Origin of the sequence: Streptomyces sp. NPDC026589, assembly GCF_040638385.1 — a bacterium.
In the GTDB taxonomy this organism is placed as follows: domain Bacteria; phylum Actinomycetota; class Actinomycetes; order Streptomycetales; family Streptomycetaceae; genus Streptomyces.
Window position 1 is genome coordinate 57,672 of record NZ_JBEZYG010000005.1, and the last position, 230,686, is coordinate 288,357.

177 protein-coding genes and 7 pseudogenes (2 of these 184 only partly in view) are annotated in these 230,686 nt (G+C 71.1%); 92 read left to right on the forward strand and 92 right to left on the reverse strand.

What is annotated here, in order from left to right; all coding sequences use genetic code 11:
• From AB0F29_RS10340 to AB0F29_RS10355, 4 genes are all read left to right on the forward strand, one after another.
• Positions 1-413, forward strand: partial view of a pyridoxal phosphate-dependent aminotransferase gene (locus tag AB0F29_RS10340; protein WP_361869682.1) — the 3' end only. It extends 784 nt beyond the left edge of the window; 413 of the gene's 1,197 nt are visible here — the last part of the coding sequence; its start codon lies beyond the left edge, outside the window; its stop codon occupies positions 411-413.
• The gene (locus AB0F29_RS10345) at positions 406-627 is read left to right on the forward strand and encodes a heavy metal-associated domain-containing protein (protein WP_361869685.1); all 222 of its coding nucleotides are present in this window, start codon (positions 406-408) and stop codon (positions 625-627) included. Before AB0F29_RS10340 ends, AB0F29_RS10345 begins: the two co-directional genes overlap by 8 nt.
• A gap of 123 nt (positions 628-750) precedes the next feature.
• The gene (locus AB0F29_RS10350) at positions 751-3,090 is read left to right on the forward strand and encodes a heavy metal translocating P-type ATPase (protein ID WP_361869687.1); all 2,340 of its coding nucleotides are present in this window, start codon (positions 751-753) and stop codon (positions 3,088-3,090) included.
• Complete coding sequence (locus AB0F29_RS10355) at positions 3,087-4,022, forward strand: GNAT family N-acetyltransferase (RefSeq protein WP_361869689.1); 936 nt, start codon at positions 3,087-3,089, stop codon at positions 4,020-4,022. Before AB0F29_RS10350 ends, AB0F29_RS10355 begins: the two co-directional genes overlap by 4 nt.
• Positions 4,023-4,118: 96 nt before the next feature.
• Here the strand turns inward: AB0F29_RS10355 and AB0F29_RS10360 are convergent, their stop codons facing one another.
• Positions 4,119-4,496, reverse strand: coding sequence for a metalloregulator ArsR/SmtB family transcription factor (locus AB0F29_RS10360; RefSeq protein ID WP_361869691.1), 378 nt, complete (start codon positions 4,494-4,496; stop codon positions 4,119-4,121).
• A gap of 146 nt (positions 4,497-4,642) precedes the next feature.
• On the opposite strand from AB0F29_RS10360, the gene AB0F29_RS10365 reads away from it, so the two are divergent.
• The gene (locus tag AB0F29_RS10365) at positions 4,643-5,068 is read left to right on the forward strand and encodes a transposase (RefSeq protein ID WP_361869694.1); all 426 of its coding nucleotides are present in this window, start codon (positions 4,643-4,645) and stop codon (positions 5,066-5,068) included.
• A 187-nt stretch (positions 5,069-5,255) separates the two neighbouring features.
• Here the strand turns inward: AB0F29_RS10365 and AB0F29_RS10370 are convergent, their stop codons facing one another.
• The 4 genes and pseudogenes from AB0F29_RS10370 to AB0F29_RS10385 form a co-directional block, all read right to left on the reverse strand.
• Positions 5,256-5,819 (reverse strand): hypothetical protein, encoded by a 564-nt coding sequence (locus tag AB0F29_RS10370; RefSeq protein ID WP_361869697.1) that lies wholly within the window; start codon positions 5,817-5,819, stop codon positions 5,256-5,258.
• Between the two features lie 223 nt (positions 5,820-6,042).
• Positions 6,043-6,699 (reverse strand): snapalysin, encoded by a 657-nt coding sequence (gene snpA, locus AB0F29_RS10375; protein ID WP_361869700.1) that lies wholly within the window; start codon positions 6,697-6,699, stop codon positions 6,043-6,045.
• A gap of 358 nt (positions 6,700-7,057) precedes the next feature.
• Entirely contained in the window at positions 7,058-7,492 is a 435-nt protein-coding gene (locus AB0F29_RS10380; RefSeq protein WP_361869703.1) for a cupin domain-containing protein, read from the reverse strand.
• 191 nt (positions 7,493-7,683) lie between these two features.
• Positions 7,684-7,860: pseudogene (locus AB0F29_RS10385) on the reverse strand (AraC family transcriptional regulator); the annotation flags it as partial.
• Between the two features lie 137 nt (positions 7,861-7,997).
• Between AB0F29_RS10385 and AB0F29_RS10390 the strand changes: the two are divergent.
• The 4 genes from AB0F29_RS10390 (at position 7,998) to AB0F29_RS10405 (ending at position 11,426) form a co-directional block, all read left to right on the forward strand.
• A complete protein-coding gene (locus AB0F29_RS10390; RefSeq protein WP_361869705.1) occupies positions 7,998-8,744 on the forward strand; it encodes a phosphotransferase in 747 nt (248 codons plus the stop codon).
• 169 nt (positions 8,745-8,913) lie between these two features.
• Positions 8,914-9,909 carry a Ku protein gene (locus AB0F29_RS10395; protein WP_361869707.1) on the forward strand — a complete coding sequence of 332 codons (996 nt, stop codon included), beginning with the start codon at positions 8,914-8,916 and terminating at the stop codon, positions 9,907-9,909.
• A gap of 20 nt (positions 9,910-9,929) precedes the next feature.
• Complete coding sequence (gene ligD, locus AB0F29_RS10400; RefSeq protein WP_361869710.1) at positions 9,930-10,892, forward strand: non-homologous end-joining DNA ligase; 963 nt, start codon at positions 9,930-9,932, stop codon at positions 10,890-10,892.
• Positions 10,893-11,039: 147 nt separating this feature from the next.
• The gene (locus AB0F29_RS10405) at positions 11,040-11,426 is read left to right on the forward strand and encodes a VOC family protein (RefSeq protein WP_361869712.1); all 387 of its coding nucleotides are present in this window, start codon (positions 11,040-11,042) and stop codon (positions 11,424-11,426) included.
• Positions 11,427-11,547: 121 nt separating this feature from the next.
• On the opposite strand, the gene AB0F29_RS10410 is transcribed toward AB0F29_RS10405, so the two are convergent.
• A complete protein-coding gene (locus AB0F29_RS10410; protein WP_361869714.1) occupies positions 11,548-11,835 on the reverse strand; it encodes a GlsB/YeaQ/YmgE family stress response membrane protein in 288 nt (95 codons plus the stop codon).
• Positions 11,836-12,089: 254 nt separating this feature from the next.
• Between AB0F29_RS10410 and AB0F29_RS10415 the strand changes: the two genes are divergently transcribed.
• The 11 genes from AB0F29_RS10415 to AB0F29_RS10465 all read left to right on the forward strand — a co-directional run bounded on the left by AB0F29_RS10415 (position 12,090) and on the right by AB0F29_RS10465 (position 18,357).
• Positions 12,090-12,404: a gas vesicle protein gene (locus tag AB0F29_RS10415; RefSeq protein WP_361869716.1), complete on the forward strand. Its 315-nt coding sequence runs from the start codon at positions 12,090-12,092 to the stop codon at positions 12,402-12,404.
• Between the two features lie 79 nt (positions 12,405-12,483).
• The gene (locus AB0F29_RS10420; RefSeq protein WP_018956599.1) at positions 12,484-12,918 is read left to right on the forward strand and encodes a gas vesicle structural protein GvpA; all 435 of its coding nucleotides are present in this window, start codon (positions 12,484-12,486) and stop codon (positions 12,916-12,918) included.
• Positions 12,919-12,920: 2 nt separating this feature from the next.
• Complete coding sequence (locus AB0F29_RS10425; protein WP_361869718.1) at positions 12,921-13,631, forward strand: GvpL/GvpF family gas vesicle protein; 711 nt, start codon at positions 12,921-12,923, stop codon at positions 13,629-13,631.
• Positions 13,632-13,695: 64 nt separating this feature from the next.
• Positions 13,696-13,953, forward strand: a complete 258-nt coding sequence (locus AB0F29_RS10430; protein ID WP_361869720.1) for a gas vesicle protein GvpG — start codon at positions 13,696-13,698, stop codon at positions 13,951-13,953.
• 51 nt (positions 13,954-14,004) lie between these two features.
• Positions 14,005-14,598 (forward strand): hypothetical protein, encoded by a 594-nt coding sequence (locus tag AB0F29_RS10435; RefSeq protein WP_361869722.1) that lies wholly within the window; start codon positions 14,005-14,007, stop codon positions 14,596-14,598.
• Positions 14,591-15,820, forward strand: coding sequence for an SRPBCC family protein (locus AB0F29_RS10440; RefSeq protein WP_361869724.1), 1,230 nt, complete (start codon positions 14,591-14,593; stop codon positions 15,818-15,820). Before AB0F29_RS10435 ends, AB0F29_RS10440 begins: the two co-directional genes overlap by 8 nt.
• A 53-nt stretch (positions 15,821-15,873) precedes the next feature.
• On the forward strand, positions 15,874-16,305 hold the full coding sequence (locus tag AB0F29_RS10445) for a gas vesicle protein (RefSeq protein WP_361869726.1): 432 nt from the start codon (positions 15,874-15,876) through the stop codon (positions 16,303-16,305).
• Complete coding sequence (locus AB0F29_RS10450) at positions 16,302-17,150, forward strand: GvpL/GvpF family gas vesicle protein (protein ID WP_361869728.1); 849 nt, start codon at positions 16,302-16,304, stop codon at positions 17,148-17,150. Before AB0F29_RS10445 ends, AB0F29_RS10450 begins: the two co-directional genes overlap by 4 nt.
• Positions 17,147-17,359, forward strand: a complete 213-nt coding sequence (locus tag AB0F29_RS10455) for a gas vesicle protein (RefSeq protein WP_018956592.1) — start codon at positions 17,147-17,149, stop codon at positions 17,357-17,359. Before AB0F29_RS10450 ends, AB0F29_RS10455 begins: the two co-directional genes overlap by 4 nt.
• 64 nt (positions 17,360-17,423) lie before the next feature.
• Complete coding sequence (locus tag AB0F29_RS10460) at positions 17,424-17,834, forward strand: gas vesicle protein K (RefSeq protein ID WP_361870385.1); 411 nt, start codon at positions 17,424-17,426, stop codon at positions 17,832-17,834.
• Positions 17,835-17,883: 49 nt separating this feature from the next.
• Positions 17,884-18,357 carry a hypothetical protein gene (locus AB0F29_RS10465; RefSeq protein WP_361869730.1) on the forward strand — a complete coding sequence of 158 codons (474 nt, stop codon included), beginning with the start codon at positions 17,884-17,886 and terminating at the stop codon, positions 18,355-18,357.
• Between the two features lie 176 nt (positions 18,358-18,533).
• Here AB0F29_RS10465 and AB0F29_RS10470 read toward each other — a convergent pair whose 3' ends face one another.
• The 7 genes from AB0F29_RS10470 to AB0F29_RS10500 all read right to left on the reverse strand — a co-directional run bounded on the left by AB0F29_RS10470 (position 18,534) and on the right by AB0F29_RS10500 (position 28,305).
• Positions 18,534-19,304 (reverse strand): class I SAM-dependent methyltransferase, encoded by a 771-nt coding sequence (locus AB0F29_RS10470; RefSeq protein ID WP_361869731.1) that lies wholly within the window; start codon positions 19,302-19,304, stop codon positions 18,534-18,536.
• Between the two features lie 115 nt (positions 19,305-19,419).
• Positions 19,420-20,178: an SDR family oxidoreductase gene (locus AB0F29_RS10475; protein WP_361869734.1), complete on the reverse strand. Its 759-nt coding sequence runs from the start codon at positions 20,176-20,178 to the stop codon at positions 19,420-19,422.
• On the reverse strand, positions 20,175-21,059 hold the full coding sequence (locus AB0F29_RS10480) for a TauD/TfdA family dioxygenase (protein ID WP_361869737.1): 885 nt from the start codon (positions 21,057-21,059) through the stop codon (positions 20,175-20,177). The genes AB0F29_RS10475 and AB0F29_RS10480 overlap by 4 nt, the downstream gene beginning before the upstream one ends.
• A gap of 86 nt (positions 21,060-21,145) precedes the next feature.
• Positions 21,146-22,414 (reverse strand): aminotransferase class III-fold pyridoxal phosphate-dependent enzyme, encoded by a 1,269-nt coding sequence (locus AB0F29_RS10485; protein ID WP_361869740.1) that lies wholly within the window; start codon positions 22,412-22,414, stop codon positions 21,146-21,148.
• Between the two features lie 64 nt (positions 22,415-22,478).
• Positions 22,479-26,879 carry an AMP-binding protein gene (locus AB0F29_RS10490; RefSeq protein WP_361869742.1) on the reverse strand — a complete coding sequence of 1,467 codons (4,401 nt, stop codon included), beginning with the start codon at positions 26,877-26,879 and terminating at the stop codon, positions 22,479-22,481.
• Positions 26,876-27,436, reverse strand: a complete 561-nt coding sequence (locus tag AB0F29_RS10495; protein ID WP_361869744.1) for a DUF6309 family protein — start codon at positions 27,434-27,436, stop codon at positions 26,876-26,878. Before AB0F29_RS10495 ends, AB0F29_RS10490 begins: the two co-directional genes overlap by 4 nt.
• A gap of 20 nt (positions 27,437-27,456) precedes the next feature.
• Complete coding sequence (locus tag AB0F29_RS10500) at positions 27,457-28,305, reverse strand: phytanoyl-CoA dioxygenase family protein (protein WP_361869746.1); 849 nt, start codon at positions 28,303-28,305, stop codon at positions 27,457-27,459.
• A gap of 742 nt (positions 28,306-29,047) precedes the next feature.
• On the opposite strand from AB0F29_RS10500, the gene dnaE reads away from it, so the two are divergent.
• The 4 genes from dnaE to AB0F29_RS10520 all read left to right on the forward strand — a co-directional run bounded on the left by dnaE (position 29,048) and on the right by AB0F29_RS10520 (position 35,944).
• Complete coding sequence (gene dnaE / locus AB0F29_RS10505) at positions 29,048-32,515, forward strand: DNA polymerase III subunit alpha (RefSeq protein WP_361869748.1); 3,468 nt, start codon at positions 29,048-29,050, stop codon at positions 32,513-32,515.
• Positions 32,512-33,519 carry a hypothetical protein gene (locus tag AB0F29_RS10510; protein WP_361869750.1) on the forward strand — a complete coding sequence of 336 codons (1,008 nt, stop codon included), beginning with the start codon at positions 32,512-32,514 and terminating at the stop codon, positions 33,517-33,519. Before dnaE ends, AB0F29_RS10510 begins: the two co-directional genes overlap by 4 nt.
• Before the next feature lie 205 nt (positions 33,520-33,724).
• Complete coding sequence (locus tag AB0F29_RS10515; protein WP_361869753.1) at positions 33,725-34,933, forward strand: hypothetical protein; 1,209 nt, start codon at positions 33,725-33,727, stop codon at positions 34,931-34,933.
• 132 nt (positions 34,934-35,065) lie between these two features.
• Entirely contained in the window at positions 35,066-35,944 is an 879-nt protein-coding gene (locus AB0F29_RS10520; RefSeq protein ID WP_361869756.1) for a phosphotransferase, read from the forward strand.
• 37 nt (positions 35,945-35,981) lie between these two features.
• Here the strand turns inward: AB0F29_RS10520 and AB0F29_RS10525 are convergent, their stop codons facing one another.
• Positions 35,982-36,503, reverse strand: coding sequence for a MarR family transcriptional regulator (locus tag AB0F29_RS10525; RefSeq protein WP_361869758.1), 522 nt, complete (start codon positions 36,501-36,503; stop codon positions 35,982-35,984).
• A 123-nt stretch (positions 36,504-36,626) separates the two neighbouring features.
• On the opposite strand from AB0F29_RS10525, the gene AB0F29_RS10530 reads away from it, so the two are divergent.
• Positions 36,627-37,622: an ABC transporter ATP-binding protein gene (locus tag AB0F29_RS10530; protein WP_361869761.1), complete on the forward strand. Its 996-nt coding sequence runs from the start codon at positions 36,627-36,629 to the stop codon at positions 37,620-37,622.
• Positions 37,619-39,280, forward strand: coding sequence for an ABC transporter permease (locus tag AB0F29_RS10535; RefSeq protein ID WP_361869764.1), 1,662 nt, complete (start codon positions 37,619-37,621; stop codon positions 39,278-39,280). The genes AB0F29_RS10530 and AB0F29_RS10535 overlap by 4 nt, the downstream gene beginning before the upstream one ends.
• Positions 39,281-39,308: 28 nt before the next feature.
• On the opposite strand, the gene AB0F29_RS10540 is transcribed toward AB0F29_RS10535, so the two are convergent.
• Positions 39,309-40,742 carry a hypothetical protein gene (locus AB0F29_RS10540; RefSeq protein ID WP_361869766.1) on the reverse strand — a complete coding sequence of 478 codons (1,434 nt, stop codon included), beginning with the start codon at positions 40,740-40,742 and terminating at the stop codon, positions 39,309-39,311.
• Positions 40,743-40,936: 194 nt separating this feature from the next.
• Here AB0F29_RS10540 and AB0F29_RS10545 point away from each other — a divergent pair, with 194 nt between their 5' ends.
• Positions 40,937-42,208: a molybdopterin-dependent oxidoreductase gene (locus tag AB0F29_RS10545; RefSeq protein WP_361869769.1), complete on the forward strand. Its 1,272-nt coding sequence runs from the start codon at positions 40,937-40,939 to the stop codon at positions 42,206-42,208.
• A 388-nt stretch (positions 42,209-42,596) separates the two neighbouring features.
• On the opposite strand, the gene AB0F29_RS10550 is transcribed toward AB0F29_RS10545, so the two are convergent.
• Genes AB0F29_RS10550 through AB0F29_RS10560 form a run of 3 tightly spaced genes read right to left on the reverse strand, consistent with a single transcriptional unit; the run spans position 42,597 to position 44,880 of the window.
• Positions 42,597-43,472 (reverse strand): class I SAM-dependent methyltransferase, encoded by an 876-nt coding sequence (locus tag AB0F29_RS10550; protein ID WP_361869772.1) that lies wholly within the window; start codon positions 43,470-43,472, stop codon positions 42,597-42,599.
• Entirely contained in the window at positions 43,469-44,116 is a 648-nt protein-coding gene (locus AB0F29_RS10555) for a DUF2064 domain-containing protein (RefSeq protein ID WP_361869775.1), read from the reverse strand. The genes AB0F29_RS10550 and AB0F29_RS10555 overlap by 4 nt, the downstream gene beginning before the upstream one ends.
• Complete coding sequence (locus tag AB0F29_RS10560) at positions 44,113-44,880, reverse strand: glycosyltransferase family 2 protein (RefSeq protein ID WP_361869777.1); 768 nt, start codon at positions 44,878-44,880, stop codon at positions 44,113-44,115. Before AB0F29_RS10560 ends, AB0F29_RS10555 begins: the two co-directional genes overlap by 4 nt.
• Before the next feature lie 118 nt (positions 44,881-44,998).
• Between AB0F29_RS10560 and AB0F29_RS10565 the strand changes: the two genes are divergently transcribed.
• Both AB0F29_RS10565 and AB0F29_RS10570 read left to right on the forward strand, forming a co-directional pair.
• Positions 44,999-45,796 carry a response regulator transcription factor gene (locus AB0F29_RS10565; RefSeq protein WP_361869780.1) on the forward strand — a complete coding sequence of 266 codons (798 nt, stop codon included), beginning with the start codon at positions 44,999-45,001 and terminating at the stop codon, positions 45,794-45,796.
• Positions 45,797-45,871: 75 nt separating this feature from the next.
• Positions 45,872-46,003: pseudogene (locus AB0F29_RS10570) on the forward strand (ATP-binding protein); the annotation flags it as partial.
• On the opposite strand, the gene AB0F29_RS10575 reads toward AB0F29_RS10570, so the two are convergent.
• Positions 45,984-47,081, reverse strand: coding sequence for an NAD-dependent epimerase/dehydratase family protein (locus tag AB0F29_RS10575; RefSeq protein ID WP_361869782.1), 1,098 nt, complete (start codon positions 47,079-47,081; stop codon positions 45,984-45,986). The pseudogene AB0F29_RS10570 and the gene AB0F29_RS10575 sit on opposite strands and share 20 nt — an antisense overlap.
• A gap of 87 nt (positions 47,082-47,168) precedes the next feature.
• Positions 47,169-47,681 (reverse strand): nitroreductase family deazaflavin-dependent oxidoreductase, encoded by a 513-nt coding sequence (locus AB0F29_RS10580; protein ID WP_361869785.1) that lies wholly within the window; start codon positions 47,679-47,681, stop codon positions 47,169-47,171.
• Between the two features lie 156 nt (positions 47,682-47,837).
• On the opposite strand from AB0F29_RS10580, the gene AB0F29_RS10585 reads away from it, so the two are divergent.
• Entirely contained in the window at positions 47,838-48,368 is a 531-nt protein-coding gene (locus AB0F29_RS10585) for a MarR family winged helix-turn-helix transcriptional regulator (protein ID WP_361869787.1), read from the forward strand.
• A 127-nt stretch (positions 48,369-48,495) separates the two neighbouring features.
• The gene (locus tag AB0F29_RS10590) at positions 48,496-49,095 is read left to right on the forward strand and encodes a hypothetical protein (RefSeq protein WP_361869789.1); all 600 of its coding nucleotides are present in this window, start codon (positions 48,496-48,498) and stop codon (positions 49,093-49,095) included.
• A gap of 30 nt (positions 49,096-49,125) precedes the next feature.
• Here the strand turns inward: AB0F29_RS10590 and AB0F29_RS10595 are convergent, their stop codons facing one another.
• Positions 49,126-50,073 carry a methionyl-tRNA formyltransferase gene (locus AB0F29_RS10595; protein ID WP_361869792.1) on the reverse strand — a complete coding sequence of 316 codons (948 nt, stop codon included), beginning with the start codon at positions 50,071-50,073 and terminating at the stop codon, positions 49,126-49,128.
• Positions 50,074-50,321: 248 nt separating this feature from the next.
• Between AB0F29_RS10595 and AB0F29_RS10600 the strand changes: the two genes are divergently transcribed.
• From AB0F29_RS10600 to AB0F29_RS10635, 8 genes are all read left to right on the forward strand, one after another.
• Positions 50,322-51,686: a lysine N(6)-hydroxylase/L-ornithine N(5)-oxygenase family protein gene (locus AB0F29_RS10600; protein ID WP_361869794.1), complete on the forward strand. Its 1,365-nt coding sequence runs from the start codon at positions 50,322-50,324 to the stop codon at positions 51,684-51,686.
• Between the two features lie 100 nt (positions 51,687-51,786).
• On the forward strand, positions 51,787-52,845 hold the full coding sequence (locus AB0F29_RS10605; protein WP_361869797.1) for an iron ABC transporter permease: 1,059 nt from the start codon (positions 51,787-51,789) through the stop codon (positions 52,843-52,845).
• A 38-nt stretch (positions 52,846-52,883) separates the two neighbouring features.
• Entirely contained in the window at positions 52,884-53,945 is a 1,062-nt protein-coding gene (locus AB0F29_RS10610) for an iron ABC transporter permease (RefSeq protein ID WP_361869799.1), read from the forward strand.
• Positions 53,946-53,982: 37 nt separating this feature from the next.
• Complete coding sequence (locus AB0F29_RS10615; protein ID WP_361869801.1) at positions 53,983-54,825, forward strand: ABC transporter ATP-binding protein; 843 nt, start codon at positions 53,983-53,985, stop codon at positions 54,823-54,825.
• Between the two features lie 162 nt (positions 54,826-54,987).
• Entirely contained in the window at positions 54,988-56,040 is a 1,053-nt protein-coding gene (locus AB0F29_RS10620) for an iron-siderophore ABC transporter substrate-binding protein (RefSeq protein ID WP_361869804.1), read from the forward strand.
• A 64-nt stretch (positions 56,041-56,104) separates the two neighbouring features.
• A complete protein-coding gene (locus tag AB0F29_RS10625) occupies positions 56,105-57,892 on the forward strand; it encodes an ABC transporter ATP-binding protein (protein ID WP_361869807.1) in 1,788 nt (595 codons plus the stop codon).
• A 59-nt stretch (positions 57,893-57,951) separates the two neighbouring features.
• Positions 57,952-68,850: an amino acid adenylation domain-containing protein gene (locus tag AB0F29_RS10630; RefSeq protein ID WP_361869809.1), complete on the forward strand. Its 10,899-nt coding sequence runs from the start codon at positions 57,952-57,954 to the stop codon at positions 68,848-68,850.
• Positions 68,851-68,854: 4 nt separating this feature from the next.
• A complete protein-coding gene (locus tag AB0F29_RS10635; RefSeq protein ID WP_361869811.1) occupies positions 68,855-70,555 on the forward strand; it encodes an ABC transporter ATP-binding protein in 1,701 nt (566 codons plus the stop codon).
• A 48-nt stretch (positions 70,556-70,603) separates the two neighbouring features.
• Here AB0F29_RS10635 and AB0F29_RS10640 read toward each other — a convergent pair whose 3' ends face one another.
• From AB0F29_RS10640 to AB0F29_RS10650, 3 genes are all read right to left on the reverse strand, one after another.
• Positions 70,604-71,695 carry an alpha/beta hydrolase-fold protein gene (locus AB0F29_RS10640; RefSeq protein ID WP_361869813.1) on the reverse strand — a complete coding sequence of 364 codons (1,092 nt, stop codon included), beginning with the start codon at positions 71,693-71,695 and terminating at the stop codon, positions 70,604-70,606.
• Between the two features lie 113 nt (positions 71,696-71,808).
• A complete protein-coding gene (locus AB0F29_RS10645) occupies positions 71,809-72,336 on the reverse strand; it encodes a DinB family protein (RefSeq protein WP_361869816.1) in 528 nt (175 codons plus the stop codon).
• A 90-nt stretch (positions 72,337-72,426) separates the two neighbouring features.
• Entirely contained in the window at positions 72,427-72,849 is a 423-nt protein-coding gene (locus tag AB0F29_RS10650) for a MarR family transcriptional regulator (protein WP_018956551.1), read from the reverse strand.
• Positions 72,850-73,073: 224 nt separating this feature from the next.
• Here AB0F29_RS10650 and eno point away from each other — a divergent pair, with 224 nt between their 5' ends.
• On the forward strand, positions 73,074-74,378 hold the full coding sequence (gene eno, locus AB0F29_RS10655) for a phosphopyruvate hydratase (RefSeq protein ID WP_361869818.1): 1,305 nt from the start codon (positions 73,074-73,076) through the stop codon (positions 74,376-74,378).
• Between the two features lie 76 nt (positions 74,379-74,454).
• Here the strand turns inward: eno and AB0F29_RS10660 are convergent, their stop codons facing one another.
• On the reverse strand, positions 74,455-75,411 hold the full coding sequence (locus AB0F29_RS10660) for a DUF3048 domain-containing protein (RefSeq protein ID WP_361869821.1): 957 nt from the start codon (positions 75,409-75,411) through the stop codon (positions 74,455-74,457).
• 310 nt (positions 75,412-75,721) lie between these two features.
• Here AB0F29_RS10660 and AB0F29_RS10665 point away from each other — a divergent pair, with 310 nt between their 5' ends.
• Both AB0F29_RS10665 and AB0F29_RS10670 read left to right on the forward strand, forming a co-directional pair.
• Entirely contained in the window at positions 75,722-76,180 is a 459-nt protein-coding gene (locus AB0F29_RS10665) for a hypothetical protein (protein WP_361869823.1), read from the forward strand.
• Positions 76,177-78,369: an NB-ARC domain-containing protein gene (locus AB0F29_RS10670; protein ID WP_361869826.1), complete on the forward strand. Its 2,193-nt coding sequence runs from the start codon at positions 76,177-76,179 to the stop codon at positions 78,367-78,369. The genes AB0F29_RS10665 and AB0F29_RS10670 overlap by 4 nt, the downstream gene beginning before the upstream one ends.
• 34 nt (positions 78,370-78,403) lie before the next feature.
• Here AB0F29_RS10670 and AB0F29_RS10675 read toward each other — a convergent pair whose 3' ends face one another.
• A complete protein-coding gene (locus AB0F29_RS10675) occupies positions 78,404-80,140 on the reverse strand; it encodes a hypothetical protein (protein WP_361870388.1) in 1,737 nt (578 codons plus the stop codon).
• 239 nt (positions 80,141-80,379) lie between these two features.
• Positions 80,380-80,928: a CchlQ gene (locus AB0F29_RS10680; protein WP_361869828.1), complete on the reverse strand. Its 549-nt coding sequence runs from the start codon at positions 80,926-80,928 to the stop codon at positions 80,380-80,382.
• A 256-nt stretch (positions 80,929-81,184) separates the two neighbouring features.
• Here AB0F29_RS10680 and AB0F29_RS10685 point away from each other — a divergent pair, with 256 nt between their 5' ends.
• Both AB0F29_RS10685 and pgm read left to right on the forward strand, forming a co-directional pair.
• On the forward strand, positions 81,185-82,252 hold the full coding sequence (locus AB0F29_RS10685; protein WP_361869831.1) for a chitinase: 1,068 nt from the start codon (positions 81,185-81,187) through the stop codon (positions 82,250-82,252).
• A gap of 217 nt (positions 82,253-82,469) precedes the next feature.
• A complete protein-coding gene (gene pgm / locus AB0F29_RS10690; protein ID WP_361869832.1) occupies positions 82,470-84,113 on the forward strand; it encodes a phosphoglucomutase (alpha-D-glucose-1,6-bisphosphate-dependent) in 1,644 nt (547 codons plus the stop codon).
• Between the two features lie 43 nt (positions 84,114-84,156).
• Here the strand turns inward: pgm and rho are convergent, their stop codons facing one another.
• The 6 genes from rho to AB0F29_RS10720 form a co-directional block, all read right to left on the reverse strand.
• Positions 84,157-85,296 (reverse strand): transcription termination factor Rho, encoded by a 1,140-nt coding sequence (rho, locus tag AB0F29_RS10695; RefSeq protein ID WP_361869835.1) that lies wholly within the window; start codon positions 85,294-85,296, stop codon positions 84,157-84,159.
• A 395-nt stretch (positions 85,297-85,691) separates the two neighbouring features.
• Positions 85,692-85,922, reverse strand: a complete 231-nt coding sequence (locus AB0F29_RS10700) for a phosphopantetheine-binding protein (RefSeq protein ID WP_361869837.1) — start codon at positions 85,920-85,922, stop codon at positions 85,692-85,694.
• A 5-nt stretch (positions 85,923-85,927) separates the two neighbouring features.
• Positions 85,928-86,560, reverse strand: a complete 633-nt coding sequence (locus AB0F29_RS10705) for an isochorismatase family protein (RefSeq protein ID WP_361869840.1) — start codon at positions 86,558-86,560, stop codon at positions 85,928-85,930.
• Positions 86,561-86,589: 29 nt separating this feature from the next.
• On the reverse strand, positions 86,590-88,227 hold the full coding sequence (locus AB0F29_RS10710; protein ID WP_361869843.1) for a (2,3-dihydroxybenzoyl)adenylate synthase: 1,638 nt from the start codon (positions 88,225-88,227) through the stop codon (positions 86,590-86,592).
• Positions 88,224-89,429 (reverse strand): isochorismate synthase DhbC, encoded by a 1,206-nt coding sequence (gene dhbC / locus AB0F29_RS10715; RefSeq protein WP_361869846.1) that lies wholly within the window; start codon positions 89,427-89,429, stop codon positions 88,224-88,226. Before dhbC ends, AB0F29_RS10710 begins: the two co-directional genes overlap by 4 nt.
• Before the next feature lie 85 nt (positions 89,430-89,514).
• Positions 89,515-90,345: a 2,3-dihydro-2,3-dihydroxybenzoate dehydrogenase gene (locus AB0F29_RS10720; RefSeq protein ID WP_361869849.1), complete on the reverse strand. Its 831-nt coding sequence runs from the start codon at positions 90,343-90,345 to the stop codon at positions 89,515-89,517.
• Positions 90,346-90,444: 99 nt separating this feature from the next.
• Here AB0F29_RS10720 and fhuB point away from each other — a divergent pair, with 99 nt between their 5' ends.
• Both fhuB and fes read left to right on the forward strand, forming a co-directional pair.
• The gene (gene fhuB, locus AB0F29_RS10725; RefSeq protein WP_361869852.1) at positions 90,445-92,808 is read left to right on the forward strand and encodes a Fe(3+)-hydroxamate ABC transporter permease FhuB; all 2,364 of its coding nucleotides are present in this window, start codon (positions 90,445-90,447) and stop codon (positions 92,806-92,808) included.
• A gap of 14 nt (positions 92,809-92,822) precedes the next feature.
• A complete protein-coding gene (fes, locus tag AB0F29_RS10730) occupies positions 92,823-94,106 on the forward strand; it encodes an enterochelin esterase (RefSeq protein ID WP_361869854.1) in 1,284 nt (427 codons plus the stop codon).
• 91 nt (positions 94,107-94,197) lie between these two features.
• Here the strand turns inward: fes and AB0F29_RS10735 are convergent, their stop codons facing one another.
• The 3 genes from AB0F29_RS10735 to AB0F29_RS10745 are packed head-to-tail and all read right to left on the reverse strand — an operon-like array spanning position 94,198 to position 103,294.
• The gene (locus AB0F29_RS10735; RefSeq protein WP_361869857.1) at positions 94,198-95,664 is read right to left on the reverse strand and encodes a DHA2 family efflux MFS transporter permease subunit; all 1,467 of its coding nucleotides are present in this window, start codon (positions 95,662-95,664) and stop codon (positions 94,198-94,200) included.
• Positions 95,661-95,864, reverse strand: coding sequence for an MbtH family protein (locus AB0F29_RS10740; RefSeq protein WP_361869859.1), 204 nt, complete (start codon positions 95,862-95,864; stop codon positions 95,661-95,663). The genes AB0F29_RS10735 and AB0F29_RS10740 overlap by 4 nt, the downstream gene beginning before the upstream one ends.
• Before the next feature lie 5 nt (positions 95,865-95,869).
• Complete coding sequence (locus AB0F29_RS10745; RefSeq protein ID WP_361869862.1) at positions 95,870-103,294, reverse strand: amino acid adenylation domain-containing protein; 7,425 nt, start codon at positions 103,292-103,294, stop codon at positions 95,870-95,872.
• A gap of 136 nt (positions 103,295-103,430) precedes the next feature.
• Here AB0F29_RS10745 and AB0F29_RS10750 point away from each other — a divergent pair, with 136 nt between their 5' ends.
• Complete coding sequence (locus tag AB0F29_RS10750) at positions 103,431-104,642, forward strand: amidohydrolase (protein WP_361869864.1); 1,212 nt, start codon at positions 103,431-103,433, stop codon at positions 104,640-104,642.
• A gap of 85 nt (positions 104,643-104,727) precedes the next feature.
• On the opposite strand, the gene AB0F29_RS10755 is transcribed toward AB0F29_RS10750, so the two are convergent.
• On the reverse strand, positions 104,728-105,735 hold the full coding sequence (locus AB0F29_RS10755; protein ID WP_361869867.1) for an ABC transporter substrate-binding protein: 1,008 nt from the start codon (positions 105,733-105,735) through the stop codon (positions 104,728-104,730).
• Between the two features lie 148 nt (positions 105,736-105,883).
• Between AB0F29_RS10755 and AB0F29_RS10760 the strand changes: the two genes are divergently transcribed.
• Positions 105,884-106,675, forward strand: coding sequence for an ABC transporter ATP-binding protein (locus tag AB0F29_RS10760; protein WP_018956529.1), 792 nt, complete (start codon positions 105,884-105,886; stop codon positions 106,673-106,675).
• A 57-nt stretch (positions 106,676-106,732) separates the two neighbouring features.
• Here the strand turns inward: AB0F29_RS10760 and AB0F29_RS10765 are convergent, their stop codons facing one another.
• Together AB0F29_RS10765 and AB0F29_RS10770 are read right to left on the reverse strand one after the other, a co-directional pair.
• Positions 106,733-108,052, reverse strand: coding sequence for an MFS transporter (locus AB0F29_RS10765; protein WP_361869869.1), 1,320 nt, complete (start codon positions 108,050-108,052; stop codon positions 106,733-106,735).
• On the reverse strand, positions 108,049-108,537 hold the full coding sequence (locus AB0F29_RS10770; protein WP_361869872.1) for a MarR family transcriptional regulator: 489 nt from the start codon (positions 108,535-108,537) through the stop codon (positions 108,049-108,051). The genes AB0F29_RS10765 and AB0F29_RS10770 overlap by 4 nt, the downstream gene beginning before the upstream one ends.
• A gap of 91 nt (positions 108,538-108,628) precedes the next feature.
• Here AB0F29_RS10770 and AB0F29_RS10775 point away from each other — a divergent pair, with 91 nt between their 5' ends.
• Positions 108,629-109,288, forward strand: a complete 660-nt coding sequence (locus tag AB0F29_RS10775; RefSeq protein WP_361869875.1) for an MSMEG_1061 family FMN-dependent PPOX-type flavoprotein — start codon at positions 108,629-108,631, stop codon at positions 109,286-109,288.
• A 132-nt stretch (positions 109,289-109,420) separates the two neighbouring features.
• Here the strand turns inward: AB0F29_RS10775 and meaB are convergent, their stop codons facing one another.
• The 3 genes from meaB to AB0F29_RS10790 are packed head-to-tail and all read right to left on the reverse strand — an operon-like array spanning position 109,421 to position 114,558.
• Entirely contained in the window at positions 109,421-110,458 is a 1,038-nt protein-coding gene (gene meaB / locus AB0F29_RS10780) for a methylmalonyl Co-A mutase-associated GTPase MeaB (protein ID WP_361869877.1), read from the reverse strand.
• A gap of 12 nt (positions 110,459-110,470) precedes the next feature.
• Positions 110,471-112,696, reverse strand: a complete 2,226-nt coding sequence (scpA, locus tag AB0F29_RS10785) for a methylmalonyl-CoA mutase (RefSeq protein ID WP_361869880.1) — start codon at positions 112,694-112,696, stop codon at positions 110,471-110,473.
• Positions 112,696-114,558, reverse strand: coding sequence for a methylmalonyl-CoA mutase family protein (locus AB0F29_RS10790; protein ID WP_361869882.1), 1,863 nt, complete (start codon positions 114,556-114,558; stop codon positions 112,696-112,698). Before AB0F29_RS10790 ends, scpA begins: the two co-directional genes overlap by 1 nt.
• Positions 114,559-114,825: 267 nt before the next feature.
• Here AB0F29_RS10790 and AB0F29_RS10795 point away from each other — a divergent pair, with 267 nt between their 5' ends.
• Both AB0F29_RS10795 and AB0F29_RS10800 read left to right on the forward strand, forming a co-directional pair.
• Entirely contained in the window at positions 114,826-115,344 is a 519-nt protein-coding gene (locus tag AB0F29_RS10795) for a DUF6325 family protein (protein WP_361869885.1), read from the forward strand.
• 121 nt (positions 115,345-115,465) lie between these two features.
• Positions 115,466-116,263 (forward strand): tyrosine-protein phosphatase, encoded by a 798-nt coding sequence (locus AB0F29_RS10800; RefSeq protein ID WP_361869887.1) that lies wholly within the window; start codon positions 115,466-115,468, stop codon positions 116,261-116,263.
• Between the two features lie 99 nt (positions 116,264-116,362).
• Here the strand turns inward: AB0F29_RS10800 and AB0F29_RS10805 are convergent, their stop codons facing one another.
• The gene (locus AB0F29_RS10805; protein ID WP_361869889.1) at positions 116,363-116,872 is read right to left on the reverse strand and encodes a hypothetical protein; all 510 of its coding nucleotides are present in this window, start codon (positions 116,870-116,872) and stop codon (positions 116,363-116,365) included.
• On the reverse strand, positions 116,869-117,447 hold the full coding sequence (locus tag AB0F29_RS10810) for a hypothetical protein (RefSeq protein WP_361869892.1): 579 nt from the start codon (positions 117,445-117,447) through the stop codon (positions 116,869-116,871). The genes AB0F29_RS10805 and AB0F29_RS10810 overlap by 4 nt, the downstream gene beginning before the upstream one ends.
• Positions 117,448-117,660: 213 nt before the next feature.
• On the opposite strand from AB0F29_RS10810, the gene AB0F29_RS10815 reads away from it, so the two are divergent.
• Positions 117,661-118,065 (forward strand): DUF1992 domain-containing protein, encoded by a 405-nt coding sequence (locus AB0F29_RS10815; protein ID WP_361869893.1) that lies wholly within the window; start codon positions 117,661-117,663, stop codon positions 118,063-118,065.
• 31 nt (positions 118,066-118,096) lie between these two features.
• Positions 118,097-118,594 (forward strand): GNAT family N-acetyltransferase, encoded by a 498-nt coding sequence (locus tag AB0F29_RS10820; protein ID WP_361869896.1) that lies wholly within the window; start codon positions 118,097-118,099, stop codon positions 118,592-118,594.
• Between the two features lie 79 nt (positions 118,595-118,673).
• Here the strand turns inward: AB0F29_RS10820 and AB0F29_RS10825 are convergent, their stop codons facing one another.
• A complete protein-coding gene (locus AB0F29_RS10825) occupies positions 118,674-119,054 on the reverse strand; it encodes a VOC family protein (protein ID WP_361869899.1) in 381 nt (126 codons plus the stop codon).
• A 207-nt stretch (positions 119,055-119,261) separates the two neighbouring features.
• Here AB0F29_RS10825 and AB0F29_RS10830 point away from each other — a divergent pair, with 207 nt between their 5' ends.
• Positions 119,262-119,816: a DUF6328 family protein gene (locus tag AB0F29_RS10830; protein WP_361869901.1), complete on the forward strand. Its 555-nt coding sequence runs from the start codon at positions 119,262-119,264 to the stop codon at positions 119,814-119,816.
• Between the two features lie 6 nt (positions 119,817-119,822).
• Here the strand turns inward: AB0F29_RS10830 and AB0F29_RS10835 are convergent, their stop codons facing one another.
• The 3 genes and pseudogenes from AB0F29_RS10835 to AB0F29_RS10845 all read right to left on the reverse strand — a co-directional run bounded on the left by AB0F29_RS10835 (position 119,823) and on the right by AB0F29_RS10845 (position 122,040).
• A complete protein-coding gene (locus AB0F29_RS10835; protein WP_361869902.1) occupies positions 119,823-120,632 on the reverse strand; it encodes a VOC family protein in 810 nt (269 codons plus the stop codon).
• A 98-nt stretch (positions 120,633-120,730) separates the two neighbouring features.
• Positions 120,731-121,646: pseudogene (locus AB0F29_RS10840) on the reverse strand (cation diffusion facilitator family transporter).
• Between the two features lie 52 nt (positions 121,647-121,698).
• Complete coding sequence (locus tag AB0F29_RS10845; RefSeq protein WP_361869904.1) at positions 121,699-122,040, reverse strand: DUF6479 family protein; 342 nt, start codon at positions 122,038-122,040, stop codon at positions 121,699-121,701.
• A 229-nt stretch (positions 122,041-122,269) separates the two neighbouring features.
• On the opposite strand from AB0F29_RS10845, the gene AB0F29_RS10850 reads away from it, so the two are divergent.
• The 8 genes from AB0F29_RS10850 (at position 122,270) to AB0F29_RS10885 (ending at position 132,173) form a co-directional block, all read left to right on the forward strand.
• Positions 122,270-122,659, forward strand: coding sequence for a hypothetical protein (locus AB0F29_RS10850; protein ID WP_361869905.1), 390 nt, complete (start codon positions 122,270-122,272; stop codon positions 122,657-122,659).
• A 61-nt stretch (positions 122,660-122,720) separates the two neighbouring features.
• Positions 122,721-123,290 carry a 2Fe-2S iron-sulfur cluster-binding protein gene (locus AB0F29_RS10855; RefSeq protein ID WP_361869907.1) on the forward strand — a complete coding sequence of 190 codons (570 nt, stop codon included), beginning with the start codon at positions 122,721-122,723 and terminating at the stop codon, positions 123,288-123,290.
• A complete protein-coding gene (locus AB0F29_RS10860; protein ID WP_361869909.1) occupies positions 123,287-124,288 on the forward strand; it encodes a xanthine dehydrogenase family protein subunit M in 1,002 nt (333 codons plus the stop codon). The genes AB0F29_RS10855 and AB0F29_RS10860 overlap by 4 nt, the downstream gene beginning before the upstream one ends.
• A 67-nt stretch (positions 124,289-124,355) precedes the next feature.
• A complete protein-coding gene (locus tag AB0F29_RS10865) occupies positions 124,356-126,455 on the forward strand; it encodes a xanthine dehydrogenase family protein molybdopterin-binding subunit (protein WP_361869911.1) in 2,100 nt (699 codons plus the stop codon).
• A 193-nt stretch (positions 126,456-126,648) separates the two neighbouring features.
• The gene (locus AB0F29_RS10870) at positions 126,649-127,107 is read left to right on the forward strand and encodes an ATP-binding protein (RefSeq protein ID WP_361869913.1); all 459 of its coding nucleotides are present in this window, start codon (positions 126,649-126,651) and stop codon (positions 127,105-127,107) included.
• A gap of 162 nt (positions 127,108-127,269) precedes the next feature.
• Complete coding sequence (locus AB0F29_RS10875) at positions 127,270-128,682, forward strand: NADP-dependent succinic semialdehyde dehydrogenase (protein ID WP_361869915.1); 1,413 nt, start codon at positions 127,270-127,272, stop codon at positions 128,680-128,682.
• Between the two features lie 43 nt (positions 128,683-128,725).
• Entirely contained in the window at positions 128,726-131,113 is a 2,388-nt protein-coding gene (locus tag AB0F29_RS10880) for a phosphoketolase family protein (protein WP_361869917.1), read from the forward strand.
• A gap of 100 nt (positions 131,114-131,213) precedes the next feature.
• On the forward strand, positions 131,214-132,173 hold the full coding sequence (locus tag AB0F29_RS10885; RefSeq protein ID WP_361870390.1) for a D-2-hydroxyacid dehydrogenase family protein: 960 nt from the start codon (positions 131,214-131,216) through the stop codon (positions 132,171-132,173).
• A 46-nt stretch (positions 132,174-132,219) separates the two neighbouring features.
• Here the strand turns inward: AB0F29_RS10885 and AB0F29_RS10890 are convergent, their stop codons facing one another.
• Positions 132,220-133,335: a chemotaxis protein gene (locus AB0F29_RS10890; RefSeq protein ID WP_361869919.1), complete on the reverse strand. Its 1,116-nt coding sequence runs from the start codon at positions 133,333-133,335 to the stop codon at positions 132,220-132,222.
• 119 nt (positions 133,336-133,454) lie between these two features.
• Here AB0F29_RS10890 and AB0F29_RS10895 point away from each other — a divergent pair, with 119 nt between their 5' ends.
• The 3 genes from AB0F29_RS10895 to glsA are packed head-to-tail and all read left to right on the forward strand — an operon-like array spanning position 133,455 to position 135,919.
• Positions 133,455-133,949: a DUF1269 domain-containing protein gene (locus AB0F29_RS10895; protein ID WP_361869922.1), complete on the forward strand. Its 495-nt coding sequence runs from the start codon at positions 133,455-133,457 to the stop codon at positions 133,947-133,949.
• A 58-nt stretch (positions 133,950-134,007) separates the two neighbouring features.
• Positions 134,008-134,556 (forward strand): hypothetical protein, encoded by a 549-nt coding sequence (locus tag AB0F29_RS10900; RefSeq protein WP_361869925.1) that lies wholly within the window; start codon positions 134,008-134,010, stop codon positions 134,554-134,556.
• Between the two features lie 13 nt (positions 134,557-134,569).
• Complete coding sequence (gene glsA / locus AB0F29_RS10905; protein WP_361869927.1) at positions 134,570-135,919, forward strand: glutaminase A; 1,350 nt, start codon at positions 134,570-134,572, stop codon at positions 135,917-135,919.
• Between the two features lie 23 nt (positions 135,920-135,942).
• Here glsA and AB0F29_RS10910 read toward each other — a convergent pair whose 3' ends face one another.
• Positions 135,943-136,761 carry an endonuclease gene (locus AB0F29_RS10910; protein WP_361869930.1) on the reverse strand — a complete coding sequence of 273 codons (819 nt, stop codon included), beginning with the start codon at positions 136,759-136,761 and terminating at the stop codon, positions 135,943-135,945.
• A gap of 266 nt (positions 136,762-137,027) precedes the next feature.
• A complete protein-coding gene (locus AB0F29_RS10915) occupies positions 137,028-137,582 on the reverse strand; it encodes a GH25 family lysozyme (RefSeq protein ID WP_361869933.1) in 555 nt (184 codons plus the stop codon).
• A 158-nt stretch (positions 137,583-137,740) separates the two neighbouring features.
• On the opposite strand from AB0F29_RS10915, the gene AB0F29_RS10920 reads away from it, so the two are divergent.
• The 5 genes from AB0F29_RS10920 (at position 137,741) to AB0F29_RS10940 (ending at position 142,213) form a co-directional block, all read left to right on the forward strand.
• Positions 137,741-137,953, forward strand: a complete 213-nt coding sequence (locus tag AB0F29_RS10920; RefSeq protein ID WP_018956497.1) for a hypothetical protein — start codon at positions 137,741-137,743, stop codon at positions 137,951-137,953.
• Positions 137,954-138,081: 128 nt separating this feature from the next.
• Positions 138,082-139,236, forward strand: coding sequence for a methyltransferase (locus tag AB0F29_RS10925; RefSeq protein WP_361869936.1), 1,155 nt, complete (start codon positions 138,082-138,084; stop codon positions 139,234-139,236).
• 116 nt (positions 139,237-139,352) lie between these two features.
• Positions 139,353-140,531, forward strand: a complete 1,179-nt coding sequence (locus AB0F29_RS10930; RefSeq protein ID WP_361869938.1) for an acyl-CoA dehydrogenase family protein — start codon at positions 139,353-139,355, stop codon at positions 140,529-140,531.
• A 179-nt stretch (positions 140,532-140,710) separates the two neighbouring features.
• Entirely contained in the window at positions 140,711-141,013 is a 303-nt protein-coding gene (locus tag AB0F29_RS10935; RefSeq protein ID WP_361869940.1) for a hypothetical protein, read from the forward strand.
• A 93-nt stretch (positions 141,014-141,106) separates the two neighbouring features.
• Complete coding sequence (locus tag AB0F29_RS10940) at positions 141,107-142,213, forward strand: hypothetical protein (RefSeq protein ID WP_361869942.1); 1,107 nt, start codon at positions 141,107-141,109, stop codon at positions 142,211-142,213.
• On the opposite strand, the gene AB0F29_RS10945 is transcribed toward AB0F29_RS10940, so the two are convergent.
• Both AB0F29_RS10945 and AB0F29_RS10950 read right to left on the reverse strand, forming a co-directional pair.
• Positions 142,197-142,940: a GNAT family N-acetyltransferase gene (locus AB0F29_RS10945; protein WP_361869945.1), complete on the reverse strand. Its 744-nt coding sequence runs from the start codon at positions 142,938-142,940 to the stop codon at positions 142,197-142,199. The two genes, AB0F29_RS10940 and AB0F29_RS10945, sit on opposite strands and share 17 nt — an antisense overlap.
• Before the next feature lie 12 nt (positions 142,941-142,952).
• Complete coding sequence (locus tag AB0F29_RS10950; protein ID WP_361869948.1) at positions 142,953-143,828, reverse strand: class I SAM-dependent methyltransferase; 876 nt, start codon at positions 143,826-143,828, stop codon at positions 142,953-142,955.
• A 169-nt stretch (positions 143,829-143,997) separates the two neighbouring features.
• Between AB0F29_RS10950 and AB0F29_RS10955 the strand changes: the two genes are divergently transcribed.
• On the forward strand, positions 143,998-145,476 hold the full coding sequence (locus tag AB0F29_RS10955) for a N,N-dimethylformamidase beta subunit family domain-containing protein (protein WP_361869950.1): 1,479 nt from the start codon (positions 143,998-144,000) through the stop codon (positions 145,474-145,476).
• On the opposite strand, the gene AB0F29_RS10960 is transcribed toward AB0F29_RS10955, so the two are convergent.
• Positions 145,415-146,179, reverse strand: a complete 765-nt coding sequence (locus tag AB0F29_RS10960) for an HAD family hydrolase (RefSeq protein WP_361869953.1) — start codon at positions 146,177-146,179, stop codon at positions 145,415-145,417. The genes AB0F29_RS10955 and AB0F29_RS10960 overlap by 62 nt on opposite strands.
• 9 nt (positions 146,180-146,188) lie before the next feature.
• Complete coding sequence (locus tag AB0F29_RS10965; RefSeq protein ID WP_361869956.1) at positions 146,189-147,352, reverse strand: serine/threonine protein kinase; 1,164 nt, start codon at positions 147,350-147,352, stop codon at positions 146,189-146,191.
• A 315-nt stretch (positions 147,353-147,667) separates the two neighbouring features.
• Between AB0F29_RS10965 and AB0F29_RS10970 the strand changes: the two genes are divergently transcribed.
• The 4 genes from AB0F29_RS10970 (at position 147,668) to AB0F29_RS10985 (ending at position 151,879) form a co-directional block, all read left to right on the forward strand.
• Positions 147,668-148,966: an extracellular solute-binding protein gene (locus AB0F29_RS10970; protein WP_361869958.1), complete on the forward strand. Its 1,299-nt coding sequence runs from the start codon at positions 147,668-147,670 to the stop codon at positions 148,964-148,966.
• Positions 148,956-149,870 carry a sugar ABC transporter permease gene (locus tag AB0F29_RS10975; protein WP_361869961.1) on the forward strand — a complete coding sequence of 305 codons (915 nt, stop codon included), beginning with the start codon at positions 148,956-148,958 and terminating at the stop codon, positions 149,868-149,870. The genes AB0F29_RS10970 and AB0F29_RS10975 overlap by 11 nt, the downstream gene beginning before the upstream one ends.
• 65 nt (positions 149,871-149,935) lie before the next feature.
• Entirely contained in the window at positions 149,936-150,715 is a 780-nt protein-coding gene (locus tag AB0F29_RS10980; RefSeq protein WP_361869963.1) for a carbohydrate ABC transporter permease, read from the forward strand.
• A 66-nt stretch (positions 150,716-150,781) separates the two neighbouring features.
• The gene (locus tag AB0F29_RS10985; protein WP_361869966.1) at positions 150,782-151,879 is read left to right on the forward strand and encodes a radical SAM protein; all 1,098 of its coding nucleotides are present in this window, start codon (positions 150,782-150,784) and stop codon (positions 151,877-151,879) included.
• 53 nt (positions 151,880-151,932) lie between these two features.
• Here the strand turns inward: AB0F29_RS10985 and AB0F29_RS10990 are convergent, their stop codons facing one another.
• From AB0F29_RS10990 to AB0F29_RS11000, 3 genes are read right to left on the reverse strand one after another with little or no spacing between them, the layout of a single operon-like run.
• Entirely contained in the window at positions 151,933-152,928 is a 996-nt protein-coding gene (locus AB0F29_RS10990) for a galactokinase (RefSeq protein ID WP_361869969.1), read from the reverse strand.
• A 5-nt stretch (positions 152,929-152,933) separates the two neighbouring features.
• Positions 152,934-153,428: an NUDIX domain-containing protein gene (locus tag AB0F29_RS10995; RefSeq protein ID WP_361869972.1), complete on the reverse strand. Its 495-nt coding sequence runs from the start codon at positions 153,426-153,428 to the stop codon at positions 152,934-152,936.
• A gap of 53 nt (positions 153,429-153,481) precedes the next feature.
• On the reverse strand, positions 153,482-154,567 hold the full coding sequence (locus AB0F29_RS11000; protein WP_361869975.1) for an NAD-dependent epimerase/dehydratase family protein: 1,086 nt from the start codon (positions 154,565-154,567) through the stop codon (positions 153,482-153,484).
• 220 nt (positions 154,568-154,787) lie between these two features.
• Here AB0F29_RS11000 and AB0F29_RS11005 point away from each other — a divergent pair, with 220 nt between their 5' ends.
• Entirely contained in the window at positions 154,788-156,440 is a 1,653-nt protein-coding gene (locus tag AB0F29_RS11005; RefSeq protein ID WP_361869978.1) for a hypothetical protein, read from the forward strand.
• Positions 156,441-156,506: 66 nt separating this feature from the next.
• On the opposite strand, the gene AB0F29_RS11010 is transcribed toward AB0F29_RS11005, so the two are convergent.
• The 3 genes from AB0F29_RS11010 to AB0F29_RS11020 form a co-directional block, all read right to left on the reverse strand.
• Positions 156,507-157,277 (reverse strand): alpha-ketoglutarate-dependent dioxygenase AlkB, encoded by a 771-nt coding sequence (locus AB0F29_RS11010; RefSeq protein WP_361869980.1) that lies wholly within the window; start codon positions 157,275-157,277, stop codon positions 156,507-156,509.
• Positions 157,261-158,490, reverse strand: coding sequence for a hypothetical protein (locus AB0F29_RS11015; protein WP_361869982.1), 1,230 nt, complete (start codon positions 158,488-158,490; stop codon positions 157,261-157,263). Before AB0F29_RS11015 ends, AB0F29_RS11010 begins: the two co-directional genes overlap by 17 nt.
• 77 nt (positions 158,491-158,567) lie before the next feature.
• Entirely contained in the window at positions 158,568-158,972 is a 405-nt protein-coding gene (locus AB0F29_RS11020) for a MerR family transcriptional regulator (RefSeq protein WP_361869985.1), read from the reverse strand.
• A 462-nt stretch (positions 158,973-159,434) separates the two neighbouring features.
• Between AB0F29_RS11020 and AB0F29_RS11025 the strand changes: the two genes are divergently transcribed.
• The gene (locus AB0F29_RS11025; RefSeq protein WP_361870393.1) at positions 159,435-160,925 is read left to right on the forward strand and encodes a SulP family inorganic anion transporter; all 1,491 of its coding nucleotides are present in this window, start codon (positions 159,435-159,437) and stop codon (positions 160,923-160,925) included.
• Between the two features lie 176 nt (positions 160,926-161,101).
• Positions 161,102-161,857 (forward strand): alpha/beta hydrolase, encoded by a 756-nt coding sequence (locus AB0F29_RS11030; RefSeq protein ID WP_361869988.1) that lies wholly within the window; start codon positions 161,102-161,104, stop codon positions 161,855-161,857.
• 77 nt (positions 161,858-161,934) lie between these two features.
• On the opposite strand, the gene AB0F29_RS11035 is transcribed toward AB0F29_RS11030, so the two are convergent.
• From AB0F29_RS11035 to AB0F29_RS11050, 4 genes are all read right to left on the reverse strand, one after another.
• Positions 161,935-163,368, reverse strand: coding sequence for an MFS transporter (locus AB0F29_RS11035; protein ID WP_361869990.1), 1,434 nt, complete (start codon positions 163,366-163,368; stop codon positions 161,935-161,937).
• A gap of 167 nt (positions 163,369-163,535) precedes the next feature.
• Complete coding sequence (locus tag AB0F29_RS11040) at positions 163,536-164,810, reverse strand: MFS transporter (RefSeq protein ID WP_361869993.1); 1,275 nt, start codon at positions 164,808-164,810, stop codon at positions 163,536-163,538.
• A gap of 81 nt (positions 164,811-164,891) precedes the next feature.
• On the reverse strand, positions 164,892-165,422 hold the full coding sequence (locus AB0F29_RS11045; protein WP_361869995.1) for a carboxymuconolactone decarboxylase family protein: 531 nt from the start codon (positions 165,420-165,422) through the stop codon (positions 164,892-164,894).
• A 115-nt stretch (positions 165,423-165,537) separates the two neighbouring features.
• Entirely contained in the window at positions 165,538-166,368 is an 831-nt protein-coding gene (locus AB0F29_RS11050; protein WP_361869997.1) for a hypothetical protein, read from the reverse strand.
• A 277-nt stretch (positions 166,369-166,645) separates the two neighbouring features.
• On the opposite strand from AB0F29_RS11050, the gene AB0F29_RS11055 reads away from it, so the two are divergent.
• A complete protein-coding gene (locus AB0F29_RS11055) occupies positions 166,646-167,548 on the forward strand; it encodes an oxygenase MpaB family protein (protein ID WP_361869999.1) in 903 nt (300 codons plus the stop codon).
• A gap of 32 nt (positions 167,549-167,580) precedes the next feature.
• A complete protein-coding gene (locus AB0F29_RS11060; protein WP_361870001.1) occupies positions 167,581-169,794 on the forward strand; it encodes a serine/threonine-protein kinase in 2,214 nt (737 codons plus the stop codon).
• A 54-nt stretch (positions 169,795-169,848) separates the two neighbouring features.
• Here AB0F29_RS11060 and AB0F29_RS11065 read toward each other — a convergent pair whose 3' ends face one another.
• The 4 genes from AB0F29_RS11065 to AB0F29_RS11080 form a co-directional block, all read right to left on the reverse strand.
• Positions 169,849-170,031: a hypothetical protein gene (locus AB0F29_RS11065; RefSeq protein ID WP_361870003.1), complete on the reverse strand. Its 183-nt coding sequence runs from the start codon at positions 170,029-170,031 to the stop codon at positions 169,849-169,851.
• A 69-nt stretch (positions 170,032-170,100) separates the two neighbouring features.
• Positions 170,101-171,252: an SGNH/GDSL hydrolase family protein gene (locus tag AB0F29_RS11070; RefSeq protein ID WP_361870005.1), complete on the reverse strand. Its 1,152-nt coding sequence runs from the start codon at positions 171,250-171,252 to the stop codon at positions 170,101-170,103.
• A complete protein-coding gene (locus AB0F29_RS11075; protein WP_361870007.1) occupies positions 171,249-172,319 on the reverse strand; it encodes a right-handed parallel beta-helix repeat-containing protein in 1,071 nt (356 codons plus the stop codon). Before AB0F29_RS11075 ends, AB0F29_RS11070 begins: the two co-directional genes overlap by 4 nt.
• A complete protein-coding gene (locus AB0F29_RS11080; protein WP_361870010.1) occupies positions 172,316-172,597 on the reverse strand; it encodes a hypothetical protein in 282 nt (93 codons plus the stop codon). The genes AB0F29_RS11075 and AB0F29_RS11080 overlap by 4 nt, the downstream gene beginning before the upstream one ends.
• A 125-nt stretch (positions 172,598-172,722) precedes the next feature.
• Between AB0F29_RS11080 and AB0F29_RS11085 the strand changes: the two genes are divergently transcribed.
• Both AB0F29_RS11085 and AB0F29_RS11090 read left to right on the forward strand, forming a co-directional pair.
• Positions 172,723-172,857 (forward strand): hypothetical protein, encoded by a 135-nt coding sequence (locus AB0F29_RS11085; RefSeq protein WP_361870013.1) that lies wholly within the window; start codon positions 172,723-172,725, stop codon positions 172,855-172,857.
• Between the two features lie 118 nt (positions 172,858-172,975).
• Positions 172,976-173,206, forward strand: a complete 231-nt coding sequence (locus tag AB0F29_RS11090; RefSeq protein WP_361870015.1) for a hypothetical protein — start codon at positions 172,976-172,978, stop codon at positions 173,204-173,206.
• A gap of 2 nt (positions 173,207-173,208) precedes the next feature.
• Here AB0F29_RS11090 and AB0F29_RS11095 read toward each other — a convergent pair whose 3' ends face one another.
• Entirely contained in the window at positions 173,209-175,110 is a 1,902-nt protein-coding gene (locus AB0F29_RS11095; protein WP_361870018.1) for a serine hydrolase, read from the reverse strand.
• Between the two features lie 475 nt (positions 175,111-175,585).
• Here AB0F29_RS11095 and AB0F29_RS11100 point away from each other — a divergent pair, with 475 nt between their 5' ends.
• On the forward strand, positions 175,586-175,750 hold the full coding sequence (locus AB0F29_RS11100) for a hypothetical protein (RefSeq protein WP_361870021.1): 165 nt from the start codon (positions 175,586-175,588) through the stop codon (positions 175,748-175,750).
• A 23-nt stretch (positions 175,751-175,773) separates the two neighbouring features.
• Positions 175,774-176,217, forward strand: a pseudogene (locus AB0F29_RS11105) (transposase family protein); the annotation flags it as partial.
• 25 nt (positions 176,218-176,242) lie between these two features.
• Here the strand turns inward: AB0F29_RS11105 and AB0F29_RS11110 are convergent.
• The 4 genes and pseudogenes from AB0F29_RS11110 to AB0F29_RS11125 all read right to left on the reverse strand — a co-directional run.
• Positions 176,243-176,326: pseudogene (locus tag AB0F29_RS11110) on the reverse strand (IS5/IS1182 family transposase); the annotation flags it as partial.
• 129 nt (positions 176,327-176,455) lie between these two features.
• Positions 176,456-176,800: pseudogene (locus AB0F29_RS11115) on the reverse strand (transposase); the annotation flags it as partial.
• 98 nt (positions 176,801-176,898) lie between these two features.
• Positions 176,899-177,621, reverse strand: a complete 723-nt coding sequence (locus AB0F29_RS11120) for an ABC transporter permease (RefSeq protein ID WP_361870023.1) — start codon at positions 177,619-177,621, stop codon at positions 176,899-176,901.
• A gap of 68 nt (positions 177,622-177,689) precedes the next feature.
• A complete protein-coding gene (locus AB0F29_RS11125) occupies positions 177,690-178,487 on the reverse strand; it encodes an ABC transporter ATP-binding protein (RefSeq protein WP_361870026.1) in 798 nt (265 codons plus the stop codon).
• Positions 178,488-178,549: 62 nt separating this feature from the next.
• Here AB0F29_RS11125 and AB0F29_RS11130 point away from each other — a divergent pair, with 62 nt between their 5' ends.
• Both AB0F29_RS11130 and AB0F29_RS11135 read left to right on the forward strand, forming a co-directional pair.
• Complete coding sequence (locus tag AB0F29_RS11130; RefSeq protein ID WP_361870029.1) at positions 178,550-179,740, forward strand: sensor histidine kinase; 1,191 nt, start codon at positions 178,550-178,552, stop codon at positions 179,738-179,740.
• Positions 179,737-180,393 (forward strand): response regulator transcription factor, encoded by a 657-nt coding sequence (locus AB0F29_RS11135; RefSeq protein ID WP_361870031.1) that lies wholly within the window; start codon positions 179,737-179,739, stop codon positions 180,391-180,393. The genes AB0F29_RS11130 and AB0F29_RS11135 overlap by 4 nt, the downstream gene beginning before the upstream one ends.
• 39 nt (positions 180,394-180,432) lie before the next feature.
• On the opposite strand, the gene AB0F29_RS11140 is transcribed toward AB0F29_RS11135, so the two are convergent.
• Positions 180,433-180,816, reverse strand: a complete 384-nt coding sequence (locus AB0F29_RS11140; protein WP_265598838.1) for a hypothetical protein — start codon at positions 180,814-180,816, stop codon at positions 180,433-180,435.
• Between the two features lie 74 nt (positions 180,817-180,890).
• Here AB0F29_RS11140 and AB0F29_RS11145 point away from each other — a divergent pair, with 74 nt between their 5' ends.
• Positions 180,891-181,658, forward strand: a complete 768-nt coding sequence (locus AB0F29_RS11145) for a transposase (RefSeq protein WP_361870034.1) — start codon at positions 180,891-180,893, stop codon at positions 181,656-181,658.
• 607 nt (positions 181,659-182,265) lie between these two features.
• Here the strand turns inward: AB0F29_RS11145 and AB0F29_RS11150 are convergent.
• From AB0F29_RS11150 to AB0F29_RS11225, 16 genes are all read right to left on the reverse strand, one after another.
• Positions 182,266-183,006 (reverse strand): methyltransferase, encoded by a 741-nt coding sequence (locus tag AB0F29_RS11150; RefSeq protein WP_361870036.1) that lies wholly within the window; start codon positions 183,004-183,006, stop codon positions 182,266-182,268.
• 50 nt (positions 183,007-183,056) lie between these two features.
• Positions 183,057-183,854 carry an ABC transporter permease gene (locus AB0F29_RS11155; protein ID WP_361870038.1) on the reverse strand — a complete coding sequence of 266 codons (798 nt, stop codon included), beginning with the start codon at positions 183,852-183,854 and terminating at the stop codon, positions 183,057-183,059.
• Positions 183,847-184,836 (reverse strand): ABC transporter ATP-binding protein, encoded by a 990-nt coding sequence (locus tag AB0F29_RS11160; RefSeq protein WP_361870041.1) that lies wholly within the window; start codon positions 184,834-184,836, stop codon positions 183,847-183,849. Before AB0F29_RS11160 ends, AB0F29_RS11155 begins: the two co-directional genes overlap by 8 nt.
• 63 nt (positions 184,837-184,899) lie before the next feature.
• A complete protein-coding gene (locus AB0F29_RS11165) occupies positions 184,900-185,574 on the reverse strand; it encodes a 4'-phosphopantetheinyl transferase superfamily protein (RefSeq protein WP_361870043.1) in 675 nt (224 codons plus the stop codon).
• 3 nt (positions 185,575-185,577) lie between these two features.
• Entirely contained in the window at positions 185,578-186,330 is a 753-nt protein-coding gene (locus AB0F29_RS11170) for an alpha/beta fold hydrolase (protein ID WP_361870044.1), read from the reverse strand.
• Position 186,331: 1 nt separating this feature from the next.
• Complete coding sequence (locus AB0F29_RS11175; RefSeq protein WP_361870046.1) at positions 186,332-189,538, reverse strand: amino acid adenylation domain-containing protein; 3,207 nt, start codon at positions 189,536-189,538, stop codon at positions 186,332-186,334.
• A gap of 43 nt (positions 189,539-189,581) precedes the next feature.
• Positions 189,582-196,406 carry an amino acid adenylation domain-containing protein gene (locus tag AB0F29_RS11180; protein WP_361870048.1) on the reverse strand — a complete coding sequence of 2,275 codons (6,825 nt, stop codon included), beginning with the start codon at positions 196,404-196,406 and terminating at the stop codon, positions 189,582-189,584.
• Entirely contained in the window at positions 196,403-201,082 is a 4,680-nt protein-coding gene (locus tag AB0F29_RS11185; RefSeq protein WP_361870051.1) for an SDR family NAD(P)-dependent oxidoreductase, read from the reverse strand. The genes AB0F29_RS11180 and AB0F29_RS11185 overlap by 4 nt, the downstream gene beginning before the upstream one ends.
• A gap of 14 nt (positions 201,083-201,096) precedes the next feature.
• Positions 201,097-205,674 carry a beta-ketoacyl synthase N-terminal-like domain-containing protein gene (locus AB0F29_RS11190; protein WP_361870053.1) on the reverse strand — a complete coding sequence of 1,526 codons (4,578 nt, stop codon included), beginning with the start codon at positions 205,672-205,674 and terminating at the stop codon, positions 201,097-201,099.
• Positions 205,671-206,915: an ACP S-malonyltransferase gene (locus tag AB0F29_RS11195; RefSeq protein WP_361870055.1), complete on the reverse strand. Its 1,245-nt coding sequence runs from the start codon at positions 206,913-206,915 to the stop codon at positions 205,671-205,673. The genes AB0F29_RS11190 and AB0F29_RS11195 overlap by 4 nt, the downstream gene beginning before the upstream one ends.
• The gene (locus AB0F29_RS11200; RefSeq protein WP_361870057.1) at positions 206,912-217,033 is read right to left on the reverse strand and encodes an amino acid adenylation domain-containing protein; all 10,122 of its coding nucleotides are present in this window, start codon (positions 217,031-217,033) and stop codon (positions 206,912-206,914) included. Before AB0F29_RS11200 ends, AB0F29_RS11195 begins: the two co-directional genes overlap by 4 nt.
• Positions 217,030-218,181: an acyl-CoA dehydrogenase family protein gene (locus AB0F29_RS11205; protein WP_361870059.1), complete on the reverse strand. Its 1,152-nt coding sequence runs from the start codon at positions 218,179-218,181 to the stop codon at positions 217,030-217,032. Before AB0F29_RS11205 ends, AB0F29_RS11200 begins: the two co-directional genes overlap by 4 nt.
• The gene (locus AB0F29_RS11210) at positions 218,174-218,446 is read right to left on the reverse strand and encodes a phosphopantetheine-binding protein (protein WP_361870061.1); all 273 of its coding nucleotides are present in this window, start codon (positions 218,444-218,446) and stop codon (positions 218,174-218,176) included. Before AB0F29_RS11210 ends, AB0F29_RS11205 begins: the two co-directional genes overlap by 8 nt.
• Before the next feature lie 13 nt (positions 218,447-218,459).
• On the reverse strand, positions 218,460-219,524 hold the full coding sequence (locus AB0F29_RS11215; RefSeq protein WP_361870064.1) for an HAD-IIIC family phosphatase: 1,065 nt from the start codon (positions 219,522-219,524) through the stop codon (positions 218,460-218,462).
• 68 nt (positions 219,525-219,592) lie between these two features.
• The gene (locus tag AB0F29_RS11220; protein WP_361870066.1) at positions 219,593-220,438 is read right to left on the reverse strand and encodes a 3-hydroxyacyl-CoA dehydrogenase family protein; all 846 of its coding nucleotides are present in this window, start codon (positions 220,436-220,438) and stop codon (positions 219,593-219,595) included.
• A gap of 1,583 nt (positions 220,439-222,021) precedes the next feature.
• Positions 222,022-222,174, reverse strand: a complete 153-nt coding sequence (locus AB0F29_RS11225; RefSeq protein ID WP_361870068.1) for a hypothetical protein — start codon at positions 222,172-222,174, stop codon at positions 222,022-222,024.
• Positions 222,175-223,329: 1,155 nt separating this feature from the next.
• On the opposite strand from AB0F29_RS11225, the pseudogene AB0F29_RS11230 reads away from it, so the two are divergent.
• The 4 genes and pseudogenes from AB0F29_RS11230 to AB0F29_RS11245 all read left to right on the forward strand — a co-directional run.
• Positions 223,330-223,519: pseudogene (locus AB0F29_RS11230) on the forward strand (hypothetical protein); the annotation flags it as partial.
• 138 nt (positions 223,520-223,657) lie between these two features.
• Complete coding sequence (locus tag AB0F29_RS11235) at positions 223,658-224,767, forward strand: nitronate monooxygenase family protein (RefSeq protein WP_361870071.1); 1,110 nt, start codon at positions 223,658-223,660, stop codon at positions 224,765-224,767.
• Complete coding sequence (locus tag AB0F29_RS11240; RefSeq protein ID WP_361870072.1) at positions 224,764-226,314, forward strand: acyl-CoA synthetase; 1,551 nt, start codon at positions 224,764-224,766, stop codon at positions 226,312-226,314. Before AB0F29_RS11235 ends, AB0F29_RS11240 begins: the two co-directional genes overlap by 4 nt.
• A 122-nt stretch (positions 226,315-226,436) precedes the next feature.
• Positions 226,437-226,574: a hypothetical protein gene (locus tag AB0F29_RS11245; protein ID WP_361870075.1), complete on the forward strand. Its 138-nt coding sequence runs from the start codon at positions 226,437-226,439 to the stop codon at positions 226,572-226,574.
• A 138-nt stretch (positions 226,575-226,712) separates the two neighbouring features.
• Here the strand turns inward: AB0F29_RS11245 and AB0F29_RS11250 are convergent, their stop codons facing one another.
• Entirely contained in the window at positions 226,713-229,127 is a 2,415-nt protein-coding gene (locus tag AB0F29_RS11250; RefSeq protein WP_361870077.1) for an acylase, read from the reverse strand.
• Between the two features lie 158 nt (positions 229,128-229,285).
• Between AB0F29_RS11250 and AB0F29_RS11255 the strand changes: the two genes are divergently transcribed.
• On the forward strand, positions 229,286-230,686 hold the 5' portion of the coding sequence (locus AB0F29_RS11255) for an acyl-CoA synthetase (protein WP_361870079.1). The gene runs 114 nt beyond the window's last position; only the first 1,401 of its 1,515 coding nucleotides appear in the window; it begins with the start codon at positions 229,286-229,288; its stop codon lies off the right edge, out of view.

The window sequence follows — 230,686 nt, forward strand, 5'->3', positions numbered from 1 at the left end:
GTCACACCAGCTCCGCACCCTCCTCGATCTCGCAGTACGCCGCGCTCGCCGCGCTGACCGACGGCACCGAGACAGAACTCACCAGACGAGCAGCAGAGTTGAGCACCCGGCGCACGATCATGCGCGACGGGATCCTCAACCTGCCGCCCATCCGGCTGACGGCGCGGCCCCAGGGAGGATTCTTCGTCTTCGCCGACATCAGCGCCCTCCGCGCACGGCCGGGCGACGACGCCGGCAGCGTCGCCCGAGGCCTTCTGGAACACGCGGGCGTCGCGGTCATGCCCGGCAACGACTTCGCGGCCCCGGACCACGTCCGGTTGTCGTACGGGGTCGCCACCGAGGACATCGTCCGCGCCCTCGACCGCATCGGTACCTATCTGAAGTCCACCGGAACTGGAGTACCCCATGGATAAGGCCACCATCTTCGAAGTCCGCGGGATGACGTGTGGAGGATGCGCCAAGCGCATCCGTACGGCCATCGAGACCGACCTCGGTGAGGACACCACGGTGACGGTCGACCACAAGAGTGGCCGAGTGACCGTGACCTCCCCGAACGACGTCACCCCCGAGGCCGTCCGGTCGGCCGTGGAGCGCACCGGATACGAGTTCGCGGGAACGGCGGCGTGAGCCCCTCCATCCGGCTCTCCCTCTACGCCGCCGTCCTCGTCGGAGGTTTCGGCCTGGCCTGGCTGCTCGGCAGAGCCCTGCCACCGCTCTAACCCGACAGCCCTACCGAAGGAGACCGCAGTCATGGCCGGCACTGCCACGACGGCACCAGCCGTAGTCACGCTCGATATCGGCGGCATGACCTGCGGGGCCTGCTCGGCCCGCATCGAACGCAAGCTCAACCGACTCGAGGGCGTGACGGCTGAGGTCAACTTCGCCCTGGAGCGCGCTCATGTCAGTTTCGACGACCGTCACACCGTCGACGAACTGATCGACACGGTCAGCAAGATGGGGTATAGCGCTGTGCTGCCCCCGCCGCCCGAGGCCGCGACCCCGCCGACGGGACCCGGCGAATCGGCGGACGAGGCCGCTGACCGTGAACTGTCCGCCATGCGGCTGCGCATCCTCGTATGCCTCGCCCTCACGCTGCCGGTCATGGCCATGGCCATGGTCATGCCTCTGCAGTTCGACCACTGGCAGTGGCTGTCCCTCACGCTCGCGGCTCCCGTCGCCGTCTGGGGTGCCTGGCCCTTCCACACCGCGGCCTGGAAGAACCTCCGTCAGGCCGCCGGAACCATGGATTCCCTGGTCTCCATCGGAGTGCTCGCTTCCTTCGGCTGGTCGCTGTACGCCCTCTTCTTCGGCTATGCCGGGGTCACCGGCATGCAGATGCCGTTCCTCATGGTCCCGACGCCGGGGCAGGGCTCGCACCACATCTACCTCGAAGTCTCCACCTCCTTGACCCTCTTCGTCCTGGTGGGCCGGTACGCGGAGCACCGGGCCAAACGGAGGGCGGGAAGCGCGGTGCGGGCGCTGCTCGAACTCGGCGCCAAGGAGGTCACCGTCCTGAGGGCCGGTCAGGAGGTCGGCATCCCCGTAGGCGAGCTGCGCGTCGGGGACCTCTTCCTGGTCCGCCCTGGCGAGAAGATCGCCACCGACGGCAGCGTCGTCGAAGGGGCCTCGGCCGTGGACGTATCCATGCTGACCGGTGAGAGCGTGCCCCAGGAAGTGGCCGAGGGCGACGCCGTCACCGGAGCCACCGTCAACACCAGCGGTCGCCTCGTGGTCCGCGCGGAACGCGTGGGGGCCGACACCCAGCTCGCCCACATCAGCCGACTGGTCTCCGAGGCCCAGGCGGGCAAAGCCCCCGTTCAGCGGCTTGCCGACCGGATCGCGGCCGTGTTCGTCCCCGTCGTCATCGGCATCGCCGTGACGGTCGCCGGATTCTGGATCGGGAACGGCGGAGGCGCGGCCGCCGCGCTCACCGCCTCGGTCGCCGTGCTGGTGGTGGCCTGCCCCTGTTCCCTCGGGCTTGCCACCCCCACTGCTCTGCTCGTGGGTACCGGACGTGGCGCACAACTGGGCATCGTCATCCGGGGACCTCACATTCTTGAATCGACCCGGCGTATCGACACCGTCGTCCTGGACAAGACCGGCACCGTGACGACGGGCCGGATGCGGCTCGTCGCGACGGCATACGCGGAGGAAACGGACCGCGATGAACTGCTCACGCTCGCGGCCGCCCTGGAGCAGGCTTCCGAACACCCCATCGCGACGGCGGTGACCGCCGCGGCCGCCGAGGTGGCACCCGTGCTGCCCAAGGTCGACGCATTCCGCGCCAGTGCCGGCTTCGGCGTGGTGGGCCGCGTGGGGGAGCGCGACGTGGTGGTCGGCCGGCCGAGCTGGGTCGGCGAGCGCATGGAGATGCCGGACGGCCTGCGGAAGAGCTTGGACGATCTGGAGAACAGCGGCCGGACAGCGGTGGCGGTCGGTTGGGACGACGAGGTGCGCGGACTCCTCTTCGTCGCCGACGAGGCCAAGCCCACCAGCCGTCGGGCGATCGACGAAATGCGACGGCTCGGGCTGACGCCCGTACTCCTCACCGGTGACACCACCGGGGCGGCCCGGCGCATCGCCGACGACATGGGCATCACCGACGTCCACGCCGAGGTGCTTCCCCAGGACAAGGCGGCCGTCGTCCGCCGCCTCCAGGAGGAAGGCCGCACCGTAGCCATGGTGGGCGACGGCATCAACGACGCCGCCGCCCTCGCACAGGCGGACCTGGGCATCGCCATCGGAGGGGGAACCGACGCGGCCATCGAGGCGAGCGATATCACCCTGGTCCGCGGCGACCTGCGGGACGCCGCCGACGCCGTACGCCTGTCCCGGCGTACCCTCGGGACGATCAAGGGCAATCTGTTCTGGGCCTTCATCTACAACCTGGCGGGCATTCCCCTCGCCGCGTCAGGCGTCCTCAACCCGATGATCGCCGCGGCGGCCATGGTGCTGTCCAGCATCTTCGTGGTGACGAACAGCCTGCGGCTGCGCCGCTTCACGTCATCGTCGCAGACGGACGCCCGCCGCTCCAGGACGAGAGCGGCTACGGCGCCGGCCTCTCCCCGGGACCTCGCGGGTGTCTCGTGATCGTTCACTCCCTGGGGCTGCCGGTGGCCCTCGTCGACGTCGATCAGGCCATGAGCGGCGAGTGGCGTGACCACGAGCACCTGGTGGATGTGGTCAGGGTGCAGGACCCGCCCCACCACGCATGGCCATGGCTGAGGGAGGCGGGATTCCACCCGAAACCTCAGGTGATCATGTGGCGCGCCGAGGTACAGGAGTCGGAAGACACCTACCTCGCCGCCCTTTCCGGGAAGGACCGCTACGACATCCGCTCCGCCTACAGGCGGGCGGGCGAGGCGGGCCTCCTGATCCGTACCGAGACACTGACCCCCGAACTGCTCGATCAGTTCATCGAGCTGTACGAGCGACAGGTCGCCGGCATGAGACACGGGTGGGCAGTCGCCGTCCATCAGCGTGCCGACATCCTCGACGAGGCCCATACCTACTGTGCGGTCACGGTCCGCAGCGACAGCACCTTGGTGGGAGCCTGCCTGGGTCAGGACCTGCCGGAGCGTCAGGAGATGCGTGCGCGCTTCTCGGCCGTGACACCGGGACAGCGGAGCGACAGTCTCTCCCGGGTCCTCTACTGGGAGACGATGCGAGAAGCACGGCTGAGGGGGAGGCGCTGGGCGACGCTCGGCCGGGACGTCAACCTGTACGGGCACCTGGGCAACGCGGGGTTGTTCAGCTTCAAGTCGAGGCTCGGCTTCACGGCAGTGCCCGGCCAGTTGGTGGAGCCCGGTACCGGTTCTCACCAGGCCGACCGAGTGGTTGGCTTCACCGCCCTGTCCGATCCCGCGCTCCTGCTCTCCTACGCCGCTGTGGACGGGGAGGAAGCGGCTGTATCGGCGCCGCTGCTGGGCAATCTGTTCAGCGCCCGGGAGGTGGACCCCCGTCCCTTCCGAGGAGCTGGGCTGGCAGGGTTGACTCTGCATGAAGTCCGTCCGCCCGCGTGAGTCGGGCATGTCGTACGACGTTGCGCGGCGCCCCTGCCCGATGAGCGGCGGCTGGGGCTCGCGGTCGGCCGAAGTCGGAGTCCACCGGCGGCCGGGTCACGCCTTTGCTGATGCTGCGGAAAGTATGCGTCCCATCGCTGCGAACGTTGCCGGATCGGCCCGGTAGTAGATCCAGGTGCCCCGGCGCTCCGAGATCAACAGCCCTGCCTCCCTCAGCCTCCTGAGGTGGTGAGAGACCGTCGGTTGGGAGACTCCGACGTTGGACACATCGCAAACACAGGCCTCGCCGTCCTTGTGCGACGCGATGGCTGACAGGAGGCGCAGGCGGATCGGATCGCCGAGCGCCTTGAAGAGCTCAGCGGCTGCTTCGGCCTCTTCGCTGTTCAGGGGACGCTCGGAGAGCGGTGGACAGCACGACTCCACCGTGCGGTCGTCGACGAACGGGGTCGTGGACAATGCTCTCGTCCTGTTCATAGCCCTATATTGACATATCTCTAATCAGAGTGGCAGTGGCAGGTGCTGACCGGCTTGGGCACTGTTTCCTGGATGGGCCTTGACCCCTGATGTCGGCCACACGAGACACTGGATCCTGAGGATCTGAGAACGGACATCTCGTGGTCATGAAGAACTACCCGCCGGAGTTCAGGGCGGACCTGGTCGCGCTGTACGAGTCGCGGCCCGACGCGGCGATCAGGTCGGTCGCCGCCGATCTGGGGATCAATCCGGAGACCTTGCGGAACTGGGTCCGGGCGGCCGGAACGAGTCGGCCCTGGGGGCGCCGGACGCGGGAACCGGCCCAGCCGCCGGTCCCGCTGGAGGCGGAGAACGCGGCTCTGCGGAAGAAGGTCCGCGAGCTCGACGAGGAACGCGAGACCCCGCAAGGGCGAAAGAGCTGGCCGACCGAGCGCGAGGCCCGACTCGACGCCTTCCGATGGCTCCACCGCTACAACACCCGCCGCCGGCACTCCCGCCTCGGACAACGATCGCCAATCGCCTTCGAGAATGTCTTTCACGTGACACCAACTACGCTGGCACCAGCCGCATAACCCGTGTCCAGGATTCGGGGTCAAGGCCCGTCGTCCCGGCGCCACGCACGTGTTCTCGCGTACCGGGCACAAGCCCGAGTGCGTCCCGTACGAGGACGTGCGCCTGGCACACCGAGAGCACGCGCCTGACCTTCGCGGGGCCGCCCTCCGGGCGACGACGGCGGTCCGACGACAGGACCTGGGGTCATCAGGCGTCGTTCTGCGGCACCCGGAGGGACACCGGTTCGTCCTGGCCGTCCCACACCACCTTGATCACGGCTGGGACGGGATCTGCGTAGTCGCCAGCCATCATGAACGTGTGCGGCTCGTTCTCGCCCAGCGACAGTCCGGCCGGCCAGGGCCTCATCGCCGGGTACTCTCCCACCGCGCGGATGTTCTCAGCGCGGGCAGCGCCTTGGTTGAACAGCAGAAACATGCTGCCACCGCTGTACTCGACGCGTAGGTCCACCCGCGGGCGGGACGCCTCTTCCTCCGCCGCACGCCGGTCCGCCGCCTCGCGTCGCTGATCGGCCAGCGTCTCCTCGGCCACCGTGGCCGACCGTTCCGAAGCGAGGCGCGACAACCGCGCCTCCTCCACCGAAGCTTCAGCGGCGGTGACCGACTTCTCGGCCGCGTTCGCGGAACGTCGACCGTCCCGCTGCGCCCTGAGGCTGATGACCAGCGCGACCACGGCGACCAGCCAGGCCAACCATGCGGGCCAGTCCCCCCAACCCAGCGTTGCGGTCCACGACCGCGCGTATCCCCAGTTCATGGATGGACCGTACTGCCGCAGGCCTACGCGGCGCTGCCGGGCCCCGGGAGGACCATTGCGCACCCGCACCACCACCATCACCACCGCGCTCACGGCAGCGCTGCTCACCCTCACCGGGTGCAGCACCGAACCTGAACCGGCGGGATCTGCCGCGGGCTCAGTGCGGAGGGCCGCTCGCCGTCCGGAACGGCCCTCCACTCATGGTGCAGCGATCAGTTCCCGGTCAGGAGGCGGCACCGGCCGGCGCGGCCGCGAGGCCGTTCTGCCAGAGCTGGTTCACCCGGGCCCGCTCGTTGGCGTCCGGCTGGGCGTTGGTGCAGGACGGGCCGGGGCCGCCGCCGGACATCAACTGGCTGCACGGCCCGGAGTAGTTGTCCGGCAGGCCGAGCACATGTCCGGTCTCGTGCGTGGTGACGCGGGTCGAGTCGTACTGCTGGTTCTGCCGGTAGTCCAGGAAGATGAAGCCACGGCCGTGTCCGTCGGTCGAGGCGTACGATCCGCGCGGATCGTTTCCTTCGCGGTACGTGAAGTCGGCCCTGGAGCCTTCCTGAAGCCGGACGTTGGAGACCGAGCTGTTCCAGATCCGGGTGCTGTTGGCTATCTGGGTGCGGAAGCTCGGGGCGTAGGCCGCGCTGTACGTGACCGTGACGGCCTGGGTTCCCGGGTTGGCGGCCCGCTTCTCGGCGACCGACTTCATGACCGCGTCGAAGAAGGCCCGGTTCGCGGCGGCGTTCTCGCCCGAACCGTTGTACGCGGCGATGCCGGCTGGGGTGGAGGTGGCAGGAGCAGGAGCGGCGGAGGCCGCGGGAGCTGAACCCAGCGCGGCAACCAGGCCGAGGCCGACAAGGGCGGAGGCGATGGCGGTCGGGACGTGTCTCATGGGGGATTTCTCCTACTGTCCGATGAAGCCGCGCCCTGGAGTTTGTCCGCTGAACGGACGGGGCGCGGGACGGTACGGGGAGAGTGTGGGGGAGCGGACACCTGCCGGGAATGATGCCAACTCGCGATGACACCGCCCTATCCCCCGTCCTCCGGCCAGGGGCGCGCCACCATGACATCGGCTCAAGGCCGCCACGTGGCCGAGGAGGCCCCGGGCCCGCTCTCCGCCGCCCCGACGCCGTGCCAGTGACCGGGCCGACGATCACGACGGGCGCGGGGAGCGGCACCACTCGTTATCTCGGACCGTTCCGTTGCCGCGGAGGGAAACGGCTGCGCCGATGGGCGTTTGACGACAGGGCCTAGATCGGGCGGATGTCGGACCGGGGACGGTGGTCGGTGCCGAGGCCGGCGGTGATGGTCAGGATGGACGCGGGCCCCGCCATGTCGACCGCGTGCCACGCCCCGGCCGGGTTGACGGTGGCCTCGCCCGGCCGGAGCGCAACGCGGTCGGGCACTCCGTCCACGTCGCGGGTGACCGTCACCGACCCGCTGAGGCAGACGACCAGTTCGTCGCCGGCGGGGTGGCGCTCCCAGTGGTCGCCGGGGCCGTCGCCGTCGAAGATCGCCACGGTCCGGCCCTCGGCGCCGTCCGCCGCGACCGCGGCGCTGTAGGCCTGGAGCACCTCCGGGCCCCAGGCGAAGCCCTCGACGGGTTGGGCACTTGAGCCCAGCCCGAGGTGCACGGGGGTGGTCCGCAGGTCGATGGCGTTGCGTTCGTGGTTGATGAGTCTCATGCCGGCGATCGCCACAGGACGGCCATCGGGTGGTCTTGAAGGAAAGGGAACGGGAGCCGGCGCGACGGGCAGCCGGCCGACGACTACCCGGTCCCGAGGAGGACTTCGCCGCGACGCCAGGCTGTCGGCGACCGGCCCGTGAAATCCCCCCAGTCCCGGACGAGATGGGCCAGGTCGGCGTGGCCGGAGAGGGCCGCCACCTCCAGAGGGTCGGACAGGCTGATCACCGCGGTGAGCGCGCGGCCCGGCGGACCGCAGTGCACCCCCGCCGGGAACCCACGAAGGTCGAAACCGACATATGAGCTGACGTATCGCCGCAAGGCGGGCGCCGGACGCGAATCGACCCTCGTAGCCCTGTCGTCCTCCACCCTCGTCAGTGTAGGAACCGGCGGTCTGCCGGTGGGCTCTCGTGTTCGACTGTCGCGGGTTCTCCGGAGACTGATCACGCCCGTTGGAACTCGTATCCGGGCGACATCGGCGACCATCCCCGGGATACTGGTCGCCCATGGAAGAGGTCGAAGTCGTCGTCGCCCACGCCGAGCGCGCGACTCTGCGCGTCGGCGACGTGTTCCTGAAGGTGGACGCCGATCAGGCGCGTATCGACGTCGAGGTCGAGGCGATGTCCCTCGCGCCGGTTCCGACCCCGGAGGTCCTGTGGCGCAAGCCGCCCGTGCTCGCGATCGCCGCACTCCCGGGAACAACGATCGGGCGTCTCGGCGGGCCGTCGACCGGGGCGTCGTCGGCGTGGGCCGCGGCGGGCGCCGCCATCCGGAAGCTGCACGACGCGCCGCCGCCGCCCTGGCCCGGTCGGGCCGGGAGGAGCGCCGTCGCGCTGGCGGCGGAACTCGACGACGAGTGCGCGTCGCTCGTGACGAGCGGCCTCCTGCCCACTGACCTGGTCACCCACAACCGCCGGGTCGCCGAGGCCGCGCTCCGGCCGTGGACCCCGGCGTTCACGCACGGTGACCTGCAGATCGCGCACGTCTTCCTCGACAGCGACGAGGTCACGGGCATCATCGACTGGTCCGAGGCGGGTCGGGGTGATGCCCTGTACGACCTCGCCACCTTCACGCTCGGACACGAGAAGCACCTCGACGACGTCCTCGCCGGCTACGGCACCGACATCGACCTCGACGTGATCCACGCGTGGTGGTCGTTGCGAAGCCTGCTGGCAGTTCGCTGGCTGATCGAGCACGGCTTCGACCCGTTCGCGCCGGGCTGTGAGGTCGACGTGCTGAGATCCCGGATGTGAGGCGATCGGCTTCCTCGCCGCGGAGAGGAACGACAAGGCCGCCGCCTACGCCGCTACGGCTCCCGACGCGGCACCACGAATGGCGCCGGGATACGAATGGTGCCGAGAATGTGGTGGGGACCGTGAGAGCCCGCACGGAGACTCAGCCGTGGCGGGGATGGAGGTAGGCATGCCGAGGCCTTTGTGGACCGGTGCGATCAGCTTCGGCCTGGTCACCATCCCGGTGAAGGTCGTCTCCGCGACCCAGGACCACTCGATCCACTTCCGCCAGGTCCACCTGGAGGATCTCGGGCGGGTGCGCACCCGGAAGGTCTGCGAGCTGGACGGCGAAGCACTGTCGCAGGACGAGATCGGCAAGGGCTACGAGCTCTCCAAGGAGCAGACGGTGCCGATCACCGATGAGGAACTGGACCGGATTCCGCTGCCCACCGCGAAAGCCATCGAGATCGTCGCTTTCGTGGACGCCGACAGCGTCGACCCGATCCGGATCAGCGACTCCTACTACCTCGCGATCGACGGCAAGGTCGCCGAGAAGCCCTACACCCTGCTGCGCCGGGCGCTGGAGCGCTCGGACAAGGTGGCCGTCGCGAAATTCGCCTGGCACAACCGCGAGCGGCTGGGGCTGCTGCGGGTCAGGGAAGGCGCGATCGTGCTGCACTCGATGCGCTGGCCGGACGAGATCCGCAGCCCCGAGTCCCTGGCCCCGCGAGAGGTGGAGCTGGACGACGACGAGATCGAGCGGGCCGTCCAGCTGACCGACTCCATGGCTCTGGACAGCATCGCCGGGTTCCGGGACACCTACCGGGACGCCCTGGAGGAGCTGCTCACGGCGAAGTCGGAGGGCAAGGAGCTTCCGGAGCCCGCCGAGGGCGAGGAGCAGGAGGAGGGCAAGGTCGTGGATCTGATGGCCGCGCTGAACGCGTCGGTCGAGGCGGCGAAGGAAAGCCGCGGGGAGGACGGGGGCGGGGAGGCCACGGTGCACGAGATGCGGCCCCGGAAGAAGACCGCATCGACGAAGACGGCCTCGTCCGGGAAGCCGGCCGCCGGCCGGAAGACGGCGGCGTCCAGGAAGGCCACCGGCCAGAAGGCGGGCGCCAAGAAGACGACCGCGGCGAAGAAGACGACCGGCGCCAAACGCACGGCGAGGAAGCGGAGCGCCTCCTGACCGAGGACCGAGAGGATTCCGTGACGCGTCTGCCCCGCATCGCACCGATGCTCGCGACCCCCGGGCGGCTGCCCCCGCCCTCGGAGGACACCTCGTACGCGTACGAGGTGAAGCAGGACGGGCAGCGGTGCATGGTCTACCTGCCCGGCGACGGTTCGGTACGGCTGCGCTCCCGGTCCGGCGCCGACATCACCCCCGCCTATCCCGAGCTCGCGGGCCTGGGGACGGTGCTGGGCCCCCGCCCCGCCGTGCTGGACGGGGAGATCGTCGCCCTGGACGACGAGGGGCGCGGCGACTTCCAGCGGCTGCAGCCCCGGATGGGGCTGGCCGGCTCCGGGGCCAGGGCGGCCCGCATGGCCGCGAAGACGCCCGTGCACCTGATGCTCTTCGACGTCGTGTTCCTCGGCACGAGCCGGCTCACCCGCACCCCGTACTCCGAGCGCCGCGCCGTCCTGGACTCCCTGGGCCTGGGCGGGCCCGCGTGGTCGACCCCGGCGGCGGTCGTCGGGCACGGGCAGCGGGCGCTGGAGATGACGCGGACCGCCGGCTTCGAAGGGATCGTCGCCAAGCGGCGCACCTCCCTCTACGAGCCGGGTGTCCGCTCCCGGGCGTGGATCAAGATCCGGCACGTGCGGACCGAGGACATCGTCGTCGGCGGCTGGCTGCCCGGCCACGGCCGCCTGACCTCTCTGCCCGGCGCCCTCCTCATGGGCCGACCGGACCCCGGCGGGGGACTCCGCTACGTCGGCGGCGTCGGCACCGGCTGGAGCGACGCCGAACGCACCACCCTCGGGGCCCTCCTCCACGCCGCGGCGACCGACACCTGCCCGTTCACCGAGCGGCCGACGGTGACCGGGGCCCGGTGGGTGGAGCCCCGGCTGGTCGGAGAGGTCCGCTACACGACCCGCACCAGGGCCGGGCGGCTGCGCCAGCCCTCCTGGCACCGCCTGCGCCCCGACCTCACACCCGATGACCTCCGCTGAGCCGCGCGGGGCCGCCGGTCCTCCGTCGAGCATCCGCCGTACGGCCTCGGGCCTCGACTCCGGGGAGATCAGCGGCCACTGCCATCCGTGGCCCGACAACCAGGGCCGTTCACCGTTCGCCCGGGAGCACCTTGTTACGCTCGCCCTATGCTGAGACTCGGAATGCCTGTCGTCGGTGTCACCGACATCCCCCGGGCGGTTGCCTTCTGGAGCGCGGCGTTGAACCTGGTCGCCAGTCAGACGTGGGCGAGCGAAACGTGGCGAACGCTCGACCACGCCGACGGCTCCGGCCGGGCGCTCGGCCTGTTGCGCAGCGACTCCCCGCCCGAGCCACGCCCCCGTATCCATCTGGACCTGTTCACGGATTCGGCCGAGGAGCAGCAAAGTGAGGTCCGGCGACTGCTCGGTCTCGGTGCGCGGAGCGTCGACTGGGACCTCTACCCGGCCGATCCCGACTTCGTTGTCCTGGCCGACCCGGACGGCAACATCTTCTGCGTCGTGGACCTGAGCCACGCACCCAGCGGCGCGAGCTGAACGGCGCGACGAGCTGACCCCGGATCCGCGGGGCGACCTGACCGCATCCGCCGCCGCATCCGCCGGAGGACGGCCTGACCGGCCGGCCCTGGGGGCCCCGTACCCGTACTGACGGCCGACGTCACGCGCGCTTTCGCGGCCGCCGTTCGGTTCCGGCGAGGGCGCGGTCGAGTGCGGCCACGCCCAGGCCGGCCAGCACGATCTGGATGAGCCACTCCGACCAGTCGACGCCCCGCGTGTCGCCCACACCCAACACGGACGCCAGCAGCGAGCCGAGGAGCGCGGCGGCCATGCCGACGACGAGCGTCCACAGGACGCCGATGTGCTGACGGCCGGGCAGGACGAGACGCCCCAGCAGGCCGACCGCCGCACCGATGATCAGAGCGCTGACGAGTCCGGAGATGTGCATGGCCGGCTCCTTCGTGGTCGACGTGTCCGCTTCGCGTACCCCGAGGGGCGCTGAGGACTCTCGGGGTACGAGACTCGCCGACACGTCACGACAGCGCCGAAGTCGCCGCCGCACAGGGGCATCCGGCGTCATCGGAGGCGGCTCGCCACCATCGGCCCCATCGTTCGTGCATACGTCCGGAGCGCAGGGGCAGGCGAATGTCAGCCATGGACGACGGAGGCCGATCGCAAGCGGTCATCCCCGGCGACAGGTGAATGATGAGCACCGAGAAGAAGACCGATGAGAAGTCCGATGAAGAGCGTGACGGAAAGCGCGTCGACGTTCCTACCGCCATGAGGCAGGCCTCTGCGCAGCTCACGGAATTGCTCCAGTGCGAGCCGGGTTCTGTTTCCGCGGTGAAGGCAACCGAGGACGGTTGGTCGGCGGACGTGGAAGTGGTCGAGCTGGAAAGAGTGCCGGACACCATGAGTGTGATGGCCTCCTACCGGGTTGAACTCGACCCGCGGGGAACGCTGCTGTCCTACGAGCGACTGCGCCGCTACGCCAGGGGCCAGATCGACCGTCGCTGAAAATTACGTCGTCAGACGTAATGAGACCTCAGACGTAACAAAGATCAGACGTAACAAAGATCACCGAAAGGAGTTCCCCATGGCACTCGTTCAGCAGAGCAATGCGACGTCCGGTGGGAGCGGATCGGGAAATCTCTACGACGTTCTTGAACTCATACTCGACCGCGGGCTGGTTATCGACGCATTCGTACGCGTCTCCCTGGTCGGGATCGAAATTCTCAAAATCGACGTCCGGGTGGTGGTCGCGAGTGTCGATACCTACCTGCGGTTCGCCGAAGCCTGCAACCGACTCGATCTGGAGTCCGGACGCAAGGCGCCGAGCCAGCTCACGGACCTGGTCGGCGACATGACGGAGAACGGCGCCAAGGGCAAGTCCAAGGGTGCGCTCAGCGGTGCCGTGGAGGCGGTGACCGAGTCGTTGCAGGGCAAGCGCGAGGAGCCCGAGGAAGAGCCGCGCAAGCGCCCGGCCCGTAAGTCGACGTCCAGCCGCCAGACCCAGCGAAGCGGGGAGTGACGGTGCCCACCTACATCTACGCCATCACCGGCGCCGACCACCCGCTGCCCCTCAACGGCCTGCGAGGCGTGGGCGACCCGCCCTCCGCGCTGCGCACCCTGCACACCGACCTGCTGGCCGCCGTGGTCAGCGACGCACCTCCCGGACTCCGCGCCAAGCGGCGCGATGTGATGGCTCATCAGGGCGTCCTGGAGACGCTGATGGCCGGTGGCGCGACCCTGCCGATGAGGTTCGGTCTGGTGGGTCCCGGCGACGAGGAGGTCACCGCGGCCCTCGACCGGGAGGCCGACGCGTACGGGGACCGGCTGGCGGAGCTGGACGGCCGGGTGGAGTACAACCTCAAGGCCGGCCGCGACGAGGAAGACCTCCTGCGGGAGATCATGACCGAGTCCGACGACATCCGGGAACTCAACGAACGGACGCGTGCCCAGGGCGGCCACGACGACCGGGTCGCCCTGGGTGAGCTGGTGGCCCGGGAGGTGACCGCCCGCCACCAGCGGGAGGCGGAGGACGTCGCCGCCCGGCTGGCGGACGTCGCCGCCCGCAGCTCGCACGCGGAGCCGGCCCCGCAGCAGTTCCTCAACCTGTCCTTCCTCGTGCCCCGGGCGGAGACCGACGCCTTCGTGGCAGCGGTCCGACGCGAGGCGGAGCAGCGCGGCGACGCGTACGCGTTCACGTTGACGGGCCCGCTGCCGCCGTACAGCTTCGTCTGACCGCCGGGGGGCGGCGGCCCGGGCCCGTCCGGCCTTCCCCAGGAGCGGAGGTGATCTGTCAGCCATGGGCCTCATCAGCACCATCCTGACCCTGCCGCTGGCTCCCGTACGGGGGACGGCCTGGGTCCTCGACCAGGTCGTCCAGGCCGCCGAGGAGGAGTACTACGACCCCGAGCCGGTACGTGCCCGGCTTGCCCAGTTGGAACAGGACCTGATCAACGGCCTTGTCGACGAAGACGAGTTCGACCGGCGCGAGGACGAACTCCTCGACCAACTCGACGAGATCGAGGAGTACCGCAACAGCGCACGGCACACGCCGTGACCATCAACCACGACACACGTGATCCGGGGGGAGAGCAGAGGTGCATCGCACATGACGAAGAACGCCAAGATAGGCGCGGCTCTGGTGGGGGGATACCTGCTGGGGCGCACCAAGAAGGCCAAACTCGCCCTGGGGTTCGGGATGTTCCTCCTCGGCAAGAAGATCGACCTCGACCCGCGGCAGCTCGGCAGGATGCTGGCCGACTCCCCGGTCCTCGGCTCCCTCAACGACCAGGTGCGCAAGGAACTGGTCGACGCCACCCGGACGGCGGCCACCAAGGCCGTCACGCAGCGGGCCGGCAGTCTGGCCGACTCCCTGCAGCAGCGCACCCAAGCACTGGGGGCCGCTCCAGGGGCCGACGGGGAGGAGCCCGACGAGGAGGACGACGAGACCAGGGCAGCAGCCGACGACGAAGCCGAGGCGGACCGGGACGAGGACACGGGCGGGGACCAGAAGCGCAAGCGCACTCCCCGGAAGACCGCCGCCGCGTCCGACTCCAAGCCCGCGTCCAGGAACCGGTCCTCGTCCGGCGGTAGCCGGTCCGGGAGCGGGGGCAAGTCCGCCCCCGCCCGTAAGCGCGGCGGAACCGCCCGGAAGACCGCGGCCTCCGGCGCCCGCAAGGCCCGGGGAGGCGACGATGCCTGACTCCACCCTCGGCGGTATCAAGGACGACGTGGTCAAGAGCCCGGCCACCGACCGCCTCAAGGACGAACTGCAGAACTATCTCCGGGCCCGTGCCGAACACGCGGTGACCCAGCTGGGACACCGTCTCGGCGACTCGGTGTCCAAGCTCGCTGAGCCGGGCGGCGGGGGCGGTGCGCTCAAGAGTCTGGCCAAGGGCGGCCAAGCCCTCGGGGAAGGCAAGTCACCCGGTCAGGCGGCCCTGAGCGCGGGCGCCTCCCATCTCAAGGACACCGTCAAGGACAAGGTCAAGGGATTGTTCGGCAAGGGGCGCAAGTCGGGTGGGGGCAAGTCCAAGAGCGTCACCATCGTCGAGGACATCGACGTCGGCGTGCCGGTCCGTGAAGCGTACGACCAGTGGACGCAGTTCCAGGAGTTCAGCTCGTTCGCCAAGGGTGTCGTGAGCGTGGAGAAGGCGGACGACACCACCAGCAACTGGAAGGTGAAGGTCGCCAAGTCGACCCGCAGCTGGAAGGCGAACGTCACCGAGCAGGTGCCCGACGAACGCATCACCTGGACCACCGAAGGAGCCAAGGGCACCGTCAAGGGCGTGGTCACCTTCCACGCGATCACCGACGATCTCACTCGTGTCCTGCTGGTCCTCGAATACTTCCCCAAGGGGCTGTTCGAGAAGACCGGCAACATCTGGCGCGCCCAGGGCCGCCGCGCCCGGCTCGACCTCAAGCTCTACCGCAAGTTCATCATGATGCGCGGCGAGGCGACCGACAGCTGGCGGGGCGAGATCCGTGACGGAGAGGTCGTCCTCAGTCATGACGAGGCGCTGGACGAGGAGGAGTCCCGGAACGACGAGGGCTCCGCATCCGACGAGGGCGCCCCCGACGAGCCGTCCGAAGACGAGCCGTCCGAGGACGAGCAGCTCCCTGACGAGGACGACGACCTCGCGTACGAGGACGAAGAACCGCAGGACGAAGAACCGCAGGACGAAGAGCCGCGGGACGAGGAGTTCGGCGACGAGGAAGACCACGAGGAGAGCGACGAGGAGGAGGAAGACGAGGACGTAGAGCCGGCGGACGAGCTGGACGAACCGGCGGAGGAGCCCGCAGACGACGAGGACGCCGGGGACCAGGGCGACGAAGCCGCGGCCGAGGAGACGGAAGAGGAGACGGAAGAGGAGCCGCGGCCGGCCCGGCGCTCCCGACGCCGTCAGGCCACCGCCGACCGGTGACCGGGCCCGCGCACAGAGCCGCACCGACACCGTACGGAAAGGCGTGAGACACCGTGTCCGATTCACTCGCCGGCCGGATGCCGGCCCCGCCCCGAGGGGCCGGCCCGGCATACGGGCAACAGGGCTCGTCGGCCAACCTCGCCGACATCCTGGAAAGGGTGCTGGACAAGGGCATCGTCATCGCCGGTGACATCCAGATCAACCTGCTCGACATCGAGCTGCTCACCATCAAGCTCCGCCTGCTCGTCGCCTCCGTCGACAAGGCCAAGGAGATGGGCATCGACTGGTGGGAGCACGATCCCTCGCTCTCCTCACGGGCCCGCCCCACGCGTGGGACCGAGGCCGGTCCCGGGCACGACGCGCTGGCCGACGAGAACGAGCGGCTGCGTGCCGAACTGGCCCACCTGCGGTCGACGGCCGGGATCCCGGGCGCCGGGGCGGCCGGAGACCGGGCCGCCCCGGCGGAACAGGAGGAGGAACGATGAACAGCGGACCGAACGCAACCGTCCATGTTCCGGGCGAAGGCACCGGAGAGATGAGTTACGTCTACGCCGTCGGCCGTGCGGGCCCCGCCCTGGACGGGCTCGCCGCCCGGCTGCCGGGCGTGGACGGCCGGCCGCTGCGCCCCGTCGGCGGAGGCGGGCTGTGCGCACTCGTCTCCCCCGTGCCGGCGGACACGTTCAGCGAGCGGGGACTCACCGCGCAGATGGAGGACCTGGACCGGCTCGAAGCCGTGGCCCGGGCCCACCACGCCGTGGTGGACGCCGCGTTCGCGGAGACCTCCGTCCTGCCGATGCGGCTGGCCACGGTCTATCTGGACGACACCCGGGTGGCCGACATGCTGGTCAGGCAACGCAGCGAGTTCCAGGAGCTGTTGGGCCGCTTGGAGGGCCACGTCGAGCTGGGCGTGAAGGTCTACGCCGATCCCCGTACGGCCACCGCGACGGCACCGGCCGCGGCTGCGCCGTCGGGTGACGGAGCGGGCCGCGCCTATCTCCGGCAGCGTCAGGCGCAGCAGCGCGACAGCCAGGACGTCTACCGGGCGGCCTCCGACCTGGCCGCCCGGGCCGCGCGGCTGGCCGACGGAGTGGCGGCCTCACGGGCGGTGCACCGCCCGCAGCAGGGGCAGCTCGCCGCCCGGGCCGGGGTGAACGTCGCCAACGAGGCCTACCTCGTGCCCCGGGAACACATGGCGCGGCTCCACCGGGATCTCTCCGCACTGGCCGAAGGCACCCCCGGGGTCGCCATCGAGGTGACCGGGCCGTGGGCGCCCTACTCGTTCGCCACGGCCCTGGTGGCGGAGGGCGCGGACGGTGGTGGCCCACGGTGAGCACGGACATCATCGGCGGCGTTCTCGGCGAGACCGGACCCCGGGGCGGCCCGCCCGTCGCGCTGATCGATCTCCTGGACCGGCTGCTGAACGGCGGGGCCGTGCTCACCGGGGACCTCGTCCTGTCCATCGCCGACGTGGACCTCGTGCACATCAATCTGCGAGCGGTGATCCGGTCGATCACCGGTGAGGAGCCGGGGCCGTGGTGAGCCCGCCCCCGGTCGCGTACGGGGAAGCATGCCGACGGGCGAGGAGGCGGAGGAGGTGGACACGATGACCGAGGACGACCGCGCGCGAGGTGGGGGTGGTGTGCCCTCCGCAGCGGCCGAAGAGGTGGCACGCGCGGCGGCCCGGGCGTTCGGGCTCAGCCCCGCGCAGCCGGACGACAGCGGTCCCTCGACGGCGGCCCAGCGCCTGCACACCGACCCGGACACCGTGGAGCGGGATCTCATCAAGCTGGTGCTCACCATCGTCGAACTGCTCCGTCAGCTCATGGAGCGCACCGCGATCCACCGCGTCGACCAGGGCGACCTGAGCGAGCCCCAGGAGGAGCGGATCGGCATGACGTTGATGATCCTGCACGAACGCATGACGGAGCTGTGCGACCGCTACGACCTGACGATGGACGACCTCAATCTCGACCTCGGACCGCTCGGCACACTGCTGCCGCACGACGGCGCGTGAGCGGGCAGAGCCCAGGTTTCATCGCAGTACCCAAGGCAAGGAGGAACCCATGACTGACGACAAGGACGCGAAGAACTCGACTCCGGACAAGGGCAGGACCACGACCGCCCGCAAGACGGCATCGGCCCGCAAGTCGGTCGATGCCACGGCCGAGAGGGCCGGCAAGCGGGCCGACGCGACCGCCGACGAGGCGCTGTCCGCGGCCGGGGGCGCCAAGGACGCCGCCGGGGGCGCCAAGGACGCGGTCTCGGACAGCGCCCGGGCGGCCGGTGAGACCACCCGCCGCGTCGGCCGTGCCGCTGCCGCCGGTCTCCAGAGCGGGCAGCACGCCGTGACCGCCAACGTGGCGAAGGCGGCTGGCGCGGCGACCACGGCCTGGACCGTCGTCAAGCACCGCAAGGCGGTCGCCGCCGGAGCCGCGGCGGGGGTGGCCGGTGTCGCCGGGGCGGCGTTCGCCATCGGCCGTTCGACGGCCAGGCCTCCGACGGGCCCGCTGACCCGACTGGCGCGCGGGCGGATCTGACCGAGTAGCGGGAGAACGCCCGGCCCGGTGCGGGGCCAGGACGTGGGGCGGGGCCGGAGAATCCTCTCCGGCCCCGCCCCACGTCCTGACCACGGTGAACCCTGTCCCGTACTGCCACACCCGTGACCCCGCCCGGCCGGCCCGGTGGCTGTTCACCGGCTCAGCGGATCACCGGATCAGCGGACGGCCACCAGGACGCTGTCGTCGCCGCACTGCCAGACGGTGGCGGCACCGCTGAAACCGGCTTCGCGGAGGAGCGCCGTCTGGGCGGCGGTCGTCAGGCCGTTGGGCTGCCTGAAGGTGCGGTGCGCGATCGGCGAGCGAGCCCGGGCCTCGGCGAGCGGGGCGAGTTCCGGGGCGGAGAGGAACGTCTTCCACCAGCCCGCCCAGGCCTCGCTGCCCTGACGGCCCGTCCGGTGGGCGCGGCGGGCCCGGACGTGACGGGCGATGTCGATCAGCTCCGGGTCGGCGGAGGGCCTGCGGTTGTCGGCGTCGACGAAGACGCCGCCGGGACGCAGCCGGGCGGCCAGGGTGCGGTAGAGCACGGTGAGTTCGTCGGGGGCGAGCCAGTGGAGCGCGGTGGACGAGACGGCCGCGTCCCAGGGCGCCGGTGCGATGTCGTCGGCCCAGCCGGGTGCGGTGAGGTCGCGCGCCAGGAGGCGGATGTCCGTGCCCGTGACGGCCTCCTCCGCGAGGCCCAGGAGAAGCGGGTCCGCGTCGACGCCGACGGTGTCGGCGTGCGGGAAGGCGCGGGCCAGCCGGGTGGTCAGCGAGCCGGTGCCGCAGCCCAGGTCCACCAGGAGCGGCCGGGCGGCCGCCCCGCTCCGGTCGAGGGACCGGCCGACGATGTCGATGACGACCTGGAAGCGTTCCTCCCGGTCCGGGCTGTAGCGCTCCTGCTGCTGGTCCCAGCGTTGCAGCCAGGTGCGTGCGGTCTCACCGAGCATGTTCGCCTCTTTCGGTCGAGGGGCGGGGAGTATCGGGGAGCACGTCGTACGACGGGATGAACGGGGGCGGGGTGGAACCCGGCGTGGCCGAGGCCGTCCGCCTGTCGCAGGGTGCTCAGCCACGGCCGACGAAGGGCATCGTGGTGGGGAGGACGGTGAGGGACTGCACATTGGTGGAGAGGGGCAGGGAGGCCATCAGCAGGAGGGCGTCGGTGAAGTGGGACACCGGCAGCGTCGCCTCCACCGCCTTGCTGCCGTCGGCCTGACGTGCGGGGGGCTGCGGGGCACCGTCCGGGGGCTCCACGTTCCCCACGTCGAGCTGACCGCAGGCGATGTTGTGGGCGCGGCCGTCCAGGGAGAGCGAGCGGGTCAGACCGAGGACCGCGTGCTTCGCCGCGGTGTAGGCGGCGGAGTGCGGGCGGGGTGCGTACGCGGACGGCGCACCGTTGTTGATGATCCGTCCGCCGGAGGGGTTCTGCTCGCACATGACGCGGAACGCCTCCCGTGAACAGAGGAACGTGCCGGTGACGATCGTGCCCAGCACCCGGTTCCAGTCGTCGAGGGCCACCTCGGCCACGGGGACGCGGGGCGCCGGGGCTCCGGCGTTGTTGAAGAGCAGATCGACCCTCCCGTACCGGTTGCGGGCGGCACGGAACAGCGCCGCGACCTCGTCGGGGCGGGTGATGTCGGTGGAGACGGCGAGAGCGTGCTCGTCCCCGGCCGGGGAAAGGGCAGCGGTCCCGTCCAGGGCGTCGGGACGCCGGCCCGCCAGCACCACGTTCCAGCCCCGGCCGAGCAGCGCCAGGGCGGCGGCACGGCCCAGCCCGCTTCCCGCTCCGGTGACGACTGCCGTACCACTCACGGCGCCACTCACGCCGCCACCTCGTCCAGCCACAGGCGTAGGACCCGCCGGTGGTGCGGTTCGGGGCCGTCGGTGAACGGGGAACGGCCGTGCATGACACGGCTGTTGCGGATGATCAACAGGTCTCCGGAGGTCAGGGTGACCGGGTAGGCGGTCTCCGGGCGGTTGAGGACCTCGTCCAGGACGTCCAGTGCCTCGGCACGTGCGGCGTCGAGCGGGGGGCGCCCGTCGCGTCCGGCGGAGGCCCGCACCGTACGGGACTGGTAGTAGCAGGTGACGGCGCCGTCCGGTCCGGTGGTGAGGATCGGGGTGAGGACGAGCTGGCTGCCCGCGCGGCCGGAGCGGTCGAAGTGCCACTCCTGGCCGAGGAGTTCCAGCACGTCCGGGCGTTCGGCGGCGAGGACGTCGTGGATGTACGGCGCTCCGGCCACACGTGTCGCGCCGCCCCGGGCGGCCGGCCGCAGACAGAGCAGGACGAGGAGGTCGCAGGTGTCGCAGTGGAAGGCGATCTCGTCCGGGTCCCCCTCCCGGTGCCGCAGCACCTGCGTCACATCCCCCGCACCGTTCTGCGGCACGATCTCGCCGAAGTCCCGGACGAGCCGGGAGACCCGCTCGGTGACGTCCGCCTCCTGGCGGACGTCCGCGACGGCGCCGGCGGGGAAGAGTTGCCGCACGAGGGTGAACCCGAAGGCGTCGAGCCCCGTGCGGATGCGGGCGCGCAGGTCTTCCCAGACCGGGTCGGGCTCCCTCCCCGGGCCGCCGGCGGCCGACCACAGCCGGGCGCGGTCCCGCTCGGTCGGTGCCAGGCGCCACACCTCGTGCCCGGCCTTGAGCCTGCTGGTGTCCCAAGCCCCGGAGGGGGTGGGCGCGTTGATACGTGAAGCGTTCTCCATCGGGGTCCCTTTCGCTGTCCTGTACGTCGTGCCGGTCCGGCCCCGCACCGGGTGGGGGCCCGGACCGATACCGCGGCGCGTGCTGTTCAGCCCTGTACCCGGACGGCGGCCGCCACGGCCTTCGACCAGAGGGTGAGCGCCTCGTCGATCTGCTCGCCGGTGACCGTCAGGGCGGGGATCATCCGGACGGTGTTCCCCCAGACCCCGCAGGTCAGCAGCAACAGGCCGAGTTCGGCGGCGGCCTGCTGGGCCCTGCGCGCGGTCTCCGGATCGGGTGACCCGTCGGGCCGGCGGAACTCGCTGCCCAGCATCAGCCCACGCCCGCGGACGTCGGCGACGGCCGGGGTCCGCGCCGCGACGGTGTGCAGGCCGCGGGCGAGCCGCATGCCCTGCTCGGCCGCGTTGGCGACCAGCTTCTCGTCGCGGATGACGTCGAGGGTCGCGAGGGCGGCCGCGCAGGCGACGGCGTTCCCCCCGTACGTACCGCCGTGGGAGCCGGGACGGGCGAGGCTCATGAGATCGGCGCGCGCGGCGATCGCCGAGAGGGGAAAACCGCTCGCCAGGCCCTTGGCCGTCACCAGGATGTCGGGGGTCGCGGCCCCGGTCTCGTACGCGTGCGCCCAGAACCGCCCGGTGCGGCCGAACCCGCACTGCACCTCGTCGAGGACGAGGACGATGCCGTACCGGTCGGCGCGTTCGCGCAGTCCGGCGAGGAAGCCGTCGGGGGCGGGAACGTAACCGCCTTCGCCCAGTACGGGCTCCACGACGAACGCGGCGGTTTCCTCCGGGGCGCTGGTGGTGGCCAGGACCCGGTCGAGGCCCCGCAGGGCGTACTCCACCGCGGCGGATTCGTCCAGGCCGAGCTCGAAGGCGTGCGGGAAGGGCGCGACCGCGACGCCCGGCATCAACGGGCCGGTGCACGCCCGGAAGCGGGAGCCGGCCGTGGTCAGGGAAGCGGCGCCCATGGTCCGGCCGTGGAAGCCCCCGTCGAAGACGATGGCACCCGGGCGCCCGGTGGCCTGCCGGGCGAGGCGCAGCGCCGCCTCCACCGCCTCGCTCCCGGAGTTGGCGTAGAAGAGGGTGTCCAGGCCCTCGGGCAGGACCTCGCCCAGGCGTTCGGTCAGGGTGAGCAGCGGTTCGTGCAGGACGGTCGTGTACTGGCCGTGGATCAGCCGGCCCGCCTGTTCGCGAACCGCCTCGACGACCCGCGGATGGCAGTGGCCGGTGCTGGTCACGCCGACGCCCGCGGTGAAGTCGAGGTGGCGTCGCCCCTCCGCGTCGTAGAGGTACAGCCCTTCCCCTCGGACGGCGGTGACGGGAGTGGCCTGCTTCAGTACGGGTGACAGCCGGGGCATGGTTCACCTCACGGTTCGGGGGCCTGCGGCGGGAGCCTGCGGCCCGTGACGGGGGTACGTGCGCTCAGTGGCCGGCGAGGTCGGGCCGGGGCAGGAAGCCGGACTCGGTGGCCCAGGCCAGCGCGGAGGCCCACCACCGGGGCGTCGGGGCGGTGAACCGGACCCCCAGCCGGTCGAGTACGGCAAGGGTGTGCGAGGAGTCGGTCCGGACGTTGCGGTCCTCCAGCAGACTCCAGGCTGCGGCCAGCCGGACCTCTTCGGGGTGGTCGCCTTCCGCCCGGTCCAGCGCGGCTGCGAAGTCCTTCGCGTCGCGCAGCACGATCCGGTGGCCGGACCGCCTTATCCAGCCCACCAGTTCGTCGTGGCCGACCTGGTGCGGGGTCTCGACATGGTGGGCCCCGGGGGCCGCGTCCGCGTACAGGGCCAGAGCCGCGATCCCGGCGGCCACCGTGTCCACGTGACTGAAGGCGAACGTCGCCCCCTCCAGGCGCGGGGCGGCTCCGGCCAGCAGATAGCCGCGCAGGGTCTGGTAGACGCGGTTGGTGGCGATCCCCCCGTGGAACGCGCCGGTGCGGCTGTGGGCGGCGACGTGGCCGCTCCGGTGGATGTGGCAGCGGCGGCCGGAGGCGGCCCAGGCGCGGACCGCCTCCTCGGCGAGGAACTTGGACCGCTCGTACGGGGTGCGGAAGTGCTGGCCGATGCGCAGATCGGCCTCGCTGAACCGGCGGTCGGGGGCCGCCGGGTCGATCCCGCCGGCCACGGCGAGCGTCGAGATGTGGTGGAACCGGACCCCGCCCATGGCCTCGGCGTCGATCCAGGCCAGCAGCCGCCGCACCCCGTCGTGGTTGACGCGTTCCAGTTCCTCGGGCGGGGCGACCAGGCGGACGTCGGCGGCGGCGTGGACCACGACCTGCGCGTCCCGGGCGAGGGCACGCCCGGCCGCGGAGAGGCCCAGCCCTTCGCGGCCGATGTCCCCGGCCACCACCCGCAGACCGGGCGAGGCACGGCGCAGCCGGCCGGCGGCGTCCTGGTCGCGCTCTCCGCGTACCAGACAGGTGACCTGCGCGCCGCGCTCCAGCAGGGCGTCGAGGAGGTGCCCGCCCACATAGCCCGTCGCCCCGGTGAGCAGTACGCGGGCCGGTTCGCGCACCACGCGGACCGCGGGGGACGAGGGCGTGGAGGGGGGTGTCCCCGGGTGGAGGGGCTGACCGGAGGTGGAGCGGGCGAGCCGGACCGGGCGGGGCGCCGTGGCGGCGGCCGTGGCCGCGACCACCTGGGCGAACCCGGCCATGACCCCGTCGGCCTCGGTGTCGGGGACATCCGGCCGGGCGTGTACGAGGTCGGTCACCAGCCTGCCCTCGACGATGCGGGCCGTCAGCCGCAGCCGGTACACCGGATCGCCGCTGGGACACCGTGCGGTGCCCACCTGCTCCGCGGCGGGGTACCAGCCCAGAGTCGGCTCGGCCGGAAGCCGGAACGTACCCAGGAAGTTGAAGGCGGCCTCGGGACGCGGTCCGCCGATGTCCATCGGCAGCAGGCGCGCACGGCGCAGCCGGCGCTCCGCCCCGGAGACACGCGCCGCGATCCCTGCGCCGGGCCCAGCGGTTCTGGCGTCGGGCTCCGCGCCGGCCGCCGTGGCCGGGGGGCCGGCGCTCACCCGGGTGATCGCGGTGAACCAGCCGACGGTGTCGAGGTGTTCGCCGCCGGTGTCCCGGCCGTGCGTCTCCACCTCGACGAGCGTCCGTGCGGCGCGGAGCCGGCCGGGGCCCCCGGCTCCGCCCCGGTCCGCCTCGCGGGTCACCGCGTCCGCGAACGCGGTGAACAGCAGCGCCTCCAGCCGCCGGGAACCTCCGTACCGTTCGACGAGCCGGGCGGTGGCCTCCTCGTCGAGGCCCCAGCTCACCGTCCCCGGCGGGGGAGGGGAGTCGGACCGGCCCCCCGGCGGCCGGGTGTCCGGGCCGCCGATCGGGAAGGGGTTTACCGGCAACGCCTGCTCGGGCCTGCTCGCGGCCCACCGGTAGAAGTCGGCCGCGGGCGGCAGACCGGGCGGCCGGCCCGACAGCGCGGCGCGGTAGGCATGCGCCAGGTCGTCGAGGATGACGCGCCACGACAGCCCGTCGACGACGAGGTGATGGGCGATCAGCGCCAGCCGGTCGTCGGTGCCCGGACCGCCCGAGAAGAGGTGGAAGCGGATGAGACGGCCGGCCTCGGGGTCGAGGCTCCGCTGCAGTTCGGTCCCCAGGGCCGCGATCTCCTCCGCGACGTTCCCGGGGCGCCGGACGTGGGAGAAGCTGACGGGATCCAGCTCGTCCAACGGCCGGGGAGCCCCCGGCCCGTGCGGGCCGACGGGGCGGCGCAGCGCCGGGTGACGCCCCACCACGGCCGCCGCCGCGGTGACGAGGGCGGCCGGGTCGACGTTCCTCGCGCAGCGGAGCAGCACCGACTGGTTCCAGTGGCGGGGGTTGTCGACGCCCTGGCCGAAGAACCACCGCTGGGCGGGGGCGAGCGCGCCGGGCCCGCCGGGCAGGTCCGTGCCGGGCTCTTCGGCAGCGGCCCGCGGCGCCGTCGCGCGTACGGCGGCCGCCAGACGCCGGGAGGTGGGGTGGCGGTAGAAGTCCGCGTAGGCGGCGTGGTGCCCCTGGCGGCGGAGCTGGGAGACCGTGCGCATGGCGAGTATGGAGTCGCCGCCCAGCTTCAGGACGTCGGCGTCCGGATCCACCGCGGGCAGGCCCAGGGCCTCGGCCCAGAGCTCCGCTATCTCCTGTGCCAGGGGCGGCACTTCGGGCCCGGGAGACGGCGGGTCCCCGGCCCGTCCGGCCAGCACGGCGTCGAGGGCGGCCGCCAGCCGTGGGGTGTCCAGCTTCCCGTTGGGGCCGAGGGGGAACTCCCTGAGCACGATGAGCGGCCGGGGCACGGAGTACGCGGGCAGGCGGCCGCCGAGGTGCGCACGCACGGCGTCGAGCAGGCGGTGCTCCTCCACCGGGCCGTCGGCGGGCAGGACGGCGGCCAGCAGCCGGTTGCCGGTGGCGGTGGCCCGTACGACGACGGCGCAGCGCTCGACGCCGGGGACCTGCCGGACGAGGTGTTCGACCTCGGCGGGGTCGACCAGATAGCCCCGGATCTTGGTCTGCCGGTCCAGCCGGCCGAGGAAGACGAGCTGCCCGTCGGGACGCCGTCGGCAGAGGTCGCCGGTGCGGTACGTACGGACCCCTCCGTGCGGGACGAAGCGCCGTGCCGTCTGCTCGGGGCGGCCGAAATACCCGGCGCTGACGCCGCGTCCCCCGATGTGGAGGTGGCCGGACTCGCCGTCGGCGACGGGGGACCCGGCGCTGTCGAGCAGGTCGAGGGTCGCCTCGCCCAGCGGCGTGCCGATCGGGACCGTCTCCTCGTCCTCCGGCAGTTCCCCGGCCGATGTGGCGAGGAAACAGGCCGCCCCGACCGTCGTCTCGGTCGGGCCGTAGTGGTTGAGCAGCCGGTGGACCCCCTCGTCGTGCAGCAACGAGGCGCCCAGGGACCGGGGGAGGGCCTCACCGCCGAGGATCAGCGTCCCCGGGCGGTAGGGAGCCGTCCCGCGCGCCGGATCCGGGCGGTCCCTCCACAGCTCCGCCATGTGGGAGGGGGTCGTCTTCACGACCGAACACCCCGCTTCGCGCAGCGCCGCCCAGCAGGCGGGGGCATCCCTGGCGTGCTCGTCGCCGACCACATGGGTGCGCCCGGCGGTGGCGAGAGCCAGCAGCCAGCTGGTGTGCCCCAGGTCGGCGGCGAGCGTGGTGAGGTGGGCGACGCACGGCGCGTCCGCCTCGGTGAGCTCCAGCCTGTCGCGCAGCGCCAGCGCGTAGTGCACCGCGTTGCCGTGGGTGACGACGACGGCCTTGGGCTCGCCGCCCGAGCCCGAGGTGAAGGAGAGATAGGCGGGATCGTCGCTTCCGACGCGAGGAGCGGGACGGTCCGGTGGAGGCGGTTCGAACGGTGCGGCGAGGAGGACGTCGGGGTCGGCGCGTTCGACGTACCGGACCCCGGCGGCCGACACGGCCCGGACCTCCTCGTCCGACAGCGCGGTGGTGGTGAGCACGCCGGCGGCGCGTACGGCCGCCAGCCTGCGCAGCCGGTCCTCCGCGCTCCAGGCCGTGTCGAGCGTCACCACGGCCGCACCCGCGCGGAGCACTCCGTGCAGCAGCACGAACAGCAGGCTGTCCCGGCGGCCCAGGACCGCCACCCGGTCGCCCGGTCCGATGCCCGCCCGCCGGAGTCCGGCGGCGACCCGGTCGGCCCCGGCCCCCAGCTCCGCGTACGTGATCACCCGGGTGTGGTCCGTGAAGGCCGGCCGGTGCGGGTGGAGCCGCTCGGCCCGGTGCAGGAGCCCGCACAGGGTGGAGGTGTCCGTGGCCGGTACCGTCGTGCGGCCCGGTGGCGCGTCGGCGGGTACCGGCGTCAAGGACCGGGGGCTGGCGGCGGACGTCGTCATACCGGTTTCCCTTCGCGGGGGGTCCCCAGGCAGGCGGGAAGGCTCTCGGCCGCCAGGTAGGCCGTCACGGCGGTCCCACCGCCCAGCCGCCCCGCGACCTCCCACCCGACCATGCGGTGCAGCCCGTCGAGGTGGATGAGTCCCTCCCGGGCCCGTACGTCGGAGTAGTCCGGGTGGTCCACCGGGCGGGCGCTGAGGTAGACCGCCGTGAACGGGGCACGGGAGAACCGGTCGAGCTTCGCCGCGCAGACCGGATTGGCCTCGGTGTATCCGGCCGGATCGGCACGGATCAGATCCGCGGCGCGACCGACCGTCAAACCCTCTCTCGGCACCAGTTCACGCGCACCGCCTTCACCGGTGTGCCAGGGGAGGACCACGCAGAGAATATCGGCCCGGCCGAGTTCGATCCGATACCAGGAACCGAACAGGGAATGCGCCCGGCGCAGATTCTCCTCACCGTCCTCATTGGTGTTCGCCCGGTGTGGACGGTCTGCCGGATGGTCCCGCCCATAAACACGCAGAACTTCGGAGAATGCGACGGCTTCCACAGCGCTCATGGAAGATCTTCCCACAGTCGTCATCGTCCCCCCGCTCCCGGAAACTCCGTGAAGTGCCGCTCATCGAAAAGTTCCGGCCATTGGCCGCGGTCGAGGTCCAGTTCCCTGGCCCGGGCGAGCATGTACCGCCAATACGGCTTCACCGGCCGCCACCGCGCACCGGTGCGGCAGTAGGAGGCGTCGACGAAGTACCGGTTGCGTCCGGCCACGGGGGACAGCGCGGGGCGGCGGGCGTGGAAGACCGCCGAGTTGATCAGAACCGTCGAACCGGGCGGCAGCCGGTCGATCACCACCTCCCCGGGCAGCGCGGTCGTGCCGAGTGCGGCGCGGAAGTCCTTGGGCACGTCCTCGCGGTGCGATCCGGGCAGCACGGCGAGGCTGCCCACCGCCTCGTCCAGCCCGCCCAGGTAGTGCAGCGCGTGCACCATCGGTAACGACCTGTCCCCGAGGTCGTTGGGTTCATGGTCGTGATGCCATGGTTTGCCGGAGTCCCCGGCCCCCTGCCGCTGGCTGTGCAGGTGGTGGTGGGCGAACGCACCGCCCATGACGTCGGCCAGAACGGCCATCAGGGGCGGATGCGCCAGCAGTTCGCCGTGGGCGGGGAGCTCCAGCTCCAGCACCGGGGGGCGGGCTCCCGCCTCCGGACCGGTACTGCAGGCGATGGAGCGGTCGCGCAGCCCCTCGTCCATCCACCGGTCCACCTCGGGCACCAGACGTGCCAGGAGCGGAGGGGGCAGGAGCGCGGGGAGGACCAGATAGCCGCGTTCCTCGAAGTTCTTCCGCTCTTCGGTGGGGTCGACGCGGGACCTGGCCCGGGAGTCCGTATTTCCGCCGAATTCCTTTTCGGCGGGGCTGAAGGAAGATCGCAAGATGTACAGTCCTCCGCTCCAGAGGTTGAGTACATTTCTCTTCGCGTGCCTGGCATGTCTGGCGTGCTCGGTGCGCTTCGCGTTCTTTGCCGAGGATGTGATCGACATTCGCCGAGACCGCTCGATCGGCGTCGGAGTTCGGGCCGGACGGCCCAGAGCGTGGAACGGGATGCGACGCTATCCCGAGGTGACCCGGACCACAAGCAATGATTTTCGGTCACCGAATTCGATCATCGTGGGTGCTGGTCATCTGCTGCCCACCTGATTGCGCGGTTCAAGCGGATATCAAGGAATTCCGGCCGCCGGCTCCCGGCTCCCGCTCCCTGCTCCCGCCCCCGGCTCCCGGTCCGGGCTCGCCTCGGTGGCTGCTTCGCCGCCCCGGGCGCCTCCCCCGCCCGGCCCCTGCCCGGCGTGCCCCCGTCGAGAGTGCCTGGCTTGAATTATTCGAACGTTCGAGCGAATATCGAAGGGTGTGGGCAGGGTCGACAGGTAGGCAGGTAGACGGAGGCCGCGTGCGGCCCGCGTGCTCGACGTGCTGCTGAAGTCGGCGCCGGTGTCCCGCCGCGTCGGTTCCGTGCGTTCGATCGAGGCGCACTCTCACGGGAGGGTGGCTTCTCGCCACGTCAAGATCGGTTGGCTGAAACTGCCCTATCGAACTATTGTGCGAATGGATCGGATGCAACGTTCTGACAGCGGGACGCCAGACGAGCAGGGGGTGCCAGAGCAGATTCGGAGGTGCGCGATGGCTGTTTTCACGCATCTCCACGTCGCTTCCGGGTTCTCCGCCCGCTACGGTGCCTCGCATCCGCAGGACCTGGTGCGCCGGGCGGCGGAGCTCGGCATGGGTGCGCTCGCGCTGACTGACCGGGACAGTGTCACCGGCGCCGTGCGGCACGCGAAGGCGTGCCTGAGCGCCGGGGTGCGCCCGATCTTCGGGGTGGATCTCGCCGTCCCGGCGTTCGACACGGCAAAGACTCCTCGCCGCTCGCGCACACCGGTCCGCGGTGGTGGGCACGTGGCGGAGCCGCGCCTGAGGATCACGCTGCTGGCAGGTTCCGTGAGCGGGTGGGCGCGTATCTGCCGTCTCGTCTCCGCGGCCTACGCGCATCCGGTCGACGGCTTTCCGGTCGCCTCGTGGGAGGCGCTGCGGGAGGGCTTGGGCGAGGATGTGGTGGCGATTCTCGGGCCGGCCTCCGAGCCTGTACGTGCGCTGGCCGCCGGGCGGCCGGACGTCGCGGAGAGGCTGCTCCTCCCGTGGCGGGAGGTCGCGGGCCGAGGACTTCTCCGGCTGGAGGCGGTCGCCTACGGCCTGTCCGGGCTGGGCGCGGGATCGGTGCGGCTGGCCGCGCACACCCTTGCTCTGGGCGACCGGCTCGGCATCCCGACGGTGCTCACCAACGCGGTGCGGTACGAGCGGCGCGAGCAGCACCGCCTGGCCGACGTGCTGGACGCCGCCCGGCTGCTGCGTCCGATCCCGCAGCGTGGACCGCTCGACCCGGGCGAGCGGTATCTGAAGTCCGGGGCCGAGATGGCCGAGGTGGCGGAGCGGGTGGCCGCGGCCACGAGCGCCCCGGCCGGCCGAGGGCGGCGTCTGATCGAGGAGACGGCGGCTACCGCCGAGCAGTGCGCGGTGGACCCGGTGCGCGACCTCGGCCTGGGACGGGCACACTTCCCCGAGCCGCACGTGGTGGGAGCCGGCACCCGGCCGGGGGACGGGATGCGTTTGCTGCGGCAGCGCAGCGAGGCCGGGATGACCGCCCGCGGCCTCGACCGGGACGTACGGGCGATGGACCGGCTCGGCTACGAGCTCGGGGTGATCGAGCGCCGCGGATACGAGGCGTACTTCCTCGCGGTGGCCCAGGTCGTCGCGGACGTGCGGTCCATGGGGATCCGGGTCGCGGCCCGCGGCTCCGGTGCCGGGTCCATGGTCAACCACAGCCTTTTCATCGCCACGGCCAACCCGCTCTCGCACCGGCTCCTGTTCGAACGCTTTCTCAGCGAGCGCCGCACCGCCCTGCCCGACATCGACCTCGATGTCGAGTCCGACCGGCGCCTGGAGGTCTACGACCGGATCTTCGAACGGTTCGGCTCCGAGCGTGTGGCGGTCACCGGGATGCCGGAGACCTACCGCGCCCGTCACGCCCTGCGCGATACGGGGCTCGCGCTCGGCATCCGCCCGCAGACCGTCGACAGGATCGCCAAGAGCTTTCCGCACATCCGCGCGTGCGACATCGGCTCCGCCCTGTCCGAGCTGCCCGAACTGCGGCAGCTCGCGGCCGAGGCCGACCAGTACGGTCCGCTGTGGGAGCTGGCCGAGGGCCTGGACGCCCTGCCGCGCGGCTTCGCCATGCACCCGTGCGGCGTGATCCTCTCCGACGCGAGCCTGCTCGGCCGCCTCCCGGTGCAGCCCGCTCCGGGAGGCGCGTATCCGACGGTGCAGGCCGACAAGCACGATGTCGAGGACCTCGGCCTGCTGAAGCTCGATGTCCTCGGCGTGCGCATGCAGTCGGCGATGGCGCACTCGGTCGCCGAGATCCGGCGCACCACAGGACGGCACATCGACCTCGACAGTCCCGACCACGTCGACCTCGCCGATGAGTCCACCTTCGAACTGATCCGCAGTACCAAGGTGCTGGGCTGCTTCCAGCTCGAGAGCCCAGGACAGCAGGATCTCATCGCGAGACTCCAGCCACGGCACATGCAGGACGTGATCGCCGACATCAGCCTCTTCAGGCCCGGCCCGGTCGCCGGGGGCATGCCCGCGAAGTTCATCGCCGCCCGGCACGGGGTCGAGGAGCCGCGTTATCCCCACCCCGATCTTGTGCCGATCATGGACGACACGTACGGGGTGGTGATCTGGCACGAGCAGATCATGATGATCCTGGCCACGATGACCGGCTGCGACCGTGCTGCCGCGGACGTCGCGCGCCGCGCCCTCGCCGACGCCGGGCGGCTGCCGAAGGTGGAGGCGTGGTTTCGCCGCTGCGCCGGCGAGCTCGGCTACACCCCGGACGTGATCGGCGAAGTCTGGGGCATCGTCAAGGAGTTCGGGGCGTACGGATTCTGCCGCGCGCACGCCGTGGCCTTCGCGGTCCCGGCCGTCCAGTCGGCGTGGCTCAAAGCGCACTACCCCGCCGCGTTCTTCGCCGGGCTGCTCCAGCACGACCCCGGCATGTGGGCGCCCCGCGTCCTGGTCCAGGACGCGAAGCAGTTCGGAGTGGCGATCCTGCCGGTCGACGTCAACACCTCCCGCAGCGCACACAGCGTCGAGCCGACCGCGAACGGCTGGGGCGTACGGCTCGCGTTGTCCACGGTGCGCGGGATCACCGAGGCGGAGAGCGCCCGCATCGAAGCCGGGCAGCCGTACGCCGGGCTGCAGGATCTGTGGCTGCGCGCCCGCCCGTCCCTGCCTCTCGCCCAGCGCCTCATCAAGATCGGAGCTCTCGCTCCGCTGCAAGGCGGGCTGACCCGGCGGGATCTGCTGTTGCAGGCCACCGAGCTGCACCGCTCCGCACGCAACCGGACCGCGATCGACGGCCAACTGCCGCTCGGCGACGAGACGCACACGGGCGATCCTGCCGGGCTGCCCGAGATGACCGGCCGCGACGTGATGAGCGCCGAGATCGACGTGCTCTCCATCGACGTCAGCCGCCATCTGCTCGAACACCACCACCGCCTGCTCGCCGAGCTCGGCGCGACCGACGCCCACCACCTGCAGGCGATGCACCGCGGACAGCAGGTGCTGGTCGCCGGCGTGCGGGCATCGACCCAGACGCCGCCGATCCCGTCCGGCAAGAGGGTCATCTTCGTGACCCTGGAGGACGGCTCCGGCCTCGTGGACCTCGCGTTCTTCGAGGACTCCCACGACACCTGCGCGCACACGGTGTTCCACTCCGGACTGCTCCTGGTCCGCGGAGTCGTCGAGGAACGCGGCCCCCGGCGCACCGTGGTCGGGCAGGCGGCCTGGGACCTCGAGGAAGTCGCCACCACCCGCCGCGACCTGGGCCCCGAAGCCGCTCTCGGCCTGCTCGGCCGCACCACACCCGCCCCCACACCCGCCCGCGGTGACAGCACGCCGGGTGCGGGCCGGACACTCGAAGACGGAACGGCCGGGGCGAAGCTCAACGCCTGGAGCGATCTGCGGCCCGCCGGTTCCCGCTCCGCCGACCTGCGGCGCCTGGGACATCGCTCTCCCGGATCGGCGGGGTGAGCGCCATGACCACCCGAGCCCGAAGCATCCTGCGCGTTCAGCTCCACGACCTCGGCCCGGCCGGCCAGGAGACGTACGAGCGTGCCCTCGCGCTGCTGCGTGATCTCACCCCGCTGGTACAGGCCCTCCCGCCGGACGCCGCCGACCTCGATGTCACCGGTGCCCTGCGGTTCTTCGACCGGGACACGGGCGGCCTGGCGACCATGGCCGCACTCCGCCTGGCCGCACACCTCGGGCTACGCGCGACGATCGGCGCCGGCCCGAACCGGATGCTGGCCGCGATGGCGGCCGACACGACCGCTCCCGGCCAGGTCACCGTCGTCGCCCCGGCCTCCGGGGCAGTCGCCGCGTTTCTCCGTCCCAAGCCTGTCGGCGCCCTCCACGGGGTCGGCCCGGCCACCGCCCGTACGCTCGGGGAGTACGGCCTCCACCGCATCGGCGACCTTCTCGACGTTCCACTGCTGACGCTGCAGCGCATCCTCGGCAAGGCCACCGCCGTGACACTGTCGCAACGGGCCCGCGGCCTGGACCCGCGCCCGGTCACCTCCGATGCGGCGCCCAAGTCCACCGGTTTCTCCCACGAGTTCAGCCACGACGAGCTCGACCCCGCCGCACACCGCCGGGCCCTGCTCGACCTCTGTGAACGTCTCGGGCTGCGGCTGCGCACCACCGGCCAGGTCGCCGCGCGGCTCGCGCTGAACATCTCGTACGCCGGCGGCGCCACGACGCAGCGCTCGCGCACGCTGGAGGAGTACACCGCTCACACGCCGGCACTCGGCGCCGCCGCGTACGACCTGTACTCCCGCTTCGGGCTGCAGCGCGCCCGTGTCCGCACGATCACCGTTCGCGCGGACGTCACCGATGCCCAGTACGCCGTCCAGCAGTTGCTCCTGGACCCGGCGGACGGCAAACGGCGCCGCATCGAGCAAGCTGCCGACCGGGCGCGGGCCCGCTTCGGCGATCAGGCGATCCGCCCGGGCACCCTCGCCCAGCCGCGGCGGTGACCGCGGCCCTTCTGCGGCAGGGCGTCCAGGAACGGGCGTCGCGGGCCGGGACCGCAGCGGTGCTGGAGCATCTCCCGGACGCACGGAGCACGTCTTTTCGCTCATGATCATCAGATGTGGTGAACTCCCCGGCTCCCAGGAGTGATACGCCCATACCGCCCACCATGATGAGGTCGTCCCGCCCACCTCCCCCAGGAGTACGACGATGTCAGAGACGTCCGAACCCAATGTCGGCGCCTTCACCCTCGGCGGCCCGCTCACCGCTGAACCGGCCGGGCCCGTCGAGGTACCGGAGCACGAGGAATGGCCCCTGCCGAACGGCTTCGCCTGGGTCTTCCCCGGCGAGGGCAACAACGGCAACCTCGTCCGGCCCGTGATCATGGCCGACGGCTTCAACCTCGGCCGGAGCAAGCTCGACGTGCTCTATCACGGGCTGGAGAGCGGCAGCTTCCCGTTCATCAGCGAGCTGCGCCGTCGCGGCAGGGACGTGATCCTCCTCGGCTTCGAGGAGCGCAGCGCGTCGATCCTGGACAACGCGGAGGCGGCGGTGGCCGCCATCCTGCGGGCGACGGCCGAGCAGGTGGGCGACACCCGTCTCGTCGTCGGCGGATTCAGCATGGGAGGCATCGTCACCCGCTACGCACTCGCCAAGCTCGAAACGCAGCGGATGGACCACAGGACCGCGCTGTACTTCTCCTACGACAGCCCGCACCGCGGCGCTTCCATCCCCGTCGGCGTGCAGGCGTTCTCGCACTTCATCCCGTTCCCGAACGACTTCGCGCGGCAGATGAACAGCCCGGCCGCGCGTCAGATGCTGTGGCAGCACTACGACAAGGACACCGAGAAGATCACGGTCGCCCCGGAGCGCACGGAGTTCCTGGCCGCCCTGGACCGGGTCGGCCACTGGCCGCAGATCCCGATGAAGATCGCCGTGGCCAACGGCCGCGCCGACGGCATCGGTCTGCCGGACGTGAAGCCCGGCGAGGTCGCCCTGCGCATCGACCGGATCTACCCCGGCACCACCTTCTACACCCAGGCCCAGGGCGACGACGTGACGGCCGCGTACCTGAACCGCAGGTTCCCCAAGGCCGAGAGGACCATCGCGACCAACGGCTTCCCGGAACTGGACGGCGCGCCGGGAGGAACCCTGCACACGTACAAGATCCTCTCCGGGGCGATGGAGAAGCTCGGCGGCAAGATCGACCTGCGCCACGAGGAGGTCTGCTTCGTCCCCACGGTCAGCGCGGTCGCGATCCGCGACATCGAGAAGCAGGACGACCTGTACGCGAACGTCGGTGACCTGGACCCGCAGGAGAGCGAACTCGACGATTTCCTCTGCTCGTCCACGACCACCGCGCACACGGGCATCACCGAGGAGCTGTGCACCTGGATCCTGGACCGGCTCCCCAGCTGACCTCGTCCCGCGTCCGGCGGGGCTGCCGTCCGATCGCACCCGGCGGGCGGCAGCCTTCGGCCGCGCCCACAGGCCGGCCCGGGGGACGGTCGCCGTAGCCCGGGCCCGTACCGTGCGGCCATCATGGGATCCATGACTTCTCCGCCGCGACGCTGGGCGCGGGCCGAGCGCCTCGACGCCGCCAGGACGCTCGACGCCCTTCGGGAGCGGACCGGTGTCCGTCTGACTTTCGACGGCCCCTGCCCGGGCGGTCAGGTCGGCACCGCCTATGTGCGCTGGCCGGACCGTCGTCGTTCCGTGCTCAAGTGGCGACCGCACAGCCGCGTGGCGGACCTGGAGGCAGGGCCGCTCACCGTCAGCCGGGTGCTGCGACACGCAGGCTGTCCGGCACCGGCCACCGAACTGGTGGCCCAGGTCGGCCACGCGGTCGTCATGGTCCAGGAGCTCCTGCCCGGTACGAAGATCGACCACCTCGACCACGGCGTCCTGGTCCAGGCCCTCGAACTCAACCGGTTGCAGGCGGGCCGGCTCGCCGGCCACCCCGGCGTCCCCGCCACGGAGCTGTTCCTGTGTCAGGACGGGCCGGGCTACTGCCTGCACGAGCCCCTGCGCCGGCACGGACGCCGCAGCGCCGCGCTGGAACACCGGGTCGCCGCGATCGGCGCGGACCACCCCGACCGGCTGGCGGGCGACGACGCGGTGCACATGGACTTTCACCCCGGGAACCTCCTGGCGGCCGGCGGCTCGATCACCGGCGTCGTCGACTGGGACGGAGCCGCTCGCGGAGATCACCGCTTCGACCTGGTCACCCTGCGTTTCGGTATCCACGGCGGGGGAGCCGACTCAGGGGTGGTACGACACCTCGACGCCGTCCTCGACGCGGTCCCCGAGGACGTTCTGCGGCCGGCATGGGCCCACATGAGCCTCCGCATGGTCGACTGGGCCATCAGGCATTTCGCCCCGTCCGACGTGGAGCACTGGCTCGACCTCGCCGAACAGCGCGTGAGCTGACGGGTGCTGAGGAAGCGCCCGGCAGGGCGGTGCTTCCTCAGCCGCCGAGGTGCTCGGCCCGATGCGCGGCCCGATGCGCGGCCCAACGTTCCATCATCGACCCGAGTTCTTTCTCCAGGAACCGGAAGAACTCCAGGGTGTCGTTGATCCGGCTTCCCTGCGGGGTGTCGAGGCCGAACCGGTCCACGCCCTCCTGCATCGTGGCCTGCCAGTTCTTCAGAATGGTGTCCCGATTCAGCAGCGCTTCGTACCACTGGTCGCCCTGCACGCGATAGCGCTCACGCCGGGACCCGGGCTCCCGCTCGCGGCTGACCATGTTGACCTGGGCGAGATAGCGGACGGCTCCCGAGACGGCCGCCGGGCTGATCTTCAGCCGCTCGCTCAGCTCGGCGGAGGTGAGTGCTCCTCGCTCCGACGAGAGCAGGGAGGCGAAGACCCTGGCCGGCATGCGTGCCATGCCCGCCTGGACCAACTGGGCGGCGAAGCGCTCCACGAACAGGGAGACGGCCGCCTCATCGACGCCGCCGTCCACGCGGCTCTCTCTCCGCCGCTCATCCATGCTCCGACCCCGGTCCTTGTGGTTCCTGACGCCCGTGTGCGCCCGCGTGCTCGGCCACTCTATCCAGCGATTCATACGGTTTCTTAACTTCACACTCTTCTGAAAGAAGCGTACTTTCGGAATATGAAGAAGGCGATCACCGTCGCCGGACTGCACAAGTCGTTCGGTCGGACGCACGCCCTCACGGGCCTCGACCTCGCCGTCGAAGCGGGTGAGGTCCACGGCTTCCTCGGACCCAACGGGGCCGGCAAGTCCACGACGATCCGCATCCTGCTGGGGCTGCTGCGCGCCGACTCCGGCGGGGCCCAACTCCTCGGCAAGGACCCGTGGAAGGACGCGGTCGAGCTGCACCGGCGGCTCGCCTACGTCCCCGGGGACGTGGAGCTGTGGCCGGGCCTCACCGGAGGAGAGGCCATCGACCTGCTGGCGAAGTTGCGCGGCGGCCTCGACCGGCGCAGGCGCGACGAACTCATCGAACGGTTCGACCTCGATCCGGTCAAGAAGGGCCGCGCCTACTCCAAGGGCAACCGGCAGAAGGTCGCCATCGTCGCCGCGCTCGCCTCCGACGCCGAACTGCTCCTCCTCGACGAGCCCACGGCGGGCCTCGACCCCCTGATGGAGGTCGTCTTCCAGGACGTCATCCTTCAGGCCAAGGCGGCGGGGAAGACCGTGCTGCTCTCCAGCCACATCCTGGCCCAGGTGGAGAAGCTCTGCGACCGCGTCAGCATCGTCCGCCGGGGCCGCACCGTGCAGTCGGGCACGCTCGGCGAGATGCGCCACCTCACGCGTACGACCGTCGAGGCCGAGACCGAGCGCCCGGCCACCGGACTCGACGCCCTGCCCGGTGTGCACGGACTGGAAGTGCTGGACCGGAGAGTGAACTTCGCCGTGGACGGAGCGCACCTCGACGCCGCGCTCCGCAGGCTCGGAGAGTTCGGCATCCGGAGCCTGACCAGCCACCCGCCGACGCTCGAAGAGCTGATGCTGCGCCACTACGGCGACGAACTCGCGTCCAACGGCCATACGGGCAACGGCTACCCCGCGTCCTCCGACGCGCCGACGCACTCCGACGGGACCCCCTCCACCTCCACCGGCGGGAAGGGCGGCGTTCCCCGATGACCAGCACCGTCGCGCCGCTCGACGCCTCCGGAAGGCCCGCGCCCACCAAGACCGCCTCCGTTGCCTTCACCGGTACCGGGACCCTGGTCCGGTTCGGACTGCGCCGTGACCGCGTCCGCATGTCCGTATGGCTGCTCGCCCTCACCCTGGGCACGCTGACCACGGCGGCCCAGTACAAGACGCTGTACTCCACTCCCGAAGAACGCGCCGCGGCCGTCGGCTCCATGGACAGCCCGGCCGCGCTCGCCATGACCGGCCCTCGTCACTATCTCTCCGACTACACCGCCGGAGCGATGCTCGGTCACCAGATGCTCGGCTTCATGGCCGTTCTGGTGGGGCTGATGAGCATCCTGATCGTCACCCGCCACACCCGCGACGAGGAGGAGACCGGCCGCGCCGAACTGGTCCGCTCCACTGTCGTCGGGCACCACGCTCACCTCGCCTCCGCACTGGTGCTCGCCGTCGTGGCCAACCTCGCGCTCGCCCTGCTGCTGGCTCTGGGCCTCACCGCGTCGGGCGTCGACGGAATCGGCGCCGGCGGGGCGCTGCTGTACGGCCTCACCCATGCCGCGATCGGGCTCGTCTTCGCCGGGATCGCCGCGGTCACCGCACAGATCACGGCGCACACCCGGGGCGCCTCGGGCATGGCGCTCGCGGCGATCGGCGCCGCCTACGTGCTGCGGGCCTCCGGCGACGTGGGCAACGACGCCCTGTCCTGGCTGAGCCCGATCGGCTGGATCCAGCGCACCTACGTCTTCGTCGACGACCGGTGGTGGCCGTTGGCGCTCTGCCTCGCCCTCGCCGCGCTGACCGCGGCGTACGGATTCGTCCTGAGTACCCGACGCGATGTCGGCGCGGGCCTGCGCGCCGCGCGGCTCGGCCGGCGTACGGCGTCCGACGCCCTCACCCGGCCCTTCGGCTTCGCCCTGCGGCTGCACCGGGCGACCCTGCTGGGCTTCGGCGCCGGGCTGTGCCTGATGGGCGTCATGTACGGCTCGATCCTCGGCGAGGCGGCCGACATGGTGAAGGACATCGCACAGGTCCAGGAGGCGCTGGCGAAGATCGGCGGCGCCACCGTGGCCGAGTCGTTCGCGTCCATGGTGATGGTGGTCGTCGCGGTGGTCGCCGCCGTGTACGTGGTGATGGCCGCGTTGCGACCGCGCGCCGAGGAGAGCGCCGGCCGCGCCGAACCGCTCCTGGCCACCGGCCTCTCCCGGAACCGCTGGCTCGGAAGCCATGTCGCCGTCGCCCTGGCCGGCGGCACGGCGCTGCTGGTCCTCGCCGGGCTGTGCTTCGGCCTCTCGGGCGCGGCGTCGGCGGGGGACGGCGGCCTGGTCCTCGCCCTGGTCGGAGCGGCCGCCGCTTACGCCCCCGCCCTCTGGGTGACCGTCGGCGTGGCCGTCCTGCTCTTCGGCTGGTTCCCGCGTGCGGGAGCGGTGGCGTGGATCGTGCCCGTGTACGCGTTCCTCGTCGGGTACCTGGGGCCGATCCTCCAACTCCCGGACTGGATGGAGAACCTGTCTCCCTTCGGCCATGTGCCGCGACTCCCGGCCGCCGGAATGGACTGGACCCCGCTGCTCGCCCTGACCGCCGTCGCCGCCGGACTGATCCTGCTGGGGCTGACGGGCTTCCGTCGCCGGGACCTGGAGACCAAGTGACGCTCACGAATGCCGTGCTGTCGTCTCATCACCATCCGGTCCACAGCAGGTGGTTGATCAGCAGAGCCGGAATCGCCGACGCGGCCAGCCACCACCGCACACTCCGGCGGGGGAGCAGCGCCGTCGCCGGCAGCAGCCACAGCAGGAACGGCTGCCAGATGCGCTCGGTCTCCGCCTTGCTCATGCCGGAGAGGTCGGCGGCGAGCAGCGCCGCCAGCGCCGCCAGGACGAGCAGCGCGAGCCTCGCTTCCGGGGAGGCCGCCGCGGAGCCGCCCCGCAGTGCCCGTACGGCGTCGGGCGCGGCCGCCGCGCTCCGGCGCAGCCCGACGACGGCGGCGAGCCCGGCCGCCAGGGTCGCGCAGGCCAGGTTGGCCCAGACCCAGTAGCCGTACGGGCGGACGCCGCCCGCGCCCTGGTAGTAGCGCTCGACCAACAGGTGGTAGGCGGTCCACCAGTTGAACCCGGCGAGCGTGAAGGCCGCCGGGACCACGAGGGCGCCGAGCAGGAACAACGGCACCGGGCGGGCGGTCCGGGTGAGCACCAGCACCGCCAGCAGGACGGCCGCCATCAGCCCCAGCCCGTAACTGAGGTAGCAGGTCCACCCGAACAGCAGACCCCCGCCGACCGCCGCGACGGCCGGGAAGCGGGCCCGGCGGGTGGCGGCCAGCGCGAGCAGCGCCACCGACCAGGCGGCCACGGCCGTGAAGTAGCCGTCGGCGGAGACGCCCGCCCAGACGGCGGCCGGGGCGAGGACGAGGAAGGGCGCGGCGCGCCGGGCCAGGCGCTCCTCGGCCAGCACCCGCACGGTGATCAGGGCGGCCAGCACCCCCGAGGTGCCCACCACGACGCAGAAGACGGCCGCCCAGGCGCCGCCACCGAGACCGATGCGGTCCAGCCACACGAAGGTCAGCGTCGCGCCCGGCGGGTGCCCGGCGATATGTGCGGGCCAGTTGCCCGGTTCGCCGATCACGATGTGGTTCGTGAAGTCCCGCAGGGTGGCGGGAATGTCCTCGAAGCGGTCGATGACCCGCAGGTACTCGTGCTTCGTGGTGAGCCGTTTCGCGACGCCCCGGTACCAGCCGTCGATCAGTGCCAGCGAGAAGACCCAGGCCATCGACCCGGCCCAGGCCGCGGCCAGCAGCCCCCGCCACGGCAGCCGGGCGGCGAGCGTCGGGCCGTGGACGACCACGAGGACCGCCATGATCAGAGCGGCCGGCGTGCCCGGCCCCAGGTGCGGGTCCCAGGAGGCCAGCAGCGGCGGCCACTGGGCGCGCAGACTCCCGTCCCGGTTCTGGATGACATGGCCGACGACCGCGGCGGCCGTGACCAGCAGCACGCCCGCCGCGGCGGCGACCAGGTCGGCCCGGGCCGCGCGCCGGGCGCGGTCGTGGTCCGGTGGTGCGGGCGGGCCGTGCCCCGTGCCGCCGGCGGTGTCCGTGTGGGTGGCGTTCTCGGTCTTCACGCTGGCACGCTATGCACACCGGGGCGGGATCGGGCGGTACGGCAGGGCCGCGTCACCGAACCGTCAGATTCACTCTTCGGGCGGCGATGCCTGTTGCGGCGATGCCCGTTTCCCCGTCCTTCCGGCGCGACGTCAGAATTCCGTCAGGAGTCGCGTCCGCCCGTCGACGCCGATCCCCGCCTAGCGTCGGCGTCATGCCCGAACGCCGTCGCATCCGTTCCCTCCCCGACTCCCTCCGCGCCCCGCGCACCCCTGCCGACCCGGCATTCTGGCGCAGCCCCGTGCGCGGAGTGCGCTTCACCGCCGTGCTCGGCGTCATCCTGCTCGCCGGACTCACCCTGCTGTTCGTCACGGGTCTGCTCTCCTACGCGGCCTACAACCCCGACCTGAACCGGGTCAACGACAAGACCCCGGGCAAGGGGTGGCTCGGCTTCTACCTGTTCTCCTGGCCGACCGGCCCGCACTGGCTCTACCGGCTGACCCAGGGCCTGCACGTCACCGTCGGCATCGTGCTCGTCCCCGTCCTGCTCGCCAAACTCTGGTCCGTGGTCCCGCGGCTCTTCGCGCTGCCGCCCGCCCGCTCCGTGGGCCACGCCCTGGAGCGGATCTCGCTGCTGCTGCTCGTGGGCGGGGCGCTGTTCGAGTTCCTCACCGGACTGCTCAACATCCAGCTGGACTACCTCTTCCCCGGGTCGTTCTACACCCTGCACTTCTACGGGGCCTGGGTCTTCCTCGCCGGGTTCGTCACCCATGTGGTGCTCAAGACGCCCCAGGCCGTACGGGTGTTGCGAGGCGGCATCCCGCGCGGCGAACCCGACATCCTCGCCGCCCCCGACCCGCTGCCCGCCACCCTGTCCCGGCGTGGCGCGCTGGCCCTCGTGGGGGCCGGTTCGCTCCTTCTGCTGGTCACCTCGGCCGGTCGCAGCTTCGACGGGCCGCTGCGCCGCATCGCGCTCCTCACCCCGCGCGGCGGCACCGACCCGGGGCCCGGCCCGAACGCCTTCCAGATCAACAAGACCGCCGCCGCCGTACGGATCAGGCCCGCCGACACCGGTGAGCGCTGGCGGCTGACGGTACGGGGGCCGGCCGGGGAGTTCCGCTTCTCCCGGGCCGAACTGCTGGCCATGGAACAGCACGGCGCCGCGCTCCCGATCGCCTGCGTGGAGGGCTGGTCGACCTCGGACCAGCGGTGGCGCGGAGTGCGGCTCTCCGACCTGGCGGCGCTCGCCGGATACCCGGACCGGCCGCCGGGCGTGTTCGTCGAGTCGCTCCAGCGCGGCGGCTCGTTCCGCAAGGCCGCGCTCCGCGACAACCAGGTCCGCGACGGCCGCTCGCTGCTGGCGCTGGAGGTGAACGGCGCACCGCTGTCGCCCGACCACGGCTACCCGGCCCGGATCATCGTCCCCGCCGCGCCCGGGGTGCTGAACACCAAGTGGGTCGAGACCCTGACGTTCGGAGAGCTGTGATGTCCACCCGAGCCGTACCGCCCGCCTCCGCCCGCCGCCCGCGCTTCTCGCCGCGCCGCCTCTACGGCGAGGGCCCGTTCCACCTGCTGCTGCTCGCCGTCACGTTCTGCCTGGCCGGCTACGCGGGCGTACGGCTGCTGGACGGGGACACCGTCGGCGTGCTGCTCTGGTTCGCGGGGTCGGCCGTCCTGCACGACCTGGTGCTGCTGCCGGTGTACGCGGGGGCCGACCGGGCGCTGCGCGCCGCGCTCGGCCCCCGGCCGGCCCTGGTGAACTTCGTCCGGGTGCCGGCGTTCCTCTCCGGGCTGCTCCTGCTGATCTGGTTCCCGCTGATCGCCCGGCGCACCGAACAGCGGTACGAGGCCGCCGCCGGCACCTCCCCGGACGTCTACTTCGGCAACTGGCTGCTGATCACCGGCGCGCTGTTCGCGCTCTCCGCGCTCTGGCTGCTGGTCCGGGCGGTCCGCTCCCGTACGGGCCGGCGCAGCGAGACGAAGGTCCGCCCCTCCGCGCCCCACTGACCGGCCGTGAGCCAGCCGCCCGCGCGGGCGTGCCGCAGCAGGGCCGGCGTGCCGATCCGCGCCCACGGGAACGGCTCGGCGTCGCGCGCGGAGGCGTGGGCGGTCCTTCCGTCCGGTCCGTCCCGGCCGTCGTCGAGACGGACCCGGACCCGTTCGTCCACGTCGACGGGGGCGGTCTCGGCGATCAGGAGCCCGCCGACGCCGAGCAGATCGGCCGCCCGGCCCAGCAGGGCGGCCGGATCGCCCCCGATGCCGATGTTGCCGTCGAGGAGCAGAAGGGTGCCCCAACGGCCCTCCCCGGGCAACGGGTCGAACACGCTGCGGAGCAGAGCGGCGCCGCCGAGCCCGCGCGTACGGGCCACCGCCGCCTCGCTGACGTCGATGCCCAGCGCCCGGTGCCCGAGCGAGGCCAGCTCCGCCACCAGCCGCCCCGGCCCGCAGCCGATGTCCAGCACCGGCCCCTCGCACCGGTGCAGCGCGGACAGGTCGGCGGAGCCCGCGTCGGAGCACCAGCGCTCCACGTCCAGCGGCAGCAGCCAGCCGTCGTTGCGGCGCAGGAACAACGGACCGCGGCCGGTGCGCAAGGCGTTGGCGTACGGGTCGGCGCCCCACGGAGCGGTGCGGATCGGCGCGGCCCCGGGGGCGTCCGTGGAGCCGACGGCCGTTCCGTGGGCGTCCGGGGCCTCGACGCGGTCGGCCGGGGCCGGTGCGGCGAGCCCGGACGAGGGCACGGTCGTACTCATCGCACCCCCGCCCCGGTGAGCCGGCCGAGCGCCGCGGCGAACCGGCCGCCCGGCGCCGCCGACGCGACCCGGTGGGCGTCGGCCGCGGTGTCCACGTCGACCAGTACCGGCAGATCGCACACGGCGAGCCCCGCCTCCACCAGTCTGCGCCGCTGCACCGCACCCGTTTCCGGGACGGACATCGGCACCCCGCGCAACAGGGCCGGATCGGGATCGGCCAGGCCCAGGGCCCAGAAGCCGCCGTCCTCGGCCGGACCGAACCAGGCCCCGGCGCCGTCCCAGGCGGCCGGGGCGAGAGCGGGGGCGAGCAGGTCGGACGTGATCTGCGGGGTGTCCATGCCGACCAGGAGGGCCGGCCCCGTACACCCGCCGAAGGCCGCGGCGAGACGCTCGTCGAGACCGCCCGCGCTCTGCGGCACCACCTCGAAGCCCCGGGGCACCCAGGGGCCCGGCCGCCCGTCGAGGACCAGCACGCGCCGCCGGGCGGGCAGGGCGAGCACGGCGTCCAGGGTGTCCGCGAGGGCCGCGGCGGCGAGCTCGGCGGCCTCGGCGGGGGAGAAGGGCGGGCAGAGCCGGGTCTTGACCCGCCCCGCCACCGGCTCCTTGGCGATGACCAGGAGCTCCGTGGGCCCGTACGCGCTCATCGAACGGCCTCCGCCCCCGCGCGCCCGGCCCGGTCCGGTGCCCGGTCCGCCGGTGGCTCCCGCAGCACGCCCCGCATGTCGCGCACCGCCTGCCAGGTCCCGCGCCAGGTGCCGGTCACCTTCGACTTCCCGGTGCGCGGCCGGTAGGGGACGTCGCTCTCGGCGACCCGCAGCCCGGCGTCCGAGGCCCGGACCACCATCTGGAGCGGATAGCCGCTGCGCCGGTCGGTGAGGTCCAGGGCGAGCAGATCGCTCCGGCGGGCCGCCCGCAGCGGGCCGAGATCGTGCAGGCGCAGACCTGTGCGGCGGCGCAGCATCCGGGCCAGTGCCAGATTGCCGGCGCGCGCGTGCGGCGGCCAGGCGCCCCGGCCCTCGGGGCGACGGCGGCCGAGCAGCAGATCGCACTCGCCGTCCGCGATCCGCCGCACGAAGCCGGTCAGCAGCGCGGGGTCCAGCGAGCCGTCGCAGTCGCAGAAGCAGACGAACTCGGCCTCGGCGGCGAGCAGCCCGGCGTGGCAGGCAGCGCCGAACCCGCGCCGTTCCTCCGTGACGACGTGCGCGCCGAGGGAGCGGGCGAGCTCGGCCGAACCGTCGGTCGAGCCGTTGTCGACCACGATCGCGCGCCAGCCGTCGGGGACGCGATCGAGCACCCAGGGCAGCGCGGCCGCCTCGTCGAGGCAGGGCAGCACGACGTCGGCCCTGGGGAGGCCGGTGTGCGGGGCGGGCGGAAGGGGAAGAGCGGCAGAAGAATCGGTCACCCGCATCACCCTACGGAGACAACTCCGGCATTCAGGGCATCAGGTTCTTACGAAACATGGACATCGGCCGGATGGGGGTGTTCGGCCCCGGGTGTCCCGGGGCCGAGGTGCCACAGTGGAGGCCATGGAGAACACCCCGCCCGTCCGGCATCCGGCGTCTGTCCCGCAGGGGGCGCGCGGCCGGGTCCTCGTCGTGGACGACGACCCCACCGTCGCCGAGGTCGTCGTCGGCTATCTGCACCGCACCGGCTACACCGTCGAGCAGGCCGGCGACGGCCCCGCCGCGCTGGCACGGTTCGCGGCGCACCGGCCCGACCTCGTCGTCCTGGACCTGATGCTCCCCGCCATGGACGGGTTCGAGGTCTGCCGCCGGATGCGCGAGCACGGCCCGGTCCCCGTCATCATGCTTACCGCCCGCGGTGACGAGGAGGACCGCGTCCTCGGACTGGAGACCGGAGCCGACGACTACGTCACCAAGCCGTTCAGCCCGCGCGAACTCGTCCTGCGGGTCGACTCCGTGCTGCGCCGCGCCCGGGCCGCCGTACCGGCGGACGGGGTCGGTCCGCTGTCCGCGGGCGGGCTGAGCCTCGACCCGGCCGCCCGGCAGGCCTACCGCGACGGCCGCGGACTGGCCCTGACGCTGCGGGAGTTCGACCTGCTCGCCTTCCTCCTCCGGCACCCCGGGAAGGCGTTCGGACGGGAGGAGCTGATGCGGGAGGTCTGGGGGTGGGACTTCGGCGACCTGTCGACGGTCACCGTCCACATCCGCAGGCTGCGCGGCAAGGTCGAGGCGGATCCCGCCCGCCCCCGGCTGATCCGCACCGTGTGGGGCGTGGGCTACCGCCTGGACGCCGAAGCGGACCGTACGGAGGAGGACGCGGCCACCGCCCCCGCGCCGCCGACCGGGGGCCGTTCGCGGTGAAGGACGTCCTGCGGCATCGCGCTCTTCGCCTTCCTCGGCGCGGCGGCCGCCGTACTCCTCGGCGCGGGCGTCCTGCGCACCCCGCCCGCCGGGGCGGGCCTCGGTTTCGCCATCGTGCGCGGCATCGTCGAGGCGCACCCCGGGCGCGCCGAGGTGCGCAACGTACAGGGCGGCTGCTGCTTCTCCGTCACGCTCCCGACAGCGTGACGGCGCTCTCCTGCCCACTGCCCGCCGAACCACGCAGCGGGGCCGCCGCGAAGTCCCGCATCCCCTCGGCGAAGGAGACCCGGGGCCGCCAGCCCAGCTCCTCGCGCAGCGCCCGCGAGTCCGCCGTGACATGGCGGACGTCCCCGAGGCGGTACTCCCCGGTCACCACCGGGTCCGGCCCGCCGTGCGCGCCGGCCAGTGCGGCGGCCATCTCCCCGATGGTGTGCGGGTCGCCGCTGCCGGTGTTGTACGCGGCGAAGGACGCGGGCCGCCGCTCCCGTACGGCCTCCAGGGCCACCGTGTTCGCCGCCGCCACGTCATGGACGTGGACGAAGTCGCGCCGCTGGCCCCCGTCCTCGTAGACCCGGGGGGCCTCGCCGCGTGCCAGGGCCGAGCGGAAGAACGAGGCGACGCCGGCGTACGGGGTGTCGCGCGGCATGCCCGGCCCGTACACGTTGTGGTAGCGCAGCGACACCGCCCGGCCGCCCGTCGCCCGTGCCCACGCGGCGGCGAGGTGCTCCTGGGCCAGCTTGGTCGACGCGTACACGTTGCGCGGGTCCGCGGGCGCGTCCTCGGCCACCAGACCGGGCGTCAGCTCCGCCCCGCAGTCCGGGCAGCGCGGCTCGAAGTTCCCCGCCCGCAGATCGGGCTCCGCGCGCGGTCCGGGGCGGACCGTGCCGTGCCGGGGGCAGGCGTAGCGGCCCTCGCCGTAGACCACCATCGACCCGGCCAGCACCAGGTCCCGGACCCCGGCAGCGGCCATCTCCGCCAGCAGCACCGCCGTACCGAGGTCGTTGCACCCCACGTACAGCGGGGCGTCCGCGAAGTCCTTGCCGAGGCCGACCATGGCAGCCTGGTGGCACACGGCGTCCACCCCGGCCAGCGCGTCCCCCACCGCCCCCCGGTCCCGGACGTCCCCGACGACCACGCGGTCGCCCGGCGGCTCCGGAGGCGTGCCGCCGGCATGGGCCGAGGGCAGCAGGGCGTCCAGCACCACGCTCTCGTGCCCGGCCGCGGCGAGTGCGGCGACGACATGTGACCCGATGAACCCGGCTCCGCCGGTGACCAGTACGCGCATGACGGCCACGCTAGGGCCCGGTGAGGGCTCGGGCCGGGCGCGGCGCGCACCCGTCACGGATCCGTAAGGACCTGTCCGACGTCCCGGTCAGCGCACCCGCTGGCCGGGGGCCGCGTCGAGACGCACGAAGGGGATGGCGCGGCCCGCCCGCCGGTAGGCGTCCTTACTGCCGTCGGCGACGTCGAGCCCCATGAAGGCGCACAGCCGGCGGGCGGTGCGGGGGTGGGCGGGGGCGTAGCGGGCCATGATCTCGCCGCCCTCGTCCGCGCTGGGGAAATGGGCGGTGACGGCGTAGTGGCGGTTGCCGACCTGGATCGTGGTCTTCGGCGAGGCGCGCAGGTTGCGGTACCAGGCGGCCTCGGGGCCGAAACCGGAGGCCAGAAACCAGGTCCCCTCCCCGCGGTCGTGCGCGACGACCTCCAGGGCCACCCGTCGGTCCAGGCCGCTGTTCCGGCCGGTGTGGTGCAGGAGCAGCAGGCGCCGGCCGAAGACCGGGCCGAGGCCCACGCGGTAGAAGGCGATGGGCAGGCGGGCGAGGCGTCGCCGCCAGCCGCGCGGCAGGGGTGGACGGCGGGGGCCGGTGTTATGTCGTGGCGGCATCACAACGCCTCCTCTGGACGCGAAACGGGAGTCGGCGGCACAGCGGGCCCCGGCTCGACTCTTAGCCTGTGCAATCTTTGCACAGTCTAAATCCAGGAGACGTGGAAGACCGAGGGGGCGGGGCACGCCCTGCCGGGAGCAGGGTAGAAAGGTGCCATGGCCAGGAACCCGGCTCCTGCGGAGCGCATGGACGATGTGGACGCCGTGACCGGGGCGGTGCTGACGGCATCCAGGTTGCTGGTCGCGGTGTCGGCGCGCTCGCTGGCGGACGTCGAGGAGCGGGTGACGCTGCCGCAGTTCCGGATGCTGGTGGTGCTGTCCTCGCGGGGGGACACCAAGCTCGTGGCCCTGGCGGAGTTGCTGGGTGTGGCGCCGTCGACGGCGATGCGCATGGTCGACCGGCTGATCGCGGCGGGCCTCGCGGACCGGCAGGCCAACCCGGACAACCGCCGGGAGACGCTGCTCCGGCTCACGGAGGAGGGCCGTCGCACGGTCGGGAACGTCACCGCGCGTCGACGTCAGGAGATCGCGTCGATCGTCGAGCGCCTGGCTCCGCGCCAGCGGACGGCGCTCATCGAAGCGCTCACCGACTTCAACCGGGCGGGCGGCGAGCCGCCGGCGCCGCTGCCGGACGGAGGCGCCGGACCGCACCCCCTGGGCTGGGGCGACGCGACGCCGGCGGGCTGACCAGCCGGCCGGGACGTCCGCCGGCGCCAGGCTCCGCGGGCGGGCGGTCCTCCTGGACGCGCTCGCCAGGGACATCACGCATATGGTTGCATCTTGAACAATCATGTCGTGAGAGAGGAGCGTTCCCTTGAGCGAGCGGCCGGTGGGCGACATGGCGGGTGAGCGGCCCGATGCCTGGGCCGAGGCCGTGGTGGCCGGGCTGGGCGCCGCGAGGGCCGCGGAGCGCGCTCTGGCGGAGGCCCTGCGGCCGGCCATGTCCCTGAAGGAGGAGAAGGCGCAACGGCGGGCCGAGGCGGTCCGGGCGGCGGCCATGGGGCTCGGAGCCGAAGGCTGTGCTTCCGCCGCGGGAATCTCCGAGCGTCTGCTCGCGTCCTGGCGGGCCGAGGACCCGGTCTTCGACGCCGCCCTGTCGGCGGCCAGGTCCCTGGCGCATGTGCATGACGTGGTACCGGACGTCGCCACCAACCCGGCTGTGCTCAGGGTGGCACTGGACGCCATTCTGGACGGCGTGCCGTTCGTCGCGGTGGGTGCTCTGGTGGGGGCGAAGCGGGATGCCTTCTATCGCCTGAGGCGAGGCAACCTCCGGCTCGGCGCGCTCTTCGGCGCCGCGCAGAGCGCGCGCCGCCGGACCATGTCGCCGGGCCGGAAGAAGAGGGCGGAGCTCAAGGGATATCGGCTGGTCCGCATCGATGCCTCGACGGCCCCGGGCGCCGACCCGGCCCGCTGAGCGGGCGCCGGGCGGCGGCCGCCCGCCGGATCAGGGACGGCCGGTGAGGTAGCCGCCCATCGAGGTGAAGTACTCGGCCGCGGGCAGCTCGCGGCCGTCCTCGGTCCGTACGCGCGTGATCGCGAGGCCGTGGTTGCGGCCGGTGCGGGCGTCGGCCCCGGCGACGATCACCACGCCTTCGCCCTCCCGGTAGAACACCCGGCCGGGCGTGCCGCCGTAGCGGTTCTGGGACACGACGGCGGAGAGGACTTCCAGCCGCCGGCCCCGGTGGAAGGTGAAGGCGCTGGGGTAAGGGGCGGACTGGGCGCGGATCAGACGTTCGAGATCCTCGGCGGGCCAGCTCCAGTCGATACGGATGTCCTCGGCGGCCCGCTTGTGGAAGAAGGTCGCCTTCGACCGGTCCTGCGGGGTGAACTCGGTCTGTCCGGAGGCGATGAGGGCGAGTGCGCCGATGGTGACCGGGGCGATGAGGTCGACGGTGCGGTGGAAGAGGTCGGTGGCGGTGTCCGTCGGGCCGACCGTTATCGCCTCCTGGCGGACGATGTCGCCGGCGTCGAGTTCGTCGTCCATCAGGTGCGCGGTGACGCCGACTTCGCTCTCGCCGTTGATCAGCGCCCAGATCAGCGGCGAGAATCCGGCGTACTTCGGCAGCAGCGAGTCGTGGACGTTCAGCGTGCCGTGGCGGGGGAGCCCGAAGATGCGCGGCGGTATCCAGGTCCGCCAGTTGTTGGCCACGATGATGTCCGCGTCCGCCTCCTTGAGGCGCTCGAACAGCTCCTCGTCGTCGGGGCGTTCGCGGATAAGGACGGGGACCCCGTGCTCCTCGGCGAGATCGGCGACGGAGTCGCTCCAGATCTTCTCGTACGCGTGCTCGCTCCTGGGGTGCGTCACGACCAGCACCACCGTGTGCTCGGATTCGAGGAGGGCCTGCAGGGTGCGGTGCCCCCAGGTCTGGTAACCGAACATGACGACCCGCATGGGTTCCTCCTCGGGGCAGGGATGGGCCGGGCAAGTAAAGCAAGCCTCACCTGAGTCGGCAACAGGCCGTGATGTGAACCGTGGATGACGGATCGTCAGCAAACTGTCGCCCCGGTCGCGCTATCGACAAGGCCTGCCGGTCAGCTTAGGCTCACCTAAGTCGAAGTGGGCGGTTCCGTCGGCCTGCCCGCCTTTCGCCACCAACCCCCACGCCTGACAGGCGATTTTCCCAGACGAATGGGAGTGACATGTCACAGGTTCTTCCTGGCGACACACCACTGGTCCACGACCTCATCGGCATCGGCTTCGGCCCGTCGAATGTGGCCATGGCGATCGCGCTCAGCGAGCACAACAGCAAGGTCGGCAGGCAGGATTCGGTCACCGCCCACTTCTTCGAGCAGCAGTCGAGCTTCGGCTGGCACCGCGGCATGCTCATCGACGACGCCACCATGCAGGTGTCCTTCCTCAAGGACCTGGTGACGCTCCGGAACCCGGCCAGCGAATTCAGCTTCCTCTGCTACCTGCAGAGCAAGGGCCGGCTGATCGACTTCATCAACCACAAGAACCTCTTCCCCCTGCGGGTGGAGTTCCACGACTACTTCGAGTGGGCCGCGGCCAAGGTCGACGACCTGGTCTCCTACGGCCACAAGGTCGTCGCCGTCACACCGTTCGTGCACGACGGGACCGTGGAGTACCTCGACGTGACCGTCCGGTCCAAAGAGGGACTGACTGTCCACCGGGCCCGCAACCTCGTCATCGGCACCGGCCTGCGCCCCCTCATGCCGGAAGGCGTGGAACGCGGCGAACGCGTCTGGCACAACTCCGACCTGCTGCGGAAGGTCGACGGCCTGGAGAACGCCTCGCCCTCGCCCGCGAGGTTCGTCGTCGTCGGCGCCGGCCAGAGCGCCGCCGAGAACGTCGCCTACCTGCACCGCCGTTTCCCGGACGCCGAGGTCTGCGCGGTCTTCTCCCGCTACGGCTACAGCCCCGCCGACGACAGCAGCTTCGCCAACCGGATCTTCGACCCCGACGCGGTCGACGACTACTTCGCCGCCCCCGAGGAGGTCAAGAGCCGGCTGATGGCCTACCACGGCAACACCAACTACTCCGTGGTGGACATCGACCTGATCGACGACCTCTACCGCCAGATGTACCGCGAGAAGGTGCTGGGCACCGAACGGCTGCGCTTCCTCAACGTCTCCCGGGTCACCGGAGTCGAGGAGAGCGCCGACGGGGTCAGGGCGACCGTCAAATCCCTGGTGACCGACGAGGAGTCGGAACTGGACGCCGACGTCGTGGTGTTCGCCACCGGATACAGCCCCGCCGACCCGCTCGGCGTCCTCGGCGAGGTCGCGGAGCGCTGCGCACGTGACGACGCCGGCCGCGTACGGGTCGAGCGCGACTACCGGATCGTGACCGACCCCGGCCTGCGATGCGGCATCTACCTCCAGGGCGGTACGGAGCACACGCACGGCATCACCACCTCGCTGCTCTCCAACACCGCGATACGGGTCGGCGAGATCCTGGACTCCCTGCTCGACCGCCGGGTCAAGTCCACTTCCGACGAGTCCCGGCCCGTGGTGGAGGGGACCGGCGGCGCCACCCCGCGTTAGCGCCGTCGACGCACCGGCAGTTCCGGCCTCCGGCCCGCCCGGTGACCTGCCGGGTGGGCCCCGCGGGGCCACTCCGATCAAAGGGATATCGTTCCTCGACATGTTCACGACTGAGGTGGAGCGCCCCGTGCCCGGGGGGACGACCGACACCCGCCGACGGCGGGTCGTCGGGCTGGGCGTCCTCGCGGTGGCCCTGGTGATCGCGGCAGCGGTGTCCTTGGCCGTCGGGGCGCGCGCGTTGAGCCCCACCGAGGTCTGGCACGGGCTGTTCGCGGACCCCGGGCCCGACCAGAAGCTCACCGAGATCCGGCTCATCGTGCAGACCGTGCGCGTGCCCCGCACGGTCCTCGCGATCGTGGCGGGCCTGGCCCTGGGCGTGGGCGGCGCGCTGATCCAGGGGTACACGCGCAACCCGATCGCCGATACGGGACTGCTGGGCGTGAACGCCGGAGCCTCCTTCGCCGTGGTGTCGGTCATCGCCCTGTTCGGGTTCACCGACCCGTTCCAGTACGTCTGGTTCGCCTTCGTGGGCGCGGGGATCGCCGGCGTCGTCGTCTTCGGCCTGGCCAGCATCGGCAGGGGCGCGGGCAACCCCCTGACCCTCGCTCTGGCCGGACAGGGCGTCACGGTGTTCCTCGCGGCGATGACCACGGCGGTGGCCCTGTCCGACCAGAAGTCGCTGAACGCGCTGCGCTTCTGGAATGCGGGTTCCGTCGCCGGCGTCGGCTTCGACGTCATCCGGCCGGTGACGGGGTTCATCGCCGTCGGGCTGGTCCTGGCGCTGATCACGCTGCCCGCCCTCAACCTGCTCACCCTGGGCGACGACGTGGCGCGCGGTCTGGGAGTGAACATCGCGGTGAGCCGGACCATCGGCATCGTCGCCGTCACGCTGCTGGCGGGGGCCGCCACGGCGGCCTGTGGCCCCATCGCCTTCCTCGGGCTCATGGTGGCCCATGTGGCCCGCTATCTGACCGGCCCCGACTACCGCTGGCTGGTGCCGTACGCGGGGCTGCTCGGTGCCGGCGTGCTGCTGGTCTGCGACATCGTGGGCCGCCTGGTCGTGCGGCCGGGAGAGCTGGAGTCGGGCGTCGTCGTCGCCCTCCTCGGAGCCCCGTTCTTCGCGCTCCTGGTGTGGCGAGGAAAGTTCAGAAGCGCATGAGGCGGGTCCACGAGCACATGAGGGAAGTCCAGGAGCCCATGAGCGGAACCGAAGTGCGAGCGTCCATGCCGTCGGGCGTGCGGCTCGGCCAGGTGTCGTTCGTCTGGCGTCCCTGGCTCGTACTGGTCACGCTGGTGCTCGCGGTGGCGGCCTTCCTGGTCTTCTGCCTCTCCATCGCCGTCGGTGACTTTCCCATCGGCCTCTCCCGGGTCGTCGCCACCCTCTTCGGCCGGGGCGAACAGGTCGACGCGTTCGTGGTCATGGACCTCCGGATGCCCCGGGCGCTGGCCGGTCTCATCGTGGGCATCGCCCTGGGCCTCTCCGGGGCCATCACCCAGTCCGTGGCGCGCAATCCGCTCGCCAGCCCGGACATCCTGGGGATCACCACCGGAGCCGGCGCCGTCGCGGTGTTCCTGGTGACGACGACGGGCGGCACCGCCGCGGCGATCGCCGGCTCGGTCGGGCTGTCCTCGGCGGCCCTCCTGGGCGGCCTCGGCACGGGGCTGCTGGTGTACTTCCTCGCCTGGCGACGTGGGATCGACGGCTTCCGGCTCATCCTCATCGGCATCTCCGTCACCGCGGCGATGCAGGCCGTCACGGTGTGGCTGCTGGCCTCCGCCGACATCCGGGATGTGGCGCGCGCCCAGGTGTGGCTGATCGGCTCGCTGGACAACCGGAGCTGGGACGAGGTCCGGGTGGCGTTCTGGTGCACTCTCGTCCTGGTCGTCGTCGTGGCCGCGGTGGCCTTCCCGTTCAAGCCCATGCACCTCGGCGACGACGTCGCCGCCGGGCTGGGCGTACGGTTCACGCGGGTTCGGGCCGTCCTGCTGCTCTGTGCCGTCCTGCTGGCCGCGGTGGGGGTGAGCGCGGCGGGTCCGGTGCCGTTCGTCGCCCTGGTGGCACCACAGGTGGCGATGCGTCTGGCGCGCCGGCCCACGCCGCCGTTGATCGCCTCGGGGCTGGTGGGCGCGCTGCTGCTGATCGGCTCGGACCTACTCGCCCGCGCGGCGCTGCCGATCGGTCTGCCGGTCGGGGTGGTCACCGCGGTGATCGGGGGACCGTTCCTCGTCTACCTGTTGGTACGGGCGAACCTCCGGTAGATGGTAGAAGTAAGGCTGACCTCAACAAGGGGGGCTTGTGGCCGCTCAGTTCACCGCCAGGACCGAAGCGGGCGTCGAGGACGTCCCCCGGCTGGCAGCCAGGGGCATCACCGTCGGATACGGCGACCGTACGGTCATCGACAAGCTCGACGTAACCGTTCCTCCGGGGGTGATCACCACGATCATCGGCCCCAACGGGTGCGGGAAGTCCACCCTGCTGCGGACCCTGAGCCGGCTGCTCAAACCGGCCGGCGGCTCCGTCGTGCTGGACGGTGAGGACATCGGCGGGCTCCGTACCAGGGACGTGGCGAAGAAGCTCGGACTGCTGCCGCAGGCGCCGGTGGCGCCGGAAGGGCTGACCGTCGCCGACCTCGTCGCCCGCGGACGCCACCCGCACCAGAGCTGGCTGCGGCAGTGGTCGTCGGACGACGCGGACGTCGTGCGGCGGGCACTGGCCATGACCGGGGTGGCGGACCTGGCCGACCGGCCCGTCGACTCGCTCTCCGGCGGCCAGCGCCAGCGCGTGTGGATATCGATGACCCTGGCTCAGGGCACCGACCTGCTGTTGCTGGACGAGCCGACCACCTACCTGGACCTGGCCCACGCGATCGACGTACTCGACCTGGTCGACGATCTGCACGAGTCGGGCCGCACCGTGGTCATGGTCCTGCACGACCTGAATCTGGCCACGCGCTACAGCGACAACCTCGTCGTCATGCGGGCGGGAGCCGTCCTGGCGCAGGGACACCCCCGGGACGTGATCACCGCCGAGCTGCTCCACGAGGCGTTCGGGCTGCGGGCCGAGGTGATCGACGATCCGGTGGGCGATCGGCCGCTCATCGTGCCGATCGGCCGCACACACGTCCGGCGCGGGCCCTGAACCGGCCCGCACCGCAGGGCCGCTGACCACCTGGCGGATCCAACTCGGCGTGACCGGTGGAAAGTTATCCGGTTAGGCTAGGCTGACCTCACTTGCTCGGGGTACAGTCTGGCTGCCCTCGTACCGGGGCGCAGTGGACAGTGCGAAAGCAAGGGATTTTGGATGCCTCTCCATCGAACGACGCTTGTGAAGCCGTGGCAGCGGCTGGCCGCGGCCGTGTCCGCCGCGACCCTCGGCGTCGGTCTCCTCGCGGGATGCGGTACCGATTCGGCGGACGAGAAGAAGAACGACGACGCCCCTGCCGCCGCCGGGGGCGCGTTCCCCGTCACGGTGGAGCACGCGTTCGGGTCCACCGAGGTCAGCAAGGCTCCCCAGCGGGTCGTCACCGTCGGCTACACCGACGACCAGGCCGTCCTGGCGTTCGGCGTCAAGCCGGTCGGCATGGTCGACCAGTACCCGAACCCGGCCGGGCAGACGCCCGACATCAACACGCAGTGGCCCTGGGTGAAGGACCAGTGGGGCGACACCCGCCCCGAGGTCGTCATGAAGAACGGTGACGCGGGCCCCAACTTCGAGAAGATCGCCTCCCTGCGGCCGGACCTGATCATCGCGGTCTACTCCGAGGTCGACAAGGCGGCCTACGAGAAGCTCTCCAAGATCGCCCCGACCGTGGGCCGCACCAAGGGCGAGAAGGAGCTCTTCAGCGCCCCGTGGCAGGACAACGCGGTGCACATCGCCAAGGCGCTCGGCAAGGAGAAGGAGGGCGCCGAACTGGTCAAGGGCATCCAGACCAAGCTGGACGCGGCCAAGAAGGCGCACCCCGAGTTCGGTGGACAGAAGGCCGTCGCTTTGTCCTGGTACAAGGACTCGATCTCCGCGTTCACCTCCACGGACGTGCGGGGCCGGCTCATCACGGGCACCGGATTCGGCTACCAGACCGAGATCGACAAGATCGCGGACGGCGGATTCTCCACCGAACTCTCGCCCGAGCGCATCGACCTCATCGACGTCGACCGGATCTTCGTCATCAACGACAAGGCCGACACGGAAGCGCTGAAGAAGTTCGAGCTGTTCAACAACCTCCCGGCCGTCAAGAACGGCAAGGTCTCCTACCTGCTGGACAGCGAGGGACCGGCGATCGGCGCGGCGATGTCCCAGGGCACCCTGCTCTCCCTGCCGTACGCGATCGACGAGCTCGTCGCCTCGGTCAAGTAACGATGACGATCCGACGCCCCCTCCCTCGGCTTCCTCGGCTCCCTCGGCGAGAACCGGTTTTCGTGTGACTACCACCAAAACCGCCCTCGCCGGGTCGACCCTGCGCACGGCCACCGGACGCGAGGCCACCCGCTGGGTGGCCGAACACTGCGGGCGGGCACGGTGGCTGACCGCATCCACCGTGCTCACCACGGTCGCCGGGGCCGCGCTCCAGGTGCTCCCGGTGCTGCTCCTCGGCCGGGTCGTCGACGGAGTGGTCGGGGGCGAGTCACGCTCGATACTGCTCACCGTCGGGGTGCTGATGGTGGGTGCGGCGCTTCTCGGCGCGGCGGCCTCCGCGGCCTCCACGTACCTGATCGGGAGACTCGGCGCCGAACTGCTCGCACGGCTCCGCGAGGAAGCCGTGCGAGCGGTTCTGGGGATGCCGAGCGCGCGCGTGGAACAGGTGGGGCGGGGCGACGTGCTGTCCCGCGTCGGTGACGACGTGGCCGTGCTCTCCAAAGGCATCCGTACGGCCATCCCCACCGTCTTCTCGGCCGGAGTCCTGGTGGCCATCGCGACGATCGGCATGTTCGGTCTCGACTGGCGGCTCGGCCTGGCGGGGGCCGGCGCCCTGCCCGCCTACGCCCTGGCGCTCCGCTGGTACCTGCCCCGCTCGGCGCCGCTCTACCGCGAGCAGCGGGTGGCCCAGGCCGATCGGGCCCAGGCCCTGATCAGCGGGCTGAACGGCATCGACACGGTCCGCGCCTACCGGATGGAGGACTCCGTACGGGAGAAGGTCACCAGCGAGTCGTGGCGGGTGCGGAACCTCGGCGTCGAGGTGTTCCGCTTCTTCGGACGGTTCGTCGGCCGGGAGAACCGGGCCGAGTTCATCGGCCTCGTCCTGATCCTGGTCGTCGGGTACGCCCTGCTGGAGGCGGACGCCGCCACCCTGGGCGAGGTGTCGGCCGCCCCCCTGATGTTTCACCGCCTGTTCACCCCGCTCGGCGCCATCATGTTCACCTTCGACGAGGCGCAGAAGTCCGGTGCGAGCCTCACCCGGCTGGTGGGCGTGTTCTCGGAGCCCTCCGAGGAACGGCTGGTGGGCGACGGCTCGGTGGCCGCGGCCGACCACGCGCCCCACCCCGTCACCGTACGGGACCTGACGTTCACCTATCCCGGGGCCGAGGACCCGGTCCTGCGGGGCGTGTCCCTGTCCATCCCGGCCGGGGGCTCCCTCGCCCTGGTCGGGGCGACGGGCGCCGGCAAGTCGACCCTGGCCGCGCTGGTCGCCGGCATCGGGAGACCACAGGCCGGGTCGGTGCGCATCGCGACGCACGACCTCGCGGGGACGGACGAGGCCGGCGCGCGCGCCCTGGTGAGCATCCTGACCCAGGAGACCCATGTGTTCTCCGGCCCGCTCGCCGACGACCTGCGGCTCGCCGCACCCGACGCGAGCGACGACGAGCTGAGGGAGGCGCTGCGCACGGTCGGCGCCGGGGGATGGCTCGACCTGCTCCCCGACGGTCTGGACACCCCGGTCGGCGAGGGCGGCGAACGCCTGGACGTCACCAAGGTCGCCCAGATCGCCCTGGCCCGGCTGGTGCTCAGCCGGTCACCCGTGGTCGTACTCGACGAGTCGACCGCGGAGGCGGGCAGTGAGGGCGCGGCCGAGCTGGAACGCGCCGTGCTGGCCGCCTGTTCCGGCCGGACCACGCTGTTCGTGGCACACCGGCTGACCCAGGCGATGGCCGCGGACCGGATCGCCGTGCTGGACGCGGGGCGCGTGGTGGAGGAGGGAACACACAGCGAACTGGTCGAGCTGGGCGGCCAGTACGCCCGGTTGTGGCGTGCTTGGCGCGAGGGCAGTTGAGCGCATTCCGGCCGAGAGCCGGGTCAATTCGCATACGTCGGAAGGGTGCTGAGACTTCGATGTCCGAACCGAACGGTTCTCGCCTGGAGCTTTCCCCCACTCGGCTGGCCGCCGTACGCCGACGGCTCGGCGACTACAGCGACCGGACCATCGTCGAAGCGTGCTCCGTCGCCCTCGCGTACTGGGCGACCGGCACCGCCCCGGACGGCATGGAGCTGACACCCGCCACGCCCTTTCCCGAGGTCCTCGGACGGCTTCACGATGGAACCGGCGTAACCGGCGGTCGACCGTCCGATGCCGAGTGTCGCGCCGTCGCCGTGCCGGCCGGGATCGACCCGGCCGAAGCCCAGCGGGCCCTCGACGACCTGGCCGACTTCCCCGACCGGCCCCTCGGCACCGTGGGCCCGTCCGGTCCCCGTGCCCGGGCCGAGGAACTGGCCCGGTGGAACGACACCCGGGCGGACCGGGTCCGCCCGACCCTCATGGAGCTGTTCCGCGAGCAGGCGCGCCTGAGGCCGGACGCCGTCGCGATCGTCGACGAGCACCGATCGCTCACGTACCGCGAAGCGGCGCGGTTGTCCGCCCAGTTGGCGCACCACCTGATCGAACGGGGCCTGGGCGCGGAACAGGTCGTCGGAATCTCGCTCGGCCGCTCCGCGGAGATGGTCGTCGGCCTCCTCGCCGTGCTCCGGGCCGGAGGCGCGTTCGTCCCCCTCGACCCCCAGTGGCCCGCCACCCGCAGGAACGTCGTCGTCGAGGACGCCACGGTCGTGCTGCAGCTCAACTCCACGGGCAAGGCCGACGCGGGGGAACCGGACGCCGTCTCCGTCGACCTCGGCGACTGGAAGTACGGGGCCCACCCCGGGGACGCGCCCGACGTGAGCGTCCCCGGCGCCTCCCTGGCCTATGTGATCTTCACGTCCGGCTCCACCGGACGGCCCAAGGGCGCCATGATCCGACACGAGGCGATCAGCGAACGCCTGTTGTGGCAGTCCGCCGAGATCCTTCACTTCGGCCATGACGACGCGTCGCTCTTCAAGGCCCCGCTCTCCTTCGACATCTCCGTCAACGAGATCTTCCTGCCGCTGGTCACCGGCGGCCGTCTCGTGATCCTGCGGCCCGGCGGCGAACGCGACCCGCACCACCTGCTCGCCGTCATCGCCGAGCAGCGCGTCACCTTCACCTACCTGGTCTCGTCCATGCTGGACGTCCTCCTGGAGATCGCGGGCGACTCCGGCCGCCTCGACTGCCTGCGGCACGTCTGGTGCGGCGGAGAGGTCCTCACCCCGGAGCTGTACGAGCGGTTCCGCGACCGCCTCGACATTCCCCTCTACCACGGCTACGGCCCCGCCGAGACGACCATCGGCGTCTCCCACGTCATCTACCGGGGAGCCGCGGAACGGCTGTCGACCTCCATCGGCAGGGCCAACCCCAACACCCAGCTCTATGTGCTCGACGACGAGCTGCGGCCCGTGCCGGTCGGCGTCGGCGGCGAGCTGTACGTCGGAGGACTCCTCCTGGGGCGCGGATATGCGGGCGCGCCGGGCCTCACCGCCTCCCGTTTCGTGGCCAACCCCTTCGCCTCGGACGGTTCCCGGCTGTACCGGACGGGCGACCTGGCGCGGTACGCCCCCGACGGTTCGCTGGACTTCCTGGGCCGCGCCGACAACCAGGTCAAGATCCGCGGCATGCGGCTGGAGATCGAGGACGTCGAGGCCTCCCTCGCCGAACACCCCGGCGTACGGCACACCTGTGTCGTCGCGAGGAAGAACACGGTGGGCGGCACCTACCTGATCGGATACGTCATCCCGTCCGGCGGCCACGAAGACCTGAGCGCGGACGATGTCAAGGAGTGGGCCTCGGCCAGCATGGTCGAGTACATGGTGCCCGCCCACCTCGTCGTACTGACGGAGTTCCCGCTCACCGCGAACGGCAAGCTCGACCGGAAGGCGCTGCCGGAGCCCGTCGTGGGCGCCGGAGCCCCCGTGGCGCCCGCCACCGAGAACGAGCGCCTGGTCTGCGAGGCGGTCGCGCGGGTGCTGCGGCTGGACAGCGTCGGCGCGGACGACGACTTCTTCCAGCTCGGCGGAGACAGCATCCTGGCGATCTCCCTCCTCAGCGCCCTGCGCGAGGCCGGCCTCCACGTGAGCGCCCGGCAGATCTTCACCCACACCGTCGTCGGGGCGCTGGCGGCGGTGGCGAGCGCCGAGTCCGTCGCCGCCGTGGACCACGGTGACGTCGCGACCGGCACCGTCGTAGGTTCGCCCATCGTGCAGTGGCTGGGCGAGACCACGGACGCGATCGACGGCTTCGTGCAGTCGGTCGTCCTCAACACCCCGGCGGAGCTGACCGCCGACGCCCTCGACGCCCTGCTCTCCGCCGTTCTCACCCACCACGACATGCTCCGTGCCGCGCTTGTACGCGGCGAGCGCTGGGGCTTCGACATCCCGCCGGCCGGGAAGACCGCACCCTGCTGGGAGGAGAGCGACGCCCCGCCGGCGGAGTGCGTCGCCCTCGCCACCGACGCGCTCGACCCGGACAACGGCGTCATGCTCCGCGCCGTCTGGCGCCGCGAGGCACGCCAACTCGTGCTGGTCGCCCACCACGTGGTGATCGACGGAGTCTCCTGGCGCATCCTCATGGACGACCTGGCCACGGCCTGGCGTCAGCACTCCACCGGCGCCCCCGTCGACCTGCCCCCGGTCGGCACATCCTTCCGGCGCTGGACCCAGCTGCTGGGCCGCGCGTCGTTCGACACCGACCGCGGGCACTACGCCACGCGGCTGCCCGCCGCCGACGCACCCCTCGGCAGGCGGGCGCTCACCGCGACCGACACCGTGGAACGGGAGCGGACCCGGACCGTCTCCGTCGGGCCCAGGACCACGGCCGCACTGCTCGGCGAGATCCCCGCCAAGTTCCACGCCGGCGTCAACGACGTCCTGCTGACCGCCCTCGCCGTCGCCCTCGCCCGCCGGCGCCGTGAGCGGGGGCAGGACCAGACGTTCGCCCACATCGAGCTGGAAGGGCACGGCCGCGAGGGGCGCGCCGTCGCGGCCGCAGCCGGGTTCGACCCCGAACTGTCGCGTACCGTCGGCTGGTTCACCACCCTGTTCCCGGTCGTCGTGGATCCCGGAACGGCGCCCGATCTCACCGCGCCCGCCTACCTCGCCTCCGCCCTCAAGGCGGTCAAGGAGGACCTCGCCCGCGTACCGAGCAACGGAATCTCCTACGGCGCCCTGCGCCACCTGGCCGACGACGGGCCGGCCGGCCCCGCGCCGCAGGTCCTCTTCAACTACCTGGGCCGCTTCGACGCCGGTACCTCGGATGACTGGCAACTCAGCAGTACGACAGGCCAGTTGGGCGAGAAGCGCGACCCGTCGATGCGGCTGCCGCGCGCCCTGGAGTTCAACGCGATCGCCGAACCCGACGAGAGCGGCGCGTACGAACTGGTCACCAGCATCTCCTGGCCCGACGGCGTCTTCACCGAGGAGGACATCACCGTCCTCGGCGACCACTTCCGCTCCGCCCTCACGTCACTCGCCGCGCTCGACGACGGCGGCCACACGCCCAGCGACTTCCCACTGGTGCCGCTGACCCAGGCCGACGTCGACGCACTGGACGGCCCGGCACTCCACGACATCCTGCCGCTGACCCCGTTGCAGGAGGGCTTCTACTTCCACACCGTCTACGACGACGACACCACGGGCGCCTACGTCGAGCAGCAGGTGCTGACCCTGGACGGCGACGTGGACGCCGACCGCCTCGCCGCGGCCGCCACCCGGCTGCTCGCCCTCTATCCCAACCTGGCAGCCCGCTTCACGGCCCTCGCCGACGGCAGGGTCGTCTCCGTCGTCGAGCGTGGCAGGACCGCACCCTTCGTCACCCTGGACCGCCCCGCCCTCACCGACGAGGAGATCCGCGACCTCGCCGAGCAGGACCGCAGGTCCGGGTTCGACCTCGCCCACGGGCCGCTGATGCGGTACACGCTCATCCGCGCCGGCGCCCGGCGCCCCGTCCTGGTGCAGACCGTGCACCACATCATCGCCGACGGCTGGTCGGTGCCGCCGATGCTCCGCACCCTGCTGGCCGAGTACCACGCGCCGGGATCGGTGTACCCGACCGGCGGCTACCGCGACTACGTGGACTGGCTCTCCGGACGTGACCAGGGCGAGAGCGACCGGGTGTGGCGCGAGGAGCTCGCCGGACTGCCGGGACCCTCCCTGGTCGCCGAGGGGCACACCCCCTCCCCGCGGTTCGCCGACGTCTCGGCCGAACCCGACGACGACATCGACGCGGCCGCACGCTCGGCCGGAGTGTCCCTGAGCGTGGCCGTGCACAGCGCCTGGGCGGCGACCCTCGGGTCCATCCTGCACAGCAGGGACGTCGTCTTCGGCTCCACCGTCTCCGGACGCGAAGCCGAGCTCCCCGGCATCCGGGACATGGTCGGCCTCTTCATCAACACCATTCCGGTGCGGGCCCGTTGGGCAGCGAACGACACGGCGTACGACCTGCTCGACGCCGTGAAACGGCACCAGGGCGCGGTCCGGGCACACCAGCACGTCTCGCTCGCGCGGATCGGCCGGCTGAACGGCACAGGCTCGCTCTTCGACACCCTGGTCGTCTTCGACATCGCGACCGACGTGGCCGACCTGCGCCGACCGGACGACACCCTCACCATCGCCGCCATCGTCAACGAGGGCGCACCGCACTACCCGTTGACGCTCGTCGTGGAACGCGCACAGGACGGCCGCTCGCGCTTCAACCTGATCTACGACGGCGACCTCCTGCGCCCCGAAGGCGCCGGAGCGATCCTCGACACGTTCACCCGGAACCTCACCGGACTGCTCGGCGGCCCGGACGACCCGGTCGACCTGCTGGCCGCCACGCCCGGCAGCGCCCCGGCACGCGAGGCGTCGACGACCCTGGTCGAGATGTTCGACGCCGCCGCGCACGGAGACCCGGCGGCCACCGCCGTCACCCAGTGCGCGCTGGACGGCACGACCCGCTCCCTCACCTACGGCGAACTCGCGCACGCCAAGAACGAGTTGGCCGCCGCACTGCGCGCTGCCGGGGTCGGTCCGGGGCACCGGGTCGCCGTCGCCGTCCCGCGATCGCTGGAGCAGGTCGTCGCCCTGGTCGCCGTCGTCACCGCCGGAGGCGCCTACGTACCGCTGGACCTGGCCTATCCGGACGAGCGGCTGGAGTACATCCTCGCCGACGCCGCCCCGCAGGTCGTCCTCGTGGACCGGGAGCAGCAGGGCCGCTTCACCGGGTTGCTGGACCGGGTGGGCGTGCGGGCCCGGGTGCTCGTCCAGGGCGACGAACACCCCCTGGACACCGACCTCCCGGCCGTCGCTCCCCGGGACCCCGCCTATGTCATCTACACCTCCGGCTCGACCGGGCGGCCCAAGGGCGTCGTCGTCCCGCACTCCGCGGTGACGACGCTCCTCGCCAACACGGTCGCGGACGTGGGTTTCGGACCGGACGACGTAGGGGTCCAGTTCCACTCCTTCTCCTTCGACTTCGCCGTCTGGGAGCTGTGGGGCACCCTCGTGCACGGCGGCGAACTGCTGGTCCCGGAGTACGCGCTGACCCGCTCGCCGGTCGACTTCCACCGGCTGGTCCGGCAACGCGGCGTGACCGTGCTCAACCAGACCCCCTCCGCCTTCCACCGGTTCATCGAGGCGGACCTGCACGCGCAGGAGCCGGTCACCGCGGTGCGCCGCGTCATCTTCGGCGGCGAGGCGCTCGACCTCGGACGGCTGCGCGGATGGGTGGAGCGGCACGGTACGGGCTCCCCCGAGCTGGTCAACATGTACGGCATCACCGAGACCACCGTCCACGTCACCCACCGGGTCCTGACGGACGAGGACTTCGCCCGGGGCACCGACGCCGCCCCCATCGGCGTGCCGCTCCCCGGACTGGCCACCCATCTCCTCGACGACCGGCTGCGGCCGGTGCCGCCGGGCCGGGTCGGCGCCGTCTACGTCGCTGGCGACCAGGTGTCCCTCGGCTATCTGGGGCGCCCCGGGCTCACCGCCGCGCGGTTCGTGGCGAACCCGTTCGCCTCCGACGGCTCCCGCATGTACCACACGGGCGACCTGGCCCGCCGGACGCTCGACGGCGAGCTGGAATTCGCCGGACGCGCCGACGACCAGGTGCAGGTGAAGGGATTCAGGATCGAGCCGGGCGAAGTGGAGAGCGCGATCCGGGAATGCGACGGCGTCGTCGACGTGGCCGTCACCGTGGCGGACGACGGCGACCACCTGGTCGCCCACGTCGTCGGCGAGCCGCCCGCGGACCTCACCGGCCTGCTCGCCGCCAAACTGCCCGCGCACCTGGTGCCGGGCCGGGTGCTGCCGGTGGACGCCCTGCCGCTGACCGTCAACGGCAAGCTGGACCGCAAGGCGCTGACCGAACGGGCCGCCCAGCACACCGACCCGCCACGGGGGATCCCGCGGCCCACCGGCGACTCCGCGCTCACCACCCTGACCGGCATCTTCGCCGAGACGCTCCCCGGAGCCACCGTGGACGCCGACACCGACTTCTTCGGCGCCGGGGGCGACAGCATCGTCGCCATCACCGTCATCAACCGGGCCCGGGCGCTCGGCCTGTCGATCGCACCCCGGGACGTCTTCCTCTTCAGGACGCCCCGCGCCCTCGTCGGCCACCTGGCCGAGCGCACCCCGCGGGCCCTGCCGGCGCCCACGTCCCGCCGCACGGACGGACCGCTTCCGCTCACGCCGATCATCCTGCGCCGGCGGGAGCTGGCCGGGGCGCTCCGCGGCTTCGCCCAGGCCCGGTCGGTGACCGTCCCCGAAGGCACCCGCCTCGATGACATCCGCCGCGCGGCGAACGCCCTCGTCGCCGCACACCCGGCCCTGCGCCTGCGCCTGCGCGTCGAGCACGGCGTGTGGGCCCTGCGCACCGAACCCGCCCGCGAGACGGCCGTCGGCACCCCGGACGCTCCCGACGCCACGACCGCGGCGAACGAGGCCGCCGACCGGCTCGACCCGGAGACCGGGGACGTCGTCGCGTTCTCCTGGCTCGCGGCGAGCCGCACCCTGGTCGTCACCGTCCACCACATCGCCGTGGACACGGTGTCCTGGCTGATCCTCCTCGACGACCTGGCCACCGCCCTCACCGGGGCGTCCCTGCCGGAGCCGACCACCTCCTACGCCGCCTACGCCGAAGCGCTCGCCGTGCGGACCGCCGAGCAGACCGACGACCCCGGCCACTGGATCACCGCCCTCCGGGCCCCGGCCCTGCTGCGCACCGTCCAGGGCCACCGCGACAGGACGGCCGTCCTCCCGCCCGGAGCGAGCGACCGGGTGACCCGCGGCGCACCCGGCGCGCTCGGGCTCGGACTCACCGAGCTGCTGGGCGGAGCCCTGCGCACCGCGCTGACCCGGATCCAGACCGCGCCCACCGACCTCGCCGTCGAGCTGGAGCGACACGGCCGGGTCCCGGCCGCCGAGCACCACGACTACTCCCGTACGGTCGGCTGGTTCACCTCCATCGCCCCCCTACGCCTCAGCGCCCACACCGACCCCGTCGCCTCGGCGCGCGAGATCGCCGAACGCCAGCCGGACGAGGACGGGCACATCGCCTACGGCCGCCTCAGGTACCTCAATCCGCAGACGGCCCCCCTGCTCACCGCGCAACCGCAGGTCCTGTTCAACTACCTCGGCCGGGGCGGCGAGTCGGACGCCCTGCCGATCACCACGGGCGACCGGAACAGCCCGTACGCCGTCGAGGTCAACGCCTGGGCCGATGAGACCACCGGCTGCCTCCACGCGGCCTTCACCCTCGCCGAGGGCATACCCGACGCGATCACCGAGCACTGGCTCGCCGCCCTGGAACAGATCGGGAACGCCACCGAGGGGGCCGAGCGCACCGCACCGGTCACCCCGCTCCAGCGGGGCCTGTTCTTCCAGGCCCAACTGGCGGGCCCGGCGGGGCACTACGTCGCGCAGAGCTACTTCGCCTTCGACCGGCGCCTGGACACCGACGCGCTGGCCGAGGCGATGGCGTACGTGATCGCGCGCCACCCCGTCGTCGGTGCGGGTTTCACCACCGACGACGACGGAAGCCCCGTCCAGGTCCTCAAGGCCGGACGGCGCGTCGCCGTCCGCACCCTCGCGCTGACGACGGAGGACGAGGTCGAGGCCCTGCGCACGCGGGACCGCGAGCAGGGCTTCGACCCGGGCGAGCCGCCGCTCGTCCGGCTGACCGTCGTCAGGATGCCCGACGGCCGCGACGGCCTGCTGCTCAGCTACCACCTGTTGCTCTGGGACGGCTGGTCCCGCGAGATCCTGCTGCGCGACCTGTTCGACGCGTACGAGGCCGTCGTGGCGGGCCGGCCGTGGGACACGACGCCGGCCGTGCCGGGCTTCGAGGAGTACGCCCGGACGCTCGCCGCGAAGGACCCGGCCGCCTCCGAGCGCTTCTGGGCCGAGCACCTGGCGGGGCTGCCGGGACCGACGCTGCTCGCCGGACCGGCCCCGGACCTCATCGAGGAGCTGCCGCGACCGCTCGTGCACACCCTGTCCGCCGAGCTGTCGGAGCTGCTGCGCGAAACGGCGCGGACCCGGGGGGTCACACTGAACTCGCTGCTGACCGGTGCCTTCGCCCTCTTCCTCGGAGCCCGTACGGGCCGCGGCGACGCGGTCTTCGGCGTGACCGTCTCGGGCCGCGAGGGCGAGGGACACGGCGACATCGTCGGCGTCCTGCTCAACACCGTCCCTCTGTGGACCCGGGCCCGGCCCGACGAGACGGTCGACGCGTACCTTTCGTCCGTGCAGGCGGCACGCGTGGCGGCGATGGACCACGAGCACCTGGGGCTCGGCGAGATCCAGCGGGCCGGCGGGCAAGACACCCTGTTCGACAACCTGTTCGTGCTCCAGAACTTCCTGGACCCGGACGCCTTCGCGGAGATGAACACCCGCCACGGCATCACCTCCGTCCGGGCGGACGACTCCACGCACTACCCGTACACCTGGGTCGTCACACCCGGCGACCGGCTCACGGTCAAGCTGGAGCACCGCCACGGAGACCCCGACAGCGCCCGCCGTCTCCTGGCGGACTACCTGCGCGTCCTGGAGGACGTCGCGCGGGCCACCGGACCGATAGGCGCGCTGCGCGGCCTGGGCCCGGACCCCGAACCCGCCGGGCGCACCGAGGTCGGCACGGACACCGTCGTCGACCGCTTCGACCAGGCGGCCGAGCGCGATCCGGGGCGCATCGCGCTCGTCGCCGACGGCGCCACGATGACCTTCGCCGAACTGCGCGAGCGCAGCCGGGCCGTGGCCGGCGTCCTCGCCCGGCGGGGTATCGGGCCCGAGACGACCGTGGGCCTGGCGATCCCGCGTTCCCTCGACTGGATCGCGGCGCTGTTCGCGGTGCTGCGCGTCGGGGCCGCGTACGTGCCGCTGGAGCTGGACCACCCGGACGAGCGGATCGCGGCCATCGTCGAGGACGCCCGGCCCGAGGTGATCCTCACCGTGAGCGCGGTGTCGCCCCGGCTGAACGGCGAACTGATCGAACTGGACCGCCCGTTGCCGGACGCCGAGCCGTACACGACGTTCGCGTCGGACGACCCGTACCGCCTGCGCCACCCCGCGTACACGATCTACACCTCCGGCTCGACCGGGAAGCCCAAGGGCGTCGTGACCGAATACGCGGGCCTCACCAACATGCTGATCAACCATCAGCGCCGGATCTTCGAGCCCGTCCTCGCCGAACACGATCACCGGGTCTTCCGGATCGCGCACACCGTGTCCTTCGCGTTCGACATGTCGTGGGAGGAGCTGCTGTGGCTCGCCGACGGCCACGAAGTCCACATCTGCGACGAGGAGTTGCGTCGCGACGCCCCCCGGCTGGTCGCGTACTGCGTCGAGCACGGCATCGACGTCGTCAACGTGACGCCCACCTACGCCCAGCAGTTGGTCGCCGAGGGGCTGCTGGAGGACCCCGAGAGGCGGCCCGCACTGGTGCTGCTGGGCGGCGAGGCCGTCTCCCCGACGCTGTGGCAACAGCTCGCGGAGACCGAGGGCACGGTCGGCTACAACCTGTACGGGCCCACCGAATACACCATCAACACCCTCGGCGTCGGCACCTTCGAATGCCAGGACCCGGTGGTCGGCGTGGCCATCGACAACACCGACGTGTACGTCCTCGACCCATGGCTGCGTCCGCTGCCCGCCGGAGTGCCCGGCGAGCTGTACGTGGCGGGCATCGGCATCGCCCGCGGCTACCTGGGGCAGAGCGCCCAGACCGCACACCGCTTCGTCGCCTGCCCCTTCGGCCGCCCCGGGCAGCGCATGTACCGCACCGGAGACCTGGTGATCCGCCGGCCCGACGGGAACATCTCCTACCTGGGCCGCACCGACCAGCAGGTCAAGATCCGCGGCCACCGGGTCGAACTCGGCGAGGTCGAGGCCGTGTTCGCGGCCCACCCGGCGGTCCGCTTCGTGGCGGCCCTCGCCCAGCCCGACCCGCAGGTGGACGGCGCGCACCGACTGGCCGCCTATCTGGTCCTCGCCGACTCCGCGGACCTGGCGCGGGTCGCCGACGAGGTGGGCGCCGGACTGCCGGACTTCCTGCGCCCCACGCACTTCGCCCAGGTCGACAGCATCCCGCTGACAGTGAACGGGAAGGCCGACACCAAGGCGCTGCCGGAGGCCAGGCCGCTGGGCGCGCTGACCACGGAGGGGGAGCGCGGCCCGGAGACCGGGACGGAGAGCACCGTCTGCGAGTTCTTCGCCGAGGCGCTCGACCTCGACGACGACGAGGTCAGCGCGGTCGGTGACTTCGTCTCCCTCGGCGGGCACTCCATGCTGGCGGTGCGGCTGATCGGGCTCCTCCGCCGCGAGTACGGTCCTGTCATCACCCTTCGCGACCTGTTCACCCTGCGAACCCCGGAAGCGATCGCCCGCCACCTCGATGAGAACTCCTGAACCGATGAAAACTCCTGACACCGAGCACCCCCGCCCCGGGGCCGCCATCCTGCGTACGGCGCTGCGCCGCAACATCGGCGCCATGGTCGCGGGCACCGTCCTCATGGGCCTGTACCAGGCCGCCGAGACCGCGTTCCCCATCGCGCTCGGACTGATCGTCGAGCACACGATGCAGGACCGCAGCCTCGGCTCGCTCGGCGTCTCGATCGGCTCGCTGGCCGTGATCATCACGACGGTGTCCCTGTCGTGGCGGTTCGGCATGCGCGTGCTGCAGAAGGCCAACACCACCGAGGCACACCGCTGGCGGGTACGGGTGGCCTCCTGCGGACTCCAGCCGGTGGCCAGGGACGTGGACCTCAAGTCCGGCGAGATCCTGACCATCGCGACCGAGGACGCCGACCAGACCGCCGACATCATCGAGGTGGTGCCCCTGCTGATCAGCTCCCTGGTTGCCGTCGCGGTCGCCGCGGTCGCCCTGAGCCTGGCGGACCTCCGGCTGGGGCTGCTGGTGATCGTGGGGACCGTCACGATCCTGACGGTCCTCGCCGTGATGTCCAGGCGGATCGGAGCCAGTACGCAGGAACAGCAGGCCCGGGTGGCCCGGGCAGGCGCCAAGGTCGCCGACCTCATCATCGGGCTGCGCCCGCTCCACGGCTTCGGCGGCAACCACGCCGCCTTCGGCTCCTACCGCAAGGTCAGCACGGACGCGAAACGCCAGGCGATCACCGTCGCCCGGGTGAACGGCGTCTACGCCGGCACCGCGCTCGCCCTCAACGCGGTCCTCGCCGCGGCCGTCTCGCTGACGGCGGGCTGGCTGGCCTTCGAGGGCCGGATCACCATCGGAGAACTCGTCATGGCCGTGGGCCTCGCGCAGTTCATCATGGAACCGCTGAAGATGTTCTCCGAGATGCCCAAGTACGTGATGATCGCCCGTGCCTCGGCCGAGCGCATGGCTCTGGTGCTGACCGCGCCACCCGTGACGACACCGGGCCCCGAGCGCCCGGAGCCCGGCGGAGACCTGGAGGTCGAGGGCCTGCACCACGGGACCCTCCGGGGGGTCGATTTCACCGTCTCGGCAGGAGAGTTCGTGGCGATCGCGGCGTACCAGCCGCGCGCGGCGGCCGACCTCGCCGCCGTCCTCTCGGTGAACGTCGCCCCCCACGCGTACGGGGGAGTGGTGCGGGTCGGCGGCCGGGAGATCGCGGACCTGTCGATCGAGGCGGTCCGCGAACACCTGCTGGTGAATCCCTACGACGGAGAGATCTTCGCCGGCACGCTCCGGACGAACATCGACCCGTCGGGCACCGGTCGGACGATCGAGGCGGCCGTCGAAGCCTCCATGCTCACCGATGTGGTCGCCCTCCACCGCGAGGGGCTCGACTACGCGATCCGCGACCGGGGCGCGAACCTCTCCGGAGGTCAGCGGCAACGGCTCTCCCTGGCCCGCGCGTTGGCCGCCGACACCGACGTGCTGGTCCTGCACGATCCGACGACGGCCGTCGACGCGGTGACGGAACAGCTCATCGCGCGCAACGTCGCGAAGCTGCGCAGGGGCCGGACCACGCTCGTGCTCACCAGCAGTCCGGCGCTCCTGGACGCCGCGGACCGGGTGCTCGTCCTCGACGAGGGCGTCATCACCGCGGAGGACACCCACCGCGATCTCCTCGCCGGCGACGAGGCCTACTGCCGGGCCGTGGCCAGGTGAACCACAGGGCGGTTTCCGGGGTGCGCCCGCGCACGCTCCGGGAACCTCTCAGCCGAGGGCCCAGGCGACGTCCCTGAGCAGGGCGTGCCGCCAGCCCGCCCGGTCGTGCCCGGACGCCGAACGCGACACCCGGACCGTGGCGCCGGCCCGCTCGGTCAGCTTCTCGGTCAGCTCGCAGTGCGGCAGCATCGGGTGCTCGTGCTCGCCCACGTCGAACGCGCACCGCAGCCCCGACAGGTCGGCACCCCGGCGCAGTCGCTCGGCGACGGCTCCGCCGAGGGCCCCGCCCAGCGGATCCGGCGACGCCTCCGTGCCGGGGGCCCACCAGAAGGATCCCGACTGACAGGCGACCCGCGAGACCAGCTCCGGGAACTCCAGAGCCGCGTACAGCGCGCTCAGACCGCCCAGGCTCTGCCCGGCGACCACCAGCCGGTCCAGGCGGGCCGGCACGCCGGACTCGGCGACCAGCGGCAGCAGTTCGTCCCGGACCGCCTCCCACAGCTCGGGGCGGCAGGCGAACTCGGCCTCGCGGTCCTTGGCCGGCAGGAACACGAGGGTCACGGGAGGCATGTCACCGGCGGCGACGGCCGCGTCGAAGGCGGTCACGGCCGGGTGCAGATACAGCCAGTCGTCCCCGTCGAGCAGCAGCACCACCGGACCGCCTCCGCCCGCCGGGTGGACGCGTACGGTCCGCCGTCCGCCGAGCCGGTCGCTGCTCCAGCGGATCCGGGTGCGGGGGAGGGGGAGCACGTCGTCCGAGCCGAGAGCGGGCCAGTGCGGCTGGTCAGGGGCGTCCGGCGTCGCGACGACGGAACGGTCCGCCCCGGCGCCGACCGGGTTGAACGGATCGGCATGGGCCATCTCCCCCGCGAGGACGCGGTAGGTCACCCGCAGCCGCGCGGGCATCCGCACGTCGGCGTACCAGCAGTCCGTACCGCCCCAGCGGCGCAACGGGACGGGCGACGACCAGCTCTCGAAGTCGAGCACGGCCTCGGAACCGCGCCACAGGAAGAGGGTCCGCCACCCGTCGTCGGCGGGGATCGACACGGGCGTACGAGCCGCCGCCCAGAACGCGCCGCTGCCCGGGCGGCCCGGGAGACCGAAGGCGGCGAACGGGTGCTCGTCGATCACCGGACGCATGAGCGTCTCCTTGTGAGAGCGGAAGAGGCGAGGCTGGGCTCCCCCTGGATGAGGTGAGCCTAACCCAGCGGCCCCTAAGGGGTGTTGGCGATCCGGCCCCCGAAGGCCGGCGGTCAGCCCGAGGAGGCCGCGCGCACCATCCGGAGCTGCCCGATCTCCGCGACGTTCTTCATCAGCTCGGCGTTCACCCACGCGGCCATGTGCGCCATGGTGTGGTCCGGCCCCTGCCCCCAGGGAGACGGGGCGGCGGCGTCGAGAGCCGCGTCGTCAAGGCCGTCCAGCACCCCCAGCCATGCCTCCCGCAGCTCCCGCAGCCAGCCGATCGCCCTCTCGGCGTCGCCCGGCCACGCGACGTCCTCGCGGTCCCGGGGCTCGCGGCCCAGGGAGCGCTCGATCGTCGTGCTCCACCACCAGCCGATGTGCCAGCTGAGCCAGCCGATCGTCGGCACCGGGACGGGGTCGGGCTCCGTCTCGGCCCAGTCCGGCATCCACCGGCCGTCGGCTCGCAGGTGCACCGTCCAGCACAACGGCGTCGGCTGCCAGAGGAAGTCCTCGGTGTCGAGCCGCTCCAAGTGGTACTCGAACAGCGACCAGGTCAGATCGAACTGGCGGCGCAGAAGGTCACATCGCGAAGCGTTCACCGGGCGACCCTGACACACCCGTACGCCCCCGGCAACGCGCTTCTCCCGTCGTCCGGGCCGGCCGGCGGGCCCGGACGACGAGACCGGCTGCTAGTACGCGGCGAGCCGTTCCATCAGGGCGGCGCCGCGCGCGAGCGTCTCCTGCTCGTCCTCGTCGAGTTCGAGGTCGATGGCCCGGGCGAGCCAGTCGGCACGGCGGTCGCGCTCCGCCTCCAGCGCCGCCCGCCCCACCTCGGAGAGGTCGACGAGGGACTTGCGGCCGTCCGTCGGGTGCGCCCGGCGGACGACGAGGCCCTGGTCCATGAGGAGTCCGACCGCGCGGGCCATCGACTGGGGGCGCACTCGCTGGTCCGCCGCGAGGTCGCTGGTGGTCATGGCCCCGTCCCGGTCCAGGACGCCCAGAACGGCGACCTGACCGTGCGGGATCCGGTCCTCCTGCTTCACGCGCCGCGCGAGTTTGCCCATGGCGACGCGCAGATCGGCGGCGACGGTGGCGGGTTCCGGGGTGGGCATAGGGCACTTTAACCCGTGATCGGCAGGGGGCCGCGCGGGTGGCCCGCGGAGCGCGCTGGACAGCGCGACTGGACAGCACAACTGAACAGCGAGGCTAAGCAGCCATTCTGAACAGCACATCTGAACAGCACATCTGAACAGCTTTGCTGTAGAGTTGCGTTGTCGCGGCTCGCGCCGGCGTTGTCGCAAGAGTGCCGCGACGTGTGACTTCGGAAGGACCTCGCATGGCCCCCAAGGCAGTTGAGCCCACCGTCATCCAGTCCGTCACCGCTCGCCGGATCATCGACAGCCGTGGCAACCCCACCGTCGAGGCCGACGTCCGCCTCGCCGACGGCTCCCTCGGCCGCGCCGCGGTCCCGTCCGGCGCGTCCACCGGCGCGCGGGAGGCCGTGGAACTGCGCGACGGCGACCCCGGGCAGTGGCACGGCAAGGGGGTCGACCGTGCGGTCGCCCACGTCAACGACGAGATCGCCGCCGCGGTCGTGGGCCGCGACGCGGACGACCAGGCCGGCCTGGATGCCGCGCTCGTCGCGCTCGACGGCACGCCCGGCAAGTCCCGGCTCGGTGCGAACGCGATTCTCGGGGTCTCCCTCGCCGCCGCGAAAGCCGCAGCGGCGGCCCACCGCCAGCCGCTCTACCGCTATCTCGGTGGCGCCGACGCCCGCCTTCTCCCGCTGCCGATGATGAACATCATCAATGGCGGCGCACACGCCGACAATCCGCTGGACTTCCAGGAGTTCATGATCGCGCCGGTGGGCGCGAAGACCTTCGCGGAAGCCGTCCGCATGGGCTCCGAGATCTTCCACACCCTGCGACGCGACCTGCTCGCCGCCGGACACGCCACCGGCGTCGGCGACGAAGGCGGCTTCGCACCCGCGCTGCGCACGGCCGAGGAGGCGCTCGACTTCGTCATGAGCGCCGTCGAACGCACCGGGTACCGTCCCGGCGAGGACGTCGGCCTCATCATGGACCCGGCCTCGTCGGAGTTCTTCCGCGACGGCGCGTACGAGTACGCGGGCGAGGGGGTGCGCCGCACGCCCTCCGAACAGGTCGACTACCTGGTCAAGCTGATCGACTCCTACCCGATCGTCTCCATCGAGGACCCGATGGCCGAGGACGACATGGACGGCTGGCGCGAGCTGACCGCCCGCGTCGGTCAACGCTGCCAGCTCACCGGCGACGACGTGTTCTGCACCGACGAGGCGCAGGTGCGCGAGGGGATCCGTACCGGCGTCGGCAACTCGGTCCTGGTGAAGGTCAACCAGATCGGGACCCTGACCGAAGCCCTCGCCACGGTCGCCACCGCGCGTCGTGCGGGCTGGAGCGCCGTGATGTCCCACCGCTCCGGCGAGACGGAGGACACCACGATCGCGGACCTGGCGGTCGCGACCGGCTGCGGTCAGATCAAGACCGGCTCACTGTCCCGCTCCGACCGCACGGCCAAGTACAACCAGCTGATCCGGATCGAGGAGGAGTTGGGCGAGTCGGCGCGGTACGCGGGCGGGGCGCTGCTGTCCCGCTCCCGATAGCCGGGCGGGGATTCCGGGCCGTGGGGGCGACCCCGCCGCCCGGGGTGCCCCTGCGGGCGCTTCGCAGAGCCGTCGCTCAGGCGCCCCCGCGCGGCGCGTACAGGATCCACAGCGGACCTTCGGCGAGATCGACGCGCTGTCCGTCGGGGGTGGTGTACACCGTGTCCGCGCCGGCCGCGCTCCGTGCCCACCGGGCCTCGTACGCCCGGCCGTCCCGCAGGACGACCGCGCTTCCCGAACCCACGGTCTCGGTGAACGGGCTGGTGCTCCCGGACCGGTCACGGAAGTCCGACGGCCGTACGGTCACGTCCTGGACGAGGACCGTCCCGGCCCCGAGCCGTCCGCCCTCGGCGGTGCGGGCGGGGGAGCCGTCCAGGGAGACGAGCCACCGCTCGTGTTGCGCGGACCAGGTGAAGGTCACGGACGCGGACGGATAGCGAACCGTGCGGCTGTCCTCCGGCTCCCCGCCGGGAGGCGGCGCGCCGACCGCGAGCCCCAGCTCCTCGACGGCGCTCACACCGGAGGCCTCGAACGGGATCCGCTCCGGCCGCAGATAGAGATTGTGCGGCGCGGGCCGGTCCGGACCCCGGAAGTACGCCCCCGGCGCCTTCGAGGGCGGCACGGGGTCCAGCGGCGCACGGTCGATGACCGGCAGCAGCCTGCTCTGGGCCCCCGAGAAGGCCAGCGTCGGCCGGTCGAACTGTCGCAGCAGCTCCAGATCGGTCTCCCGCGCGCTGCGTACCGGCCCGATGACCGGCGGCAGAGCGGAGGAGTACACGGCGAGGATCCGGCTCAGGCCGGCCTCCACCTGCTCGACGTAGACGATGTCGGCCCGCTCCAGACCGGTGTGGGGACGTGCGGGCGCCACGTTGTCGATCTTCACGGCGAGTACGTCGGCCCGGCCCGTGCCGGAAGGAGAGCTGCTGCGGGGCGAGGACGACGAACCGTCGCCGCCCGTGCACGCGGCCGCGACGAGCAGCACGAGCGCGGTGAACAGCACTGCGGCCGAGGTCCTGACTCCGGCTGCGGACATGGCGACCGCCCTTCCGGGGCGTCGGCCGGCGGCGTCGGCGCAACGCCGTCGTGTCGCGGCCCCTCATCCATCATCACGCATCCGGCGGCGGCATGGTTGCGCGACCGCCGGTCCCGAGCGGAAACGGCCCGAACGGCCCCGAACGGCGGCGCAGCGCACAGGCGCCCGCGTACGGTCGGCCGACTTGGCCGGAACTGCTCTGCGCCGCGCCCCTGATTCCGCTTCCGTGGGGGCGGATCGCTCTCTACGGTTGCACCAGTGACGGGTTGTGCACCCGTACCGGCACGACAGGTGAGGCGGAGGGGGTTCGGTGGAAGCCGAGTTGACGGCACTGGCGGCATCGGGGGCGACGGCCTTCGTGGGCCTGATGGTGACGGAGGCCTGGACGCAGGCGCGCGGGCGGGTGGCCCGGTTCCTGGCGCGGGGCGACGACGTCGACGCGATCGACGCGGAGTTGGAGGAGTCCCGTGAGGAGCTGACGGCCGCACGCGCCGCCGCCGACGACGAAGCGGTCGCCGATGTCGAGGAGGAGTGGCGCATCAGGCTTCGCCGCGCCCTGCGCGCCAACCCGGAGGCGGCGGACGAGCTGCGGACCCTGCTCGAGGAACTGTCCCCCCTCGGGCCGGCCGGCCCCGCGGTGTCCGTTACGAACAGCATCAGCGGAGGAACCCAGAACGGCCCGGTGTTCCAGGGGCAGACGTTCTCCGCCCTGACGTTCAACAGCGGTCGCAGCGCCGATGCCCCGGAGCAGCGGCCGGGCACGGCATGACGACCGGGGACGCGGGCGGCCCCGATCGGACGGTCGCGTGCAACGAGCTGTCCGGCATGGTCAACGGCCCGGTCGTGCAGGCCGGCACGATCCACGGCGGCATCACTTTCCACGTCGAGCCGGCCGCCCCGGCCGGGGAGCGGACCGCCCCCGACGAGATCCCGCCACTGACCGTGCGATTCCGGAACCGGGACCGGATGCTCGACCTGCTCGACGGCTGGTTCGGTCCCGACCCCGAAGGCGCGAGCGTCGGATTCGCCGCGCTGTACGGACTGCCGGGCGTCGGGAAGACCACCTTGGTCTCCCGCTGGGCGGAACGGGGACGGGAGCGGTTTCCCGACGGGCAGATCTACGTGGACTTCGCCACCCTGCGGGGAGGGACGGCCGGCGCCGACGTCTCCGAGGCCGCGTGGGGCTGCCTGAAGTCCTTGGGTGTCGACGCGGCGTACATCCCCACCACGCTCGCCGACCGGACCCGTCTCCTGCGGACCCGGACGGCGGGTAAACGCCTGCTGGTCTTCCTGGACAACATCTCCGACCCCGCCCACGCGGCCGCGCTCCTGCCGAAGGGCAGGGGCAGTGTGCTGCTGGTGGTGAGCGGTTCGCGGCTGGGGGAACTCGCCATGGACGGCGCGCGGATGATGCCGGTGGAGCCGCTCGACCGCGAGAGCAGCCTGCAGGTTCTCGCCGATCGGTGCGGAGCCGAGACCGTCGCGGCGGACCCGGACGCGGCGGACGACGTGGTGCGGCACTGTGGCGGGCTGCCGGTGGCGTTGCACGTGGCCGCCGCCCGGCTGACGACGGAGACACGCCTCACCCTCGCGGGGCTGGCGGTGGAGTTGGCCGACGAACTGCGGCGACTGGCAGGAATGTCCTTGGGAAGGGAGCGGTCCGTGGCCGCCGCGTTCGACCTCGCCTACCGTGAACTCGCCCCGGAGCCGGCCCGGCTCTACCGCCTGATGGGCTGGTACCCGGGAGCCACCTTCGACGCGGGAGTCGCCGCGGTGGCGGCGGGCCTGGACCCGCGACGCACCGCGGACGCGCTGGACGCGCTGACCCGGGCCAGTCTGCTGGAGGAGACCCCGGACGGGCGCTTCCGTTTCCACGACCTCGTACGACTGCACGCCGGTGAACGCGCGGCGGAGGAAGAGACGCCGGAGGAGCGACCCGCTCTCGTACGGCGCGTGACGCTGCACTATCTGGCCCTCACCGCGCTCGCCGACCGGGCCGTCCGGCTGGACCGGCTGCGGATCGCCGAGCTCACGCGCCTGCTCGCCGACGTTCCCGACCCCTTCGCGGCCGAGGGCGGCCCGGAGCCGTTGGAGTGGCTGGAGGCCGAGCACCACAACATCCTCGGCGTGCTGCGGGCCGGCGCGCGCGAGGAGACGCTGCACACGGAGGTCTGGCAGCTCGCCGAGGCCTTCACTGCCCTGTTCCTCCACCACCGGCACCTCGGCGACTGGCGGGAATCGCTCGAACTCGGCGCGACCGCCGCAGCGGAGGCCATGGTCCCGGCCGCCGAGGCACGACTGCGCAGCCTGTTGTCGCGCCCGCTGATGGACCTGGGTGAGTACGGGGCCGCCCGGCGTGAGCTCGACACCGCCCAGGCCTGCGCCGAGGTATCGGATCATCTGGTCGTCCGCGCCTCCGTACAGGAGTTCTCCGGACGCTACTGGGACCGCATCGACCCCGCCAGGGCCATGGCGGCCTACAGGAGCGCGCTCGAGCTCAACACGGCGGCGAAGGAGGGCCGCGGCGCTGCCATAGCCTCCTACTTCCTCGGCTGTGCCCAGGACGCCGCGGGAGACTCCCGTGAGGCTCTGGACACCCTGCGCGGGGCCCACGAACAGCTCACCGCACGCGAGGACCTGAGGATGGCGGCGAGGGTCCGGATGGCCATCGGCCTGGCCCACGACCACCTCGACGAGACGCAGGAGGCGATCGCCGCACTCAGCGAAGCCGCCGAGGTCCTTCGTGCGCAGGAGGCGACCCACTACGAGGCGCAGGCTCTCGTGGCTCTGGCGGACATTCAGGAACGCTCGCAGGACGACCCCCGCGAGGTGCGAGCCCGTCGTGCGCGAGCCCTGGAGATCTACGAGGCCGGTGGCAGCCCTCAGGCGGAAGAGCTTCGGGAGCGCCTGGAGGAAGGGCGGGAACAAGGACCGGGGGAAGAGCCGACGGCCGGTTGACGTACGGCGGGCGGGTACTCACGCACAGTTTCGCTCAGTCCGCGCCGAAGCCCGGTGACGGTGCGTGCAGTCGCAGGGACACGTCCTCGTCGCGCGCACCGATGCGCAGGGTCACGAGCACGCCGTCCAGGGGAGCGGCTGCGCGCAGCAGTGAGTAGACGACCGCGGCGGTCGGGCCCGGGTCCGCCGGTGTCCCGGTCGTGGACGCCTCCACGATCCTGCCGTCGCGCATCCCCACCAGACAGCCCCCACCACTCAGAGCGGTCGCCGCGAGACGGCATCCCGGCAGACGCGCCAAGGCATCCTCGATCCACCGGAACGCAGCCGTGGAGGAAGGAGCCGGATCTCCGCGCAGTAGTACGGAAGCGCTCTCCACCAGTCTCCGGTCCCGCTCGCGCTCGTCGCAGGCGAGATGACGGAAGCGTCCGACGGTCTCGTCCTCGCCCTCGCCCTCGTTTCTGTGCACGCCTCCGTACGGTGCTACCGCCGCAGGCCGTCGGCGTACGGTGACGGTGTCCGGTTCCGCACTCGGGTTGACGGTGCTGATGACCGTCCAGGCGGTCACTGCCGCTCCGGTCGCCTCGGGCTCGCCCAGATACAGCGCGGGCGGGGGAGCGGGCATGGGTTCCGTGAGGTCCAGCAGGTGATAGAGCGCGGTGCGCAGCCGGGCCAGGGCTTGCCCCGGCCGGTCGAACGCTCCCGCGGCGATCGCGGCGAAGCGGTCCGGGGCCTGTCCCGCCAGGGCGGACGTGATCTGTTCACGTACGTCACCGAGGGCGTTCAGACGGGGCGCGGCCCGCCCGAGGTCGGCTGCGGCGGTGCCGTCGACGGCCTCGCTGCCGAAGGCCCCGAGCAGTACAGGCTTGCCGAGCGCCGCCCCGTACAGCGTCACCGAGCCGTGATCGCCCACCACGACGTCCGCCGCGACCAGCGCGGGCCGCCAGGCGTGAATGTGCGGGATGAGCATCAGCCCGGCTTCCAGGGCCGGGGCCAGGACGGTGCGGATCTGCCAGGAACCGTGGCCGGACCAGACGTTGGGGTGAACGATCGCCGCGACCCGGAACTCGTCGTACGGGAGTGCGGCCAGGACCCGGGCCGCCAGGTCCGGGTCCTGGCCGATCAGTGAGGTGCGACCCCAGGTGGAGCTGAGCACCACGAGCCGGTGACCGGCGGGAACTCCGAGCGCCTGCCGGTACGCGTCCGCCCGCCCGGCGCTGACGAGCAGCTCGTCGTAACAGGGGTCACCCACGAGCAGCGTGCGACCGGCCGCCTTCGGATGGGAAGAGAGCAACTGCCCCTCCTGGCTCGGATGCGAGATCGCCAGCCAGGCGCGTCCGGACTCCAGGAGGCTGTCCGGCACCACTCCGGACAGCCGGTCACGCGGGCCGCGGGAGTCCGGTACCTGCTTCTGGAAGCCGATGCCGTGCGGTAGCACGAGGACCGGGCAGTGTCCCTCGGGCACATCGATGTTCTCGCTGGCCGTGAGGATCAGATCGGGCTCGGCCTGCCGCACCTGAGCCCAGGGGATGATCCTGCAGCCCGCGTCGTGCAGCAGCTCCAGTACTCCGTCGCTGAACGCGGAGGTGGGATCATGGGCGAAGACCACGGTCACCCGTGCGTCCCCGCGCAGCAGGGCGGGCAGGCATTCGAGGACCCGCACGGTCGAGGTCACCGTACGGGCCGCTACGACCAGAGTCTTCTCACCGTGAAAGGTGCTCCACCGTCCGGCGTCGGCGCCGACAGGGACGCGGAGGGGCTGGCTAGCGCGCATGGCCACCCCGAAAGGCTACGGGTACACGGCCCTGACGCGGCTCGCGGCTCGCGGCTCGCGGCTCGCGGCTCGCGGCTCGCGGCTCGCGGCTCGCGGCCATCGTCGATGTATCGCATCTCAAACGGTGCTGCAACCCTCTCAGGGTTCGAACCGGGGCACATGGCGGTCATATTGTACGGGAATCATCAGTGGCCAGGTTGTGGGTCAGGGAGATCGGACGGCCACCCCGCCCGCCGCCCTCACGCTCCCGCGGTGAGCTCCCCCCGGCACACCGGGCACCGTTCCCTGCCGTCCCAGGCGTCCCACCCGAAGGACGCGGGCGAGAACGTCCGGTCCTTCAGTTCGGCGCGCACCGCCACCCGGTAGGCCCACACCATGTCGAGGTAGGGGTGGTAGGCGTCGTGGAAGGCCGACGAGGTGTGAGTGGCGCCGGTGCCCACGACGTGCTGGACGGCGCGCAGCTGCTGGAACATCGCCTGTCCTGCGCCGGCCACGTCGGCGGAGGCGTCGATGAAGAAGCGCTCGCGCACCTCGTGGACGGCCGCTTCGTCGAGTGCCGCACGGGCGGCCAGGTCCGGGTCGACCGTTGGATCCTGCGCCTGGGCTATGCCGCGCAGCCGGGTGTGGCATCTCCCGACGGCGGCGATGAACTCGATGTACACCGCGCGCCGTCGCTCCTCGGCCCCGCGGTCCTTCTCATGGCGCTGGCGCAGGCGGTCGGCCAGCACGGTGCCCGATATGGCGATGAAACCGCCGCTCGCCGTCGCGAGAAGCGTGCCCCAGTCCATCGTTGTTCCCCCCGGAAACGATCACGGTCTCTTCGCCCCCGAATCTATCCCCGCCGGCGCCCCGCCGCCCGGTTTCCAGGAAGCGGGGCTTGCGGGCGGCCCCTGGCGGCAGGGCTCCTGATGGATGGCCTGGTCCAGACCTCTTGACCGAAGGTCTGGACCATTCTACGGTTTGGCAGGGTCACGACATAGGGCGGGGCGGGGCGAACCTTTCGCCGCGTCGGCGGCGGACCCGGGCTGGAAGGACGTACGGATCATGGGTCGTACCTCACGACTGCTGGGCCTCGGCCTGGCCGCGGCGCTCGTCGTACCGATGCTGGTCGGAGCCGCGCCGCCGAGGGCCGCGGAGACGAGCAGCGCGGCCGCCGAGACCTGCGCGGTCAAGTCGAAGCCCACGGGCAAGGTGCTCCAGGGGTACTGGGAGAACTGGGACGGGGCGGCCAACGGCGTGCACCCGCCGCTCGGCTGGATCCCGATCACCGACTCCCGCATCACCCAGCACGGCTACAACGTCATCAACGCGGCCTTCCCCGTCATCCGCTCCGACGGCACCGTCCTCTGGGAGGACGGCATGGACAACACCGTCAAGGTCGCCACCCCGGCGGAGATGTGCCAGGCCAAGGCCTCCGGGCTCACCACCCTCATGTCGATCGGCGGAGCCGCGGCAGGGATCGACCTCAGCTCCAGCAAGGTGGCCGACCGGTTCGTCCAGACGATCGTCCCGATCCTGAAGAAGTACAACTTCGACGGCATCGACATCGACATCGAGACCGGCCTCGTCGGCAGCGGCAACATCAACCAGCTGTCCGCGTCGCAGTCCAACCTCATCCGCATCATCGACGGCGTCCTCGCCGCGATGCCGCCGAACTTCGGCCTCACCATGGCCCCCGAGACGGCGTACGTCACCGGCGGCAGCGTCGTCTACGGCTCGATCTGGGGCTCGTACCTGCCCATCATCAAGAAGTACGCCGACAACGGCCGCCTGTGGTGGCTGAACATGCAGTACTACAACGGCAGCATGTACGGCTGCTCCGGCGACTCCTACTCCGCCGGCACCGTCGCGGGCTTCACCGCCCAGACCGACTGCCTGAACAAGGGGCTGGTCATCCAGGGCACCACCATCAAGGTGCCCTACGACAAGCAGGTCCCCGGCCTCCCCGCCCAGCCCGGCGCCGGCGGCGGCCACATGTCCACCGGGCTCGTCTCGCAGGCCTGGAACCACTACAACGGTTCCCTCAAGGGGCTGATGACCTGGTCCCTGAACTGGGACGGTTCCAGGGGCTGGACCTTCGGTGACAACGTGAGGTCACTCCAGGGCCGTTGAGCCCCCACCCGTATGGTCGCCGCGCCCCCGGTCCGCTCCGGACCGGGGGCGCGACGCCGCTCCGGCCGGGGAGCGACACGAGGAAGGCGTGAACCGGTCGCGCACCGGGACGGCCGGGAGAGCAGAATCGGGTACGGACCGGGGTGATCGTTTCCCCGGTGCGCCGGGCCCGTCTCCCCACGGGCCGGCCGACGACGAAGACGTACGAGGAGCCCCGATGGTGCACGAACGGGCCGGTCACCCGGCGCAGTCCGCAGACCTGGTCGACGTGGCACGGCTGGTGACGGCCTATTACGCCCTCCACCCCGATCCCGCCGAGCCCGCCCAGCGGGTGGCCTTCGGGACCTCCGGCCACCGCGGCTCCGCGTTCGCCGCCGCGTTCAACGAGGACCACATCGCCGCCACCACCCAGGCGATCTGCGACTACCGCGCCCGCCAGGGCACCGACGGCCCCCTGTTCCTCGGCGCGGACACCCACGCGCTGTCCGAGCCCGCCCGGGTCACCGCCCTGGAGGTGCTCGCCGCCAACGGGGCCACCGTCCTCATCGACAGCGAGGACGGCTACACCCCGACCCCCGCCGTCTCGCACGCCATCCTCACGTACAACCGGGGCCGCACCGAGCACCTGGCCGACGGCATCGTGGTCACCCCCTCGCACAACCCGCCCGCCGACGGCGGCTTCAAGTACAACCCGCCGAACGGGGGGCCGGCCGCCTCCGACGCCACGTCGTGGATCCAGGACCGGGCCAACGCCCTGATCGAGGCCGGACTCGGAGTGGTCCGCCGGATGCCGTACGCCCAGGCCCTGGCCGCCGACACCACCCACCGGTACGACTTCCTGACCGCGTACGTCGACGACCTGCCCTCCGCCCTCGACCTCGACGCCGTACGGGACGCGGGCATCCGCATCGGCGCGGACCCGCTCGGCGGCGCGTCCGTCGCCTACTGGGGGCGGATCGCGGAACGCCACCGGATCGACCTCACCGTCGTCAACCCGCTCGCCGACCCCACCTGGCGGTTCATGACGCTCGACTGGGACGGCAGGATCCGCATGGACTGCTCGTCCCCGCACGCCATGGCCTCGCTGATCGCCCAGCGCGACGCGTACGCCATCGCCACCGGGAACGACGCCGACGCCGACCGGCACGGCATCGTCACCCCCGACGGCGGCCTGATGAACCCGAACCACTACCTGGCCGTCGCCATCGACTACCTCTACACCCACCGCGACGGCTGGGCGGCCGGGACCGGCATCGGCAAGACGCTGGTCTCCTCGTCCATGATCGACCGGGTCGCCCACGACCTCGGCCGCACCCTGGTGGAGGTCCCGGTCGGCTTCAAGTGGTTCGTCGACGGCCTCTACGACGGCAGCCTCGGCTTCGGCGGCGAGGAGTCCGCCGGGGCTTCCTTCCTGCGCCGCGACGGGCGGGTCTGGACCACGGACAAGGACGGCATCCTGCTGGCCCTCCTCGCCTCCGAGATCACCGCCGTCACCGGTTCCACCCCCTCCCAGCACTACGCGCGGCTCACCGGCCGCTTCGGCGACCCGGCGTACGCCCGCGTCGACGCACCCGCCACCCGCGAGGAGAAGGCCGTCCTGGCCCGGCTCTCCCCGCAGCAGGTCAAGGCCGACACCCTGGCCGGAGAACCCGTCACCGCAGTGCTCACCGAGGCGCCCGGCAACGGCGCGGCGATCGGCGGCCTCAAGGTCTGCACCGACAGTGCCTGGTTCGCCGCCCGCCCCTCGGGCACCGAGGACGTCTACAAGGTGTACGCGGAGAGCTTCCAGGGCCCCGGCCACCTCGCCCAGGTCCAGGAGGAGGCCCGGGCGCTGGTCTCCGAGGCGCTGGGCGACGCCTGAGCCCTTCGTTCGGATCCGTACGCCGACCGGTGCCCGGGCGCGCTCAGGCGCCCGGCACCGTCGGCTGCACCTGCCGCAGGAAGGCCGCGTTGTCCGGGGTGCGCCGGACCCTGTCGAGCAGCACCTGAAGGGCGCCCTGGCCGTCCCGCGTGCTCAGGGCGCGGCGCAGGGCCCTGACGGCAGCCAACTCGCCCTGACCAAAGAGGAGTTCCTCGCGGCGGGTGCCGGAGCGGGTGACGTCGACGGCCGGGAAGATCCGCGCCTGGGCGGCGGAGCGGTCCAGGTGCAGCTCCATGTTGCCGGTGCCCTTCAGCTCCTCGAAGAAGAAGTCGTCGGCCCGCGAACCCGTCTCCACGAGGGCTGTCGCCAGGATGGTCAGCGAACCGCCCTCCTCGGCACAGCGGGCCGCGCCGAACAGTTTCTTGGGGCCGGTCAGGGCCGCCGCGTCGACGCCACCGCTGAGGGTCCGGCCGCCCGCGCGGGCCGCGTTGTTGTGGGCCCGGCACAGCCGGGTGAGGGAGTCCAGCAGGATCACCACGTCCCGCCCCTGCTCGACGAGGCGGCGGCCACGCTCGACGGCGAGTTCGGCCAGGGCGATGTGCTCCCGCGCGGGCCGGTCGAAGGTCGACGCGTACACCTCGCCGCGTACGGAGCGGCGCATGTCCGTGACCTCCTCGGGCCGTTCGTCGAGCAGCACCACCATCAGGTGCGCCTCGGGGTGGTTGGTGGCGACGGCGGCGGCCACCTGCTGCAACAGCACTGTCTTGCCCGTCCGGGGCGGTGCGACGATGAGGCCGCGCTGGCCCTTGCCGACGGGGGAGACGAGATCGACGATGCGCGGTGCGGGCCCGCCGTGCGGCGTTTCCAGGCGCAGCCGCTCGCGGGGGTGGACCGGCGTCAGGTCGCGGAAGCGGGCACGGCCCCGCAGCTCCTCCGGGGCGAGCCCGTTCACCTGGTCCACCGAGGACAGGACACGGGGCCGGTCGCAGCCGCCCTCGACGACGTCGCCCTTGCGCAGCCCGAGGCGGCGGATCAGGGCGGACGACACCTGGATGTCGCCGGGGGAGGGGTGGCCGCCGTGGACACGGAGCGTGCCGTGTCCGTCGTCGGCGGTGTCGAGGAGGCCGGCGACCCGGACGGGCCGCTGCTGCCCGGTCACGGGGCGTTCGAGTGTGGTGGTCATGGGAGGGGTCCTTTCGCGGACAGGCGAATGAGGGGACCGGCGTACGGAGGGGCGGCGGAAATCACGCCACGCACCGGGGGCACGGAAGCCCTGGGCCGGAGAGACAGCGAAAACGCTGGGAAGAAGCTGGATCGCCGGTCGGAAAGGACGGGCGCGACAGCGATGGAGAGGAATCAGCACCGGTGCCCGATGAGAAGGGGCATACACACGTGCTCATCGCACTCTACCACCCTGCGCCGGGAGCGCGACGGAACATCCGTCGGCACATCCGTCGGTACATCGTTCGGATCGTCCCTCGACGCGTGTCGTGCGAGCGCCCGACACGCGTCGAGGGTGGTGGGAACTCCGATGCTCGGGTTCCCACCACCCTCGGTGGCAGCGGCAGGGCCGCAGCGTCAGCCGGTCACACCCAGCAGCGGGACCCAGGACTCCAGCGCGGGCTGCTCGGCGAGGTCGGTGTAGGCCACCTCGATGCCGTGGTCGCGGCGCCAGGCGGCGGCCAGTGACATCAGGCGGACGGAGTCGAGGCCGTAGTCGACGAGGTTCTCGTCGAGGGGGATCTCCTCCGGGTCCTCGCCCAGGACGTCGGCGACATCGGCACGGAGCTGTCCGAGTGTGAGCGCCACCGCGGTCACTTCCCTTCGAAGACGGTCCGGGCGGTCGTGACGACGGCGCACCTGCCCGCGGCCCAGCGCAGCGCCATCGCATGGTCCTCGGCCGAGAAGTCCGCCACCGCGTCGGCCACCACGAACGCCTGGATGTCCTGCATCCAGGCGTCGCACGCGGTCATGAGCACACCGATGTGGGCGTAGACGCCGGTGATGACGATCTGGTCGCGACCCTGCTCGCGCAGGCGCTCCAGCAGATCGGTGCGGACGAACCCGCTGTACTTCCACTTGGTGAGCACGGTGTCGCCCGCGTCGGGTGCGACCTCGTCCGCGATGGCCGCCAGGTGCTCGTCGGCCGGGAGCCCGGGGCCCCAGAAGTCCTGCTGGAGACCGCGCTCCTTCGGGCTCTGGCCGCCGGGCTGGGCGGTGTAGAGGACCGGCACGCCGAGCCGCGTGGCGTCCTTCTTCAACTCGGCGACATGGAACAGGAGTTCGGGCACGGGAGCGGCCCGACGGTCGTACGCCGACAGGAAATGGTTCTGCAGGTCGTGGACGAGGAGCACCGCACGCGCGGGGTCGACGGTCCAGTCGACCCGGTTGGCGGGCAGCTCGCCGGCGGTCGGCATGGGATAGGGGGCGATGGCGGGCAGAGCCATGGTGGAGAGGGTTCCGTTCGGGGAGTCGTTCAGCGGGACGGGGAGGGAGAAGTGGTGCGGGCCGCGGCGTTGCGCAGATCCTTCTTGGAGACCTTGCCCACACCGGTCTGCGGGAAGGCGTCGACGAACTCGACCCGGTCCGGCACCTTGTAGGAAGCCAGGCCACGTTCGCGTACGAACCGCTTGACGGCCACCGCCTTGAGCGGACCCGCGCCCGAGCGCAGGATCACGTAGGCGCAGACGCGTTCGCCCAGATACGGGTCGGGCTCGGCCACCACGTTGGCGTCGTGCACGGCCGGGTGGGCGAGGATGTGGTTCTCGACCTCCTCGGCGGCGATCTTCTCGCCGCCCCGGTTGATCTGGTCCTTGGCCCGCCCCTCGACGACGATGTGCCCGGTGCCGGTGACCCGCACGATGTCGCCGGTGCGGTAGAAGCCGTCCTCGGTGAAGGAACGGGCGTTGTGCTCGGGGGCGTTCCAGTAGCCGCGGATGGTGTACGGCCCCCGGGTCAGCAGATGACCGGTCCCGCCCGGGGCCACCTCCTGATCGTCGTCGTCGACGACGAGGATCTCGTCGTCGGGCGAGATGGGCCGCCCCTGCGTGGTGACGACGGTCTCGACGGGGTCGTCCAGCCGGGTGTAGTTGACCAGCCCCTCGGCCATGCCGAAGACCTGCTGGAGCGTGCAGCCGAGAGCGGGGCGGACCCGGCGGGCCGCCTCCTCGCTGAACTTGGCACCCCCGACGAGCAGGACGTCCAGGCTGCCGAGGTCGTGCGCGGTGCCCGGCGCGGCCTCCGTCCACAGCAGGGCCAGCGGTGGCACGAGCCCGGTGATGGTGACGCCCTCACGCTCGATCAGCGGGAACGCCACCTCGGGCGAGGGCCCCGGGCACAGCACCACACGGCCGCCGGCGTACAGCGTGCCGAGCGAACCGGGCGATGACAGGGGGAAGTTGTGGGCCGCCGGCAGGACGCACAGGTACACGCTCCTCTCGTCGACGGCGCAGATCTCGTTGGATCCCCGCAGCGAGTAGATGTAGTCGTCGTGGGTGCGCGGGATCAGCTTCGGTACGCCGGTGCTGCCGCCGGAGAGCTGAAGGAAGGCCAGGTCGTCCGGGCGCGGGGCGCCGTAGCCGACCGGCTCCTCGGCGACCTCGGACAGCGCCTCGAACTCGCCGGGATCCCCCTGGGCGACGAAGACATGGCGCAGGGTGCCCACCTGGGCGCGGGTCTTCGACGCCAGCTCGCGGTAGTCGTAGCCGCCGTGCTCGGCCGCGATGACGTACGCCACCGCCTCGGTGAACTCGCAGAAGTAGGTGATCTCGGACTCGCGGTGCGCGGGCAGCGCGAAGACGGGCAGCGCGCCGATCCGGAACAGCGCGAAGATCACCTCGAAGAACTCGGCGATGTTGGGGAGTTGCACCACCACCTTGTCGCCCTTGGCGATGTCGCGGGCGAGGAACCCCGCCGCCAGCCGGTCGGCGCGCCGGTCGAGATCGGCGTACGTCCACCGGCTTCCCGCCGCCGGATCGACGATGGCGACCCGGTCCGGGTGGTCCTCGGCGCGCTGCCGCAGCAGCTCCCCGAAGGTCTCCCCGCGCCACCAGCCGGCCGCCCGGTACTTCTCCGCGAACTCGGCGGGCCAGGTGGGCGCCACGTCCGTACTCACAGCTCGGCTCCCACGGCGCTCAGGAAGGTGCGGAACTTGGCCGCGGTCTCGGCGGCCTCCGCCTCGGGCTCGGAGGCGGCGACGATTCCCGCTCCCGCGTACAGCCGCAGCGTGCGCTCCTCGGCGTCGGCGCAGCGGATCGTGACGACCCATTCGCCGTCGCCCTCGGCGTTGCCCCAGCCGACCACGCCGGTGAAGAAGCCGCGGTCGAACGGTTCGGTCTCCGCGATGACCTGACGGGCCGTCGGCGTCGGTGTGCCGCAGACGGCGGGCGTCGGGTGCAGCGCGCACGCCAGCTCCAGTGCCGAGGCGTCGGGGGAGGCGAGGGTGCCGGTGACCGTGGTGGACAGGTGCCACATGGTGGCGGTGCGGATGAGCGTAGGGCGGGCCGGGACGGTGAGGTCCGTGCAGTGCGGGGCGAGCGCCTGGTGGACGGCGTCGACGACGACGGCGTGCTCGTGGAGGTCCTTGGCGGATTCCAGCAGGGTGGCCGCCCGGCGCACGTCCTCGGCGAGGTCGGCGCTGCGGGGGGTCGACCCGGCGAGCGGATTGGCGACGACCTGCTTCCCGCGGCGGGAGACGAGCAGTTCGGGGCTGGCGCCGATGAGGGTGCGCCCGGGGCCGGTCGGCAGCGCGAAGGTGTAGCCGGAGGGGTCGCGGCGGGCGAGGCGCTGGAGCATCGCGGGTAGGTCGAGCGGGGCCTCGGAGGTGAGTTCGAGGGTGCGGGCCAGCACGACCTTGCTGAACTCGCCTCGCCACATGCGCTCCACGGCCGCTGCGACGCCCTTGCCGTAGATCTCCGGTTCGGGCACCGGGCGTATCCGCCAGTCGCCCGCGGCGGGCGCGCTCGCGGGCAGGGCGATGAGCGGGTCGGAGGTGAGCGGCGGCGCGCAGCGCACCGACTCCGGGACGCTCAGGGCGGCCGGGGCGGCGTGGTCGAAGGGGATGGCGCCCATGACCACCGGCGACTCCTGACCGGCGGCGACCGCCGCGGCGAGCGTGGTGCCCACCCGCGCGGTCAACGGTCTCTCGTCGTGGGGGACTTGGCGTCCCGGGCCCCGTGCGAGCAGGGTGCGTCCGGGGGTGGCGAGAAAGTGGGCGCCCGGTGTGTAGGCGTCCAGCAGCGAAGTGGCCGCTCCTACGGCCGGATGGGCCGGATCGGCCGGGGCGGTGTGCGTGGCGACCTGGGATGCCGTCGACACGGGGACTCCATTCTCGATGGTCCCGTCAGCGGGTGCGGGGGCTGAATGGGAGGTGAGGGAAGGGGGAGGGGTGGTATCGGGCCGGTCAGCGCAGGGTCGCGCCGCCGTCGACGTACAGCTCCTGCATGGTGATGTGGCGGGCACGGTCCGAGGCGAGGAAGGCCACCGTCTCCGCGATGTCCCCGGGGTCGGCGATCCGGCCGAGCGGGATGCCCGTGCGGTAGGACGAGGGGTCCCCGTCGATGACGCGCTGTTCGGCGCCCGGACCGGTCCACAGCGCGCGTTGCATCGGCGTATCGGTGGAGCCGGGTGCGACGACGTTGCAACGGACGCCGCTGCGGGCGAGTTCGAGCCCCAGGCACTTGGTGAACATGGCGGCGGCCGCCTTGGAAGCGGCGTACGCGGCCATGCCGGTGCGGGGGATGCCGGCGGCGTTGGAGCCGACGGTGACGACCGCGCCGGATCCGCGGGCCGCCATGAGCGGGGCGACGGCCTGGGAGACGTGGAAGACGCCGGTGGCGTTCACCGCGAACGTCTCAGCCCAGTCCTGCGCGGGGAGTACCGCCGCCGGGCCGGTACGCAGGATGCCCGCCACGTTCACCAGGACGTCGACCGGGCCGAGTTGGCGCTCGACGCGGGCCACGGTGCTCTCCACCGAACCGCGGTCGGTGACGTCCATCACGTACGGGGTCAGGCTGCCTCCCGAGCGTTCGCCGTCGGGCAGTTTCTCCTGCGTCAGGGCCCACTCGGCGGCCAGCGCCTCGACGCCCGGCCGGGCGCGATCGGTGGCGGCCACCCGGGCGCCGAGGGTGGCGAGCAGGTCGGCGACTGCCGCGCCGATGCCTTGTGCGGCACCGGTGACCAGAGCAGTGCGGCCGATGAACTCGCCGCTTCTGCCCGGTATGTGCTCAGGCATGAGCAACCTCCTCCGGATCTTAGGTAAGGGTAACCTAAATTGAATCGACCACCCAGAAGGTGTCGGGCCGTCGATACATACTTAGGCTAGCCTCACCTTATGCATACGCCGCACACGGGGACCACGGCCTCGGCTCCCGAACATGACTCCTCGACCGTTCAGTTGGATGGAGGCGAAACCGACCGGACGGTGGAGACCGTGCCCGCCGGACGCGAGGAGGCATCCCAGGGAGCCGAGAACGGAACAGCCTCGGCCACCGGGCAGCCCACCACCGCCGTGACCGGGGATCCCCGCTCCACAGCCGACCCGCGAGGACGGACCGTGGCGGCGGCCGTCGGCGGACTGGTCCTCGCCGTCCTGCTGCTGACGGCACTCTCCCTCTCGATCGGCGCGGGCGAGGTCGGCCCCGACGGCGTCCTGGACTACCTGCTGGGCCGGGACGGCGCACGCGACAACGCCCGGCTCTCCCTCGTCGTCGGCGATCTGCGCCTCCCGCGTACCTTCACCGCGCTGCTCGTCGGAGCCGCCCTGGGCGTCGCCGGGTGCCTCCTCCAGGCGGTCACCCGCAACCCGCTGGCCGAGACCGGACTGCTCGGCGTCAACGCGGGCGCCTCACTCGGCGTCGTCGCCGGCATCGCACTGCTCGGCTTCGATTCCGGTTACGCCTACCTCGTCTGCGCGTTCGTCGGCGCGGTGGTCGCCAGCGGCCTCGTCCTCCTCATCTCCGGAAGGCGCGGCGGCGGCTCCCCCATGCGCCTGGTCCTCGCCGGGGCGGCGCTCGGCGCGACCTTCGGCGGGCTCACCAGCGTCATCGTCGTCAACTCCGCGGAGACCTACGACAGATTCCGCTTCTGGGTCCTCGGCTCCCTTGCCGGGGTCGAGGGCTTCGGCGAACTCGGCCGCCTCGCCCCGGTGCTCGCCCTCGGCTTTCTCGTCGCCCTCCTGGTCGCCCGCCCGCTCTCCGCCCTCGCCCTCGGCGACGACCTGGCCCGCAGCCTCGGCCACCGGCCACCCGTGATCCGTACGGTCGTCGCCGTCGGCGTCACCCTCCTGACCGCCGCCGCCGTGGCGCTCGCGGGCCCCATCTCCTTCCTCGGCCTGCTCGCCGGATTCCTCGCCCGCGCCCTGGCCGGTACCCGGCTCGCGGCCCGGCTGCTGATCGCCGGCCTCATCGGCGCCTGCGTCCTCACCGTCTCCGACATCGCCGCCCGCGTGGTCTCCCGGCCCTTCGAGGCGCCCGTCTCCGTCATCGTCGCCCTCATCGGCGCCCCCGTCCTCATCGCCATCGTCCGCTCCAGGCAACTGGCCTCGATGGGCATGACGGAACCGGCCACCGAGGAGCGCGCCCCCGACCGCCCCGGCCGTTTCCGGATCCCCCTGCCCCGCCCCGCCCTCCGCACACCGAAGACCAGGACGCTCCGGGTCCGCCCGGCCGACACCCTCGTCCTGCGGCGCGGCCCGCTGTCCCTGCTCGTCACCCGGCGTGCCGCGCTCGCCGCCCTCGCCCTCGCCGGGGCCCTCCTGCTCGCCGTCGTCCTCTCCGCGTACGCGGGCCAGAGCGACATGGGCGTCGGCCGCACCTTCCGCGCGGTGCTCGGCCAGGGCGACCGCTTCGACGTCCTGCTCGTGCAGAAGTTCCGGCTCGGCCGGATCGTCGCCGGACTCACCGCGGGCGCCGCCCTCGGCCTCGCGGGCTGCCTCACCCAGACCCTGGCCCGCAACCGCCTGGCCACCCCCGAACTGCTCGGCGTCAACGACGGGGCCACCGCCGCCGTCCTGCTCTCCGTCACCCTCAGCGCCAGCGGCTCCTTCGGCGCCTGGTGGGCCGGACCGCTCGGCGCGCTCGCCGCCGTCATCGTCGTCACCACCGTCTCCGGCGGCCTCGGCCAACGCGGCTACCGCGTCCTCGTCGTCGGCCTCGCCATGTCCGCGCTGGCCTCCGCGATCACCCAGGTCGTCCTGTCCCGCAGGTCCCTCTCCTCCGCGAGTTCGCTGTACGTATGGACCTCCGGCAGCCTCAACGGACGCAGCTACTCCGTCGCCGTCCCCGTCCTCATCGGCCTCGCGCTCCTGGTCCCGGCCGCCCTCGTCGTCGCCCGCCACCTGGGCGTCCTGCGCTTCGACGACGCGACCGCCTCCTCGCTCGGCTCCGCCCCCGGCCGGGTCCGGGCCCTCTCTCTGCTTCTGGCCGTCGCCCTCGCGGGCCTCGCGGTCGGCATCTGCGGCCCCGTCGGCTTCGTGGCGCTGGCCTCCCCGGTCATCGCCTCCCGGCTCGCCGGCCCCCTGCGCGTACCGCTCGTCGGCTCGATGCTCACCGGAGCCGTCCTCGTGGTCGCCGCCGACACCCTCGGCCGCATCGCCTTCGACGGCGTCGAACTCCCCGTCGGCATCGTCACCACCGTCCTCGGCGGCCCGTTCCTGCTGTGGGTGCTGCTCGGCCGCTCCGCCGCCACCCGCGTCTGAAAGACGGCCCGCACATGACCAGCCCACAGCACCGCGACCAGCCCATGCCTCCCGCACCTACGGGACCGACCGGAACCGAGGCGCACACCGTGCGAAGCCCCCTCCTGCGCAGACTCCTCGACGACGTGACCACGGGCAGCCCCGACGCCGAGGAGGCGTTCTGGAACCACGTGAGCACCACCGGCACCCCGCTCGTCGAGCCCGACCCCGAGGGCGACCCCGGCCACCGGCTCGTCACCTTCGTCCGCCGTGAGGACCCCGAGCGCCCCGCCACCCATGTCCTGGCCCTCGTCCACACGGTCACCGACAGGGACCGGCACGCGGGCGACCTCGCCCCGCACCTGATGGAACGCGTCGAAGGCACCGGCGTCTGGGCGATCAGCCACCGGCTGCGGGCCGACCACCGTGCCTCCTACCAGTTCCACGCCACCGACGGAACCCGCGAGGACGCCCTGCGCGCGGACCGGACCGCCTGGCTCCAGGTCCTCGACCACGCCGAACCCGACCCGCTCAACGACCGGGCCCCGCTGCCCTCCCGGGACGGCCGCAACCCCGCCTCCGTACTCGAACTCCCCGAAGCCCCGGCCCAGTCGCGCACCCGGCGGCGTGACGACGTGGACCGGGGGCGGACGCTCGACGCCGAGGTGGACGGCCGGCGGATCACGGTCCACCTGCCGCCCGGCCACCGCCCGGACGGCGGCCCCTACGCCCTCGCCGTCCTCCTCGACGGCGAGATGTGGGGCCCGGTCCTCGGCGTCGGCGACATCCTCGACAACCTGCGCGCCGACGGGGACCTGCCCCCCACCGTGGCGGTCCTGGTCGACACCATGGGCCGGCGCATGGAGGACCTGGCCTGCAGCGCGCCGTTCGTCGACTGGCTGGCCGACACCCTCCTGCCCTGGGCCGGACGGGAGTACGGGGCCGGGGCCGACGCCGCACGGACCGTCGTCGCCGGACAGAGCGCGGGCGGCCTCACCGCCGCTTTCGCCGCCTTCCAGCGCCCCGACCGCTTCGGCCTCGCCCTCTCCCAGTCCGGCTCCTTCTGGTGGCCCGACGACGAACGCGGCAGCGAATGGCTCACCGGGGAGTACGCCCGGGCGGAGCGCAGGCCGGTGACGCTCCACATGGAGGTCGGCCTCCAGGAGTGGATGCTCCTCGCGGAGAACCGCAGACTCCGCAATGTGCTGCGCGCCCGCGGATACGACGTCCGCTACCGGGAGTTCAACGGCGGTCACGACTACGCCTGCTGGCGCGGCGGCCTCGCGGACGGCCTGGCGGAGCTGCTCGGCGGAAGCTGACCGGTTCCACCGCGCCACTGCCCCGACAGGAAAGGAGGGCGGGGCGGCATCCCCCTTCGGATGCCGCCCCGCCCCTTCTCTCTTCGCGCTCTCAGCTTTTGACGGCCGGAGCCCCGGCCGCCGCCAGGCCCTCGCCTGGGTCGGGGCGCCCGTCCTCCTCGTCGTCGAACGGCGGCGGCTGCGGGGCCTCGCGCGGCAGGCGTAGCGCCATCAGCGCCCCCGCCGCGACGAGCGCCGCCGTCACCCAGACCGCGGTGCGGTAGGGGCCCGGATCAGCGGCCTCCGTCACATGACCGCCGCCGATCACCGCCGCACAGGCGGCGATGCCCACCGCGCCGCCCAGCGTGCGGACGATCTGGAACAGGCCCATCGCCTGACCCAGGTCGGACGGCGCGATCGACTCGAACCCGGAGATCTGCACGGTCAGCACGGCCGTGCCGAGCACCAGGCCGATCAGGAACATCAGCCCGCGCACGCTCCACGCGTTCTCCGCCACTCCGGGCACGGCGAGCGTCGCGAAGACCGCGGCGGCCAGCAGCAGCGCCGGCACGGTCAGCAGCCGGGGGCCGAGCCGCGGCAGCAGCCGGTCCACCACCTGCGAGGCGAGCATCAGCCCGACCGCCTCCGGGAACACGCTCAGCCCGGCATCCAGCGCCGACGCCCCAAGGCTCGCCTGATAGAGCAGCGGGAAGACGAACAGCACGCCCATCAGCCCGGCGGCCGTCACCCCGGCCAGCGCGGAGGCCGACCCGTACACCCGGTCGGCGAGCAGCCGCAGTCTCAGCAACGGGGTGCCCGCACGCACCTGGTGCAGGACGGCGGCCACCAGCAGGACGGACCCCAGGGCCGCGCTCACGGCGACGGCCGGCCGGGTCCAGCCCTGCGAGGGGCCGAAGCCGAGCGCGTACGTCAGCAGCCCCAGCGCCGGAGTGGCCAGCCAGAAGCCGACCGTGTCGAACCTCCCCTCCGGTCCCTCGACATGCTCCCGCAGGCCGAAGACGCCCAGCAGTACGGCGGCCGCCCCGATCGGCACGTTCACGAAGAACAGCCAGTGCCAGGAGAGGTGTTCGGTGAGCAGGCCGCCCAGCGGCGGACCGAGCGCCGGCATCAGCGCCGTCGGCACGATCAGCACCTTGGCCAGCTTCATCCGCTCGTGCGGCGGGAACGCCCGGAACAGCAGCGTCATCCCGACCGGCGTCAACAACCCGCCCGCCAGGCCCTGTACGGCCCGCGCCACCACCAGCGTCGTCAGATCGGGGGCCAGACCGCAGACGGCCGAGGCGATCGTGAACGCGGTCAGCGCGCCGAGGAACACCAGCTTCGTCCCGAACCGGTCGCCCAGCCACCCCGCCACCGGCAGCCCCACCGCGAGCGCGACCAGGAAGGCCGTCTCCACGGTGTTCGCCGCCGACAGCGGACGCCCGAAGTCGCCCGCGATCGTGTAGAGCGCCGGGTTCACGATCGTCGAGTCCAGGCCGTTCATGCACATCGCGGCCGTATAGACGAGGACGACCGCGACCCGGGGGCGTATCCGGGGCCGGATCAGCAGCCCGCTCACCGGGCGGAGACGGGGACGGGACCGGCCCAGTGCGCCGTGATCCAGTCCAGCGCGTCCTGGCGTGCGCACGGGCCGTGAGCCGTCGACCAGCCCTCGGGCACCGCGGCGAACAGCGGCCACAGCGAGTGCTGCCCCTCCGTGTTGGTCAGGACGAGGAACTCCCCGTCCGCGTCGAAGGGGTTGGCGGATGCGTCGCTCATCGGTGTCACTTCTCCAGCTCGGTCAGTCGGTCGGCGACCACGCGCGCGATGTGCGTGATCGGCTCGGGCAGGGTCATGTCCTTGTGGGAGCAGGCGACGTTCGTGTTGTCGATGCGCCCGCTCACGTACGGGGCCCAGGTGTCCGGCGTCAGGGTGTCGTCGATGGTGTCCACGGTGGCCCGGAAGAACAGCACATCGCCCCGGAACACCCGGTGGTCGTAGGCCCGTACGAGGTCGTTGGTGTTGAGGTACACCTCGCCGAGCGCCTCGATCCTCGCGGCGGACAGCGCCGCCAGCGGGGAGCCCTCGCGACGCAGCACTTCCACGACGTTCGCCGTGTTCAGCTCCTTGTCGCCGAGGCTGTCGGGGCCGTAACCGCCCATGGTGAGCAGCGATTCGAGGGCCTCGGCCCGGTCGGGCACCGGCAGGCCGCGGAAGCCCTCGGCCGGGTACGCGTCCAGGATCGCCAGCAACTCAACCTCCTGGCCCGCCTCTTGGAGAACCGCCGCGATCGCGTGCGCGATGATGCCGCCGGTCGACCAGCCGAGCAGCCGGTACGGCCCCTCCGGCTGGACCTCGCGGATCCGGGAGACGTAGTGCGCCGCCAGCTCCTCCAGCGTGGTCGGTAGCGGCTTGTCCGCCGTCGCCCCGCCGACCCCCTGCGCCTGGAGCCCGTAGATCGGCACATCGGCCGGCAGGTGGCGGATCAGCCCCGCGTAGCACCAGCTCAGACCGCCCGCCGGGTGCACACAGTGGACCGGGGCGCGGTCGCCGGGACGGGCGGGCCGCAGCGGCAGCAGCACATCGAGCGGGTCCTCCTCGCGCGAGACGTCCAGCGCCGCGTCCAGCGCGGCGGGCGTCGGTGCCTGGAACACCGTGCCGATCGACACCTCGATGCCGAACGCCGACCTGATCCGGCCGGCGAGGCGCACCGCGAGCAGCGAATGGCCGCCCAGGTCGAAGAAGTTGTCCTCCACCCCGGCGGACGGCAGCCCCAGCACCTCCGCGAAGACCGCGCAGAGCTGCTCCTCGCGGACCGTGCGCGGCGCGCGCCCGCCGGCGCTCACCGGAGCACCCGGTACGGGCAGCGCCTTGCGGTCCAGCTTGCCGTTGCCGGTCAGCGGCAGCCGCTCCAGCACCACCACCGCCGAGGGCGCCATGTGCACCGGCAGCGTGGCGGCGGCATGCTCGCGCAGGGCCGCCGGTGCCGGGTCGGAGCCGGGCGCGGGGACGACGTAGCCGACCAGCCGCTTGTCGCCGGGCATGTCCTCGCGGACCACGACCGCCGCATCCGCGACCTCCGGATGCGAGGCCAACACCGCCTCGATCTCGCCGAGTTCGATGCGGAACCCGCGGATCTTCACCTGCTGGTCGCCGCGGCCGAAATACTCCAGGGTCCCGTCCACGCGCCGCCGGGCCAGGTCGCCCGAGCGGTACATCCGCCTGCCGCTCTCCCCGAAGAGATGCGCGAACGGGTCGGCGACGAAGCGCCCGGCCGTGAGGTCCGGGCGGCCCAGATATCCGAGCGCCACCCCCTCACCGGCGACGTACATCTCGCCGGTCACACCCGGCGGCGCCGGCTGGAGCCGGTCGTCCAGCACATAGACGCGCAGGTCGGGAATGTTCACGCCGATGGTGCTGGAGACCGCGGAGGCGGCGGTCGCCCGGTCCAGCGCCAGATGTGAGACATGGACGGTCGTCTCGGTGATGCCGTACATGTTGACGAGCGTCGGCGCGGTCTCCGGGTGGCGTGTGTACCAGTCCGCGAGCCGCCCCAGCTCCAGCGCCTCGCCGCCGAACACCACGTACCGCAGAGCCAGGTCGCGTCCCGGAGCCTCCCGGTCGGCGGCGGCCAGCTGGTAGAAGGCGGACGGCGTCTGGTTGAGGACGGTCACCCGCTCGTCCGCCAGCAGCCGCAGGAACGCGTGCGGGTCACGACTGGTCGCGTACGGGACGACGACGACCCGGCCGCCGTACAGCAGTGCGCCCCACAGCTCCCACACCGAGAAGTCGAACGCGTAGGAGTGGAACAGCGTCCACACGTCGTCCGGCCCGAACGAGAACCAGTGCTCGGTCGCCGTGAGCAGCCGCGTCACGTTGTGCTGGGTGACCACGACCCCCTTCGGGCGGCCGGTGGACCCCGAGGTGTAGATGACGTACGCCGGGTCCCCGGGGCTCAGCGGCCGGGTGCGGTCCGCCTGGCCGAGGGGCCCGTCCGGGAGACCGGCGGCCTCGTCGACCGTGATCAGCGGCAGGTCGTGCGCGGGCAGCAGCCCGGCCGTCGCGGCGTCGGTGATCAGCGCCGCCGGACGGGCGTCGTCCAGCATGTACGCGAGCCGGTCCGCCGGGTAGTCCGGGTCCATCGGCAGATACGCGGCCCCCGCCAGCGACACCGCGAGCAGCCCGGCCACCAGGTCCGTGGAGCGCGGCAGCGCGAGCGCCACGATCGAACCGGGACCGATTCCCCGGCCGGCCAGCAGCCGTGCCAGCGACCGTGCCCGGGAGGACAGTTCGGCATACGTCAACGACGCGCCCTCGCAGCTGACCGCCGTCCGGTCCGGGTGGCGGCGTGCCGCCACCTCGTATACCTCGGCGAGCGTGAGCGGCACCGGCCGGTCGTGGTTGACGCCGTTGGCCTCGACCACGGCACGGTGGACCTCGGCCTCGTCCAGGACCGGCAGCAGGCCGACCGGGGTCCCGGGCCGCTGGGCCGCAGCGGTGAGGAGCCGGGACAGCCGGTCCGCGAGGGCCTGGGCGGTCGATCGGTCGAAGAGGTCGGTGCGGAACTCCAGGAAGCCCCCGATGCCGCCGCCGGGCAGTTCGCCCGCGTTCAGGGTCAGGTCGAACTTGGCGGTGCCGGACGGGACGGCGGTCAGCAGGGCGGTGGTGTCCGGGCCGAGGGAGACGGGTCCGTCCGCGAGCGACTGCCAGGCCAGCATGGTCTGGAACAGCGGATGCCGGGCCAGTGAACGCGGCGGGTTCAGCGCTTCGACGAGGTGGTCGAAGGGCAGCGCGTCGTGCTCGTACGCGGCGAGCGTGGCCGTCCGTACCCGTTCCAGCAGATCGCCGAAGGAGGGGTCGCCGGAGGTGTCGGTGCGCAGGACCACGGTGTTGGTGAAGAAGCCGACCAGCCCGGCGGTGGCATCGTCGTCGCGGCCCGCGACGGGGGTGCCGACGGGAATGTCGGTGCCGCAGCCGTGCCGGGTCAGCAGGGCCGCGAGTCCGGCCTGGACGGTCATGAACACGGTCGCCCCGTGCGCCCGTGCGAGATGGCGCAGCGCCTCGTGCGCGGTGGCGTCCAGGGCGAAGGGCACGGTGTCGCCCGCCGAGGTGGCCACGGGCGGCCGGGGCCGGTCGGTGGGCAGCTCCAGCTGGTCCGGCAGCCCGGCGAGCGCGTCGCGCCAGTGCGCGAGCTGGGCCTCGGCGAGCGGGGTCGGCTGGGCGGGGGTGCCCAGGAGCCGCTGGAGCCGGGCCGCGTGGTCCACGTACTGGCCGCTCAGCGGGGTGAAGTCCGGTGCGCGGCCCCCGGCGCGGGCGGTGTAGGCGGCGGCCAGGTCCTGCGCGAGGGGAGTGGTGGAGGCTCCGTCGCCCGCGATGTGGTGCAGCAGGAGAAGCAGGGTGTGGTGGTCGGGCGACTCGCTGAACAGGACCGTGCGCAGAGGGGGTTCCGTGGCGAGGTCGAAGCAGTGGCGCACGGCCTCGGTGAGATCGCTGCCCTCCTCCGCCAGGTGCAGCACCGGTCGGGCGGCCGGGTCGTCGGGGGCGAGGATCCGCTGGTGGGGAATGTCGTCCGAGGCGCCCGCGCCCTCGCCCTCAGCGGTGCCGTCGGGGGCGTTGGCGGGGGCGTTGTCAGTGGGCGGGTATACCGTCCGTAGTGTCTCGTGACGCTCCGCCAGGTCGTACAGGGCGAGCTGGAGCGCGTCGCGGTCGAGCGGACCGTTGACGCTCAGGACGAGCGGGATGTTGTAGGTGGGGCTGGGGCCTTCGAGGCGGTGGAGGAACCACAGCCGCTGCTGGGCCGGGGACAGGGGGAGGGGACCGGTGCGTGGTACGGGGGAGAGCGGGACGGACGCGATGGCCGCGCCGCCACGGGTGCGGACCAGGGCCGCCAGGGCGGCGGGTGTGGTGTGGCGGAAGACGTCGGCGATGCCCATCGGCACGCCGAGGTGCTCCCGGACGCGGGCGGCCAGCCGGGCGGCGAGCAGCGAATGCCCGCCGAGATCGAGGAAGCCCGCGTCGGCGGCAGGGGGCTCGGCGATACCGAGCACGTCGGCGAAGAGCCCGCGCACGATCTCGGTGTGCGGCCCGCCGACGGTGCGGTCCGGGCCGCCTCCGGCGATGGAGAGCGGTTCGGGGTCGGGCAGGGCGCGGTGGTCGAGCTTGTCGTTGGCGGTACGGGGCAGCGCGTCCAGGAGCGTCACGGTCGCGGGGACCATGTGCTCGGGCAGGGCTCCGGCCAGGTGGTCGCGGAGCTCGGCGGGGGTGGGCGGCGCGGAGTCGGCGGTCGGGGCGGCGCCCTCGGGCCGTGCCGGGAGGGCGTTCCCCTCCTTCACCGGGACCGCGTAGGCCAGCAGCCGCTTGCCGTGGCCGGTGTCGCGGGCGATGACCGCGGCCGCCGCGACCCGCGGGTGCGCGGCCAGCCTGGCCTGGATCTCACCGAGTTCGATCCGGAAGCCGCGGATCTTCACCTGGTCGTCGCTGCGCCCCAGGAACTCCAGCGTGTGGTCCTCGCGGCGGCGCACGAGGTCCCCGGTGCGGTACATCCGGCCCCCGGAAGCGCCGTTCGGCGCGCCGAACGGGTCGGCGACGAACCGCTCGGCCGTCAGGTCGGGGCGGCCCAGATAGCCGAGGGCCAGGCAGGCCCCCGCGACGTACAGCTCACCCGTCGCACCGGCGGGCACCGGACGCAGGGAGGAGTCCAGGACGTAGACGCGTGAGCCGCGCACGGGGCGGCCGTCGGGCCGGGCGACCGAGGTCCCGCCCACCCAGTAGTAGGCGTCGACCGTCGTCTCGGTCGGCCCGTAGAGGTTGACCGGGTGCACGGCTGTGGCCTCGGTCAGCCGCTCCCACAGCGGCGCGGATACGGCCTCCCCGCCGACCACCAGATGGGCCGGGTGGTGGCGTCCCTCGTCCAGCAGGCCCTCGGCGATGAGCGCTTCCGCGTAGGAGGGGGTGACGTCGAGATAGTCGACCAGGTGCGTGCCGACGTACGCGGTGAGCGCCGCCGGATCCCGGTAGGCGGCGTCGTCCAGCAGGTGCAGCTCGTGCCCGTGGACCATCCACAGCAGCGGGTCCCAGGACGCGTCGAAGGCGAACGAGGCACTGTGCGCGACCCGGAGGCGTTGCCGGCCGGTCCGGGTGACGGCCGGGGCGATGTGGTCCGTGCCGTGCCCGGCGCAGAGGTTGGCGAGCGAGGCGTGACCGACGAGGACGCCCTTGGGGCGGCCCGTGGAACCGGAGGTGTGGATGAGGTAGGCGGGGTCCGCGAGCGACGGCCCGGTGGGCAGCGGTCCGTCGGGGCAGGAGGCGAGGGCGTCGGCCGTGGCGGAAGCGTCGAGTGCGACGGTCGGCAGCCCGTGGCCGGGCAGTGAGGCGAGCGTCGCGGCCGTGCCGATCACGCACAGCGGCCGCGCGTCCTTGAGGACGGCCAGCGTCCGGGCGGCGGGGTGGCCGAGGTCCAACGGCTGGCAGACCAGGCCCGCCTTGAGCACGGCCAGCAGCGAGACGACCATATCGGCGGTCCGGGGCAGCGCCAGCGCCACCGTGCCGCGGCTCGCTTCGCCCGCGGCGCGAGCGCCGATGCCGGCCAGCAGGCGGGCCAGCCGGTCGGAGGCGGCGTCCAGCTCGGCGAAGGTGAGCCGGGCCCCGGGCTCGGCGGCGGCCGCGTCGGCGTCCGTGCCCGCACGCGTGTCCGTATCGGAGGTCGCCCCCCGGAAGGTGCCCGCCACGGTGGAGCGCACGGCGACGGCGTCCGGTGTCCGGGCCGCCTGCGCGGTGAACGACCGGGGGAGGGTGAGCGGGGCGGCGGGCTCGGAGCGGCCGTACGTCACGGCCTCGCGCACCTGGTCGCCGCTGAGCAGGTCCAGGGTGCCGATCGGGCGTTCGGGATCGGTCAGCAGCAGCTCGGTCAGGCCGTCCAGATAGCGCAGCCAGGTGTCCTCGTGGGCGGCGAGGTCCTCCGGCCCGTACGTGGCGGGGTTGGCGTCGAGGGTGAGCCGCAGGCCCCCGTCCGGGCCGGGGGCGGCGCCGACCGCGAGGCCTTCCACCGGTCCGGCCGCGAGGTTGCGCACCGTGCCCGTGGCCCCGGCGAAGTCCAGGGCGCCGTCGAACGGCCTGACGTTGACCATCGGACCGGTCAGCGGGGTGTCGGCCGACTCCAGGGCCAGGTCGTGGCGCAGGTCGGCCTGCGGATAGCGCTGATGACGGCGGACCTCGCGGATCTCCAGCACCACACGGCGCAGCAGTTCGGCTCCGGTGTCGCCCGGGCGCACGCCGATCCGCAGCGGCAGCACGTTCACGGTCATGGCCGGGGTCCGCAGCGCCGCGGGCCCCCGCCGGTTGGTCAACGGCAGGCCCAGCACGATGTCCTCGGCGCCGGTGAGCCGGTGCAGATGACCGGCGGTCGCGGCCACCACCAGCTCGGCCCACGTCGCCTTCGCCACGCGCGCCGCCCCGGACAGCCGCCGAAGGGTCTCGGCGGGGAGGTCGGTGGTCCGATGGAGCGGACCGCCACCCGGTGTGTCCGAGGGGGCGGGGGAGCGGGGGAGCGCGGTGACGGAGGAGCCCGCCGTGCGCGCGACCCAGAACGCCCGGTCCGCCGCGTACTCCTCTCCGGCCAGGTAGGCGGCCTCCTGCCCGGTCAGCTCGCTCAGCGGCGCGAACCGGCCCTCGGGCAGCGGCTGTCCGGACACCAGAGCCCGGTAGAGCTCGGCGACGCGCTGCCCGATGAGGGACAGCGCGTAGGCGTCGACGGCTATGTGGTGCACGCGCTGGTACCACCGGTGGCGCCCCTCGCCGATCCGGATGAGGGCCTGCGTCGTCAGCGCGCCGTCGGCGGCGAGATCCACCGGCCGGGCCAGGTCCTCCCGCATCCATGCCTCGGCCCGGTCCTCCGTCAACTCCAGTCGCCGCACCACGGGCCGGGCGGCGGGTGCGATCCGCTGCACCGGTACGCCGTCGGCCTCGGACACCCGCAGGGCGAGGGTCTCCGCCTCACCGACCGTCCGTCTCAGCGCCTCCACGAACAGGTCCCCGTCCAGCGGCCCGTCGATCTCCACACAGTCCGCCGTGTTCAGCTCGGTGCCGAGAGGGGCCAGCTGGTGCGCGTAGTAGATGCCCGACTGGGCGGTCAGGAGGGGGAGTCCGGGGGAGGGCGCGCCGCCGGAGTGCGCTGCCGAAGAGCTGGTCGGGCGGTTCGGACGCTCATGCATGTGTGTGACGACTCCCCTGAAGGACAACGGACACCGGGCCAACAGCCTCGGCGCACACTTAGGTAAGGCTAAGTTAACCTATCTCCGACTGTGCAGGCGACCGCCCCCGGGGCGGTCCGGAACGCAAGGAGAGCCCATGACCGTCCCCGCAGCCCCACGCCCCGAGACGCGCCCAGGGACACGGGCCGGCGAGTCGGCCGACGAGCGGATCCGCGCCCTCAGGACCGCCGTGCGGGAGACGGTCGGCGGCAGCGCCCCGGCCCTGATCGACCTGAGCCGGCGTCTGCACGCCGAACCCGAGACCGCGTTCGAGGAGCACAGGGCCGCCGCCCTCTGCCATGAACTCCTCGCCTCGCACGGCTTCGAGGTCACCGCACCCGCCCACGGTCTGGACACGGCGTTCCGCGCCACGATCGGCTCCGGTCCCGTCACCGTGGCCATCGCCTGCGAGTACGACGCCCTGCCGGGACTGGGACATGCCTGCGGGCACAACCTCATCGCCGCGGCCGGAGTCGGCGCGGCCCTCGGCCTCGCTCCGTACGCGGACGAACTCGGCCTGACCGTCCGGGTCATCGGCACTCCCGCCGAGGAGCGGGGCGCGGGCAAGGCGCTGCTCCTGGCGGCCGGTGCGTTCGACGGGGCCGACGCCGCGATGATGGTGCACCCCTGCCCCTTCGAGATGGCCGACTTCCGCTCCTTCGCGCTCGGCACCCTCGACGTCGTCTACACCGGCCGCGCCGCGCACCCCAGCCTCAATCCTCACGAGGGCCGCAACGCCGCCGACGCGCTGACCGTCGCCCAGGTCGCCCTGGGCCTCCTGCGCCAGCAACTGCCCCCGCAGTGGCGGGTGCACGGCATCACCACCGCCGCCGGGACCGCGCCCAACGCGATACCCGACCGGGCCACCGCCACGTACGAGATACGGGCCCTGGCCGCCGAGGACCTGCGCGAACTGCGGCAGCGGGTCGAGGACTGCTTCCGTGCCGGGGCGCTCGCCACCGGCTGCGAAGTGACCCTGGAGCGACCCGAGCCCGACTATCTCGACTTCCGGGGCGACCCGGAGCTGATCCGGCTCTGGACCGCCAACGCCCGCGAGCTGGGCCGCGCCGAACCGGTCGAGCGCCCGCCGTTCGCCTGCACCGACATGGGCAACGTCTCGCACGTGGTGCCGTCCATCCATCCGGTGCTCGACATCAGCGGGGGAGCCTGCGGTCCGCACGAGGCGGCGTTCGCCGAGGCGGCGGTCTCCCCGGCGGCCGAACAGGCCCTGCTCGACGGAGCGGTGGCCATGGCGTGGACCGCCGCCGACTTCGCGGCCTCCAGGGCCGCGGGCCGGCCGTCCGCCTGACGAGGCGGGCCGGGGCCCGGGCAGGCATGCGGCCCGGACCGGCAGTTCCCGGTCCGGGCCGCACGGCGAGGGCGTCACCCGGAGGTCACTTGACCGAGAGCGCCTTGACGTAGTCGTTCAGGACGGCGTCCGCCGCGAGCGGGCCACCCCGGGTGGACCACACCGAGCCGTCGACGGTCACCGCGTGGCCGTCTCTGACGGCGCCCAGCTCCTTGTAGGCGGGCTTGGACTGGACGTCCTTGAGCGCCTTTTCGCCGTCCGAGGTCAGCGTCGACAGGAACAGCCAGTCACCGTCGATCTCGTTGATCTTCTCCAGGCTCAGCGAGGGCGTGTGCGCGTTGCCGTCCTTGTTCTGGGACGCGGGCCGCTTCAGCCCCATCTCCAGGGCGACGCCACTGGCGAACTGCTTGTTCTCCATCCAGCTCGGTCCGTCCGGGTTCCAGCGGACGATGGAGACCTCGGCGCCCTTGTTCGCGCCCAGCTTCTCCCCGGCGGCCTTGGCGGCGGCCTCGTGGCCGGAGATGAACTTGTTGGCGTCGTCCAGCTTGTTGACGGCGTTGCCGACACCCCGGAAGAACAGCTTCCAGTCGTCGGCCGGCGCCATCGTCACCAGCGTGGCCGGGGTGATCTCCCGCAGCTGCTTGAGCACCTGTTCGTCCTGCATGTCACCGGCGAGGATCAGGTCGGGCTTCGCGGCGACGACCTTGTCCATGACCGGCTGGAGCAGGTTGCCCACGACGTCGATGCCCTCGACCCGGTCGGCGAGGTAGGCCGGCGGCTTGTCGAGGCCCTGCCCGTTGGTGATGCCGACCGGCTTGATGTCCAACGCCAGTACCGCGTCCAGGTCTTCCTGGGTCAGGGTGACGACGCGCTTCGGCTCCGCCGGTATCTCGACCGCCTTCCCGGTGGCGTCCTTGACCGTACGGGTCGCGGAGGAGGCGGAGTCCGCCTTGCCGCCCTTGCCCCCGGAGGACTTGCCCGAGTCGGAGTCCGTTCCACAGGCCGTCAGGAGCAGGGCGGCGGCGCCGAGCGTGGCGACGGCGCGCGCCGCTCTTCGGGCGGCGGTGCGGGTGGGGCGGTGGTGCAGGATCATCAAGGGCTCCGGGTTCAACGGGACATGAAGCGGCGACGGCCGCACGGTCACACGGGTGCGGCCGTCGGCTCGTGAGCGAGCTAAGGTTAGCCTTACTTTAGCGGCATCGGGCAAGGTGATGCCCTGTCCTTCGGAAAGGCCGGTCCTCGTGGACATCCGTGTCGAACAGCTCATCGCTGGATACGCCGGTCGTACGGCCGTGGACCAGGTCGACCTGACGGTGCCCTCCGGGCAGGTCGTGGCGATCGTCGGCCCCAACGGCTGTGGCAAATCGACCCTCCTGCGCTCCATGGCCCGGCTCCACCAGCCCCGTTCCGGCCGGGTGTTCGTCGGCGACGCCGACGTCTGGCAGCTGCGTCAGCGCGACGCCGCCCACCGCATCGCCCTGCTGCCCCAGGCCCCGCAGGCACCGGAGGCGGTCACCGTCGCCGGACTCGTGCGGTACGGACGCCACCCGCACCAGGGGCTGTTCCGCCAGTGGTCGCGGGAGGACGAGAACGCGGTCGTCCATGCCCTGGAGGCCACCGGTACGGCCGCCCTGGCCGGCCGCCGGCTCGACCAGCTCTCCGGCGGCCAGCGCCAGCGCTGCTGGCTCGCCATGTCCCTCGCCCAGGAGACCCCCGTCGTCCTGCTCGACGAGCCCACCAGCGCCCTCGACATCGGCCACGCCGTGGAGGTCCTGGACCTGGTCCGCGAAGTCGCCGCGGAGGGCCGCACCATCGTCATGGTGCTCCACGACCTCGCCGCCGCCGCGCGGTACGCCGACCTCCTGGTCGCCATGCGCGACGGGCGGATCGTCGCCTCGGGGCCGCCCCGCGAGACCGTGGACGCCGCACTGGTCCAGGAGCTCTACGGAATCGAGGCGGAGATCCTCACCGCGACCTCCGACGGGGCGCCCGTCGTCGTGCCGACCGTCCGCGTGCCGGCGGTCGGCGTCTGAGCCGGCCCAGGCCCTTCGTCGGACTCCCGTCGTCGCCCGGAGGGCGGCCCCGCGGGGTCAGGCGGGAGTTTGACGACAGGCCTGGTCGGTTGTCGCTTCCGCCGGGGCGAGAGCCTGGGGAGCGGACGGCTTCTCGGGGGCGGTCGGTGTCCGGTAGGCGCGAAGGGGTTTGTTGGTCGCGTACACAACGGCGATCGCGAGGACCGCGGACAGCCCTCCGGAGATCAGCGAGAAGGAGGCCGAGGTGGCCGACGCCACCAGGCCGCCGCGGAAGTTGCCGAGTTCAGGGCCCGCGACGCCGATGACGTGCTCCACCGAGGAGACCCGCCCCCGGCAGGCGTCCGGGGTCTCCAACTGGATCAGCGCACTGCGGGTGACGACGGAAACAGTGTCGGCGGCGCCCGCCACCGCCAGACAGGCGAGCGCCAGCCACAGGGGCCCCGCCAGGCCGAAACAAGCCAGCGCCAGCCCCCAGACCCCTGCCGCGTACAGCTGCACGAGACCGGCGCGGCGCAGGCGCGTCACCGTGCCGGAGAGCAGGCCGGCCGTGATCCCCCCGACCGCGACGGCGGAGAGGAACAGGCCGAGGGCCCGCGGGTCTCCGCCGAAGCGGATCTCGTTGACCAGGGGGAAGAGCGCGATGGGCATGGCCAGCAGCGTCGCGGACAGGTCGGTGGCCATCGAGCCCCACAGTGTCGGGCGGCGCAGCACGATCAGCGGGCCGCCGCGCTCGGTCCGGGGTTTGGTGCCTGCCGCGTCGGTGGCCTCGGGGTGCATGGCGGGGAGGCGGACCACCGCGAGCAGCGCGACCGTCATGGCCACGGCCTGAGCCGCGTACGCGGCGGAGAAGCCCCAGCCGGCGATGATCAGCCCCGCCAGCGCGGGGCCGGCCAGCATCGCCGTCTGGAAGGAGACGTTGGTCAACGCGAGCCCGGCCGCCACCTGGTCGCCCGGCAGGAGCCGGACCGGGAAGGTGCGCCGGGCGGGTGCTCCGAGAGCGCCGCAACTCGTTCCCAGGGCAACCAGGGCGAGCAGCAGCAGCACGCTGCGGTTGTCCGCCAGGGCCTGGGCGCAGAGCCCCGCGGCGGCCAGGACCTGTCCCGCGGTGGCGGCCCGTACGACCGTACGGCGGTCATGGGCGTCGGCCAGGGATCCGCCGATCAGGCCGAACAGCACCATCGGCAGACCGGTGGCGAGCCCGATGGCACCCGTGCCCACCGGGCTGCCCGTCAACTCCCAGACCTGGGCCAGCACCGCCACGTTGGCTGTCTGGCCGCCGAGTTGGGAGGCGGAGGTGCCGATCCACAGGTCGCGGAACGGCTGATTGCCCCGGAGCGGGCGGGTGTCGAGAAACGGGCCGCCGGCACGCCGTTTCATCGGGGTGGCTCGGTCAGGTGGTGGAGGATCCGCTGCCGCATCGACCTGCGCTCCAGGGCCCGTCGCACCTCCTCGACGACGGCGGTCATCGCGTACGGGACCTCGCCGTCCAGCTCGGCGACCGTGCTGTGGGTGGCACGCCACTCCGCCTCCAGGAACGGCACCAGCGACCGGCCGTGGTCGGTGAGGTCGATGCGCCGGGTGCGGGCGTCGGGCCCGGGCTCGGAGGTGACGAGCCCCGCGTCGCGCATGGCGGCGACGGTCTGGCTGATGGCGGAGTGCGAGCGCCCCAGGGACGTCGCGAGCTCGCGGATGGTCAACGGTCCGGTGTGCGCGAGCCGGATCAACGGATAGACGAATCGGGGCCGTACGCCCTCGATGCCCCGCTCGATGTATACCTGCTCGATCTCGGCGTCCATGGCTGCCAGAAGTTCGTGGAGAGAGTGCCAGGGGTCGGGGCGCGTGGTGGGATCGGGATTTGTCACAGCGCTAATATAACAGCGCTGCGACAATGTTCGCGCCCCTCCTGTCCACCGGCCGGGAGCGATCGCGGGCCGGGTCGTTAGGGTCGGGGGCATGACGACATCACTGGCCGGCAGTGCCTTCGACTCGCTCCGCTCCGACGCGGTTTCGGACCAGGAGGCGTTGCGTCGGGCGTACGGGCTCCCCAGCGACGCGGCCCTACGCAAGCAGATGACCGAACTCACCGATCAGGCACGGCGGTTGATCGGCTGCTCGTCATTGGTTCTGATCTCCAGCGCGGATGGGGAGGGAAACTGCGACGTCTCCCCGCGCGGCGGTCCCACCGGGTTCGTCAGCGTCCTGGACTCCCGGACGGTGGCGATTCCGGACGCGACCGGCAACAAACGCCTGGACACCCTGCAGAACGTCATCGCCACCGGACGGGCCGGGCTGCTGTTCCTCGTCCCGGGGCGGACGACGACACTCAGGGTGAACGGCCGGGCCTGCGTCTCCACCCGCCCGGAGCTCCTGTCCCAACTCACCGCCGTGGGAAAGCCGCCGGTCAGCGCGCTGGTGGTGGGCGTCGACGAGGTCTACCCGCACTGCCCCAAGTCGCTGATGCGCAGCGGGGCCTGGAAGCCGGAGCAGTGGCTGCCCGCGGACGCCCAGCCGACCTCGGCCGAGGTGACGCTGGCCCAACTGCGGATGCCGCAGCTGACGATCGCCGACATCGAGCAGACCGAGGCGGAGTCGCTGAAGTACCGGTACGAGTAGGAGGCCCGGCCGATGGCATCGGTGCCGGGGCCCTCGCCCGCCGGCATCCGAAGAGCCGAGGGCCCCGGCGTGCTTCCTTGGTTTCAAGGGGCCCTCGGCGCGCACCGGCCCCGGCGGGCGACGGCGACGCCTTCAGCCGGACTCTCCCGCGCCGCCCTCGTGGCGCGCTCCGGCCTCGCGGGACTCGCCCCCGCGGAACACCGCGAGGATCTCCTCGGCGGCCAGCGTCGCCGTCAACGTGCCCTCCCGGACCCGCTGTTCCAGCTCCGGCGCGAGCTTCCGCACCGCCGGGTGGCTGTGCAGACCGTCCAGCAACGCGTCGCGGACCATCGTCCACGTCCAGTCCACCTGCTGGTCGCGACGCTTGGCCGCCAGTCGGCCGGTCGACTCCAGGAGCGTCCGGTGCTGCTCCAGCCGCTCCCACAAGGCGTCGAGACCGCTCGACTCACGGGCGCTGCACGTGAGCACCGGAGGTGTCCAGGCCGCGTCCGCCGGATGCATCAGCCTCAGCGCGCCCGCCAGTTCGCGCGCGGCCGAGCGGGCGTCACGTTCGTGCGGCCCGTCGGCCTTGTTGACCGCGATGGCGTCCGCCAGCTCCAGGACGCCCTTCTTGATGCCCTGCAACTGGTCGCCGGTACGGGCCAGCGTCAGCAGCAGGAAGGTGTCGACCATGTTGGCCACCGCCGTCTCCGACTGTCCGACGCCCACCGTCTCCACCAGCACCACGTCGTAACCCGCCGCCTCCATCACCACGATGGACTCCCGGGTCGCCTTGGCCACCCCGCCCAGCGTGCCCGCCGTGGGGGAGGGGCGGACGAAGGCGGCCGGGTCCACCGCGAGGCGTTCCATCCGGGTCTTGTCGCCCAGGATGGAGCCGCCCGTCCGGCTGGAGGACGGGTCGACCGCCAGGACCGCCACCCGGTGCCCGAGCCCCGTGAGCATCGTGCCGAGCGCGTCGATGAACGTGGACTTGCCCACGCCCGGCACCCCGCTGATCCCGATCCGCCGGGCCGCCCCCGCGTGCGGCAGCAGTCGGCTCAGCAACTGCTGGGCCAGCACCCGGTGTTCGGCGCGCGTCGACTCGACGAGCGTGATCGCGCGCGCCACGAACGCCCGCTTCCCGTCGAGGACTCCCCGCGCATAAGCGTCGATGTCGATCTTCGCAGCCATCCGGTCAGCGGCTCACAGCTCGTGGCCGAGCGCGGTGCCGAGCCGCGTCACCAGGTCGTGGGCCGCGTCCGGGATCACCGTCCCCGGCGGGAAGACGGAGGCGGCGCCCGCCTCGTGCAGAGCCTCGATGTCCTGCGGCGGAATCACCCCGCCCACCACGATCATGATGTCCTCACGCCCCTCGGCGGCCAGCTCCTCGCGCAGCGCGGGCACGAGCGTGAGGTGCCCGGCCGCCAGCGAGGAGACGCCCACGATGTGCACGTCGGCCTCGACGGCCTGCCGCGCCACCTCGCCGGGCGTCTGGAACAGCGGGCCGACGTCCACGTCGAAGCCCAGGTCGGCGAAGGCCGTGGCGATCACCTTCTGGCCCCGGTCGTGCCCGTCCTGCCCCATCTTGGCGACGAGGATGCGCGGACGGCGGCCCTCGGCCTCCTCGAAGGCCTCGACCAGTGCGCGGGTGCGGTCCACCGAAGGGGACTCTCCTGCCTCTTTGCGGTACACACCGGAGATCGTACGGATCTGCCCGGCGTGCCGCCCGTACACCTTCTCCAACGCGTCCGAGATCTCCCCGACCGTGGCCATCGCCCGCGCCGCGTCGACCGCCAGCGCCAGCAGATTGCCCTCCAGGTCCGGGCCCGGGTCACGCTCGGCGGCGGCCGTCAGCGCACGCAGCGCTTCCTGGCACGCCACCTCGTCGCGCTCCGCGCGCAGCCGGCGCAGCTTCTCGATCTGCTGGGTGCGCACCGAGGAGTTGTCGACCTTGAGGACGTCGATCTTCTCGTCGGTCTCCACCCGGTACTTGTTCACCCCGATCACCGGCTGCCGCCCGGAGTCGATCCGCGCCTGCGTGCGCGCGGCGGCCTCCTCCACCCGGAGCTTGGGGATGCCCGCGTCGATGGCCTTCGCCATGCCGCCGGCCGCCTCGACCTCCTCGATGTGCTGCCAGGCCCGGTCCGCCAGGTCCCGCGTCAGCTTCTCCACGTACGCGCTGCCGCCCCACGGGTCGATGACCCGGCAGGTGCCGGACTCCTGCTGGAGCAGGAGCTGCGTGTTACGGGCGATGCGGGCGGAGAAGTCGGTGGGCAGCGCCAACGCCTCGTCCAGCGCGTTGGTGTGCAGCGACTGGGTGTGCCCCTGCGTCGCGGCCATCGCCTCCACGCAGGTGCGCGTCACATTGTTGAACACGTCCTGCGCGGTCAGCGACCAGCCGGACGTCTGCGAATGGGTGCGCAGGGAAAGGGACTTGGGGTTCTTCGGGTCGAACTGCCGCACCAGGCGAGCCCACAGGAGCCGGGCCGCCCGCAGCTTCGCGACCTCCATGAAGAAGTTCATGCCGATCGCCCAGAAGAACGAGAGCCGCGGCGCGAACGCGTCGACATCCAGCCCGGCCTCACGTCCGGCCCGCAGATACTCCACCCCGTCGGCCAGCGTGTACGCCAGCTCCAGATCGGCTGTCGCCCCGGCCTCCTGGATGTGATAGCCGGAGATCGAGATGGAGTTGTAGCGCGGCATCTTCCGTGACGTGAACGCGAAGATGTCGGAGATGATCCGCATCGAGGGCGACGGCGGATAGATGTAGGTGTTGCGGACCATGAACTCCTTCAGAATGTCGTTCTGAATGGTCCCGGCCAGCTTCTCGGGCGGCACGCCCTGTTCCTCGGCGGCCACGATGTACAGCGCCAGCACGGGGAGCACCGCGCCGTTCATCGTCATCGACACCGACATCCGGTCCAGCGGAATGCCGTCGAACAACTGGCGCATGTCGTAGATCGAGTCGATCGCCACCCCGGCCATGCCGACGTCGCCGGTGACCCGAGGGTGGTCGCTGTCGTAGCCCCGGTGGGTGGGCAGGTCGAAGGCGACCGACAGACCCTTCTGGCCGGCCGCGAGGTTGCGCCGGTAGAAGGCGTTGGACTCCTCGGCCGTGGAGAACCCGGCGTACTGACGGATCGTCCAGGGCTGGTTGACGTACATCGTCGGGTAGGGCCCGCGCAGATACGGGGCGATCCCCGGATACGAGTGCAGCGCGTCCAGGCCCTCCAGGTCCTCACCGGTGTAGAGCGGCTTGACCGTGATGCCCTCGGGCGTCTCCCACAGCGGAGCCTCGGAACCGTCGGCGGCCTTCGTCACGGCCGCCCGCCACTCCTCGGCGGAGCCGGAGGGCGGCGCGGCCGCCGTGAGCGGCACGTCGGAGAAGTCGGGAACGGAGGATTTCCGATCCGTGGGCGATGTCGGCATCACGCCACTCCCATGCGGTCGAGTACGGAGGTGAGAACGGCGACCGCGTCGCAGCCGGCGAAGACATAGGCATCGACATCGGCATACTCGCCGGGGCGTCCCGCGAGGAACACCCGTACAGCTCCCGCTGACTTCAGCGCACCGGCCACCTGCTCCGCCTGCTCGGCGTACAGCGCGTCCGACGAACACAGAACGGCGACCGTCGCCCCGGAGGCGGTCAGCGCGCCCGCTGCGGCGTCCGCGTCCACCGACACCGGATCGTGGACCGCCTCGATCCCGCCCGCCCCGAAGAGGTTGACGGCGAAGGAGACCCGCGCGGTGTGCGCGGCGGCCGGACCGAGCGCGGCGACGAACACCTTCGGGCGGCTCCCGGTCGCCGCGAGGTGCGCGTCGGAGCGGGCGCGCAGCGCCTCGAACGCCTCGTCGCGCCGGACCCGGGGCAACCCGCCCGGAGTACCCGCGTACGCGTCGGGCGCGGGCTCGCGCTCCACCGGGCGCTCGCCCGGCTGCGGGAACTCGCTCACCCCGGTGATCGGCTCCTTGCGACGGGCCAGCTTCGCACTGCGCGCCGCCCAGGTGGCGGCGAGCCGCTCCGCGACCATCCCGGAGCGCAGGGCGGCGGGCAGACCGCCCGCCCGCTCGGTCTCCTGGAAGAACGCCCAGGCGGCCGAGGCGAGTTCGTCGGTCAGCCGCTCCACGTACCAGGAGCCGCCCGCCGGGTCGATGACCCGTGCCAGGTGCGACTCCTCCATGAGGATCGTCGAGGTGTTACGGGCGATCCGCCGCGCGAACGCGTCGGGCAGGCCCAGTGCGTGATCGAACGGCAGCACGGTCACGGAGTCCGCGCCGCCCACCCCCGCGCCCAGCGTGGCCAGCGTGGTGCGCAGCATGTTCACCCACGGATCGCGGCGCGTCATCATCACCGGCGAGCTGACGGCGTGCTGCCGCTGGGATCCGGCGCCAGGGGCTTCGGAGGCCTCGGCGACCCGCGCCCACAGCCGGCGTGCCGCGCGCAGCTTGGCGATGGTCAGGAACTGGTCGGCGGTGGCCGCGTAGCGGAACTCCAGCTGCCCGCAGGCCGCTTCCACGCTCATCCCGGCACCGGTCAGGGCCCGCAGGTACGCGACGCCGGCGGCCAGGGAGAGCCCCAGCTCCTCGCCGGCCGAACCGCCGGCCTCGTGGTAGGGGAGCGCGTCCACGGCGATGGCCCGGATTCGCGGGTACTCCGCGTCGCACACCCGCGCCCAGCGCACGGCGGCGGTGAGGTCCGCCTCGACGCCCGTCCGGGCCTCGTGGCCGAGCGGGTCGGCCCCCAGTGTGCCGCGCGCCTCGCTCTTCGCGACGCCGCGTTCCTCGTACAGCCGCAGCAGCTCCGTCGCCGCGGCGTCCAGGTCTGCCGGGGCGTCGAGGGCGATGGGCGCGAGGTCGAGGTAGACGCCTTCCAGTGCCCGGGCGAGCCCGTCGACGGGGACGCCCACCGGGCCGCCCACGGTGAGCCAGAGGGAGGTGACGCCGTTCTCCAGATCGCCGAGCAGGGCCTCGTTGAGCCGGACGGGGTCGGTCAGGCTATGACGTTGGCGCACGCCCCAGCCGCCTGCCGCGTTCCCCTCGGCCCTGCCGCCCCGGGTGAAGGGGGCGAAGCCGGGAAAGCCGGTGTCCGGCGACTCGTCTCGCGCGGTGTAGAGGGGGCGGGTGGTGAGCCCGTCCTCCAGTGTGGTGGACAGCGCTTCCTCGGCGGCCGAGCCCGAGACTTCCTTGCCAGACTTGCGCAGTACGCCCTCTACGAGGGTCTGCCACTGGTCATGGGAAGGGTCGGGGAACGCGGCGGCCGGAGAGAGCCCGTCAGCAGGCTGGACCGTCATGCTCAGATGCTAGGCCAGTGCGCCGAACGAGGAGCAGGGGCACAGGCTGTGACCTTGCCCTCGCGGAGATGTACTTGATCCTTTACATACGGTCGCGTAACCGGGCGGGCGAGCGGGCGGCGGCAACACGACGGTCCGTGACATCGGGATGAATCGGGACGGAGATGCATATTATGTGCGAAGTTTCCTCATTTTTTATGCCATCCCTGGAATGCCGTATCCACCCCGGCGCCCCTGTGGCCGCCGGGACACGGAGAGGACGCGACCGTGGCCGTCGGACCTGTGGAGTACCTCGTCATCGCCTTCCCCGGCAGTCGTTTCACCGGGTCGGTCGCCCCCGCGCTCGCCGACGCCGTGTCGTCCGGAGCCGTACGGGCGGGCGACCTGGCCTTCGTGCGCAGGGTCGAGGGCGGCGCGCCGGCCCCGGTGGAGCTGCGGGAGCTGGACCCCGAGGGAGTGGTTCCCGCCGATACGGCGGAGGGCGGGGCGGCGGCGGTCCTGGGCCCGGAGGACGTCGAAAGGCTCGACCGGGGGGTGCCCGTGGGCGATGTGGTGGCGATCGTCGTCCGGGAGGACCTGTGGACCACGTCGCTCGCCCGCGCGGCCCGCGCGGCCGGGGGCACGTTCGTCGCGCACGAGCGCCTCGGGGGCGGTGACTCCGGTGACCAGGAGGTCGCGGGGGACGACATCATCACCCGGCTGGAGCGGCTCGCCGAACTGTGGAGGCGGGACGTCCTCACCGACGCCGAGTTCGTGGAGCAGAAGACGAAGCTCCTGTCGGACTGATGTCCGGCCGACGCCCCGGGGCGCCGCCCGGAGTTCGCCGGTGGTGCTTTCCTTGCTGCATGCGACGTTGATCCTGATATGTGGAATTCCTGGAATTCATCGGGGAAAGAGGCAGTTCATCGTGCAGACCGCCCGGACCGTTCCGGCCGCCACCGTTGTCAATCTGCGCGACCTGGGCGGTATCGCCCTGGGCCGTGACCGCCGGGTGCGGCAGGGCGTCCTGTTCCGCTCGGGTCAGCTGAGCGAGCTCGACCCGGCGAGCGACCGGGCGGTGTCCGCGCTCGGCATCCGCACCGTCGTGGACCTGCGTACCGCCGACGAACGCCAGTGGGCCCCGGACCGGCTGCCGGACCGGGCCAGGCTCTTCGTCGCCGATGTGCTGGGCGACCACCCGGGTGTGGCGCCCGCCCGGCTGCGGTCCCTGCTCGCCGACCCGGTGGAGGCGGAACGGACGCTGGGGGGCGGCAGGGCAGAGGAACTGTTCGCCGAGACCTACCGGAAGATGGTCCTCTCGCCGGGTGCCGCGGCCGCCTACCGGGCCTTTCTGGAGACGGCCGCCGACCCCGGTGCGCGACCGGTGCTCTTCCACTGCACGGCGGGCAAGGACCGTACCGGCTGGGCGGCAGCCGTCCTGCTGATGCTCCTGGGGGCGGCCCGCGCGACGGTGCGGTCGGACTTCCTCGCGGTCAACCCCGCCGTACGTGCTGCCTACGCCCCGTACGTGGCGAAGTTCCTGGACGGTGGCGGTGACCCCGCCGTCGCCGCGGCGATCATCGAGGTCCGCCCCCGCTACCTGGATGTGGCGCTCGACGCCATGGACGAACGTTGGGGCGGCCTCGACGGTTACGTGCGCAACGGGCTGCGCGTACCCGACGCCGCACTGGAGCGGCTGCGCGACGGCCTGGTGATCCGGGGCTGAACCGGCCGCGGCGTGCCGCCTGTGGACGGGCGGGGGGACGCGGAAAGGTGGCCGGTCCGGCCGGACCGGCCACCTTTCCGCGTGCTGGAGCGGCCCCGGCTAAAGGCGTACGAGGCGTTCCGTCAGGTCGCGGTAGTGCTGAAGCGCGATCCGCAGATCCTCCGTCTCCGCCCCGGTCACAGGGCCGCTCCCGTCCTTCCCCGCGCGCAGGCGCCGCCCGCGCTCCTCCAGAGCGGCCCCGAGGCTCGCGACGACCTCGTCGAAGGCGGCGTCGGCCTCCCGCACCGCCCGGTGCGGGTCCTCCACGAAGCCGGTCACCGCCTGCTGGATCCGGGCGGCGAACGCTTCCCGCTCCTCGGGGGCGAACAACGGCCTGCCGGGGTGGAGGCCGCCCTCGGCACGCCCCAGGGCGGCTTCCGGTCCTGCTTGGGGGACCGAGTGACCCGGGGTTTCGGCGACCGTGGGCCCGGGGGCGGTACGGGGGTCCGCCCCGATACGGCCGGCCGGCTCCTCGCCTGTGACCGTCTTCGGAGCCGTCACGGGCCTGCCCATGTCGATGGGGCCCGCGCCCTCGGGCAGACCCGTCTCTCCGTTCGGTGTCCGCGTCATGACGCACCGCGTCCCTTCACCAGATGCCTGCTGCCGTGCTCACGCCCCGACAGACCGTCCGCGAGCAGGCCGTCGAAGAGCCCGCGGGCCTTGATCAGGGCCTCACGCATCTCCTCGGTGCTCACGTCCCCGCGACGAGCGGCGTGCACCCGGCGGTAGCCGTCGACGTGCGCGGCGTGGTGGACGGAGAGCGCGTCCGTACGGTCCTCGAAGTCCTCGCCGGCCGGGAAGCCGCGCTCACGCGACAGATCGGCCAGCAGCGCGTCGGCTTCGGTGAGCGACCGCTCCGGCGATTCCACGAACAGCTCCTGGGCGCTCGCCCAGCGGGCGGCGTACCGTGCGCGCGCCTCCTTGGTCAGCGGGCGCTCGTCAAGGTGCCCGTGCCGCCTCACCCGGTCGCCGAGTTCCCGCTCGGCCGCCGCGGTGTCCCCGCCGTGCCGCGCGACCACACGGTCGTACTCCGGCCCGAAGCGGCCACGCAGCCCCCTGCCGCCGACCGGTCGTCCACGGAGAAGGAAGAACGCGGCGATGGCCGCCACGGCGACCACGGCGATGATGATGATCGTTGTCGTCATGGCTACCGCCCCCGACGTTCATCGGCCGGTACGTAGCTCTGCTGTCGCACAGTGGTCAACCCCTTTCGGTCCGAGCCCGGCGGCGACCGCCGGGCGAGGTGCAGGGGTTCGTGTACCCCCGGATCCCCGTTCGAGGCAGCGGCCCTTCGCCGGGAGGGCTCCGCGCACCGCTCTGTGTAGGGTGAAAGCGTCGGATCGGCGGAGGGGCACGCGATGACGGAGCGCAAACCACCGGGAGTCAGTTTCGAGTCCTGGGTCGACCGGCAGATTCACGAGGCGGAGCAACGCGGCGACTTCTCCGCGCTCCCGGGCTTCGGGAAGCCGATCGCCGGCCTGGAACGCCCGTACGACGAGGCCTGGTGGATCAAGCAGAAGATGCAGCGGGAGGGCGTGTCGATGCTGCCGCCCGCGCTGGCCCTGCGCAAAGAGGCGGAGGACGTACCCCGCGCGGTGGCCGCGGCCCGCACCGAGGCCGAGGTGCGGCGCATCCTGACCGAGGTGAACGAGAAGATCGAGCGGGCGATCCGCATGCCTCCCGAGGGCCCGCCGCTGCGGCTGGTCCCCTTCGACGTGGACGGGACCGTCCGCCGCTGGCGCGAGGAACGCGACCCGGACTGAAGCCGCCGCCACGGTGCCGCATACTCGCCGTATGGAATCGGGCAGGGCAGGGCGGCGGGGCGGGCGCGCACCGCGGCGGGCCGATGTGACGGTCCGCCGGGCCTCGGCGGGCGACGCCGGCCGGCTGACCCGGCTCGTCCGCACCTCGGGCGCCTACGAGGGCCCGTACGCCCCGATGGTCGAGGGCTACCGGGTCGGGCCGGACTACATCGAGGCGCACCGGGTCTTCGTCGCCGCGGACGGCGGTACGGGCCGGATCCTCGGCTTCTACGCGCTTCTCCTCGACCCGCCGGAACTTGACCTGATGTTCGTCGCCGACTCCGCCCAGGGGCTCGGCGTCGGGCGACAGCTCGCCGCCCATCTGCGCGAGGAGGCCCGGAGCGCCGGACTCACGGGCCTCCGGATCGTCTCCCACCCGCCCGCCGAGGGCTTCTACCGGAGCATCGGCGCCGAGCCCGTCGGCACGGTGCGGGCCGACCCGCCGGCGGTCATGTGGGACCGCCCCGAACTCCTGCTCCGCATCGGCTGAGGCGCACCCCGCCGGGAACGGCCGAAGCCCGGCCGCAGTGCGCGGGCCGGGCTCCGGGACGGGGTGCTTCAGAAGCCGATCAGCCGCCGTACGGGCGGGTGATCAACTCCATGCCATGACCGCTCGGATCGGGGAAGTACACGCCCCGTCCGCCGTCGTTGTGGTTGATCTCGCCGGGGATCTTCTGATGGGGATCGGCGAAGAAATCGATCCCCAGAGCCTGGATCTTCGCGAACGCGCTGTCGAACTCCGCCTCCGAAATGAGGAAGGCGTAGTGCTGCGGGGTGATCGAAGCGGCGGGAACCGTCGCGAAATCCAGCGTGACGCTGTTCGCGAGAACGACCGGAACGAACGGACCCCACTCCTCTCCGGCCGTCAGGCCCAGCAGATCCGCCAGGAATTCGGCGGACTCGCGCTTGTCCCGGCAATGGACGATGGTGTGGTTCAACTCGACTGACACGGTGGAATGCCTCCAACGGGCATCTCACGGGCTACCTCCACGCCTCACCCGGCCGGTGACCGACGCGCGATGCCCTGCCGTGATCATAGGCGGGCAGCGCACACCGGTCCACGGGGTTGCGTCCGTGCCCGCGGGGAACCTGTGAGATCCGGCCATCGGCACGCCGCCGCCCCCCGACGGGGCCCTCAGGGAGAAAAGGGAGGCCACGTGACATCCAGCAGAGGCCGTCAGGAGACCCAGGAGGAGCGGGCGGACCGGCAGTGGTCCGAACTGCTCCAGGAGCTGCGTGTCGCCCAGACCGGGGTACAGATCCTCTTCGGTTTCCTGCTCGCGGTGGTCTTCCAGTCGCGGTTCGCCGACCTGGGCGACACCGATCGGAACATCTACGTCGTCACGGTGATGCTCGGCTCGGCCACCGCGGCGGCGCTCATCGGCCCCGTGTCGTACCACCGGCTCCTCACCGGCCGCCGGATGAAGCCCGAGACGGTCATCTGGGCCTCCCGGATGACCGTGCTCGGCCTGGTGCTGCTGTTCTGCACGATGTGCTCGGTGCTCCTGCTGATCCTGCGCGTCGCCCTGCACAACCAGCTGGCCCTGTGGCTCGTGGGCGCGATGGCCCTCTGGTTCGTCGCCTGCTGGTTCGTCTTCCCGGTATGGGCCCTGGCCCGGGGGCGCTCCGGCCGACGGGATCCGGAGGACGAGGACGAGGAGAAGGGCGGGGACGGGGACGAGCCGTCCGGCCGGGGGAGCGGCGCCACCTGAGGCGGGTCAGGCCGGGCTGCGCACATCGGTCACCGCGAACAGCGCGCCGTCCGGATCCCGCAGGGTGACCTCGGTGCCCCCGAAGCCGGTGCGCTCCTCGACGAGGGCGCCGCCGTGCCGCCCGGCCGCGGAGACCGTCGCCGCGAGGTCCGCCACCGGGAACTGGACCTGCCAGTGCGGGCGCACCACCGGGTCGACGTCCGCCTCCACGGCCCCCGAGCTGATCCGGGCCAGCGGATGCCCCTCGCACCGCACGATGACCTCGTCGCCCTCGTAGGCGACATCGCAGCACCCGGGCCGCCCGCTCGCCCAGTCGAGCACCTCGCCGTAGAAGATCGCCGCGTCGAAGGCGTCACGGGTCCGCAGCCGCAGCCATGCGTGCGCGTGGTCGGCCGGGGCCGGCGGCGAGGCGGAGTCCTCGGTGCGCTCCCAGAGGCCGAAGGACGCTCCGTCCCGGTCCGACGCCAGCACCCCGCGCCCCTTGCCGAGCGTCAGCGGTCCCACCGCCACGGTCCCGCTGCGCTCGCGGACCCGCGCGGCGGCCACGTCCGCGTCCTCCACCGCGAAGTACGGCGTCCAGGCCACCGCGACCTGATACGCCGAGGAGACGGCGAAGACGCCGGCCACCGGCACCTCGCCGCGGTAGGCCACGGAGTAGTCCGCCCCGAGTCGCCCGGTCCGGAACGACCACCCCAGGACCTGCGCGTAGAACCGCTCGGCGGTCTCCAGGTTCCGGGTCATGAGAGTGACCCAGCACGGTGCGGCCGGCCCCGTGAGCGGTGCTGCCGAGGCCGTACGGGGATCGCTTCCGGTCATGGTCCACTGCCTTCGTCGGGGAGCGGCGTCCTGCCCCGCCGCTGCGGTCCAGCAACCAGCCTCGACCGGCCCGCCCGGTCCCGCAACGCGGGCCCGGGTCACCGTCCGGCGCGCGGCGGGGCATTCGTGATGTCGAGGAAGACCTGGTCGGCCTGCGGCCACCGGCCGGCCATCGTCTCCCTGATGCGCATCGAGACCTCCTCCACCCGCTCGCTGTCGATGCCGGGGGCGAGGTCGATACGGGCGGCGACCAGGACCGAGTCCATGCCCAGCCGCATCGTGAGGAGCTCCGCCACGTTGTCGATCTCGCCCTGGCGCATCAGGAAGCCCACCAGCTCGTCCCGCAACCCCGGGTCGACGGCCTCGCCGATCAACTGGTCGCGGGCGTCCCGCCCGAGCCGGCAGGCCACGTGGACCAGCAGCAGCCCGATGCCCAGCGAGGCCGCCGCCTCCCAGACCACACTCCCGGTGGTCAGGTGCAGCACCATGCCCGCCATCGCCAGGGCCACGCCGAGAACCGCCGTGCTGTCCTCGGCGATGACGGTGCGCAGAGCCGGGTCCCGTACGCCGCGCTTCTCGCCGCGCGCCTGGTGCAGGGCCCGCCCCAGGGACGTGGCCTCGGCGACGAGGGCGACGCCGAGGACGACGAGACCCGCCGTGTATCCCTCGGGGGACTCGTGGCCGTCCCGGCGGAGCGCGGAAAGCCCCTGGTAGAACGAGAAACAACCGCCCATCACGAAGATGCCGACCGCGGCAAGCAGCGCCCAGAAGAAGCGCTCCTTGCCGTATCCGAACGGATGACGGGCATCGGCGGGGCGGCGGCTGCGCCGGAGCGCGGCGAGGAGGAAGACCTCGTTGAGGCTGTCGGCGACCGAGTGGGCGGCCTCCGACAACAGGGCCGGGGAGCCGGCCGCCAGACCCGCCCGCGGTCTTGGCCGCGGCGATCACCAGGTTGGCCGCGAGTGCCACCAGGACCGTGACGCGCGTACGCCGGTCGGCCGCCGAGCCGGCCATCACCACCTCCTGTGCGCAGGGGGCCGGCCCGATGCCCCCGCGGGACGGGCCGTCAGCCGCGCGGCTGCTCCTCGTCGGGCGGCAGCGGACCGTTGCCGTGATCCTTCAGCTCGTACGGGGACAGGGCGTGGCCGTCCGCGGGGAACCGGTCGGAGGAGTGCGGGTCGTGCTGCTCGATGTGGGTGCGCTGATCCGGCTTCTCCGGCTGCTCATGGGGCTGGGGCGGCGGCGGCTCGGCGTCGTGCTTGCGCTTGGTGAGGATGAAGCCGCCGATCAGCAGGGCGACCACGGCCAGCCCCACGATGGGCAGGACGACCCCGAGGGCCCCGGTGCTCGCCGCGAGCGGGACCTCGGCCGACGCCTCGACCGCATTGACTGCATTCAGAACATCCATGTAGTGCGCATACCCCGGGAGAAGGGCATCAGTCAGCTATTCACAGCAATTCATGTTTTATGGGTATCTCAGGGGAAACGCGTTTCAAGACTGTGGGCCAGGACCGCCCTCCTGCCCGCTCTCCGGGAGCTCAAGCCCTCTCCCGGACGCTTCCCGTGTCGCCGTCGGCCGGATGCGGGGTCAGCCTGGAGTGGTCCCGACGGCCGGCACCTCAGCGGAAGGAATCACGGTGAACAGCACCCCCGAGCAGAGCGGCGAGGATCACCCGGCGGACCGGGAGGTGGTGGTCTCGCTCAGCCGCTGCGACACACAGGACGCGCGAACCGTGTTCGACGTACTCGCCACCGCCTTCGCGTCCGACCACCCGATGGGCGAGACCCCCACGTCGGCCTCGGGCCCCCGCCCGACCGTCTGGGTCACCACCGTGGACGTGTCCGAACCGAGGGCGGCCGCCACCCCCGCCCGCCTCACCGAACCGGTCACGGTGGAAGCCCAGGGCGGCTACTGGGCCGTCGACCGGCTGCGTACCCACCTCACCGGCGCCTTCGCCGTGAGCGTCGTCGGCACGGCCGCCGGCGACCAGGAGCAGGAGGTCAGGCTGCGGCTGGAGAGCCGCTGACGGCCGGTACGAGAACACGACCGGGGCGACCCAGCCCCGCGGTGAAGCGAAAGGCGCGCGCATGGATTCCCTCGCTCTGGGGGCCGACCTCGAACCGGAACCGGTCGTCGACGAACACTCCACCGTGACTCTCCACGTCAACGGTGACCCGACGACGCTGACCATCGACCACCGCACCACGGTCCTGGAGACGCTCCGGGAGAGCTTCGGGCTCACCGGGGCCAAGAAGGGCTGCGACCACGGCCAGTGCGGGGCCTGCACGGTCCTCGTCGACGGACGGCGGGTCAACAGCTGCCTGCTGCTCGCCGTCGCCCAGGACGGCGCCACGATCACCACCGTGGAAGGACTCGCCGACGGCGAGAGCCTGCACCCGGTGCAGCGGGCGTTCGTCGAGCGGGACGCCCTCCAGTGCGGTTTCTGCACCCCGGGCCAGATCTGCTCGGCCGTGGGCATGCTCCGCGAGGCCGCGGACGGCCACCCCTCGCACGTCACCGAACCGGACACCGCCACCGGACCGGCCGGACCCGTCGCACTCGACGCCGACGAGATCCGGGAGCGGATGAGCGGCAACCTGTGCCGGTGCGGGGCCTACCCCCGGATCGTCGAAGCCATCGAGGACGTGATCGAGTGAAACCGTTCGGCTATGCGCGCCCCGCCTCCACCGACGAGGCCGTCCGGCTCTGCGCGGAAGGCGCCGGCGCCCGCTTCCTCGGCGGCGGCACCAATCTGGTGGACCTGATGAAGCTCGGTGTGGAGACGCCCCGGGTCCTCATCGACGTCGCCGGGCTGCCGCTGGACCGGGTGACCCGGACGGCCGACGGCGGCCTGAGCATCGGCGCCACCGTGCGCAACAGCGACCTCGCCGCCCACCCCGACGTGACGGGGAGCTACCCCGTGCTGTCCCAGGCGCTGCTGGCCGGGGCCTCCGGCCAGCTCCGCAACTCCGCCACCACCGGCGGCAACCTGCTCCAGCGCACCCGCTGCCGCTACTTCCAGGACGTCGCCAAGCCCTGCAACAAACGGCTCCCCGGCTCCGGCTGCCCCGCACGCGAGGGCACCCACCGCGACCTCGCCATCCTCGGACACTCGCCGGAGTGCGTGGCCACCAACCCGTCCGACATGGCCGTGGCCCTCGCCGCGCTCGACGCGACGGTGGTGCTCCTGGGGCCCGAGGGCGAACGGACCGTCCCCCTCACCGAGTTCCACCGCCTGCCGGGGGACAACCCCGACCAGGACACCGTGATCAGGCCCGGCGAGCTGATCACCGAGGTCGTGCTCCCGCCGCCGGCGCCCGGGGCGGCCTCCCGGTACCGCAAGGCCCGCGACCGCGCCAGCTTCGCCTTCGCACTCGTCTCCGTCGCCGCCACGCTCCGGGTGGACGCCGGCCGGGTGGAACACGCCACGCTCGCGTTCGGCGGCGTCGCCCACCGGCCGTGGCGGGCCCACCGGGCCGAGGCCGAGCTGCGCGGTGCTCCGGCCACGCCCGCCGCCTTCCAGCACGCCCTGATCGCCGAACTGGCCGAGGCGCGGCCGCTGCGCGACAACGCGTTCAAGGTGGACCTGGCCCGCCGGCTCGCCCTCGACGTGCTCGGCGAACTCACCGCCCGGCAGCCCGCGCGGAACGGCTGAACCGCCCGGGCCCCTGTCCACGCGCCCACCGCCCGCCCGCACCACCGACCCCCGAGGACCCACCGCCATGACCACGCAAGCCCCGCAGTTCCCCGGTGCGCCCGTCGTCCGCAGAGAGGCCCGGGACAAGGTCACCGGTACCGCCCGCTACGCGCTGGACCGCACGCCCGCCGACTGCCTGTACGCCTGGCCCGTCCCGGCCACCGTCGCGGCCGGGCGCGTCACCGCCGTACGGGCCGTCGACGCCCTCGCCGTACCCGGCGTCCACTCCGTTCTCACCCACGACAACGCGCCCGAGCTCCAGGAGCCCGACGACCCGATTCTCGCCGTGCTCCAGAACGACCGGGTCCCGCACCACGGCTGGCCGATCGCCCTCGTGATCGCGGAGTCCCTGGAGGCCGCCCGGACAGGCGCCGGGGAACTCCTCGTCGAGTACGAACGCGATCCGCACGACGTCGTCCTCACCGAGGACCACCCCGGTCTCTACACGCCCGACGAGGCCAACGGCGGTGAACCCGCCGTCCGGCTGCGCGGTGACGTGGAACGGGCCCTGGCCGCCTCGCCCGTCCAGGTCGACGCCACCTACCGGATGGTCGCGCTGCACAACCACCCCATGGAGCCGCACGCCGCCACCGCCGTGTGGGCCGACGGACACCTCACCGTCCACGACTCCAGCCAGGGCTCCACCAAGGTCCGCGAGAGCCTGGCCCAGGCGTTCGGCCTGGACCCGGACCGGATCACCGTAATCTCCGAGCACGTCGGCGGCGGCTTCGGCTCGAAGGGCACCACCCGCCCGCAGGGGGTCCTGGCCGCGATGGCCGCCCTGCACACCGGCCGTCCGGTCAAACTCGCCTTCCCCCGGGCCCAGCTCGCGGAGGTCGTCGGCCACCGGGCCCCCACGATCCAGCGGGTCCGGCTCGGCGCGGAGCTGGACGGGGTGCTCACCGCCGTCAGCCACGAGGTCGTCACCCAGACCTCCACCGTCAAGGAGTTCGTCGAACAGGCCGCCGTGCCCGCCCGCGTCATGTACGCCTCGCCGCACAGCCGGACCGCGCACCTGGTGACCGCCCTCGACGTGCCCAGCCCCTCCTGGATGCGCGCCCCGGGGGAGGCCTCGGGGATGTACGCCCTGGAGTCCGCCATGGACGAGCTGGCCTCCGCCCTCGGCCTGGACCCCGTGGAGCTGCGGCTGCGCAACGAGCCGGAGACGGAACCGGACAGCGGCCGCCCCTTCAGCAGCCGCGGTCTCGCCGCCTGCCTGCGCGACGGCGCGGCCCGGTTCGGCTGGCACGACCGCGACCCCCGGCCCGCCGCCCGTCAGGAAGGCCGCTGGCTCATCGGTACGGGCGTGGCCTCGGCGACGTACCCCGTCCTCGTCTCCCGGTCCACCGCGACCGCCCACGCGGCGCGGAACGGCGCCCTGCGCGTCGAGGTCAACGCCACCGACATCGGCACCGGGGCCCGCACCGTCCTGGCCCAGATCGCCGCCGACGTGCTCGGCGTCGCCCCGGAGGCCGTACGCGTCGACATCGGCTCCACCGGCCTGCCCGCAGCCCCACTGGCCGGCGGCTCCTCCGGCACCGCCTCCTGGGGCTGGGCCGTGCACAAGGCGGCGACCGGCCTCGCCGCCCGCCTGACGGAGCACCCGGGCCCGCTGCCCGCCGACGGGATCACCATCACCGCCGACACCGAACAGGAGACCGGCGAGGAGTCCCCGTACGCCCGGCACGCCTTCGGCGCGCACTTCGCCGAGACGGCCGTCGACGCCGTGACCGGCGAGGTCCGCGTACGCCGCCTCCTCGGCGTGTTCGCCGCCGGGCGGATCCTCAACACGCGCACCGCACGCTCCCAGTTCACCGGCGCCATGGTGATGGGCGTCGGCATGGCCCTCACCGAGGGCTGCGGCATCGACCCGGACTTCGGCGACTTCACCGCCAAGGACCTCGCCGCCTACCACGTGCCCGTCTGCGCCGACACGGCCGACATCCAGGCGCACTGGATCGAGGAGGACGACCGCCACCTCAACCCGATGGGCTCCAAGGGCATCGGCGAGATCGGGATCGTCGGCACCGCCGCCGCCATCGGGAACGCGGTCCGCCACGCCACCGGCGCCCGGCTGCGCGAACTGCCCCTCACCCCGGACACCCTGCTGCCCTACCTGCTCTGACCGCCTTGCCACCGGGCACCGCCCCCCACCAGCGCGGACGGCTCAGCTGTTGCGCGGACGGCCTACACGACGCACCCTGATGAGTGACCCAGAAGTGATCTGTGCTCACGCTTCGTGTTCGGGGGGCGTTCGTACGACGGGGTGAAGTACGACGGGGTGAAGTACGTGGGCCTCGTGGTGAGGAGCCTCGACGATGACCGTTCCACTCGACCGGCACTACTCGGTCGAACTGCAGGTGTCGGCAGAGCGCGTTTCCCAGATGCGGCGGATCGTCGCCGCACACCTCCGTCACTGGAGTCTCGACCTGCAGGTCCGGCCGGTGTGCCGGGCCATGGACGAGCTCCTGACCAACGTCCACCGGCATGTCGGCGACGGCGACACCTGCGTCCTCGAACTCCGCTGGACCGGGCGGCACGTGACCGTGTCCGTCGCGGACAACAGTGCCCGGATGCCCCGGCTGCTGCCGGTCGGCGGCGGGCTGAGCCGGGTCATGGCCCTGAGCGACAGCTGGGGCACCTGCCGGACCACGGACGGCAAAGTGGTCTGGTTCACCCGCTACGCCGAGGCCCCGCAGCCCGCGGGTCTGCTCCCGCACTCCCCGCTGCCCGGCGTCCGTACCGCCCGCCACGTTCCCCTGGCGGCGCTCGTGTAACCGCCCGGAGGAGCGGCCCCCTCACCCGGCCGACGCGGAACGCGCTGCCCCGGCACGCATGATCCGCGTCGGCCGGGTACGTGCGGGGGAGGGGAGGGCCGCGTTGCGCGGACCGGTGCGGCGCGGCACGGTCGGAGTACGGATGCAAAGGAGGCCACTGCCATGCCCATCGCGACGGTCAACCCCGCGAACGGCGAACTGATCAGGTCATTCGACGCCCTCGGCGAGGAGGAGACCGAACGCAGGATCGCCGCCGCCGCCGAGACCTTCCGCCAGTACCGCACCACCCCCTTCGAGCAGCGGGCCGGCTGGCTGAACCGGGCCGCCGACCTCCTCGACGAGGACCGCGACACCATCGCCCGCACGATGACCGTCGAGATGGGCAAGCCCGTCACGGCGGCCCGCGCGGAGGCGGCCAAGTGCGCGAAGGCGATGCGCTGGTACGCCGACCGTGCCGAGGGGCTGCTCGCCGACGAGCACCCGGACCCCGACGACGTGAAGGACTCCGGCGCCACCGGCGCGCTGGTCCGCTACCGCCCCCTCGGCGTGGTCCTCGCCGTGATGCCGTGGAACTTCCCGCTCTGGCAGGTGGTGCGCTTCGCCGCCCCCGCACTGATGGCGGGCAACGTCGGACTTCTCAAGCACGCGTCGAACGTGCCCCAGACCGCCCTCTACCTGGAAGACCTCTTCCACCGGGCGGGCTTCCCCGCCGGCTGCTTCCGGACGCTCCTGATCGGCTCGGGCGCCGTCGAGGCGGTCCTGCGCGACCCGCGCGTCGCGGCCGCCACCCTCACCGGCAGCGAACCGGCCGGCCGCGCCGTCGCCGCCACCGCCGGTGACGAGGTGAAGAAGACCGTGCTGGAACTCGGCGGCAGCGACCCCTACCTGGTCCTGCCCTCGGCGGACGTGGAGAAGGCCGCCGCCACCGCCGTCACCGCCCGCGTCCAGAACAACGGCCAGTCCTGCATCGCCGCCAAGCGCTTCATCGTGCACGCCGACGTCTACGACGCGTTCGCCGAGCGGTTCACCGCGGGCATGCGCGCCCTGACCGTCGGCGACCCGCTGGAGGAGGGCACCGACATCGGACCGCTCTCCACCGAACAGGGCCGCACCGACCTGGAGGAACTCGTCGACGACGCCGTCGAGCGGGGAGCCGAGGCGCTGTGCGGCGGACGGCGTCCCGACAAGCTCGGCGGCGGCCTGGAGAACGGCTGGTTCTACGAGCCCACCGTGCTCGCCTCCATCACCACCGCCATGCGCGTCCACCGCGAGGAGACCTTCGGCCCCGTCGCCACCCTCTACCGGGTCGCCGACCTCGACGAGGCGATCCACCTGGCCAACGACACCCCCTTCGGCCTCAGCTCCAACGTCTGGACCCGCGACCCCGGCGAGCAGGAGCGCTGCGCCCGCGACCTGGAGGCCGGCGGGGTCTTCTTCAACGGGATGACCGCCTCGCACCCGGCTCTGCCCTTCGGCGGCGTCAAGCGCTCCGGCTACGGCCGTGAGCTGGCCGGACACGGCATCCGCGAGTTCTGCAACGCCACCACACTCTGGTACGGACCCGAGGCGTCCTGACACCCCCGCCCGTGTGCCGTCACCCGACGAGGAGACCTGCTCCGTGAGCGACCCCCGTACGCCCTCCGCGCCCTGCGCCCTCTCCGACGACGAACTCGCCGCGCTCGACGCGCACTGGCGCGCGGCCAACTACCTCGCCGTCGGCCAGATCTACCTGATGGCCAACCCGCTGCTGACCCGGCCGCTCGTCCCCGAGGACATCAAGCCGCGGCTGCTCGGCCACTGGGGCACCTCACCGGGGCTCAACCTCGTCCACACCCACCTCAACCGGGTGATCCGGTCCCGGGACCTGAGCGCCCTGTGCGTGTGGGGGCCCGGCCACGGGGGACCGGCCGTCCTCGCCAACTGCTGGCTGGAAGGCAGTTACTCCGAGACCTACCCGGACGTCGGCCGGGACGCCGAGGGTATGGGGCGGCTCTTCAAGCAGTTCTCGTTCCCCGGCGGCGTGCCCAGCCACGTCGCCCCCGAGACGCCCGGCTCCATCCACGAGGGCGGCGAACTCGGCTACGCCCTCGCCCACGCCTACGGAGCCGCCTTCGACCACCCGGACCTGACGGTGGCCTGCGTGGTCGGCGACGGCGAGGCCGAGACGGGCCCGCTCGCAGCCTCCTGGCATGCCAACAAATTCCTCGACCCGGTCCACGACGGAGCCGTCCTGCCCGTCCTCCACCTCAACGGCTACAAGATCGCCAACCCGACGGTCCTCGCCCGCGTCCCCGAGGAGGAGCTCGGGCAACTGCTGCGCGGCTACGGGCACGACCCCCTGTTCGTCAGCGGCGACGACCCGGCCGCCGTCCACCGGGCCCTGGCCGCCGCCATGGACACCGCTCTGGACCGCATCGGCGCGTACCAGCGGGCCGCCCGCGAGGACGGCGCCACCGAGCGCCCCCGCTGGCCCATGATCGTGCTGCGCACCCCCAAGGGCTGGACCGGACCCGAAGAGGTCGACGGACTGCCCGTCGAGAACACCTGGCGCTCCCACCAGGTCCCGCTCTCCGGCGTCCGCGACAACCCGGAACACCTGCGGCAGCTGGAAGCCTGGCTGCGCTCCTACCGGCCGGCCGAACTCTTCGACGCCGACGGCCGCCCCACCGGACAGGTCCTCGCCTGTGTGCCCGAGGGAGCGGCCCGGCTCGGCTCCACCCCGTACGCCAACGGCGGGCTGCTCCTGCGCGACCTCCCGCTGCCCGACCCGGCGGACCACGCCGTACGGGTCGACCAGCCCGGCACTGCCCTCCACGAGCCGACCAAGGTGCTGGGCGGCCTCCTGGAGAGCCTGATGGCCGCCACCGAGGACCGCAGGGACTTCCGCGTCGTCGGCCCCGACGAGACCGCCTCCAACCGGCTGGACGCCCTCTACCGGGCCACCGGCAAGGCCTGGCAGGCCGGCGTCCTGCCCACCGACGAACACCTCGCCCACGACGGCCGCGTGATGGAGGTCCTCTCCGAACACCTCTGCCAGGGCTGGCTGGAGGGCTACCTCCTCACCGGACGGCACGGGCTCTTCTCCAGTTACGAGGCCTTCGCCCATATCGTCGACTCGATGGTCAACCAGCACATCAAATGGCTGCGCACCTCGCGCCGGCTGCCCTGGCGGCGGCCGATCGCCTCCCTCAACTACCTGCTCACCTCGCACGTCTGGCGCCAGGACCACAACGGCTTCTCGCACCAGGACCCCGGCTTCGTCGACCACATCCTCAACAAGAGCCCCGAGGTCGTGCGCGTCTACCTCCCGCCGGACGCCAACACCCTGCTCTCCGTCGCCGACCACGCGCTGCGCAGCCGGGACTACGTGAACGTGATCGTCGCCGGGAAGCAGCCGACCTTCGACTGGCTCACCCCGGAGGAGGCCCGCGCCCACTGCGCGCGCGGGGCCGGAGCCTGGGCGTGGGCCGGGACCGAGGACGGGAGCCGAGAACCGGACGTGGTCCTCGCCTGCGCCGGGGACGTACCCACCCAGGAGACGCTGGCCGCCGCCGGCCTGATCCGCCGCCATCTGCCGGAGCTGGCCGTGCGCGTGGTCAACGTCGTCGACATCGCCCGCATGATGCCCGACGCGGAGCACCCGCACGGTATGCCGGACTCCGAGTACGACGCCCTGTTCACCCGCGACAGGCCGGTGATCTTCGCCTACCACGGCTACCCGTGGCTGATCCACCGGCTGGCCTACCGCCGCAACGGCCACGCCCACCTCCATGTGCGCGGCTACAAGGAGGAAGGCACCACGACCACACCGTTCGACATGGTCGTCCGCAACGACCTCGACCGCTACCGGCTGGTCATGGACGTGATCGACCGGGTACCCGGGCTCGGCGTCCGGGCCGTCGCCGTACGCCAGGAGATGGCGGACGTCCGCACCCGCCACCACGCCTGGATCCGCGAGCACGGCACGGACCTGCCGGAGGTCGTCGACTGGACGTGGGGCGGCTGACGGCGTCGGTCACCGGATCTGTTCCCACCGACCCGCGTTCTCGCCGACGGGGCGATGAGCGATCATGGGCGGCGACCCGAGACCCACCGGAGAGGCCGCCATGAAGCTGCGCTGTGCCGTGATCGAGGACTTCCAGTCCGTCGCCACCACCGTCGTCGACTGGTCGCCCGTGACCGCGGACGTCGAGGTCGTGACCTTCACCGAGCACCTCGCCACCGAGGACGAAGCGGCCGCGGCCCTCGCCGGCTTCGACCTCGTGGTCACCCTGCGCGAGCGGGTGCCCTTCCCGGCGGAGCTGTTCGCACGGCTGCCCCGGCTGCGGCTGCTCGTCGCCTCCGGCATGCGCAACTCCGTCATCGACCTCGACGCGGCGAAGCGGCACGGCGTCACCGTCTGCGGCACCGCCAGCTCCTCCACCCCGCCCGTCGAGCTGACCTGGGCGCTGCTCCTCGGCCTGGCGCGCGGGATCGTCACCGAGGCCGAGTCGCTGCGCTCGGGCGGCCCCTGGCAGTCCACCCTCGGGGCCGATCTGCACGGGCGGAGGCTCGGGCTGCTGGGACTCGGGAAGATCGGCGGCCGGGTGGCGCGGGTGGGCCGGGCCTTCGGCATGGAGGTCCTCGCGTGGAGCCAGAACCTCACGAAGGAACGTACCGACGAGGTGGGGGCGACGCTCGCCGCGTCCAAGGAGGAACTGCTGGCCTCCAGCGACTTCGTCTCCGTCCACCTGGCGCTCGGCGACCGGACCCGGAGCCTGATCGGCGCGGCCGAACTCGCCCTGATGCGCCCGACCGCGTATCTGATCAACACTTCCAGGGCGGCCGTCGTCGACACGGACGCCCTGCTCGCCGCCCTGCACGCCGGTGTCATCGCCGGGGCCGCGACCGATGTGTTCGACACCGAGCCGCTCCCGGCCGGTCACCCGGTCCGCACGGCTCCGCGGCTGCTGGCCACCCCGCACCTGGGCTATGTGTCGCGCGCCAACTACGAGACCTACTACGGCCAGGCCGTGGAGAACATCAGAGCCTTCCTCGACGGGCAGCCGCTCCGCCGCCTGGGCTGACGGCACAGGGCCCTCTCAGAGGCTTCGGTCAGTTCAGAGGCTTCGGTCAGTAGCGCAGCGCCGCCGCGATCCGGCCGTGGTCCGCCAGCGAACCGTCCTCGACGAAGACCACATCGGCGCCGCTGTCGAGCGCGGCTTCGACCAGTTCGTCGACGATGTCCTCGCGGATCGTGCCGTCCGCGCTCTGCGTGGTTCCCTCGGGCACCGGCTCCAGGTGCTCGGCGGTCACCTGGACGGCCGCCTGGAAGTGCTCCTCCACCGCGACCAGCCCCGCCCGGCCCTCACGGACGGCGGCCCACACCTCGTCGAGCCCGCCGGCGAAGGAGTGGGCGCTGCGGGCGTTGTCGAGCCGGGTCTCCACCTCCGCCGCCGCCCGGCGAGCGCCCTCGTCGAGGGCGGGCCGCAGCTCCTTGAGGACCTCGGCGGGCGACAGGTCGGCCGGTGCGCCCTTGGTGACCCGGCCGACGGCGGACCCGGAGCTCTCGCCGACCTCGTCCAGCAGGGCGAGGGCGGGGGCGAGGCCCACCAGATACAGCGGGCGCGGGTCGTCGGCGAGCACCGCGCGGAGCTTCTCGTCGACCTCGCGGAAGAAGTTCCGCGTCTCCTCGTCGCTGAAGAGGCTCGGGGTGTCCCCGATCCGCTCCTCGCGCTGTGGGTTCGGCGGCTCCTTCGGCGCGGTCAGCGGGAAGCCGCCCGCCTCCTCCTGGCGGATGCCGTCGCCCGTGCCGATCCACAGCGTCGCGTGGTCGGCGGCGACCGTCAGCGCCCGGAAGGGCCGGGTCTGGGCCTTGGCGGCGACGAGGTTGCGGGTGAGGTAGGTGTCGCTGAGCACCACCCGTTCGGGTGCGGTGCGCGGCAACTGCCAGATCCAGTACTCGTCGGTGGTGGCGAGGAGCACCAGGGAGTCCATCGCCGCACGGGGGTCCACCTCGCCCGCCGCCCGCTCCAGCTGGTGCACGAGGGCGGCCCGGACCTCGCGGCTGACCTGAGGATCGGCTTCGAGGCGGTGTCCGGCATCCGCCACCAGGTTCCGCAGGCGGACCGGGTCCTGGGCGTTGTCCGGGGCCTTGCGGTGGGTCGGCATGGTCAGGGACAGGGCCGGATAGGGCCGGGTCGCCCGCAGCTCCCGCAACAGGCCGGCGGTCAGGGCGTCCGTATCCATCGTTCCCTCCCAGGGCTCGAACCCGCTCCCGTATGAAGCGGATGCTTCGACGAGTCAATTCATACCTTTTGATCCTAATATGAGCGAGTTGTTGCCCTTGGAGTACGGGAGGTTGCGCGATGTCCACGCTCACGGTGTGGAAGTTCGGGTCGGCCGAAGGCGCGGAGAGCGTCGAGGAGGCGCTGAAATCCCTTCAGAAGGAAGAGCTGATCAAGATCCTCGACGCGGCGGTGGTCAGCTGGCCCGCCGACCGGGCCAAGCCGCGCACGAAACAGCTGCTGAACCTCGTCGGCGCCGGGGCCCTCAGCGGGACCTTCTGGGGCATGCTCTTCGGCCTGATCTTCCTCATGCCGCTGCTGGGCGCGGCCATCGGGGCGGCCGCCGGGGCGCTCGGCGGGAGGCTCGCGGACGTCGGCATCGACGACGACTTCATCGCCGAGGTCAAGGAGAAGGTGACGCCCGGCACCTCGGCGCTGTTCCTGCTGACCATGAACGAGGTGCCCGAGCGGATCGGCGCACAACTGCCCGGCGACGGCGCCGAACTCCTCCACAGCAACCTCGACACCGAGCGCGAGGCGAAGCTCCGCGACATCTTCGGCGACGAGACGGTGTGACCCGCGCACAGCGCTTCCCTCCTCCCGCACCCCCTCTCCTGGATTGGACGGACCGTCCGTGAAGCCGAAACTCCCCGCGCGCCGAGCCGTACGCGCCCTGGCCCCCGTCGCCGTCGCGGGCCTGCTGTTCGCCTCCACGGCGGCCTGCGACTCCGACACCAGCGGCGAAGGGACCGACCAGGGCGTCCACACCCTCACGCCCGAACCGGAGGAGTCGCCTTCCGAGGCGCCGAGTCCCCGCACCCAGGAGAGCTTCGCCGCCTCGGTCTCCGCCGAGTCCGAACGCGTACGGCAGGAGGCGACGAAGCGGCTGGAGGAGGTCGAGGGCCGGGGCAACGCCGTCGGCGACGTCTCGGTCAACGGGCTGCCGCTCACCGCGTCCGAGGAGGTCCGCAGCGCCCTCGTCCGGGTCACCAACCCCACGGACGAGGCCACGTTCTTCGCGGTGAAGGTGGAGTTCGTCGACGCCGAGGACAAGGTCCTCGACACCGTCGTCGTCGGCGTCGAGGACGCGCCGCCGGACCGTACGGTCACCGCCCGGGCCAACAGCCGCAAGGCCGCCGGGGTCAAGACCTTCCCCCGGGTCGCCCAGGCCGAGCGCGGCTGAGGAGGCGCGGGCCATGAGCGCCGCCGACGCGGTGACCGACTCCCTCCAGAACCTGCGCGACCGGTTCGTCGGCGTACGGGAGGGGAAGCCGGCCGACTACATTCCCCAGCTGGCCCTCGCCGATCCGGACGCCTTCGGTCTCTCGCTGGTGAGCATGGACGGACACCGCTATGTCGCGGGCGAGGCCGAGGTCCCCTTCACCCTCCAGTCGGTCTCCAAACCGTTCGTCTACGCCCTCGCGCTCTCCCTGCTCGGCCTCGACGAGGTGAGCCGCTGGGTCGGCGCCGAGCCGAGCGGCGAGGCGTTCAACGCCATCAGCCTCGAACCCGGTACGGGCCGGCCGGCCAACGCCATGGTCAACGCCGGTGCGATCGTCACCACCGCGCTGATCCCCGACTCCGGGGATGAACCCGCCTTCGACCGGATCCTGCACTGCCTCGGCCGCTTCGCCGGGCGCGAACTGGACGTCGACGAAGAGGTGTTCAGATCCGAGTCGGTGACCGGGGACCGCAACCGGGCGCTGGCGTACCTGATCCGTTCCACCGGCACCATGCCCGTCGACCCGGTCCTGGCGGTCGACCGCTACTTCCGTCAGTGCGCGGTCCGGGTCACCGCCGTAGACCTGGCCACGATGGCCGCGACCCTCGCCTACGGCGGCGTGAACCCGGTGACCCGGGAGCGGGTCGTCCCCGCCGAGGTCGCCGCCCGGGTCCTCGCCGTCATGGCGACCTGCGGCATGTACGACGGCTCGGGCGAATGGCTGCTGCGCGTCGGCCTTCCCGCCAAGAGCGGGGTGTCCGGCGGCCTCATCGCGGTGGGACCCGCCCGCTTCGGCGTGGCGACCTACAGCCCGCCGCTGGACGCCACCGGCGGATCGGTGCGCGGCCACGCCGCACTGGAGGCGATGTCGGACCGCTATGGGCTCCACCTCATGCTCAACCCCGCGCTCCCCGGCTCCACCGTCACCCTCGTCACCACTGCGGACGACCTGCCGTCGGCGCCCTCGGCCGGGGACGAACGGGTCCTCCATGAACAGGTCGGCGTCGTCGTCGCCCAGGGGTCCATCGACTTCACGGCTGCGGAGCGCGTGCTGTACGCCCTGGACGAGTCCGGGCCGGACGGGGGCTCGGTCGTCCTCGACCTGCACGACGTCACGTCCGTCGACTCCGTGGCCCTGGCGATGCTGCACACCGGGCTCGCCCGGCTCGCCGACGACGGGCGGCGCGCGGCGGTCGTCGACCCGAACGATCTGCTGGGCCCGCCCGACCTCGTGCGGGAACGGACCGGCCAGGACCTGCCGCGCTACGCCACCCGTGAGGGCGCCGTCGAAGGCTGCGCGCGGGCCCTGGCCGGGGAGGACTGAGCCGTACCGCCCGGTGGGCCGGACTACCAGATGGCGCCGACCCACTCCGGGTGGTCTATGAACGGGTTCCGGTTGTGCTGGAACTGGTCGAATATGACGTCGTTGCGGCGCTTCTCGAAGGTGTCCGGCGGGTCCTCCTGGCTCCACTGCTTCAGGACGGACAGCTTGCCCATCTTCGGCGCGGACCCGTTGTTCACCTGGTCGTTGGGTTCGAGGTCGGCGAAGGAGTCGTCGCCCTCGTAGCGCACCGCCATGTAGAGGATCATGCGGGCGACGTCGCCCTTGACCTCGGCGCGCGGTTCGAAGGAGTCGCCGTCGGTGAAGTTGCCTGGCGCGTCGCCCAGTTCGCTCCCGCCGTTGTCGAAGTCCTTGTTCCCGCGCGTGGAGTTGACCTTGACGTCGGTGGGCCTCAGGTGGTGGACGTCGGTGCCCGGGCCCGTCGCGGTGCCGAAGTCGCCGTGCGACTTGGCCCAGACGTGCTCCCGGTTCCACTGGCCCACGTTGCCGCCGTTGTCGTTCTTGGACTGGGAGCGCCCGGTGTACAGCAGGACGACGTTGGAGGAGTCGGCGGGATCCTCGTCGGTGGCCTTGAGGGCGTCCCACACCTGGCTGTAGGAGAGTTTGGTCTGGTCGCTGATGATCGTGTGCAGGGCGGACTTCAGCTCGGCTCCGGTCTTGCCGAGCGCGTCCTGGTAGTAGGTGTCGTCGAGGGCCGCGGCGGTGGCGGTGGAACGGCCGGGCGCGGCGTCCGACGGGGCCGCCGCGGCGGTGCCGGCGAGCACGGTGACGGCCGCCACCGCGGCGAGCAGTGGACGCGCGTAGAACGAGTGACGACGGGACATGTGGGGTGTCCTCTCCGGAACGCGGGCGTCGCGACGAGGACCCAGGGTGGGGTGCCCGCGTGACGGCCGTGCGGTAGGTGGTCAGGCGGGAGCCTTCCACACGCACCGTGCCCCACGTGTGAACAGCGTGTACCTATCATGTGCAGGTCAAGAATTGATCCGCCGGAGGCCGTCGGAACGCCGTACGCCCCCGGTGGCCCAGGGCCACCGGGGGCGTACGGGGTGCGCGGGGCGAGCGGGGCGTCCGCCCTCCCCGGCCGGGGCCCCTACCGGCCGGCCGCCCAGTCGCGCAGGGCGCGGACCGAGCCGAAGTCGGCCACGTTCCGGTCGAGGGGGTCGTCGGTGTACTGGTGAATGCGCCACTCCGCCTCGATGCGGGGCTTGCCCGCGGTGCCGTAGTCGGCGATCCACAGCCCGTCGCCCGCGTAGCCGGTGGTGTCGTGATTGAGCCAGAAGGAGCGGTTGCAGTACAACAGGACCCGGTGGTCGGGCCGTTCCCGCTTCACCGCCCGGATGAACCGGTCCTTGTCCGCGTTGCTCGCCCGCGTCCCGCCGCCGGTCTGTTCCCAGTCGACCGCGAGCAGATCGCCCGCCTTCTCCGGGGTCTTGCTCAGGAAGTACGTCACCTGGTCCGCCACGTCCCCCGGCCAGAGGAAGTGGTAGAAGCCGACGACGCACTCGGCGTCCCTGGCCCGCTTCACCTGCACGTTCAGACGCGGATTGACGTAGGTGCGGCCTTCGGTGGACTTGATGATGACGAAGTCGAGTCCGTCCGTGTCGTAGGAGGGCTGATAGGCGCTGACGTCGACACCGTGGAGCATGGGCACCGCCTCGGAGAATGGGGCAACGACCTCCTTCTCCTGCCCACTCCCCGGGCCCCCCAAGGGCTGATTCACCCTCCCGGGTAACGGGCGCGCGCATCCTCGGATGCGGCCGGGTCGGCGCGGGGCGAGAATTGCCGCAAGGACGAGGAGGCGGCATGAGCGAAGAGCCCGAAACCGTATCCGCGGCCGTGTCCGGGCCGGAGGGCATCACGCCCGACCGGCTCCTGCACACGGGCGCGAGCGACCGGCCGAGCGCGGAGGACCTGGTGCTCGCCTCGGGGCGGGACCTGACGCCGGAGACCTTGGAATGGGCGCGGCGCAAGCTGGCCGCCGAGGGGCGGTCGGCCATCGACAAACAACTGCCCTGACGGCCCGGCGGGCCCGTGGGAACACCCGGTGGGCGGGTGCGCGGAGCCGTACGCCGAGGTGGATGCGGCCGGGGAGCCGGGGAGCGTGTGGGGCGCGCCCCGGTTCCCTCGGTTAGCCTGAGTGACATATGAACCGTTTGACGACCTCACAGGGCGCTTTCGAGCTCGCCCGCTTCCCCGAGCACCCGCGCGACCCCTTCCGCGCGTGGGACGCCGCCGACGAATACCTGCTCCGGCAGCTGACGGACCCCGAGACGGGCCCGGTCGACCTCTCGGGGACGGTCGCGGTCGTGGGGGACCGGTGGGGGGCGCTCGCCACCGCGCTGGCCGGGCACCGGCCGGTCCAGATCAGCGACTCCTACCTGGCCCGGCGCGCGACCCTCGCCAACCTCGCCAGGAACGGCATCGACCAGGACGCGGTCCGGCTGCTGTCCTCGCGCGACACCCCGCCGGACCGGATCGACGTCCTGATCGTCCGGGTGCCCAAGTCCCTGGCGTTCCTGGAGGACCAGCTCCACCGGATCGCCCCCTCCGTCCACTCCGGCACCGTGATCATCGGCACCGGCATGGTCAAGGAGATCCACACCTCCACGCTCAAGCTCTTCGAGCGGATCATCGGCCCGACCCGCACCTCCCTCGCGGTGCGCAAGGCACGGCTCGTCTTCTGCACCCCGGACCCCGCTCTGCCGCGTACGCCGAGCCCGTGGCCGTACCGCTACGAGCTGCCCGCCGACGTGGGCCCCGTCGCCGGCCTGACCGCCGTCAACCACGCGGGGATCTTCTGCGCGGAGCGTCTCGACATCGGCACCCGCTTCTTCCTGAAGCACCTGCCCACCCGGTCCGGCGCGGTCCGGGTCGTCGACCTGGGCTGCGGCAACGGGGTCCTCGGGCTCTCCGCCGCCATCGCCAACCCCGACGCGCACCTCACCTTCGTCGACGAGTCCTACGGGGCGGTCGCCTCCGCCGAGGAGACCTTCCGGGCCGGTGCGCCCGACGGTGCGAAGGCCGACTTCCTGGTCGGCGACGGTCTCGGCGACCTCGACCCGGGCAGCGTGGACCTGGTGCTGAACAACCCGCCCTTCCACTCGCACATGGCTACGACCGACGCGACGGCCCGCACGATGTTCGCCGGGGCCCGCACCGCCCTGCGCCAGGGCGGCGAACTCTGGGTCGTGGGCAACCGGCACCTCTCGTACCACACCCATCTGCGCCGGATCTTCGGGAACTGCACCACGGTCGCGGGCGACCCGAAATTCGTCGTGCTGCGCGCCGTCAAGCGCTGACCGCCGGGCCTGTTCGTCCGCCGGGCGCCCGCCGGCCCTTCCGGATTCTTGCAACACGTTCTACTGTGTGCGCCGCCGCACACGCCACGACGCCGAAGCGAGACTCTGGAGGGGCCGTGCACCTCGAATACACGCCTGAGCAGCAGCGGCTGCGTACCGAACTGCGCACCTACTTCACGACGCTGGTGCCCGACAACGCCTACGCCCGCTACGCGGAGCCCGCCGCCCAGAAGCGCTTCTACCGCGACACGGTCCGCAGGCTCGGCGCCGACGGCTGGCTGGGGGTCGGCTGGCCGAAGGAGTACGGCGGCCGGGGACTCAGCCCGATGGAACAGTTCATCTTCTTCGACGAGGCCGCCCAGGCCGGCGTACCGCTGCCGCTGATGGCCCTGAACACCGTCGGCCCCACGATCATGCGGTTCGGCACGGACGAGCAGAAGGCCCACTTCCTGCCCGGCATCCTGGCCGGGGAGATCGACTTCGCGATCGGCTACAGCGAACCCGACGCCGGCACCGACCTCGCCGCTCTCAAGACCCGCGCCGTCCGCGACGGGGACGAGTACGTCGTCGACGGACAGAAGATCTGGACCACCAACGGCGACACCGCCGACTGGGTCTGGCTCGCCGTGCGCACCGACGCCGACGCCCCGCCCCACAAGGGCATCACCATGCTCCTCGTCCCCACGAGCGACCCGGGCTACTCCTGCACCCTGATCAACACCCTCGCCTCGCACGACACGACCGCGAGCTACTACGAGAACATCCGGGTACCGGTGTCCCGCCGCGTCGGCGAGGAGAACGAGGGCTGGCGTCTCATCACCAACCAGCTCAACCACGAACGCGTCACCCTCGCCGCCCACGGCACGATGGCGGTCCGGGCCCTGCACAACGTCCAGCGCTGGGCCGCCGGCACCAAGCTCGCCGACGGCCGCCGGGTCATCGACCTCGGCTGGGTGCGCGCCCTGCTCGCCCGTACCCACACCCGCCTCGACGCGATGAAGCTGCTCAACTGGCAGATGGTCGCGGCCCTCCAGGACGGCACCCTCACTCCTCAGGACGCCTCGGCGGTCAAGGTCTACGGCTCCGAGGCCCGCCGGGACGCCTACGCCTGGCTGATGGAGATCGTCGGCTCCGCGGGCGCGCTGAAGGAGGGTTCGGCCGGCGCCGTGCTCCACGGCGAACTGGAACGCGGCTACCGGTCGGCCGTGATCTTCACCTTCGGTGGCGGCAACAACGAGATCCAGCGGGAGATCATTTCGTGGATCGGGCTGGGGATGCCGCGCGTGCGGCGGTGAGGTGACGGGTGCGCGACCGGGGAGGATGTCTCCGTTCGGTGCACATGGGGGGATCTTTCCGGGCCCCCGATGGAGGCCCCATCGTTGCCCTGCCAATGTGACCGGAACCGCCCGTCACAGAACGCCGTGGTCTGCCGTTCACTTCTCGGAAGCGGAACAACCGACGAGAGGTGCTCACAGTGCGTCGAAGGCTGCGGTACCCGCTGCTCGCGATCGGAGCCGGCCTCTCAGCCCTCGCGGCGACCGCCGTGCATGGCGCCGGCACGGTGCCGCTCGCTCTCGCCGTCTACGCCGATGTCGTCCTCGGTCTGTGCTGGCTCGTCGTCGCGACGCTGCTCCTTCGCGGTCGCCGGGTTCCGGACACCGGTGCGGAGGCGGACAGCGAAGACGCTCCCGGCCCCCGCGATCATCACGCCGTGCGGTACTCCACCGACGGCGAACCTCGCGCCCGTTCCCACTGGGGCACCGGCCACCGTCACTGATCCGGCCAAACTCGCGGTGCGTCCCACCTGTTCGCCCAGGCTTTGCGACGATGTCCGGCGACCACCTCTGCTGAGGAGCGCAGCGTGCCCGACGTGAGCAGTATTCTCGTGAGTTCGTCCGTCATGACGCATCCCGTACGTCTCGCCCAAGCCCAGCACCTCGCAGCCCGGTTACGCCTCGACGGCCTGGCGATCGACCCGGACCCGAACGGCCCGCCTTCCGCGCTGCGCACCGCCCTGGTCGCGTGGTCGGCCGCGGCCCCCGAGGCCAGCCACCACCTCGTCGTCCAGGATGATGTCGACGCTCCCGTCGAGCTCCTGGAGATCGTCGCACGGGCCGTCGCCCGGTTCCCCGACGAGGCACTGGTGTTCTACACCAACTGGCACGCGCGCAACGGCTCCGCCGCCCGGCTGGCCGCCCTCGCGGGCGCCTCCTGGGTCAGGGCGGTGCCGGACGAGTTCACGCCGTCCCTGGGCGTCTGCCTTCCGGCCCGGACGGCCGCCGACTTCCGGGCGGACGCCCGCGAGAGCGCCGAACGCCACGACGACGAACTGCTCTCCGTCTTCTTCCGCGGGCGCGGCCGAATGAGCCTGCTCGCCGTACCGAACATCGTCGAGCACATCGGCACCAGCAGTATCAACGGCCACGCCGCCCAGGGAATTCGCCGTGCGGCCTGCCCCACCCCCGCCGCCGACGCCGACCTCCTGCTGAGCAGGGGCAGCGTCCTGGAGGAGCCGGGCTGGATCCCGTACATGCGGTACGGAGAGGGCTACATCCGGCTGGTCGGGCAGGAGCACGGCCCCGACGGTGGCCGCGGCCACCACCGCTGGCGCGATGCCCTGCCCTCGACCGGACTCACGGAGGGGGCTGTGCTCGCCGCACGGGAGGCGCACCTGCCGCCGGATCTCGCGGCGGAGGTGGCCCGAACCTTCGGCGGCGGGTTCGCGGAGGAGCTGTGGACCCACTGCCTGCTGCTCGGCCGGCAGGCGGCCCACGTCTCCCGGCGCCTCGGCCCGGCAAGGGGCGAGATACCCGTCGACGTGCACGACCGGCTGCGGCGTTCCGCCGTCGCCACCGCCGGGCTCGCCGGACTCCCGCCGGAACGCCGCCCGGAGGCGGGTCCGGACGAGGTCCGCACCATGGCCGCGTTCGCGTGGACCGCGATCCACGCGGGGACAGCCCTCAGGCCCGGTGCGTGATCCACACCCCCGGCTCCCAGTAGGCGGCCACGTCCCGCGCCCGGTCCACGTGGAGCGGGGCGAGTCCGCCGGGGAAGACGTACTCGCCGTCCTCGGGGAGGGCGAGACCCGTCCAGCCCTCCCACTCGGCGACCGTGCCCGTGATCCGGGAGGACCGCGCGGACGCCGCCGCGACCGTGCCGCCCGCGCTCACCTGGGTCCGGATCCATGGGTCGAACGGGGTGCCGTCGTCCCGGGTCCACGCCGCGTACCGCTCGATCGGGACCAGCGGATAGCGGTCCTTCCAGGTGGGCCGCACCGGCACGAGGACCGTCGGGAGCCCGGCGTCGCGCGCGGTCCCCGTCATCGCGTCGAGCAGAACCTTGGACAGGCCGCGGCCCTGGTGGTCCTCGGCGACCTCGATGCCGAGCGCGCAGAGCGCCCCCGGGGCGCGTCCGGCGTCGCGGTCGGCGAAGGCCCGCGCGATCGAGTCGTCGAGGCCCGGTCCCAGGTCGGCCGCGGTGCCGTCCCAGGTGCGGGGCAGCGAACGGCCCGCGCCCGCGATCACGTCGCGCTCGTCGTCGTACAGGACGAACTGGAACTCCGGGAAGTCCTCGAACAGCCGGTTCCAGTAGTCGCCGTTGATGTCTCCGTGCAGGTTGTACTCGGGCACCACACCCGCGAACCGCTCGGGGATGCGGTCCCACAGTTCGGGCCGCTCCGAGTGACGTACCAGTGCCAGGGTCATCGGGACTTCTCTCTAGGCGGGGACCTCGACGTCCCAGACGACGACGATCGGCAGACCGGTCCAGGCGGCGCGGGCCGCGTCCGCGATGAACTCCTCGTAACCTCCGGGTGCCAGACGCCCGTTGAACAGGGGCTCCCGGCAGCCGAGCACCCGGAGCCCGGCCCGTCCGAACGCCTCCAGGTAGGTGCCGGGCAGATGGACGTGGTTGCGTACGAACGCGAGCTCCTCGGAGTCGCGGACGAAGAGGCACTGTCCCTGGAGGGCGATCACGAACGGATGCATGTCCGTGACGACGATCCGGCCGCCCGGCCGGACCACCCGCGCCAGCTCCGCCACGCCCGGGGCGAGGTCCGGAAGGTGCGTCATGGCCAGCGAGCAGACCGCGAGGTCGACGGAGTCGTCCTCCAGCGGCAGCCGCTCCAGGCGCCCCACCCGGAAGTCGGCCTCCGGAGTGTGCTCGCGTGCCTTCGCCAGCATCTCCGGAGACTGGTCCACGCCGATGACCCGGTGGCCGCGCGCGGCCAGGGCGCGGGTCTGCCTGCCGGTACCGCAGGCGGCGTCGAGTGCCACTCCCGGCGCGAGACCGTCGAGGATCGCGTGTACGGCCGGCTCCTCCACCTCGATGTAGGAGCTGGGAAGCGAGTCGTACACCGCTGACCAGGACGCGTAGCCCGCCGCCGCGTCGAGCTCGCTGACCAGGGCCCCGCCGTCCGGCAGTTTTTCCTCCCCCGAGTCTGTGAGGTCCGCGTGGGCGAAGCGGCGTATCTCCGCCACCCGCTCTTTCAAGAACGCCTCGTCCCCGTCGACCGCATGGCGCAGCAGCGCGAGCCCCTCGATCCCCAATACCAGTTCCCGTACGCGGAATTCACCGCGGAATGCACCGCTCATGCGAGCCCCTCACCGATCGGCGGACGGTCCTGCGTCCATATCGGATGCCGCACTACCCGGAAGTCGGGACGGGAATTCCAGACCCACCCTCGGTGTCCGAAAACCGAGCATGAATGGCTGGTTGAAGGTGCCGTTGTCGCCCGTCTGGCGGCTGCCTAGCATGAGCGCCATGATAGAAGGCTATCTCGGACGTGAAAGCATCACTGTCGGCGACGCGTTAACGGTCCATGTCTCGACCGATGCCCCCCGATTCCGTCTCCGTTTCTACCGGCTCGGCAGGGAACTCGTACTCGTGGGAGAAACCGGGGAGTACCCGGGTGCCGAACACGCCCCGCCCGACCACCCCGATGGGCTGACCGGCCGCGCCTCGCCCTCCGAGGACTGGAACTGGCCGCCCCTCTCCCACGCCGTACCGGAGGGCTGGCAGCCGGGAGTCCACCTGGTCGAATTCATCGAATGCGGCCCGGGGCGCGCAGGGAATCCGCCCCCGCTCGACGCGGAACACCTCGAAGGGCACGGGCGGGAGTTCTTCATCGTGCGCCCCCGCGTCGCCGGTGGCCACTCCCGCGTCCTCTACAAGAAGTCCACCTTCACGCGGCACGCCTACAACCGCTCCGACCGGCCCGGCCTGGAACGCGCCATCAGCCTCTACGACCACCCCGTCCACCGCGCGGGCTCCGGTGACGCGCCCCGAGGCCACCAGGTCAGCTTCCACCGCCCCGGCGGCGTCATCGATCTCGCGTACTGGGACGCCCCCTTCATCGCATGGCTCGACCGCCACGGGTATCCCGTCGAGTACTGCACCGACCTGGATCTGCACGAGGACCCCGAACTGCTCTCCTCGTACGACCTCCTCCTCAGCGTCGGGCACGACGAGTACTGGAGCACCGCGATGCGTGACCAGGCGGAACGATTCGTCCGCGACGGCGGGAACATCGCCTTCCTCAGCGCCAACACCTGCTGGTGGCGCGTGCATCCGACGGACGACAACACGGCTTTTGTGTCCGACACCGACCATCATGTGGGTGAGGAGTACCCCCACCTTCCCGCGACCGACCAATGGTGGGCGCCGACGCCCGACGGTGTCGGAATTCCGGAGAACGCGCTCACCGGTGTGAGTTTCCGCAACGGTGGAATGTGGCCCGCCACCGAGTGGCCCGGAGACCGGCCCCGAGTTGGGTACACCGTGCAGCACGCCGACCACTGGATCTACGAAGGTACCGGCCTGCGCGACGGATCAGGCGGCGGAGAAGCGGACCGCCTGGGGGCCGGAACACCCCTCATCGGATATGAATGCGACGGCGCCGCGTTCTCCTACGACGCGGACGGAACAGTCCATGCGACCGGGGAGGACGGAACTCCGGAATCCTTCCTCATTCTCGGAATTCACGTCCTCGAACCGGTGCACGAGGATTTCCATCATTTCAAGTGGGGGCACTGGAACGCCGTTGTGCGGGAGAAGGCCATCTCCAGCCCGCGGGCGGCCACCATGGGCATCTACACCGCGGGCGGCACCGTCTTCACCGCGGGCACCACGGACTGGCCCGTGGTCTGCGGGCACGAACAGGATGCGGCCGTCGTCCGCGTCACCCGAAACCTCCTCGACCGACTCCGCCATCGAGATGCCCGGACTCGCCCGTCGCGATGAGCTCCCGCAGGCCGGAGATCCGCGCCGCCCGCTCCGGCAGGGGCGGCGCGGCACCCTCGACCGCCCGGTCGGGACGGTACAGATGCACCGCCCGCATTCCCGCCGCCAGCGGACCGAGCACGTCGGGCGCCCACATGTCCCCGACGAACAGCACCCGCTCCGCCGGCAGCGCGCACCGGTCGAGCAGCGCCCGGTAGATCAGCGGATGCGGCTTGCGAGCGCCCGTGCGCGCGGAGCCCACCACCACGTCGACGGCCCCGGCGAGCCCGACCTCCGCGACGCACTCCTCCAGGTTCCAGAACCAGTTGGAGCACACCCCGACGAGCAGGCCCCGCGCCCGGAGCGCGGCGAGCGCTCCGGGCACGTCCGCGTACAGGTCGAGCCTGACCGCCTTCATCGCCCGGTCCAGCTCGGCGACCAGGCCGTCGAGCTCCGACTCCGGCACGCCACAGGCCCGTGCACGGCGGCTCAGCCGGTCACGCTCCCACGTCACGTACGCGGACTCGTCGGCCGACTGCGCCGCGTGCTCCACGCCCTCTCCGAGGCCCACCGACCACTGGTCTCCCCAGAGTTCGCCCTGGGCGACGAGGCCGCGGCGTACGAAGATGCCGCGATGATCGGGCGGCAGCGGCTGGACCATCCGAACGAGCGTCCCGTAGAAGTCGAAGACGACCGCTTCGATCCCGTCCGGTACCACCGTCACGCGAGCCCCCTAGAACCGGCCGTACCGGCGGGGGAAGTAGTCCTGAAGGTCGCCGTCCCGTTCGATGTCGACGGTCGCACAGTGCAGCCCACCGCCGAACGGCCCGACCGCCCGGAAAGGCACCTGCACGATCTCGAAGCCGTACGAGGACAGCTGCTCGGCGAGACGCACCTCGTTCTCCTCCACGCACAACGTGTTCTCGTCGAGGTTCAGCATGTTCCCGGCGAGCCATGGGCTGCAGAACGACAGCTTCGGCGGATGGTCCCAGCTGGCCGGCTGGACGGCCTCGACGATCTCCCAGTCGTTGAGCTTGAAGAACTCCATCAGCTCGGCGTCCGCGAGCCGCTCACCGCAGTGCAGCACCAGCCCGGGACGCAGCGGCACCCAGGTCGCGTCGATGTGCAGCGGGTGGGTGTTGGTCGAGGTCACCGCGTGGACCCGGTGGTCGGGGAAGTGACGGCGCAGCCAGTCGTAACCGCTCCTGTTGGTGACGAACGACAGCTGAACGAAGAGGTCCTTGCCGAAACGCGCCACGTCGGCGGCGTCGAAGAGCGGCTCGGCCTCGGTGAGAACCAGGTCGTAGTCGCGGACCCGGGCCAGCTGTTCCTCCGTCGGGAGGTCGTTGTACGTGTCCCAGAAACCGGTGTTGTACGAGGCGTCCGTGAGCCGCGGCTTGGGCGCCGCCTCCCAGCGCATCCGCTGGTCGTGATCGAAGAGCTCCTGGAGCACCGGCCGGTAGCAGAGGTACTCGAACCAGCGGCTGCGGTACGACATGGTTGCTTCGAGGACCTCGTTGCCGACCGTCAGCAGCAGGTCCCGGGGCGGCATGCAGCCGAACATCGACTCGTGCGCCCACTCCGGCGTGGACACCTCACGGGAGAAGTCGATGGGGGTGGGGCGATCCACGCGGATGCCCCGCCGCCGCAGCATGTCGGAGAAGTCGTCGAGTTGCTGCTCGGCCTCGGCGACCATGTCCGCCGGCATGGGCCCGTACGTCCCCAGGGGAAAGCCGTCGTCCGGGTAGGCGCGGCGCACCGCGTGTTCGGGGGCCTGCACCACCGTGCCCTCCGCGCGGCCGACGATCACATGGCGCAGCGGGTCCCAGCCGTTCCAGGAGTTGACCCGCACGGGGCTTGGGGATTCGGCGGGGGCGGTCGTCCTCTGCTCGGTCACGTACAAGCCCTTCGATCGGGATCATGGGGTGCCGCAGGGGCCCAAACTGCGGGTACGAAGCCATGACCGTCAAGAGTCCCCCCGCTACCTACCGTGTCGTTCGCGTCAGCGTGGCCTGAGTGCGCCCGCCGCCGCTTCGGCCGCGAACGGCATCCGCGCAGCGCAGCGGGTATGTGCCGCACTCTCCGGGCGGACGCCCACCGTCGCCTTCCGGCCGAAACTCCGTGCCGTCGCTGAGCAACGCGATCAACGGGGTAGTGAGAAGACCGTCGCCGAAGCCCGGTACGCCCTGACGCACCACGTCCGGAGGAATTCATGGCACTGACCCGATCTCGCCGATCCATGGCCCTGGGGGCCATGCTGCTCGTCACGGCGATGGGATGCGGCTCCGGCGGACAGGACAGGTCGGGTGAACGGGCCGAGGACGACGGCAGGCTGACGGTGTGGCTGATGGTGGACGCGCGCGAGAGCTGGCCGGAGCTGGTCGCCTCCGCCAACACCCGGTTCACGGAGAAGCACCCCGGTGTGGAGGTCGATGTCCAATACCAGCAGTGGACGACGAAGAACCAGAAGCTCGACGCCGTCCTCGCGGGCCGCAACGCGCCCGACGTGGTGGAGATGGGGAACAGCGAGACCACCAACTACATCGTCAACGACGCCTTCACCACGGTGGACCCGAAGACCTTCGACCAGTCCGGGCAGTGGCTTCCGGCGCTCGCCGACGCCTGTCGGCTCGACGGCAAGACGTACTGCGTGCCGTACTACGTGGGAGCGCGCGTCGGCGTCTACCGCACCGACTACTTCCAGCGCGCCGGTCTGACCGCCGCCCCGCGCACATACCCCGAGCTGATCGCCGCCCTCGACCGGCTCAAGAAGGAGTACGGCACCAAGGACCCCAGCTTCTCCGCCCTCTACATGCCCGGCCGCTACTGGTACGCGGCCATGGGATTCGTCAAGGACGTCGGCGGTGAGATGGCGGTCGAGAAGGACGGACACTGGCACGGCGCCCTCTCCTCACCGAAATCCGTCAAGGGGCTCACCGCCTGGAAGAAGCTCCTGGACGACTACTACGTCGGCGACCGGGCGAAGGACAACGGCGACCAGCCGGCGGTCGTCGGTCAGGGCAAGGTCGGCGTCTTCTACGGCAACACCTGGGAGGCGGAGGCCGCCGCCGACGCCCGCTCCGGCGGCGATCCGCACCTCAAGGGCAAGTTCGCCACCTTCCCCTTCCCCGGCCCGTCCGGAGAGCTGCTTCCGCCGTTCCTCGGCGGCTCCACCCTGGCCGTACCCGCCAAGTCGCGGAACCAGGAACTGGCCGCCGACTGGATCCGCCTCTTCACCGACCGGAAGTCGCAGCAGCAGCTCATCGCCGCCAACACGCTGCCCAACAACACCGTCCAGCTCGGCGAAGTGGCCGCCGGAGGCATCAACGGCCCTGCCGCCCAGGCCGCAGCCCGCGGCTGGGTCACGCCCCTCGCTCCCGGCTGGACCTCGGTGGAGAAGTCCAACATCCTGCCCGAGATGCTGGAACGCATCGCCACCGGAAAAGCGTCCGTCCAGGACGCCGCGCGCGAGGCCGACCGCAGGATCGACGCCGTGATCAATGAGCGCTGATCCGGTCCGGCGCTCACCGCGCCCCGTCCTTCCCTACCTTCTGATCGCCCCCGCCCTGCTCGCGCTCGTCGTCGTTCTCGGCTACCCGTTGGTCGACATGGTCACGCTGGCCTTCCAGGACATGACGCGCAAGGAGCTGTTCAGCGGCGAGACCCCGCCCTGGGCCGGTCTCGACCAGTTCCGCACGATCCTCGGCGACCGGTTCTTCTGGACCGTGGCGGGCCGCACGGCCCTGTTCACCGTCGTCTGCGTGACCCTCACCATGGGGTGCGCCCTCCTCATCGCCCTGCTGATGCGCCGGGCGGCGCCCTGGGCCCGGGCGGTCCTCGCCGGGGTGCTCGTCGCCGTGTGGGCGATGCCCGTGATGGTCGCGGCAGCCGTGTTCCGCTGGCTCTTCGACGCCGACTACGGCGTCGTGAACTGGTCGCTCTCGGCCCTGCCCGGGATCGACCTCGGCCGGCACAACTGGTTCACCGACCCGTGGCAGGGGTTCGCCGTGATCACCGGGGTGGTCGTCTGGGGCGCGCTGCCCTTCGCCGCGATCAGCCTGCACGCGGCGCTCGCCCAGGTTCCGCCGGAGTTGGAGGAGTCCGCCCTCATCGACGGAGCCAGCCCGTTCCAGGTCTTCCGCTACGTCACCTTCCCCGTGATCAAGCCGCTCTTCGTGATGGTCACGACCCTCATGGCGATCTGGGACTTCGGCGTCTTCAACCAGATCTGGCTGATGCGCGGCGGCCAGCCCGAGCGCGAGTACTACCTGCTCGGCGTGCACGCCTTCATCGAGTCCTTCGCAGTCAACCGCTACAGCGTCGGTGCCGCCATCGCCCTGGTCACCGTCGTCCTGATGCTCGCCGGCGCCGTGGTCTACCTGCGGCAGATGATGAAACTGGGAGAGACCGAGTGAGCGCGGGACGCAGGCACAGGAAAAGCCCTCGGCACCGGCGCCGCTACGATCTCCTCACGCTCCTCGTGGCCGCGGTCCTCGGCTTCCCCGTCTACTGGATGGTCCTCACCGCGTTCCGGCCGGCGAGCGAGATCCTCGGCCTTCCGCCCGAGTTCTGGCCGAGCAGCCCCACCCTCGCCAACTTCACCCGCGCGATGAGCACCGAGACCTTCTGGGCCAACGTCCGCTCCAGTGCGGTCATCGGTCTCGGAACCGTCCTCGTCTCCCTGGTGGTGGGTTCCCTCGCCGCGTTCGCCCTCGCCCGCTTCCGCTTCGCCGGACGCAAGGCGTTCATCGTCGTGATCCTCACCGTTCAGATGATCCCCCTCGCCGCCCTGGTGATCCCCGTCTACCTGCTTCTCAACGAGGCCGGTCTCACCGACAGCCTCGGCGGCGTGATCCTCGTCTACCTCGTCTTCACCCTGCCGTTCACCGTGTGGATGCTGCACGGCTTCATCGCCACGATCCCGGTGGAGCTCGAAGAGGCCGCGATGGTCGACGGCTGCGGCCGGATCGGCGCGTTCGTCCGCGTCGTCCTGCCGCTCCTCGCCCCCGGGCTCGTCGCCACCTCCGTCTTCGCGATGGTCCAGGCATGGAACGAGTACGTCCTCGTCTACGTGCTGCTCTCCACCCCGGAGAAGCAGACCCTCAGCATCTGGCTGGTCTCCTTCCAGACCAGCTTCGGCACCGACTACGGAGGGCTGATGGCGGGTGCCACGCTCACCGCCCTGCCCGTCGTCGTGTTCTTTCTGGCCGTTCATCGCAAGATCGCCGCAGGAATCGCCGCCGGAGCGGTCAAGGGTTGAAGCACGCCTGACCCGGTACCGGAACGACCTGTCGGCGAAACCCTGTTCACCACAGAGGAGAACCCTGTGACGCACGACCGCCTCGACCTCGTCTCCAAGCTGTACCAGCCCACGGACTGGCCCCGGGTCCTTGAGGCCGCCACCGGCAAGCCCTCCAGCGCTCCGCTTGTCGTGGACCTCGACCCGACCACGTTCTGCGACCTGGCCTGCCCGGAGTGCATCAGTGGAAAGCTCCTCAACCAGGGCCGGTTCACCCCCGAACGGCTCGCGGCCCTCGCCGAGGAACTCGTCGCCATGTCCGTACGGGGCGTGGTCCTCATCGGCGGCGGGGAGCCCCTGGCCCATCGCGGTACGCGTGGCGTCTTACGCATACTCGGCGAAGCGGGTCTGTCCATAGGAGTCGTCACCAACGGCACCATGATCCGGCAGAACCTCGCCGAGCTCGCCCGGTACGCCACCTGGGTCCGCGTCTCCATGGACGCCGGCACCGCCGAGACCTACGGTCTGTTCCGGCCCGACCGCAAGGGCCGCAGCGTCTTCGACAAGGTGGTGGAGAACATGCGGCTGCTCGCCTCCGAGAAGACCGGGTCGCTGGGCTACTCCTTCCTGGTGATGTCTCGGCGGGAACCCGACGGGCGGACCGTCACCAACCACCACGAGGTGCTGCGCGCCGCCGAACTCGCTCACGACATCGGCTGCGACTACTTCGAGACCAAGGCCATGTTCGACGACGACCACCACATCGTCCAGGTCCCCGAGGCGGTGGTGGAATCCGTCGACCGGCAGCTGGCCGAGGCCGCCCGCCTGGAGAGCGAGACCTTCCAGCTCGTCAACTCCTCCACTCTCACCGCCCTGCGCAATCACGTGGGACCTGTCCAGCCCAAGGAGTACGACCGCTGCCGCGTCTCCGAACTCCGCACCCTCGTCACCCCCTCCGGGGTGTACGTCTGCGCCTACCACCGGGGCAATCCGCTCGCCCGGATCGGCGACGCCGTCACCGACAACCTCGCCGACATCTGGCGGGACTCGGACCGGGGGATGATCGACCCGAGCCGGGACTGCCGGTTCCACTGCGCGCGCCACCGCTCCAACCTGGAGCTGGAGCGCATCGACCGAGGAGCCGGCGAGCTCCCGCTCGCGGAGGACTACGACCCGTTCCTCTAGGAAACTCCATCGCCCTGCCGCGCAGGCAGGCGGCAGGGCGATGAGGAGCAGTCCTAGGCGTGCGGCCCTGATCCGCCGGACGCCCCTCGGCCGCTCCCGGCCGGTACCGGTTCCCCGACGGTGCTCGGGGCCGCCGGCGCGGGAATCACCCGGGCCTGGGGGTGAGAGACGCGCAGCGCCCGCGCGAGCCGCGCCGCCGTCTCCTCCGCCGCGTCGGCCGTGCAGACGCCCACCAGCGCACCGCCTCCACCGGCGCCACTGAGCTTCAGCGGCAGGCCGGCAGCGCGCTGCGAGACCGCCCGCACCTCCTCCAGCAGGGGCGTCGACATCCGCTGGTGGTCCCGCATGGCCTCGTGGGCGCGGACCATCGCGGCCCCGAGCGCCACCAGGTCCCTGTCTCGCAGCGCGCCCCACACGTGCTCCGACGCCTCGTCGGCCACCGCCCGGTAGGCGGCGAGCGAGGGATCGCCGGCCGCTAGCTGCGCCCGTACGTCCCGAATGTGATGCCGGGTGTCCTTGCGGGTGCCGGAGTCCACGACGACGACCCGCCACTCGGCCGGGAACTCCAGCCGCTCGCGCACGGCCGGGAGCCCGCGCTCGCGGCCGTCGAGGAGGAGGGCACCGCCCTCGACGACGGCGAGATGGTCCATGCCGCCGCCGTGGAACACGGCGAACTCGAACTCGTACGCCCACTGGGCGATCGTGTGGTCACCGAAGCGCCGACCGGTGAACGCCCGGTCGGTGAACGCCCGGAACAGGGCCACGATCTGAGCTGTGGAGGACGACAGTCCGCTCGCCGCCGGAGCCTGGCTGCGGACGATGACGGCCGGCGGCCGCAGGGGCAGTCCGGGTAGTCGTTCGCGCAGGAACGCCCACACCTCCCGCGGCCAGCCCTCCGCCGCCTCGCCCTCCGGCGCGGGACCGGGACCCGCCTCCACGGTCGTCATCAGGGCGAGCGCGAGGCTGACCGAGCGGCCTCCGCCGAGCCAGTCCAGATCCTCGCCGGACAGGCAGGCCCGGCACGGCACCGTCGCTCGTATCGCGCGCATGGCATTCACCGGGCCTGGAACCTCCCCTCGGTGCGGAACCTCTCGTACATGGAGAGCACCACCGCGGTCGGCGGATGCAGTGGCTGGAGCGGGGCGTCGAGCGGCTGGAACCGGGCCTGCCGCACCTCGTCGGCACCGGGCGCAAGCGTTCCCGACCAGTGTCGGGTGACGAAGCAGAGGGCGAAGCAGTGGGTCACGTCGCCGTTCGGGTAGGTCAGGGTGTGCACGCGTGGATCGGAGAGCGACCCGAACGCCACCAGGTCCTCCCTCTCCACCCGCAGACCGGTCTCCTCGGCGACCTCGCGTACGGCGGCGTCAGCGAAGTCACCGCCCTCCTCGCACGCGCCGGCCGGGAGTTCCCAGACCCCGTTGTCCGCCCGCTGCTGGAACAGTCCCCGCCCTTCGGCGTCGAGGAGCAGCACCTGCGCGCCGGGCACCAGCAGATTCCTGGAGCCGACCTTCTGGCGCAACGACCAGATGTATGAACCGGTGTAACTCATTCTCGTACGCGTCCTCTTCGTCGTTCCGCGCGTCGCGGTTCCGTCGGTGCGCGTCACTCGTCACCGGCCGCGTCGGCGAGCCAGCGCGGCATGGCCTCCGGCGTGGCGAGCAGCCACCGCACATACCGTTCCACACCCTCCCGGACCTCGATGCCCGCCTGCCAGCGCAGCAGTTCGCGCGATCGTTCGGTCGACGCGTAGCCGCCGAGCGGGTCCCCATCGGGCCGCGGGGTGACGATCTGCCGGGCGCCGGGGAAGTACGGGGCGATCAGGTCGGCGACCTCACGGACCGATGTGGGCCGGCCCGTACCGACGTTGACGGTCTGCTCGGCCATCCCCTCCTCGATCAGGGCCAGCGCCGTGGCCTCGGCGACGTCGTCGACGTGGATGAGGTCGCGGACCTGGTCCCCTCCTCCGTTGAGCCTCATGGGACGGCCCAGGTGCGCCTGGAGGGAGAGCCAGGGCACCATCCAGGAGTGGCTGCCCGGCTTGGGGATCTGGGGCTCGCCGTACACCGAGAAGTAGCGCACCACCGCGTACTCGGAGCCGCTGGAGGCGCCGAGCATCAGCCGGGTCTGGTGCTCGGCCCAGAGCTTCGAGTTGGCGTACACCGACACCGGGTGGAGCGGCTGGTCCTCGTGAAACACCTGCGGCCCCCCGGCGGAGGGCACGCCATCCCCGTATACGGAGGCCGAGGAGACCATCACCAGCCGGCGGACCGGGTGCCGGGCCACCTGCTCCAGGACGACCTGCGTCCCCTCCACATTGGCCCGGAAGGCGATGTCCGGGCGGCGGGTGCAGGCCGCCACATCCGCGTAGGCGGCCGCGTGGACCACGAAGTCGGCCTCGCGCAGCAGCCGGCCCACGGTGTCGGCGTCGCGCACGTCGCCGACGACGAGCCGGGCACCACCGCGCGCCACCCCGAAGGTCTCGTGACCGGACTCGGGGTAGGCGTCCATACGGTCCAGGACGGTGACGGCCGCGCCCGCCCCGTGCAGGAGCCGGGTCAGCCTGCTTCCGACGAGGCCGCCCCCGCCGGTCACGACGACGCGGGCGTCGCGCAGCTTGTCGAGCCGGGACCGGACGGTCTCCTCCGTGGCATCGGTGGTGGTGGCGGTCGAGCGGGGTAACGCGGGCATGGAAGCCCCTTTCGGGCATCGGGGGAGAGGCATGCCGACCGGTCGGGGACCACGGCGTGCCAGGTAAGCATCCACGGGCACGTCGCCCGTCTGCCAGGGGGCCATTTCGGCACTCTTGCGGGCTGCCGACACCCTCCGTACTGTCCGGATCCGGCCGCCGGGCGAGGGTTCCGGACGGATGCCCGACGGGGACCGGCGGATCCGGATCGAGGGAGGACGTATGGCACGTCAACGACTCAGCGCGGTGGTCATGACGCATCCCAGGCGCCGTGAGGCAGCCGAGGAACTGGCCCTGAGCGCGCCTTCAGGGCTGATGAGGGTCGTCATGGACCCCGATCCCACCGGGACCCCCTCAGTCCTGCGCACCGCGCTCGCCGCATGGTCCGCGATCGAAGAAGGGGCCACACATCAACTGGTGGTACAGGACGACATGAGGTTGTCCGAATCCTTCTTCGAACGGGTCCGGGGCGCGATCGAGGAGCACCCCGACGCGGCGCTCGCCCTGTTCGCGCTCTGGGACTCCCGCAACGGGGCGGCCGTGCGGTTCGGCACACTGGCGGGCGCCCGCTGGGTCGGCGCCGTCAACGAGTACTTCCCGTGCGTGGCCATCGTACTGCCGCGCCCGGTCGCCGAGGGCTTCGTCGGGTACGGCAGGGAACGGCTCGGCGGCTGGCCCGACGACATCCTGATGCACCGCTACCTGCGGGCCGAGGGAGTACCACGCTATGTCGCCGCCCCCAACCTCACGGAGCACGAGGACCGCGGCTCGATCTCCGGCAACGCCTTCCGCGGCCCGCGCCGCTCGGTCTGCTTCCTGCCGGGCGACCGCGCCGGGGAGGAAGGGCGGACCCTCGACAGCCTGACGGTGCTCCCGTTCTTCAAGTACGGTGCCGCACGCTGCGCGGTCCGGGTCACGGGTCCGGGACCCGAACGCTGGCTGCACCTGGACGCGGAGCAGTACCTCCGAGGGGTGGGGCTACCGACCGCTCTCCTGCGCCCGCCCGGCCACAGCCAGGTCGCCCCGGACGTCCGGGGCACCTGGCTCACGGCCCTCACCATGGGGTTCGAGGCGGCCCGCGCGGGACTGCCCGAACCGCCCGCGACGTCGGAGGCGTACGGGGAGGCGATCGCGACGATCGGCCCCGGCGGCATCAGCAACACCAGCACGGAGGAGCACATCGCGGAGCGCCGCGCACCGCTGGCCGACGTGGCGCGACAGGCGCTCCTGGCCGGGCGCGAGGCCGCTTCCGAGCGCCGCCCACGTGCTCGACGGCAGGGCGGCCTGATCTGGCGCGGGGCGGCGACCCCGCTCGGCGAACATCTCGTACGCCGGCTGGCCGACCGAGGCGTGCGCTCCGACGCCGTGATCGACCTGACGCGACTCCACTCCGCCGAAGCGAAGGTGACCGTCCGTCCGCGGAACGCCCCCACCCCGTACCTGCTGGACGTCGGCGAGCTCTACGGCCCCGGCTGCTCGCACCGCACCCCGATCGGGCGCATGGTGTGGGACGCGCTGCGCAGCCGGCCCGTCACCGTCGAAGGCGACCCCGACGCCGAGGTCCACCCCGTCTACGTCCACGACCTGGCGGACGCGATCGAGGCCGTCCTGCGCACCCGGCCCGCCCGGCGCGATCTCGTGGTCGTGCCCGAGAAGCCCTGCACGGGCATGGAGTTGGCCCAAGCCGTGCACGACTCCGTGCGTCCTGTGCCGGTACGGGCGGCGTCGGACGGCACATCACCGTGGCGTAACCCGGTCGAGGCCGCTCGGGTTCCCGCCTGGACTCCGGCGACGGCGCTGGGCCACGGGCTGCACGCCTTCGCCCAGTGGCTCGCCTACGAGGGCGTCCTGCTCGACTCCGCCGACGCCCTCTGACGGTCTGCCGCCATGCCCCGGAGCCCGTACGCCTGCGGGAAGGTCCCGGCTGCCGGGGCCGAAACGTCAGACGGGAGGCATCGGGTCGCTCTCGCTGACCGTGTACGTCAGCGAGGGGTAGACGAAGTCCGTTTCGTTGTTCTCGCGGCGTCGCAGCCGGTAGAACTCGTCCCTCTGCTCCTCGTCGGCCGACGTGAGGCGCGCACCCTGCGGGAGGTGCGCCTGACCGTCGCGGTGGAGGACGAAGGTCTTCGACGTCCGAAACGTCACGCCCAGCCAGAGGTTGTCAGCCGTCCCGGAGGGATTCTCCAGCACGATTCTGTGCCTGAGCCGTCTGTTCGCGTCGACGGAGAACACGACGACACCGTTGTGGCTCAGCGGGATCTCGAACTTCTCGTCACCGGAGTCCTTCGATTTGAAGATCAGTTTCCTCGGAGGGCCCGCTTCGGGATGCAGATAGCAGGAGAAGACGGCGATGAACGAATCGTCGGCCAGATCGAGCGCCTGGTCCGAATGGCTGCCCATTTTCGTATAGGCGTTCGTGTAGCTCTCGATGAGAGCGTTGTTGAAGCCGACCGGAAGCGCCGCGCGTTCTTGGATGTGCCGCGCCAGCCGTTCGTGCACGGCCCGGAAGCGCTGCGTCGGGCTGCTGTACCGCGTGGTCGTGCGGACGAGCGGAACACCGCCCGCCTCGTCCGTCCTGGTGAGCACGGCGCCTCGTCGGCCTTTGCCCAGCTCTTCCAGCTGGGCCGATGCGGACAGCTCCGTGAAGGGATTCGCCTCGATCGGCAGAGCGTACGTGAGGATGTCATCCGAAAACCTAGACCCGGGGGGCAACGTAATCTCCCGTGTTCATGCTGAAGAGGAATGCGTCGCCGTAGTCGATGAAGGACGAGGTCCTGTTCTCCTCGGCGTACAGCTTGCGCAGATCGTCCAGCCCGGCGGGTGTGGGCGGTTCCATCCTCACCAGGTCCCCGTCCACTTCGAGGAACGTGTGGCCGCCCCTGTGCACGGCTTCGGTGCTCGAACAGCGCACCACGTACCCCAGGCGGGTCGGGAGCAACTCGGCGTCCAGCGCCGAGGGCCGGATCTCGTGCGTGTACAGGCGGTTGGTGGACAGCGGCATGAAGAACACGGAGCCGGGATAGAGGGTCACGTCGAACCGCGAGGGGAGCGGGGTCCCGTCGCGTTCTTCGGCCGGCTCCTTGAGACGGAAACGGAGCCGGGCCAGCCCGCTGACGCCTCTCACGCCGTGGTCGAAGGCGTCATCGGCCAGCGGGCGCAAGCTGTCGAGTCGGTCGTAGAAGGTGCAGAACGCCATGATGCCGTTGACGGGCATGTCCTTGGTCTTGTCGGCGTGGGCCGAGATCTTGGCCTTGGACTGCTTGCGTTCCGCCGTGGCAAGGGTGTTGTGGTAGATCTGGGCGAGGACGTGATTCAGCGGAGCCTGGTCCCGGAAGACGGTGGCCGCCTCGCGGTTCAGCGCCTCGACGATGCGTGTGTCGGTCGGGCGGAAGCCCTCCGTCGGCCCCGAGAGGTTCGTGGAGCACCGGAGCAGGCGGAAACGCAGTTCGTCGCCGTTCCGTGTGACGGGCGTCAGATAGATTCCACTGCGGTGCGCTGTGCCGGGCTTGGTGGACTCCGTCAGCGACTGGAACGCGTGCTCCGCGCGGATCTCTTCGAAATGACCGGCGTCGGGCCCGAAGAAGCGGCGGTAGTACACGCCGACTCCATGTATGCGGATGGGGACCCGGCCGATGTCGATGAGGGTCCAGGGCCCGTCGATGTCCTCGTGGTACCCGTGCGACAGCTCCCGGACGACGAACACCCGGGCGGCGGAGTGCAGGCGGGGGCCGCTGAGCGCGGATATGTCACCGCACAGGTAGACGGTCCTCCGGGTGAGGTCGGTCGCGCCGGAGGCGAGATCCTCGGGCGTGATGACGGAACCGAAGAAGTTCCTGATCGCGTCGTCGTCGTGCGACACCGAAGGTGCGACCAGGATGTTGCTCGCGTCCTCGATGTGGGCTTCCGCCAGCTCTGGTGTGTGCATCAACCGGTACCTGTCCTCTTCGCGGGACTTGATGGTCTGCTCAAAGCGGGAGACATGGCAACGGTCCCCGCCTCCTCCTACGGTGCGGTGTCGCCGTCCCAGCGGGCGCGGAGGGTGGCTTCGAAGTCCTCGGCCCGGGCGAGCTGGACGCGGAGCTTCTCGACCTGCTCGGCGGCGGCCTGCTGATAGGCGCGCACCCGGGCCAGCAGCTCCTCGCGCCGGCCGGTGTCGAGCAGGTCGTCCCCGTCGAGCCGGTCGGTGGCATCGAGCAGTTCGCGCATCTGGTCCAGGGTGAAGCCGAGCGGCTTCATCCTCCGGATGACCATGAGGCGGGCGACGTCGGTCTCGGTGTAGAGGCGGAATCCGCCCTGGGACCGGGCGGAGGGGACGACGAGGCCGGTCTCCTCGTAATGACGGATGGTGCGCAGGGAGAGCTCGGTCCGTGCGGCGACCTCGCCGATCTGCATGTGCTTGCCGTCCACGCCGGTGCCTCTGGCCTCTCTCGTTCCCGGTACGTTCCCGGATCGTCCCCACCGATGCCGCCTCTGGGGCAGCGCCCCTCCGTCCGGGCGCTCCTCAGTCGATCTCTACCCTAACGTCAGGGTAGAGTTGCCGGAGGTGAGGCCGCGTTCCGCTGCCCGTACCGCCGTGTCGGGGCCGATGAAGCCTCCGGCGAAGGTCCGATTGTCTCAGGAGAAGAGCGTGCGCGAGCCCATGACGCCCGGCGCCGCGCTCTGCCCGCCGTGACGCTCCGATCCCGGACGTGACCGCGGCCGCACCGCAGCGCGGATCCGCGTCCGTCCCCACCCCGGTCTTCCGGCTCCGCGCTCACGGAGCCGCCCTCGGGGGCCGCCCGGCGCCCCGTCATCTCCGCGCACTCGCCCGTCGACCGGGCGCGCCCGAGCAGGACAGGTCCCTCTCCCTTGTCTTCCGCCGAATCCGCTGTGTCCCCGGCCTCCCGCCTGCGCGACCTGAAGCCCGACTGGCTGTCCGATTCGAAGGTGTGGCGTACCGAGGTGCTGGCGGGGCTGGTCGTCGCGCTGGCGCTGATCCCCGAAGCGATCTCGTTCTCGATCATCGCCGGAGTCGATCCCGCGATCGGTCTGTTCGCCTCCTTCACCATGGCCGTGGTGATCTCCGTCGTCGGCGGGCGGCGGGCCATGATCTCCGCCGCCACCGGCGCCGTCGCCCTGGTGATCGCACCCTTGAACCGCGACCACGGCCTCGGCTACCTCATCGCGGCCGTCATCCTCGCCGGCGTCTTCCAGATCGTCCTGGGGGCGCTGGGCGTAGCGAAGCTGATGAGGTTCATTCCGCGCTCGGTGATGGTCGGCTTCGTCAACTCCCTGGCCATCCTGGTCTTCATGGCCCAGATTCCCCAGATGACCGACGTGCCCTGGCCCGTCTACCCCCTGATCATCGCCAGCCTCGCACTCATGGTGCTCTTCCCGAGGATCACCACGGTGGTCCCGGCCCCGCTCGTCTCCATCGTCATCCTCACCGTGATCACCATCGGCGCCGCCATCGCTGTGCCGACCGTCGGCGACCAGGGCGCCCTGCCGTCCTCCCTGCCGGTGCCGGGCCTGCCCGACGTGCCGTTCACCCTCGACACGCTCACGACGATCGCCCCCTACGCGTTCGCGATGGCGCTGGTCGGCCTGATGGAATCGCTGATGACCGCGAAGCTGGTCGACGACATCACCGACACCCACTCGAACAAGACCCGTGAATCCCTCGGGCAGGGCGTCGCGAACATCGTCACCGGCTTCTTCGGCGGCATGGGCGGCTGCGCCATGATCGGCCAGACCATGATCAACGTAAAGGTGTCCGGCGCCCGCACCCGCCTCTCCACGTTCCTGGCGGGCGCGTTCCTGATGGTGCTGTGCATCGTCTTCGGCCCGGTCGTCTCCGACATTCCCATGGCCGCGCTGGTGGCCGTCATGGTCATGGTCTCCTTCGCGACTTTCGACTGGCACTCCATCGCGCCCAGGACCCTCCGGCGGATGCCTGTCGGTGAGACCGCCGTCATGGTGATCACCGTCGCCTGTGTCGTGATCACGCACAACCTCGCCGTCGGCGTGGTCGTCGGCTCCGTCTCCGCCATGGTCATCTTCGCCAAGCGCGTCGCCCACCTCGCCGACGTCACCGCAGTCACCGACCCCGACCGCACCACCGTCGTCTACCGGGTCACCGGTGAACTCTTCTTCGCCTCCTCCAACGACATCGTCGGGCGGTTCGACTACGCGAACGACCCCGACCGGGTCGTCATCGACCTGAGCTCGGCCCACATCTGGGACGCCTCCTCCGTCGCCGCTCTCGACGCCATCGAGACCAAGTACGCCCAGCGAGGCAAGACCGTCGAGATCACCGGCCTCAACGATCCGAGCGCGCGCCTCCACGACAGGCTCACCGGAGAACTGGCCGCCGGCCACTGAGCGGACGCCCCCGGGGGGAGCCGGTTGCCGGCGAGCGCGCTGCGGCCGGACCGGACTCCGCCGCACGGACGGTGGCACTCCCCGTGGATCCGGTTCGCGGTCCCGGCCGGGGGAAGGGATCCGGTGCGCGCCTCGCCCCGCGCGCCCGATCGTCCACGACCCGGGAGGAACCCCGTATGAGCATGCCGCACCGTCTGACCGGTTCCGGCGACCACAAGGTGCTGGTGCTCCACGACTGGTTCGGGACCAGCTCCGGCTGGGGCCCCTTCCTGGACTACCTGGACGGCGACACCTTCGGCTACGCCTTCCTCGACTACCGGGGCTACGGCGATCGCAAAGCCGTCGGCGGCGCGTACACGCTCGCCGAGATCGCCGACGACGCCCTCGCCCTGGCCGGTGAACTCGGCTGGGAGAGCTTCTCCCTCATCGGCCACTCCATGGGCGGCAAGGCGGCCCAGCAGGTGCTGGCACAGGCTCCGGGGAGGGTGCGCAAGCTGGTCGGCCTGGCGCCCGTCCCCGCCGGCGTCTATCCGCTGGACCGCGAGGGGGAGGCACTGTTCTACGGTGCCGCGCACGACCGTGACAAGCGACGGGCCATCGTGGACCTGGTCACCGGTCAACGCGCGCCCCGGGTATGGCTCGACCTGATGGTCGACCGCTCGCTGGAGTGGTCGACCCGCGAGGCGTTCGACGGTTACGTGAAGGACTGGGTCACCGCCGACCTCACGGAGCGGATCACCGGCAACCCCGTTCCGGTCAAGGTCGTCGTCGGCGAGCACGATCTCGCCCTGACGGCCGACGCCATGCGCGCCACGTGGCTCAGCCATTATCCGAACGCCGAACTGGAGGAGATCCCGAACAGCGGTCATTACCCGATGTACGAGACTCCGTTGGCCCTGGCGACCAGCGTCGAGACGTTCCTGCGCGCCTGAGCCGACCGCCCGGACCCGACCGCCTCGCAGGGGCCGGCCCCTGCGGGCCGGCCCCTGCGGGTTCGAGCGTCGCCCGCCTAGACGGGCTGCTTCTCGCCGGGGGCGGAGTCCTGGGCGGGGGCCCCGCGCAGGGTGAGCAGTGACGCGGCCGCGCCGACGGCGGCGAGGGCCGCCGCTCCGATGAAGGCGGCGGAGAACCCGTTGGTGAGTGCTTCGGGGTTGCCGAGTTCACGGGCGCCGTACGCCGCGGACACGGCGGTCATCGCGGCCAGTCCGAGTGCGGAGCCGACCTGGTAGCTGGTGTTGACGATGCCGGAGGCCAGGCCGCCCTCCTCGGGGCGCGCACTGGACAGTGCGGTGCCGAGGGAGGGAATGAACGCCAGCGACATGCCCGCCGCGGCCAGCAGGGACGCGGGCAGGACGTCGACCCAGAAGGTGCCGTCCGCCCGGGCGAACGACAGCCACAGCATGCCTGCCGCGAGGGCCAGCAGGCCGGTGACGATCAGCGGCTTGCTTCCGAAACGGGCCATCAGGCGGGGTGCCAGGACGATCATCATGATCATGATGGCGACCGTCATGGGCAGCAGGGCCGCGCCCGAGGCGAACGCTCCGAGCCCCAGGACCTGCTGGAGGTACAGGTTGAGGAAGAACCACATGGGGATCCACGCGGCGGCCATCAGCAGCTGCGCGATGTTCGCGCCGGCGAGGTTGGGGGCCTTCCAGATGCCCAGCCGCATCAGCGGCTCGCGGCGCTTCGACTGGATGGCGACGAACGCGGCGATCAGCGCCAGGCCGGCCAGCAGGACGAGCCAGGTCTCGGCCGAGCCCCAGCCGGTTTCCGGGGCGCGGACGATGGCGTAGACGGCGGTGGCCAGTCCCACGGTGACGGTGGCCGCTCCGCCGAAGTCGACGGATCCGCGGCGGACGGGGGAGGAGGGCATGACCCCCGGGGTGAGGGCCAGCACGATCAGGGCGATCGGGATGTTGATGTAGAACACCCAGGGCCAGCTGGCGTACTCGGTGATCACACCGCCGAGGAAGACGCCGGCGGTGCCGCCCGCCGGGGCCGCCGCGCCGTACAGCGCCAGCGCCTTGGTCAGTTCCTTGGGGCGGGAGCCGAAGAGCATCATCAGCAGGGTCAGGGCGGACGGGGCGATCAGCGCGGCGCCGACGCCTTGCAGGGCGCGCCCGGTCAGTTCGACCCAGATCTCGGAGGCGAGGCCGGCGACCAGGGATCCCCCGGCCATCACGAGCCACCCGGCGACGAAGATCCGCTTGGCGCCGAACAGGTCGGAGAGCCGTCCGCCGAGCAGGAGGAGCCCGCCGAAGGCGACGACATAGGCGTTGAACACCCAGGAGAGGCCCTCGGGGGAGAAGCCCAGGTCCATCTGCATCTTGGGGAGGGCCACCCCAATGATCGACGTGTCCATGATGACCGTGAACTGGGCCAGGGCTATGAGGACGAGTGCCGTCCAGCGGCGTGGACTGGGAGGGGCGGACGGGGTTGACATAGCTTTCTCCAATACGGGAGGGGGGTATCTCGCTTCGCGTGAGCAATATACCCCCTAGGGGTATAGCGACCTGCTGTTGGGGTCGATCGGATACGGCCGTCGGGGGCTGGGACCCCGTAACCGGGCTCCGTCCGGGCCCGTGCGGCGTCGGCGACCGACAGCGCGTTCTACGCGGCCTTGGAGAGGGTGGACCGGTCCGACGGGCGTTCGGCCGGGACGGGGGTCAGGATCCCGGGCGCGGCTCCTCGTCCGTCGTGGCGCGGCCACAGGAGGAGGGCGCCGATCGCGCCCGCGGCGGCGAGCGCCGCGAGGACGGACCAGGCGGCGGCGAAGCCGGTGTTCGTGCCGAGCCATCCGGCGATGGGGTAGGTGATCAGCCAGGCGAGGTGCGAGAGGGAGAACTGGGCGGCGAAGACCCCGGGGATCGCGTTCGGTTCGACCGAGGCGCGCAGGACCTTGCCGGTCGGGGTGATGACCAGCGCCATGCCGATGCCGATCAGGGCCCAGACGATCGCCGTACCGGTCCAGGTGGTCGGTCCGGCCGCGGTGAGCGTCACCGCGGCGGCCGTGCCGCCGACGAGGACTCCCGCGCCGGTCACCATGACCGCCCGGGCGGCGACCCGGTCGAGTACCCGCGGCAGGACGAGCGCGGCCAGCAGGGTCCCGCCGCCGGAGGCGGCGAGCATCCACGCGACGGCCGACTGCGAGCCCCCGAGCTCGTCACGGACGTAGTTGACGGTGTTGACGACGACGATCGAGCCCGCCGCCGCGACCGCGAGATTGAGTGCCATGACGCCGCGCAGCCGCGGTGTCCCGAGGAAGGTCCTGATCCCTGCCGTCGCCCTGTCCCAGGCGCGGGTGTGGGAGCTGGGACGGGCCTCGGGGATGCGCGTCGACAGTACGAGCAGGCCGGAGAGGAGGAATCCGGCGGAGGTGCCGAGGAACAGCCGGTCGAAGCTCAGGAACGCCAGGGCGACCGCTGCGAGGACGGGGGAGAGGAGGCTCTCCATCGTGGAGGCGACCTGCGAGGCGGACAGGGCGCGTACGTAGTCGGACTCCTCGGTGACGATGTCGGGGATGACCGCCTGGAACGTCGGGGTGAACGCCGCGGAAGCGGCCTGGAGCAGGCCGACCAGGAGGTAGATGTGCCAGATCTCCGTGACGAACGGCAGCGCCAGGACCACCACGGCGCGCACCGCGTCGAGGAGGGTCAGAAGGATTCTTCTGGGGAGGCGGTCGACGTACGCGGCGGCGACCGGGGCGATGGCCACGTACATGACCATCTTGATGGTCAGGGCGGTGCCGAGGACCGCGCCGGCGCTCGGGCCGGCGAGGTCGTAGGCGAGCAGCCCGAGGGCCACGGTGGCCAGCCCGGTGCCGAAGAGGGCGATGATCTGCGCACCGAACAGGCGGCGGTAGTCGCGGTTGGCGAACAGGCGCATGGCGTGTTCCTTCCGGGTCCGTGCGGCGGGGCGCGGCCTCGCGCCGGAGGCCGCGCCCCGCGGGGGGAGGCGGGGATGTCCCTACGCATCGGCGCCGCTCTCCGGAGTGAGTCCGGCCAGCAGGTTGAAGGCGCCGGTGAGGACGTTGAGTGCGACGACGCCGACGACATCGGCTATCGCGCGGTCGCTGTAGCCGTGCTCGCGGAGCGCGATGACCTGGGCGTCGGTGATCGACGTCGGCTCGCGGTGGACCTGGAGGGCGAGGGCGATGATCGCCGCGATCCCGGGGTCGTCCGAGGTGCCCGCGCGGGCACGCTCGATCTCGCCCTCGTCCACTCCCATCCTGCGAGCGGCGCCGACATGGGCGTCCAGACAGAGCCGGCAGCCCTGGAGGGTCTGGACGGCGATCGAGATCCGTTCGCTGATCCCGCGGTCGAGCTTGGCTCGCCCCATGGCCCGGCTGAGCTGCAGATAGCCGCCCAGGACGGCGGGGGAGTGCGCCATCGTGGAGACCATGTCCCCGACCTCGCCGTGCCGGGAGACCAGCTCGGCGAGGAGGTCGCGCGAGGCGCCGACCGCTGTATCGGGTGTGAGTCGGGTCAGGCGGGGCATGGTGGTCCTTCCGACGAGGAGGCTGTGCTGGACGGTGGCGGGGCGCTCGGCGGATCGAGCGCCCTTCGGCAGGGTCGTGTGCGGCCCGGCCGACCGGTGGCGTTCCCGCGGCCGGTCAGTGGTGTGGGTGGCCGCCGTGGTGGCCCGAGTGCTCGGACGCCGTCCGGGGCGCCGCGTCCGGGCCGGGGCGGGTCGCGGTGGTCCGTACCGTGAACTCGGCCGTCCGGACGGCGTCCTCGTGCTGGAAGTCCAGGTAGAGGCGGTAGACGCCGCCCGACGGAGCCGCGGCCATGAAGGTGATCCCGGGCCCCGGCTCGGTGACGCCGTCACCGGGCTCGCCGTCCGGGTGGACGTGGAGGTAGCCCAGGTCGCCGACCCGCAGCGCCACCAGGTGCCCGTACGCCCCCAAATAGGGCTGCAGATCGGTGACCGGCCGCCCGTTCCGGCTGACGGTGAGCGTCAGGTCGCTCGCCGTGCCGGGCAGGAGCTCGCCGTCGAGGGTGACGGTGTACTCGCCGACGCGGGCGCTGCGCGAGCCCCCGGGAATCGGCTGTGGGCCGTACGGCCCGGCGACCGAGGCGTCGATGCCCAGCGTCATGGTTCCGCCGTGGCCGACCGGGTGGATGTCGGCGAAGAACCTCCAGTCTCCCGGCTCCAGCGTCAGGTCGACGCTCCAGGTGCCCTTCCCGTCCATCACCGGGTGCACGTGCTGGAAGCCGGTCGTGTCGCGCCGGACGGCGATGAAGTGCAGCTTCTTCTCGTGCTCGGGCGTGAACTCGGTCACCGGTCGTCCGTCGGGACCGGTCACCCGGAAGGCGACCGTCCGTACCCCGGCCGGAAAGATCGTCGAGTCGAGTTCGAGGGTGTACCCGTTCTCGGAGACCGACAGCCCACCGGGACGGGCGCCGCCGTGGGCGGTCATGTCGTGGCCGGAATGGTTGTTCATCGTGACTCCATGTGTGTGATGTGCCTTCGGGTCTTCTTTTCCGTCCTGGGGACATCCGCCATAACATCATACCCCCCGGGGGTATTCCAAGGGGCGCGCCGAACACGGCCCCGCACGGACCGTGAACCGCTCGGCCACCGAGCACGGGGCCGAGTCACCGTCGGCCCCGCCCTGCCGGAAACGCCCCTCCCCGACGTACCATCGGTCCCGGCCCCGGTCCCGGTCCGTACGCGGACCGGCGCCGTCCCCGTGCACCGCCGAGCCGGAGGTACCGCGGATGAACGACGTCTCCCCGCCGCGACCCGACCCCGGCCTCTTCGGGCCCCGGTCGGTCACCTGGCAGCTGCACGGCGACCCGATGATGTGGATCGCGGGCATCCGCGCCCTCTACCTCCAGGCACTCCACCCGCGCGCCGTGCGCGGAGTCACCCAGAACTCCGACTTCCGCCGGGACGCCTGGGGCCGGCTCATGCGTACGGCGTCCTTCGTCGGCACCATCACCTACGGCACCACCGACGCCGCCGAACAGGCGGGCGCCCGGGTCCGCCGGATCCACCGCGTGATCGAGGCCACCGACCCGGACACCGGGGAGACGTACGGCGTCGACGAACCGGAACTGCTGCTCTGGGTGCACTGCGCCGAGGCCGACTCCTACCTCCAGGTCCAGCGCCGCTCCGGCTACCCCCTCACCGACGCCCAGGCCGACCGGTACATCGACGAACACCGCACCGGCGCCCGCCTCGTCGGCCTCGACCCGGACCGGGTGCCCGCCACCACCGCCGCGCTCGCCGCCTACTTCGACCGCGTACGCCCCGAACTCGCCGCCGGAGCCGAGGCCGCCGACGTCGACGACTTCCTCCGTAGCCCGCCCGCGCGCCCCTGGCTCGTTCCGGCGCGCGCCGTGGTGTGGCGGCGGGTGGCGGCGCTGGCCTACCAGTCCCTGCCCCCGTACGCCCACGAGCTGTACGGCCGGCCCGCCCCGCCGCCGGCCACCGTCGACCGGCGGCTCCGTGCCACCGGCGCCGTCCTGCGGGCGATCCCGGACCGGGTGCGCTGGCAGCTGCCGCCCGGTCATATTCTCGGGGCGATGGCACGGCTGGGGCCCGACAGCCGCCCCGCCGCGTACAGACTCCGCGGACCGGCCGCCATACTGGACGGGCCGGGGAGGGCACAGCGCTAGCGGCAGGGAACAACGGGGGCGGGAAGCGGCAGATGGCGGACACCAGGCTGATCCAGAGCCGGTACCGACTGCTCGAACTGATCGGGCGCGGCGGCATGGGCGAGGTGTGGCGCGCCCGCGACGAGTCGCTGGGCCGGCAGGTCGCCGTCAAATGCCTCAAACCCATGGGTCCCCAGCACGACCGGGCGTTCACCCGTATCCTGCGCGAACGCTTCCGGCGCGAGGCCCGGGTGGCCGCGTCCCTCCAGCACCGGGGCGTCACCGTCGTGCACGACTTCGGCGAGCACGAGGGCGTGCTCTACCTCGTCATGGAGTTGCTCGACGGGCACAACCTGAGCCAGCTGCTGGAGGAGAACCAGCAGCACCCGCTGCCCGTCGACCATGTCGTCGACATCGCGGAGCAGGTCGCCGACGCCCTGGGCTACACCCACCGGCAGGGCATCGTCCACCGCGACCTCAAGCCCGCCAACATCATGCGGCTGACCGACGGCACGGTGAAGATCTGCGACTTCGGCATAGCGCGCCTCGGCCACGACATCGGCATGACGTCCCGCCTCACCACCACCGGCCTCGCCATGGGCACCCCGCACTACATGTCGCCCGAGCAGATCAGCGGCAAGGAGGTCGACCACCGCAGCGACCTCTACTCACTGGGCTGCGTCCTGTACGAAATCGCCACCGGCGTACCGCCGTTCGACCAGGACGACGCCTGGGCCGTGCTCGTCGGACACCGCGACACCCCGCCGGAACCGCTGCGCACCCACCGTGCCGACCTGCCGGGCTTCCTCGACCGCGTCGTCCTCGACCTGCTCGCCAAGGCCCCCGAGGAACGGCCCGTCGACGCGGGCGACCTGCGCCGCCGCATCGTCCTCGGCCGGACCGGGGAACAGCCCGCGCTCGGACCGGGACCCCTCGCCCTGTCCGGCGCCGGGCGGCCGCCGGCCCCGCGCACGAGGGCTCTGCCCGCCTGGACCCGCTCCATGACCGCCGGACACCGGGCGACCGGGGCGACGGGCCCCGGCGTCCAACAATCCGACCCGGCCGCCGGGCTGACGGGCCGGTGGACCACCGGCACCCCGCACTCCGCCACCGCCCCGCACTCCGGCCCCGCCGTCCCCGGGCCGGCCGGGCCCCCCGTTCCCGATCCCCTCGCCACGCTCGACGGCCGTCACGGCGCGGGGGTCGACCTCGGCCGCCTGGGCCGCTGGGAGGAGGCGGGCGAGGTGCACCGGGAGGTCGCCGCCCAGCGTGGCCGCGTCCTCGGCCCCGACCACCCCGACACCCTCGCCAGCCGATACGAACTCGGCCTCACCCTCAGCCGCACGGGCCGGGCCGAGGAGGGGCTGCGCGAGTTCGCCCGGGTCGCCGAGGGCCGCGAACGCGCCCTGGGCGCCGACCACCCGCAGACGCTCGCCGCCCGCCAGGCGACCGCCCACGCCCTGGGCCGGCTCGGCCGGCACGCCGAGGCCCACCAGGTGTACGGAGAGGTCCTCGCCGTCCGCGAACGCGTCATGGGCCCCGACCACCCCGACACCCTGCGCTGCCGCCACAACATGGCGTTCAACCTCAGCAGGCTGGGGCGGCCCGAGGAGTCCTGGCAGCTGGCCCGGGAGGTCGCCGACGCCCGCGCCCGGCTGCTCGGCCCGACGCACCCCGACACCCTCACCACCCGCTACGAAGTGGCGTACACGCTGGGCAGGCTGGGCCGCTGGGCCGAGGCGCTGGACACCTTCCAGGACGTCGCCAGGGCCCGCGCGAGCACCCTGGGGCCCGATCACCCCGACACTTTCGCCGCCCGCTACGAGGCCGGCATCAGCCTCGGCCGGCTCGGCCGTGACGCGGAGGCCCTGGAGCTGTACCGCTCCCTGGTCGCCGACCGCACGCGGACCGCGGGCGCCGCCGACCCCGAGACGCTGCGCGCCCGCCACGGCCTCGGGGTCAACCTGGGGCGGACGGGCCGCTGGGAGGAGGCGCTCGCCGAGGCGCGCGAGGTCTGCGCGCTCCGGGAACGCACCCTCGGACCCGATCACCCGGACACCGTGATCAGCCGCCGGGAGGTCGCCGCGGGGCTCGGCTGGCTCGGCCGGTGGAGCGAGGCGCTGACGGCGTATCGGGAGGTAGCCGAGGCGCGCGCCCGGGTGCTGGGCCCCGACCATCCCCAGACGCTGGCGGCCCGCGACGACGAGGCGCACTGCCTGGAGCGGCTCGGACGGTCGGCGGAGGCCGCCGGACCGCACCGCACCTGACCCGCACGCCCGCCCAAGATCGTCCGGGACGCCGGCGACTGACGCCGCCCGGCGTCAGCGGGGCCCCGGCCTCAACCGCCAGCGGGTGCGCAGCGCCGCGGCGTCCTCCGTCCCGGTCCGTGCCGTGCCGGACGCCGCGTGGGCGGGGCCGGCGAGAGCCAGGGGCAGCGTCGCCGCCGCGCCCAGGGCGGCCGCACCGGTCAGGACGGTGCGCCGGGCGGTGCCTGGGTTCGCCATGCCGCCTCTCACGGAAGGTGTCGGGTCACGAAAGGCGTCGGCCGGCGGGAGGTCTCGGCTCACGTCGGCTCACAGAAGGTGTCGGCGGTCGACGGCGGCGGCGAGCGCCGCGTGACCGGAAGGGCCAGGATGCAGACCGTCGCCGCTGTCGTGGGCGGGGAGCATCCGGGACGGGCGGTCCGGGTCGCGCAGCGCGGCGTCGAAGTCGGCCACGCCGTCGAAGATCCGACCGGTGCGCACGGCCCGGTTGATGTGCCCGCGGACCGCGTCCAGCTCGGGCGACCAGCGGGTCCACCCCTCGAACGGGGTGATGGTGGCGCCCACCACCCGCAGCCCGGCGCCCCGGGCGCGCAGCGCCACCTGCCGGTAGCCGGCCAGGACCTGGTCCGGACCGCTCTGGCCCGGCGGCTGCTGGAGGTCGTTGACACCCAGGTGGACGAGCACCGTCCGCAGTCCCGGCAGCCCGAGTACGTCACGGTCGAAGCGGGCCTGGCCGCCGGGCCCGAAGCGGACGTCGTCGAGCAGCAGCCGGTTGCCGCTGATGCCGAGGTTGGCGACGGCCGTACCGGGCAGCCGCCGCGCCAACTGGTCGGGCCACCGCAGATCGGCGTCGTCGGGCGTGCCGACACCCTCCGCGATGGAGTCGCCGAACACCGCGAGGACCGGGCCGCGCGCCCCGGTGGTCTCCACCCCGGTCAGCAGGAGGACCGACTTGGTGCGTACCCCGTTGACGGTGTGCCAGGCATGGGTGTTGCGGTGGAAGGAGAGCGGACCGGTCGGGCCGGGGACCCGCGTCCGCACCTCCAGCCGCGCCCCGTCCGCTACCCGCAGCCCCGCGACGGGGTCACTGGTCAGACTGGCGCCCGCCGCCAGCCACTCCTGGCTCCGCCCGGCGAAGGTCACCGGGCGGCCGTCCGCGGTCACCGGGCCGACCAGCACCGGCGCGGTCCCGAAGATGTTCGCGTACCGCAGCCGGACCGCGCCTCCGGCCGACAGCCGCAGCACGGCCGTGCAGTCCCCGTCGGTCAGCCCGGCGTACGCCACCGGGTCGGCGGCGGTCGGCGCGGTCTGGGCGGTGGCCCAGGACGTCGTCCAGCGGGAACGCGCGGGGCCGGTCGTCCCCGCCGCGCGCGCGTCCGTCGCCGTGGCGGCGACCGCGGCGGCCCCGGCTGCCGCCGCCGCGTAAAGAACCCCGCGTCTCGCGGGCCCTCGGCCGCTCACTGCGGGCCCACACCGGTCGGGTCGCAGGAGCTGCCGTACGTGCCCACGGCGTCGCCGCCGGTGTTGCCGCTCATGGTGTTGGAGCAGACGGGGCCCTGCGGGGTGCGCATGAACTTGATGCCGCCGCCCGCGTTGCCGGTGATGGTGTTGCCGTAGACGGAGGTCGCGGTGCCGTCCGTCGCGGTGTCACCGCCGAGCCGGACGCCCGCGCCCACGTTGTCGTGGACGGTGTTGCAGCGGAAGATGTTGCCGCTGCCCCGGGCGTCGAGCCCGCCGGAGCTGGGGTCGCGCTGGCCGCTGCAGTCGTTGTGCTCTCCGTAGTTGTTCGTCGCGTTCTCCTTCACGTCCACGCACTCGTTGCCCCGCGTGACGATGGTGTTGTGGTGGATGCGGTTGTTCCGGCTGACGTCGGGCGCCGTGTCCGGAGCCCCGTTGGAGCCCTGCTGCTCGGGGGCCGTACCGAGGTAGATCCCCTCGCCGTTCTTCCCGCCCCCGTCGAACACGAAGTCGGCGACCCCGCAGTCCCTGATGGTGTTGTCGTCCACCTCGGCGCCCGCGACGAGGTGGCGCAGCCGCAGGCACTCGTCGGCCGCGTTCTTGAGGGCCATGCCGGTGACGCGCAGGCCGCCGACCCCGTTCCCGGGAGTTGTGCTCATGACATAGACGAGTTTGGGCCGGTAGCCCGAGACGTCCGAGGCCGACCCGTGCAGTCCGTCCACGGTGAAGCCGCTGAGCGTCGTGCTGTCATGCCGGACCTGGATGATCCGGGCGTCGCCCGCGCCCTTCACCGAGGCGTTCGACGGACCGGTGATGGTGACCCCGGCCCGCGCGGTCACCACGTCCTGCCGGTAGGCGCCCGGGGCCAGGTTCACCACCGCGCCCGACGGGGCCGGATCGACCGCCTTCTGGACCGTGGCCAGCGGGGCGCCCGCCGACGTACCGGAGTTCGCGTCGCTCCCGGACGGCGACACGTAGTACGCGCTCGCCGCCTCGGCGGCGGCCGACGGAGTGGTCACGACGAGCGGGGCGAGGCCGGCGACGAGCGCGGTGCGCGGAAGTCGGGTCATGAGGTGTGCCTCCTGGGATCGGCGAAGGACAGGGCGAGCAGGACCGGAACGCTCGGGCCGAGCAGCAGTGGCCCCAGCGGTACGACGAGGGAGAGCAGGACGGCGGAGATCACCGCGCCGAGCAGGGCGGTGCCCCGGGCCGGGGGCCCGAAGTCGAGCGCCGGCGCCCCGGCCGACCAGGACCGGATGCCACCGTCCGGGTCCCGGCCCGCCACGGCCGCGAGCGCCACATGGTGGATCACGAACGCCGCCGCGACACCCACCTGCGCGGCCAGCAACGGGAACGTCCACGCCTCCGAACGGTTCAGCAGGGATACGGTGTTGGCGGCCAGGACGCCCGCGACGGCCGTGGACGGCAGACCGTGGAGCCACAGCGCGCCAGCAACCGCCGAAGGGGGCCTGCGTGTCGGTGAAGCAGCGGCTGTCCCCGTCCACCCGCCGCCGCTGGAGCGCGCGGCCCATCGCGGCGAGTGCCGGCAGCCAGGTCACCACGCCCAGCGCCAGCAGCGTGAACGCGGCCCCGGCGGCGGCCGGGTAGGCGACGAACTCCAGTCGGCGCAGCAGCGTCGGCCGGCCCGACGGGGTGGCTTCCGGAACGGGCGGCGACGCCACCGCCCCGGCGAGAGGGGTCCCCATGATCTACCCGACCTTCCTGTGTGCGGATCCGTTACGTCCAGGAGTACCCGGCCCGCCGCCACGACGTACGGGGCTCCGGCGGCGGTGAGCAGGAACTGGGCCGCAACGCCGCCCGCGCCCGCGTCCCCACCCCCGCCCGCGTCCTCGCCCGCGCGGGCGGGCGCGCAGGCGGACGCGGTGACGTGAGGGCGCGGCCGCCGCGGCGGTGCGAGGGGCGCCGGCTGCCGACGCCCCTCCCCGTTCGGGCGTGAGCTCAGTCCGCCGATGGCACCCAGCCGGTCGCCTCGATCCGGCCGGCGTCCCGGGGCCGTTCCGCGTCGAAGACCGTGCGGAGGCCGTCGCGGACCCGCAGCCCGTCCACGTAAGCGCCGCGTCCCACGTACCGCTGGTCGGTGGCGTAACGCCACCGCAGGCGTACGTCCCGGCCGCGCCAGGGCGTCAGGTCCGCCTCAAGACGGTGCCAGACGCGCCCCGACCAGCCGGTGACCGAGCCGGCCGGATGCGGCTGCGGATCCGGCCGGCGACCCGGTCCCGGACGTACGGTGGCGAACGGCACCGGCTGCCAGTCCTGGCCACCCGCCGACGCCTCCAGGAAGAGATGGTCGGCGGCCGGTTCGGTGTCCCACCACAGGGCGCACTCCAGGCGGGCCCGTGTGGAGGCCAGACGCAGGGCGGGCAGGGTGAGGGTGGCGGTGGACGCGCTCGCCATCCCGGAGAACCAGGCGGTGCGCCCCCGTTCGGGCCGGACCGGAACGGCCCGCGCCAGCTGGTTGGCGGCCGCCACCCGGGGCGCACTGCCCGAGCGCCAACTCCGCACCGGGTGAACGGAGTTGCCCAGCACGATGAGGAAGGTGTCGGTCGACGGGTCGAGCACCAGGCTGGTCCCGGTGAATCCGGTGTGCCCCGCACTGCGCGGGGTCGCCATCGCGCCCATGTACCAGTGCTGGTAGAGCTCGAAACCGAGGCCGTGCTCGTCGCCCGGGAACGGGGTGTTGAAGTCGGTGAACAGCAGGTCGACGGAGTCCGCGGACAGGACGCGGGAGCGGCCGTACACCCCGCCGTTGAGGAGGGTCCGGGCGAGGATCGCGAGATCCCAGGCGCAGGAGAACACCCCGGCGTGGCCCGCCACCCCGTCCAGACTGTAGGCGTTCTCGTCGTGCACCTCGCCCCAGACCAGCCCGCGGTCGAGCCCGGACCACGGGGGCCGGGCGTCCTCGGTCGCCGCGATCTTCGGCTTCCAGGAGGCGGGCGGATTGAAGCGGGTGCGGCGCATCCCCAGCGGGGCGGTGATCTCGTCACGGAGCAGGGCGTCCAGCGGGCGGCCCGTGATCTTCTCCAGGATCAGTTGCAGCGAGATCAGGTTGAGGTCGGAGTAGAGATACGCGCTGCCCGGGGTGCTCGCCGGGACCTCCTCCCACAGCATCCGGAGCTTCCCCTCCCGGGTCGGCTCCTCGTACAGCGGGATCCAGGACCGGAACCCCGAGGTGTGGGTGAGTAGTTGGCGGACGGTGATGTCCTGCTTGCCGCCGCCCGCGAAGTCCGGAAGGTACGAGGCGACCGTGGCCTCCAGCTCCAGCGCCCCGCGTTCGATCTGCTGGACCGCCAGGAGCGAGGTGAACAGCTTGGAGATCGAGGCCAGGTCGAAGACGGTGTCCTCGGCCATCGCGATCTGCTGGTCCGCCGGGAACTCCACCCCGGTGTCGGTCTTCTCGTCGTACGCGGCATAGCGCACCGCCTTCCCGATCGGCCGGTGCAGCGCCACCGTCCCGCCCCGCCCGGCGAGCAGGACCGCGCCCGCGTACCAGGGGTGGGCGGGGGAGTCGGCGAGGTACGCCTCGGCATCCCTGACGAGCTGGTCCAGCGGTCCCTGGAGCAGTCCGGCGCGCGCCGCGCTTCCGTACCGCAGTGTGGGCCGGTGTGCCCCTGATCCCATGCCCGCTCCCGTGCCGCCCGCTCCCTGCGCCGCTCCCGCGCCCGGCCCGCCGCGCGGGGCCGCTCCCGCCGGCGGGAGCGGCGTCAGCGCGAGTGCGCCGCCCACCGCCAGTATCCCGCCGCCGAGTCTCCGCCGGGGGATGCCGCTCCCGGCGGAGGCGCCCTCGCCGTGCGTGCCCCGGCCGCCCGCCGTCCGCCCGTGGTCCCGCGTGTCCCCGGTCATCCGCAACTCCTCCCCGCGCCCGGCGTCCGGTCACCGGGCCGCGCCCGTACGTCCGGAGCCGCGCGAAAGTAACTTTCGAAGTCTGGTCGAGCAGTGAAAGTTCCTGCCGACGGAGAGATTACTGTCAGCTCCGGGTTTCCGGGCGGGGTCAGGGTCGCAAAGAATCTGACCCTGCGTCAGGGAAGCTCTTTCCCCGGCCGTCGTGCGGCGGCATTTCAGGTCGCGGCGATGCGGCTCTCAGCAGCCGGGGTGGAGAGGTTGCCGGCGCGTCACCCGCTGGGTGAGGGGCAGGGTCTCCCGATGGCGGGAATCTCGCCCCACCCACCCGGAAGACCTCGACGTGCCTGACGCTACTGCCTTCTCCTGCCTGGACGGTTTCCGCCTGGAGGTCACCGGTCAGTTACTGGAGCCCCGTCGCGCCGTGCCCGCGTGCAGGGCGGTCGAGCCGGACGGTTGGTGCCGACGGTGAGGGCGCGTGTGCGAGCCGACGCGGGACGCCCTGGCAGCCAGGATGGCCCTGACCTGGAACCAGCAGGCCGCCGCCATGCGGGCCTGCCGGGCACTGACCGGATCGGTCGACGTGCACCGCGTGCTCACCTTCGGCCCGGCCCTGGACCACCCCCGTCGGAGCACGGTGTGACCGGCGGGACCTCAGCCCGGTCCCTGCTGCTCATCGACCGGATCGCCGCCGACACCCCGTACCACGCGGGCAAACACCAACGTCACGGCATGAACGTCCAGGTCCTCACCGATCCCTTCGGGCGGCTGCTGCGGGCCTCACCCGCCCTGCGCGGTTCGACCCACGCTCCGACCGCCGCCCGCACCCACGGCATCGTCGACGAGCTGACCGGCGCCGGCCTCACATGCGGGGCCGACAAGGCGTATCAAGGTGCCGGTGACTCCATCCGAGTACCCTCTCCGCGGCCGCCGGCTCAAGCGGTCACAGCGCGCCGCCACAACAGCACGCACACCAAGATCCGCTGCCTCGGCGAGCAGGCCATGGCCACCCTGAAGGGCTGGTGCCTCCTACGAAAGCTCCGTCGCAGCACCAACCGCATCGCCGCGATCGTCCCAACCGCCCTCGTCCTTCAACACGCCTCGGCGTGAGGCTGGAAAGGCTCCGTCATTGACGGCGGGCGAAGTGGCCGTAGACGGTTTGGTGGGGCGGGAAGTCGTGGGGCAGGTAGCGCCGGGGAATTCCGCCGCAGTCCACGTACTTCGCGCTATATATGGCTCTTTGTCGTTTTGTGCGCACCAGCAACCCGAAACGGCCCGCCAGCGGTGCTGGCGAGCCGTCAGGAAAGGCCGAGGCTGGGAAGTGGGGATTTCGGGTCTGTCAGCTCCCGCCTTTCAGCGCCCGCATGTTCACCGATTCGATCGCGCACCGCGACCAGTCCAGCTCGCGGTGGGCACCGAGGTCGTCCCGGATCAGGCGGTGCAGCTCGGCCCACACCCGGGCCCTGGACCACTCGGTGAAACGGCGGTGCGCGGTCGGTCCGGACGGCCCGAACACCGGTGGCAGCTGCCGCCAGGCGCACCCGGTGGTGGCCACGAAGATGATCGCGGCGAGTACCTCCCGGTCGCCGTACCGCCGCCGGCCTCCGCCCTGCGGCCGCGTCGGCGCCGACGGCACCACTCGTATGAATAATTCCCACAACTCGTCCGGCACCAGCCGTTTCACCACTTCAATGCCTCCCACAGCAAAGCGACGATCACACCAGGCGAGACCAGCTCGAGCAGTAGGCCGGGCCCGTGGTCGGTGGCGTTCGATCAGCGAAGTCTCCGTGATCATTCCCAGCGGAAGAGTGCGGAAGCCACAGCGAGGCCGAGCACCGTGGTGACTCCGAGGCTGGCCCAGTTCTCCCAGGCCACGGTTTCGCCCACCCATGTGGACTGGAAGGCCTCGACGGCAGCACCGAAGGGGAGCCAGGAGCCGACTTCGGCCAGCCGCTCGGGCAGGTTCTCCATGGGGCCGAACATGCCGCCGAGTGCGGCCATACCGAAAAAGCCGATCAGGCCCATGGCGACCGCCGCGTTGGGTGTCGGAGCCACTGATGCCACGATCATGCCCACGGAGTACATCGTCAGACACAGGGCGAGCAGGACCAACACAGCCACCAGCACATCGTCGGGCAGGGCGGTGTCGAAGAACTGGAGCGCGATACCGAGGGCGATGGCGATACCGAAGAGCATCTGGAGGAAACTGACCACGATCTGAGCCACCAGCACCATCGCAGGAGACGCCGGCGTGACCGCCAGTCGGCGGAGTACTTTGGTCTTGCGGTAGGTGGCCAGGTAGCCGGGGAAGTTCATCACCGCGATCATGGTCACAACCAGGGCCAGGACCACTGGCACCGCGTGATAGTCCATAACGGTGACACCGGCCCGGAGCTCTTCATCGGGGTTTTCCAGCGAGAGGCCGTTCATCACCAGGAGCAGTACAGGAACAGCTAGTGGAATGATGACGTTCGCGGGGTCCCGGGTGACCATCCTCGCCTCGGCCTGGATCATCCGCAGTCCCGCTCGGAGCCCTGGCCGACGAGCGCGGACAGGAGGTGTCGTCGTGGTGGTAGTGGTCATCAGTAGTCTTCCTCCTCGTCCAGAAGCGCCTTGCCGGTCAGCTGCACGAAAGCGTCTTCCAAGGTGGCCGCCGAAGCCTGTGCTTTGAGTTCCGCCGGGGTGCCCCGAGCGATGACGCGTCCGGCATCGATGATCAACACCCGGTCACAGAGCCGTTCCACCTCGTCCATGGCGTGGCTGATCAGGATCACCGTCTGATCCTTCAGCGACTCGATGGTCGCCCACACCCGGCGTCGCGCCTTGGGGTCCAGCCCGGTGGTGAGCTCGTCGAGGATGACTACTTGAGGCTGACCGATCAGCGCCAGGGCGATGGAGAGCCGCTGCTTCTGTCCCCCGGAGAGCCTGCTGAACCTGGTCTTGGCCTTGTCCTGCAGCTCCACCATGGCGAGGGCCTGGTCGGCGTCCAGGGGGTTGGGGTAGAAGCTGCGGTAGAGATCCACCAGCTCACGAGCGGTCAGGGCATCATGCAGGTTGGCCTCCTGAAGCTGGACGCCGAGCACCTGACGCACCTCGGCCGCGTTGCTGAAGGGATCCATGCCCAGGATCCGCACGCTGCCCTTCGTGGGCCGGCGCAGCCCGGCAATCATCTCGACGGTCGTGGTCTTTCCGGCCCCGTTGGTTCCCAGCACACCGAAGGTCTCCCCTACAGGCACCTGCAGGCTGATGTCGTCGACTGCTGTCTTGTTCTTGTACCGCTTGACCAGATGCTGGGCATCGATGGCCAGAGGCCTGGTTTCGCCGCTCATACTGATCAGTCTTCTGCGCCTGAGCTGCCGCAGGCAGGTGCCGACAGTCATGACCTCGACCATGACTTTCGGCACCTGCGGGCCGTCCCCGGGCTCAGGTAGGCTCGATCGCTATGATCCACACCCCGGTCACCGTGGCCGTCGGCCACAAGGACGGACGCCGCGCCGACGACTTCGCTCGGCATGTGATTGTGGGGCTCAGTCTGGTCATTGGCGTGCTCACCCTGGCCATGGATGAACTCGCGATGCCGGCCTGGGCATGGTCCGCCATTCTGGCGGTGTGGTTCGCCGCCACGAACCTGTCGGTCAGCCCACTGCCCGGCCGCACCGGCCGGCTGCTGTTCTACGGGTGTGCTGTGCTCACCTCCTGGGTGCTGCTGATGACCGTGTCGTCCAGCGGCAGCATGGTCGTGACGCTGCTGATCGTGATTGCCGCCATGGGCACCTACCTGGTACCGATGGGGTGGGTGCTCTGTGTGGTGCTGCTGAACTGCCTGGCGACCTCTGCGTACGCTTGGTCCGCCGGCGCGGATCTCATCAAAACAATCGCGTCTGCGGTCTTCTATCTCATCGTTCATCTGGCCGTAGTCTCCACCGCCTACGCGATGTCGCGAGAAGCCCTGCTCCGGGCCGAAATGGAGCAGAAGAATCTGGAACTGGAAGCGGCAGGAGTGCTGCTGGAAGAATCCGCCGCCGCCTCCGAACGGCTGCGCATCTCCCGGGAGCTCCACGATTCACTCGGCCATCAGCTCACTGTGCTCAGCCTGGAGCTGGCGGCTGCTCAGCACCGCCTGGAGAAGGAGGCCGCCCAGCACGGCGAAGGCCCTGCCGTGCTGGAACATCTCCGGCGTGCCGGGAGTATGGCCAAGGACGTGCTCGCCGATGTGCGCAGCACAGTCGGGGAGCTGCGGGTGCCCAGCCAGGCTGACCTGCAGCAGGACTTGGAACGGCTGGCCCGCGCCGTGCCCAGCCTGGAGATACACGTAGAGGTTGACGCCGAGGTGGATGCCGACGAAGAGAAAACAGCAGTTCTGATACGCGTGGCCCAAGAGATCATCACCAATACCATCAAGCATGCCGGGGCCGCTGAACTGGCACTCACGGTGAAATGGGAGGACGGCACGCTGACCCTGAGCGGCATCAATGACGGCGCTACGCCACGTAACATCACCATGGGAAACGGCCTCACCGGGCTGAAAGAGCGCTTGAAGCCGCTCGGCGGACACCTGACCGTCCGCACCACACCACAGTTCACCGTGGAGGCCCGGCTGCCGACGACACATGATCGGCGACTGCAGAAGTGACAGACTCCGCTCCGCGCGTACTGGTGGTCGATGACCAGACCCTGGTCCGCCAGGGTATCCGCACCCTGCTTGAGCTTGCCGGCATCGAAGTGATCGGTGAGGCATCCGACGGTGCCGAGGCACTTCAGGCATGCGCTGCCCACAGCCCCGATGTCGTCCTGCTCGACCTCCAGATGCCGGTCTATGATGGGCTCTGGTTTCTCAAGAAGCAGTACGAGCAGGGGATCGAGATTCCTGTTCTGGTGCTGACCACCTTCGACGACGACGCCCTGGTTCTCGACGCCATGCGCGCCGGGGCCAAGGGATATCTCCTCAAGGACGTCACGGTCGTCCAGCTTGCCCATGCCGTTGAGTTGCTGGCCTCCGGCGGTACGTTCATCGGCCCCTCCCTTACCGATCGGCTCGTGCGGTTCATCCGGTCCGGAGCACAGCCCAGCGGCGCCGCCGGGGTCGTCGTCGAAGACCTCACAGACCGTGAGCTCGAGGTATTGCGGTTAGTGGCCGAAGGCTACTCCAACAGCCAGATCGCCGAACTGGTGCGCTTGGCCGAGGGCACGGTGAAGAACTACATCTCCTCCATTCTGCTGAAGCTCGGAGCCCGTGACCGCACCAACGCCGTACTACGAGCTATTCGCGAAGGAATACTTGGCTAAGGGCTGTCCCGTAAGTTGCGGGCGCTTACAGCCCGGTGGTCAGCCGAAGATGATCTCAACGTCTTTGTCCAAGCAGAACTTCATGACGGTGACCAGCTGGCGGGTGTCATCGATGCGTCGTTCGAGAACGGTGTCGCTGCCATCGTGTTGCCGCTCATCGATGATGGCTTCCAGCCGGGGCAGCATGGCCGCGCATTGAGCGGGCGTGAGGTCCGGACCATCGTCATCTGGATGGTCGAGTAGTGGTGCCAGCGTAGTGGAGACGCTGCTCCACGAGCGGTCTCCGTCGAAGCCGTGCATCTCGGAGAGGGTGAACCCCTCGGCCTGGGCCAGCCACTCCCTGAACATGTTGAAGCCGGTGTAGGACCAGGAGATGTCCGGGCTGGTCACATCGTCGTCTCCGGGGAAGAGTACGAGCCCCATCATGTCCTCCTAGTTTGTCCGGTGCTCAGGATCAGCCGTTGGGGGGCGTGTCGGCAACTGAGATGATTTACCGCATGGTTGGTGTGATCACGTCGTCGCAGTCGTCCTGGATAGCTCCATTCACCGGGCTGACGCCACGCGCATTCGGCAAGTTGGTGACCGCACTGCGCCGCGAGGGAGCCGACGCGCCGCTCCGGGGTCGGCCCTGGCGGCTTTCGCTGGAGGATCGGGTGCTGCTCGTCGTGGCCTACTGGCGAACGAACTTGACGTTGCGCCAGCTGGGCCCGCTGTTCGGGGTCTCGAAGTCGGCCGCTGACCGGGTCATCGACCATCTGGGACCACTGCTGGCGCTCCAGCCTCGGCGGCGCTTCGCGAAGGACTCCGTGCTCATCGTGGACGGCTCCCTGGTGCCCACCCGGGACCACACGATCGCGGAAAAGTCCAAGAACTACCGGTACTCCACCAACCACCAGGTCGTTATCGACGCCGACACGCGGCTCGTCGTTGTGGTTGGCCGACCGCTGCCGGGCAACCGCAACGACTGCAAGGCGTGGGAGGAATCCGGGGCCCAGTCCGCCGTTGGCAAGACCACGACAATGGCCGACGGCGGCTATCCGGGCACCGGGCTCGTGATGCCGCACAGACGCCAGGCCGGCGAGAGCCTGCCCGAGTGGAAGCAGGAGCACAACCGCTCGCACAAAGAGGTTCGCGCCCGCGTCGAGCACACCTTCGCACGGATGAAGACGTGGACGATCCTGCGGGACTGCCGCCTGAAGGGTGACGGCGTCCACCACGCCATGCTCGGCATCGCCCGCCTACATAACATCAACCTCGCAGGATAGACGGACAGTTATCACCACGATCAACCGCAATCATCCCGAGTAAAGATCACTTACGGGACAGCCCTTAGTAGTGCGGGTTGTGGCGCTATGCCTGTCGTGTCATCGCTCAATAGGGTGACGGTAAGGGATTGTTGCTGTCGCTGTCTGATCTCCAGTGGGGTCAGGTAGCCCCAGTCGGGTGTTCTCGCAGCCGCTTTCGGCTGTAGAGGTTCTCGACGCAGGCGAAAATCTCGGCGCGGGCGGTGGCCCGGTCAGGCCGGCGGCGTATGCCGATCTCCTCCTTCTGGACCGGTCGGAGCGCGCGATGCGGCCGTTGCCTTCTGCCCGCCCCTCGGTCGACGACCAGGCTCGCCCGGCGGTGATCGGCCGTCGAGCAGCCGACGATCTTGAGGGTGGCCGGTCCAGCCAGGTCGCCAGGCAGAGCCGGCCCTCGTCGCGAAGGTCGGAGCGTTCGTATGGTGTGCCGGCGTGGAACTTGTCGGGCCGGTGATGCCGGCCCGACAAGGGTGAACACTGTTTCATCAGGGGTGTTCTGCGTCGCGGCGCCCTGCGGAATCGGACAGCCTCTCCCCAGGTCCACTGATGACCTTCAAGACGTCAAGCGCGGTCAGGGGCGTCTGAACTCGAACATGCTGACGTCCAGGCTCAGGATTCCGTGCTCATCGGCGGCCGCCTTGACCGCGGGAGTCAAGCCGATGAGAGCAGCCGGGATCTGGACCGGCTCGGTACGCAGTTTCCGGCCCACGAATCCAGCCTCGGCGGCGATGCGCTCCAGCTCGGGTGCGTCGCCCACTGCCTCGTTCGCACCCATGTAGATCCTGCCGTCCTGGGCCAGGAACTCTCCCACGTGCCGGAAGAACCGGCGGTGCATCATAAATCCCGGGTCCAGCGCCGCAGCTTCGGCCCCCATGCTGTGCTCCCGCCCGTTCGACATCTTGATCTGCGGTGGGTTCGAGAAGATCATGTCGAACTTCGCACCGCTGTCGAGAGCGTCGAACACGTCACTGGTGTACGCCGTCACGAGGTCGGACACGCCGTGCCTCTGGGCGTTGAGGAGGGTGTTCTCCGCCGCGCGAGGGTTGATGTCCAGGCCCACCACCGACGCACAGCCGTGTTGTGCGGCAACGACACAGGTCATGCCCGCACCACAGCCCACCTCAAGGAATCGACTGCCCGCGGTGAACGGCAACCACGTGGTGAACAGCCGGGTCACCGGATCCGGCGGCCACACGTCGGGCAGTACCTCCCAGTGCTTTCCGAGCAGGTACGTCGTGGACCGCTTCTTCGGCCGCGAGTCCATCTCCGACAGCAACCAAGCGCCGATCTCCTCGGCGAGTGTCTTCTCCACTGCAATCTCCTTCTGTATTCCGTCACCGGTCCAACGTTGACAACCGAACGTCAGCCCCTTCGGACGAGGGCACGCATGCTGATCAGAAGCCCCAGCCCACACCACGCGGCCACGATGAACGCGTCCTGCCACCCCGTGCTGAAGGTGTCCGACAACAGACCCGCGCGGATCATGTCGGCGGCCGATTGGATCGGGAGTACCTCATGGACCGACTGGAGCCACGAGGGGAACCGGCTCTCCGGAGATATGACCGGCGAGAACAGCAGCACGAAGAACACCAGCACCTGGGAGAGAAGTTGGGCCGGTATCGGGCGCAGCATCACGCCCATCGCGTAACCGATGGAAATCGCCATCAACGCAACCAGAACCGATGCCCCCACCAGCAGGGGCCAGTTGAACGAAAAGGTGAAGTCATACCGCATCAGCGACACGATCACGGCGACAGCAACGCCAGGCAGCGCCATGACCAGCCATACGATCAGGTCGTTCAACATGAGTAAGCTGCGAGGCACCGGAAGCGCGCGCTGGTACATGAAAGCCCCATTCATGCGCGACTGCGATGTCCCCTGGGGAACCATGACCAACCCGATAGCCATGATCAGCACCGTTGGCGCACCCGAGGACAGGTACTTCGCGGCGGCGGAGTCGAGGTTCGGGATAAGGAGACCCAAGCCGATGATGATGGCGGCGGCGAGGACTGCCTGCGCTACGACGAACAGCGGAAGCATCGCCCCGGTCCCACTCAACGTCCAACGCAGGATGGTCCGATTGATCGCTCCGAAGCTGATGGGCGCCGGGATCTCAACAGCTACTCGCTCACCGGATGCGGCGGCTGTCTGCTCAGACATGGACGGGCTCCTCCACGACGGCTCCGGGTTCGTTGGTGATGGCCAGATATGCGTCCTCGAGAGTGACGGGGGACAAGGCATATCCCTCGATGCGCCGATGCGCGCGAAGTGTGGTGGCCCATGCAACCGCGGCTTCGGCGTCGGTAGCATCGTGGGTGAGCAATACTCGCCGACCGGCGCGTACTCGACGAGTGATGGGAATCGGAACGCCTTCCCCGGACTCGGAAGGGTCTGAGCCGTCCGGGGGCAACGACAACTCAAGCCGCAGGAATGCGTCGCTCGACCCGCGCAGTTGACTCGGCGAGCCGGCAGCGGCGACCTTCCCGTGGTTCAGCACGACGAGTTCGTCCACCACGCGTTCTGCTTCGACCACGTTGTGGGTGACCAGCAGCACTCCGGCCCCTTGGTCCGCGAGTCGGCGAACCGTGTCCCACAAGCGTCGCCGTCGACCGGCGTCAACATCGTTGGTCGGCTCATCGAGGACGTACAGCGGAACCGGTCCGACAGCTGCCATGGCGAATGCCGTCAACCGCCGGATGCCACTGGATATACCCCCGCCATTGGGCATGGCCCGCCGGCCAAGCCATTCATTGATATCCAGCTCGGTGGCCAGCGCCAGCGTCGCTGATTTGGCTTCGGCTCGGGAAAGGCCGCGTAGCCGAGCGACAAGCTCGATCGCCGTAGCGGGAGTTATACCATCGAGCGGTGCCTGACTCTGGGGCTGGAGCGCCACTGCGCGGCGCGCCGTCTTCGGGTTGGCGACGGCATCCACTCCCGCCACCCGGATCGATCCGCTGTCGGGTTTGAGCAGTCCGACGATCTGCGAGACCAGGGTGGACTTCCCGGCTCCGTTGTGTCCGAGCAATCCGACCACTTCGCCGGCCCGGACGCGAAGCCCCACGTTGTCGTTCGCGACGACATCGCCGAACCGTTTCGTGACGCCCCCGACTTCGAGTACTACATCACTCATCGTGATCCTCACGTTCTCATTTTGCACGTGTAGCTCGATGACACTTCCACATCGAGTGGGAGCCTTCGAACGCCGTCAGCAGACCGAATGAAGCTCTTCAAGCGGTACCGTCCGGATCGCCAGTGCGGTGTCATTTTCACAACATTTCGCGACGTAGAAGTCGTCGCCGTGGACCGCCTGCGTCAGAAACGGAGGCTCTTTCCCGGAACGATCGAGACCCTGCGGATGCATGTCATCCACGGACACATTGAACGAGTCCAAGCGCATATGCAGACCCAAGCTGACGTACTTTATGCAAGCCTCTTTCAGCGTCCAGATCCGAGTGAAGCGGCGTGGTCGCTCCTCCTCTGACCCATTCCAGACGTAGGCGTACTCGGAGGGTGTGAACCTGCGGGCGATTCCCATCGGACGCTCATCCACACGCTCGATATCGACCCCGACGGGATTCAGGCTTGTTGCGCACACCACCCATCTGTCCGCATGTGACAGGTTGAAATGAACGTCCAGGTGGTCGGGGAGGAACGGCTTCCCGTACGCGCCCTTCGCTTCGTCGAGTTCGCGCACCGGCACCCCGTGCTGCTTGCTCACCGCATACCGCAGCAACACGCCGGCGGCCAGGCATCGTTTGCGGTCATCGAGGAACAGGTACTTCGCCGCGCGAACGCGTCGCTCTGCCGAGACCGCCGTCTCGAACCATTCGAGGTCCCGGTCCCGCAGACCGCCGATATCAAATGCAAGGACGTCCGGCACCCGTCACCGGATCTCTGGCAGGACCGCGGTTTCACGCCCGCGCTCCGCCGTCCCCTTGCTGCCCGGCGGCAGAGACTCGACCTGGGATTCCATCAGTGACGCCATCGCACTCCGGTGTTCATCAAGGAAGAAGTGCCCACCATCGAACTCCTTGACTTCCAGCGGGTGATCCGTGTAGCGCTGCCACATATCGGTGGTCGCTGTATCGCTGCGGCCCATCATGAGCACTACCGGACAGCGCAGCTTGTCGAAGGTCATATCCTGATACCCTCCCAGCAATCGCAGATCGGCTTCGATGATCGGTGCGAAGTACGTCATGAAGTCCGGGTCCCGCAGGTGTTCCTTGGATACCCCGCCGTAACGGTGGAGAACATCGCGGAAACCTTCGCTCGTATCGAGGTCCGCCACGTGCGCAAAACGTGCCCTGGACGGCGCTGAGGCGCCGGAGCTGAAGAACACCAACGGTGGATTGTCCAGTCGGTCCTGACACAGCCGAGCGACCTCGTAACCGATGACACTGCCCATGCTGTGTCCCCAGATCACATACGTCCGGCGGAATATATCTGCAAATTCTGCAAATATGTTTTCGGCCAGTTCCGCAACTGTGGGAGGCATGGGGATGCGCATCCGCTGCTCCCGGAGCGGATACTGGACAACATTCCAATCGATGGCGTCGGTGAACTCGGTGCGCCACTTGCTGTAGTAGAGCTTGCCGGCGCCGGCGTGCGGGAAGCACAGCATCGGAATCTTTTCCATCTTACTTACCGCCATTCTTCTGTCCATGATCCTGCACATGCTCTGTATCCGCTGCGTCCCAGTCCGGGGCAGAGCGTTTCTCCGTTGTCAGAAATTCGATGTGGGCGGCCAGTGAGGAGATCGAGTTGTGCTCGAAGTAGAGCCGTAGCGGAAGGTTGCGTCCCAACGCTTTGCGCAGCCGGTTGTTGATGGCCAGGAGATTCAGGGAAGTGATTCCGAGCTCAAAGAAGTTCTGGTGGACGTCGACCTTGGAGCTGGAAAGGACGTCGGCCACGATGTCCTGCAGCTGCTGCTCGGCCCACGACGAATCACGGGATCCGGGCGCTTCCTGTTCGGTGCCGGGCTCGAGGCGGAGAGTCTTCAAGCGGTGACGGTCTACTTTTCCGCTCTTGTTGAGCGGTAGGCGGTCAACCGGAACCAGGACGGCGGGAACCATGTAGCCGGCCAGTACGTGTGCCAGCTCCTGCCGAATCCTCTCGGAGGATACGGGCCGGGCGGCAACGTAGTACCCGTGGAGCCGCTTCTCGCCGCCGTTCTCCACTGCAATCACAACGCCGTCCTCGACCGTGTCGAGGGACCGCAGAACGCTCTCGATCTCACCCAGCTCGACCCGGAATCCATCGATCTTGACCTGGTCATCCACACGGCCGAGATAATCGAATGCCCCGTTCGGCAACATCCGGGCGAGGTCGCCGGTGCGGTAGATCCGCTCGCCGGGCAGTGCCGGCGAGGTGACGAACCGGGCATTGTTCAAGTCGGGACGGTTGTGATATCCGGCGGACACTCCTTCTCCCCCCACGCACAACTCACCGATCGCACCGGGAGGAAGCAGGTTGAGGCCGGAGTCGAGGACGTACGCTGTCGAGTGAGCCAGAGCGCGTCCAATGGGGATACGGCTCCCCAGCAGGTCACCCTGGACGATCGCGTGTGTCGTGGAGAAGGCAGTGTTCTCGGTGGGCCCGTACCCGTTGGTGATCCGCAGATCTGGACACGCCCGGCGAGCCTTCGCGATGTGCGGAACAGACAGCGCACTCCCGCCCACCAGCAAGTGATCCAGCGACGCGAAGGTCGTAGGGTCGTGGTCACACAGCTGGTTGAACAGCGGCGATGTGAGCCACATGCTGCGTACCTGGTGCCTTCCGAGCAGCTCGCGCAGCCGGTCGCCGTCGAGAATGTCCAGCTCGTCAGGGAGGACCAGCTTCGCGCCGGCCAGCAGTGTTCCCCACACCTCGAACGTACAGACGTCGAATGCGGGCGAGCTGCTCTGCAGCATGACCTGCTCGCGGTCGAAGTCGAAGTACTTCTGGTCGGAGACCAGGCGCACGATGTTGCGGTGTGTGATCACGCAGCCTTTGGGATCGCCAGTGGATCCCGACGTGTACATCAGGTAAGCGGCGTCTGCCTCGTGACACCACGGGAAAGGGGGAACTTCCTCGGCGGGTTCGTCGACCAGGACCGACTTCACAGACCCCGGGACTTGTTCATTGAAGTCCGGCACCGTGCATACCAAGGGAACGCCCGCGTCGGACAGGATGTACTCGACGCGTGACATGGCGTCCTTCGTATCGATCGGCACGTAATGGCCGCCGATCTTCAGGATTCCGAGCATCGCCGCAATCATGTGCGGTCGGCGGTCCGAAAGGAGACCGATACCCTGCCCGGCGCCCATTCCGAGTTCGCTGAGTTGCCATGCCACGGCATCGGACCAGCGATCGAGCGTGCGATATGTGTACTCCTTGTCGTGCCACACCAGGGCGGTCTCGTCCCCGCGTCTCTCGACGACGTGCTTGAACACGCTGATCAGCGATGAGTCGAGTGGCATCGACGTCAGGGAAGGTGCTGGGTCAGCCGGACCGGATGGACCGGCATGATCCTCGATCGCGATCTCCCGCACGGGAACGATCGGATTGGCGATGCCCGACGACAGCACGCGCACAAGACTGCGCTCCAGCGTCTCCATGAACGTGGACGAGTACCGGTCGGCGTTGTAAGTGAAGGTGACCGCGAAATCGTGACCAGGGTTGACCGTGATCGCGAGGTCATAGCTGGTCCGTTCCATGACATCAACGCCCTCGAACCGCAGGCCACCCGCCCCGTCCCCGCCGAACGTCTGCATCTGATCCGACAGCGGGTAATTCTCGAACGCGATGAAGTGATCCAGCAGATCACTCTTCAGCCGGCTCAGCCGCTGTGTTTCGTAGAGCGGAAAGTACTCGTAAGGGTTGGCTCGCCGGTAGGAGTCGTACACGGTTCGGCACAAGCCGATGAAGTCCTGATCCGCCTGAGTCGTCACCCGCAACGGCTGGGTGTTCACGAACAGGCCGAGCATGTCCTCGACACCTTCGAGGTCGATGCCGCGGCCTGACACGACGGTGCCGAACACCACGTCTTCGGAGTACGTGAACTTCTGCAGTACGACACCCCAGGCCGCCTGGAATACGGCGCTCTGCGTCAGGTGGGCCTGCTGGGCGAACCGCTTCAGGCCGTCGTGGAGTTCATCGGGCAGGGTGAACCGATGGTTGACCCCCCGGTAGCCGTCGGGCTGCTGACCGGGGTGCGGCTGATCCGGGACCAGCGACGCCGCCCGTTCGTAGCCTTCGAGTATGTCCGCCCAGTATTGCTGCGCGTCATCGTCGCGCTGCCGTTCATACCACGTGATGTAGTCGCTGTACGGACGTGATTCGTACTGCTGCTCAAACTCGCCCGACCGAACCAGTTCGGCGTAATAGCGGAACAGCGTGCCGAAGAGCGGACCCAGCGACCAGCCGTCCAGGATGATGTGATGGAAGGTGAAGATCAGGTGCCAGCTTTCCTCGCCGGTCCTGATCAACGTCGCCCGGAGCAGAACATCCCTGGTCAGATCGAATCCGCGGGTGCGGTCGGCCTTCTTGAACGCCGCGATCGACGGTCCGCTCTCGGGCAGCTCGCTGTAGTCGATGACCTCGAGGGTGGGTGCCCACTCCTTGAGAACGATCTGGTACGGCTCGTCGGTGTTCCGGAAGGAGAAGATCGTTCGCAGCACGCTGTAGTGCTGGGACAGTGCACCCAGCGCGGTGCTCAGATACTCGGCGTCCACTGCGCCACTGCCGGCGAAGTCGAACTGCTCCACGTAGGCATCCGTGTTCGTGTCCACGGCGTAGCTGAAGAACATGCTCTTCTGCATGGCCGCCAGGCCTGAAACGGACTGAATGTTCTCTTTTTCAATCATGAACAAACTCCCTGTGTGCACCGTGTCGCATCGTCGTCGGACCTCAGTTCTCGCCGAGCACGTCGAGGAGGACGCTGTCGAGTACGTCCTTGTCAACCGACGTCGAGGTGCGCATGGCCATGCGATCAGCGGCTGTGACGGTGTCGCGGATCTCGCGGAAAGCCGCCCGCACGGCCGTGAACAGGTCACGGTCGTCGCCGCGTTCACGCCAGGTCACCGGATACCTGACCTCGACCAGAACGTCCCCGTCGTTGCGGAACGCGTTGATGTCCAGCACAAACGGCGATCGGTAGTCCCCGGCTACTGTTACGTCCGCCGGGAGGTGCAGGACCTCGATATCGCCGGCGTGCCTGCTCCGGTCGCCCAAGTAATTGAAACTGACCTGCGGGCGGACATCGGCCAGCAGGGCCCTTTCCTCGCCGAGATCCGAGTCGAACCACCGCAGGGCGCCGAACGCGAACCCCTTGTCGGGAAGATTCTCGAACGAGCGCCGGATCGAATCGAGGGTGCCGTCCACACCGTCCTCGACCTTGACCAGGTGGGGAAAGGCGCTGGTGAACCACCCCACTGTTCGGCTGAGGTCATGGTCACCGGCGAACGGTTCGCGGCCATGGCCTTCCAGGGTGAACAGGATCCGGTCCTGTCCCTTCCAGGAGCCCAGCGCGCGGGCGATGACGGCGATGATGACCTGGCCGGCATCGAGCTGATCGACGTCCCGTGCCTTGTCGAAGAGACCACCCACGTCAGCCTCGTCGAAGCGGATCACCTCGGCGACAGTGTCCTCGCGCACGACGTCCCGTTCGGGGAACAGGTCGGCGGTGCCACTCGCTGCTCGCGCCAGATCGGTCCAGTAGGGCACCTGCGAGCCGAAGCCGCCGTCCCGCGTATACCTCTCGAGCTCGGCGACCCAGTCCGGGAACGGCATGGACTTGGGCACGAACTCGACGTCCGGGTCCGCCAGGCCCGCCAGGAGGTCCTCCACCAGGACTCCCCAGGAGACCACGTCCACCGCGAGGTGATGGACAGCCAAGGCACACTGCTCGCCCCGCTCACCCAGCCCGGTCGCCACCGCAACGGCCGGCCCGCCACGGACATCCACATGCGCCTGCAACGACCGCAGGTACTCCGATCGGCAGTCCTCGGCCAGTCCCTCAGGTGCGGCTTCGGCATGGACCAACGGCTCCGCGTCCGGGTCCCGGATCAGGAGGCCACCGTGGTCATCGATCTGGACACGGAGCAGGTCGTGATATCGCGCCAGACGCGACACGGCATGCACCAACCGGTCTTCGGGTACCGGCTCCGCGAAGGTGATCAGCATCGACTGGGTGAACACTCTGACGTGGTTGTCGACGTCGCTGAGAAACCGCTGCTGGATAGGGCTCGGGACGATGCGACCGGTTACCGGCGCCTGATCGTAGACCTGGACCTCACGCTGACCCTCCGGACCACCGGCCGCCTTCTCCGCCAAGGTGCGGACCGTCAGATGTTCGAGGAGATCGCCGACCTGGACCGGGATGTCGGCCTGCTTGAGCGCCGAGACGATCTGAATGGCCTTGATCGAGTCGCCGCCGAGCGCGAAGAAGTTGGCGTCGACGTCTTCCACGGTACGGCCGAGCACGCGGGACCAGGCGGCGGCGATACGCCGCTGCATATCGGTGGTCGGGCCGCTCGCCTCTGCCTTGGACGAGACCTCCGGTCGCGGCAGCGCCGCCACGTCCACCTTGCCGTTCTTGTTCAACGGGATTTCGTCGGTGGGGATGGTGAACGCCGGCACCATGTAGGGCGGGAGGCGCCGCTCCAGCGCTGACCGCAGTCGCGCGTCGTCGGGTTCGACCCCTTCCGCGTACCGCACCCACAGACAGAGGCTGCGGCCGCCCTCACCGCTTTCGTACGTTCCGGCGTAGGCCAGTTGGACGTACGGCTGCTCCAATGCGACATGGATGATCTCGGCGAGCTCGATGCGGTATCCGCGCAGTTTGATCTGATCGTCGATGCGCCCTGCGTAGTAGATCAGCCCGTTGTTCTTGAGGGTGACTAGGTCACCGGTCTTGTACAGTCGCCGGCCCGGGACGGCCGGCGAGGTGACGAATCGTTCCTCGGTCAACTCGGGCTGATGGAGGTAGCCGTCAACCAGCCCGTCGCCGCCGATGTACAGCTCACCCCGCGCGCCGATCGGCTGGAGCCGCAGTTTCTCGTCGAGGACCCACACCGAGGTGTCGTTGATGGGCCGGCCGATGGGTATCGCGTCCCGTTCGTCGAAGCTGTCGAACCGGTGCACCGTCGCGAAGACCGTCGACTCGGTCGGGCCGTATGCGTGGGCGATCCGTCCGGTTCCGAGCAGGTCGAACGCTCGCTTGACGTGTGATGGGGAGGCCACCTCACCGCCGAAGATCATCATGCGGATGCTGCCCAGGCGTTCCGGCGCGTGGTCGATCAACGCGTTGAACATGGCGGTGGTGATGAAGAAGCTGGAGACCTCGTGCTGCTCGATCGCCGTGCCGAGCCGGTCGAGGTCCAGCACATCAGCCTTGTCCATGATCACGAGGGAGGCGCCGTTGGTGAGTGCGCCGAAGATGTCGTAGACCGAACCGTCGAACGAGTAGTCCGACAGCATGAGGAATACGTCGCTGCTGTCAGGCTGGGCGAAGGTCGACGGGCGGGCGACGCGAAGCGCACCTCGCTGCCGGGTGACCGATCCCTTCGGGGCCCCGGTGGTCCCGGACGTGTACATGATGTAGATCGGGTCGTCGCTTCTGCTCGGCAGGCCCGGGTCACCGGTTTCGCCGGTCAGCCCCATGCAGGAAGCGAGATCCGTGACCCGCACTCCTTCGGAGGCGAGCTCAGTGGCTTGGGCCATCCGGCCGGCCGAGGCTACGAGGGTGTCCGCGCCCGAGTCGTTCACCATGATCGCGAGTCGTTCGGCCGGGAAGTCGAGGCTCAACGGCAGGTAGTGCCCGCCCGCCTTGAGAACGCCGAGTATCGCGACGATCATGTCGAAGGAGCGGTCCATCAGGAGTGCGACCGGCCGGCCGGTCGCCGAGCCCTGTCGCGTCAGGCCGTGCGCGACACGGTTGGCACGGATGTTGAGCTCGCGGTACGACATCCGCTTATCGCCCATGATCAGTGCCGTCTTGTCCGGGTCGGCCGCCACTTGCCGTTCGAACAGGCCGACCACGCCCACCGTGTCGCGTGCCGGTGTCGGTGTTGTCGCGAGCTGCTGGATGCGCTCGACCTCCCGCGGGGGCATCAGATCGAGGGTGCCCAGCGCGGCATCGTCCCGGGCGGAGAGGAAGGAACGCAGCAGCGTCACATACCGATCCGCGTACAGCGCGATCGTCTCCTCCGTGAACAGGCCGGTCGCGTACTCCCACTTCATCAGGAGCCCGTCGTCGACCACCCGGGTACTGAGGGTGATGTCGTACTTCGTGCTGCCGTCGTCGAAGAGAATGACCTGGCCGTCCTCGCGGTCCAGACCCATGTCCACGTTCTGGTGCACGAAGCACACGTCGAACATCGGACGGCGTCCGGGTTCCCGCGGCGGAGCGATCTCCTCGATGATCGATTCCAGCGGATAGATCTGGTGCTCGAAGGCGCCCAGCACCGTGGACCTCAGGCCCGTGAAGAACTCGTCGACGCTTGACTTCGGATCAGCGGTGATGCGCAGGGGCAGCGTGTTGACGAACATCCCCACGAGGTCCTGGTACGTCAGGTCCGGCCGGCCCATGACGGGAGCCCCGACCACGATGTCGTCGTGCCCGCTCATCCGGGACAGCAGCTGCTGGAACACGCCCAGGAGCACGGTGTAGAGGGTGAGGTTGTGCCCGCTCGCGTAGCGCTTGGCCTCCTCGAGCGTCCGCGCGTCCAGCTCCACGAAGTGGGTCGCCCCGGAACCCGTGATGACGCCGGCCCGCTGCCAGTCGGTGGTCAGCTGGAGCGTCGGCACTCCGTCGGCGAACCTGCTCACCCAGTAGTCACGGTGCGCGGCCACCTGGGTGCCGCTCTGCCGTTCGCGGAGCTCGAGGACCGCTGACCGGTAGCTCCGTGCCAGCGGCGGCGGCTCCACGGCGTCAGAGATCATCGAGAAGTCGCGGAGCAGGATCCCCATCGACATGCCGTCGATGACCGTGTGGTGGAAGTCGACCGCCACGCAGCTCACGTCGTCGTCGAACTCGAAGTATCCGACCCGGAACAGAGGCCCCTCGTCCAGTTGGAAGGGCCGCACGAACTCCTTCATCTGTTCCCGCGCCTTGTCCTCGTGCGTCGCCCCACCGGCGGGGCAGGCCAGCCGCCGATGGTCGATCGTCACCGGAACCTCAGCGTGGACACGCTGCAACGGCTCACCGTCGACGAGATGGAAGGTCGATCGGAGGCTGTCGTGCCGGCGCACCAGCGCACGGATGCTGGCTTGCATCTGCCCCAGGTCGATGGTGCCTTGCCGGATGGTCAGCGCGGTCTCGTTGTAGGCGATGGACTCCTCGTCGAGCCGGCTGGACCAGAATATGCCGCGTTGCGACGCGGTGAGGGGCAACTCGTACGTCTCGACGACGGTCTCGCGCCGCGGTACGTCCCGGGACCGGCTGTTCGTGCGCTGGAGCAGGTACTCATCGGTCAGCCCGTAGCTCTGGTTGAGCACCTGGGCGAAGTCGTCGAAGTACCGTTCGGCCAGCAACGCCCCGACGGGGATGTCGAGGTCGAGCTGCGCGTTAAGAATGTTGGTGATCTTGATCGACGACACCGAGTCCCCGCCCAAGGCGAAGAAGTCGTCACCACCGCGGACGGTCGGGTAGCCGAGCACATCGGACCAGACCCACGCGATCACGCGACGGTGAGGTTCCGGGTCCGGTTCCCCCGCCAGCGGCGACGGCTGCTCCAGGACCTCACGGACCCAGTCGTCCGCGCCGGACTCCGGCTCAGCCACGGGGGCCGCGCCCGGCGCCGCGCGCACGCTCTCGTCCCAGTACCGCGCGTGGTCGAACAGCTGAGGCGGGAGCGGCACCCGGCGGACCCCGGCGTCCCGCTCCAGCGCCGCGAACGGCCGGTCGCGGCCCTCGAGATACCGCCGGGCGGCGTCCGAAAGGTGCCGGAAACGGTCGGGGAGATCGGTCCGCCGACCGGTTCCGGCAGTGTGGGGCGCGGTAGCGCCCGGATCCCGCGGACCGGTGTCGGCCGTGGGGAAGTCAAGGTCGGCACGCCACACGACGACGTCGTCGCGGGACGCCCGCTCGTCATGCGGACGCAGCAAGCGCCGCAACCCTTCGACGAGTCCCGCGCGGTCGTCGCACATGATGACGGCGCGGACGGGCTGGTGCTCCCGACCCACCTGCATCGTGAAGCACACGTCGTCGAGGCGGTACTCGGGGTGGTTCTCGAGCGACGACAGCTGCACGGCCGCCGTCTTGACGAGAAGGTCCTCGTTCCGCGCCGAGATCGGGTAGAGGTTCGGACCGTGGCCGGTACCCGACCGCCGCGCCGCGGCAGGCGCCTCCTCCAGCACCACGTGACTGTTCGTCCCGGTCAGGCTGAAGCTGCTCACGCCGGCCCGACGCGGGGTCTCGCCCTCCTCCCAGACGCCGAGGCGGTCGTTCACGTACACCGGCGAGTCGGCGAGATCACCGTAGGCGTTCGGTACGTCGAAGTGCAGTGACGGCGGAATGACGCCGTGCTCCAACGACAGGAGGGTCTTGATCAGCGACACCAGACCCGCGGCCCCGACGGTGTGACCGACGTTCGTCTTCACCGAGCCGATGGCGCAGAACTGCTTGCGGTTCGTGAACGCGCCGAAGGCGCCCTTGAGCCCCTTGATCTCGATCGGGTCACCCAGGGAGGTTCCCGTACCGTGCGCCTCGATGTAGGACAACGACTCCGGTGCGATGCCCGCCCGCTTCCAGGCGCTGATGAGCAGCTCCTGCTGCGACCGGGCGTTCGGGGCGGTGATGCCGTTGCTGCGGCCGTCGCTGTTGACCGCGTTGCCGATCACGATGCCGTAGACGTGGTCCCGGTCGGCGAGCGCGCGTGACAGCGGCTTGACGAGGAGACCGGCCACGCCCTCGCTCCACACCGTGCCGTTCGCCGCGGCGTCGAACGCCCGCACCCGGGCGAAGTCGGACTCGGTCTCGTTCCCGAGGCCCAGCGGCTGGAGAAGGAGGTTGATCGCACCGACGAACGCGGTGTCGCAGTCACCTTGCCGGATGGCTTTCGTCGCCGCGTCCAGTGCGATCAGGCCGGACGAACACCCGGTGTCGAGGACGGTGGCCGGACCTCGGAAGTTCAGGTGGTACGACAGCCGGCTGGCCAGAATGCCGGACCACGACCCTGAGACCGCGGCGAAGTCCATCTCCGGCAGGAACGGCAGATAGGACTTCATCATCCGGTGCGTGTGATCGTTGCCGACGAAGATTCCGGTCTTCGACCCGTGCAGATCACTTCTGGAATAGCCGGCGTCCTCCATCGTCTCGACGAGGACTTCCATCATGTTCCGGTGGTACGGGTCGAGTTCCTCGGCGGCCTTCGGGGGGATACCGAAGTACTCCGGGTCGAAGAGGTCGACCCGGTCCAGGTAGCCGCCCCTCTTCACATACGCGGCCCCGCCGTCGATGCGCCGGAGATCCTCCACCCGCAGCTCCGGGAAGTCGCCGATCGACTCGCGACCGTCGACGAGGTTGCTCCAGAATGTCTCCTTGTCCGGCGCACCCGGCAGCCGGCAGGCGATGCCCACGATCGCGATCGGGTCGTCCGTTTCCTCCTGGGCCGGCCCGATGGCCCGAATGAACTCCTTCGCCAGGTCCGCATCGAGTTCCTTCTGCTTTACCTGGAGGAGCAGGTACTTCAGGAGTTCCTTCTTCCGGGCCTGCCGGGTCGCACCAGTCACAGCTGCTCCTCGGCTTCGATGCCGCCGAAGACCGAGAACAGCTCCGAGTCGCCGATCTCCTCCAGGACCTCTTGGAGTGCCAGGTCGGTGCCGCCGTCCGCCGCGGCTTCCCGGCCGCCGTCGGAGGACCCCTGACCTATGTCATCCGGCTCCTCGCCGAGTTGCCCGCTGATGTGGCCGGCGAGATCGGCGACGGTGGCGTACGAGAACAGGTCCGCGATATCGACCTTGCCCGGGAAGGCCTCGTCGATCCTCGACAGCAGCTGTGCCGACATGAGGGAGTTTCCGCCCATTTCCTGGAAGCCGGCATGGGCGTCCACCTCGGCGAGGCCGAGGACGGCCCCGTAGATCGCGCCCACCCGGGACTCGACCGGGGACGGGTCGGAGAGGCCGGTGAGGCGCACCTCCACCGGTGCCTCATCCGCTTCCGCCGCGGTCGTACCGAAGTTCTCAGCAGCCTCGGCCACATCCGACGGGATCTCGAAGGGCAGGCCGCGCAACTGCTCTTTCAGCACCGGTATGTTGAACTCGGCCGGGATGACGCCGACGGCGGGGTTCTGGAGGAAGTAGGCCAGCCATGCCCCCCCTTCCGCTGCCGACACGGCTGTGAAGGGCGCGTCGTGGGCGCCGATCCCGTAGTCGGCCGCCATCCCGGCACCGGTCCACGTGGGCCAGTTGACCGAGAGCACGGGAAGGCCCTCGGCGCGGGCCCGGACGGCGAGCGAGTCCATGAAAGCGTTGGCGGCGCAGTAGTCACTCTGACCGGGGCCGCCCATGATCGCGGTGATCGACGAGAAGAAGACCAGGAACGCCCCGGGGTGCTCTCGGGCCAGGTCCACCAGGGCCACGCTGCCGTCCACCTTGGGCGCGAGAACGGAGTCGAAGACCGCCCGCTTCTTGGTCGCGAGGAAGCCGTCACCGGCGACACCGGCCGCGTGCACGATGCCCCGCAGCCGCACCCCGTCGGCGCGGAGGCGGTCGGCCAGGTCGCGGACCGCAGCGGGCCGCGACACGTCGCACGGCAGGTACTCGGCCACGCCGATGGCCTCGACGTTCTTCCTCTTCTGCTCGTTCAGCTCCGACCGGCCGACCAGGAGGACGCGTTCGGCGCCCTGGCGGGCCATTTCCGAGGCGATGGTGAGGCCGAGGCCCCCCGCACCTCCGGTGATCAGATACGTACCGCCCTCGAAGAGCTCGTCGGCCTTCACTGCCTCGGCGTAGGTCAGATGCCGCGCGTACGTCTCCGAGCCGCGGACGGCCCGCAGCGACGGTCCCTCGCCCCTCAGCAGTTCGCGCACGAGGTGTGGCACGTCCCCGTCGGCGGACGCGTCGACCACGTCGACCGGCAGGTGTTCCTGCCCGATGACGAGCGCCAGGGAAGCCGTGGCGGCGGAGTAGGGGTCGGTCATCGCGTCGTCGGCCACGACCGGCCAGGCGTCCTTGCCGAGCACCTTCAGCCCGCGGGGCAGCTTCACGCGATGCGCCCCGAGGCCCTGGTAGAGCTCGAACAGCGCGTCGACGCCGCAGGATCGGCGCTTCTCGTGCGACAGTCCGGCGCCCGCGGCGAAGTCCGTACCGAACACGATGCCCTTCACCTGCTCCCGCAGCAGCCGCTCGCACAGCAGTCGCACGCCCTCGGGGTCCGGCGCGTACAGGTCGCGGTCGGGATCGGACTCCTCGCCGAGGTAGCACGGTACGACCTGGTGTCCGTCGGCCTTCACCGCGTCGATCACCTGCCGGCCCGCCGTGGTGTCCAGCACCACCACGGCCCACACTGCGCTCTCGTTCCCGGAGGCGCTCGGCGCTGGGGCGCTCTTCGACGTCGGCTTCCAGCCCACCTTGAGGAACCGGCTCGGCCCCTGAAGACTGAAGCTCTCCCAGTCGACCTTCTTGACCGTGTAGTCGGTGATCTCGGCGAACGGGCGACCGTCCTCGTCGACGAGGACGACGTCGTAGGTGATCGTCTCGCCGTTGTCCCGCGCGACACGGATCGACGTGTAGAACGTCTCCGGCATGCGCCCGTGGAGCACGAAGTGCTTGTACATGTAGGGCAGGTAGGTGTGCCCGCTGTCCTGCGAGATGAGGTTCACCGCGTTGTCCAGCTTGGCCGGATGCAATCCGAAAGCCTCGGTCTCGGCATCGACGTCCTGGAGCCGGAGCAGGGCGAGTGCGCCGGCCTCGTGGTTCCACACCGTCCGGACGGAGTCCCAGCGCGGACCGAACTGGAATACCCCGGTGTCTCCCGCGAAGGGGTACGGGTCCTCGATCGCGACGGCCGCCTTCTTGGACGCTCCGATGTCGAGAGACCTGGGCTGGTGGTCGCCGACCGGGCCTACCCGGCCCTCGGCGTGCGCGATCCATTCACCGTTCCGCTGACTGGCGATCTGGAACGTATAGCCGCTGACTGCGCGCACGAGGCGGGTCTGCACGACGGCACCGACCCCGTCCTGTACGGCCAGGGGAACGAGGAAGAAGACGTTGTCGAACCGCATACGCTGCGTGTTCTCCACCGCAGCGTATGCCGCGCGGGCCATTTCGAGATACGTCGTTCCCGGGATAACCGAGGTGTGACCGATCCGGTGGTCCGACAGCACCCAGTGCCGATCCACCGACAGCGTGTTCTCGAATACGACGCGCGAATCCGACCGGCTGACCTCCGCGCCGAGCAGCGGGTGGGTCCGCTTGACGGCCGCAACCCCGTCGACGTGCGTCTTCACAGGCTTGGCCCAGTGGCGGACCTTCTCGTACGGATAGGTGGGCAGCGGCACACGTCGCCGGGCCTCGCCGTCATAGTACGGTCCGAAGTCGATGGAGGCGCCACGGATGTACGCATCGCCCAGGCCGGCGACGCCTGCCCCGTCGGACTGGATATCGGCGATCTGGGCATTCGCCGACTTCGCGAGCCGCCGGGCGTCCTTGGCGGTGATGTCGCCCGGCTCCGGGGCGTCCTTCTTTTCGCTCACCATGGCGTGCACACCGTAGAAGATTCCCTGATCCGGGGAACTTCCGAGACCACGCCGTCGCAGCCGGTCCAAGGATTCGGCGAGCTGATCCTTCGTCGCGGCGACTACGAGTACCCGGTGCTCGTAATGGCCACGTCCGATGTTGGAGGTGTAGCAGATGTCGGCCAGCGACCAGGGGGAGTCAGCCAGCATGATGCTGTACTGGTCCAGCAGTTCCCGCAGCCCTGCGTCGGTCTTGGCACTGACGGTGAAGAAGTAGCGCTCCTGTCGCTGCTCCTCGCTGCGGTACTCGGGGGCTTCCTCCAGCACAACGTGACTGTTCGTGCGGATGAATCCAAACGAGTTGATGGCGGCGCGGCGCGGACCGTCGCCGGCCTCCCACGGCCCCAGCCGGTCATTGACGTACAGCGGACTGTCGGGGAAGTTGATGTACGGGTTGGGCTCCTCGAAGTTGCCGGAGGGCGCCAAGGTACGCGTCTCCAGCGACTTCACGACCTTGGCAAGGGACGCCACCCCCGATGCGGCCACCATGTGGCCCATCGTCGTCTTCAGTGAACCGACCCCACAGAACTGCCGGCGAGCGGTGTGCCGACGGAAGGCATTGGTCAGGCCCTTGATCTCGATAGGGTCGCCGAGCACCGTTCCGGTGCCGTGCGCCTCCACGTAGCTGATGGTTTCCGGGTCGATGCCGGCCTTCGCCCACGCGTCGAGGATCACCCTCTCCTGCATCAGCGCGTTGGGCGCGGTGATGCTGCTGGAGGCGCCGTCGTTGTTGATGGCGGAGGTCTTGATGACCGCCCGAATGTGATCGCGGTCGGCCAGTGCACGATTCAGTGGCTTGAGCAGGACGATGCCGGCGCCTTCGGCCCACTGCGTCCCGGTCGCACGGGCGTCGAAAGTGCGCACAGCGTCATCGGACATCACACTGTCCAGGCTCAGCCCCGCGCCGTACTCGGCAGTCGTCTCGCCGAGCGTCGTGAGGTTGAGACCGCCGGCCAGTGCCATGTCGCATTCGCCCAGTACCAACGACTGGATGGCCTGATGGATGCTGACGCTGCCCGCCGAGCACGCGGTGTCCAGCATGAGACACGGCCCTTTGAGGTCCAGCAGGTAGGAGATCCGGCTGGCCACCAGGCCCTCCCACGAGCCGGACAGCTGCATCGGGTTCTCCTCGGAGACCATGCGGTAATACGAGTGGTTCGTGTAGTCACGACCGAGGAACACTCCCGTATTGCTCCCCTTGACACTCGTGCCGCCGTATCCGGCGTTCTCGAGCGCTTCGTAGGCAACTTCGAGTGCGACCCGCTGGTGGGGGTCCATGTAGTCCGCCTCGAGCGGCGGGATCCCGAAGAATCTGGCGTCGAACTGGTCGATCCGTTCCAAGTATCCGGTGCGCGCGTATATCTTATCCAGATCGGCCTCATCGACCACCCTGCCGAGCAGCAGCTCGGAATAGTGGGGGTCTCGCAGGACCTGGTTCAGATCATTCTTCCGCAATTGCGGATAGTCGCGGATCGATGATTTCCCGACCTTGAGCAGCTCCCAGAATTCATCGACCCCGTCAGCTTCCGCAAAACGTCCGGCCAAACCGATCACGGCGACGTCCTGGTGCAGCTTTCCCTTGGTCAACTCGACCAGCAGCGCCTTGGCCTCTGCTTTGCTGATCTGCTCCTTCACGAGCTGCTGAAGGATGAAAGACTTCACGTTGTCCATCTGGATCCCAACCCCTAAAGGAGATCTTTGGACTCTTCGACAGAGAGGGTTCCCTCGGTCAACATGTCCAGCAGTTGGTCAATGCTGTCGCTATCGCTGGCGATCTCCGACTGTGACTCCCCAGCCCCAGCATCCCCGACGCCGCGTCGCGATCTGATATACGCTGCCTGGTCGGCGATCGTAGTGTATCTAAACAGGTCGGTTATATCCATAATTCCTGGATATCGCTCGTCGTAGTGCTTAAACATTTGCGAAGTCAATAGCGAGTTACCGCCCAACTCGCCGAAGTTCTCAAAGGCGTCGAACTCGGTGATGTCCAGCGTGGCGCCCCATATCTCGGCCACCGAGCGTTCGACGTCGCCGACGGTGTCCAGGCCGTGCAACGTCACCGTGCGTGTGCTCGTCGCTGACGGCCCGCGCTGCGTTGCGGGCCGCGACGCCGGCCCTGTGGCACGCATCCGGCCGGGCATGAGTACCGCCGGGTGGTCGGGCCGAGCCAGCAGTGCACCGAACACGTCGAGCGCTTCGCCGGTGTCCAGGGGCAGGAAACGGCCCTCCTCCTCCACCGCGCCCAGCCGCCAGGCCATCCCGGTCTCCCGCCAGGCGGGCCACTGGACGCTCACCGCCGGCAACCCGTGCAGACGCCGGTACTGTGCCAGGCTGTCCAGGACGAGATTGGCGGCAGTGTAGTCAGTCTGCCCGGGAGCCAGATCCAGACCGGAGATGCTCGAGAACGTGACGAAGAAGTCCAAGTCGTCGGCGTGCGTAGCCTCGTGCAGGTACACGCCGCCCAGCGCCTTGGGCCGGTAGACGCCGGCGAACTGTTCGGCGCTCTTGGTGTAGAGGAACCCGCTGCCCGGCCGGCCGGCCAGGTGCAGGATGCCCGAGATCCGGCCGTGCCGCCGCCTGACGCCGTCAACGGCGTCCAGTACCGCCGACCGTTCGCCGAGGTCGACCCGGAGCACCTCGAAGACGTCCAGCTCGCCGGACCACCGTTCCCACTCGGCCCGTTCGGTGTCGGCGCCCGGCGAACCCAGCAGGACGACCCGGCGTGCTCCGCGGCCGACCAGGTACTCGGTTACCGCGGTGCCGAGATCCCCCGTGCCGCCGGAGACGACGACCACCCCGTCAGCGGCAGCGACGGGCGACGACGTGGACCCGGCCGCGACGGCGTGCCTGCTCATGGTCGGTTCGTACGGCTGCCCGCCGCGGTAGAGCACGAACGGCGGCCGATCGGTCGCGGCGGCCTCGGCGACCAGGGTCTCCGGCGCGGTGTGCGCGTCGCTGTCGACACAGCGTATCCGTAGCGACGCGTACTCCAGCGCGGCGACCCGCATGGCGCCCAGCACGCCGGCCTGGCCCGGATCGAGGTCCGTCTCCTCGCCGGTGACCGCGAGCGCGTCCCGGGTCACGACCACCAGGTGGCCGTGCACGACCGGTTTGGCCTGCGCGATCCGGCCCAGCATGGCCACCGCCCGGTCGACCGGCCCGGCCACCTGCTCGGCCAGCGAGGTGTCGGCCGCCGGGACTGACGACAGCAGCGCGAAGACGAACTCCGTGACCCCGCCCAGCGGTTCATCCGGGTCGCCGACTGCGGACTCCGCCACCCGCACGGGGGTGTAGCCAGCCGCCTCGACCGCACACACCAGGCCGTCCGACGCGTCCCCGAAGTCGCCGCACAGCAGCACGGCGCCGGTGCCGTCCCCGGAGGGCGACGCGGTGGGGCGCTGCGTCGTCCGCCGGTACTCCTGCACATAGCCGTACGCCGAGGAGTCACCCAGGTCGAGGTCGGCGGCGGACATGAGGCAGTAGTTGTCGACGGTCAGCGCGACGTGGCCGTCGGGGTCGGCGACCCGGATGTCGAACGCGTACAACCGGCCGGGGATCGACTCCGGCCGCTTCCGGAAGTGTGCGACGACGCGGGCCGGGAGCGGGCCGTGGACGGTCAGCGAGCCGTAGGAGAACGGGAGGTACAACCGCTCGTCGTCGTAATGGTTGCTCGGAGCATTGATGAGTGCGTCGAACAGCGCCGGGTGCAGGACGTAGTCGCCGATCTCGTCCTGGTAGCGCGCCGGAAGCTCCAGGTCGTACAGGATCTCGGCCGACTCGTCGTCGGTCAGGGCGTCGTGCAGGCTCACGTTCCAGTGCTCGCCGGCCTCCAGGCCCTTCGTGCGGTCCGCTCCCTCAGGCTCCCGGATCGGGCGGTTCAGCCGGCGCCGTACATCATCCACCGGCAGGAGCTCGCCGGGACCGGGGTCCGCGAGGGAGAGTTCGGCCCGCGCGTTCCTGACCCACGTGCCATGGGCGGTCCGGCTGGTGATGACGGCGTCGGCGATGTCGTCATCACCAGTGATGATGACGTGCACCTCGGCCTCGTCGCCGTCCGGAACGGCCAGCGGCGTCTCGAACACCACGTTCCGCAGGGTCAGCCCGGCGGAACTGCGACCCCGCTGCTGCGCGGCCGCGACGATCATCTCCACCAGTCCCGTCCCGGGCAGCACGCTGACCCCGTGGACCCGGTGCTCAGCCAGTTCCCAGTGGTCATCGGGGCGCAGCCGATGGATGACGACGTCCCGATCCCACATGCGCACGACGTCGGCCGCTGCCGGCAGCCCGCCACTCCGGGCGCTCGCACGGTCGGCCTCGATCCAGCACCGGGTCCGCTCGAAGGGATACGCCGGCAGTGGCACCCGGCGTGCCCCCTCGGACGTCGCCGCGCGCCAGTCGATCTCCGCACCCCGGGTATAGAGCGAGGCGAGTCGGCGGACCAGGCCGCGACCGGTGTCCGCCCCGGCCACCAGGGCCGCCGCCTCCCGGTCCAGCTTCGCGCGTTCGCTCTCGGTGACGTCATGCGCGTCACGCTTCTCGCTGTGATCCAGCACCACCCGGAAATCGCCCCGGCTCACGTCGTCGCCGACGTCGGGAGTGCCGGCGGCGTCCACGAACTCGCTGAGATGGCCCGCGAGTTCCTGAAGGTCCGAGAAGACGAACGCAGCACGGCAGCGATGGTGCAGACGGCCGATCGAGGCGGTGAAGGCCACATCGGACGGCTCCACGTCGGCGCTGAGAGCGAAGTCACGGTAAAGCCGCGCGAGCCTGCCCAGGCCCCGCGGGTCTGGAGCGCTCAAAGGCAGCAAGAAGCACTCGCTCGCCTGCTGGAACGCTTCCCGGGCCGGGGCCGGGTCGGCGCTGCGGACGATGAGGTGGCAGTTCGTGCCGCTCAGCCCGAAGCTGCTGATCCCCGCGTAGAGCGTTTCCTGGTCGTCGCCGGGCCACGGGACCGTTCGGTCGTTGACGTACACCGGCGATTGCGGAAAGTTGATGTTCGGGTTCGGCTCGGCGAAATGGAGGCTTGCCGGAAGAGTCCGGTGGCGTAGGGACAGCACGAGCTTGGCAAGACCGGCCAGGCCCGAGGCATTGTCCATGTGGCCGATGTTCGTCTTGACCGTGCCGATACCGCAGAACTGCCGCCGCGAGGTCTGGCGGGAGAACGCACGCTCGATGCCGCCGATCTCGGCCGGATCGCCGAGCTTGGTGGCCGTGCCGTGCGCCTCGATGAAGCTGATCTGGTCGGCTGTGACACCGGCGTCGGTCTGGGCTGCCTCGATCAAGTCGGCCTGTGCCGCCACGTTCGGGGCGGTGATGCCGTTGGAAGCCCCGTCCTGGTTGACCGCGCCGCCCATGATGACCGCGTGGATGGTGTCTCCGTCGCGACGGGCGAGGTCGAGATCCTTGAGGACGAAGGCGAAGCACCCCTCGGCGGCGCTGGTGCCGTCGCTGCGTCGGTCGAACGTCCGGGTGCGACCGTCGGCGGCGGCGTTGTCGCGGATGTACTTGATGCCGATGCCGGACTCGTCAGCCACGAGCGGCAACAGGTCACAGTTCACGGCGCCGGCCAGCGCCATCGTGCATTCGCCGGCCTGGATCGCGCGGCAGGCCGTGTACACCGCCGTCAGCCCGGACGAGCAAGCCGTGTCGACGAGCATCGAGGGGCCTCGTAGATCGAGCAGGTAGGCCAGCCGGCTGCCGATGATCGACGCGATGTTGCCGGCGACGGCGATCTCCGGGGCGTCGGGCGCGATCCCTTGGACGATCGCGCGGTAGGACATCCCGAAGTCGGCCGACATGCCCACGTAGACGCCGACCTTCTCGCCCCGGATCTCCTTGCTCAGGTAGCCGGAGTCCTCCAGTGCGGCCCATGACGTCTCGAGGAAGATCCGCTGGTGGGGGTCGATGGTCTTGGCCTCGAGCGGAGACAACGAGAAGAACCTGTGGTCGAACTCAGCCACCGACGGCATCCGCGTGCCGCCGATGTAGCGCTCATCGGTCTCCGGCAGCGGCGCACCGCGGGCGGTCAGGAACGCGTCGATGTCGGCACAGCGCTCTTTGGACAGGGCACGGTACCCCTCCCCGCCGTGCAGGATCATCGACCAGAACTCGTCGAGGTTCGCCGCCTCGCCGGCGCGGCCGCTCATCCCGACGATCGCCACGGGGGCTGTCGTCCGCTCCGCGCCGGAGCGGGTGATGCGCACCTCGTCGTCCGAGTCGGTGCGGGACAGGTCCAGATCATCCAGACCGAGCAGGGACGTCATGCGGTGGACCCTCCGGCTGTCGGCTCGAGGGCGGCGTCACCGGTCCGGCGCAGGATCGACGCGATCCGGTCGCTCTGCTCCGCCTCGGGAACCCTCTTGGTCCGCATGATCGTCAGGAGCAGCTCCACCGCGGAACGCTTCTGCTCCTCGGTGAGCTCGTCCTTGTCCATCCGGTTCAGTTCCTGGAGTTTGCGATAGGGCGTCAGCACGCCCGCGGTGTACGCGGTGTCGTCGAAGTTCCGGTTCCGCGTCGCCGCGGCCGCCCCCATGCACAGCCCCGCCAGCCCGGGTTCGGCCTTCTTCGCCTCGATCAGGCGGTCAACTGCCGCGTACGCCTCGTCGGTGTCCTCATCGAGGCTGTGGACGGCGTCCGAGCCGACCACGCCGCCGATCAGCTTCGCCAGTACCTTCTTCGGTCCGGACTCCAGCCACAGGCTCACGTCCTGGGTGGCGAGCGAAGAGACGACCGAACTCCACCGGACCGGACTGGTCAGCTGGAGGGCGAGCGCGTCGGGGATCTCCCGGGCGCTGCCGTAGACGGCGCCGGTGATGGTGGAGTACACCGGCACCCGCGGGGCGCTGAACTCGATCTCGCCGATCGCCTTGACGTAGGCGGGCACGGCACCGGCCATGTACGTGCTGTGGAACGCGCCGGCCACGTTGAGCCGGATGACCCGGTGGCCCCGGCCCTCCAGGTAGGAGGTCATCGCTTTCAGGTCGTCCAGGGTGCCCGAGAGCACCGTCTGCTCCTCGGCGTTGTAGTTCGCGATCTGGACGTCGTGGCTCCCGCCGTTGAACTCGTCGACATGCTTCTCGACCTCGGCGACCGGCATCCGGACCGCGATCATGCCTGTGCGGTTCTCGGTGGCACAGACCTCCATCGCCTCACCGCGCACCTTGACCAGCCGGACCGCGTCCTCGAAGCTCAGCGCTCCTGCCGACGCCAGCGCCGTGATCTCACCCAGGCTGTGCCCGGCCATGGCCGCGACCGGGAGTTCGCGCTGCGCGGACAGGACCTCGTGCATCGAGTAGCCGAGCACCAGCAGAGCGACCTGGGCGTGCCGGGTCTTCGTCAGCTCTGTCGGCGCCGCTGAGAAGCAGAGCTCCTCCAGCGAGTAGCCCACGATCTCCGACGCCCGGGTGAAACGGTCACGGACACTTTCGTGGGTGTCGAACCAGGTCCGGCCCATTCCGGTGAACTGGGAGCCCTGACCGGGGAACACGATCACCAGGTTGTTCATGCTCGGTCCTCTTTCTTCGATGCGTTCGAGTCGGCGGCGTCCACGACTCCGAGCACCTTGATGTAGCTGCTCAGGAGCTGTTCCATCTGTGCGGCGTCGACGGTCCGGGTATGGGAGATGCAGGCGGTGGCCCGTTCGGTGCGGGAGTCCACCGTGAGCACGATGTCGAAGTGCCGGAGCAGCTCGGCCGCGTCAGCCTGCGTGCCGCTGGTACGGCAGCCGACGGTGACAGCCGCGGCGTTGGGCGGGGTGGGCGACGCGTGCCGCAGATCCACCCTCTGTCCGTCGGAGTGGACGTGGCTCCGGTACTCCTCGACGATCTCGCCCAGATCGGTCTTGCCGGCCAGTGCGAGCCGGGCCAGCACCACATCGCCGGCGGGCCGGACGACGCCGAGGGTGATCTCGTCGCGGTCCAGCAGCTTGCCCAGGGTGACGGCGAATGCCGCGTGCAAGGGGGCGTCCGAGTCACCGGTGGCCTCCCGCAGTCGGTTCAGCGTGTCGCGGATCCGGCCCGGCAGTGTCGTTTCGACCCGTCCGGCGATCGCCCCCTGGCCGGCCTGCCAGGTGGCCGGGACCGGGATCGCGGCCTCGGCGAGGCCGTCGTCGCCGGCGCGCCGCGCGAGCTCGGTCGCCAGGTGGCCGCGCAGACGCCCGATCGTGGGGTTGGCGAACAGGTCACTCACGTCGAGCATGTCCGGGAAGGCGGTGTTCAGTTCTTCCAGCAGGAGTACGAGGCTGAACGAGTTCCCGCCGAGGTCGAAGAAGCTGTCGTCGTAGCTCATCGGGATGTTGCCGAGCACCTTTTTCCACGCGGCCACCACCTGCTCGTCGACGCGCGACCGCGTGCCGTCGTCGCCGGCGGCGGGCTCGTCGGCGGCGGCCACATCGACGCGTGCCAGCGCCGGCCGGTCCACCTTGCCGCTCGTCGTCGTCGGGATGTGCGGCACCTCCGTCAGCGTGGCGGGAAGCATGTAGTCGGCCAGGCTTCGGGCGAGGAACTCCTTGAGGTCCTCAGGACGGAGGGGGGCTCCGTCGCGTACCTGGTAGAAGCCGCCGATGACGTGGTTGCCGGGCGATATCTCCCGGACGACCGCCGCCGCCCCTGCGACCAGGTCGTGCCCGGCCATCGCCAGCTCGATCTCCTCGAGCTCGATCCGGTAGCCGCGGACCTTCACCTGGTTGTCGATGCGCCCGAGGCAGTGGACCTCGCCGTCCTTCCAGTACGCCTGGTCACCGCACCGGTACATCCGGCCGCCGGAGAACGGGTCGTCCCGGAACAGGTCCTCGGTCAGATCCGGTCGGTCGAGGTACCCGGGCGATACGCCGAGCCCGCCGATCCACAGGTTCCCGGCGGTGCCCTCCGGGACCAACTGAAGGTGGTCGTCGAGCACGTAGAAGGTCGTGTTGGCGATCGGTGTCCCGATGCTTAGGGGCGTGTCGGGGGTGAGGTCCTTGACGCTGGACCAGATGCAGGTCTCCGTCGGCCCGAAGACGTTGAATATCTGCAACGACTCGTGCGACCTCAGGCCGGCCAGCAGGTTCTCCGGGAAAGCCTCCCCGCCGACGAAGATCTTCTCCAGGGAGCCCAGGGCGGCGGCCGCTCGCGGATCGCTGCACAGCAGGCGCAGTCGCGTGGGCGTCAACTGCAGGTAGTCGACCTCGTTGGCGGTCAGGAATGCCGCGAGCCCCGTCGGCGTGCGCGCATCGGTCTCCTCGGCGACGACCACGGTGCCGCCCTGGGCCAGGGTCAGCAGGGTCTCCAGCAGGTGGATGTCGAACGACGGCGTCGTCAGACACGCCACCGTCTTGCCCTCCGCCCACCCGAGCGCGTCGGGCATGCCGCACAGGAAGTTGGCCAGGGACCCATTGGTGACCATGACGCCCTTGGGGGCGCCTGTGGAGCCGGACGTGAAGATGGCGTAAGCGAGGTCCTCGGCCTTGGCCGGGGCCACCGTCGGTGGCTGGGCCGCCGCCAGGTACTCCTTGGTAACCGTGAAGGCCCGCTCTCCCAGCTCCAGAGCGACGGCGAGCTCCGTCGAGCAGACGACCTTCACCGGTACGGCGATGTCGATCATCGACCTGAGCCGGGCCGGCGGGTTCGTCACGTCCATCGGGAGCCAGGCACCCCCGACCCGGTTGATCGCGAGCATCGCGACGACCAGGTCCGGTGAGGGCGGCAACAGCAGCCCGACGACATCCCCGGCACCCACACCCTGCTCCTGCAGGAGCCCGGCGTAGCGGTCGACCCGCTGCGCCAGGTGTTCGTAGGTCAGATCCTCGCCGCGGAAACGGATCGCCGGTTCCTCGGCATACTTCTTGAACGCCTCTTCGAACAGCTCGGTCAGCCCCGGCACTTCGCTGCGAACCGGTCCGGCCCCCCAGGCCAGCAGGGTGTCCCGCGCGGTGTCGTCAAGCAGCGGCAGTTCCCCGATGGTCCGGTCCGGATCGGCGACCACCTGCGCTATGAGGGCCTGGTACTGCTCCATCAGCTCGGCGGCACGCTCCCGGCCGTAGAAGGCGCCGAAGCCCAAGTCGCCGTACAGCCCGCCATCGCGCTCGGTGAGTTCGAGGTTGAGTGCCACCATGGATCGGTCACCGCCGAAGTCCTCGGTCGTGCCGGTGACCTCGCCGAACCGGTGTGCGCGCGTCCGGGCGTTGGTGAACGTGAAGTTCACGTCGAACAGGGGATTGCGGCCGTAGTCACGCGTGAGATCCAGTTCCTGGACCAGCGTCTCGTACGCGTACAGCGAGTGGTCGATGGCGGCGAGGCTGGTGTCCTGGACCTGTACGAGCAGCTCGCTGACCCGCGTGTCCGGCGTCGGGCTGATCCGTAGCGGCAGCGACTGGGCGAACATGCCGACCGTCCGCTCGAACGAGCCGAGGATGCGCTGGTCCATCGGCACGCCGATGCACAGGTCCGCGCTCTTGCCGACCCTGGAGAGCAGCACCGACCACAACGACAGGTAGAAGACGAACGGTGTCGTCTTGTGCCGCCGGATCATGGCCGTGGCCGCCTCGTGCAGATCGCCGTCGATCATGAAGTAGTGATGATGGCCGGCGAAGTCGCTCACCACGGGATACGGCGCGTCGGAGGGGACGTCCAGGAGTTCCGGCGGTGTCTCGAACTGTCGCAGCCACCACTGCCGGTGCCGCTCGTACTCGGGCCGGTCGGCCACCTCGGACTGAAGTCGTACGAGCGCTTCGTACCCGGCGGTGGGCGCCTCCTCGACCAGTCTGCCGTGCGTGAGGTGGGCGGCAAGGTCATCCAGGATGATCTCCAGCGAGGCACCGTCGGCGATGATGTGGTGGAACGAGAGCACCAGGTGGTGCACACCCTCGGTGTCGATCACGATGCCGTACCGCCACAGCGGCGCCGTGTCGAGGTCGAACGGCGCGTTCATCGCCGCCCTGATGTCCTCGGTGCTCAGGTCCGGGGTCCGGAGCTGGTCGAACAGGTGGGACTCGACCGTGACGTGCGGCTCGACCCGGGCGCGGATCTCGGTCGCGTCGATCTCGTACCGGCTCCGCAGCTTCGGGTGTTTGCCGGCGATGGCCGCGAACGCCCGGTCCACAGCGGCGGGATCGAGCGGGCCGTCGAAGCGCAGTCCCGCGAGGATCTGGTAGGCCTCGTTGCCGCCGCGCATGCGGGACAGGACGTAGACGCCCTTCTCCTGCAACGACGTCGCCTCGGCCGGAGTCGTCTTGGCCGGTGTCGCCTCGGCCGGCGACGTCTTGGCCGGCGACGACACCGCCCGGCGGAAGTCGAAGCCACCGGCGCGCAGCGCCTCCACGCTCGCGCCGATCGCATCGAGGATCCGGTCCTGGTGTTCCCGGGTGTGCGCGAACGAGAAGAACGCCGTGCGTCGTTCCCATACATAGACGCCGTGGTAGGCCATCAGCTTGAAGAACAGGTTCAGCGTCATGGCCAGACCGGCCATGTCCGCGGCGACCATGGGCTCGTAGCGGTACAGCGAGGAGAAGTGGCCCACCCTCAGGGGCACGTCGGCCGCCTCGAAGTAGTCGTTCGCGCGCTGGGCGAACTCCTCGGTGAACCGGTTCAGCCGGGGCAGTTCCTCGGCGCCGGATTCCCGCAAGCGGGTCAGGACCGCCTTGCACGCCGCCATCGTCAACGGGTGCTTGCAGAACGTGCCCGCGAAGAAGGTCGTCGGGACGGCCGGCTTGGAGTCGTCGACGTCGGACCAGGCACCGCCGTCGACGGCGTCCAGGTACCGGCTCTTCCCGGCGATGATGCCGATCGGCATGCCGCCGCCGACGAGCTTGCCGTAGAGCGACATGTCGGACTCGACGCCGAAGTAGGACTGGGCGCCGCCCAGCTCGACCCGGAACCCGACGATCATCTCGTCGAAGATCAGGGCGATCCCGTGCTCCGTGCATATCTCCCGCAGTTCCCGCAGGAACTCCCGCGGCTGCAAACCGGGGTTGCGCGACTGCACCGGTTCCACCAGGACGGCGGCCAGGTCATGACCGTGTTCCCGGATCCGCTCCAGGGCCTCCGGGCTCCCGTAGGTGAGCACCATCGTGTCGTCGACCATCGACTGCGGGATGCCGATCGACATCGGCATGCTGTCCGAACCGTCGGCCTCGGCGAGCACCGCGTCGTACGCACCGTGGAACGAAGTGGTGAACCGGGCGATCCGGTCGCGGCCGCTGACGGCCCGCGCCAGTCGTACCGACACCATGACGGCCTCGGTCCCGGTGTTGCAGAACGCCACCCGCTCGGCGCCCGCCATCTCGTGGATGAGCTCGGCCACCTCGCCGGCCAGCCGGTTCTGCGGCCCCAACTCGTATCCGCGCTCAAGCTGGTCACGCACCGCGTCGACGACGAAATCGGGCTGGTGTCCGAAGAAGTGCACCCCGTAGCCCATGGCGGTGTCCAGGTACTCGTTGCCGTCCAGGTCCCAGAAGAAGGCGCCCTGAGACCGGGCGGAGACCACCGGGTAGACGGTTTCCTTCAGGCTCGGATTGAAGTTGAGCGAGGAGATCCAGTCGGCCAGGGTCTTCCGGTGCTCGTTAGCGAAGACCTTGGACTGGTAGGTTTTAGCGGTGTATTTCACGACGAAGTCACGGACGAACCGGCTCTGCTCGTCGGTGAGCCGGTCGGCGGCGAGCTCGATGTTGTTCGAGTACGTCCCCACCTTCTTGGCCGGCTGCCGCTTCGCCCGCACCGGTACCGGCGGAGCACCGGGTGCCGGGGCGGCGGGTGCCGGGGCGGCGGGTGCCGGGGCGGCGACGGTCCCTGCCAGCACCTGCAACTGCTGCTCCATCAGGGCCAGCTGGGAACGGATGACCCCCTCCACGCCCGGTGCCGAGGTGCCTGCTCCACCGCCTGCACCGCTGCCGTTCAGGGTGGCCGCCGCGGCGGCCACCGCACCGCTCGCCGAGGTGGGAACCGCGTCGGCGGCCGCCGGCGCGGCGATCGGCTCAGGAGCCGCGCTCGCCGCCACCTCGGCGGGCCGGTGCTGGAGGACGAAGTCCGTCACCGCGCCGAGGGTGTGCAGCGACTCGAAGAACTTCCTGATCGGGATGTCGACGTCGTATTCCATTTCGACGCGTTTGCCCAGCTGGACGAGCATGAGGGAGTCGACCCCGAGCGAGAACAGCTCCAGGGACTCCTCCATGTCCCCGGCGGCGGCTCCGGTGACCTGGTTCAGCGCCTGCTTGACGAACCCGAGGACCGGGGCCCGGCCGGCCGCGGGGTCCGGTGCGGTGATCTCTGCCTCGTGAGCGCTGGCTGCCACGACGTCGCCGCCCTTTCCCGTGCGGTCGGGATACCAGATTCGTTGCCGGTCCCAAGGGGTGTGCGGCAGCTCCCGCACCCGCCGCCCGGGCGTTCCCGGCAGCCGGTCGAAGGCGAGGTCGCGGCCGTGCTCCCACAGTCGGCCGGCGCTCTCGAGCATTTGGCGGACGTCCGAACGTCCCTTGCGCAGACTCGGCAGGACCAGCACCTCGTCGGGGAACTCCTGGGCGATCAGGCCCCCGAGGGTCGCCATCGCACCGATCTCGACGAAGGTGCGCAGGCCGGCGTCGTACGCCGCCCCGACGGCCTTCCGGAACATGACGGGCTCGACCAGATGGCGACTCCAGTACGCGGCGTCGATCGTGCTGTCGCGTCCCACCGGCGCCCCGGTCTGGGCGGAGAACCACGGGATCGTGGGAGCGTCGAACTGGTGATCGCGGATCAGCTGGTGCAGACGCTCGGCACCTTGGGCCATCTGGGCGGAGTGGAAGGGATGCGACACCTCCAGACGCTCGGAGAAGATCCGCTGCTTGCGTGCAGCCTTCAGGGCGGCGTTGACGCTGTCGGTCAGCCCGGACACGGTGACGTTCTCCCGTGCGTTCACGGCGGCCACGCTCACGTCGGGGAACGGCCGGAGCAGTTCCTCGGCGCGGTCCAACGAGCACAGCAGGGTCGCCATCGAGCCGTTGCGCGGCGTGTCCTCCATGACGCGGGCCCGGTGCATCACCAGGTCGACCGCGTCCTCACGCCCCATGACGCCGGCGAAGCAGGCGGCCGCGTACTCGCCGATGCTGTGCCCGATGACGGCGACCGGGGTCACCCCCAGCGTCGTCCAGTACCGGGCCAGTGCCAGTTCCACCGCGAAGATCATCGGCTGGGAGTACAGCGGCGACCGGAACGCGTCCGCGTCGTCGCCGAACATGATGTCCAGCAGCCCGATGCCGCCCGCCCGGCGGAACTCGTCGCCGAGCTCGTCCAGTTCGTGCCGGAAAGCCTCGGCGTGGTCGTACAGCTCCCGGGCCATCCCCGGGTACTGCGTGCCCTGGCCGGAGAAGACGAATACCTCCTCGGCACCGCCGCGTCCGGAAGGTGCCGGAGACCGGGATTCCCTTGCGGTCCCGACGGCGGCCGGGATGTCGGAGACGTCCGCGCACACCAGTGCGGCGCGGTGCCGGAGACTTCGCCGGGCGCCCAGGGTCCGGGCGATGTCAGCCGCCTCGGCCGGTGTCCGGGAACTCCACTCGGCGAGGTTCTCCAGGGCGGTCCGCAGCGCCCGGTCGGAGCCCGCGGACACCGGCAGCAACCGCGGCACGTCGGGCGGCGACGCGTCGAGCGGGGCGACGGCCGGTTGGGGCCGGTCGTACTCCTCGACGATCAGGTGGGCGTTGGTTCCGCTGATGCCGAAGGAGCTGATGCCGGCACGCCGGCGTCCACCGCTGGGCTCCCACGCCGTCTCGCTGCCGACGACCTCGATCGGGATCGATGCCCAGTCCACCATCGGGTTTCCGGTACGGAAGTGCAGTGTTCCCGGCAGGCGGCCGTGCTCGAGCGAGACCACGATCTTGCACAGCGCCGCCATCCCGGCGGCGGACTCCAGGTGACCGAGGTTGGACTTGACGCTGCCGACCCGCAGCGGAGCCGAGCGACCGGCGAAGACCCGCGCCAGGGCGTTGATCTCCTGCGGGTCGCCGATCGGCGTCCCCGAGCCGTGTGCCTCGACATAGGAGACGTCCTCGATTCCGAGTTCCGCCTCGGCGAGGGCCTCCTCGATCACCCCGGCCTGGGCCGTCCCGTTCGGCACGGTGAACCCACCGTTGTGGCCGTTGTGGTTCACCGCCGAACCGCTGAGCACGGCCAGGATGTCGTCGCCGTCCCGCTCGGCATCGGAGAGCCGCTTGAGTACGACGACCGCGCCGCCCTCGCTGCGGATGTAGCCGTCGGCACCGGCGTCGAAGCTCCGGCACCGCCCGGACGGCGACAGGGCCCGCAGCCGGGACCACGACAGGTGGCCCTCCGGGCTCAGGATCAGGTTCACCCCGGCCGCCACGACCAGGTCGCAGCCGCCCTGTTTCAGCTCCCGGGCACCCAGATGCAGGGCGTACAGCGACGAGGAGCAGGCGGTGTCGATCGCCATGCTCGGACCGCGGAAGCCGTACACGTAGGAGAGCCGTCCGGCGGCGGCGTTCGCCATGTTGCCGGTGTAGGCGTACGCCTCGTGCGAGTAGCCCAGATCCTTGCCGACCTGCCGGTAGTCGTTGTTGTAGACGCCTACGAACGTGCCGACCCGGCCGTTCTCGCCCGCCGCGTACGGATCGATCCCGGCGTCCTCGAAGGCCTCCCACGTCAGCTCGAGGAGCAGCCGCTGCTGCGGGTCCATCTGTTCGGCCTCATGCGGCGAGATGTTGAAGAACAGCGGGTCGAACTGGTCGACGTCGGGAAGGTACCCGCCCTGGGTAGTGGTCACCTCGCCCAGATCCAGAGGACTCTGCGGCCACCGGTCGGCCGGGACGTCGGTGACCACGTCCTCCTGGCGGCTCAGCACGTCCCAGAGCCGTTCCCGGGTCCGGATCCCACCGGGCAACCGGAAGGACATCCCGACCACGGCGACGGGCTCGGTCGACGGCACCCTCGACGCCGAGGCCTTCGTCGGCGCCGGTGCGGCGGCCGGCGTCGACGCGTCGGTACGGGCCCGGCCCGTGCTCCGGCCATCCAGCCTCCGCCGGATCTCGCCGACCAGGGCCCCGATCCTGGGATGGTCGATGATGCAGGTGCTCTCCAGCGTCACGTCGAGGTGGCGCTGGAGCTGCGTCTGCAGCCGGACCAGCTGGATCGAGTCGAATCCCAGGTCGAACAGGCTCTGTTCGTCGGCGTCAGTCGCCACAGCCGCGGCACCCGGCGCCGGCGATGGCAGCTCCGTGGCGGCACCGAAGCCCAGTTCACCGAGGATGTGTGCGAACACCGCGTCCACCGGGTCACTCGCTCCCGCCGGGCCGGGTTCGGGTCCGGCCTCGACCACGAGGGCTTCGTCGATGGCTGGAGTAACCAGGTCGGGCAGGTCGATCTCTGCCCCGCGTCCCTCGAACACCGGGCGCCAGTCGACGGTGACGCCACGTACGTACGCCTCGGCCAGCGACGCCCCGAACCGGTCCATCCCCTGCTGGTCCCGACGCAGCGTGCCGATCACCGGCGTCGCGCCGCCTCCCACGATCTCGTTCATCGCGGTGAGCAGCACCGGGTGCGCGCTGAGTTCCACCAGCGCCGGGTGTCCGTCGGCCAGAGCCGCCCGGGCCGCCTGTTCGAACAGTACGGGCTGTCGCAGATTGCGGTACCAGTACTCCGCGTCCAGGTCGGCGGTATCGATCCGCCCCCCGGTCACGCTGGAGTGGAACGGGAGCTCGGTGGCGCGCGGGGCCACGACCCCGAGAGAGGCGAGCAGGTGCTCGCGTTGTCCCTCCACCCGCGGCGAGTGCGCCGGGAAGTCGACCGAGAGCTTCTGGGCGTAGGAGCCTTCCTCGCGCAGGACCTCGATGGTCTCCTCGATGGCGGGCGTGGTGCCGGCCACGACCACGGAGCGCGGTGCGAGCCGTCCCGCGATGTCCAGGCCTGCCCCGGAGGGGCCGAACCGCTCGGTGACCTCGTCGGCGGTGAGCCCGATGATGGCCATCGACCCCTGACCCACCAGGGGAACGTGCGCCCGGCTCCAGAGCACCGCGACCCGTGTGGCCTCCTCCAGTGACAGGGCACCGGAGACGCAGGCGGCCGCGATCTCGCCGAGGCTGAATCCGACCACGGCGCGGGGACGGACGCCGTGGGACTGCCAGAGCTCGGCCAGCGAGACCATGACGGCGAACAAGGCGGGCTCGACCACGTCGGGGCCAAGTTCCTGTCCGGCGGCACCCTCCCCGCGCAGCACGTCGAGCAGCGACCAGTCGACGTGCTGTTCAAGCGCCTCGGCGCACTCGCCGAGCCGACGGGCGAAGACCGGCGAGGATTCCAGCAGGGCGGCGCCCATGCCGGGGAACACCGCACCCTGACCGGGGAAGACGAACACCGGGCCGGTCTCCTCAGGGGCCGTGCCCCGGAGGACGTGTGCGTGGGGCCGGCCGTGCTCCACCGCCGTCAGTGCGGCTGCGACGTCACCTCCGTGAGCCCATACGACCGCGCGGTGCCCGTGCGGCGGGTTCGTCGCGGCGAGAGCGCGGCCCACGGCCCATGGGTCGGGGTCGGTCTGCTCGACGTACCGGCGCAGCCGCCGCGCCGAGGATCGCAGCGTGTCGTCGGTTTCGGCGCCGAGGATCCAGGGAAGTGCGGACATGTTGCCCCGCGGGCGTCCGCCCCCCACGCCGTCGGTGTGCGTCATGACAGGTTGCCCCCGTGTCTTCCCGCGAACGACTTGTAGCCGTGGTCGGCGATCAGAATCTGCTGCAACTGCGAGGTACCCTCGATGATTTCGAGGATCTTCGCCTCCCGGAAAAGGCGCTCCGCCGGATACTCCGACCAGCACCCGTTGCCGCCGAGCACCTGCACCGCGTCCGAGGTGACCTGCTGGGCGATCGTCGACGAGAAGTACTTGGCCACGTTGGTGTGCATGACGGCATCCTGGTCGCGCTCGATCCGTGACCGGCCGGCCCGGCGGCACAGCTCACGGGCGGCGGCGACGTTGGACACGGCGTCGGCCACCATCTTCTGCACCAGCTGATGGGCGCCGATCTTCACGCCGAACTGCACCCGGCTCGTCGCGTACGCGCACATCTGCTCCAACGCCGCCTGCGCGATCGCCACCCCGGCCCAAGCGATGCTGTACCGGCCGAAGAACAGCGCGGTGTTGGCGACGAACCCGAACCCCGCGCCGATGCCGGCGACGAGATTCTCCTTCGGCACCGCCACGTCAGTGAACGAGACCCGCGCCATGTGGGTCGCCCGGTTGCCGAGCAGACCCGACATCGGGTGGACCTCGACTCCGTCGGTGTCCCGGTCGACCATGAAGGCACTGACCGCGCCGTTGTCGGTGGCGAAGACCAGGAACACGTCGGCGAGGCCGGCGAAGGAGATCCACTTCTTCTCGCCGTTGAGGACGAAGACATCGCCCTTGCCCACGTACGTGGTCGACACCGAGGCCGCGTCGGAGCCGGCGCCGGGCTCGGACAGCGCGAAGCAGCCGATGCGCCGTCCGGCGGCCAGGTCCGGGAGGTACTTCTCCTTGAGCCGGGCCGAGCCGCGCTCGGCGAGCGTCTCCCCGATCAGGGAGGTGTGGACGGTCAGGAGCGCCCGCGTCGAGCAGCAGGCCTTGCCGATCGTCTCGGTCAATTCCCCATACGCCAACGGGTCCAGGCCGAGCCCACCCCACCGGACGGGAATGGCGGCGCCGAGGAAACCGGCCGCGGCCATCTCCTCGATCACGTCGGGTGCGAGGCGTTCGGTGCGATCGAACTCCTGGGCACGCGGCGCCAGCGTGGCGGAGAACGACGCTGCGCGGGCGAGCGCGTCGGTCCCGGTGGCCTCAGCCATCGATGCCATCTGCCAGCGTGCCGACCATCGCGGCCATCCGGTTCACCGAACTGAAGTTCTGCAGGGTGATGCAGTCATCGGGAATCTCCACTCCGAAGGTGGTCTCGAGATGGTCCAGCAACTGCATGGCGAAGACCGAGGTGACGAAACCCTTCTCGAAGATGTTGTCGTCGTCGTGCAGGTCGGCCTCGCTCAATGTGGACATGTGCTGTCGCACGTAGGCCCGGATCGCGGCTGCCGCGTCCGTCTCCGTTTGGCTCGTCATATCGTTGACCGCCTCACTCGGCATCGATGTTGACCACGATGTAGTCGGGGTATTCCTGGTGGACACTGAGATCGTTCTCGTACAGGTAGTTCGCGCCGTCGGAGGACACGACCTGGAAGTTCGCCAGCTGGTAGGTCAGCAGCATCTGGCGGTTCCGGTCGGTGCGACGGAAGTCGGCGAACAGGCGGACGCCCTGCTCGGAGGCGCGCTGGATCAACGCGGACAGCAGTACGGTCCCGACGCCCTTGGACACGGTCCGGCAGGACATCAGCAACATCTTGATCGTCCAGCGGTGGTCGTCCTTCGCGACCAGCGCCATGCCGATCTTGCCGTAGGAACCGTAGCGGTCGACCAGCTCGCACACCCACAGGTCGTGTCCGGAATCGTCGAGCAGTCGCTCGAGGTCGTCGTACGAATAGTGGACGCCGGTCGAGTTCAGCTGGTTGGTCCGCCGGGTCAGTTCCTCCAGCCGCGCCAGGTCCTCCTCGGTAGCCCGGGAAATCGAGAACACCATGTCGAGGCTGCGCAGGAAATCCTCCCGCGGCCCCTGGTACCCCCCCTCCGATTCGGCACGCGCCTCGTCCTCCAGGTACATCAGTCGCCGTCGCCGCGCGTCGTCGGTCACCACGGCCGGCGTCAGCCTGGGGGCCGATGCCAGGCTGCGGTACTCCGCCGCGTCGACGGTCTCCACCCGGGGATGGACGAACGCCACCTCGTCACGCTCGTAGGCCTGGTCGTCGACGAACATGATGGTGTCGATACCGATGTTCAATTGCTCCCGGATCGCGGCGATCGAACTGGACTTGCTGTTCCAGTTGATCTGCGGGCGCAGAAAGTACTCGGCGATACCGAAATCGTTCAGCTTTCGCACCGCATCGTCATGGTTGTTCTTACTCGCGATCGATTGCAGGATCCCGCGCGCATCGAGGGTCCGGACGATTTCGGCCACCCCGTCTTTGAGTACTACGTCGTCGCCGTCAGCCAATGTGCCATGCCAAAGTGTATCGTCGAGATCCCATACGACGCACTTGGCTGCCGTCACCGCCTCAGTCGACTGGTCGGCGATTGACTGCGTCATTTCACACCCCGGACGTGTCGTATTCACATAACCACCTGAAATTTCGGTTCATCGGTACGGCACAAAAATCAGTAGGTATAGAATCCCTGTCCGCTCTTACGTCCGAGCCGCCCTGCGGCGACCATTTTCTTCAGCAGTGGGCAGCACCTGAACTTCGAGTCCTGGAATTCGTCGTAGAGCACGGCCAGGGAGTCGACGACGGTGTCCAGTCCGATGAGATCGGCAGTGGCCAGTGGGCCCATCGCATGCCCATAGCCGAGGGTGAAAACGGCATCGATCTGTTCGGGCCCAGCCACCGAGTCCTGGACGAGAAAGGCTGCCTCATTCATGAACAGGTGGGACAAGCGATTGGACACGAATCCAGGTGAGTCGTTGACGACAATCGCCTGCTTGCCCATCGTGGCGGCGAATGATTCAGCCGCCTTCACCGTCTGGTCGGAGGTGTGCACACCGCGAATCACCTCGACGCCCCCGATCAGCGGCACCGGGTTCATGAAGTGCATGCCGACGACGAGGTCCGGCCGCGGCATGAGCGCAGCGATCCTGGTGATCGAGATGCAGCTGGTGTTGACTGCGACCTGCGCGTCCTCCCGGCACACCTCACGGAGACGGCTGTACACCTGCTCCTTGGCGGCGACGTTCTCCACGATGTTCTCGACGACCCAGTCCACCTCGTCGAGAGCGGCGTCGTCGGTAGTCACACGGATGCGGCCCAGGACCTCCGACGAGTCCCAGCCGGCCACCGCCGGCGACATCATCCGATACCGGCGTAACGACTTCCGCATCTGCTGAGGCGCCGCGGCAACAACACCGTCGTCCCGATCCACCAGGACGACATCGTATCCGTGGGCAGCGCAGGTAATGGCTACATCCTTGCCCATCACACCCGCGCCGATCACTGCAACTGTCGACATTTTCCTCACCACTCCACGGGCCACTCGGCAGCGCGCATGTCTCTGAGGCGCCGCACTGGTTATCTCAAGAGGAGTTTATTGTTCCGCGCAACGGAACGGGGATGCAGGCCCGGCAGCATTCGGGCACTTCCCCGTTTTTCCGGCCAGCTGGAGACTACGACTGCCAGTGCCGCACCGGGCTATTTCATCTGGCCATCGAGTTCACGTGGTACAGCAACGCCGTTGCCGACGGACCAGTAATAGTTCTTCGCCGACTTCGCGGTTATGAAGGACGCGCGCACCGGCATTCGGCGCACTTGGCGTCGTGTCATATGTCCTCATAGTTCCCCCTTAGCTGCTGAGCCGCGTCCGGTCGCGTAGTTGCCGCAACCGCACGACAACGAGGCCCCTCTCTCACTCTCATTGTCCGCGACAGCCAAGACGAACAGAAGCACAACGTAAAGGTTGGGGCAAGGGTAGGACTGGATTCCGCTTAGCCCGGGCTGATCTCATTTGGCGTCCTCGTCGCTTCGCGATGAGACATGGAAGTGATGGAACGGGTGGTGCCGGACGAGTTATGGGAGCGTTTCCAGCGGGCGGTGACGTCGGTGTTCGGGGCGTCCGGACCGACCGCCCACCACCGATTTCTCCGAGTGGTCCAGGGGGGTCTGGGCCAAGCTGCAACGGCCTGTCCGGGACGATCTCGGCGCCCCCGGCGAGCCGGACCGGTCGCGTCGCGGTGCGCGATCGACTCGGAAACCCATCCGCCGCCGAACGCACCGGTCCACCCGTGTCGCTGGGCATCACCGGCGCCAACCTCCCACGACGCCCCGACACTCAAGCCGAAGAGGCAGGGCATCCCGCCGATCCGCTCGCGGCGCGGGCGACACCTCTGGCGACTGGTCCAGTTCCACGCAGACCTGGCTATGACTGCGTCACCAGGCCGACCGAATCCCGCCACCTGCACCGACGCGACGAACGCGAGCCCGAACGCTTCCTCGCCTTCATCGGTCTCGCCGCCGCCTTCTTCCGCCGCCGCCGACTCACCAAATGAGACCAGCTGGAGCTGTTCCGCCCGGATTCACCGTGCGACGGCCGTCCTGTGGGCCGGGAAGCGGAAGAAACGCCCGCTGACCTGCGACGATGGGAGTTCTGACGCTCCATCCAGCACGAACGGTCACGGGTGGTCCGTTAGACCCGGCGGTCGGGATCAAGAGGTCTTCCGACTGATCGCGTCCAGCGCGGTCAGACAACGCAGCGCGTGCCGCTCGGGACCGGTGGTCCCCGACCCCAGTCAGGTTCTCGGCTGATTCAGGCCGTGGACGCAGCCGGGGGGTACCGGTCCGATGCGGCGCAGCTGGCCGCGTGGTCGCGGATCAGCTGCTGCTCATCTCTGGTGAGCCGGCTCCCGGCGCGGCCCAGGTGCATTTCATGCTGTCGGCCGCGGCTCTCAGGGCTTCTTCGGCTTCCCCTCGGTCGCCGCGATCGAGTTCGCCGGTTTCGTGGAGCAGGGCACACAGCAGGCCGGTCTACGCGTGTACGGCCCGCCACACGGCGTGGGCGCTGGTCTCGCGGGTGAATATCTTCGCCGACGGTGGGACACTTCAGCGGACCCCGCCCTGGCCGGTCAGCTTGCACGCCCGGGAGCGGTGCCAGTCGTGTGAGGCGTCGTGTACGGACACCACGGGCCCGATCCGCTGCCCCGCCCGGTCCTTCACCGACTGGGGCAGTTGCTTCGTCTCCTTCGCGCAGCGCACCTCGCGCTCGTGCGCAGGACAGCCGGGGAACGGGTGGTGCGGCCAACACCTCGCGCTGCGTGAGCTGCCGGGCCGCCTCCTCGCGCTGGAAGTTGCTCATGTTCAGGCAACCATCGTCGATGAGGACCCAGAACCCGATCTGGAAGTCCTGTACTTGGACGTAGACCTTGCCCTCGGAGCCTGGGTGATCAGGTGGTCGGGATCATCAGGATCTGGTGGAGCGCGGCGCCGTCGGGATGGCGATCCATCTCCAACACCTGGGAATGGTGCTCCACCGGAGCAGAACCCGGGCGCTTCGCACTCAAAGCGTCGGCCTACACTTCCCCCTTCCACCGCGCCGCTCCCTTCCCCTCCTCCGCGACACCGCCAACGCCACCATGAAGGACGACGACACCGGCTTCCGCTGTGTGGCCACCGTTCCACGCGCCCCGCAGGCGGCCGAAGGGCTGGGGAGCGGACCCCGTACCCCGAGCAGTCTCAGATGGTTGCGTAAGCGTCAAGGCGTTCCTCCTACGGCCGGGTGCTGGGCCCCGACCACCCCGAGACGCCGGCGGCCCGCGACGACGAGGCGCACTGCCTGGCGGGGGCTCGGACGGTCGGCGGACGCCGGTCGCTGATCCACGCGGAACGCCGGACGCTCTCCGGCCGGCTCCCACCGCGGGCGGAACGCGGCCCGCCCGCGACGCCCGACGAGAAGACCCGACGTCCGACGAGAAGACCCGACGTCCGACGAGAAGGCCCGACGTCCGACGAGGAGGCCAGGCGCCCGACAGGAGGCCCGGTTCGTCGGCCCACCGCATGCGAACAGCGGTGTGCCGCCGCGCTGATCCGCCCAAGGGCCCGTGCCTCCGCCCGCGCGCCCGCGTCACCCGTGCGCGCTCCCGCCCGGCCCGCTTGCCTGCCCCCGGCGCGTCCGTCCCGCCACCTCTGGCAGGGGCGGACGGCGGCGTGTTACGAAGGCGCATGCCCGCACCCCAGACACCCGCACCCCCGGACACCCGCGGGTCAGCACGTTGCCCGAGCGGGCTCCGGACCCGGCGCACCCTCCCGGGACCGGTCCGACGCCGTGATCGTCCACGGCGGCCACAACGGCCTGGTCGCCGCCACGTTCCTCGCGCGCGCCGGACAGTTTGCACCCCCGGCAGGCGTTCGCGGGGGACGTTCCACATCGCCGAGGGGTACGGGCAGCTCGCCGGCGCCTTTCGGGGCGCGGCGGCCGGCCGGCTGCCCGCCGCCCCGCCGTCCGAGATCTACCGCCACTCGCAACGAGAGGGGCGAGCCCTGCATCGAGGCCAAGACCCCGCTCGACCTGGAGGGTGACCTGAGGCTGCCCGGCGACCACATCTGAAATTCCCTGCCGCAGCGCCGCAGAGATTACCGTCACCCCCGCCCTCCCGGGTGTGTCCCGGCCGCCCGCAAAGAATCTGACGCCGCATCAGAAAAAGCCTTCCCTCGGCCGCCCCGCTGCGGCATCCTGCCGCCCATGGAGACGGAACTGAGCCGCCAACTGGGAATCGAGCACGCCATCTTCGGCTTCACGCCGTTCCCCGAGGTCGCCGCGGCCATCACCAGAGCCGGTGGCTTCGGTGTGCTCGGAGCGGTGCGTTACACCGCTCCCGAGGATCTCGCGCGCGACCTGGACCGCCTGCACGACCTCGCCGACGGCAAGCCCTACGGCCTCGACGTCGTCATGCCGGCCAAGAAGGTCGAGGGCGTCACCGAGGCGGACGTCGAGGCGATGATCCCGGCCGAGCACCGGGGATTCGTGCAGGAGCTCCTGGCTCGCCACGGCGTGCCCGAACTGGCGGCGGGGGAGGCGTCCGGCTGGCGCATCACCGGCTGGATGGAGGAGGTCGCCCGGAACCAGCTCGACGTGGCCTTCGACTACCCGATCAGACTCCTCGCCAACGCCCTCGGTTCCCCGCCCGCCGACGTCGTCGAGCGGGCCCACGACCACGGGGTCCTCGTCGCCGCCCTGGCCGGCAGCGCCCGGCACGCCCGGCGGCACGCGGAGGCGGGCATCGACGTCGTCGTCGCCCAGGGGTACGAAGCGGGCGGCCACACCGGCGAGATCGGCTCCATGGTGCTGGTCCCCGAAGTCGTCGAGGCCGTCGCCCCCCTGCCCGTGCTCGCCGCCGGAGGCATCGGCAGCGGCGAACAGGCCGCCGCCGGGATCGCCCTCGGCGCGCAGGGCGTCTGGCTCGGCTCCCTCTGGCTCACCACAGAGGAGGCCGACCTGCACTCCCCGGCCCTGACCGCCAAACTCCTGGCCGCGGGCTCAGGCGACACCGTCCGCTCGCGCGCCCTCACGGGGAAACCCGCGCGCCAGCTCCGTACCGCGTGGACCGACGCCTGGGACGACGCGGCAGGACCCGGCACCCTGCCCATGCCACTCCAGGGGCTGCTGGTCGCCGACGCCGTCTCCCGGATCCAGAAGTACGAGGTCGACGAGCTGCTGGGCACACCCGTCGGACAGATCGTCGGACGGATGACCAGCGAACGCAGTGTTCAGGCCGTCGTCGACGACCTGACCCGTGGCTTCGAACGGGCCGTCACCCGCATGAACCGCATCGCCGGAAGGAGCGCCACGTGAACCAGCCGCCCAACGGCTTCTGGGCCCAGGCCGCCGCCGACCCCGACCGCACCGTCCTGATCGCCCCCGACGGCGAGGCGTGGAGCGCGGGCCGGCTCCACGCCGACGCCAACCGCATGGTCCACGGACTGCGCGCGGCCGGACTGCGGGAGGGCGACGCCTTCGCCGTCGTGCTGCCCAACGGCGTCGAACTCCTCACCGCCCACCTCGCCGCCTCGCAGGCCGGCTTCTACCTCGTCCCGGTCAACCACCACCTCGTCGGCCCCGAGATCGCCTGGATCGTCGCCGACTCGGGGGCCCGTGTCCTGGTCGCCCACGAACGCTTCGCGGCCACCGCGACGGCCGCCGCCGACGAGGCGGAACTGCCCGCGACCCACCGCTACGGCGTCGGCACGGTCCCCGGCTGCCGCCCCTACGCCGAACTCCTCGAAGGCCACCCGGCCACCCCGCCCGAGGACCGCACTCTCGGCTGGGTCATGAACTACACCTCGGGCACCACGGGCCGCCCGCGCGGCATCAGACGCCCCCTGCCCGGCAGACGCCCCGAGGAGACCTATCTCGGCGGGTTCCTCGGCATCTTCGGCATCCGCCCGTTCGACGACAACGTGCACCTGGTCTGCTCACCGCTGTACCACACTGCCGTGCTCCAGTTCGCGGGCGCGGCACTCCACATCGGCCACCCGCTGGTCCTGATGGACGGCTGGTCGCCCGAGGAGATGCTGCGCCTCGTCGACGCCCACCGCTGCACGCACACCCACATGGTGCCCACGCAGTTCCACCGGCTGCTCGCGCTGCCCGACGAGGTGAGGGCCCGCTACGACGTCTCCTCCATGCGGCACGCCATCCACGGGGCGGCCCCCTGCCCCGACCACGTCAAACGCGCCATGATCGACTGGTGGGGGCACTGCGTCGAGGAGTACTACGCGGCGAGCGAGGGCGGGGGAGCGTTCGCCACCGCCGAGGACTGGCTGAAGAAGCCGGGCACCGTCGGCAAGGCCTGGCCGATCAGCGAACTGGCCGTCTTCGACGACGACGGAAGCCGGCTCCCGGCGGGCGAACTGGGCACCGTCTACATGAAGATGAGCACCGGCGGCTTCAGCTACCACAAGGACGAGACCAAGACCCGCACCAACCGCATCGGCGACTTCTTCACCGTCGGCGACCTCGGCGTGCTGGACGAGGACGGCTACCTCTTCCTCCGCGACCGCAAGATCGACATGATCATCGCGGGCGGGGTCAACATCTACCCCGCCGAGATCGAGTCGGCCCTGCTCACCCACCCCGCCGTCGCGGACGCCGCCGCCTTCGGCATCCCGCACACCGACCGGGGCGAGGAGGTCAAGGCGGTCGTCGAACCGGCCGAGGGGCACGAGCCGTCACCAGCGCTCGCCGCCGCGATCCTCGCCCACTGCGAGGAGCGGCTCGCCGGGTACAAACGGCCCCGGAGCCTCGACTTCATCGCCGCGATGCCCCGCGACCCCAACGGCAAGCTCTACAAACGGCGGCTGCGCGAACCGTACTGGGAGGGGCGCCGACGCCCCCTGTAGAGCAACGGGTCCGCGAGGGCCCGCCCTCGCGGGCCCGTTGCCGTATCAACAACCCGGGGGCCTTCCTCGGTACGGAAGACGCCCGGGAGCAGGGGGCGCTGGACCCCGCCGACCTCGCCACCGTGGAACGGGCGCTGGAGGAACTCGGCTACGTGAGCGTCCCCGAGGAACTGCTGGAGAGCGACTACGAGGGGCCCAGCGCACTTGAGCGCTACGACGCACGGCCCACCTGGGGGACACGGTTCTTCGGCATGACGTGACGGCCACCCGCCGCCTTCGCGGCAGACGGCTCAGCGGAGCGTGACGCGTCGCGCGCATGGTCACGACACGTCGGTGAGAGGGGGCGCCCGCGGCCGAGGCGGACGCCCCTCGCACGGCGGACGGGCGCACCCACCGCGCTACCGCCGCTCGTGCACCCGCACCACCCGCAGAGCCGGCGAGCGCGCGATGTCCTTCTCGCAGAACCGGGACGTCACCCAGCGCTCACCGGCGTACAGCCGGGTCTGGTCGCTGAAATGCGGTGACTTCGGGTTCTCCGACTGGGAGTACGTCAGCAGCGTCCGGGCCACCGGGCAGCGACTGTCGTCCCAGCCGACCGCCTGGATGTAGCTGGAGCCCGACGACACCTCCGTGTAGCCGCCTCCCGCCGCGTTCCACCGCGGCTCGGTCTTGTTCCAGACGCCCAGCGACTCCGTCCCGCCGCCGATCGGGAGCCGCTTGCCGTTCCGTACGACGAACTGGTGCTCGCCCAGCGGCGCGTCCAGCGCGATGTCCGCCGTCCGCAGCTCCGCCACGGCGTCCGCCAGGGCCCTGCCCAGGGCGGGCGCGGCCGTGTTCAGGTCGCGCGGAGTGCGCACCGGGTCGGCCGGATCGAACGGCGTCCTCCACAGTTCGGCGGCGCGCGCCGCCGACGCCTTCCGCCAGAACCGGTCGAAGAGCAGCGCGCCCCGGCTGTCGCTGTCCATGGTCCGGTCCCAGCGCCGCAACACCCGGCAGGCCGCCGACACGTCGACCGGTGTTCCGTCGGAGCCCACGGCCGTGCCGCCCGGCAGCGCCGCACACCACTTGGCCGCCTCGGAGGCGGCCAGATCCCCGGCAGGCGCACGGTTGGCGAACTGCTGCCGCTGAAGGTCGCCGACCCGGAGCCGGCCCCGGTCCGCCATCGACGCGACGTCCTCGACCGCGCCGCGCGTCCGCATCGACCGGGGCTTGGCGATCGTGCCGAAGACCCGCTCGTACCCGGTCAGCGGCCGCTCCGCGTTCGTCAGCCACGCGCTGTCGTTGGAGTTCTCCACGTACGGCTGGTCCTTGAGCACCGGCATCCGCCCCGGGCCGAAGATCCCCGGCCGCACCGCGTCCGGGTCGCTGCCCAGCGCGCAGTCCGCCCTCGAACCGTCCAGCACCGCGAGACCGGACGCGGGATAGGTCGCCCGGCCCAGCGGGGTGGAGCAGCGCTCCGCCAGCTCGTCCGTGATCCTCGGCAGCACCTGCGACTGGGCGAAGAACGAGTGACCCTCCCGGTCCGCCGCGATCGTGTTCACCCACGGCATGCCCTGCGACCGGTGCAGCGCACGTTCGACATCACCCGTGGAACGGGCCTTGCCGAAGCCCAGCCCGGTGTCCGCCATCCGCATGTTCGTCGCGTTCGGATCGTTCAGCGCGTACGCCGTGCTCGCCGTCCACGGCAGTGGCAGCTCCCCGCCCAACGAGGTGACCACCGGCCCGTAGCGGGTCCACCACTGGGTGCGGGTCACGTCGGCCGCGCCCTTCACCGGGACGCTCACCGTCCGCTTCGTCATCCGCTCCCGCCTGCCGTCCACCAGATAGGCGGTCGGGTCGGCCGGATCGAGGTCGAGCTGATGCAGGTTCAGGGTGACGCCCGTGGCGACCGTATGGCTCCACGCCACATCGGCGTTGTGCCCGATCGAGATCGTCGTCGAGCCCAGCAGGGACGCGCCCGACACGTTCAGCTCGCCGGGGATCGTCTGCTGCGCCTGCCAGAAGCGGCGTCCGCCCTGCCACGGGTAGTGCGGGTTGCCGAGCAGCAGCCCGCGCCCGTTCACCGTGGTGGAGCCGTCGAAGGCCACCGCGTTGGACCCCATGTCCGCGTTCCGCGTCGACAGCAGCCGTTCCGCCGCCCTCGCCGCCTCCTCGGGCGTGACCCCGGCCGCCGGGGGAGCGGCGGTCGGCGGCCGCGCGGCCGTGATGCCGTCGATCCCGCGCCCCTGGCCGCCGAGCACCGCCAGCGCGTAGCCGCGCGCCGCCACGTCCAGCGCCGTCACCGGGCGCACCCAGGACGCGCCCCGGCAGGCCGGGTCGGTGATCCGGTTCTGCGCGATCCACGCGTTGTACCCGGCGGCGAACCCGCGCATCGTCTCCTTGACGTCCCGGCTCGGGCCGGCGGGCGCGGGCTCCTTGAGCAGCTTCTCCACCGTGCCGCTGTCCCGGACGCCCCGGAAGTACAGGTCGCTGGAGAGGTTCGTCGCCGCCGAGGAGAGGGAGTAGTCCGTGGCGGCGTCCGGGCCGAAGAACCTCGACCGCTCCCCGCGCACCGTGAGGAAGCCGTCCGCCAGCGTGCACACCTGGTCGGCGGCCTGCGCCCAGCCGGTGCCGAAGCCGAGCCGCGCGTAGTCCTTCGCCACGATGTGCGGAATGCCGTACTCCGTGTACCGGATGACGGCGGAGAGGCCGCCCCCGGACGGGCGCCGCGTCTCGTGGGCCCCGGACGCGGCGGCCGGCGGCAGCGACGCCGACACCGTGAACAGGGCGAGACCGGCGACCCCGAGCAGTCTCAGACGGTTGCGTAACGTCAAGGTGTTTCCTCCCAGCGGTGCGGGTGGCACGGGCGCGACCGGTCCGGAACACCCGGACGGCCAAGCGTCACTCAGCCAGGGAGCCCCGGAAGCTGTCAACCGTCCGGTCGGTATCCGGCCTCTTGACCCCCGGGGGCCGGGACGCACAGGATCACGCCATGACAGGTGTACGCAGCAGCACAGTCGACGGCGTCCTCACCCGCAGCGCCCGCCGCACCCCCGACCGGACCGCCGTGCGGTACGCCGGCCGGGCCTGGACCTACCGCTCCCTGGACTCCGCCGTCTCCACGGCCGCCGCCGTCCTCACCGAGGAGCACGCTCTCGCCCCCGGCGACCGGGTGGCCGCCTACGCGCACAACTCCGACGTCTATCTGATCGGCTTCCTCGCCTGCGCACGGGCCGGTCTCGTCCACGTACCGGTCAACCAGAACCTCACCGGCGACGACCTGACCTACCTCCTCGACCAGTCCGGCTCCTCCCTCGTCCTGACCGACCCGGACCTCGCCGCGCGGCTCCCCGCCGGACTCCCGGTGCGCGCGCTGCGCGACGCCCCCGGTTCGCTGCTCGACGCCCTGGGGACGGAACGGGTCTTCACCCCGCAGCGCCCGCCCGCCTCCGACGACCTGGTGCAACTGCTGTACACCTCCGGGACCACCGCGCTGCCCAAGGGCGCGATGATGACGCACGGGGCCCTGGTCCACGAGTACGTCAGCGCGATCACCGCGCTCGGCCTCGACGCCGCGGACCGGCCCGTGCACTCCCTGCCGCTCTACCACTCGGCCCAGATGCACGTGTTCCTGCTGCCGTATCTGGCGGTCGGCGCGGAGAACACCATCCTGGACGCGCCGGACGCCGCCACGATCTTCGACCTCGTGGAAGCGGGGGAGGCCGACAGCCTGTTCGCCCCGCCCACGGTCTGGATCGGCCTCGCCAATCACCCGGAGTTCGCCGCCCGCGACCTCGCCGGTCTGCGCAAGGCGTTCTACGGGGCCTCGATCATGCCCGTGCCCGTCCTCGAGCGACTGCGGAGACGCCTTCCGCACCTGGCCTTCTACAACTGCTTCGGCCAGAGCGAGATCGGCCCTCTGGCCACCGTGCTGGGCCCCGACGAGCACGAGGGCCGGATAGAGTCCTGCGGCCGGCCGGTTCTCTTCGTGGAGGCCCGGGTCGTCGACGAGAAGGGCGAGGACGTCCCCGACGGCACCGCGGGCGAGGTCGTCTACCGGTCGCCCCAACTGTGTTCCGGTTACTGGGACAAGCCCGAGGAGACGGCGGATGCCTTCCGCGACGGCTGGTTCCACTCCGGCGACCTCGCCGTCCGCGACGCCGAGGGCTTCCTCACCGTCGTCGACCGGGTCAAGGACGTCATCAACTCCGGCGGCGTCCTGGTCGCCTCCCGCCAGGTCGAGGACGCCCTCTACACCCACCCCGCCGTCGCCGAGACCGCGGTCATCGGCCTCCCCGACGACCGCTGGATCGAGGCCGTCACCGCCGTCGTCGTCCTGCGCGGCGAGGCGGGCGAGAGCGAACTCATCGCCCACGCCCGCGAGAAGCTCACC

Coding starts and splice junctions, on each gene's coding strand:
- AB0F29_RS10885 (WP_361870390.1), top strand. CDS start 131,214: ATGAAGCTGCGCTGTGCCGTGATCGAGGACTTCCAGTCCGTCGCCACC.
- AB0F29_RS10685 (WP_361869831.1), top strand. CDS start 81,185: ATGGGTCGTACCTCACGACTGCTGGGCCTCGGCCTGGCCGCGGCGCTC.
- AB0F29_RS10970 (WP_361869958.1), top strand. CDS start 147,668: ATGGCACTGACCCGATCTCGCCGATCCATGGCCCTGGGGGCCATGCTG.
- AB0F29_RS10515 (WP_361869753.1), top strand. CDS start 33,725: ATGTCAGAGACGTCCGAACCCAATGTCGGCGCCTTCACCCTCGGCGGC.
- AB0F29_RS10915 (WP_361869933.1), bottom strand. CDS start 137,582: ATGCTCCACGGTGTCGACGTCAGCGCCTATCAGCCCTCCTACGACACG.
- AB0F29_RS10535 (WP_361869764.1), top strand. CDS start 37,619: ATGACCAGCACCGTCGCGCCGCTCGACGCCTCCGGAAGGCCCGCGCCC.
- AB0F29_RS11185 (WP_361870051.1), bottom strand. CDS start 201,082: ATGGACAACGTGAAGTCTTTCATCCTTCAGCAGCTCGTGAAGGAGCAG.
- AB0F29_RS10630 (WP_361869809.1), top strand. CDS start 57,952: ATGTCCGAACCGAACGGTTCTCGCCTGGAGCTTTCCCCCACTCGGCTG.
- AB0F29_RS11035 (WP_361869990.1), bottom strand. CDS start 163,368: ATGTCAACCCCGTCCGCCCCTCCCAGTCCACGCCGCTGGACGGCACTC.
- AB0F29_RS10670 (WP_361869826.1), top strand. CDS start 76,177: ATGACGACCGGGGACGCGGGCGGCCCCGATCGGACGGTCGCGTGCAAC.
- AB0F29_RS10755 (WP_361869867.1), bottom strand. CDS start 105,735: ATGATCCTGCACCACCGCCCCACCCGCACCGCCGCCCGAAGAGCGGCG.
- AB0F29_RS11205 (WP_361870059.1), bottom strand. CDS start 218,181: ATGGCTGAGGCCACCGGGACCGACGCGCTCGCCCGCGCAGCGTCGTTC.
- AB0F29_RS10660 (WP_361869821.1), bottom strand. CDS start 75,411: ATGTCCGCAGCCGGAGTCAGGACCTCGGCCGCAGTGCTGTTCACCGCG.
- AB0F29_RS10555 (WP_361869775.1), bottom strand. CDS start 44,116: ATGAGCGCGTACGGGCCCACGGAGCTCCTGGTCATCGCCAAGGAGCCG.
- AB0F29_RS11195 (WP_361870055.1), bottom strand. CDS start 206,915: ATGAACAACCTGGTGATCGTGTTCCCCGGTCAGGGCTCCCAGTTCACC.
- AB0F29_RS10600 (WP_361869794.1), top strand. CDS start 50,322: ATGTCACAGGTTCTTCCTGGCGACACACCACTGGTCCACGACCTCATC.
- rho (WP_361869835.1), bottom strand. CDS start 85,296: ATGACCACCACACTCGAACGCCCCGTGACCGGGCAGCAGCGGCCCGTC.
- AB0F29_RS10870 (WP_361869913.1), top strand. CDS start 126,649: ATGACCGTTCCACTCGACCGGCACTACTCGGTCGAACTGCAGGTGTCG.
- AB0F29_RS10560 (WP_361869777.1), bottom strand. CDS start 44,880: ATGCGGGTGACCGATTCTTCTGCCGCTCTTCCCCTTCCGCCCGCCCCG.
- AB0F29_RS10765 (WP_361869869.1), bottom strand. CDS start 108,052: ATGAAACGGCGTGCCGGCGGCCCGTTTCTCGACACCCGCCCGCTCCGG.
- AB0F29_RS11030 (WP_361869988.1), top strand. CDS start 161,102: ATGAGCATGCCGCACCGTCTGACCGGTTCCGGCGACCACAAGGTGCTG.
- AB0F29_RS11075 (WP_361870007.1), bottom strand. CDS start 172,319: ATGACCCGACTTCCGCGCACCGCGCTCGTCGCCGGCCTCGCCCCGCTC.
- AB0F29_RS10920 (WP_018956497.1), top strand. CDS start 137,741: ATGAGCGAAGAGCCCGAAACCGTATCCGCGGCCGTGTCCGGGCCGGAG.
- AB0F29_RS11200 (WP_361870057.1), bottom strand. CDS start 217,033: ATGACGCACACCGACGGCGTGGGGGGCGGACGCCCGCGGGGCAACATG.
- AB0F29_RS10910 (WP_361869930.1), bottom strand. CDS start 136,761: ATGTCCCGTCGTCACTCGTTCTACGCGCGTCCACTGCTCGCCGCGGTG.
- AB0F29_RS10635 (WP_361869811.1), top strand. CDS start 68,855: ATGAAAACTCCTGACACCGAGCACCCCCGCCCCGGGGCCGCCATCCTG.
- AB0F29_RS10720 (WP_361869849.1), bottom strand. CDS start 90,345: ATGCCTGAGCACATACCGGGCAGAAGCGGCGAGTTCATCGGCCGCACT.
- AB0F29_RS11040 (WP_361869993.1), bottom strand. CDS start 164,810: ATGCGCCTGTTCGCCAACCGCGACTACCGCCGCCTGTTCGGTGCGCAG.
- AB0F29_RS10350 (WP_361869687.1), top strand. CDS start 751: ATGGCCGGCACTGCCACGACGGCACCAGCCGTAGTCACGCTCGATATC.
- AB0F29_RS10680 (WP_361869828.1), bottom strand. CDS start 80,928: ATGGACTGGGGCACGCTTCTCGCGACGGCGAGCGGCGGTTTCATCGCC.
- AB0F29_RS11045 (WP_361869995.1), bottom strand. CDS start 165,422: ATGCCCCGCCTGACCCGACTCACACCCGATACAGCGGTCGGCGCCTCG.
- AB0F29_RS10955 (WP_361869950.1), top strand. CDS start 143,998: ATGATAGAAGGCTATCTCGGACGTGAAAGCATCACTGTCGGCGACGCG.
- AB0F29_RS10580 (WP_361869785.1), bottom strand. CDS start 47,681: ATGCCGCCACGACATAACACCGGCCCCCGCCGTCCACCCCTGCCGCGC.
- AB0F29_RS10845 (WP_361869904.1), bottom strand. CDS start 122,040: ATGGATGTTCTGAATGCAGTCAATGCGGTCGAGGCGTCGGCCGAGGTC.
- AB0F29_RS10705 (WP_361869840.1), bottom strand. CDS start 86,560: ATGGCTCTGCCCGCCATCGCCCCCTATCCCATGCCGACCGCCGGCGAG.
- AB0F29_RS10395 (WP_361869707.1), top strand. CDS start 8,914: ATGCCGAGGCCTTTGTGGACCGGTGCGATCAGCTTCGGCCTGGTCACC.
- pgm (WP_361869832.1), top strand. CDS start 82,470: ATGGTGCACGAACGGGCCGGTCACCCGGCGCAGTCCGCAGACCTGGTC.
- AB0F29_RS11215 (WP_361870064.1), bottom strand. CDS start 219,524: ATGACGCAGTCAATCGCCGACCAGTCGACTGAGGCGGTGACGGCAGCC.
- AB0F29_RS10610 (WP_361869799.1), top strand. CDS start 52,884: ATGAGCGGAACCGAAGTGCGAGCGTCCATGCCGTCGGGCGTGCGGCTC.
- AB0F29_RS11125 (WP_361870026.1), bottom strand. CDS start 178,487: ATGACTGTCGGCACCTGCCTGCGGCAGCTCAGGCGCAGAAGACTGATC.
- AB0F29_RS11210 (WP_361870061.1), bottom strand. CDS start 218,446: ATGACGAGCCAAACGGAGACGGACGCGGCAGCCGCGATCCGGGCCTAC.
- AB0F29_RS10370 (WP_361869697.1), bottom strand. CDS start 5,819: ATGAACTGGGGATACGCGCGGTCGTGGACCGCAACGCTGGGTTGGGGG.
- AB0F29_RS10360 (WP_361869691.1), bottom strand. CDS start 4,496: ATGAACAGGACGAGAGCATTGTCCACGACCCCGTTCGTCGACGACCGC.
- AB0F29_RS10990 (WP_361869969.1), bottom strand. CDS start 152,928: ATGCGCGCGATACGAGCGACGGTGCCGTGCCGGGCCTGCCTGTCCGGC.
- AB0F29_RS10410 (WP_361869714.1), bottom strand. CDS start 11,835: ATGCACATCTCCGGACTCGTCAGCGCTCTGATCATCGGTGCGGCGGTC.
- AB0F29_RS10405 (WP_361869712.1), top strand. CDS start 11,040: ATGCTGAGACTCGGAATGCCTGTCGTCGGTGTCACCGACATCCCCCGG.
- AB0F29_RS11155 (WP_361870038.1), bottom strand. CDS start 183,854: ATGTCTGAGCAGACAGCCGCCGCATCCGGTGAGCGAGTAGCTGTTGAG.
- AB0F29_RS10620 (WP_361869804.1), top strand. CDS start 54,988: ATGCCTCTCCATCGAACGACGCTTGTGAAGCCGTGGCAGCGGCTGGCC.
- AB0F29_RS11005 (WP_361869978.1), top strand. CDS start 154,788: ATGGCACGTCAACGACTCAGCGCGGTGGTCATGACGCATCCCAGGCGC.
- AB0F29_RS10520 (WP_361869756.1), top strand. CDS start 35,066: ATGACTTCTCCGCCGCGACGCTGGGCGCGGGCCGAGCGCCTCGACGCC.
- AB0F29_RS10550 (WP_361869772.1), bottom strand. CDS start 43,472: ATGAGTACGACCGTGCCCTCGTCCGGGCTCGCCGCACCGGCCCCGGCC.
- AB0F29_RS10545 (WP_361869769.1), top strand. CDS start 40,937: ATGCCCGAACGCCGTCGCATCCGTTCCCTCCCCGACTCCCTCCGCGCC.
- AB0F29_RS10875 (WP_361869915.1), top strand. CDS start 127,270: ATGCCCATCGCGACGGTCAACCCCGCGAACGGCGAACTGATCAGGTCA.
- AB0F29_RS11120 (WP_361870023.1), bottom strand. CDS start 177,621: ATGATCCAGGCCGAGGCGAGGATGGTCACCCGGGACCCCGCGAACGTC.
- AB0F29_RS10365 (WP_361869694.1), top strand. CDS start 4,643: ATGAAGAACTACCCGCCGGAGTTCAGGGCGGACCTGGTCGCGCTGTAC.
- AB0F29_RS11095 (WP_361870018.1), bottom strand. CDS start 175,110: ATGACCGGGGACACGCGGGACCACGGGCGGACGGCGGGCGGCCGGGGC.
- AB0F29_RS10460 (WP_361870385.1), top strand. CDS start 17,424: ATGACCGAGGACGACCGCGCGCGAGGTGGGGGTGGTGTGCCCTCCGCA.
- AB0F29_RS10480 (WP_361869737.1), bottom strand. CDS start 21,059: ATGGAGAACGCTTCACGTATCAACGCGCCCACCCCCTCCGGGGCTTGG.
- AB0F29_RS10895 (WP_361869922.1), top strand. CDS start 133,455: ATGTCCACGCTCACGGTGTGGAAGTTCGGGTCGGCCGAAGGCGCGGAG.
- AB0F29_RS10435 (WP_361869722.1), top strand. CDS start 14,005: ATGACGAAGAACGCCAAGATAGGCGCGGCTCTGGTGGGGGGATACCTG.
- AB0F29_RS10810 (WP_361869892.1), bottom strand. CDS start 117,447: ATGACGACAACGATCATCATCATCGCCGTGGTCGCCGTGGCGGCCATC.
- AB0F29_RS11015 (WP_361869982.1), bottom strand. CDS start 158,490: ATGCACACACCAGAGCTGGCGGAAGCCCACATCGAGGACGCGAGCAAC.
- AB0F29_RS10865 (WP_361869911.1), top strand. CDS start 124,356: ATGACCACGCAAGCCCCGCAGTTCCCCGGTGCGCCCGTCGTCCGCAGA.
- AB0F29_RS10820 (WP_361869896.1), top strand. CDS start 118,097: ATGGAATCGGGCAGGGCAGGGCGGCGGGGCGGGCGCGCACCGCGGCGG.
- AB0F29_RS10575 (WP_361869782.1), bottom strand. CDS start 47,081: ATGCGCGTACTGGTCACCGGCGGAGCCGGGTTCATCGGGTCACATGTC.
- AB0F29_RS10595 (WP_361869792.1), bottom strand. CDS start 50,073: ATGCGGGTCGTCATGTTCGGTTACCAGACCTGGGGGCACCGCACCCTG.
- AB0F29_RS10490 (WP_361869742.1), bottom strand. CDS start 26,879: ATGACGACGTCCGCCGCCAGCCCCCGGTCCTTGACGCCGGTACCCGCC.
- dnaE (WP_361869748.1), top strand. CDS start 29,048: ATGGCTGTTTTCACGCATCTCCACGTCGCTTCCGGGTTCTCCGCCCGC.
- AB0F29_RS10675 (WP_361870388.1), bottom strand. CDS start 80,140: ATGCGCGCTAGCCAGCCCCTCCGCGTCCCTGTCGGCGCCGACGCCGGA.
- AB0F29_RS10835 (WP_361869902.1), bottom strand. CDS start 120,632: ATGACCGGAAGCGATCCCCGTACGGCCTCGGCAGCACCGCTCACGGGG.
- AB0F29_RS11235 (WP_361870071.1), top strand. CDS start 223,658: ATGGAGACGGAACTGAGCCGCCAACTGGGAATCGAGCACGCCATCTTC.
- AB0F29_RS10790 (WP_361869882.1), bottom strand. CDS start 114,558: ATGACGGTCCAGCCTGCTGACGGGCTCTCTCCGGCCGCCGCGTTCCCC.
- AB0F29_RS10995 (WP_361869972.1), bottom strand. CDS start 153,428: ATGAGTTACACCGGTTCATACATCTGGTCGTTGCGCCAGAAGGTCGGC.
- AB0F29_RS11050 (WP_361869997.1), bottom strand. CDS start 166,368: ATGAACAACCATTCCGGCCACGACATGACCGCCCACGGCGGCGCCCGT.
- AB0F29_RS10380 (WP_361869703.1), bottom strand. CDS start 7,492: ATGAGACTCATCAACCACGAACGCAACGCCATCGACCTGCGGACCACC.
- AB0F29_RS10465 (WP_361869730.1), top strand. CDS start 17,884: ATGACTGACGACAAGGACGCGAAGAACTCGACTCCGGACAAGGGCAGG.
- AB0F29_RS11190 (WP_361870053.1), bottom strand. CDS start 205,674: ATGACGTCCCTGCTCGGTCTGGATGATCTGGACCTGTCCCGCACCGAC.
- glsA (WP_361869927.1), top strand. CDS start 134,570: ATGAGCGCCGCCGACGCGGTGACCGACTCCCTCCAGAACCTGCGCGAC.
- AB0F29_RS10890 (WP_361869919.1), bottom strand. CDS start 133,335: ATGGATACGGACGCCCTGACCGCCGGCCTGTTGCGGGAGCTGCGGGCG.
- AB0F29_RS10525 (WP_361869758.1), bottom strand. CDS start 36,503: ATGGATGAGCGGCGGAGAGAGAGCCGCGTGGACGGCGGCGTCGATGAG.
- AB0F29_RS10975 (WP_361869961.1), top strand. CDS start 148,956: ATGAGCGCTGATCCGGTCCGGCGCTCACCGCGCCCCGTCCTTCCCTAC.
- fhuB (WP_361869852.1), top strand. CDS start 90,445: ATGCATACGCCGCACACGGGGACCACGGCCTCGGCTCCCGAACATGAC.
- AB0F29_RS11130 (WP_361870029.1), top strand. CDS start 178,550: ATGATCCACACCCCGGTCACCGTGGCCGTCGGCCACAAGGACGGACGC.
- AB0F29_RS11145 (WP_361870034.1), top strand. CDS start 180,891: ATGGTTGGTGTGATCACGTCGTCGCAGTCGTCCTGGATAGCTCCATTC.
- AB0F29_RS11140 (WP_265598838.1), bottom strand. CDS start 180,816: ATGGGGCTCGTACTCTTCCCCGGAGACGACGATGTGACCAGCCCGGAC.
- AB0F29_RS10585 (WP_361869787.1), top strand. CDS start 47,838: ATGGCCAGGAACCCGGCTCCTGCGGAGCGCATGGACGATGTGGACGCC.
- AB0F29_RS10745 (WP_361869862.1), bottom strand. CDS start 103,294: ATGCATGAGCGTCCGAACCGCCCGACCAGCTCTTCGGCAGCGCACTCC.
- AB0F29_RS11220 (WP_361870066.1), bottom strand. CDS start 220,438: ATGTCGACAGTTGCAGTGATCGGCGCGGGTGTGATGGGCAAGGATGTA.
- AB0F29_RS10945 (WP_361869945.1), bottom strand. CDS start 142,940: ATGACCCTGGCACTGGTACGTCACTCGGAGCGGCCCGAACTGTGGGAC.
- AB0F29_RS10495 (WP_361869744.1), bottom strand. CDS start 27,436: ATGAGCGCTGTGGAAGCCGTCGCATTCTCCGAAGTTCTGCGTGTTTAT.
- AB0F29_RS10450 (WP_361869728.1), top strand. CDS start 16,302: ATGAACAGCGGACCGAACGCAACCGTCCATGTTCCGGGCGAAGGCACC.
- snpA (WP_361869700.1), bottom strand. CDS start 6,699: ATGAGACACGTCCCGACCGCCATCGCCTCCGCCCTTGTCGGCCTCGGC.
- meaB (WP_361869877.1), bottom strand. CDS start 110,458: ATGGCTGCGAAGATCGACATCGACGCTTATGCGCGGGGAGTCCTCGAC.
- AB0F29_RS10950 (WP_361869948.1), bottom strand. CDS start 143,828: ATGAGCGGTGCATTCCGCGGTGAATTCCGCGTACGGGAACTGGTATTG.
- AB0F29_RS10565 (WP_361869780.1), top strand. CDS start 44,999: ATGGAGAACACCCCGCCCGTCCGGCATCCGGCGTCTGTCCCGCAGGGG.
- AB0F29_RS10815 (WP_361869893.1), top strand. CDS start 117,661: ATGACGGAGCGCAAACCACCGGGAGTCAGTTTCGAGTCCTGGGTCGAC.
- AB0F29_RS11170 (WP_361870044.1), bottom strand. CDS start 186,330: ATGGAAAAGATTCCGATGCTGTGCTTCCCGCACGCCGGCGCCGGCAAG.
- eno (WP_361869818.1), top strand. CDS start 73,074: ATGGCCCCCAAGGCAGTTGAGCCCACCGTCATCCAGTCCGTCACCGCT.
- AB0F29_RS10605 (WP_361869797.1), top strand. CDS start 51,787: ATGTTCACGACTGAGGTGGAGCGCCCCGTGCCCGGGGGGACGACCGAC.
- AB0F29_RS11000 (WP_361869975.1), bottom strand. CDS start 154,567: ATGCCCGCGTTACCCCGCTCGACCGCCACCACCACCGATGCCACGGAG.
- AB0F29_RS10470 (WP_361869731.1), bottom strand. CDS start 19,304: ATGCTCGGTGAGACCGCACGCACCTGGCTGCAACGCTGGGACCAGCAG.
- AB0F29_RS10415 (WP_361869716.1), top strand. CDS start 12,090: ATGATGAGCACCGAGAAGAAGACCGATGAGAAGTCCGATGAAGAGCGT.
- AB0F29_RS10420 (WP_018956599.1), top strand. CDS start 12,484: ATGGCACTCGTTCAGCAGAGCAATGCGACGTCCGGTGGGAGCGGATCG.
- AB0F29_RS10440 (WP_361869724.1), top strand. CDS start 14,591: ATGCCTGACTCCACCCTCGGCGGTATCAAGGACGACGTGGTCAAGAGC.
- scpA (WP_361869880.1), bottom strand. CDS start 112,696: ATGCCGACATCGCCCACGGATCGGAAATCCTCCGTTCCCGACTTCTCC.
- AB0F29_RS10925 (WP_361869936.1), top strand. CDS start 138,082: ATGAACCGTTTGACGACCTCACAGGGCGCTTTCGAGCTCGCCCGCTTC.
- AB0F29_RS10640 (WP_361869813.1), bottom strand. CDS start 71,695: ATGCGTCCGGTGATCGACGAGCACCCGTTCGCCGCCTTCGGTCTCCCG.
- AB0F29_RS10775 (WP_361869875.1), top strand. CDS start 108,629: ATGACGACATCACTGGCCGGCAGTGCCTTCGACTCGCTCCGCTCCGAC.
- AB0F29_RS11055 (WP_361869999.1), top strand. CDS start 166,646: ATGAACGACGTCTCCCCGCCGCGACCCGACCCCGGCCTCTTCGGGCCC.
- AB0F29_RS11065 (WP_361870003.1), bottom strand. CDS start 170,031: ATGGCGAACCCAGGCACCGCCCGGCGCACCGTCCTGACCGGTGCGGCC.
- AB0F29_RS10750 (WP_361869864.1), top strand. CDS start 103,431: ATGACCGTCCCCGCAGCCCCACGCCCCGAGACGCGCCCAGGGACACGG.
- AB0F29_RS10740 (WP_361869859.1), bottom strand. CDS start 95,864: ATGAGCGACGCATCCGCCAACCCCTTCGACGCGGACGGGGAGTTCCTC.
- fes (WP_361869854.1), top strand. CDS start 92,823: ATGACCAGCCCACAGCACCGCGACCAGCCCATGCCTCCCGCACCTACG.
- AB0F29_RS10390 (WP_361869705.1), top strand. CDS start 7,998: ATGGAAGAGGTCGAAGTCGTCGTCGCCCACGCCGAGCGCGCGACTCTG.
- AB0F29_RS11175 (WP_361870046.1), bottom strand. CDS start 189,538: ATGATTGAAAAAGAGAACATTCAGTCCGTTTCAGGCCTGGCGGCCATG.
- AB0F29_RS10530 (WP_361869761.1), top strand. CDS start 36,627: ATGAAGAAGGCGATCACCGTCGCCGGACTGCACAAGTCGTTCGGTCGG.
- AB0F29_RS10345 (WP_361869685.1), top strand. CDS start 406: ATGGATAAGGCCACCATCTTCGAAGTCCGCGGGATGACGTGTGGAGGA.
- AB0F29_RS10485 (WP_361869740.1), bottom strand. CDS start 22,414: ATGCCCCGGCTGTCACCCGTACTGAAGCAGGCCACTCCCGTCACCGCC.
- AB0F29_RS11060 (WP_361870001.1), top strand. CDS start 167,581: ATGGCGGACACCAGGCTGATCCAGAGCCGGTACCGACTGCTCGAACTG.
- AB0F29_RS10430 (WP_361869720.1), top strand. CDS start 13,696: ATGGGCCTCATCAGCACCATCCTGACCCTGCCGCTGGCTCCCGTACGG.
- AB0F29_RS10650 (WP_018956551.1), bottom strand. CDS start 72,849: ATGCCCACCCCGGAACCCGCCACCGTCGCCGCCGATCTGCGCGTCGCC.
- AB0F29_RS10805 (WP_361869889.1), bottom strand. CDS start 116,872: ATGACGCGGACACCGAACGGAGAGACGGGTCTGCCCGAGGGCGCGGGC.
- AB0F29_RS10855 (WP_361869907.1), top strand. CDS start 122,721: ATGGATTCCCTCGCTCTGGGGGCCGACCTCGAACCGGAACCGGTCGTC.